Source organism: Streptomyces sp. R41 (assembly GCF_041053055.1).
In the GTDB taxonomy this organism is placed as follows: Bacteria; Actinomycetota; Actinomycetes; order Streptomycetales; family Streptomycetaceae; genus Streptomyces.
Map to the genome: position 1 here is coordinate 3517805 of NZ_CP163443.1, position 230686 is coordinate 3748490.

General features: G+C 70.3%; 186 protein-coding genes, 5 tRNA genes and 4 pseudogenes (2 of these 195 cut by a window edge). 77 read left to right on the plus strand and 118 right to left on the minus strand.

Annotation, left to right across the window (positions count from 1 at the left end; translation table 11 throughout):
- The 5 genes from AB5J53_RS16390 to AB5J53_RS16410 all read right to left on the minus strand — a co-directional run.
- Positions 1-360: the beginning of an NAD(P)/FAD-dependent oxidoreductase gene (locus AB5J53_RS16390; RefSeq protein WP_369246393.1), read on the minus strand. 1074 nt of this gene lie to the left of the window's left edge; only the first 360 of its 1434 coding nucleotides appear in the window; the start codon lies at positions 358-360; its stop codon lies off the left edge, out of view.
- Entirely contained in the window at positions 357-1574 is a 1218-nt protein-coding gene (locus AB5J53_RS16395) for an MAB_1171c family putative transporter (RefSeq protein ID WP_369246394.1), read from the minus strand. The genes AB5J53_RS16390 and AB5J53_RS16395 overlap by 4 nt, the downstream gene beginning before the upstream one ends.
- A 6-nt stretch (positions 1575-1580) precedes the next feature.
- The gene (locus tag AB5J53_RS16400; protein WP_369246395.1) at positions 1581-2183 is read right to left on the minus strand and encodes a toxin-antitoxin system, toxin component family protein; all 603 of its coding nucleotides are present in this window, start codon (positions 2181-2183) and stop codon (positions 1581-1583) included.
- Entirely contained in the window at positions 2180-2788 is a 609-nt protein-coding gene (locus tag AB5J53_RS16405; RefSeq protein ID WP_369246396.1) for a helix-turn-helix domain-containing protein, read from the minus strand. Before AB5J53_RS16405 ends, AB5J53_RS16400 begins: the two co-directional genes overlap by 4 nt.
- Positions 2789-2969: 181 nt before the next feature.
- Complete coding sequence (locus AB5J53_RS16410) at positions 2970-3497, minus strand: GNAT family N-acetyltransferase (protein ID WP_369246397.1); 528 nt, start codon at positions 3495-3497, stop codon at positions 2970-2972.
- A gap of 501 nt (positions 3498-3998) precedes the next feature.
- Here AB5J53_RS16410 and AB5J53_RS16415 point away from each other — a divergent pair.
- Genes AB5J53_RS16415 through AB5J53_RS16425 form a run of 3 tightly spaced genes read left to right on the plus strand, consistent with a single transcriptional unit; the run spans position 3999 to position 7620 of the window.
- Positions 3999-4748 carry a metallophosphoesterase gene (locus AB5J53_RS16415; protein ID WP_369246398.1) on the plus strand — a complete coding sequence of 250 codons (750 nt, stop codon included), beginning with the start codon at positions 3999-4001 and terminating at the stop codon, positions 4746-4748.
- 57 nt (positions 4749-4805) lie between these two features.
- On the plus strand, positions 4806-6287 hold the full coding sequence (locus AB5J53_RS16420; RefSeq protein WP_369246399.1) for an acyl-CoA synthetase: 1482 nt from the start codon (positions 4806-4808) through the stop codon (positions 6285-6287).
- Entirely contained in the window at positions 6280-7620 is a 1341-nt protein-coding gene (locus AB5J53_RS16425; RefSeq protein ID WP_369246400.1) for a carboxyl transferase domain-containing protein, read from the plus strand. The genes AB5J53_RS16420 and AB5J53_RS16425 overlap by 8 nt, the downstream gene beginning before the upstream one ends.
- Before the next feature lie 66 nt (positions 7621-7686).
- Here AB5J53_RS16425 and AB5J53_RS16430 read toward each other — a convergent pair whose 3' ends face one another.
- Positions 7687-11313 carry a S8 family serine peptidase gene (locus AB5J53_RS16430; protein WP_369246401.1) on the minus strand — a complete coding sequence of 1209 codons (3627 nt, stop codon included), beginning with the start codon at positions 11311-11313 and terminating at the stop codon, positions 7687-7689.
- A 288-nt stretch (positions 11314-11601) separates the two neighbouring features.
- Between AB5J53_RS16430 and AB5J53_RS16435 the strand changes: the two genes are divergently transcribed.
- The 8 genes from AB5J53_RS16435 to fxsT all read left to right on the plus strand — a co-directional run bounded on the left by AB5J53_RS16435 (position 11602) and on the right by fxsT (position 23841).
- Positions 11602-11973 carry a hypothetical protein gene (locus tag AB5J53_RS16435; protein ID WP_369246402.1) on the plus strand — a complete coding sequence of 124 codons (372 nt, stop codon included), beginning with the start codon at positions 11602-11604 and terminating at the stop codon, positions 11971-11973.
- Positions 11946-12257 (plus strand): hypothetical protein, encoded by a 312-nt coding sequence (locus tag AB5J53_RS16440; protein WP_369246403.1) that lies wholly within the window; start codon positions 11946-11948, stop codon positions 12255-12257. Before AB5J53_RS16435 ends, AB5J53_RS16440 begins: the two co-directional genes overlap by 28 nt.
- A 138-nt stretch (positions 12258-12395) precedes the next feature.
- Positions 12396-13433, plus strand: coding sequence for a rod shape-determining protein (locus AB5J53_RS16445; protein ID WP_369246404.1), 1038 nt, complete (start codon positions 12396-12398; stop codon positions 13431-13433).
- A 25-nt stretch (positions 13434-13458) separates the two neighbouring features.
- Positions 13459-14940 carry a GAF domain-containing protein gene (locus AB5J53_RS16450; protein WP_369246405.1) on the plus strand — a complete coding sequence of 494 codons (1482 nt, stop codon included), beginning with the start codon at positions 13459-13461 and terminating at the stop codon, positions 14938-14940.
- 619 nt (positions 14941-15559) lie between these two features.
- Positions 15560-17719: a radical SAM/SPASM protein FxsB, inactivated metallohydrolase extension form gene (fxsB, locus tag AB5J53_RS16455; RefSeq protein ID WP_369246406.1), complete on the plus strand. Its 2160-nt coding sequence runs from the start codon at positions 15560-15562 to the stop codon at positions 17717-17719.
- Between the two features lie 58 nt (positions 17720-17777).
- The gene (locus tag AB5J53_RS16460) at positions 17778-18485 is read left to right on the plus strand and encodes an AAC(3) family N-acetyltransferase (protein WP_369252267.1); all 708 of its coding nucleotides are present in this window, start codon (positions 17778-17780) and stop codon (positions 18483-18485) included.
- A gap of 98 nt (positions 18486-18583) precedes the next feature.
- Positions 18584-19909: a TIR-like protein FxsC gene (locus AB5J53_RS16465; RefSeq protein ID WP_369246407.1), complete on the plus strand. Its 1326-nt coding sequence runs from the start codon at positions 18584-18586 to the stop codon at positions 19907-19909.
- Complete coding sequence (gene fxsT, locus AB5J53_RS16470) at positions 19906-23841, plus strand: FxSxx-COOH system tetratricopeptide repeat protein (protein WP_369246408.1); 3936 nt, start codon at positions 19906-19908, stop codon at positions 23839-23841. The genes AB5J53_RS16465 and fxsT overlap by 4 nt, the downstream gene beginning before the upstream one ends.
- 72 nt (positions 23842-23913) lie before the next feature.
- Here fxsT and AB5J53_RS16475 read toward each other — a convergent pair whose 3' ends face one another.
- Entirely contained in the window at positions 23914-24885 is a 972-nt protein-coding gene (locus AB5J53_RS16475; protein ID WP_369246409.1) for an alpha/beta fold hydrolase, read from the minus strand.
- Positions 24886-25094: 209 nt separating this feature from the next.
- Here AB5J53_RS16475 and AB5J53_RS16480 point away from each other — a divergent pair, with 209 nt between their 5' ends.
- The 3 genes from AB5J53_RS16480 to AB5J53_RS16490 all read left to right on the plus strand — a co-directional run bounded on the left by AB5J53_RS16480 (position 25095) and on the right by AB5J53_RS16490 (position 27974).
- Positions 25095-25853, plus strand: coding sequence for an SDR family NAD(P)-dependent oxidoreductase (locus AB5J53_RS16480; protein WP_369246410.1), 759 nt, complete (start codon positions 25095-25097; stop codon positions 25851-25853).
- 231 nt (positions 25854-26084) lie between these two features.
- Complete coding sequence (locus tag AB5J53_RS16485) at positions 26085-26984, plus strand: LysR substrate-binding domain-containing protein (RefSeq protein ID WP_369246411.1); 900 nt, start codon at positions 26085-26087, stop codon at positions 26982-26984.
- 216 nt (positions 26985-27200) lie between these two features.
- A complete protein-coding gene (locus tag AB5J53_RS16490; RefSeq protein WP_369246412.1) occupies positions 27201-27974 on the plus strand; it encodes an SDR family NAD(P)-dependent oxidoreductase in 774 nt (257 codons plus the stop codon).
- Between the two features lie 12 nt (positions 27975-27986).
- Here the strand turns inward: AB5J53_RS16490 and AB5J53_RS16495 are convergent, their stop codons facing one another.
- The 4 genes from AB5J53_RS16495 to AB5J53_RS16510 form a co-directional block, all read right to left on the minus strand.
- Positions 27987-28895 (minus strand): alpha/beta-hydrolase family protein, encoded by a 909-nt coding sequence (locus AB5J53_RS16495; RefSeq protein ID WP_369246413.1) that lies wholly within the window; start codon positions 28893-28895, stop codon positions 27987-27989.
- A 101-nt stretch (positions 28896-28996) separates the two neighbouring features.
- Positions 28997-29070 (minus strand) — tRNA-Ile (locus tag AB5J53_RS16500).
- A gap of 165 nt (positions 29071-29235) precedes the next feature.
- Positions 29236-29308: transfer RNA gene (locus AB5J53_RS16505), tRNA-Asn, on the minus strand.
- 5 nt (positions 29309-29313) lie between these two features.
- Positions 29314-29386: transfer RNA gene (locus AB5J53_RS16510), tRNA-Asn, on the minus strand.
- Positions 29387-29531: 145 nt separating this feature from the next.
- Here AB5J53_RS16510 and AB5J53_RS16515 point away from each other — a divergent pair.
- The 4 genes from AB5J53_RS16515 (at position 29532) to AB5J53_RS16530 (ending at position 35237) form a co-directional block, all read left to right on the plus strand.
- The gene (locus AB5J53_RS16515; RefSeq protein ID WP_369246414.1) at positions 29532-29837 is read left to right on the plus strand and encodes a YtxH domain-containing protein; all 306 of its coding nucleotides are present in this window, start codon (positions 29532-29534) and stop codon (positions 29835-29837) included.
- 95 nt (positions 29838-29932) lie between these two features.
- Positions 29933-31387, plus strand: coding sequence for an FGGY family carbohydrate kinase (locus tag AB5J53_RS16520; RefSeq protein WP_369246415.1), 1455 nt, complete (start codon positions 29933-29935; stop codon positions 31385-31387).
- A gap of 188 nt (positions 31388-31575) precedes the next feature.
- Positions 31576-33309, plus strand: a complete 1734-nt coding sequence (locus tag AB5J53_RS16525) for an ABC transporter ATP-binding protein (protein ID WP_369246416.1) — start codon at positions 31576-31578, stop codon at positions 33307-33309.
- On the plus strand, positions 33309-35237 hold the full coding sequence (locus AB5J53_RS16530) for an ABC transporter ATP-binding protein (RefSeq protein ID WP_369246417.1): 1929 nt from the start codon (positions 33309-33311) through the stop codon (positions 35235-35237). Before AB5J53_RS16525 ends, AB5J53_RS16530 begins: the two co-directional genes overlap by 1 nt.
- Before the next feature lie 133 nt (positions 35238-35370).
- On the opposite strand, the gene AB5J53_RS16535 is transcribed toward AB5J53_RS16530, so the two are convergent.
- The 5 genes from AB5J53_RS16535 to AB5J53_RS16555 form a co-directional block, all read right to left on the minus strand.
- Positions 35371-36675: an RNA polymerase sigma factor gene (locus AB5J53_RS16535; RefSeq protein WP_369246418.1), complete on the minus strand. Its 1305-nt coding sequence runs from the start codon at positions 36673-36675 to the stop codon at positions 35371-35373.
- A 188-nt stretch (positions 36676-36863) separates the two neighbouring features.
- Positions 36864-38765: a DNA primase gene (gene dnaG / locus AB5J53_RS16540; RefSeq protein WP_369246419.1), complete on the minus strand. Its 1902-nt coding sequence runs from the start codon at positions 38763-38765 to the stop codon at positions 36864-36866.
- 46 nt (positions 38766-38811) lie between these two features.
- Positions 38812-40077 (minus strand): NAD(P)/FAD-dependent oxidoreductase, encoded by a 1266-nt coding sequence (locus AB5J53_RS16545; protein ID WP_369246420.1) that lies wholly within the window; start codon positions 40075-40077, stop codon positions 38812-38814.
- Between the two features lie 93 nt (positions 40078-40170).
- Complete coding sequence (locus AB5J53_RS16550) at positions 40171-41547, minus strand: deoxyguanosinetriphosphate triphosphohydrolase (RefSeq protein ID WP_369246421.1); 1377 nt, start codon at positions 41545-41547, stop codon at positions 40171-40173.
- A gap of 74 nt (positions 41548-41621) precedes the next feature.
- On the minus strand, positions 41622-42437 hold the full coding sequence (locus AB5J53_RS16555) for a sirohydrochlorin chelatase (protein WP_369246422.1): 816 nt from the start codon (positions 42435-42437) through the stop codon (positions 41622-41624).
- Positions 42438-42755: 318 nt separating this feature from the next.
- On the opposite strand from AB5J53_RS16555, the gene AB5J53_RS16560 reads away from it, so the two are divergent.
- From AB5J53_RS16560 to AB5J53_RS16570, 3 genes are all read left to right on the plus strand, one after another.
- Positions 42756-43469 carry a vancomycin high temperature exclusion protein gene (locus tag AB5J53_RS16560; protein ID WP_369246423.1) on the plus strand — a complete coding sequence of 238 codons (714 nt, stop codon included), beginning with the start codon at positions 42756-42758 and terminating at the stop codon, positions 43467-43469.
- Positions 43470-43687: 218 nt separating this feature from the next.
- Positions 43688-45883, plus strand: a complete 2196-nt coding sequence (locus AB5J53_RS16565; RefSeq protein WP_369246424.1) for a molybdopterin oxidoreductase family protein — start codon at positions 43688-43690, stop codon at positions 45881-45883.
- A 76-nt stretch (positions 45884-45959) separates the two neighbouring features.
- Positions 45960-48044 carry a glycoside hydrolase family 36 protein gene (locus AB5J53_RS16570; RefSeq protein ID WP_369246425.1) on the plus strand — a complete coding sequence of 695 codons (2085 nt, stop codon included), beginning with the start codon at positions 45960-45962 and terminating at the stop codon, positions 48042-48044.
- 167 nt (positions 48045-48211) lie between these two features.
- Here the strand turns inward: AB5J53_RS16570 and AB5J53_RS16575 are convergent, their stop codons facing one another.
- Positions 48212-48622, minus strand: coding sequence for a gamma-glutamylcyclotransferase family protein (locus tag AB5J53_RS16575; RefSeq protein ID WP_369252268.1), 411 nt, complete (start codon positions 48620-48622; stop codon positions 48212-48214).
- 5 nt (positions 48623-48627) lie between these two features.
- Positions 48628-48954 (minus strand): divalent-cation tolerance protein CutA, encoded by a 327-nt coding sequence (cutA, locus tag AB5J53_RS16580; RefSeq protein ID WP_369246426.1) that lies wholly within the window; start codon positions 48952-48954, stop codon positions 48628-48630.
- A 203-nt stretch (positions 48955-49157) separates the two neighbouring features.
- Here cutA and AB5J53_RS16585 point away from each other — a divergent pair, with 203 nt between their 5' ends.
- Both AB5J53_RS16585 and AB5J53_RS16590 read left to right on the plus strand, forming a co-directional pair.
- Positions 49158-50801: a M4 family metallopeptidase gene (locus tag AB5J53_RS16585; protein ID WP_369246427.1), complete on the plus strand. Its 1644-nt coding sequence runs from the start codon at positions 49158-49160 to the stop codon at positions 50799-50801.
- A gap of 113 nt (positions 50802-50914) precedes the next feature.
- Positions 50915-51595, plus strand: a complete 681-nt coding sequence (locus AB5J53_RS16590; protein WP_369252270.1) for a formylglycine-generating enzyme family protein — start codon at positions 50915-50917, stop codon at positions 51593-51595.
- A gap of 118 nt (positions 51596-51713) precedes the next feature.
- Here the strand turns inward: AB5J53_RS16590 and AB5J53_RS16595 are convergent, their stop codons facing one another.
- Positions 51714-52337 carry an NADPH-dependent FMN reductase gene (locus AB5J53_RS16595; RefSeq protein ID WP_369246428.1) on the minus strand — a complete coding sequence of 208 codons (624 nt, stop codon included), beginning with the start codon at positions 52335-52337 and terminating at the stop codon, positions 51714-51716.
- A gap of 513 nt (positions 52338-52850) precedes the next feature.
- Between AB5J53_RS16595 and AB5J53_RS16600 the strand changes: the two genes are divergently transcribed.
- The 3 genes from AB5J53_RS16600 to AB5J53_RS16610 all read left to right on the plus strand — a co-directional run bounded on the left by AB5J53_RS16600 (position 52851) and on the right by AB5J53_RS16610 (position 55418).
- The gene (locus tag AB5J53_RS16600) at positions 52851-53363 is read left to right on the plus strand and encodes a hypothetical protein (protein WP_369246429.1); all 513 of its coding nucleotides are present in this window, start codon (positions 52851-52853) and stop codon (positions 53361-53363) included.
- A 210-nt stretch (positions 53364-53573) separates the two neighbouring features.
- Entirely contained in the window at positions 53574-54218 is a 645-nt protein-coding gene (locus AB5J53_RS16605; RefSeq protein WP_369252272.1) for a class F sortase, read from the plus strand.
- A gap of 126 nt (positions 54219-54344) precedes the next feature.
- Positions 54345-55418, plus strand: a complete 1074-nt coding sequence (locus AB5J53_RS16610) for a S1C family serine protease (RefSeq protein WP_369246430.1) — start codon at positions 54345-54347, stop codon at positions 55416-55418.
- Between the two features lie 18 nt (positions 55419-55436).
- Here AB5J53_RS16610 and AB5J53_RS16615 read toward each other — a convergent pair whose 3' ends face one another.
- The 4 genes from AB5J53_RS16615 to AB5J53_RS16630 all read right to left on the minus strand — a co-directional run bounded on the left by AB5J53_RS16615 (position 55437) and on the right by AB5J53_RS16630 (position 58818).
- Positions 55437-56219 (minus strand): sulfite exporter TauE/SafE family protein, encoded by a 783-nt coding sequence (locus tag AB5J53_RS16615; protein ID WP_369246431.1) that lies wholly within the window; start codon positions 56217-56219, stop codon positions 55437-55439.
- Between the two features lie 96 nt (positions 56220-56315).
- Positions 56316-56963 (minus strand): response regulator transcription factor, encoded by a 648-nt coding sequence (locus AB5J53_RS16620; RefSeq protein WP_369246432.1) that lies wholly within the window; start codon positions 56961-56963, stop codon positions 56316-56318.
- Between the two features lie 22 nt (positions 56964-56985).
- Positions 56986-58263: a sensor domain-containing protein gene (locus tag AB5J53_RS16625; protein ID WP_369246433.1), complete on the minus strand. Its 1278-nt coding sequence runs from the start codon at positions 58261-58263 to the stop codon at positions 56986-56988.
- A gap of 9 nt (positions 58264-58272) precedes the next feature.
- The gene (locus AB5J53_RS16630; RefSeq protein ID WP_369246434.1) at positions 58273-58818 is read right to left on the minus strand and encodes a hypothetical protein; all 546 of its coding nucleotides are present in this window, start codon (positions 58816-58818) and stop codon (positions 58273-58275) included.
- 237 nt (positions 58819-59055) lie between these two features.
- Here AB5J53_RS16630 and AB5J53_RS16635 point away from each other — a divergent pair, with 237 nt between their 5' ends.
- The 5 genes from AB5J53_RS16635 to AB5J53_RS16655 all read left to right on the plus strand — a co-directional run bounded on the left by AB5J53_RS16635 (position 59056) and on the right by AB5J53_RS16655 (position 64832).
- Entirely contained in the window at positions 59056-60306 is a 1251-nt protein-coding gene (locus AB5J53_RS16635) for an NAD(P)/FAD-dependent oxidoreductase (protein ID WP_369246435.1), read from the plus strand.
- A complete protein-coding gene (nirB, locus tag AB5J53_RS16640; protein WP_369246436.1) occupies positions 60307-62925 on the plus strand; it encodes a nitrite reductase large subunit NirB in 2619 nt (872 codons plus the stop codon). It begins immediately after the preceding gene.
- The gene (gene nirD, locus AB5J53_RS16645) at positions 62922-63272 is read left to right on the plus strand and encodes a nitrite reductase small subunit NirD (RefSeq protein WP_369246437.1); all 351 of its coding nucleotides are present in this window, start codon (positions 62922-62924) and stop codon (positions 63270-63272) included. The genes nirB and nirD overlap by 4 nt, the downstream gene beginning before the upstream one ends.
- A gap of 110 nt (positions 63273-63382) precedes the next feature.
- The gene (locus tag AB5J53_RS16650; protein WP_369246438.1) at positions 63383-63967 is read left to right on the plus strand and encodes a TetR/AcrR family transcriptional regulator; all 585 of its coding nucleotides are present in this window, start codon (positions 63383-63385) and stop codon (positions 63965-63967) included.
- Between the two features lie 100 nt (positions 63968-64067).
- Positions 64068-64832 (plus strand): SDR family NAD(P)-dependent oxidoreductase, encoded by a 765-nt coding sequence (locus AB5J53_RS16655; protein WP_369246439.1) that lies wholly within the window; start codon positions 64068-64070, stop codon positions 64830-64832.
- Positions 64833-64866: 34 nt separating this feature from the next.
- Here the strand turns inward: AB5J53_RS16655 and AB5J53_RS16660 are convergent, their stop codons facing one another.
- The 3 genes from AB5J53_RS16660 to AB5J53_RS16670 form a co-directional block, all read right to left on the minus strand.
- The gene (locus tag AB5J53_RS16660; protein WP_369246440.1) at positions 64867-65796 is read right to left on the minus strand and encodes an oxidoreductase; all 930 of its coding nucleotides are present in this window, start codon (positions 65794-65796) and stop codon (positions 64867-64869) included.
- Positions 65797-66072: 276 nt separating this feature from the next.
- Positions 66073-68814 (minus strand): pyruvate, phosphate dikinase, encoded by a 2742-nt coding sequence (gene ppdK / locus AB5J53_RS16665; RefSeq protein ID WP_369246441.1) that lies wholly within the window; start codon positions 68812-68814, stop codon positions 66073-66075.
- Between the two features lie 425 nt (positions 68815-69239).
- Positions 69240-70463: an ROK family protein gene (locus AB5J53_RS16670; RefSeq protein WP_369246442.1), complete on the minus strand. Its 1224-nt coding sequence runs from the start codon at positions 70461-70463 to the stop codon at positions 69240-69242.
- Positions 70464-70582: 119 nt separating this feature from the next.
- Here AB5J53_RS16670 and AB5J53_RS16675 point away from each other — a divergent pair, with 119 nt between their 5' ends.
- Both AB5J53_RS16675 and AB5J53_RS16680 read left to right on the plus strand, forming a co-directional pair.
- Positions 70583-72340: a hypothetical protein gene (locus AB5J53_RS16675; RefSeq protein ID WP_369246443.1), complete on the plus strand. Its 1758-nt coding sequence runs from the start codon at positions 70583-70585 to the stop codon at positions 72338-72340.
- A complete protein-coding gene (locus AB5J53_RS16680) occupies positions 72337-74274 on the plus strand; it encodes a glycogen debranching N-terminal domain-containing protein (RefSeq protein ID WP_369246444.1) in 1938 nt (645 codons plus the stop codon). Before AB5J53_RS16675 ends, AB5J53_RS16680 begins: the two co-directional genes overlap by 4 nt.
- Positions 74275-74351: 77 nt before the next feature.
- Here AB5J53_RS16680 and dusB read toward each other — a convergent pair whose 3' ends face one another.
- Positions 74352-75506, minus strand: a complete 1155-nt coding sequence (gene dusB, locus AB5J53_RS16685) for a tRNA dihydrouridine synthase DusB (RefSeq protein WP_369246445.1) — start codon at positions 75504-75506, stop codon at positions 74352-74354.
- 200 nt (positions 75507-75706) lie between these two features.
- On the opposite strand from dusB, the gene AB5J53_RS16690 reads away from it, so the two are divergent.
- Positions 75707-77170, plus strand: coding sequence for an MFS transporter (locus AB5J53_RS16690; protein ID WP_369246446.1), 1464 nt, complete (start codon positions 75707-75709; stop codon positions 77168-77170).
- A 59-nt stretch (positions 77171-77229) separates the two neighbouring features.
- Here AB5J53_RS16690 and AB5J53_RS16695 read toward each other — a convergent pair whose 3' ends face one another.
- Positions 77230-78198 carry a helix-turn-helix transcriptional regulator gene (locus AB5J53_RS16695; RefSeq protein ID WP_369246447.1) on the minus strand — a complete coding sequence of 323 codons (969 nt, stop codon included), beginning with the start codon at positions 78196-78198 and terminating at the stop codon, positions 77230-77232.
- Between the two features lie 101 nt (positions 78199-78299).
- Here AB5J53_RS16695 and AB5J53_RS16700 point away from each other — a divergent pair, with 101 nt between their 5' ends.
- Complete coding sequence (locus tag AB5J53_RS16700; RefSeq protein ID WP_369246448.1) at positions 78300-79730, plus strand: MFS transporter; 1431 nt, start codon at positions 78300-78302, stop codon at positions 79728-79730.
- Between the two features lie 62 nt (positions 79731-79792).
- On the opposite strand, the gene AB5J53_RS16705 is transcribed toward AB5J53_RS16700, so the two are convergent.
- Positions 79793-80521: a transporter substrate-binding domain-containing protein gene (locus tag AB5J53_RS16705; protein ID WP_369246449.1), complete on the minus strand. Its 729-nt coding sequence runs from the start codon at positions 80519-80521 to the stop codon at positions 79793-79795.
- Between the two features lie 178 nt (positions 80522-80699).
- Between AB5J53_RS16705 and AB5J53_RS16710 the strand changes: the two genes are divergently transcribed.
- Positions 80700-80906: a hypothetical protein gene (locus tag AB5J53_RS16710; protein ID WP_369246450.1), complete on the plus strand. Its 207-nt coding sequence runs from the start codon at positions 80700-80702 to the stop codon at positions 80904-80906.
- Between the two features lie 30 nt (positions 80907-80936).
- Here AB5J53_RS16710 and AB5J53_RS16715 read toward each other — a convergent pair whose 3' ends face one another.
- A complete protein-coding gene (locus tag AB5J53_RS16715) occupies positions 80937-81533 on the minus strand; it encodes a TetR family transcriptional regulator (RefSeq protein WP_369246451.1) in 597 nt (198 codons plus the stop codon).
- Positions 81534-81559: 26 nt separating this feature from the next.
- Positions 81560-82595: pseudogene (locus tag AB5J53_RS16720) on the minus strand (aldo/keto reductase).
- A 323-nt stretch (positions 82596-82918) separates the two neighbouring features.
- Here AB5J53_RS16720 and AB5J53_RS16725 point away from each other — a divergent pair.
- Positions 82919-83971, plus strand: coding sequence for a chitinase (locus tag AB5J53_RS16725; protein WP_369246452.1), 1053 nt, complete (start codon positions 82919-82921; stop codon positions 83969-83971).
- 221 nt (positions 83972-84192) lie between these two features.
- On the plus strand, positions 84193-85542 hold the full coding sequence (locus AB5J53_RS16730; RefSeq protein ID WP_369252274.1) for an MFS transporter: 1350 nt from the start codon (positions 84193-84195) through the stop codon (positions 85540-85542).
- A gap of 151 nt (positions 85543-85693) precedes the next feature.
- Here the strand turns inward: AB5J53_RS16730 and AB5J53_RS16735 are convergent, their stop codons facing one another.
- Positions 85694-87076 (minus strand): glycine--tRNA ligase, encoded by a 1383-nt coding sequence (locus AB5J53_RS16735; protein ID WP_369246453.1) that lies wholly within the window; start codon positions 87074-87076, stop codon positions 85694-85696.
- Positions 87077-87253: 177 nt separating this feature from the next.
- Here AB5J53_RS16735 and AB5J53_RS16740 point away from each other — a divergent pair, with 177 nt between their 5' ends.
- Genes AB5J53_RS16740 through AB5J53_RS16755 form a run of 4 tightly spaced genes read left to right on the plus strand, consistent with a single transcriptional unit; the run spans position 87254 to position 90378 of the window.
- Complete coding sequence (locus tag AB5J53_RS16740; protein WP_369246454.1) at positions 87254-88216, plus strand: metal ABC transporter solute-binding protein, Zn/Mn family; 963 nt, start codon at positions 87254-87256, stop codon at positions 88214-88216.
- Positions 88217-88221: 5 nt separating this feature from the next.
- Positions 88222-89001, plus strand: coding sequence for a metal ABC transporter ATP-binding protein (locus AB5J53_RS16745; protein ID WP_369246455.1), 780 nt, complete (start codon positions 88222-88224; stop codon positions 88999-89001).
- The gene (locus AB5J53_RS16750) at positions 89001-89903 is read left to right on the plus strand and encodes a metal ABC transporter permease (protein ID WP_369246456.1); all 903 of its coding nucleotides are present in this window, start codon (positions 89001-89003) and stop codon (positions 89901-89903) included. Before AB5J53_RS16745 ends, AB5J53_RS16750 begins: the two co-directional genes overlap by 1 nt.
- 58 nt (positions 89904-89961) lie before the next feature.
- Complete coding sequence (locus AB5J53_RS16755; protein WP_369246457.1) at positions 89962-90378, plus strand: Fur family transcriptional regulator; 417 nt, start codon at positions 89962-89964, stop codon at positions 90376-90378.
- Positions 90379-90815: 437 nt separating this feature from the next.
- Here AB5J53_RS16755 and AB5J53_RS16760 read toward each other — a convergent pair whose 3' ends face one another.
- The 6 genes from AB5J53_RS16760 to AB5J53_RS16785 form a co-directional block, all read right to left on the minus strand.
- A complete protein-coding gene (locus AB5J53_RS16760; RefSeq protein ID WP_369246458.1) occupies positions 90816-91667 on the minus strand; it encodes an isoprenyl transferase in 852 nt (283 codons plus the stop codon).
- 38 nt (positions 91668-91705) lie between these two features.
- A complete protein-coding gene (gene recO / locus AB5J53_RS16765) occupies positions 91706-92458 on the minus strand; it encodes a DNA repair protein RecO (RefSeq protein WP_369246459.1) in 753 nt (250 codons plus the stop codon).
- Positions 92455-92610, minus strand: a complete 156-nt coding sequence (locus tag AB5J53_RS16770; RefSeq protein WP_369246460.1) for a hypothetical protein — start codon at positions 92608-92610, stop codon at positions 92455-92457. The genes recO and AB5J53_RS16770 overlap by 4 nt, the downstream gene beginning before the upstream one ends.
- A gap of 22 nt (positions 92611-92632) precedes the next feature.
- Entirely contained in the window at positions 92633-93247 is a 615-nt protein-coding gene (locus AB5J53_RS16775) for a DUF1266 domain-containing protein (RefSeq protein WP_369246461.1), read from the minus strand.
- Positions 93248-93321: 74 nt separating this feature from the next.
- Positions 93322-93540 carry a hypothetical protein gene (locus AB5J53_RS16780; RefSeq protein WP_369246462.1) on the minus strand — a complete coding sequence of 73 codons (219 nt, stop codon included), beginning with the start codon at positions 93538-93540 and terminating at the stop codon, positions 93322-93324.
- Positions 93537-93764 (minus strand): hypothetical protein, encoded by a 228-nt coding sequence (locus AB5J53_RS16785; RefSeq protein WP_369246463.1) that lies wholly within the window; start codon positions 93762-93764, stop codon positions 93537-93539. Before AB5J53_RS16785 ends, AB5J53_RS16780 begins: the two co-directional genes overlap by 4 nt.
- A 116-nt stretch (positions 93765-93880) precedes the next feature.
- Here AB5J53_RS16785 and AB5J53_RS16790 point away from each other — a divergent pair, with 116 nt between their 5' ends.
- Positions 93881-94714 carry a helix-turn-helix domain-containing protein gene (locus AB5J53_RS16790; protein WP_369246464.1) on the plus strand — a complete coding sequence of 278 codons (834 nt, stop codon included), beginning with the start codon at positions 93881-93883 and terminating at the stop codon, positions 94712-94714.
- Positions 94696-94968, plus strand: coding sequence for a DUF397 domain-containing protein (locus AB5J53_RS16795; protein WP_369246465.1), 273 nt, complete (start codon positions 94696-94698; stop codon positions 94966-94968). The genes AB5J53_RS16790 and AB5J53_RS16795 overlap by 19 nt, the downstream gene beginning before the upstream one ends.
- A gap of 62 nt (positions 94969-95030) precedes the next feature.
- Here AB5J53_RS16795 and AB5J53_RS16800 read toward each other — a convergent pair whose 3' ends face one another.
- Positions 95031-95693 carry a response regulator gene (locus AB5J53_RS16800; RefSeq protein ID WP_369246466.1) on the minus strand — a complete coding sequence of 221 codons (663 nt, stop codon included), beginning with the start codon at positions 95691-95693 and terminating at the stop codon, positions 95031-95033.
- Positions 95690-96901, minus strand: a complete 1212-nt coding sequence (locus AB5J53_RS16805; protein WP_369246467.1) for a sensor histidine kinase — start codon at positions 96899-96901, stop codon at positions 95690-95692. Before AB5J53_RS16805 ends, AB5J53_RS16800 begins: the two co-directional genes overlap by 4 nt.
- Positions 96902-97034: 133 nt before the next feature.
- Here AB5J53_RS16805 and AB5J53_RS16810 point away from each other — a divergent pair, with 133 nt between their 5' ends.
- Both AB5J53_RS16810 and AB5J53_RS16815 read left to right on the plus strand, forming a co-directional pair.
- Positions 97035-97949 carry an ABC transporter ATP-binding protein gene (locus AB5J53_RS16810; protein WP_369246468.1) on the plus strand — a complete coding sequence of 305 codons (915 nt, stop codon included), beginning with the start codon at positions 97035-97037 and terminating at the stop codon, positions 97947-97949.
- Positions 97946-98794 (plus strand): ABC transporter permease, encoded by an 849-nt coding sequence (locus AB5J53_RS16815; RefSeq protein WP_369246469.1) that lies wholly within the window; start codon positions 97946-97948, stop codon positions 98792-98794. Before AB5J53_RS16810 ends, AB5J53_RS16815 begins: the two co-directional genes overlap by 4 nt.
- Before the next feature lie 123 nt (positions 98795-98917).
- Here AB5J53_RS16815 and AB5J53_RS16820 read toward each other — a convergent pair whose 3' ends face one another.
- Both AB5J53_RS16820 and AB5J53_RS16825 read right to left on the minus strand, forming a co-directional pair.
- Positions 98918-99358 (minus strand): protein phosphatase, encoded by a 441-nt coding sequence (locus AB5J53_RS16820; RefSeq protein ID WP_369246470.1) that lies wholly within the window; start codon positions 99356-99358, stop codon positions 98918-98920.
- Between the two features lie 107 nt (positions 99359-99465).
- Positions 99466-100206, minus strand: coding sequence for a FadR/GntR family transcriptional regulator (locus AB5J53_RS16825; protein WP_369252276.1), 741 nt, complete (start codon positions 100204-100206; stop codon positions 99466-99468).
- Between the two features lie 235 nt (positions 100207-100441).
- On the opposite strand from AB5J53_RS16825, the gene AB5J53_RS16830 reads away from it, so the two are divergent.
- The 5 genes from AB5J53_RS16830 to AB5J53_RS16850 all read left to right on the plus strand — a co-directional run bounded on the left by AB5J53_RS16830 (position 100442) and on the right by AB5J53_RS16850 (position 107331).
- The gene (locus AB5J53_RS16830; protein ID WP_369246471.1) at positions 100442-102070 is read left to right on the plus strand and encodes an ABC transporter substrate-binding protein; all 1629 of its coding nucleotides are present in this window, start codon (positions 100442-100444) and stop codon (positions 102068-102070) included.
- 19 nt (positions 102071-102089) lie between these two features.
- Positions 102090-103049, plus strand: coding sequence for an ABC transporter permease (locus AB5J53_RS16835; RefSeq protein WP_369246472.1), 960 nt, complete (start codon positions 102090-102092; stop codon positions 103047-103049).
- A gap of 51 nt (positions 103050-103100) precedes the next feature.
- Entirely contained in the window at positions 103101-105122 is a 2022-nt protein-coding gene (locus tag AB5J53_RS16840; RefSeq protein WP_369246473.1) for a dipeptide/oligopeptide/nickel ABC transporter permease/ATP-binding protein, read from the plus strand.
- A gap of 209 nt (positions 105123-105331) precedes the next feature.
- A complete protein-coding gene (locus AB5J53_RS16845) occupies positions 105332-106399 on the plus strand; it encodes an oligopeptide/dipeptide ABC transporter ATP-binding protein (RefSeq protein ID WP_369246474.1) in 1068 nt (355 codons plus the stop codon).
- Positions 106396-107331, plus strand: coding sequence for a dihydrodipicolinate synthase family protein (locus tag AB5J53_RS16850; RefSeq protein ID WP_369246475.1), 936 nt, complete (start codon positions 106396-106398; stop codon positions 107329-107331). Before AB5J53_RS16845 ends, AB5J53_RS16850 begins: the two co-directional genes overlap by 4 nt.
- Positions 107332-107478: 147 nt before the next feature.
- Here the strand turns inward: AB5J53_RS16850 and AB5J53_RS16855 are convergent, their stop codons facing one another.
- The 6 genes and pseudogenes from AB5J53_RS16855 to leuA all read right to left on the minus strand — a co-directional run bounded on the left by AB5J53_RS16855 (position 107479) and on the right by leuA (position 115952).
- Complete coding sequence (locus AB5J53_RS16855) at positions 107479-108687, minus strand: exo-alpha-sialidase (RefSeq protein ID WP_369246476.1); 1209 nt, start codon at positions 108685-108687, stop codon at positions 107479-107481.
- Positions 108688-108835: 148 nt separating this feature from the next.
- Complete coding sequence (locus AB5J53_RS16860) at positions 108836-109504, minus strand: response regulator (protein WP_369246477.1); 669 nt, start codon at positions 109502-109504, stop codon at positions 108836-108838.
- A 362-nt stretch (positions 109505-109866) separates the two neighbouring features.
- Positions 109867-111036: pseudogene (locus tag AB5J53_RS16865) on the minus strand (sensor histidine kinase); the annotation flags it as partial.
- A 72-nt stretch (positions 111037-111108) separates the two neighbouring features.
- Complete coding sequence (locus tag AB5J53_RS16870; protein WP_369246478.1) at positions 111109-113199, minus strand: MMPL family transporter; 2091 nt, start codon at positions 113197-113199, stop codon at positions 111109-111111.
- Positions 113200-113339: 140 nt separating this feature from the next.
- A complete protein-coding gene (locus AB5J53_RS16875) occupies positions 113340-114035 on the minus strand; it encodes a TerB family tellurite resistance protein (protein ID WP_369246479.1) in 696 nt (231 codons plus the stop codon).
- Between the two features lie 186 nt (positions 114036-114221).
- A complete protein-coding gene (gene leuA, locus AB5J53_RS16880) occupies positions 114222-115952 on the minus strand; it encodes a 2-isopropylmalate synthase (protein WP_369246480.1) in 1731 nt (576 codons plus the stop codon).
- A gap of 330 nt (positions 115953-116282) precedes the next feature.
- Here leuA and AB5J53_RS16885 point away from each other — a divergent pair, with 330 nt between their 5' ends.
- The 4 genes from AB5J53_RS16885 (at position 116283) to AB5J53_RS16900 (ending at position 120412) form a co-directional block, all read left to right on the plus strand.
- Positions 116283-117353 (plus strand): M4 family metallopeptidase, encoded by a 1071-nt coding sequence (locus AB5J53_RS16885; RefSeq protein WP_369246481.1) that lies wholly within the window; start codon positions 116283-116285, stop codon positions 117351-117353.
- Positions 117354-117385: 32 nt separating this feature from the next.
- Positions 117386-117652: a protealysin inhibitor emfourin gene (locus AB5J53_RS16890; RefSeq protein ID WP_369246482.1), complete on the plus strand. Its 267-nt coding sequence runs from the start codon at positions 117386-117388 to the stop codon at positions 117650-117652.
- Positions 117653-117839: 187 nt separating this feature from the next.
- The gene (locus AB5J53_RS16895) at positions 117840-119156 is read left to right on the plus strand and encodes a GH1 family beta-glucosidase (protein WP_369246483.1); all 1317 of its coding nucleotides are present in this window, start codon (positions 117840-117842) and stop codon (positions 119154-119156) included.
- Entirely contained in the window at positions 119153-120412 is a 1260-nt protein-coding gene (locus tag AB5J53_RS16900) for an MFS transporter (RefSeq protein ID WP_369252278.1), read from the plus strand. The genes AB5J53_RS16895 and AB5J53_RS16900 overlap by 4 nt, the downstream gene beginning before the upstream one ends.
- A 50-nt stretch (positions 120413-120462) precedes the next feature.
- Here AB5J53_RS16900 and AB5J53_RS16905 read toward each other — a convergent pair whose 3' ends face one another.
- Positions 120463-121320, minus strand: a complete 858-nt coding sequence (locus AB5J53_RS16905) for an NAD-dependent epimerase/dehydratase family protein (RefSeq protein WP_369246484.1) — start codon at positions 121318-121320, stop codon at positions 120463-120465.
- 119 nt (positions 121321-121439) lie between these two features.
- On the opposite strand from AB5J53_RS16905, the gene AB5J53_RS16910 reads away from it, so the two are divergent.
- On the plus strand, positions 121440-122282 hold the full coding sequence (locus tag AB5J53_RS16910) for a helix-turn-helix transcriptional regulator (RefSeq protein WP_369246485.1): 843 nt from the start codon (positions 121440-121442) through the stop codon (positions 122280-122282).
- Positions 122283-122712: 430 nt separating this feature from the next.
- Positions 122713-123189: a hypothetical protein gene (locus tag AB5J53_RS16915; protein ID WP_369246486.1), complete on the plus strand. Its 477-nt coding sequence runs from the start codon at positions 122713-122715 to the stop codon at positions 123187-123189.
- A gap of 414 nt (positions 123190-123603) precedes the next feature.
- On the opposite strand, the gene AB5J53_RS16920 is transcribed toward AB5J53_RS16915, so the two are convergent.
- A complete protein-coding gene (locus AB5J53_RS16920) occupies positions 123604-123942 on the minus strand; it encodes a P-II family nitrogen regulator (RefSeq protein ID WP_369246487.1) in 339 nt (112 codons plus the stop codon).
- Positions 123939-125246, minus strand: coding sequence for an ammonium transporter (locus AB5J53_RS16925; RefSeq protein ID WP_369246488.1), 1308 nt, complete (start codon positions 125244-125246; stop codon positions 123939-123941). The genes AB5J53_RS16920 and AB5J53_RS16925 overlap by 4 nt, the downstream gene beginning before the upstream one ends.
- A gap of 179 nt (positions 125247-125425) precedes the next feature.
- On the opposite strand from AB5J53_RS16925, the gene era reads away from it, so the two are divergent.
- Positions 125426-126385: a GTPase Era gene (gene era / locus AB5J53_RS16930; protein WP_369246489.1), complete on the plus strand. Its 960-nt coding sequence runs from the start codon at positions 125426-125428 to the stop codon at positions 126383-126385.
- Between the two features lie 63 nt (positions 126386-126448).
- Positions 126449-126997: a DinB family protein gene (locus AB5J53_RS16935; protein ID WP_369246490.1), complete on the plus strand. Its 549-nt coding sequence runs from the start codon at positions 126449-126451 to the stop codon at positions 126995-126997.
- Positions 126998-127106: 109 nt separating this feature from the next.
- On the opposite strand, the gene AB5J53_RS16940 is transcribed toward AB5J53_RS16935, so the two are convergent.
- Positions 127107-127460 carry a cytidine deaminase gene (locus tag AB5J53_RS16940; protein ID WP_369246491.1) on the minus strand — a complete coding sequence of 118 codons (354 nt, stop codon included), beginning with the start codon at positions 127458-127460 and terminating at the stop codon, positions 127107-127109.
- A gap of 60 nt (positions 127461-127520) precedes the next feature.
- Positions 127521-128396: a helix-turn-helix transcriptional regulator gene (locus AB5J53_RS16945; RefSeq protein ID WP_369246492.1), complete on the minus strand. Its 876-nt coding sequence runs from the start codon at positions 128394-128396 to the stop codon at positions 127521-127523.
- Positions 128397-128487: 91 nt separating this feature from the next.
- On the opposite strand from AB5J53_RS16945, the gene AB5J53_RS16950 reads away from it, so the two are divergent.
- Positions 128488-129969, plus strand: coding sequence for an MFS transporter (locus tag AB5J53_RS16950; RefSeq protein WP_369246493.1), 1482 nt, complete (start codon positions 128488-128490; stop codon positions 129967-129969).
- Here AB5J53_RS16950 and AB5J53_RS16955 read toward each other — a convergent pair.
- The 6 genes from AB5J53_RS16955 to AB5J53_RS16980 all read right to left on the minus strand — a co-directional run bounded on the left by AB5J53_RS16955 (position 129931) and on the right by AB5J53_RS16980 (position 135977).
- A complete protein-coding gene (locus tag AB5J53_RS16955) occupies positions 129931-130290 on the minus strand; it encodes an MmcQ/YjbR family DNA-binding protein (RefSeq protein WP_369246494.1) in 360 nt (119 codons plus the stop codon). The genes AB5J53_RS16950 and AB5J53_RS16955 overlap by 39 nt on opposite strands.
- Positions 130287-131591: a hemolysin family protein gene (locus AB5J53_RS16960; RefSeq protein WP_369246495.1), complete on the minus strand. Its 1305-nt coding sequence runs from the start codon at positions 131589-131591 to the stop codon at positions 130287-130289. Before AB5J53_RS16960 ends, AB5J53_RS16955 begins: the two co-directional genes overlap by 4 nt.
- Positions 131588-132085, minus strand: coding sequence for an rRNA maturation RNase YbeY (gene ybeY / locus AB5J53_RS16965; RefSeq protein WP_189185145.1), 498 nt, complete (start codon positions 132083-132085; stop codon positions 131588-131590). The genes AB5J53_RS16960 and ybeY overlap by 4 nt, the downstream gene beginning before the upstream one ends.
- 12 nt (positions 132086-132097) lie before the next feature.
- Complete coding sequence (locus AB5J53_RS16970) at positions 132098-133165, minus strand: PhoH family protein (protein WP_369246496.1); 1068 nt, start codon at positions 133163-133165, stop codon at positions 132098-132100.
- A 184-nt stretch (positions 133166-133349) separates the two neighbouring features.
- Positions 133350-134459 carry a carbohydrate kinase family protein gene (locus AB5J53_RS16975; protein ID WP_369246497.1) on the minus strand — a complete coding sequence of 370 codons (1110 nt, stop codon included), beginning with the start codon at positions 134457-134459 and terminating at the stop codon, positions 133350-133352.
- A 222-nt stretch (positions 134460-134681) separates the two neighbouring features.
- A complete protein-coding gene (locus AB5J53_RS16980) occupies positions 134682-135977 on the minus strand; it encodes a glucarate dehydratase family protein (protein WP_369246498.1) in 1296 nt (431 codons plus the stop codon).
- A gap of 310 nt (positions 135978-136287) precedes the next feature.
- On the opposite strand from AB5J53_RS16980, the gene AB5J53_RS16985 reads away from it, so the two are divergent.
- The gene (locus AB5J53_RS16985) at positions 136288-137532 is read left to right on the plus strand and encodes an MFS transporter (protein ID WP_369246499.1); all 1245 of its coding nucleotides are present in this window, start codon (positions 136288-136290) and stop codon (positions 137530-137532) included.
- A 37-nt stretch (positions 137533-137569) separates the two neighbouring features.
- Here AB5J53_RS16985 and AB5J53_RS16990 read toward each other — a convergent pair whose 3' ends face one another.
- The 10 genes from AB5J53_RS16990 to hrcA all read right to left on the minus strand — a co-directional run bounded on the left by AB5J53_RS16990 (position 137570) and on the right by hrcA (position 148869).
- On the minus strand, positions 137570-138562 hold the full coding sequence (locus AB5J53_RS16990; RefSeq protein WP_369246500.1) for an adenosine deaminase: 993 nt from the start codon (positions 138560-138562) through the stop codon (positions 137570-137572).
- Between the two features lie 125 nt (positions 138563-138687).
- The gene (locus AB5J53_RS16995; protein ID WP_369246501.1) at positions 138688-139593 is read right to left on the minus strand and encodes a ribonuclease Z; all 906 of its coding nucleotides are present in this window, start codon (positions 139591-139593) and stop codon (positions 138688-138690) included.
- A gap of 6 nt (positions 139594-139599) precedes the next feature.
- Complete coding sequence (locus AB5J53_RS17000; RefSeq protein ID WP_369246502.1) at positions 139600-139953, minus strand: histidine triad nucleotide-binding protein; 354 nt, start codon at positions 139951-139953, stop codon at positions 139600-139602.
- Positions 139954-140159: 206 nt separating this feature from the next.
- The gene (locus AB5J53_RS17005; RefSeq protein WP_369246503.1) at positions 140160-143378 is read right to left on the minus strand and encodes a S41 family peptidase; all 3219 of its coding nucleotides are present in this window, start codon (positions 143376-143378) and stop codon (positions 140160-140162) included.
- A gap of 84 nt (positions 143379-143462) precedes the next feature.
- Positions 143463-143981, minus strand: a complete 519-nt coding sequence (locus tag AB5J53_RS17010; protein ID WP_369252280.1) for a hypothetical protein — start codon at positions 143979-143981, stop codon at positions 143463-143465.
- Positions 143982-144242: 261 nt separating this feature from the next.
- Positions 144243-144635, minus strand: a complete 393-nt coding sequence (locus AB5J53_RS17015; RefSeq protein WP_369246504.1) for a VOC family protein — start codon at positions 144633-144635, stop codon at positions 144243-144245.
- A gap of 18 nt (positions 144636-144653) precedes the next feature.
- A complete protein-coding gene (locus tag AB5J53_RS17020; protein ID WP_369246505.1) occupies positions 144654-145403 on the minus strand; it encodes a 16S rRNA (uracil(1498)-N(3))-methyltransferase in 750 nt (249 codons plus the stop codon).
- A complete protein-coding gene (locus AB5J53_RS17025) occupies positions 145400-146491 on the minus strand; it encodes a nitronate monooxygenase (RefSeq protein WP_369246506.1) in 1092 nt (363 codons plus the stop codon). Before AB5J53_RS17025 ends, AB5J53_RS17020 begins: the two co-directional genes overlap by 4 nt.
- Positions 146492-146715: 224 nt before the next feature.
- On the minus strand, positions 146716-147852 hold the full coding sequence (gene dnaJ / locus AB5J53_RS17030) for a molecular chaperone DnaJ (RefSeq protein ID WP_369246507.1): 1137 nt from the start codon (positions 147850-147852) through the stop codon (positions 146716-146718).
- Complete coding sequence (hrcA, locus tag AB5J53_RS17035) at positions 147853-148869, minus strand: heat-inducible transcriptional repressor HrcA (protein ID WP_369246508.1); 1017 nt, start codon at positions 148867-148869, stop codon at positions 147853-147855. It abuts the gene before it with no gap.
- Between the two features lie 170 nt (positions 148870-149039).
- Between hrcA and AB5J53_RS17040 the strand changes: the two genes are divergently transcribed.
- Both AB5J53_RS17040 and AB5J53_RS17045 read left to right on the plus strand, forming a co-directional pair.
- Positions 149040-149780: an MBL fold metallo-hydrolase gene (locus tag AB5J53_RS17040; RefSeq protein WP_369246509.1), complete on the plus strand. Its 741-nt coding sequence runs from the start codon at positions 149040-149042 to the stop codon at positions 149778-149780.
- Between the two features lie 31 nt (positions 149781-149811).
- Positions 149812-150615 carry a DUF3097 domain-containing protein gene (locus tag AB5J53_RS17045; RefSeq protein WP_369246510.1) on the plus strand — a complete coding sequence of 268 codons (804 nt, stop codon included), beginning with the start codon at positions 149812-149814 and terminating at the stop codon, positions 150613-150615.
- 182 nt (positions 150616-150797) lie between these two features.
- Here AB5J53_RS17045 and hemW read toward each other — a convergent pair whose 3' ends face one another.
- Both hemW and AB5J53_RS17055 read right to left on the minus strand, forming a co-directional pair.
- Positions 150798-152030 carry a radical SAM family heme chaperone HemW gene (hemW, locus tag AB5J53_RS17050; protein ID WP_369246511.1) on the minus strand — a complete coding sequence of 411 codons (1233 nt, stop codon included), beginning with the start codon at positions 152028-152030 and terminating at the stop codon, positions 150798-150800.
- A 175-nt stretch (positions 152031-152205) separates the two neighbouring features.
- Entirely contained in the window at positions 152206-154515 is a 2310-nt protein-coding gene (locus AB5J53_RS17055; protein ID WP_369246512.1) for a SpoIIE family protein phosphatase, read from the minus strand.
- Positions 154516-154618: 103 nt separating this feature from the next.
- Here AB5J53_RS17055 and AB5J53_RS17060 point away from each other — a divergent pair, with 103 nt between their 5' ends.
- Complete coding sequence (locus AB5J53_RS17060) at positions 154619-158770, plus strand: HAMP domain-containing protein (protein ID WP_369246513.1); 4152 nt, start codon at positions 154619-154621, stop codon at positions 158768-158770.
- Between the two features lie 12 nt (positions 158771-158782).
- A complete protein-coding gene (locus AB5J53_RS17065; protein WP_369246514.1) occupies positions 158783-159367 on the plus strand; it encodes a response regulator in 585 nt (194 codons plus the stop codon).
- 25 nt (positions 159368-159392) lie between these two features.
- Here AB5J53_RS17065 and AB5J53_RS17070 read toward each other — a convergent pair whose 3' ends face one another.
- Positions 159393-161267: a long-chain fatty acid--CoA ligase gene (locus tag AB5J53_RS17070; protein WP_369246515.1), complete on the minus strand. Its 1875-nt coding sequence runs from the start codon at positions 161265-161267 to the stop codon at positions 159393-159395.
- 314 nt (positions 161268-161581) lie between these two features.
- Positions 161582-163450 carry a translation elongation factor 4 gene (lepA, locus tag AB5J53_RS17075; RefSeq protein ID WP_369246516.1) on the minus strand — a complete coding sequence of 623 codons (1869 nt, stop codon included), beginning with the start codon at positions 163448-163450 and terminating at the stop codon, positions 161582-161584.
- Positions 163451-163730: 280 nt separating this feature from the next.
- Here lepA and rpsT point away from each other — a divergent pair, with 280 nt between their 5' ends.
- Positions 163731-163997 (plus strand): 30S ribosomal protein S20, encoded by a 267-nt coding sequence (gene rpsT / locus AB5J53_RS17080; RefSeq protein ID WP_369246517.1) that lies wholly within the window; start codon positions 163731-163733, stop codon positions 163995-163997.
- Positions 163998-164350: 353 nt separating this feature from the next.
- On the opposite strand, the gene holA is transcribed toward rpsT, so the two are convergent.
- The 8 genes from holA to leuS form a co-directional block, all read right to left on the minus strand.
- Positions 164351-165337 carry a DNA polymerase III subunit delta gene (gene holA / locus AB5J53_RS17085; RefSeq protein ID WP_369246518.1) on the minus strand — a complete coding sequence of 329 codons (987 nt, stop codon included), beginning with the start codon at positions 165335-165337 and terminating at the stop codon, positions 164351-164353.
- A 377-nt stretch (positions 165338-165714) separates the two neighbouring features.
- On the minus strand, positions 165715-165960 hold the full coding sequence (locus tag AB5J53_RS17090) for a hypothetical protein (protein ID WP_369246519.1): 246 nt from the start codon (positions 165958-165960) through the stop codon (positions 165715-165717).
- A gap of 170 nt (positions 165961-166130) precedes the next feature.
- Positions 166131-166964, minus strand: coding sequence for an arylamine N-acetyltransferase (locus tag AB5J53_RS17095; RefSeq protein ID WP_369246520.1), 834 nt, complete (start codon positions 166962-166964; stop codon positions 166131-166133).
- Between the two features lie 4 nt (positions 166965-166968).
- A complete protein-coding gene (locus tag AB5J53_RS17100) occupies positions 166969-169503 on the minus strand; it encodes a ComEC/Rec2 family competence protein (RefSeq protein WP_369246521.1) in 2535 nt (844 codons plus the stop codon).
- Positions 169504-169661: 158 nt separating this feature from the next.
- Positions 169662-170522, minus strand: coding sequence for a helix-hairpin-helix domain-containing protein (locus AB5J53_RS17105; RefSeq protein ID WP_369246522.1), 861 nt, complete (start codon positions 170520-170522; stop codon positions 169662-169664).
- 648 nt (positions 170523-171170) lie between these two features.
- Complete coding sequence (locus AB5J53_RS17110; protein ID WP_369246523.1) at positions 171171-172016, minus strand: DegV family protein; 846 nt, start codon at positions 172014-172016, stop codon at positions 171171-171173.
- Between the two features lie 72 nt (positions 172017-172088).
- Complete coding sequence (locus AB5J53_RS17115) at positions 172089-172820, minus strand: hypothetical protein (protein ID WP_369246524.1); 732 nt, start codon at positions 172818-172820, stop codon at positions 172089-172091.
- Positions 172821-173006: 186 nt separating this feature from the next.
- The gene (leuS, locus tag AB5J53_RS17120) at positions 173007-175895 is read right to left on the minus strand and encodes a leucine--tRNA ligase (protein WP_369246525.1); all 2889 of its coding nucleotides are present in this window, start codon (positions 175893-175895) and stop codon (positions 173007-173009) included.
- Positions 175896-176338: 443 nt separating this feature from the next.
- Here leuS and AB5J53_RS17125 point away from each other — a divergent pair, with 443 nt between their 5' ends.
- Entirely contained in the window at positions 176339-177649 is a 1311-nt protein-coding gene (locus tag AB5J53_RS17125) for a cytochrome b/b6 domain-containing protein (protein WP_369246526.1), read from the plus strand.
- Complete coding sequence (locus tag AB5J53_RS17130; RefSeq protein WP_369246527.1) at positions 177650-179269, plus strand: NADH-ubiquinone oxidoreductase-F iron-sulfur binding region domain-containing protein; 1620 nt, start codon at positions 177650-177652, stop codon at positions 179267-179269.
- A 49-nt stretch (positions 179270-179318) separates the two neighbouring features.
- Here the strand turns inward: AB5J53_RS17130 and AB5J53_RS17135 are convergent.
- Positions 179319-179391, minus strand: a tRNA-Ala gene (locus tag AB5J53_RS17135).
- Positions 179392-179539: 148 nt separating this feature from the next.
- Between AB5J53_RS17135 and AB5J53_RS17140 the strand changes: the two genes are divergently transcribed.
- Complete coding sequence (locus tag AB5J53_RS17140) at positions 179540-180724, plus strand: glycosyltransferase 87 family protein (RefSeq protein WP_369246528.1); 1185 nt, start codon at positions 179540-179542, stop codon at positions 180722-180724.
- On the opposite strand, the gene AB5J53_RS17145 is transcribed toward AB5J53_RS17140, so the two are convergent.
- From AB5J53_RS17145 to AB5J53_RS17155, 3 genes are all read right to left on the minus strand, one after another.
- Positions 180693-180926 (minus strand): hypothetical protein, encoded by a 234-nt coding sequence (locus AB5J53_RS17145; protein WP_010986886.1) that lies wholly within the window; start codon positions 180924-180926, stop codon positions 180693-180695. The two genes, AB5J53_RS17140 and AB5J53_RS17145, sit on opposite strands and share 32 nt — an antisense overlap.
- A 3-nt stretch (positions 180927-180929) precedes the next feature.
- The gene (locus tag AB5J53_RS17150) at positions 180930-181103 is read right to left on the minus strand and encodes a hypothetical protein (protein WP_369246529.1); all 174 of its coding nucleotides are present in this window, start codon (positions 181101-181103) and stop codon (positions 180930-180932) included.
- A 69-nt stretch (positions 181104-181172) separates the two neighbouring features.
- Positions 181173-182537 carry an MFS transporter gene (locus AB5J53_RS17155; RefSeq protein ID WP_369252282.1) on the minus strand — a complete coding sequence of 455 codons (1365 nt, stop codon included), beginning with the start codon at positions 182535-182537 and terminating at the stop codon, positions 181173-181175.
- Positions 182538-182761: 224 nt separating this feature from the next.
- On the opposite strand from AB5J53_RS17155, the gene AB5J53_RS17160 reads away from it, so the two are divergent.
- Positions 182762-183652, plus strand: a complete 891-nt coding sequence (locus tag AB5J53_RS17160; RefSeq protein ID WP_369246530.1) for a helix-turn-helix transcriptional regulator — start codon at positions 182762-182764, stop codon at positions 183650-183652.
- Positions 183653-183723: 71 nt separating this feature from the next.
- Here the strand turns inward: AB5J53_RS17160 and AB5J53_RS17165 are convergent.
- The 7 genes from AB5J53_RS17165 to AB5J53_RS17195 all read right to left on the minus strand — a co-directional run bounded on the left by AB5J53_RS17165 (position 183724) and on the right by AB5J53_RS17195 (position 188189).
- A tRNA-Ala gene (locus tag AB5J53_RS17165) sits at positions 183724-183796 on the minus strand.
- Between the two features lie 107 nt (positions 183797-183903).
- Positions 183904-184566, minus strand: coding sequence for a histidine phosphatase family protein (locus AB5J53_RS17170; RefSeq protein WP_369246531.1), 663 nt, complete (start codon positions 184564-184566; stop codon positions 183904-183906).
- A complete protein-coding gene (rsfS, locus tag AB5J53_RS17175) occupies positions 184563-185006 on the minus strand; it encodes a ribosome silencing factor (RefSeq protein ID WP_369246532.1) in 444 nt (147 codons plus the stop codon). The genes AB5J53_RS17170 and rsfS overlap by 4 nt, the downstream gene beginning before the upstream one ends.
- A 112-nt stretch (positions 185007-185118) precedes the next feature.
- Complete coding sequence (locus AB5J53_RS17180; RefSeq protein ID WP_369246533.1) at positions 185119-186897, minus strand: LytR C-terminal domain-containing protein; 1779 nt, start codon at positions 186895-186897, stop codon at positions 185119-185121.
- Positions 186898-186913: 16 nt separating this feature from the next.
- Positions 186914-187645: a nicotinate-nucleotide adenylyltransferase gene (gene nadD, locus AB5J53_RS17185; protein ID WP_369246534.1), complete on the minus strand. Its 732-nt coding sequence runs from the start codon at positions 187643-187645 to the stop codon at positions 186914-186916.
- A 69-nt stretch (positions 187646-187714) separates the two neighbouring features.
- Positions 187715-187876: a hypothetical protein gene (locus AB5J53_RS17190; protein ID WP_327428662.1), complete on the minus strand. Its 162-nt coding sequence runs from the start codon at positions 187874-187876 to the stop codon at positions 187715-187717.
- A 154-nt stretch (positions 187877-188030) separates the two neighbouring features.
- Positions 188031-188189: a hypothetical protein gene (locus tag AB5J53_RS17195; protein WP_369246535.1), complete on the minus strand. Its 159-nt coding sequence runs from the start codon at positions 188187-188189 to the stop codon at positions 188031-188033.
- A gap of 103 nt (positions 188190-188292) precedes the next feature.
- Here AB5J53_RS17195 and AB5J53_RS17200 point away from each other — a divergent pair, with 103 nt between their 5' ends.
- Positions 188293-189432 (plus strand): M48 family metallopeptidase, encoded by a 1140-nt coding sequence (locus tag AB5J53_RS17200; protein ID WP_369246536.1) that lies wholly within the window; start codon positions 188293-188295, stop codon positions 189430-189432.
- A gap of 41 nt (positions 189433-189473) precedes the next feature.
- Here AB5J53_RS17200 and AB5J53_RS17205 read toward each other — a convergent pair whose 3' ends face one another.
- The 18 genes from AB5J53_RS17205 to AB5J53_RS17290 form a co-directional block, all read right to left on the minus strand.
- Positions 189474-190541 carry a hypothetical protein gene (locus AB5J53_RS17205; protein ID WP_369246537.1) on the minus strand — a complete coding sequence of 356 codons (1068 nt, stop codon included), beginning with the start codon at positions 190539-190541 and terminating at the stop codon, positions 189474-189476.
- Positions 190542-190654: 113 nt separating this feature from the next.
- On the minus strand, positions 190655-191299 hold the full coding sequence (locus tag AB5J53_RS17210; RefSeq protein WP_369246538.1) for a hypothetical protein: 645 nt from the start codon (positions 191297-191299) through the stop codon (positions 190655-190657).
- Between the two features lie 150 nt (positions 191300-191449).
- On the minus strand, positions 191450-192736 hold the full coding sequence (locus AB5J53_RS17215; protein ID WP_369246539.1) for a glutamate-5-semialdehyde dehydrogenase: 1287 nt from the start codon (positions 192734-192736) through the stop codon (positions 191450-191452).
- Positions 192737-192902: 166 nt separating this feature from the next.
- Positions 192903-193433 (minus strand): hypothetical protein, encoded by a 531-nt coding sequence (locus AB5J53_RS17220; protein ID WP_369246540.1) that lies wholly within the window; start codon positions 193431-193433, stop codon positions 192903-192905.
- A gap of 209 nt (positions 193434-193642) precedes the next feature.
- A complete protein-coding gene (gene proB / locus AB5J53_RS17225; RefSeq protein ID WP_369252284.1) occupies positions 193643-194749 on the minus strand; it encodes a glutamate 5-kinase in 1107 nt (368 codons plus the stop codon).
- Positions 194750-195008: 259 nt separating this feature from the next.
- Complete coding sequence (locus AB5J53_RS17230; RefSeq protein ID WP_369252286.1) at positions 195009-196151, minus strand: glycosyltransferase family 2 protein; 1143 nt, start codon at positions 196149-196151, stop codon at positions 195009-195011.
- Between the two features lie 301 nt (positions 196152-196452).
- A complete protein-coding gene (locus tag AB5J53_RS17235; RefSeq protein WP_369246541.1) occupies positions 196453-198573 on the minus strand; it encodes a hypothetical protein in 2121 nt (706 codons plus the stop codon).
- Positions 198574-198721: 148 nt separating this feature from the next.
- A complete protein-coding gene (locus AB5J53_RS17240) occupies positions 198722-200221 on the minus strand; it encodes a D-ribitol-5-phosphate cytidylyltransferase (protein WP_369246542.1) in 1500 nt (499 codons plus the stop codon).
- Positions 200222-200418: 197 nt separating this feature from the next.
- Positions 200419-201603, minus strand: coding sequence for a hypothetical protein (locus AB5J53_RS17245; protein ID WP_369246543.1), 1185 nt, complete (start codon positions 201601-201603; stop codon positions 200419-200421).
- A 204-nt stretch (positions 201604-201807) separates the two neighbouring features.
- Positions 201808-203358: an alkaline phosphatase gene (locus AB5J53_RS17250; RefSeq protein ID WP_369246544.1), complete on the minus strand. Its 1551-nt coding sequence runs from the start codon at positions 203356-203358 to the stop codon at positions 201808-201810.
- Between the two features lie 199 nt (positions 203359-203557).
- On the minus strand, positions 203558-203902 hold the full coding sequence (locus AB5J53_RS17255; RefSeq protein WP_369246545.1) for an FG-GAP repeat protein: 345 nt from the start codon (positions 203900-203902) through the stop codon (positions 203558-203560).
- A 331-nt stretch (positions 203903-204233) separates the two neighbouring features.
- Positions 204234-205670, minus strand: a complete 1437-nt coding sequence (obgE, locus tag AB5J53_RS17260) for a GTPase ObgE (protein WP_369246546.1) — start codon at positions 205668-205670, stop codon at positions 204234-204236.
- A 235-nt stretch (positions 205671-205905) separates the two neighbouring features.
- Positions 205906-206160, minus strand: a complete 255-nt coding sequence (gene rpmA / locus AB5J53_RS17265; RefSeq protein ID WP_028802588.1) for a 50S ribosomal protein L27 — start codon at positions 206158-206160, stop codon at positions 205906-205908.
- A gap of 14 nt (positions 206161-206174) precedes the next feature.
- Positions 206175-206495: a 50S ribosomal protein L21 gene (gene rplU / locus AB5J53_RS17270; protein ID WP_028802589.1), complete on the minus strand. Its 321-nt coding sequence runs from the start codon at positions 206493-206495 to the stop codon at positions 206175-206177.
- A 291-nt stretch (positions 206496-206786) separates the two neighbouring features.
- The gene (locus AB5J53_RS17275) at positions 206787-210803 is read right to left on the minus strand and encodes an Rne/Rng family ribonuclease (RefSeq protein ID WP_369246547.1); all 4017 of its coding nucleotides are present in this window, start codon (positions 210801-210803) and stop codon (positions 206787-206789) included.
- Between the two features lie 261 nt (positions 210804-211064).
- On the minus strand, positions 211065-211856 hold the full coding sequence (locus AB5J53_RS17280) for a TIGR03936 family radical SAM-associated protein (RefSeq protein ID WP_369246548.1): 792 nt from the start codon (positions 211854-211856) through the stop codon (positions 211065-211067).
- A 48-nt stretch (positions 211857-211904) separates the two neighbouring features.
- On the minus strand, positions 211905-213215 hold the full coding sequence (locus AB5J53_RS17285) for a hypothetical protein (RefSeq protein ID WP_369246549.1): 1311 nt from the start codon (positions 213213-213215) through the stop codon (positions 211905-211907).
- A 15-nt stretch (positions 213216-213230) separates the two neighbouring features.
- Complete coding sequence (locus AB5J53_RS17290) at positions 213231-213779, minus strand: GNAT family N-acetyltransferase (protein ID WP_369246550.1); 549 nt, start codon at positions 213777-213779, stop codon at positions 213231-213233.
- A gap of 293 nt (positions 213780-214072) precedes the next feature.
- On the opposite strand from AB5J53_RS17290, the gene AB5J53_RS17295 reads away from it, so the two are divergent.
- Positions 214073-214894: a hypothetical protein gene (locus AB5J53_RS17295; protein WP_369246551.1), complete on the plus strand. Its 822-nt coding sequence runs from the start codon at positions 214073-214075 to the stop codon at positions 214892-214894.
- Between the two features lie 572 nt (positions 214895-215466).
- On the opposite strand, the gene AB5J53_RS17300 is transcribed toward AB5J53_RS17295, so the two are convergent.
- Positions 215467-216963, minus strand: coding sequence for a glycosyltransferase family 39 protein (locus tag AB5J53_RS17300; protein ID WP_369246552.1), 1497 nt, complete (start codon positions 216961-216963; stop codon positions 215467-215469).
- A 205-nt stretch (positions 216964-217168) separates the two neighbouring features.
- Here AB5J53_RS17300 and AB5J53_RS17305 point away from each other — a divergent pair, with 205 nt between their 5' ends.
- Positions 217169-218275, plus strand: coding sequence for a glycosyltransferase (locus tag AB5J53_RS17305; RefSeq protein ID WP_369246553.1), 1107 nt, complete (start codon positions 217169-217171; stop codon positions 218273-218275).
- Between the two features lie 104 nt (positions 218276-218379).
- Positions 218380-218549 (plus strand): annotated as a pseudogene (locus AB5J53_RS17310) (arsenite S-adenosylmethyltransferase); the annotation flags it as partial.
- 45 nt (positions 218550-218594) lie between these two features.
- Here AB5J53_RS17310 and AB5J53_RS17315 read toward each other — a convergent pair.
- Together AB5J53_RS17315 and AB5J53_RS17320 are read right to left on the minus strand one after the other, a co-directional pair.
- Positions 218595-218806: pseudogene (locus AB5J53_RS17315) on the minus strand (transposase); the annotation flags it as partial.
- A gap of 177 nt (positions 218807-218983) precedes the next feature.
- The gene (locus AB5J53_RS17320; protein ID WP_369246554.1) at positions 218984-219799 is read right to left on the minus strand and encodes a DUF899 domain-containing protein; all 816 of its coding nucleotides are present in this window, start codon (positions 219797-219799) and stop codon (positions 218984-218986) included.
- Positions 219800-220092: 293 nt separating this feature from the next.
- Between AB5J53_RS17320 and AB5J53_RS17325 the strand changes: the two genes are divergently transcribed.
- A complete protein-coding gene (locus AB5J53_RS17325; RefSeq protein ID WP_369246555.1) occupies positions 220093-220764 on the plus strand; it encodes a hypothetical protein in 672 nt (223 codons plus the stop codon).
- Positions 220765-220779: 15 nt separating this feature from the next.
- Here the strand turns inward: AB5J53_RS17325 and AB5J53_RS17330 are convergent, their stop codons facing one another.
- Both AB5J53_RS17330 and AB5J53_RS17335 read right to left on the minus strand, forming a co-directional pair.
- Positions 220780-221037: a hypothetical protein gene (locus tag AB5J53_RS17330; RefSeq protein WP_369246556.1), complete on the minus strand. Its 258-nt coding sequence runs from the start codon at positions 221035-221037 to the stop codon at positions 220780-220782.
- Between the two features lie 106 nt (positions 221038-221143).
- A complete protein-coding gene (locus AB5J53_RS17335; RefSeq protein ID WP_369252288.1) occupies positions 221144-223687 on the minus strand; it encodes an amino acid permease in 2544 nt (847 codons plus the stop codon).
- Between the two features lie 402 nt (positions 223688-224089).
- On the opposite strand from AB5J53_RS17335, the gene AB5J53_RS17340 reads away from it, so the two are divergent.
- Complete coding sequence (locus AB5J53_RS17340; RefSeq protein WP_369246557.1) at positions 224090-224800, plus strand: DUF899 domain-containing protein; 711 nt, start codon at positions 224090-224092, stop codon at positions 224798-224800.
- Between the two features lie 242 nt (positions 224801-225042).
- Entirely contained in the window at positions 225043-226662 is a 1620-nt protein-coding gene (locus AB5J53_RS17345; RefSeq protein ID WP_369246558.1) for a recombinase family protein, read from the plus strand.
- Positions 226663-226995: 333 nt separating this feature from the next.
- Here AB5J53_RS17345 and AB5J53_RS17350 read toward each other — a convergent pair whose 3' ends face one another.
- From AB5J53_RS17350 to AB5J53_RS17360, 3 genes are all read right to left on the minus strand, one after another.
- The gene (locus tag AB5J53_RS17350) at positions 226996-228858 is read right to left on the minus strand and encodes a caspase family protein (protein ID WP_369246559.1); all 1863 of its coding nucleotides are present in this window, start codon (positions 228856-228858) and stop codon (positions 226996-226998) included.
- The gene (locus AB5J53_RS17355; RefSeq protein ID WP_369246560.1) at positions 228845-229240 is read right to left on the minus strand and encodes a hypothetical protein; all 396 of its coding nucleotides are present in this window, start codon (positions 229238-229240) and stop codon (positions 228845-228847) included. Before AB5J53_RS17355 ends, AB5J53_RS17350 begins: the two co-directional genes overlap by 14 nt.
- Before the next feature lie 499 nt (positions 229241-229739).
- A protein-coding gene (locus AB5J53_RS17360; protein WP_369246561.1) for an IS256 family transposase crosses the window boundary here: on the minus strand, positions 229740-230686 show its 3' portion. The gene runs 355 nt beyond the window's last position; only the last 947 of its 1302 coding nucleotides appear in the window; the start codon falls outside the window, past its right edge; its stop codon occupies positions 229740-229742.

Consider the following 230686-nt stretch of genomic DNA (forward strand, 5'->3'; position numbering starts at 1 on the left):
CATGTGGTGGGACTCGTTCCAGCGGCGGAACCAGCCCTGGGGCGACAGCGCGACCATGTCCCTCGGGAGCGGCAGCCGGTGCGCCCCGGCGTCCGCCAGCAGCCCGGTGACACCCGGGACGAGTTCCTCCATCGCGTGGGCACCGCCGGACCACAACAGATGGACGTGCTGGGCCTGCGGGAGGTTCTTGCGGCGCTCGGGCCCGTCGGGCAGGACGTCGCGCTCGACGACCGTGACGACGTCCGCGAACTCGACCAGGGCGCGTGCCGCGAGCAGTCCGGCGAGGCTGCCGCCGAGGACGACGGCGGATCTCAGGGGGCGATCGCTCAGGAGACGATCGCTCGTGGGGCTGGCACTCATGGGGCGGGCACGCTCTCTGCTGCGGCGGCCGCGCGCTCGCGGACCGCCCTGATGTCGTCGGTGTGGCGGAGGGCCCGGGACACGGCCTCGATCCCCTCCAGCAGGTCTTCGATGTCCGGGCTGCCCAGAGGGGCGTCGGCGTCGTCCTCCCGGGAACGTCGTTTGGTCTGGATGGCGTCCTGGATCGCCACGACATGGGCGAGCGGCCTCGCCCGCCCGGCCTCGCGCCCCAGGCCGACCGCGGCGTCGTACGCCCGTCGGTCCAGGTCCTCGTCGATGTACCGGGCGAGGTGGAGCAGCGCGTCCCGGATGAACGTCTCGCGGCGTGTCAGGCGCAGTTCGGGGGTGGCCCGCAGCTTGAAGGGGACCCGGCCGCCCGTGACGGTGCGCGTCAGCAGGTACAGGGGCCGCAGGCGCCAGTGGCTGAGCCGGGTGCGCGCGCGGCGGTGCAGGTACTGGCCTGCGTGCGGAAGGATGAAACCCACCGCGATCAGGATGGCGGAGAGACAGGCGACGGGCGGCGACAGGGCCGTGCTCAGCCAGTCCAGGTCGTGGCCGGTCCAGCGGGCGACGACCGCCGCGATCTTCGAGGTGTCGTAGATCAGGTTCATCGCGTAGCCGACGCCGAGGAACTTCAGGCCGCTACGAAGCCATATGTCGAGGCCGTCGGTGCGGATCCAGTTCCGGATCAGCCGGTAGGTGATGAGGCAGGCCACGGTGTGCGCGAGCAGGTAGAGCACGATCTCTTCGCGCATGAAGGCGGTGGTGGCGTAGTACGTGTCGAGGTCCCGCACCCGCTCGACGGGGGTATCGGCGAGCGCGAACAGCACCCACAGCGCGACGATCACGCCCGAGTAGACGCTCACCACCCATCGCGTGGCGCGGCGGGTCGTCTCCGAGCGGTCGGAGATGCCGTTGCGCCAGGCGGTGATCAGCAGCAGACAGGATCCGCAGAACGCGGTGATGAGGCTGTAGACCAGGGGCGCCGAGATGTTCGGTACGCCGGTGACGCGGTTGGTCCAGGCGATGGTGGGCGGCGCCGCGAAGACGAAGACGCCGCAGGCGAGGAGGAGCAGGCCGCCGACGGCTCTGAGCAGGGGGTCCTTCCAGAGCTTGATGATGCTGGGCAGTTTGATCGCCAGGGCGGCGGTCAGGACCGCCGCCGGTATCCAGAAGGAGATGTACAGGCCGTCGAAGAAGCGGGAAGGATTCATCGCCGGTCAGTCCTGGGGTCCGCGATAGCCCAGGGACGCCTGGATGGCCCGGCCCACCGGGTCGACGGGTCCTCGGGTACGGGAGCCGGTCACCCAGGAGCGGAAGACGCTGGCGAGGTGCAGGCCGAAGTCCTCGGCCTCGGCTTCGTCCGCTTCGTGGGATCCGTTGCGGGCGGCGACGGTGAGGGCGATCTCCTGCCAGTCGGGGCTCTCGGAGAGGGCACGTGCGGCGGCGGCCGCGCCGTCGACGTGATGGTCGCGGTGCCCTTCCTTCATGTGCCACAACTCATGGCCCAGGATGACGAGTTGCTGCACGGTCTCGGCGCGCTCCTCGATGATGACGAGGTCGAAGTCGTGGAACTCCATCCACAGGCCGGTGACCTCGATCTCGTCGGGAAAGCGCTCGAAGCGCAGCTGGACGGGACGGCCGTCACGCCGCCTGCTCATCTCCTCGCACAGGGCGTCCGCCAACTCCCGTACGTCGACCGGGGTGTCGATCCTCTTCCGCAGTACGCGGCTGAGCTCCACCGCGAGGGCGCGCATCTCGGAGTCGGCCCGGGGCGAACGCAGCGCCGCCGCGAGCCCGCGAATCCTGCGGACCAGCTTCATCGTTCCGCCTCCTCGCCGCCCAGCAGGCCTTCGAGCATCAGCACGAGCGCCTCCTGCTTGCGGGGCGTGAGCCGCTTGCCCCGCAGCGCGAGCGTCACGACTCCGTGCTTGATCGTGAACTTGAGCAGGGGGCCCTCCTCCGTGCCGCCTTCGAGTTCCTGAAGGGTGCGCTGAAGAGCTGCGTTCAGGGCGACGGCGGCCGGGTCGGTGAAGAACTTGGTGCCCTGGTCGATGTGGAAGAACTCCGCGAGCCGGGTGAGGTCCGGCACGTTCGGCATCTTGTCGCCGTTGAGGAGGGAGCGTGCCCATTTCTCGCTGATCCCGAGCCGGGCGGCGACCTCCCGGCACACATCGGCGGGCCTCCTCCCGCTCTCGGCGAGATACGCCTCGTACAGCGCGCGCACCCGCCCCCGGATCCGGTCGTCCACCTTGTCCTCGGGCGGCGCCTCGCCGTCGAGCAGGGCCCGGATCTCCCCCTCGGGGAGGGCGGTCCGCCCCGACAGGGCACGCGTGTCGAGGACTTCGCCTCGGTCCAGACGCTTCTCGGCGATCCGCGCGTCGAGGCGTGCGAGTGTCTCGGGGAGAGGCGGCGGGGACTCACTCACCAAGGGGCTCCCGGCAGTTGATTCATAAAGTTGTCGCGTTGGCCGAGACTACGTGGCCGGGTCGGCCCGCGCCATGGTTTCCGAACGATCGTTCCCGCTTCAAGAACGATCGTTGCCGGCGGATATGCGCCCGCGTCCGGAGGCAGCAGGCGGGGAGGGCTCAGCCGGCGGTGCCGTGGAGTCAGGGCTTCAGGAGTCCGCCCACCCACCAGTCGTGCGGTTGACCGTTGACCATGCTGCGATTGCGGAGGGTTCCCTCCAGCGTGAAGCCGAGCTTCTCGGCGAGTGCGCGGGAGGCCACGTTGCCGACCATCGCCCACCACTCGATTCGATGCGCATGGAGCGCGGTGAAGCCCCAGTCGCACAGCGTCCGCGCGGCCTCGGCGGAGTACCCGTGGCCACGCTGCTCTTTGGCCGCCCAGTAACCGAGTTCGTAGACACCCCGGTCACGTTTGGTCAGACAGAAGGAGCCAACCAGAGCGCCGTTGTCCGTGCGGAAGGCGCCGAGGATGTAATCGCCGTCCGTGGCCCAGCCCTTGGGAGCAGTCTCTTCGACGTATCTCTCGGCGTCCTCACGCCGGAACGGTGTGGGCGCCGGCGTGTAGTACTGGATGTCCACATCCTGGCAGGCCGCGTACACCGCGTCCGCGTCGTCGGGAGTGAAGGGCCGTAACAGCAGGCGGGCGGTCGCGAAAGTCACCGGATCCATGACGGCAGTATCGCCAGGGCCTCTATGGGCGGCCAACAGTTTTCTTCACCGGCCAGCGAGGGTGCGCAACCCGGCGCATACGTGGTGCCGCTCTCTTCGGGACGGGTGCCGCCTCCAGTAACACGCATGGACGACCCCCGACCCGCAGCCACCCACACGCGATAGGAGCCACGCACGGACGACTCCCGATATCCGCAGCCACCCACACGCGATAGGAGCCACGCACGGACGACTCCCGATATCCGCAGCCACCCACCCACAGAAGGAGCCGCCCGTCGACGACCACCGACCCGCAGCCACCCACCCACAGAAGGGGCCGTGCCGGTACATCGAATGCCCGCATCCGGACGGATCCAAAAAAGACAGCACCCTTCCACCCCACAACCGATCCGTTCGGATGCGGGCGGATGTACCGGCGCGGCCCCGACCCACCTCCGTACCGTGGACGAACCGGCGCCCGCACCCGGGCACGGACTCACGGAGCCCCGAAAGGACCCCACCGTGATCGTGATCGCCCACGTCAGCGACCTCCACATCGACAGCGACCGCCGCAGCGTCGAGCGCGCCGAGGCTGTCATGGCGTACCTCGAAGACCTCCCCCACGACCTGGACGCCGTCCTCGTCACGGGAGACATCGCGGACCACGGCCTGCCGTCCGAGTACGAGGAGGTCCGTCGGCTCCTCACTTCCCGGCACCCGGTCCTGGTCTGCCCCGGCAACCACGACGAACGCGCCGCGTTCCGCGAGCACTTGCTCGGCCGCCCCGCCGCGCCGGGCCCGGTCAACCAGGTCCACCACGCGCCGGGCTTCACCCTGGCCCTGTGCGACTCCTCGGTACCGGGCAAGGACCACGGCCACCTGGAAGACGAGACCCTGACCTGGCTGGACGACGTCCTCACACAGGCCACGACCCCCGTCCTGGTCGCGTTCCACCACCCACCGACCACCCTCAACATGCCGTACGTCGACGGCATCCGCCTCCTGGACGAGCGGCCCCTCGCCGACCTGACCGCCCGCCACCCCCATCTCACCGCCTTCCTCACCGGCCACGCCCACACCCCGGCGGCCACCACCTTCGCGGGCCTCCCCCTCCTGGTGGCACCCGGCGTCGTCTCGACCAGCCGCCTCCCGTGGGAACACCGCGCCCACCCGGACGACCACGTCCACCTGGACCTGCCGCCCGCGCTGGCGTTCCACGTCCTGGACGCGGACGGGCGACTCACCACCCACTACAGGAGCGTCATCGTGTAGGAACGGGAACGGTTGTGACAGTGCCCGCAGAGAGTCCCCTACTGGCAAGGAGTACGTGTGTCCTCCCTCTTCCCGGCCCTGGCGGGCGGTTCGGTCGCGGAGCGGTCCGCGCTGCGTTTCGGTGATCGGTCCCTGACGTACGCGGAGCTCGCCGCATCGGCGGGTGAACTGGCCGGGCGGCTCGGCGGTGCCGGGAGGGTCGCCGTATGGGCGACACCGACCCTGGAGACAGCCGTCGGTGTCGTGGCCGCCCTCCTCGCCGGGGTGCCGGCGGTACCGCTCAACCCGAAGTCGGGCGAGGGCGAGCTCGGGCACATTCTCGGCGACAGTGCGCCGTCGATGGTGCTCGCCGGTTCGGGCGACGAACTGCCGGAGGCCGTACGGGCGTTGCAGCGGATCGACATCCAGACGCACATCCCTGGAACGGCCGTACCGCCCGCCGAGGCGGACCCCGCCGCCCCCGCCCTCATCATCTACACCTCCGGCACCACCGGCCCGCCCAAGGGCGCCGTCCTCCCGCGTCGCTCCATCGCCTCGACCCTGGACGCGCTGGCCGACGCCTGGCAGTGGACGGGCGACGACGTGCTCGTGCACGGACTGCCGCTGTTCCATGTGCACGGGCTGATCCTCGGCATTCTGGGGCCGCTGCGGCGCGGCGGGTCAGTACGGCATCTGGGGCGGTTCAGCGCGGAGGGCGTCGCGCGGGAGCTGAACGACGGCGCGACGATGCTGTTCGGGGTGCCGACGATGTACCACCGGCTCGCCGAGGCGCTCGCCGAGGACGTGGAGCTGGCCAAGGCGCTCGGCCGGGCGCGGCTCCTCGTGTCGGGTTCCGCCGCGCTGCCCGTGCACGACCACGAGCGGATCACGGCCGCGACCGGGAGCCGGGTCGTCGAGCGGTACGGCATGACCGAGACTCTGATGATCACGAGCGTCCGGGTGGACGGTGCGGCGCGCCCCGGCACCGTCGGGATGCCGCTGTCCGGCGTCGACCTGCGGCTCGTCGAGGAGGACGGATCGACGATCGCCGGGTACGACACCGATGGCACCCCCACGGGCGCGTACGACGGCGAGAGCGTCGGCGAGATCCAGGTCCGCGGGCCGAACCTCTTCACCGAGTATCTGAACCGGCCCGACGCCACCGCCGCCGCGTTCACCGAGGACGGCTGGTTCCGCACCGGCGACATGGCGGTCCTCGACCCCGACGGCTCGGTACGCATCGTCGGCCGCAAGGCCACCGACCTGATCAAGAGCGGCGGCTACAAGATCGGCGCCGGGGAGATCGAGAACGCGCTGCTCGAGCATCCGGCGGTACGCGAGGCCGCCGTCACCGGTGAGCCCGACGACGATCTGGGCGAGCGGATCGTGGCCTGGATCGTCCCCGCGGACCCCCAATCACCGCCACCAGAAGCGGAGTTGGCCGACCACGTGGCCCGCCGCCTCGCCCCGCACAAGCGGCCACGCACCGTGCGCTTCCTCGAGTCCCTGCCCCGCAACGACATGGGCAAGATCCTGAAGCGGGCGCTGCCGCGTGACTGAGCGGTTCTCGGCGCGCGAGACCATCGCCCTGGTCGCCGACACCTTCACAGAACTCCCGTCCCCCATAAGGAAGTTCCAGCCCAATGGCCCACTCTCCTGGCAGGGGTACGACGACTCGCGCGCCCGCGCCGCCGCCCGTACCGGCGAGGAGGAGTCCGTCGTCTGCGGCACCGCGGCCATCGGCGACACCCCCGCCGTGCTGATCGCCTTCGAGTTCGGCTTCCTCGGCGGCTCGCTCGGCGAGCGCACCGGCGACCGCCTCCAGGCGGCGTACACCCACGCTCGCGAGCACCGTCTCCCCGTCGTCTCGTTCGTCGCCACGGGCGGCAGCCGGATGCAGGAGGGCATGCTCGCGCTCAGCCAACTCCAGCGCGTGGCCCATCAGTCGGCTCTCAACCGCGAGGCCGGGCTCGCCCAGATCGCCGTGCTGCGGGACCCGACGACGGGCGGCGGCTGGGCCACGCTGGGCGCGGGCGCCGATGTGACCCTGGCGCTGCCCGGCGTCCAGGTGGGCTTCGCGGGCTCCCGGGTCCGCCCGCCCGACGCGGACCCGGCGGCGTACACGGCTCAGGCCCAGCTGGCGGCGGGGGCGGTGGACGCCGTCGTACGACCGGAGGAGCTGCGGGGCACGCTCACGCTGTGGCTGGGCCTGCTCACCAGGCCGTCGGCCGAGGCCGCGCCCGCCCCGCCCGCCCTGGGCGCACTCGACCTCCCCGCCAGCGGCTGGGACGCCGTCCGGCGCGCCCGCTCCCCCGAACGCCCTCGCGCCGAGGCCTACTTGGACGCGTACTTCACACGCCGGGCAGCCATCAGCGGAGACCGCTGCGGCGGCACGGACGACGGCATGCTGTGCGGCTTCGGTCTCGCGCGGGACGGGCGGCCCCTCGCCTACGCCGCCCAGTGCGGGACCGCGACCCGGCCCGCCGGCTACCGCACCGCCGCCCGGCTGATCCGGCTCGCGGGCCGACTCGGCATCCCCGTACTGACGTTGGTGGACACGCCGGGAGCCGCCAACGACGCCGACGCGGAGCGGCAGGGCGCCGGCGCGGCGATCGCGGACCTGTTCGCCGCGGTGGCCACCGCCCGTACGCCCGTCACCACGCTGGTGATCGGCGAGGGCGGCTCGGGCGGCGCGCTCGCGCTGGCCGCTCTGGGCAACACCTGGGCCACGCCCGACAGTTATTTCTCGGTCATCGCCCCGGAGCTCGCGGCCGCGATCCTGAAGCGGTCCCCTGAAGAGGTCGAAGCGACGGCCGACCAACTCCGCATCCGTCCCCAGGACTTGCTGGACCTGGGGGTGATCCGGGGCATCACGGAGAACACCGGGAAGTGAACGGATCGGCGGCGCCGGCTCCCCCCTCCCAAGGGAAGCCGGCGCCGCCCGCACGCAGGGGGCCGGTTACCGCACTCCCACCGCCCGGATGATCTCCTGCCGGACGGATCCGCCCTGGTCGTCACGCGCCGAGGCCCGCAGGGAGATGAACTCGGCGTCGCGCGGCACGCTCAGAGTCCCCTTCCAGGACGCCTTGCCGCCGGAGAGCGGAACCGACGGCACCTCCTTCCACGTATTCCCGTCGTCGTACGACACTTCGAGCTTCCCGCCCTCGATGGTCCCCGTGTCCGGCGCACCCTTCACATACTCGGCGTAGATCCCCACCGGCACCCGGCTGCCGCCGCGCACATCGCCCGCGAGGTCGGTGTCGATGTCGTAGCCGAGGTTGAGGAGCGGCAGGAAGGTGAAGTGGTCCTCGGGGGTGGCCGCCGATCGGACGGTCCACTCGGAGTGGCCCTTCGTGGACAGCTTCCAGCGGTCAGCGTCCAGGGTCGTGTCCGTGACGACCTTGTACGTGTGCTCGTCGGCGGGCGCGTCCCAGACGTACGCGCCGGAGCTCATCCGCCGGTCGACCAGCGAACCGTCCTGGTACACCTCCGTGAACTGGGTCATCCCGGTGTCGTCGCTCCACACGTCGCCGAAGCCCGTGTGGTCGGGCCCGGAGTCGCCCCAGCCAGGCGTGTTGAACTGGATCTGGTTGCCCGCGCGCTGCTGGCCCCAGCCGAGTCCGGTGCCGAGCCAGGGGTGCCAGACGGGCTTGAACCAGTCGAGGGTCGAGTGCGTGCCGCCCCGGTAGGTGATCAGTCCGCTGCGTTCCTCCAGTGTGCCCGGCCCGACGGCGACGGACTCGTGCCACAACTGCCCGGCACCTGTGGAGACATAGTCGGTCCGCTCGGCCGGGTAGTCGATCCGCTCCTGGAAGCCGATGCCGATGGGGAAGGCGTCGGTGATCGAGTAGCGGAACTCGCCGCCCGACACGGGCCGCGCCGCGTGGAACCTGGCGTCCAGCACGGCGAGTTCGCCCTTGCCGGGCTCGTACGTGAGGTCACCGCGCGGAATGGCTCCCGCGTGGCCCTCGGAAAGGTCGTACACGTACGGGGTGTTGCGCGTCCCGGTCATGTCGGCGCTTCTGGCCGCCCGCAGCCGTGCCGCGTCCGCCGCGCTCACCGTGGCGATCTGCAGCGGCCGGTCCGCGTTGTCGTCCGTGCCGAACCAGGCGTTGAGCCGCCCGGCCGTGTCGTCGGTGACGAACAGGGCCTTGGCGCCCGCGTCCTGAGCGGCCTGGGCGAGAGCGGCGGGTTCGACACCGTCGGCGAGCCGGGCGAGCACGGCCTTGCCGCGCACGTCCTTGCCGGTGAAGACTCCGTCCCCGACATCGACCAGCGGCAGCCTGCTCCGCCCCTCGATCAGCGTGCCGCCCGGCTGGACGACCGCCTCACCGATGCCGTCGACCTCCAGCAGCGGCTTGCCGAGCCGCCACACCGTCCGGTACTCGAAGCCGCCTTTGGTCACCTTCGCGGTCGGCGCGGCGAAGACGCTGTCGTACTTCACCGGCACCTGCACGGCGCCGAACAGGTCGGAGCCGCCCGCGTTCCGGTCGTACTCCATCAGCAGCTGCCTGGTCTCGGTCCGCCGGTCGACCTTCGCCTTCAGTTCTCTCAACTGCCGCCCATCCAGAGTGACTTCGCGGTCCTGGTCGAGCGTGATCTCGGGCGCCGCGAGGAAACCGAGCCCGAGCGAGTCCCGGCCGTGGCTGCCGTGCACGTCGAGGAAGGACGTGAGGCTGTACGTCCCCGGCTTCAGGCGGAGCTTCAGGGTGCCGGAGTCACCGACCGGCGCGGGGTAGGCGTCGACGCCCTCGGCGAGCTGCTGGACGACGAGGTCGGCGGCGGTGGCGGCGCCCTCCCGGTCCTTGACGTGCACGGTGAGCGTGTACCGCTCCTCTTCCTTGACCAGCCCGAACGTGGTGTGCGCGACGGGGGTGCCGGCGACGGACGCGACGATCTGCCCGGAGGTGTTGCCGACGGGCGCCTTGGAGCCGTCACCCGTCACCGTCGTGGAGGCGGTGCCGTGCGCGGGCACGGTGAGCGTGGAATCGGCGAGGGTCGCGACACCCTCGGCGGCGCCCTGCACGGCCAGGCGCAACTCGACCGCGGCGTCGGATGAATTGCTGTACGTCACCGTCCTCGTGACAGGCTTGTTCGTGTCGTACGGCCAGCTGTAGAAGCCGAGGTCGGCACTGCCCGTGGCGGTCACGGCAGCGTCGACGGCATCGGGCACGCTCAACCGTCCCGAGCCCAACACATAGGCGGACGCGTCGAGTTGCTTCGACGTCGACATCAGCGCGTCCTTCAGCTGGGCGCCGGTCCAGTCGGGGTGCTTCTCGGCGAGCAGCGCGGCCACGCCCGCGACGTGCGGCGTCGCCATCGACGTACCGCTCATGGAGGTGTAGTAGCCGCTGCCGTCCACGAGTTGGGAACGGGCGGCGAGGATGTCGACGCCGGGTGCGGAGAGGTCGGGCTTGAGCGCGTTGTCGCCGTAGCGCGGTCCGGCGCTGGTGAAGTAGGCGGCCTGGTCCTGCGAGTCCACCGCGCCGATGGTCAGTGCGGAGTCGGCGGCGCCGGGCGAGCCGATGGAGGAGGGGGCGCCGGTGTTGCCGGCGGCTATGACGAAGAGGGCGCCGGTCTCCTCGGACAGGGTGTCGACCGCCTCGGCCATGGGATCGGTGCCGTCACTGGCCTCGGTGGAACCAAGGCTCATGGAGATCACCTTGGCGTGCACATCGCGGGCGGCCCACTCCATACCGGCGATGATCTGCGACTCGCTGCCCGAACCCTGGTCGCTGAGCACCTTGCCGACGGCGAGCGTGGCACCGGGCGCGACGCCCTTCTCCGTACCGTCGGAGGCGGCACCGCTGCCGCCGACCGTCGATGTGACATGGGTGCCGTGCCCGTTGCGGTCGGCGACCTCCTGTCCGTCGATGAAACTCTTGGTCTGCGAGACCCTGTCCGCCAGGTCGGGGTGGCTGGTGTCGACACCGGTGTCGAGGACGGCGACCGTGACCCCCTTCCCGGTGAGCCCGGCCTCCCAGGCCTTCGGTGTGCCGATCTGCGCGTTGGACTCGGCCATGTCGGCCTTGACGCGCCCGTCGAGCCAGACCTTGCCTATCCCCTCCTGGCGGGTCATCGCCCGCCAGAACGTCCGCCCCTTGTCCGCCTCGACGGCGGCACCGCGGATGCTCGGCAGCGCGCGCGTCTTCTCCGCCCCACGCGGAGTGGCCGTGCTGCTCTTCTTCTCGTACGTCACGATCAGCGGCAGCTCGTCCGTCTTCCGGTCGGTGAGCCCCTGACGTATCAGCTCGCTCACGTCGAACAGCCGCCGGTCCAGGGTGCCCGCCCGCAGATACGGCAGCGCCTCGTCCGGTACGACGGAGACGGCGCCGTTCGCCACCTGGGTGCGCACGGCTCCGGTGGCCCCCTTGGGGCGCTCGACGGTGACCGTCTTCTTGCCGCCGGCGAGGTCGGTGACCGTCACCTTGTCGCCGGTGACGAGGGTGACGGTGCGGGCGGCGGAGGCGGCCCGGGTCGGCGAAGAGCCGGCTTCTTGCGCGCCCGCCTGCCCCATCGGCAGCAGGGCGAGCACGAGCCCGGCCGACATCAGTCCGGCCCCGCGTCTCGCTGGTCCTTTGGTCATGTGTGCCCTCTCTTCGTCGACGCCCGGGCTGCTGTGTCGCTGCGCTGCGAAGAGTGTCGGGGGGCTTGTGTTGCGGGGGAGTCGACGGGAGCTGGCGGGAAGGCGCCCTGGCGGCTTCCCGCCAGGACAGGCGGGTACGAGCCACAGAAACCGGGACAGCCCACGCCGCCGCAGCCCCCGCCGCCCGACCCGGCGAGGAACCGCCGGAAGCGCAGGGCGGAGGCGAAACAGCGGTCCCTGACCGCCGTCCTGCAGGGCGCCGAGTGCGTACTCCTGGGCTTCGACGGCGTGCTGACGCCGCTGTGGGACGGAGTGGGGCCCGACAGGGCCGCTCACGAGCTCGCCGCCCTCCTCGTGGAACTGCGGAATCCCGAGGAGGCCCTGAGCGGCGAGCCCCTGCTGACGGACTGCGCGTCCTCGGAGCTCGTGGAGGGATACACCAACCCTCTCGACCTGCTGCGCGCGTTCTCGCACCACCGGCTGGGCGACCCTCTGCGCCGGGAACTCCACCGGATCGAGGCAAGGGCCGTCCCTTCGGCAGGGCCCATCACTTGCGCGGACACCCTCGTCCGCACCCTCGCCGCCACCGGCCGGGCCCCGCCGTCGTCGCCGACACCTCACCCCGCGCTGTCATGTCCTATCTGCAGTCCCGGGGACTGACCAACGCCGTGACCGGCGGAATCCACGCGCGTTGCGACGACCTCACCCTGCTCATGCCGAACCCCGGCTGCCTCCACCGCGCCCTGAACGAGCTGGGCGTGGCCGCCTCGGAAGCCGTACTCATCGGATCCACCGTCGCCGAACTGAGCGCCGCGCAGGCCATCCAACTCCCCTTCGTCGGCTACGCCCGCAACGAAACGATCGAGCGGCGTCTGATCCGCGCGGGCTGCGAACAGACCGTCACTACCCTGGAGCCGGTGCTCACAGCCTTCCGTACCGACTGAGTCCGCCGGAGACCACCCATCCAGCGGCACCCCACCCGGCCCCTCAGGAAAGGCGCCCCCTCCCCGGTGACCGCACGATGCGAGAGAGGACCGCCGCCCGGCGAAGTCCCACGGTCCGCGCTCTCGGGAGGAACTGCCATGACCGTCAGTCTGGAGCAGCTGCGCCGCTGTCACTTCGCCGTCGACCTGGGCGCGGCACGGACCCGTGTGTACGTGAAGGGCGCGGGTCTGGTCGTCGACCAGCCGAGCGTCGCCGCGATCAACACGAAGACCGGCGCGCTGATCGCGGTCGGCGAGTTCGCCGAGAAGATGACGGGCCGTACGCCCGACTACATCCGTGTCGTCCGGCCGGTGACCGGCGGCACCGTCGTCGACATCGAGATGGCCCAGCGCATGCTGCGCCATCTGCTCGGCGACAAGGTGCGCCGCACGCTGCGCCGCAAGCCGCGGCTGCGGGCCGCTGCCTGCACCCCGCACGACGCCGACCCGCTGGCGCAGCGCGCCGCGATCGAGACGCTGGTGGGGCTGGGGGCGCGGCGGGTCGAGCTGGTCGACACGCTGATCGCCGCCGCGGTCGGGTGCGGTCTGCCCGTGGAGCGGCCCGAAGCCACCATGGTCATGGTGTGCGGGGCCGCCGCGACCCAACTCGCCGTGCTGTCGCTGGGCTCGATCGTCACCGCCGAGCGCATCCCGGTGGGCGGCGAGGCCGTCGACCACGCGATCGTGCAGCACCTGCGGCATCAGCACGAGCTGATGCTGCCCAGTCAGGCCGTACGGCCCCTGCAGCTTGCCCTCTCCGGGAACGGGCTCACTCCGCACGGTCCCGCGTCGACGGAGATCCACGGGCGGGATGTGGCGACCGGCCTGGCCCGTTCCGTGCAGGTCGACACCGCCGCCGTACGCGATGCCATCCAGACCCCGCTCACCGCGGTGCTCGACGGGATCGGGAAGGTGCTGCGCTCGTGCCCGCCGGACCTGGTGGCCGACCTCGCGGACCGCGGGATCATGATGGTCGGCGGCAGCGCGCTGCTGCCGGGTCTCGACCAGATGCTGCGGCACGCGACAGGCATGCCGGTACACATCGCCGAGCGGCCCGACGTGTGTGCCGTGCAGGGGCTCGGCTACATGCTGGAGGGCAAGATCGAGCCGCTGGTTCTCGACCCGCTGGTGAGCTGACGGCCCGGCGTCCCAGGGGCCTCGCGTGACCGACCCCGTCCCCCGCCTCCCGGCCCTCCTGGAAGCCGTCCTCAGCGTCGGTACCGACCTCGAACTGCGGGCCACGCTCCAGCGCATCGTGGACGGCGCCGCCGAGCTGACGGGGGCCCGGTACGCGGCGCTGGGCGTGGTCGACCCGGGGCACGACGGGCTGATGGAGATCGGTACGGCGGAGCTGCCCGAGTCCGGCCGAAGGAGCTTCATCGGGCGGACGGACGACTCTCTGGGCGTACCCATCCGTGTCCACGACGAGGTGTTCGGGAACCTGTGTCTCGCCGAGAAGTCCGGCGGCCCGTTCACCGACCAGGACGAGCAGTTGCTGCGCGTCCTCGCCGCCCAGGCGGGCATCGCGATCGCCAACGCCCGGCTGTACGAGACGGCCAGGCAGCGCGAGCGGTGGATCCAGGGCGCGGCGGCCGTCACCACCGCGCTGCTCACCGGTGAGGACGCCGCCGACGCGCTGACGACCGTGGCCGACCGGGCCCGGGTCCTCGCCGACGCCGCGGCGGGCGTCATCCTCCAGCCGACGGCGGAGGGCGGCATGGAGATCGTGACCGCGTCCACGCTTGACGACCCCGGCGACATCGTGGGCACCACGATCGCGCCCGGCAGCCCGGTCCTTGAACAACTCCTCGGCGGCGAGCCGGTGTTCATCGAGGACTCGGCGACCGACCCCCGGATGACGACTCACGTACGGACGCGCTTCGGGCCCAGCATGATGCTCCCCCTCCAGGCGGGCGGCCGCCTCATCGGCACGCTCGCGCTCCCCCGCCGGCGCGGCGACCGGCCGTACACCTCCGTGGAACGGCTGCTGGCCACGCAGTTCGCCTCGCAGGCCGCGCTGGCCCTGGTCCTCGCCGACGCCCAGCACAGCCGTGAGCGCCTCGCGGTCTACGAGGACCGTGACCGCATCGCCCGCGATCTGCACGATCTGGTCGTCCAGCGCCTGTTCGCGACCGGCATGATGCTCGAATCCACGCAGCGAAGGAGCGCGGGCGCCGGCGGCGACATGGAATCCGGCGGCTCGGGCGAGGACGTGCACGCCACGCTCGGCCGGGCGGTCGACGAGCTGCAGTCCACCATCCAGGAGGTCCGCACGGCCATCTTCGCGCTGCAGCAGCCGCCGGCGGACGCCCCCACCACGTTCCGCGGCAAGGTGCTGCGCGAGACGGCCGGGGCGGCGGCGGTGCTCGGCTTCCAGCCGTCCACACGGTTCACCGGCGCCGTGGAGAACCGTATCCCGGAGTCCGTGGCCGGTCATCTGCTCGCGAGCCTGCGCCGCGCGCTGGCCGCCGCGTCCCGCCGCGCCGGAGTGTCCCGCATCGACGTCACGGTCGACGCGACGGCGACCCTGCCCGACGGCCGCGCCGGCGTCCGACTGACCGTCCACGACGACGGCACCACGGAGGACGGCGGAGCGGGCACCACGGTCACCTGGCAGTCACCGCTGCGAGCACCACCGAGGTGAGCCGTCACCGCTGTGAGCACCACCGAGGTGAGCCGTCACCGCTGTGAGCACCAGCGATGTGAGCCGTCACCGCTCCTCGCAACCGACACCCGCCGAACTGACGTCTCCCCGGCCGAGCCTTCGCGTCGCCGGGAAATCGGATTCACACTGTCGGCCCCGCTCCGATTGCGTAAACCCGGACTCGGCGCTAAGCATGAAATCTAGGAAGAATCAACCCCGCACCAGAGATCCAACTGATAGCCTCCGCCTCGACAGTCACTCAACCCAACGAAAGTCCCAAAAAATGAACCTTTCGGTGACGCCGGCGACGCACCACTCCGCCGCCCCCAGGCCCGTGCGCCGACCGCACACGCCCCTGTCGGCCATCGACCCGCTCGGGGCTGCCGCCGTGAGGTCCGCCGGTCGAGTGACGGACATCCCCGGACGACGTCCGGTCAAGCCGATCACTTTTGACTCGGCGCTGTAGGCGCCGTAGATCACGCAGACTTCGGCACGGGCGCATCCGGCGGTACGACGACCGCCCGGTGCGCCCGCGCGCGTGCGCCGGAGCCCTCAACCGCCTTGACCGATCAAGGGGTTGGCGGTACAAGCAACCCTCCGTCGGCACTATTCTCACCCCGTGAAGCTGCAGCAGTTCGTCCTCAAGATCCACAGTCGATGCGACCTCGCCTGTGATCACTGTTATGTGTACGAGCATGCCGATCAGAGCTGGAAAGGCCGCCCGACCTTCATTTCCGAAGAAACGCTCGGAAAAGTGGCCCGGCGATTCGCGGACTATGCGGAAGAACAAAAACTACCCTCCGTTTCCGTGATCCTTCACGGTGGCGAACCTCTTCTCGTGGGTCCCGTCCGTATGAGAAACATCTGTGCGGAACTCACTCGAACCATCGCCCCGGTGACCGCTCTCGATCTCCGTATTCACACCAATGGCGTGCAGCTCAACACGCGCCATCTCGATGTGTTCAAGGAATTCGGCGTCAAGGTCAGCATCTCGCTCGACGGCGACCGTGCAGCCAACGACCGGCACCGACGCGATCGGCGGCGGCGCAGCAGCTACGACCGGGTGCTGCGCGCGATCGAGCTGCTGCGCACACCCGAGTACCGGCATCTCTACAGCGGTCTGCTGTGCACCGTGGACGTGGTCAACGACCCCGTCGCCGTGCACGACGCGCTCGCTGCCCTGCATCCGCCCCGCATCGACTATCTGCTGCCGCACTCCACCTGGGACAGTCCACCGCCCAGGCCGGTCGACTCGCCCACCGCGTACGCCGATTGGCTGCTCAAGATCTTCGACCGGTGGGACCGGCAGGGGCGCACCGTCTCGGTGCGGACCTTCGAGTCGGTCCTCAGCACCCTGCGGGGCGGGCCGAGCCTGACGGAGGCGATGGGGCTCGCGCCGAGCGATCTCGCGGTGGTGGAGACCGACGGCAGTTTCGAGCAGGCGGACTCGCTGAAGACGGCGTACGACGGGGCACCGGCGACCGGTTACGACGTCTTCCAGCATCGCTTCGCGGAGTTCGCGCGGCATCCCGGCGTCCGCGCCCGCCAGCTGGGCCTCGCCGGTGTCAGCGCGACCTGCCGCCGCTGCCCGGTGATCGAATCGTGCGGCGGAGGCCTCTACGCCCACCGGTACAGCAGCGGCCGCGGCTTCGACAATCCGTCCGTTTTCTGTTCCGACCTGCGCGCTTTCGTCGACGGCGTGGCCGAGCGCATCACCGACCACACCCTCAGCCCGGCCGTCCGCGACCGGGACGAACTCCGTTTTGCTCAGGGTGAGTTGAATCGGCACTCGCTCTCCCACGCGGTGGCCCGGCACTCCGGAGAGCCGGACTGGGACGAAATGTGGCGGGCCTTCCTGTACTTGGACGGCACGCCGGACGCGACGCCCGAGGTCGACGAGATCCTCGCCCACCCCTATCTGCACACCGCGCTGAAGCACTGTCTGCACGACCGGGTCACCACCCCGGCGCCGCTCGCCTCAGCGATCGTCGCGGTCGCCGTCCGCGCACGGGCCGACCTCAAGCTCACCTGGGACCAGACCGCCCCCGAGCTGCACCTCCCCACCCTGGGGACCCTCGCGCTCCCGGAAGGGGGCCGCCTCGAAGTCACCGTGACCGCCGGCCGGCTCCGGGTGCGTACCACCACGGGCGAGGAGTGCGGCCCCGAGGACACCCCCGCTCCATGGCGCCCCCTGCACCCCATGACCCTCACGGACGGCACCCCGCTGCTCCTCGACGACGCCGACCCCCTGCGCGACTGCTACCCCGCCCGCGTCACCCCGCCCCTCGACCCCGACGAGCTCGCCAGGTTCACCGAACGGCTGTGCACGGCCTACGAGTTGATGGAGGAGCGCGAGCCCGGCTGGCGTGACGACGTCAACGCGCTGCTCGCCACCACGGTCACCCCGCTCGTGGCGGGCGCCGGAGTGCGGCTCGGCGCGCACGGGCTCGGCGCGGTGGGCGTGGCCGTCGACTTCGAGCCGGAGGAGTTCGTGCGTGAACTGCCGCGCACCGGACGTCTGGCGCGGCTCGCGGCGCTGCGGGAGACGGCGGATCTGAACGTGCCGGGCAGCAGGGCCGGACGGCTGCTCGACGAGGCGAGCCGGGAGCTCGGCAACGCCGCCTTCTGGAAGGGCGACGACGACGCGCGCGCCGCCGCGCTGGAGCGGACGGGCCGCGCCCTGGAGCAGCTGGCCACCCGATCTCAGGGCGAACTCACCGAGACGGGCGCGGTGTTGGCCGAGGAACTGCGGGCCGAGTGGGCGGGCCACCGTGACTGATCGCACCCAACTGGCTCATTTATTCGCCGAGTTGGGGGTGCGCCCCGGCGGCATCCTCATGGTCCACGCCTCCCTCGGCGGTGCGGGGCTGCGCGACACCCACGTACGGGACGCGCTGCTCGACGCGCTCGGCCCCGACGGCACGCTCGTCGTGCCCGCCTTCTCGCCGGAGAACTCCTTCACCTCCCGGGCGTACAAGGCGCTCACCGACGGCATGTCCGAGGACGAGGAGGCGGTGTTCCGGGCGTCGGCGCCCCCGTTCGATCCCGATACGACGCCCTGCCCGACGATGGGCGTGCTCGCCGAGTGCGTACGGACCACCCCGGGCGCCGTGCGCAGCGGGCATCCGCACACCTCGCTGGCCGGGCTCGGCCCCCGGGCCGGGGAGCTGCTGGGCCAGCACGATCCGCACTGCCATCTCGGTGAGCGCTCCCCGCTGGCGCGGCTGTACGCCGCCGACGCCCAAGTCCTGCTGTTCCGCGTGGGGTTCGAGGTGTGCAGCGCGTTCCATCTCGCCGAGTACCGGATGCGGCCCGCGCCCGCGCGACGGGCGTACCACTGTGTGACGGTCGAGAAGGGCCACTGGACCGCGTACGAGGACATCGTGCTGTACGACGGGGACTTCGGGGCGATCGGGGCGCGGCTGCCGCGTGATCTCGTGACGGAACGGGAAATGGCGGGGAAAGCGGTACTGCTCCTCGGGATGCGGGAAGCGGTCGACCAGGCCGGTGTCCAGATGTCTGAATATCGCCATGGATTGACGTGAAAGAGGCGACCCGTGCGGGCGCTCGGTCGGGAAGATTGTGGGTTCCGGCCAGGTGAACCGAACATCCCGTAGGGGCTCATCCACAGGCAGGGGGGCGCGTGGACATACCTGAACGGGCTTCGGACAACCGGCCATATTTCTTCCTGAGTTACGCCCACACGCCGGCCTGGGGGCCCGGCGGCGGCGATCCGGATCACTGGGTGCACGTCCTCTTCACGGACCTGTGCGACCACATCATGGCGCTCACGGATCTTCCGGCGGGCGCGCCCGCCGGATTCATGGACCGGGAGATGCGCTCGGGGGACGGATGGCCGGAAAAGCTCAGTGAGAATCTCGCGACGTGCCGGGTGTTCGTGCCGCTGTTCTCGCCGCGGTACTTCACGAGTGAGAGTTGCGGTCGGGAATGGTTCGCTTTCAATGAACGTATTCTGCGGGCGCGGGCGACCGGTTCCGGTGCCGTGCCGGCCATCGTCCCCGCACTGTGGACGCATATCGATTACGCCCAACTCCCCGACTCCGTACGGCATATACACGTGGATCACGGGGCTTTCGGCGACCGGTACGCGGCCAACGGGATCTACGGTCTGATCAAGCTCAACCGGCTGCACGACGAGTACGAGGAGACCGTCCTCGGGCTCGCCCAGCGGATCGTGCGGGTCGCCCACGAGTCGCCGCTGCCGTCCAGCAGGCCCCGCCCGTACGAGAGCACGCCGAGCGCGTTCAAGCCGCGCGGCGAGGGCCCCCGGAGCATCCATCTGACGGTGGCGGCGCCCACCCGGCACAGCATCCCCGAGCACCGCGACGCCCGCCCGTACGGCGAGGACGCGCAGGACTGGAATCCGTACCACTCGGAGTCGACCCGCCCGCTGCCCTCGCTCGCCGAGGAGCTGATCCGTTCCCTCGACTACCGGATCACGGTGTCGTCCTTCGACGACGAGGACACCGGCGAGAGCCTGGTGACGGACGACTCCGACAAGGCGGCGCCGAGCCACCCCGGCATCCTGCTCATCGACCGGTGGGCGCTGACCGACGAGGAACGCACGCGCAGACTCAAGGCCTTCGACGCGAACGCCCGCCCCTGGGTCAGCGCGATCGTCCCCTGGAACCGGGCCGACATCCAGTGCCACGGCGAGGAGGGCCGCAAGCTCGCGGCGGACCTGGAGCGGACGCTGCCGCTGATCCTGGACCGGGGGCGGCGCACCGACTGCCGGGTCGCCGTCAACGGCGTACCCACTCTGAAGGCCTTCACCGACGTCCTGCCGGCCGTCGTCGCGCACGCGACCCGGCAGTACCTCAAGCACGCCGAGGCGCATCCGCCCCCGGGCCCGCCGATCCGCAGGCCCCGTCTGATGGGCCCCACCACGGGCCCCACCCACCCGCCGCTGCCCGAAGGCGGATCCGACCACGGAGGAGAAGAAGCATGACGGCCGCGCAGGACGGACGCATCATCACCTTCTACTCGTACAAAGGGGGCACCGGCCGGACGATGGCCCTGGCCAACACCGCGTGGATCCTCGCCGCCAACGGCAAACGCGTCCTGGCCGTCGACTGGGACCTGGAGGCTCCGGGTCTGCACCGCTTCTTCCACCCCTTCCTCGACCCCAACGCGCTCGCGGCCACCACCGGTGTCATCGACATCATCAACGAGTACGCCTGGGCCGCGACCACCGGAACCCAGCGCTCCGGCGCCTGGCACCTGGACTACGCGCGGGTGGAGCAGCACGCCATCTCACTGACCCCCGAGCGGCTCGGGCTGCGCTTCGTGGACGGCGGTTCGCTCGACTTCCTCTCCGCCGGGCGCCAGGACCGCTCGTACTCCGCGACCGTGTCCTCCTTCGAGTGGGACAACTTCTACGAGCGGCTGGGCGGCGGGCTGTTCCTCGACGCGCTGCGCGACGACATGAAGGCCTCGTACGACTACGTCCTGATCGACAGCCGGACCGGGCTCTCGGACAACGCCGACATCTGCACCATGCAGATGCCCGACGTACTCGTGGACTGCTTCACGCTCAGCGACCAGTCCCTCGACGGCGCGGCGGCCGTCGCCCGCAGCGTCGAGGACGGCTACCGCAAGCGCAAGATCCGCGTGCTGCCGGTGCCGATGCGGATCGACGAGGGCGAGAAGGAGAAGGTCGACGCGGGACGGGCGCTGGCCCGGCTGAAGTTCGACGGGCTGCCCAAGGGGCTCGGGGGCGAGGAGCTCGGCGGCGAGGAGCTGACCGCGTACTGGGGTGCCGTCGAGATCCCGTACCGCCCGTACTACGCCTACGAGGAGACGCTCGCCACCGTCGGCGACGAGAGCGGCATCGCCAACTCGCTGCTGTCCGCCTTCGAACGGCTCACCGCGGTCATCTCGGACGGCGAGGTCACCACGCTGCCCCCGGTGCCGGAGCCGGTGCGGCTGCGCTGCCGCGACGCGTTCCTGCGGCGGCGGCCGATGACCACCGCGGCGGACGTCGTCATCACGTACGCGGCCGAGAACCGCATGTGGGCCGACTGGACCGAGGGCCTCCTCAAGCGCGCCGGCTGCAATGTCATCCCGCACGACATCGCCACCGGACCCGTCGAGCACCAGGACCCGGCCACGCACAACCTCGTCCTGCTGTCGAACGCCTTCCGCAAGTCCCGCTACGCCGACGCCGTGTGGCGCGCCCTCATCGAGTCCGGCACGGACGCCCCGGGTGCCGCGCTGATCCCGCTGCGGGTCGACGAGGTCCGGCTGCCGGAGTCGTATCTCGACCACAACCCGGTCGATCTGCACCGGCTCGACGAGTCCCAGTGCGTCACCGCGCTGCTCGGCGTCCTCGAGCTGCCGGGCCGGCCCCTCGACGGCGGGCCCTCGGGTCCCCGCTTCCCCGGCAGCACCCCGGCGATCTGGAACGCGCCCCAGCGCAACAACACCTTCACCGGCCGCAACGTCATCCTGGACCGGGTCCGCGACCAGCTCGGCGGCGGCATCTCCGTCGTCCTGCCGCAGCCGCAGGCGCTGTTCGGACTCGGCGGCGTCGGCAAGACGCAGGTGGCGCTGGAGTACGTGCACCGGTTCATGGCGGACTACGACCTCGTGTGGTGGATCTCCGCCGAGGACCCCGGAAACGTCGTCTCCTCACTCGCCGAGCTCGCCGCCCGCATCGGGGCGCCCGGCGGCGAGGACATCAACCTGGCCAGCCAGGAAGCCGTGCAGATGCTGGGGCGCGGCGCGCCGACCAAACGCTGGATCCTGGTCTTCGACAACGCCGACGACCCCGCACGGCTCACCCGTTACTTCCCGACCGGAGGCGGCGGGCACATCCTCGTCACCTCCCGCAACCAGGCCTGGGCGCAGCAGGGCGCCTCCCTGCCCATCGACGTGTTCCTGCGCGAGGAGAGCGTGGAACACCTCACCCGGCGCGCCTCGGGGCTCACCGCCGAGGAGGCCGACCAGGTGGCGATCGCGGTGGGCGACCTGCCGCTGGCCGTGGAACAGGCGGCGGCCTGGCTCGCCGAGACGGCCACCCCGATCGAGGAGTACCTGCGGCAGCTGGCCGAGCAGACGACGGAGGTGCTGGACCTCAACCAGCCCGCCGACTACCCCAAGACGGTGGCGGCGACCTGGAACATCTCCATAGCGAGGCTCCGGGAACGCTCCCCGGCCTCCGTACGACTGCTGCAGCTCTGCGCGTTCCTGGCCGCCGAACCGATCTCCTCGCACCTGCTCTACAGCAAGGAGATGATCGACGCCCTCAAGCCGTACGACCCCGCCCTCCAGGAGAGTCTGCTGCTCGGCCGGGTGATCCGGGAGATCGGCCGGTTCGCGCTCGCCAAGGTCGACCAGGTCAGCAACAGCATCCAGGTGCACCGGCTGGTCCAGGCGGTGATCCGCTCGCAGCTGACCGAGGAGGAGCAGCGGCACGCCCGGCATGTCGTGCACACGGTGCTCGCGGGCTGCCGGCCCGACGGCGACGAGCCGATCGACGACCCCGAGACCTGGCCGCGGTTCGCGGTCATCTGGCCGCACCTGAGCGCCTCCGACGCCCGCAACTGCACCGAGGCGGAGACCCGGAGGCTGCTCATCGACCGCGTCCGCTATCTGTGGAAGCGCGGTGAGTTCCCCGGCGCCCAGGCACTCGCCGAGGAGCTCCTCGACCACTGGAAGCCGATACTCGGCGAGGACGACGTGCAGTACCTGTATCTGCGCTGCCAGCTGGGCAACGTGCTGCGCTCGCAGGGCCGTTACGTGGAGGCCCGGGAGATCAACACCGAACTCCTCGAACGCCAGAAGCGGGTACTCGGCCCCTCGCACCCGCACACCTACGTGACCATGTCCGGCCTCGCCAGTGACCTCGCGGCGCTCGGTGTGTACGGGTCTGCGGTGGAGTTCGCGCGCGAGGCGCACGAAGGCTTCAGCCAGATCTTCCACGAGTCGCACCGCCGCACCCTCAGCGCCGCCAACAATCTCGCGCTCGCGCTGCGCATGGTCGGCCGCTACGGCGAGGCCCGCGTCCTCGACCAGGACACCTACGACCGCCGCATCGAGGTGCTGGGCCCCGACCACCCGTACACGCTGGCGTCGGCCGCGCGCCTGGGCCGCGACCTACGGGAGGTCGGCCGCTACACGGAATCGGTCTCCCTCCTCTCCCGCGCCTACGACGCGCACAAGCGCATCCTCGGCAAGGAGTTCCCCGGCACGCTGAGCTGCGCCAAGTCACTGGCCGTGTCGCTGCGCAGGGCGGGACAGTTCGAGGACGCGCGCCGGCTGACGACGGCGACGCGCGCGCAGTACCGGGCGCAGTACCCGACGTCGACCCCCGACTCGCTCGCCTGCGATCTGAACATGGCGGCCGATCTGTTCGCCGCGGATGAGCGGGAGGCCGCGCGCGAGGTCGCCCGGGAGGCGCTGGCCGAGTACATGAAGGTCCCGGGTGAGGCCCACCCCTACACCCAGGCCGCGCTGAACAACCTCGGCATCTTCCACTGGGGCTGCGGCGACACCGAGGAAGCGGAAACCGTCTTCCGCCAAGTCCTGCGCCGCATGGGCGAGGTACTCGGCGAACAGCACCCGCACACCCTCTTCACCGGCATCAATTACGCCAACGTCCTCGCCGACCAGGGCCGCCTCGCCGAGGCCCGCAAGCTGGAGGAGAACGCGGTCGTCAAACTCCGTGCGGTCCTCGGAGCCCACCACCCGGAAACCCTCGCCATCGTCACCAACTCCGCGCTCACGCTCGCCGCGCTGGGCCACAAGGACGAGGCCCGCCGCCTCCGTGACGAAGCCCTCGGCGAACTGCGCACGCTGCTGGGCGACGACAACGGGATGACCCGGGTGGCGGCGGACGAGCGCCGCATTTACCGGGACTTGGAGCCGCTGGCGGTGTGAGGGGCTGGGGGTCGGGTTTTTCGCGCAGTTCCCCGCGCCCCTGAAAAGGGGCGCGGGGAACTGCGCAATCTTTTAAGCGGGGGTCTGGGGGCGGCAGCCCCCAGGTACGATGGGGGTCCCCCCGCTCGAGCGAAGCCGAGAGTGGGGGAGGGCAGGGGCGGAGGGGGCGAGAACCCGAGTGTCCGCCAGCAGCCACGTCAGTACCTTCGGCAGGGCCCGCAACGCCGCGAAGTGCGCCGCGGTCGGTTCGAGGACGGCCGTGGCCCGCGGAATCCGGGCGGCGAGCCAGGACGAGTGCGACGCCGGCGAGAAGACATCCTTCACGCCGTGCCACAACAGCACCGGCACCTGGATCTGCGCCGGATCGAACCCCCAGTGCCCGGTCAGCGCCAGCGCGTCGTCGATCCACCCGTACGGCGAAGTCCGCAACGCCTCACGGTAGTTGCGGAGCAGCATCGACCGAATGGTGTTGTCCGAGACGATCTGCCGGTCGTCGTCGGTGAGTTCGTGCCGCAGCTCCTGCAGGAGCCGCACCGGGTCGCGCCGAATCGCGGCCGACCGCGGAATCAGCCGCGCGACGAACCGCTCGGGATCGTTGAACGCGGTCCGGAACTCGTTGACGTTCGACGGCGCCATCCCCGCGAACCAGTCGAGCCCCTCCGCGTTCCGCGGCGCCAGCCCGACCAGCGCGGCGGCCCGCGTCACCCGCTCCGGCATCAGCGCGGCACACGCCAGCGCGTGCGGCGCGCCTCCGGACCGCCCGGCCACCGCGAACCGCTCCACCCCCAGGGCGTCGGCGACCTCCGCCACGTCCCGCACCACGTCGACGACACGGCGGCCCGGCATACGGTCGGAACCCCCGTACCCCGGGCGGTCGTAGCTGATGAGCCGCGTGCCGCGCTGGTACAGGAACATGGATCGCGGCCGGGGTCCCACCCGGCTGCCGGGCATCCCGTGCAGCAGGAACACCGGGCGACCACGCGGATCCCCCGAGACCTCGACGCGCAGCACCCGCCCGTCCGCCGTCCGTACATGGTCACGCACAGCGCTCCCCCTCCCCCGGTCTCCCCCGGCCCGGTGGACCGGGACAAACGCTGCACGATCCTTGCCCACCCGCCTGCGCGACGAAACGAATCCGCAGGTCAACCACGCTTCATATCAAGCCACTTGACGCCACCCGGCGGCCTCCGTAGCGTCGCACCCCGTACGCACATGTGACCAGCATTCACACTCAAGGACGAGGGCGGAGCGGCATGACCCAGCGAGCGCGACGACGTGTGGTGGTGTCCGGCGGCGGAACCGGAATCGGCCTGGCGACGGCGGAGGCGTTCGCCGCGGACGGAGACCGGGTGGTGCTCCTGGGCCGCCGTGAAGACGTCCTGCGCAAGGCTGCCGACGGACTGGACGAGCGGTACGGGGGCGGGACCGCGTCCTGGTACGCGGCGGACCTGGCCGACCCCGAACAGGTCGGCGCGGCACGGGAGTTCATCACCGCGGACGACACCCCCATCGACGTGCTGGTCGCCAACGCGGGTGGAAACGTGGCCCCTTCGCACGACGGCTCGCTCGCGTCCGTCGCCGACAGCTACCGCCGCAACTTCGACGCCAACGTCCTGACCGCGGTCCTGCTCACCGAGGCCCTGCTCCCGCACGTACGGCGCCCCGGCGGCCGTATCGTGCAGCTCTCCTCGATCGCCTCGCTGCGCGGCCCAGGCTCCTACGGCGGCTCCAAGGGCTGGATCAACACCTACACGTACGACCTCGCCCAGCGCGTCGGTTCCGAAGGCATCACCGTGAACGCGGTCGCCCCCGGCTTCGTCGGCGACACGGAGTTCTTCGGCGACCGCGCGACTGCGGAGTTCGTCGCGTCCCGGGTGGCCCAGTCCCTCACGGGCCGGCCGGGCCACCCGTCGGAGATCGCGGCGGCCATCCGGTATGTGGCCTCTCCCGAGGCGGCGTACATGACGGGCCAGCTCCTCCACATCAACGGCGGTGCGGCGCTGGGGCGTTAGGACCTGGCAACCCCGGCCGGCCGGCCGGTGCCGCGGCGGCGCAGCACCGTGCTCGAAGGGCGGCCCCTCGGCGCAGGACTTCCTCGACCAGGTCCGCGATGGCGTGGGTGCCGGGGCTCGCCTCCTGCGCCGCGTCGACCGGCTTGGCCCGAAGGGCCGACTCACGGCGGCGAGCGCCCTCGACCAGGTCCTCCATGGCGCAGCCCGCCGCGCCCGTGATGCGATGAGCCCATGGAGCTGCGGGAAATGCGCGCGTTCGTCGCGGTCGTCGAGGAGGGCGGCCTGTCCGCGGCGGCACGCAGGCTGCACATCAGCCAGCCGGCCCTGTCCCAGACAGTGGTCGGGCTGGAGCGCCAATTCGGTGTGCGGTTGCTGGTGCGCAGCAGTACCGGAGTCCGGCCCACCGACGCCGGGCTCATCCTGCTCGCCGAGGCGCGCGCGGTGCTGGCCCGCCACGACCAGGCACTGGCCGCCATGGCCGCCCACACCGCGTCCGGCGGCACCGTCCTGCGCATCGGCATCCCGCTGGAACTGCCCACCGATCTGCTCTCCCGTGCCCTCGCCGAGCTCGCCGACGCCCATCCCGCCACCCGGGTCCAGGCCCGCCATCTGTCGACAGCCGAACAGCTCACCGCCCTGCGCGCCGGCGAACTCGACCTCGGCCTGCTGCGCGAACGCCCCACGGGGCAGGACCTCGACGCCATTCTGGTCGTGGAGGAGCGCCTCGGGGTGCTGCTGGCCACGGAGCTCGCCGAGCAGCTCGCCGGCCCCGACGGGATCCGCCTGGACGCCCTGGCCGGACTGGACTGGATCGGCTTCCCCCGCTCGGGCAGCCCCGCCTGGTACGACGCCCTCACCGCGATCCTGCGCAGTCACGGCATCGACCTCGGCCCCGAACCCCCCGCGGGCCAGGCGCTGATCGCCGAGGTCAAACTCGCCTCCGTCGCGGCCGGCGGCGCCTTCACCCTCGCGCCCCCCGACTGGTCCCAGCCGCTGCCGGAGTCCGTCACCTGGTCCCCGCTCGTCGGCCACCCCCTCGTGCGCCGCACCTGGGCGGTCTGGCCCGCGAGCTCCCACCGCCGCGACCTCGGCCACCTGGTCGCCGCCCTGGACCAGCCGCCGTCGGCCTGAGCCGAAGGACTGGGCGAAACACCAGGTCAGAGGCCTCTAGGGGCCACTTATAGGGGCCATCGGCCCCGCGTATGACCTCCCGGGAAGTGTGCGGAACGTCCGCTGCTTACACCACGTGCATCGAGTCGCCGAAGACCCGGCGACTGGATCACCAGGCCCCTTCGGGGAGCACACACATCCGAGAGCGAGCAGTGAGCACCCATGTCGGAAGCATCCATGTCTGAAGCATCCGCGTCCGCCGCGGCCACGTCCGAACTGTCCGGGACTTCGGTACTGGTGACAGGCGGGACCAGCGGAATCGGCCGGGCGACCGCCCTCGCGCTGGCCGGACTCGGCGCGCGGGTCGTGCTGTCGGGCCGTGACGCCGAGCGCGGCAAGAAGGTCGTACGGGAGATCGAGGCGGCCGGCGGCGAGGGCCACTTCGTGGCGGCCGATCTGCGGGACGAGGCCTCGGCACGGGCGCTGGCCAGGCAGGCCGGAGCGCTCGCCGGCGGGATCGACGTGCTGGTCAACAACGCGGGCGTCTTCCCCTTCGGCCCGACCGGGGAGACCACGGAGGCCGACTTCGACTCGGTCTACGGGCTGAATGTGAAGGCGCCGTACTTCCTGGTCGCCGAGCTCGCCCCCGCCATGGCCGAGCGCGGTCGCGGCGCGATCGTCAACGTCACGACGATGGTCGCGGAGTACGGCGTGGACGGTATGAGCCTGTACGGGTCGAGCAAGGCCGCCCTGGTCCTGCTGACGAAGGCGTGGGCGGCGGAGTTCGGGCCGCGCGGCGTGCGCGTGAACGCGGTCAGCCCCGGCCCGACGCTCACCGAGGGAACCTCGGGAATGACCGAGGCGCTCGACGTGCTGGCCTCCCAGGCACCGGCCGGGCGACCGGGAACCGCCCAGGAGGTGGCCGACGCCATCGCCTACCTGGTCACCGACCGGTCCAGCTTCGTCCACGGCGCCGTACTGCCGGTGGACGGCGGCCGTATCGCCGTCTGACGCACCGTCGCCTCAGGATCCTCGGTAACGGCGACTGCCGCCCCTCGGCGTGGCGGCGCAGGCGCTTGGTGTCCGCCTCCGTCCAGCCCCCGGGCGGGACGGTCGCGGCCCAGCCGTCCACGGGATCGGCCCGTACCGGTGTCCGTGCGGGGCCGCCACACCGTACGAGACCGTCATGTCGGCCGCGGTCTGCCAGAAGGGGACTAGCGGGAACCAGCGGATGGCCGAGGTGATGTCCTGGCCCAGTGGCTTGTCGACCCGCTGCGGCTTGTGCAGCAGCGGGTCGGACGACCACCACACGACCGCGTCGGAGCCGTTCTGCAGGAAGACGACCAGGCAGGCACCTCGGCGCGCATGATCTGTACGCCAGCCATCCGTACGCCAACCGCCCCCTGACTCCGTCCGTACGCCAACCGCCCCCCTGACTCCGTCCGTGCGCTCACACGTCGCACGACGGAGTGACCGTCCGGGGCCAGGTGGCCGCGTTTGGGTGGGCCACCGCACGAGGGGATCACCACACAGTCGGCCGCGCCCCCTGCCGGAGGGCTCATCCCCTTGTCCCACGCCCCGCTCCCGCGCGTTCGACGCTTCTCCCCGCGGCGGTCCGTCACAACGGCGAAGGCCCTCGTCACCACCGTCGTGGTGCTGGTGTTCACCCGTCCTGGGTGTGGTCCTGGTCGACGCCGGAGCCGTGCCGTTCACGGCCGCGGCGGGCTGCCTGTTCTGCGAACCGCGGCGCCGCGGCGGCAGCCTGCTCGCCCCCATGGGGCTGCACTGGGCCACCAACCGCCCTCGGCTACCTCTTCGCCTTCCCCCTGCGCCGACGGGGACCGCCCGCACCGGGGGAACCGACGACCCGCACGCCCGTCCCGGGGGCCCGTCGGGCGGCTTCGGCGTGTCGGGTTCCCTCCGGCGCCACATCTCGCGTACACAGGCCCGAACAGCACTCCGCCCCGACGGGTGATTCTCCGTCAGGGCGGTGACCACGCAGGTCAGATCGTTTCTTCACGCGTAGCGCGGAGTGGGGCGGGTGGGACTCGAACCCACGGCCGACGGATTATGAGTCCGCTGCTCTAACCGGCTGAGCTACCGCCCCATACGGCGTGTCGCGCACATTTGTGCGCGCCGTCTGCCGCAGCATAGCCGCTCATACGATCTCCTGCTTCGGATGGTCGGCATCGCACGACCATGAGGACTTCGGCGCGGCCTGCGCGGTTCCCGCGGACATGAAAAAGGACCCCAGAGGGGTCCTCTTCCGCTGCTCTCCCGACTGGACTCGAACCAGTAACCTGCCGGTTAACAGCCGGCTGCTCTGCCAATTGAGCTACAGGAGATCGAGCTCCCCCGACTGGACTCGAACCAGTAACCTGCCGGTTAACAGCCGGCTGCTCTGCCAATTGAGCTACGGAGGATTGCCTCGTTGCATCGAACGTACCTACCTGGGTATTCGCCAGGGGGCGTGCGCTCGCTGCGACACATACATTAGCGCAAGCAGGGGGGTGCTCCGCCAATCGGTTCCCTCCGCACCGATGCCGACGCAAGGGAAGGGTGGCCGTCATGCGCTACCGGCTCACATTCGTCGCCGGACTGGTCCTGGGTTACGTGCTCGGCACGCGCGCCGGGCGCGAGCGCTACGAGCAGCTGAAGAAGTCCGCGCGCCAGGTCGCGGAGAACCCCGCGGTGCGCAACACCGCGGAGACCGCCGCCCAGCAGGGCCGCGAGTTCGCGGGCAAGGCGTACCACGCGGTGAGCGAGAAGGTGGGCGACCACGTCCCCGACTCGGTGACCGCGCGCGTCCGCTCCCTGCGCGAGCGCAACACCAACGGCACCCGCGAGGACGACTGGGGCACCAGCAACACCTAGGGCACTGCCTTTCGGACCATGCCTGGGCCGCGCGCTCTGACCCCACGGCGCCCGCGCGGCGCGGTCATGCCCCTGCGTACGGCAGAATTTCCGCCATGGGGATAGTCGCCGGGTTGGACAGTTCGCCCGATTTCACTCGTATCGTCGTCTGCGACACGGACACGGGTGCCGTGCTCAGGCAGGGGTATGCGCCGCATCCGGTGGAAGCCACCGAGGGCGGCGGGCGTCCTTCCGACGTCGATCCGCAGGCCTGGCTGCTGTCCCTGGGCGAGGCCGCGGGCGGCGGGCTGCTCGAGGGCGTGCAGGCCATCGGGGTCTCCGCGCAGCAGAACGCCCTGGTCCCGCTGGATGTGCAGGGCAATACGGTGCGTCCGGCGCTGGTGGGCGGTGACAAGCGGGCGCAGGTCGCCGCCGCCGATCTCATCGACGCGCTCGGCGGGCGCGAGGCGTGGGCGCAGGCCGTGGGCTGCGTACCGCAGGCCGCGCAGCCGGTGACCAAGCTGCGCTGGCTGAACAAGACCGAGCCGGAGGCCGCGCTGCGGACCACCGTGCTCATGCAGGCGCACGACTGGCTGGTCTGGCAGCTGCTGGGGCGGCCGGTGCGCAGGACCACCGACCGGGGCGGGGCCTCCGGTACCGGGTACTGGTCGGCGGCGACCGGCGCGTACCGGCCGGATCTCGTCGAGCTGGCACTCGGGCACCAGGCCTCGCTGCCGGAGGTGCTCGGCCCGTCCGACGCGGCCGGTACGACGCCGGAGGGGCTGCTGATCTCCGCCGGGACCGGCGAGACGATGGCGGCGGCGTTCGGACTCGGCATCGGGCTCGGGGACGCGGTGGTGTCCCTGGGCGCCTCCGGGTCCGTGATGGCCGTACACCCCGAGGCACTGGTGGACGCCACCGGCATGATCACCTCCCTCGCGGACGCGACCGGCATGCATCTGCCCGTCGTCACCACGCTCAATGCCGTACGGGCGCTGCGCGGCGCCGTCGAACTCCTCGGCGTGCCCGACCTGGAGGGCCTGTCCGACCTGGCGATGAAGTCGACGCCCGGCGCCCACGGACTCGTACTGCTGCCCTATCTGGAGGGCGAGCGGACGCCGAATCTGCCGCACACCGCGGGGACGCTGTCCGGGTTGCGGCGTGAGTCGATGCGGCCCGAGCATCTGGCGCGGGCCGCCTTCGAGGGGATGCTGTGCGGGCTCGCGGACGCGCTGGACGTGCTGCGCGGGCGCGGTGTCGACGTACGGCGGATCTTCCTCCTCGGACCGGCCGCCGAGCTGCCCGCCGTGCAGGCCGTGGCGCCCGCGCTGTTCGGCGCGCAGGTCGTCGTACCGCAGCCCGCGGACTACGCGGCGCTCGGCGCGGCCCGGCAGGCGGCCTGGGCTCTCGGGGTCTCGCAGGGCACGCTCGACCCGCGACTGCCTCCCGTCTGGCAGGGTGCGGTCGCCCAAGTGCTGGAGCCCGGTGAGGAACTCGCCGTGGGGCAGGCCGTACGACAGCAGTACGTCTCCGTACGCGAACAGACGCATCCGGGGGCGTTCCGGGCGTAACGCGCCCCCACGGGCGTACGTCCGAGGTCGGAGGTCTTGTCCTTCCTTGGCCCGCAGTTGGGTTAATCGGTTGAGGTAACACGGGTGGAGTGTTCGACGATAGGGGGTGGTGCACCACCGATCGCCCACCGATCGACCACTGATCGTCCATCGATCGCCCTGCCGTCGTCGACTCCGAGAGACCCCGCGTGCTCATACGACTCCTTCGGACCTACCTCAGTCCGTACAAGAAGCCCATCTCCCTGCTGGTGCTGCTGCAGTTCCTGCAGACCTGCGCCACTCTCTACTTGCCCACTCTGAACGCGCACATCATTGACAACGGTGTCGTGAAGGGGGACACGGGCTACATCCTGTCCTTCGGCGCCGTGATGATCGGAATTTCGCTGGCGCAGGTGGTCTGCAACACCGGGGCCGTCTACTACGGCGCCCGTACGGCGTCCGCGGTCGGCCGGGACATCCGGGCCGCCGTCTTCGACCGCGTCCAGTCCTTCTCGGCGCGTGAGGTCGGCCACTTCGGGGCGCCCTCGCTGATCACCCGCACCACCAATGACGTCCAGCAGGTGCAGATGCTCGCCCTGATGACGTTCACCCTGCTGGTGTCGGCGCCGATCATGTGCGTGGGCGGCATCATCCTGGCCCTCGGCCTGGACGTGCCGCTGTCCGGGGTGCTCGTCGCCGTGGTGCCGGTCCTCGGCATCTCCGTGACCCTCATCGTGCGCAGGCTGCGCCCGCTGTTCCGCACCATGCAGGTCCGCCTGGACACCGTGAACCGGGTGCTGCGCGAGCAGATCACCGGCAACCGCGTGATCCGTGCCTTCGTGCGCGACGACTACGAGAAGGACCGCTTCCGGGGCGCGAACACCGAGCTGACCGAGGTGTCCCTCGGTACCGGGCGGATGCTGGCGCTGATGTTCCCGATCGTCATGACCGTGGTGAACCTGTCGTCCATCGCGGTGGTCTGGTTCGGCGCCCACCGCATCGACAGCGGCGGCATGCAGATCGGCGATCTGACCGCGTTCCTCGCCTACCTCATGCAGATCGTGATGTCCGTGATGATGGCCACCTTCATGTTCATGATGGTGCCGCGCGCCGAGGTCTGCGCCGAGCGCATCCAGGAGGTCCTGGCCACGGACAGCAGCGTGGTGCCTCCCACCGCGCCCGTCCTGGAGCTGCGGCGCCACGGCCACCTGGAGATCCGCGGGGGCGGGTTCCGCTACCCGGGTGCCGAGGAGCCGGTGCTCAAGGCCATCGACCTGGTGGCGCGGCCCGGCGAGGTGACCGCCGTGATCGGGTCCACCGGCAGCGGCAAGTCGACGCTGCTCGGGCTGGTCCCCCGGCTGTTCGACGCCACCGACGGCGAGGTGCTCGTCGACGGCGTGGACGTCGCGACCATCGAGCCCAAGCTGCTGGCCAGGACGGTCGGCCTCGTCCCGCAGAAGCCCTACCTCTTCGCGGGCACGGTGGCCACGAACCTGCGGTACGGCAACCCGGACGCGACCGACGAGGAGCTGTGGCACGCGCTGGAGGTGGCGCAGGCCAAGGGCTTCGTGAAGGCTCTCGAAAACGGCCTGGACTCGCCGATCTCCCAGGGCGGTACGAATGTGTCGGGCGGTCAGCGCCAGCGCCTGGCCATCGCCCGCACCCTCGTACAGCGCCCGGAGATCTACCTCTTCGACGACTCCTTCTCCGCGCTCGACTACGCGACCGACGCGGCACTGCGGGCGGCGCTCGCCGAGGAGACCGCCGAGGCGACCGTGGTGATCGTCGCCCAGCGGGTGTCGACCATCCGGGACGCCGACCGGATCGTGGTCCTCGACGAGGGCCGGGTCGTCGGCACCGGGCGCCACCACGAGCTGATGGCGGACAACGAGACCTATCGGGAGATCGTGCTCTCCCAGCTGACGGAAGCGGAGGCTGCCTGATGGCGGGGCCGATGGGGCGGATGATGGCCGGGGGCGGTCCCGATCAGCGCTCGATGGATTTCAAGGGGTCCGGCAAACGGCTCCTCGCACAGTTCAAGCCTGAGCGCGCCACGATGTACGTGATGCTGCTCGCCGTCGTGCTGAGCGTGGGGCTCTCGGTGGTCGGACCGAAGATCCTCGGCAAGGCCACCGACCTGGTCTTCGCGGGCATCATCGGGCGGCAGATGCCGTCCGGCGCCACCAAGGCCGAAGTGCTCGAGTCCATGCGGGAGCGTGGCGAGGGCGGCATGGCCGACATGCTCTCGGGGACGGACTTCACACCGGGCAAGGGCATCGACTTCAACGCGGTCGGCGAGGTGCTCGGGCTCGCGGTCGTGGTCTTCGTGCTGGCCGGACTGCTGATGGCGGTGGCGACCCGGCTGGTGAACCGGGCGGTCAACAAGACCGTGTACCGGCTGCGCGAGGACATCCAGGCGAAGCTGTCGCGGCTTCCGCTGTCGTACTTCGACAAGCGGCAGCGCGGTGAGGTGCTCAGCCGGGCGACGAACGACATCGACAACATCGGGCAGACGCTCCAGCAGTCGATGGGCCAGCTCATCAACTCCCTGCTGACCATCGTGGGCGTGCTCGCGATGATGTTCTGGGTCTCCCCGCTGCTCGCGCTCGTGGCGCTGGTGACGGTCCCGCTCTCCTTCTACGTCGCCACGCGCGTCGGCAAGCGGTCGCAGCCGCACTTCGTGCAGCAGTGGCGCACCACCGGCAAGCTCAACGCGCACATCGAGGAGATGTACACCGGGCACACCCTGGTGAAGGTCTTCGGGCGGCAGGAGGAGTCGGCGGCGCAGTTCGCCGAGCAGAACGAGAAGTTGTACGAGGCCGGGTTCAAGGCGCAGTTCAACAGCGGGGTCATGCAGCCGCTGATGATGTTCGTGTCGAACCTCAACTATGTGCTGGTTGCGGTGGTCGGCGGACTGCGCGTCGCGTCCGGCTCGCTGTCGATCGGTGACGTCCAGGCCTTCATCCAGTACTCCCGCCAGTTCTCGATGCCGCTGACGCAGGTCGCGTCGATGGCGAACCTGGTGCAGTCGGGCGTCGCCTCGGCCGAGCGCATCTTCGAACTCCTCGACGCGGACGAGCAGGAGGCCGACCCGCTGCCGAGCGCCCGTCCCGACGAAATGCGCGGGCGGGTGGCGCTGGAGAACGTGTCCTTCCGGTACGACCCCGAGAAGCCGCTGATCGAGGATCTGTCGCTGAAGGTGGAGCCCGGGCACACCGTGGCGATCGTCGGCCCCACGGGCGCCGGCAAGACGACACTGGTGAACCTCCTGATGCGGTTCTACGAGGTCACCGGCGGGCGCATCGCACTCGACGGGGTCGACATCGCGACCATGTCCCGGGACGAGCTCCGGGCCGGGATCGGGATGGTGCTCCAGGACACCTGGCTGTTCGGTGGCACGATCGCCGAGAACATCGCGTACGGGGCCTCGCGGGACGTCACGCGCGGGGAGGTCGAGGAGGCGGCGCGGGCCGCTCACGCGGACCGGTTCATCCGCACGCTTCCCGACGGGTACGACACCGTGATCGACGACGAGGGGACCGGGGTCAGCGCGGGTGAGAAGCAGCTGATCACGATCGCTCGGGCGTTCCTGTCCGATCCGGTGATCCTCGTTCTCGACGAGGCGACGAGTTCGGTGGACACGCGTACGGAGGTGCTGATCCAGAAGGCGATGGCGAAGCTCGCGCATGGGCGGACGTCGTTCGTCATCGCGCACCGTCTGTCGACGATTCGCGACGCCGACACCATCCTCGTGATGGAGAACGGTTCGATCGTGGAGCAGGGCGCACACACCGACCTGCTCGCGGCGAACGGAGCCTACGCCCGCCTGTACCAGGCCCAGTTCGCCCAGGCGGTCGCCGAGGTGGACTGAGGTTTCTCGCCTCCTCCGCCCCAGACCCCGTTCGCGCAGTTCCCCGCGCCCCTGAAAAGGGGCGCGGGGAAGTCTGGGGGCGCAGCCCCCAGAGACGGGACGGGCAGGGGCGGAGGGGGCGAAAAAGCCCGCCTCAGTCCAAGTAGCCCCGCAGCTGGTCCGCGAAGGCGTGGTCCCTGAGCTTGTTCAGGGTCTTGGACTCGATCTGGCGGATGCGTTCGCGGGTGACGCCGAAGATGCGGCCGATCTCCTCCAGGGTGCGCGGGCGGCCGTCCGCGAGGCCGTACCGGAGTTGGACGACCTTGCGTTCACGCTCGCCGAGCGTGGAGAGGACCGCCTCCAGGTGCTCCCGCAGCAGCAGGAAGGCCGCGGACTCGACCGGGCTCGTCGCGTCACCGTCCTCGATCAGGTCACCGAGGGCAACGTCGTCCTCCTCCCCCACGGGCGCGTGGAGCGACACCGGCTCCTGGGCCAGCCGCAGGACTTCGCTGACACGCTCGCTGGGAAGGTCGAGGTGCGCGGCGACCTCCTCGGGAGTCGGCTCGTACCCGCGCTCCTGCAGCATGCGCCGCTGAACGCGCACGACCCGGTTGATCAGCTCGACCACGTGCACCGGGACGCGAATCGTCCGGGCCTGGTCGGCGAGCGCACGCGACATGGCCTGCCGGATCCACCAGGTCGCGTACGTGGAGAACTTGTACCCACGGGCGTAGTCGAACTTCTCGACCGCCCTGATGAGCCCGAGGTTCCCCTCCTGGACCAGGTCGAGCATGGTCAGCCCCCGCCCCACGTACCGCTTGGCGACGGAGACGACGAGCCGCAGGTTCGCCTCGATGAGCCGGCGCTTGGCCATGCGGCCCATGACGACCAGCTTGTCCAGGTCGAGGGCGAGCTGACTGTCCAGGTCGGGGGTGAGGCGGAGCTTCTCCTCGGCGAAGAGTCCGGCCTCGACACGGCGGGCGAGCTCGACCTCCTCGGCCGCGGTGAGCAGCGGAATGCGGCCGATCTCCCGCAGGTACTGGCGGAACAGGTCGGACGAGGGACCACCGGTGTCGGCCGTACGGCCGCGGGGCAGTTCGACGGGCTCGGGGGCCTCGGCCTCGACCTCGGGGGCCTCGACGGCGCCGACGGGCGGCTCGTCCGGCCCGGGCGGGCCCTCCGGCTCCGTCTCGGGGTGGTGCGCGGCACGGCTCTGCGGGGGTACCGCCGTGACGACGTCGGTATCCGCGTCCGTGTCCGTGGTGTTGTCGGTCTGGGTCAGGGTCTGGGTCTGCACGGGGGCGACCTCCAGGAATGTCGCTGCTGAGGCGTGCGGCAGCGGTACGTCGGGGATGGGGTCGACGGCCTCGCCGCTGTCCATCCCGTAGTCGTTTAGCGGAACCGCGGGGATCGGGGACCCGTCGCGTACGGGTCGGCCGCGCTCCGAGGACTCAGGCACCGGAACCCAGTGTGGAGTACGACACATCGCCGCCACGAGGGGCGTGCGGTGACTTTTTGCGTCCGGTCCGTGACCGCGCGGTTACCGTGTCGTACGAGTGCGCAGCTCACCGGGCGCGAAACAGATTGAAGGGCGTACTGGATTTGGCATGTGCGTCCTGCGACGTGCAGCGGGGCTGCCCCACGGCCTCAGAGCGCCTCCGCGCCCCGCTCGCGCAACGCCTGCCCGTACTGCTGCAGCACCCACAGCTCGTTCTGCACGGCGGCCAGCTGTGCCGGGTCGCCGTGGGCGCTCTGCCGGGCCAGGGAGCCCTGGACGTCCCGGATACGGCGGTCGACGGCGCGGCGGCGGACCATGACGAGCTGGTCGCCCGCGTAGCCCTCGTCGACGGTCTTGCGCATGATCGCCTCGACGGCCAGCTCCGTGACCATCGCGCGCACCACGTCGTCCGGGGCGGTCTCGCGGATCCGGACCAGATACTCCTGAGGGTCCTGGACGCCGTACTCGGCGCCGCCCGCCTCCATGATCGCCTGGCGCACGGCCGCGTACGGCGGGGCGGTGAACTCGTCGATCCCGTACGCGTCGAACGCCGGAGAGACCAATTCGGGCCGCTGGAGGGCGAGTTTGAGCAGCTCGCGCTCGGTGGCGAAGACGGGGTTGCGGAGGTTGAGCGCCGGGCCGCCGCTGGGTGCCCGCACGGCGGCGTACGTCTGCTGGGGGCGCTGCCCGGCCGGCGCCGGGCCCTTGCCGCCGCGGTCGCGGGCCCAACGGGCCAGCTGGGCCACCCGCTTGACCACGAACTGGGTGTCGAGGATGCCGAGCATGCCGGCGAGCTGGACGGCCACCTCGTGCTGTGCGCCGCTGTTCTTGATGCGGGCGACGATGGGTGCCGCCTCGTCGAGGGCGGCTGCGCGCCCCGCCGGCGTCTCCAGGTCGTAGCGCAGGACGATCTGGCGCAGCGCGAACTCGAAGAGCGGCGTGCGGGGTTCGACCAGGTCGGCGACCGCCTCGTCGCCCTTGGCGAGGCGCAGCTCGCAGGGGTCCATGCCGTCCGGGGCGATGGCGATGTACGTCTCCGCGGCGAACTTCTGGTCGTCCTCGAAGGCGCGCAGGGCCGCCTTCTGGCCGGCCGCGTCGCCGTCGAAGGTGAAGATCACGCGCGCCGAGCCGTTGTCCATCAGCAGCCGGCGGAGGATCTTGATGTGGTCGCCGCCGAACGCCGTACCGCAGGTCGCGATGGCGGTGGTGATCCCGGCCAGATGGCAGGCCATCACGTCCGTGTAGCCCTCGACCACGACCGCCCGGCTGCTCTTGGCGATCTCCTTCTTGGCGAGGTCGATGCCGTACAGGACCTGGGACTTTCTGTAGATCGCCGTGTCGGGCGTGTTCAGGTACTTCGGCCCGTTGTCCGAGTCGTACAGCTTCCTCGCTCCGAAGCCGACGACCTCGCCGCCGATGTCGCGGATCGGCCACATCAGACGGCCGCGGAAGCGGTCGATGGGGCCGCGGCGGCCCTCCTGGGAGAGGCCGGAGAGGAGCAGCTCCTTGTCGGTGAAGCCCTTGCCGCGGAGATAGCGGGTGAGGTGGTCCCAGCCCTGGGGGCTGTAGCCGACGCCGAAGTGGGCGGCCGCCGCCTGGTCGAAGCCGCGCTCGGCGAGGAATTTGCGGCCCGCGTCGGCCTCGGCGCTGGTGTCGAGCTGCTCGATGTAGAACTGCGCGGCCGCCTTGTGCGCCTCGACCAGGCGGATGCGCTCGCCGCGCTGGTGGGAGGGGTTGTACCCGCCCTCCTCGTACCGCAGCGTGATGCCCGCCTGGCCTGCGAGGCGCTCGACGGCCTCCGAGAAGGAGAGGTGGTCGACCTTCATCACGAACGTGATGGTGTCGCCGCCCTCCTGGCAGCCGAAGCAGTGGAAGAGTCCCTTGCTCGGGCTGACCTGGAAGGACGGTGACTTCTCGTCGTGGAACGGGCACAGGCCCTTGAGGTTGCCGCCGCCCGCGTTGCGAAGCTGGAGGTACTCGGACACCACGGCGTCGATCGGGACCGCGTCCCGAACAGCCTTCACGTCCTCGTCGTTGATCCTTCCAGCCACGCGTGAATTCTACGGTGAGGGTGTGACAGTCGAGCGCCGCCGTCGGTCACGGGGCCAGGCTGTCCAGCGGAACGTGCGGGTCGGCCAGTGCCTCGGTGTCCACCTGGGCCCGGGATCGGATCAGCTGCTGGATCGGCTCCGTGACGTCCCACACATTCACGTTCATCCCGGCCAGCACGCGCCCTTCCTTCACCCAGAAGGCGATGAACTGCCGCTTGCCCGCGTCTCCCCGGATCACCACCTGGTCGTACGACCCCGGGGGCGCCCACCCCGAATACTCCATCCCCACGTCGTACTGGTCGGAGAAGAAGTACGGCACCCGGTCGTAGGTCACCTCGCGCCCCAGCATCGAGCGCGCCGCCGCCGGTCCGCCGTTCAGGGCGTTGGCCCAGTGCTCGACGCGCAGCCGGGTGCCGAAGAGGGTGTGGTGGAAGGCGGCTACGTCCCCGGCCGCGTAGATGTCGGGGTCGGAGGTGCGCAGCCGCTCGTCGACCGCGACGCCGCCGCCGTGCGCGCGGTCGGCGAGGGTGAGGCCCGCGGCCTCGGCGAGGGCGGTGCGCGGGGCGGCACCGATCGCGGCGAGCACGTCGTGGGCGGGGTGCTCCTCGCCGTCGTCCGTACGCGCGGCGAGCACCATGCCGTCCTGGCCGACGATCTCGGTGAGCCGGCGGCCGAAGTGGAATCGGACGCCGTGCTCGCGGTGCAGTTCGGCGAAGACCTGGCCGAGCTCGGGGCCGAGGACCGCGTGCAGCGGGGTCGGCTCGGGCTCGACGACGGTGACCTCGGCGCCGTACTCCCGGGCGGCCGCCGCGACCTCCAGGCCGATCCAGCCGGCGCCCGCGATCACGATGTGCCCGTTGTCACGGCCGAGGGCGGCGAGGACGCCCTTCAGCCGCTCCGCGTGGGCGAGGCGGCGCAGGTGGTGGACGCCCGCGAGGTCGGTGCCCGGGATGTCGAGTCGGCGCGGCTCCGCGCCCGTCGCCAGGAGCAGCTTGTCGTAGTGGACGAGGGTGCCGTCGTCGCCGAAGCGGACGGTCTTCGCGATGCGGTCGATGGCGTCGACGGTCTGGCCGAGGTGCAGCTCGATGTCGTTCTGCGCGTACCAGGCGGGTTCGTGCACGAAAACGCTGTCGCGCTCCTCCTTGCCGAGGAGATAGCCCTTGGACAGCGGCGGGCGTTCGTACGGGTGGTCGCGTTCGTCGCAGATCAGTATCACGCGGCCGGTGAAGCCCTCCGCTCGGAGCGTCTCGGCCGCCTTCGCGCCGGCGAGACCTCCCCCGACGATGACGAATGTCTGATCCGCGTCGACCACTTGATGCCTCCTCGTAAGGATGTCGCCACATGCGAGCGTCCCGCACGGAGCGTGATGCGGGAAGAGGGAGTGCCCCGATCAGGCCACGCAGGGTCACACTCCTCCGCTCCCATAGGAACGCGTGGTGAGCCCGAGGTGCAGGGAACGCGCCGAGGCGTCGGTGAGAGAAGCGATCTGGTCGACGATCACGCGCTTGCGGGCGCGGTCGTCGATCGCGTTGTCGAACAGCGCCCGGAACTGCGGATCCAGGCCGTCGGGCGCGCGGGCCGTGAGCGCCTTGGCCAGTTCGGCGACGACGATCCGCTGGTCGGCGCGGAGCCGCTCCTGCTCGGCGCGCTGCATGACGTACCGGTCGGCGACGGCTTTGAGAACGGCGCACTCGTGCCGGGCACCTCGAGGGACGACCAGCTCTGCCGCGTACCGCGTGAGCCGTCCGCTGCCGTACGTCGCGCGCGTGGCGCCCTCCGCCGCCAGGCAGAAACGGCCGATGAGCTGGCTGGTGGCGTCCTTCAACCGGGCCTGCGCGACGGCCGATCCGTCGTACCCGTGCGGCCACCACTCCTGGTCCAGGAGTCGGTCGAGGGCCTCGGACAGCTCGGCGGGATCCGTGTCCGCGGGCACGTACCGCCCGATGGCCACCGCGAAGATCTCCTGCCGTTCGGGCTCCGCGTGCAGGCAGTTGGGGTCGATGTGGCCCGCGTGCAGACCGTCCTCGACGTCGTGCACCGAATACGCCACGTCGTCCGACCAGTCCATGACCTGGGCCTCGAAGCACGTACGGGTGCCCGGGGCGTCCTTGCGGACCCAGTCGAAGACCGGCCGGTCGTCTTCGTAGACCCCGAACTTGGGCGACTTGTGGTCGGTGGGGTGGGCGCCGCGCGGCCAGGGGTACTTGGTGGCGGCGTCGAGGGCGGCGCGGGTGAGATTGAGCCCGACGCTGACGAGGTCGTCCCCGGCCGCGCCGGCGGCTGATGTCAAAGCCTCCGAGTGGACGAAGCGCTTGGGTTCGATACGGGTGAGCAGCCGCAGCGACTGCGCGTTGCCCTCGAAGCCTCCGCAGTCCTCCGCGAACTCGTTCAGCGCTTGTTCGCCGTTGTGCCCGAAGGGCGGGTGACCCAGGTCGTGCGAGAGGCAGGCCGCCTCGACCAGGTCGGGGTCGCAGCCGAGGGCGGCGCCGAGCTCGCGGCCGACCTGGGCGCACTCCAGGGAGTGGGTCAGCCGCGTACGGGGGCTGGCGTCCCAGACCTGGCTCCGGGTGCCCGGGGTCACGACCTGGGTCTTGCCCGCGAGGCGTCGCAGGGCGGAGGAGTGCAGGACGCGCGCACGGTCGCGCTGGAAGGCGGTGCGACCGGGGCGTTTGTCGGGCTCGACGGCGAAGCGCTCGACGGCGGACTCGTCGTACGCCTGCCGTCCGTCGTGCGCCGTGTGGTTCTCGTATGCCTTGGGTGCCTTCGGTGCGATGCCTTCCATGCCACCGACAGTAAACGCAGGCAGTGACAATCGGGACGTAATCGGCGGCGACGAACGGGGTGGAGCCGTCCGGTTCAGGCCGAGGCCAGTGCGCGCTCCGGGGCGGGCTCGGGGGTCGCGACGGCCTGGTCGTAGCGGTGCAGGACGAGGCGGGCCATCGCCGGGTGGTCGCCCAGCGGATCGGCGGCGATCCAGGGGGCGGCCTCGGCGCACTGGGTGGCGAAGCGCCCGGGGGCGGTGAAGTACGAGGCGACGGCGACCCGGTGGCGGCCGCGGGCGGCGAGGGCGCGCAGGGCCGCGGGGACGGTGGGCGCGGCGGCGGACGCGTACGCCGGGACGACGGGAACACCGAGGCGTTCGGCGAGCAGCTGGGCGGTGCGGCGGGTGTCGACCGCCGCGTCGGGGTCTCGGGAACCGGCGGCGGCGAGCACGACTCCGCTCGCGCGGCGGGCGCTGTCGCTCATTCTGGTGCGCCATCCGGCCTCGACGAGCCGCGCGTACAGCGTCTCCACGAGCAGCGGGTGCGGGCCGAGCGGGGCGGTGACACGGGTGCGTACGTCGGGCGCGGCGGCCGCGGCCTCGGGGATGTCGTGCTTGACGTGGTAGCCGCGGCTGAGCAGCAGCGGCACGAGGACGGCGTCCTCCTTGCCGCCGAGGGAGGCGAGCGTGTCGGTCAGCAGCGGCTCGTTCAGCTCGATGTGGCCCAGGTGCACGGACAGGTGCGGGCGCAGCTCGCGGATCCGCTCGATCAGGGTGCGTATCGTGCTCAGCGCACGCGGATCGCGGCTGCCGTGCCCCACGAGGACGAGCGCGGGCGGCGCCGGACGGCGCGTGCCGTTGAGCGCGACGAGGCTGAGCTGACTGCCGAGCTGGCTGGTGATCCGGTTCATGAGTTGCGCCGTACTGTCGAGGTGACTGTCTGGGTGGGCACCACGCGGCGGCCGGCCGCCGGGGCGGTACAGGGACTCGTCGCGAGGAGGGTTCGACGCCGTCATGGAGCGATCCTGGCGGCAGGAGGTTGCCGGGCCGTTGCGCGGGCATGACGGGTGTTTTCCGGGGGTTCACCATGGGATGCACGGGGTGTGTGAGCCTTCGTGACCTGCGGGGATACTTCCGCGAGTGAATCTGGTCACTCTGCTGGCCGCGAACCGGAGCACCGCGCGCCGCGTCCTCCATGGGCGAGGCCACCTGGGGAGGGGACCGTACCGATGCGCCGTCCGAAGCTGCGTACGTTGCTGAAACCGCGCAGGCCACGCATGCCACGGCTGCCGCGCACCCGTACCGGACAGCGGCGGGCCGTGCAGGGGATCATGCTGCTGTGCGTCCTGGCACTGCTGCCCTCGACCTGGATGTACGTGGTGACGGGCGACCGGCTGCGCACGACGGCGGACGCGCCGCGCACCGAGGTCGCGGTGGTCTTCGGCGCCGGACTGTGGGACGGCGAGCCGTCGCCGTACCTCGCCCACCGCCTCGACGCGGCGGCGAAGCTGTACCGGGCAGGCCGCATCGAGGTCGTCCTCGTCACCGGCGACAACAGCCGGGAGGACTACGACGAGCCGGACGCGATGCGGGCGTATCTGACGAAGCGGGGTGTTCCGGACGGGCGGATCGTCAGCGACTACGCCGGTTTCGACACGTGGGACTCGTGCGTCCGCGCGAAGAAGATCTTCGGCGTCGACCGGGCCGTGCTGATCAGCCAGGGCTTCCACATCCGCCGCGCCGTCGCGTTGTGCCAGGCGGCGGGTGTCTCGTCGTACGGCATCGGTGTCGACGCGAAGCATGACGTCACCTGGTATTACGGGGGTGCTCGGGAGGTGTTCGCGGCCGGGAAGGCCGCGCTGGACGCGGTGTTCAAACCGGATCCGCGGTTCCTGGGGCCCAAGGAGTCGGGGGTTGCTCGGGCGTTGAGTGCGGGGCGGTAGGGGGGTGCTGGGGATGGTTTTTCGCCCCCTCCGCCCCTACCCGTCCCGTACCTGGGGGCTCCGCCCCCAGACCCCCGTATCGCGCTTCGCGCTCGTCCTCAAACGCCGGACGGGCTGAAAGCCCTCACCGCGGGCCATGCCCGGCCGGGAGGTCACCGTCCCGGGCGTGTAACGCTCGCCTCCCCGGCGCGTAACACGGCCGACGCACGCTGAGCGGTATGAACACCACCGCGACGCCCACCCACTGCCCGTACTGCGCCCTGCAGTGCGGGATGAATCTGACGCCCGCGCCCGGCGGGGGCGTCGAGGTGAGCGAGCGCGCGGACTTTCCGGTGAACCGGGGAGCGCTGTGCGGCAAGGGCCGTACGGCGCCCGAGCTGCTCTCGTCCCGGGTGCGGCTGACCTCCCCACTGGTCCGCAACGCGGGCGTTCTGGAGCCCGCGACCTGGGACGAGGCGCTCGACCGGATCGCCGAGGGGCTGTCCCGCACGCGTACGGAGCATGGCCCGGACGCGTGCGGGGTGTTCGGCGGGGGCGGACTGACGAACGAGAAGGCGTACGCGCTCGGGAAGTTCGCCCGCGTCGTCCTCGGCACCTCGCAGATCGACTACAACGGCCGCTTCTGCATGTCGTCCGCGGCGGCGGCCGGCATCAGGGCCTTCGGTCTCGACCGGGGGCTGCCCTTCCCGCTTGAGGACATCCCGAGGACCGGCTGTGTGATCCTCGTCGGCTCCAACCTCGCCGAGACGATGCCGCCCGCACTGCGCTATCTCACCGAGCTGAAGGAGAACGGCGGCACGCTGATCGTCATCGACCCACGCCGCACCCGTACGGCCGAGCAGGCGGACCTGCATCTGGCGCCGCGCCCGGGCACGGACCTGGCGCTCGCGCTGGGGCTGCTCCATCTGATCGTCGCCGAGGGGCGTACGGACGAGGAGTACATCCGGGCCCGTACGAGCGGCTGGGAGGAGGCGCGGGCGGCCGCCATGGCGCACTGGCCCGAGTACGTGGAGCGGATCACGGGGGTATCCGTTCCTCAACTGCGGGAAGCCGTACGGCTGTTCTGCGAGCCGGAGGCCGCCATGGTGCTCACCGCGCGCGGGCCCGAGCAGCAGTCGAAGGGCACGGACACGGTGGGCGCGTGGATCAACCTCTGCCTGGCGACGGGCCGTGCGGGGCGTCCGCTGTCCGGGTACGGCTGCCTCACCGGGCAGGGCAATGGACAGGGCGGACGCGAACACGGCCAGAAGGCCGACCAGTTGCCCGGCTACCGCAAGCTGACGGACCCGGCGGCGCGCCGCCATGTGGCCGAGGTGTGGGGAGTCGACCCGGACTCGCTGCCGGGGCCCGGGCGGAGCGCGTACGAGCTCCTCGACGCGATGGGGACGGACATCCGTTCGTTGCTGTTGATGGGATCGAACCCGGTGGTGTCCGCACCGCGCGCCGCGCACATCGAGGAGCGCCTGAAGTCCCTGGACTTCCTGGCGGTCGCGGACGTCGTCCTCTCCGAGACGGCCGCCCTCGCGGACGTCGTCCTGCCGGTGACGCAATGGGCCGAGGAGACGGGCACGACGACGAACCTGGAGGGGCGGGTGCTGTTGCGCCGCCAGGCGATCACCCCGCCGGAAGGGATACGCAGCGACCTGTACGTCCTGCACGAAATCGCCGCCCGGCTGGGCGTGGAGAAGGGCTTCCCGACGGATCCGGAGGAGGTCTTCGAGGAGCTGCGCAGGGCGAGCGCGGGCGGGGCGGCGGACTACTCGGGGATCACCTACCGGCGGCTCGTGGAGGAGAGCGGGGTGTTCTGGCCGTGCCCGGCGCCGGCCGGCGCGGAGGGCCCCGGCGACTGCGAGGACGCCTCGCTGGACGTGCTCCCGGACGACCCGGCCGAGGACGTCTCGTCGGCCGTGCTCCCGGACGACCCGGCCGAGGATGACATCCCGGGCGGCGTCCACCCGGGCACCCCCCGCCTCTTCCTCGATCGTTTCGCCACCGAGGACGGCCGGGCGTGCTTCGTCCCGGTGTCCCATCGGGCGGCGGCCGAGGAGCCGGACGACGAGTACCCGGTCCTGCTGACCACCGGCCGTGTGGTCGCGCAGTACCAGTCGGGGGCGCAGACGCGGCGGGTCGACGAGCTGAACGCCGCGGCGCCCGGGCCGTTCGTGGAGATGCATCCGCGGCTGGCCGAGCGGCTCGGGGCGGCGGACGGGGACTCCGTAGCCGTCGTGTCACGGCGCGGGCGGGCCGTCGCACCGGCCCGCATCACGACCACCATCCGCCCCGACACCGTGTTCATGCCCTTCCACTGGCCGGGCGAGGGCCGGGCCAACACCCTGACCAACCCGGCCCTCGACCCGATCTCGCGGATGCCGGAGTTCAAGACGTGCGCGGTGCGGGTGGAGTCGGTGAAGTAGGGGTATCGGTCGGGGTGTCGGCATCCCGGGCACGCGGCGCCGCCGTGGGGCGGGAGGCGCGGGCCGGGGGGATCGCATGGCTCAGGAGTCCGGCTACCGCTGGGGGCATTCGGGGCTCACCGCCGACTTCGACCTCGACGGTGACACGCCCCGGCTGGTCCGGCTGGCACGCCCCGGTGACGGTGACGTCAAGGACGCCGCCGAGGCCGCGTTGCCGCTCGTCGACGTGACACTGTTCGGCGTCGGCACCGGCTGGTCCGGGCCGCGCTTCACGGGTACGGCGCTGGGGCCGCGCCTGAGGCACCGCGCCCACTACGCCACATACGGCGACTCCTGGCACCACCTGACGGTCGAGCTCCTCGATCCCGCGAGCCGGTTGGCGGTGTTCGTCGAGTACTCCTCGCCGGACGGTGTGCCGGTGCTGCGCTCCCGCGTCCGGCTGCGCAACGACTCGGACGTGCCGGTCACCGTGCGCTCGGTGAGCAGCCTGCTGCTGGGCGCGCTGCCCTCACCGGACGTGCTCGACGTGCACCGGGCGCGCAACGACTGGCTCGCCGAATGCCGTTGGTACGGGGAGGAGTTGCGGGAGTCCGTGCCCGACGTCGGGCGGGAGTTCCACGGGCACGACGGGCGGGCCGGGATACGGCTCGCCGGGCGTGGCAGCTGGCCGACCGACGGTCATCTTCCGATGGGCGCGTTCACCGACCGTACGGACGGGCGCTGTCTGCTGTGGCAGGTCGAGTCCGCCGCGAGCTGGCTGTGGGAGACGGGCGAGGCGGACCACCACACGTATCTCTCCCTGAGCGGCCCGACGGCGGACGACCACCAGTGGCGCCAAGTCCTGGGTCCTGGTGAGGAGTTCGCGTCGGAGTACGCGGCCCTCGCCCTCGGTGACGGCTTCGACGGAGCGCTGGCCGCGCTGACCTCGTACCGCCGTCTCCTGCGCCGCCCGCACCCGGACCACGAGCGCCTCCCCGTCGTCTTCAACGACTACATGAACACGCTGATGGGCGACCCGACGACGGAGAAACTTCTGCCGCTGATCGACGCGGCGGCCGAGGCGGGTGCGGAGTACTTCTGCGTCGACGCGGGATGGTACGACGACGAGGCCGGTGCCGGGAGCGGGACCGCGGCCGGGGGCTGGTGGGACGGCGTCGGCGCCTGGCTGCCGTCGGCCCGGCGCTTTCCCGGTGGCTTCGGGGCCGTGCTCGACCGGATCCGGGAGCGCGGGATGGTGCCGGGGCTGTGGCTGGAGCCGGAGGTGGTCGGGGTGCGCAGTCCGATCGCGCGCGAACTGCCCGACGAGGCGTTCCTTCGGCACGAGGGCGGGGTGCGGGTCACCGAACAGGGCCGCCACCAGCTGGACTTGACCCATCCCGCGGCCCGCGCCCACCTCGACGGGACGGTCGACCGGCTCGTCGGCGAGCTGGGCGTGGGCTACCTCAAGCTCGACTACAACATCACCACGTCGGCACCCGGACACCTCGCCCACTCCCGCGCCTGGCTCGGCTGGCTCTCGTCCGTCCTGGACCGCCACCCCGGTCTGGTCCTGGAGAACTGCGCCTCGGGCGGCCTGCGCATGGACGGCGCGTCCCTCGCCGTCACCCAGCTCCAGTCCACCTCGGACCAGCAGGACCCTCTGCGCTACCCGCCGATCGCCGCCGCCGCGCCCACGGCGGTGCCGCCGGAGCAGGGCGCCGTGTGGGCGTACCCGCAACCGGACTGCACCGACGCCGAGATCGCCTTCACCCTCGGCTCCGCCCTGCTCGGCCGCGTCCACCTCTCCGGCCACCTCGACCGCATGACGTCCGGTCAGCTCGCCCTGGTACGGGAGGCGATGACCACGTACAAGTCGATACGGGCCGATCTGCGCACCGCGCTGCCCTTCTGGCCACTGGGCCTGCCGGGCTGGACGGACGACTGGGTCGCGCTGGGGTTGCGGACGCCGGTCGCGGGGCCGACGTATGTGTTGGTGTGGCGGAGGGGCGGGGACACCGCCGACCGGCTCCTGCCCGTAGCCCACTTGACGGGCCTGGACGAGGTACGCGTCGAGGTGCTGCACCCTTCGACGCCCAGGGGTTCGGCGGAGTGGGACGGGGCGGGGGTGCGGGTGCGGTTGGGCGAGGTTCCGGCGGTGATGCTGATACGGGTGACGTCGTAGCCGCCGTAGCCGTCTCAGCTGGCTTAGCTGGCTTAGCTGGCTTAGCCGTGGGCAATCGTGCCGCCAGGCGCGGCGCCCGTCCCAAAGAGAGCGGCACCCCGTACAGCGCCGGGCCGCGCGACCCACCCCCGACGGCGACCCAGACCCCCGCTGCCCACACCCCCGCCTCAGCCCCCCGAGCGCCACTCCCCACCCTCAATGAGCTTGCCCCGCCTCCGCAACCGCGCGGCGACGCCAGGCGCGGCCACGTACACCCAGGCCCGCACGACCGACCCGTCCGCGCGGGTCACATCCCGCACCACGCGCTCGTACAGGTTCCGCGGGTCACCCACCACGTACTCCTCCAACCGATCGAGCGCGGCGAGCAACTCCCCGTACGCCTCGGGCAACGCGGTGACCACCTCCCCGCACACGACACCCCCGGGCTCCTCCACGGCGTACGGATACCCGGGCCCGTCGTACAGCACGGCCCCCCGCATGCGTCCCGGTTCCTCGGACTCCGTACGCCCGCGCAGAAACAGGTCGTGGTTGTGCTCGCCGGGACGCAGGGTGCCGTAGACGAAGAAGGGCAGTTCCACCTCGTTCAAGAAGCGGTCTCCTCCTCCAGCCAGCGCAGATAGTCCGCGCTCCCCCGGACGACCGGCGTCGCGACGATCTCAGGGGTGTCGTAGTCGTGCGCCTCGCGCAGATACGCCTCCAGCGCGTCGTACCGGGCGCCCGTCGTCTTGAACAGCACCTGCCACTCGGCTGCGGTCTCGACGGCCCCCTTCCAGCGGTAGACCGACGTCACCGGCCCGGAGATCTGCGCACAGGCCGCGACCCGCGCCTCCACTGCGCCGCGGGCGAGGGTCTCCGCCTTCGCGACGGCGTCGGTCGTGGTCAGGACGGTGAGCCAGTTCGCCGTGGCCATGATCGCCTCCCTTTCGGTCCGTTCCGGAGGCCTCCGGCACAGGCCTTTGCAGAAACGATTCTCACCCCTCACACACCCACACACATCCGCCAGTAGACGCTATGGACATGCCATGTCATGGACCTTTAAATCTGAGTCAACTTCAGCGCCGCCCCCACGCGCGCCCCCCCCACGCGCCCCGAGGCGCCTTCCCTAGGAGACCGATGAGTCGGATACGACACATCCGAGGTTCCCGTTTCGCCACCGCCGGCATAGCCGCGACCACCGCCACGCTGATGGCCGCCGCCCTCGCCCCCACCGCGAACGCGGACGCCAGGCCGAGCCGGACCACCGCGCTCAGCAACGCCGCGTCGGTGCTGACCGCCCAGGCCGCGCGCCTGGGCCTCACCTCGGCCCAGGGCACCAGCGTCCGCGACGTGGTCGTCGACGCGGACGGCAGCCAGCATGTGCGCTACGACCGGACGTACCATCAACTCCCCGTCCTGGGCGGCGACTTCGTTCTCCATCTGGCGCCGAACGGCTCGTACCGCAGCGCGAACCGGGCCACGAAGCGCGACATCTCCGTACCGACGATCACCCCTGCCGTGCGGGCCCCGCAGGCCGCCGACCTGGCCACGAGCGCGCTGCGCGCGGTGAACGCCGGCGAGCTGCTCCGCCAGGTGACGGCCAAGCCCCAGCTCGTCGTCGACGCCCTGCACGGCGCGCCCAAGCTGGCCTGGCGCACCGACGTGGCGGGACAGGACTCGCTGGGCAACCCGGTCGCCCGCACGGTGTTGACCGACGCCCGCACCGGCCGCCAGATCGACGCGTGGGACAGCATCGAGACCGCGAGCGGCGACGGAAAGTCGCTGTACAGCGGAACGGTCCCGCTGGAGACGACGCTCTCCGGGTCGACGTACCAGCTCAAGGACCCGACGCGCGGGAACACGTACACGGGCGACGCCGCGAACAAGACGGACCTCTGCGTCCTGGGGATCTGCGTCAGCCGCGCCCCCGCGACCGTCTTCACCGACGCGGACAACCACTGGGGCACCGGCGCGACGGCCGACCGTTCCTCGGCCGCCGTCGACGCGCAGTACGGCACCAACGAGACCTGGGACTACTACAAGAACGTCCACGGCCGCAACGGCATCGCGGGCGACGGCAAGGGCTCGTACAACCGCGTGCACTACGGCACCAACTACAACAACGCCTTCTGGGACGACAATTGCTTCTGCATGACGTACGGGGACGGTGACGGGACGACGCTCGGCCCGCTCGTCGCGCTGGACGTGGCGGGGCACGAGATGTCGCACGGCGTCACGTCGAAGACGGCGGCGCTGACGTACTCGGGCGAGTCCGGCGGCCTCAACGAGGCGACCTCGGACATCTTCGGCACGATGGTGGAGTGGTACGCGAACAACTCCTCCGACCTCGGTGACTACCTCATCGGCGAGAAGATCGTCCGCTCGGGCTTCGGCAAGACGGCCCTGCGCTACATGGACAAGCCGTCCAAGGACGGCAACTCGGCGGACTGCTGGAGCAGTTCGGTGGGGAACCTGGACGTGCACTACTCGTCTGGCGTGGCCAACCACTTCGCGTACCTGCTGTCGGAAGGCAGCGGCGCGAAGACCATCAACGGCGTCAGCTACAACTCCCCCACGTGCAACGGCTCGACGGTGACGGGCATCGGCCGGGACAAGGTCGGCAAGATCTGGTATCGCGCGCTGACGGTCTACATGACGTCCTCGACGAACTACGCGGGCGCCCGAACGGCCACCCTGAACGCGGCGAAGGACCTGTACGGGGCGGGCAGTACGGAGTACAACGCCGTGGCTGCGGCCTGGTCGGCGGTGGCGGTGAGCTGATCCGCCCGCCCGGCGGTGGGCGGTCACCCATGGGCAGGCGCCGATAGGATCGCCTGCCCATGGGGGCCAACACAGGAAACGAACCGACAGCCATCCCGCCGGGGCGGGTGACGATGATCGCCGTCCCGCCGGGCCGGGTGACGCTGTCCGACCGGCGGACGCGGCGGAGTTGGCCGGTCGAGGTCGCGCCCTACGAGCTGGCGGCGTACGCGGTCACGCAGGAGCTGTACGCGGAGATCACGGGTCTGTGGCCGAGTGCCGCCCGTGGGGACCGGCTGCCCGTCGAGAGCGTGTCCTGGTGGGACGCGGTCCGGTTCTGCAACGCGCTGTCCGAGCGCGACGGGCTCGCGCCCGCCTACCACGTCCACGGTGATGGCGAGCGCGTCGAGTGGACGGCGTCTGCCGACGGGTACCGGCTGCCGACCGAGGCCGAGTGGGAACACGCCTGCCGTGCCGGCACCACCGGACCGCGGTACGGGCCGCTCGACGAGATCGCCTGGTACCGCGGCAACTCGCACGAGCGGATCCACGACGTGGGCACCAAGCGGCCCAATCCGTGGGGCCTCCACGACATGATCGGCAGCGTCTGGGACTGGTGCTGGGACCTCTACGACCCCGAGGTCTACGGCAGCTACCGCGTGCTGCGCGGCGGCGGATGGTTCGACGAACACTGGAGCTGCCGCGCCTCGGCACGCCGCCGCAGCCACCCGACCTTCCGGGTCGACGACGTGGGATTCCGGGTGGCGCGCACCACGTTCCGTGGCCCCGGCGACACTCAGGCGCCTGGCGCATGACATGGGTGCGGGGCCGCCCCCTCCGGGACGGCCCCGCACCCGACGGGTCAGTCGATCGCGATCAGATCCCCCCACTGGTACGGGACGGGTAGGGGCGGAGGGAGCGAAAAAACCACCCCTAACCCCCGTACGGCCTCCTCCTCTTCGCCTCGCTCAACGCCCGTGCCCACCACCCCAGCTGATCCAGCATCACCTTCGCGGCAGCCGCCGGAGCCGCGGGATCGCGCGGCTGTCCCTCCGCGTCGAACGCGGCACCCGCGCCATGGAAGGACACCGTGTCCCGCACGGTCACGGCGTGAAGTTCCGCGAAGACCTGGCGAAGGTGTTCGACGGCGCGGAGGCCTCCGGAGAGGCCGCCGTACGAGACGAGGGCGACGGGCTTGGCGCGCCACTCGGCGTAGTGCCAGTCGATGAGGTTCTTCAGGCCGGCGGGGAAGGAGTGGTTGTACTCGGGGGTGAGGACGACGAAGGCGTCGGCGGCGGCGAGAGCGGGCGTGACCTTCGCGAGCTCGGCGGCCACCGAGGGGGACGGGGAGTGCGAGAGGGCCGTCGGGAGCTGGACGGAGGCGACGTCGACGACCTCGGGGGCGAAGTCGTCGCGTTCGCGGATCCGGGCCAGCAGCCAGTCGGCGACGACGGGCCCGAAGCGGCCGTCCCGGTTGCTGCCGATGACTACGGCGACCCGCACGGGGGTCTCCGACGTCTGGACGGGGACGGTGGAATCAGCTGTGGCTGTCTTCATGAGCACAGCCTCATACCTCAAGTTTCGTTGAGGTCAAGCCGCGCGGGAGCACACGGGCTTCAAGCCGTACGAACTTCGAGCCGTACGAACTTCGAGCCGCACAGGCATCCACTCGGCATCCACCCCGACACCCGACATCCACTCGACATCCCCCAGCACCTGGCACAGACCCGGCATCGACTCCGGCACCCGGCGTCGACTCGGGCACCCGGCGTCGACTCGGCAGCATCCCCCGACGCCCCCCGACACCCGCCCCAGTCACCCGTTCACACCCCCACCCCCCACCCTTCGGTTCTCTTCCTCCACGCACCCTCCACACGTCGGCGACCTGCTGAAATGCCACCGCGCCTGCCCCCTCCGACCTCCCGCCTGACACCCATTCACATCAATTCTGACGCCCCCTCAGGAAGCGCACGCGGCCATGTGCCACTTACCTCGGTAGGGCAGGGGCACGACCGACGCAGCGGCACTTGGGGGTGTCGCGGGCCGCGCCCCCTCGGAGGAGCAAGCACGATGCGACGTACCGCCCGTCTGCTGACCGGTACCGCACTCGCCGTCGCCGCCGCGGGCCTCGCCACCGCGCCCGCGTACGGCGGGGACGCGGGCCGCCTGGAGGTGTTCCCCTCCACCGTCATCCCGGGCTCGGCAGTCACCGTCAACACGGCGGCGTGCGGCGCGGACACGGCGACGGGCGACGCCAGCGCGGTGGGCGCGGGCGTCTTCGCCCTCGCCCCGAGCTCGCACGAGCACGACGTGATCGGGCAGTTCCGGGTGCCGCCGAGCGCGCAGCCGGGGACGTACGAGATCGTCGCGACGTGCGGCGGCCGGAAGGTGACGGGGGACCTGATGGTGACCCTGACGTCCACGCGCGAACAGATCCAACCGCGTGGACATGTGAATACGGGGGTCGGCGGCGCACTGGGCCCCGATCCCGTGCAGACCGCGGCGGGAGTGGCGGCCTTGGCCGTCGCCGCCGCGGGCGGTACCTGGCTCCTGCATCGCCGGGCGAGAGGCGACGGGATCTGACGGACACCCTCCGCTGTCCGTCCACCGGTACCGCCGTCCCCTCCCCCTCCGTGGCCCGACGCCCCTCGCGGCCCGGAGGGGGAACGGGGCTGAGAGAGGAGTAGCAGAGAGGAGGCTCACGTGCGGCGTTTCGGCAAGCCCGGCAAGATCTGCGAGATCGGCAGGATCCGCAAGGTTCGCAGGATTCGCAGGGTCCGCAAGATCGGCGGGATCCGGAAGACCGGTCAGGCCGGCAACATCGCCATAGCATCCGTCACCGCGGTCGCACTCTGCTCCGGCGCCTGGCTGCTGCGCAGTGGCGCCGAGACCCACGCGCCGCCCCAGCCGTCCGCCGCGCAGGCCGCGTCGCCCGACACCCATGGCCGGCCGTCCGCGGCGCCCGCGCTGCCGCACTCCCCGCCCGAACGCATCCGCATCCCCTCGATCCGGGTGGATGCCCCATTGATGGGCCTCGGCCTCACCCCGCAGGGCAGTCTGGACGTCCCGCCCCCCGAGAAGAAGAACCTGGCCGGCTGGTACGAGGCCGGCACCTCCCCCGGCGAGCGGGGCACCGCCATCGTCGCCGGACACGTCGACAACGCCGAGGGCCCCGCCGTCTTCTACGACCTCGGCGCCGTCAAGAAGGGCAGCGTCATCGAGGTGGCGCGGCGCGACGGCGGCACGGCCGTCTTCACCGTCGACGCCGTCGAGGTGTACGAGGCCCGCGACTTCCCCGACGACAAGGTGTACGGCGCCGCCCCGCGCCCCGAACTCCGCGTCATCACCTGCGGCGGCGGCTACTCGAAGACGACGGGATACCAGGGCAACGTCGTCGTCTTCGCCCATCTGACGGGGAGCCGCCCCGGAGCCGCCTGATGGGCCGGATGACCAGCGGTGATCCCTCACCGCGACAGGAGTTTTCCAGGGCATTAGTCTGAAAAGGGCAGTTCTTCTCCCCGGCTTGAGTGTTGGGGCCTCCGGCCGGGAGCTGGGAGGGCCCATATGCGGCCGATAGCGAGAATGGTCGTCACCGCCGTGTCCGCCATGGCATTGAGCGGCGGTCTCACCGCGACCGAGGCGCGAGCGGACGACTTGTCACCGAAAGAGATCTTCGAAAAGGTGGCGCCCGCGACCGTGCAGGTACTGGCCGACAATCAGGCCGACGGTACGGGAATCATCTACGACGCCGAACAAGGTCTCATCCTGACCAACGACCATGTGGTGGCCGGTCAGACCTCCCTCCAGGTCCGTATCAAGGACGGCACGCCCGTGCCGGTCCGGGTGATGGCCAGCGACCCCTGCGAGGACCTGGCGGTCATCAAACTCGCCACGCCCCAGGACGACCTCAAGCAGGTGGAGTTCGGCGACAGCGGCGATCTCCAGCAGGGGGACGAAGTGACCGCGATCGGCTACCCGATCGCGGCCGGCGACATCAGCCATGAAAAGCCCGTACTGACCAGCGGCGTGGTCCAGTCGCCCGACGTCGCTCTGACGGACCAGGTCAGTTCGCCCAACCTGCCGTCCGCCGTGCAGCATTCGGCAACGCTCAACCAGGGCAATTCCGGAGGCCCACTGCTCAACAGCGATGCGAAGCTTGTCGGAATCAACACCTACAGCCTCTCGGGCACCGAGGGTCAGTACTACTCCATCAGCAGCGATCACGCCGAGCCCCTTCTCAAAGGGCTGGCCGACGGAAAGAGCAAGAACAATCCCGGGTGGCAGGGACTGGTCGCGCTCAACGACCCGGATTTCGCCGCCAACTTCACCGCTGAGGACCAGGCCGCGGCACAGGCGCTCCAGAAGCGGCTCGCCGCCAAGAACATCGACGGTCTTTACGTGTCGACCGTGGACAGCAACTCCCCGGCCGCCGAGGCCGGCATTTACGACGGTGTCGTCATCACCCACCTCAAGAACACGCCGGTCACTACGGTCCCGCAGATGTGCGACATCCTTCGGTCGTCCACACCGGGTGAGAAGCTCAGCGTCGACGGAGCGTTCACGGACAGCGGGAAGTACGACGACGGGACGTCCTACTCGTTCGGCGACGCCTGGAACGCTAACGTCAAGCTGGAGTAGTGACGCCCCGCCACCGCACTACGCGACCCACTGCTGATACGCCAGATTCGCCACCAGCGCGAACACCACCGTCAGCAGCACCACCCGTACGAACCCGCTGCCCTTCTTGAGCGCGGTGCGTGCCCCCACCGTACCGCCCACCAGATTGAAGACGGCCATCAGGGCGGCCAACTGCCAGTGCACCGTGCCCTTCCAGGCGAAGGTCGCGAGGGCGCCGGCGTTGGTGCAGCAGTTGACGATCTTGGCGGTGGCGGAGGCGGTCACCAGGTCGAGGTGGAGGAGCGCGGTGAGGGCGAGCACGAGGAACGTACCCGTGCCGGGGCCGATCAGCCCGTCGTAGAAGCCGATGCCGAGGCCCGCGAGCCCGATCGCGGCGAGGACGCGGCGCGGGGAGACCGGGGTGGTCGAGGGCGCCGTACCGAAGGCGGGCTTGAGGATAACAAAGGTGCCGACGCCGACGAGGACCACCATGACGACCGGCTTCAGGACGTCGGTGCTCAGCCCGGCCGCGACGAACGCTCCCGCCGTCGAACCGGCGAGCGCCGCGAGCCCGATCCGTACGGCGAGACGCACATCGACGGGCGCCTTGCGCGCGTACGTCACCGCCGCACCGGTCGTGCCGACGATCGCCACCGCCTTGTTGGTGCCGAGCGCGTACGCCGCCGGGGTGCCGCCGGGCAGGCCGAGCAGCAGCACTGGGAGCAGAAGCAGCCCGCCGCCGCCCACGACCGCGTCGATCCAGCCCGCCGCCAGGGAGGCGAGGCACAGGACGGCGACCATGGTCAGCGATATGTCGGGCATGATCGCGACCCTATGGACGGGGTAGATGTGCCGTCCATGAATCTTGATGAAGCTTGAGGGTCTTCTGAGGTTGAGCCCCGTTTCGCCTGTGCGCTCTCAGTTCACCGTGTCCAGGTAGCGCAGGACCGCCAGCACCCGACGGTGCCCGGTGTCGGACGGGGGCAGGTCGAGCTTGGCGAAGATGTTGGCGATGTGCTTCTCGACGGCCCGTTCGGAGACGGTGAAGGCGGCCGCGATCGCGTGGTTCGTGCGGCCCTCCGCCATCAGGGCGAGGACCTCGCGCTCACGGGGCGTGAGCGTGTCGAGGGCGGTGGCGCGACGGCTCGCCCCGAAGAGCTGGGCGACGACCTCGGGGTCGAGGGCCGTGCCGCCGCCGGCGACCCGTTCCATGGCATCCACGAACTCGCCGATGTCGACGACGCGTTCCTTGAGGAGGTAACCGAACCCGGCCGGGTCACCGAGGAGTTGGGTCGCGTACTTCGTCTCCACGTACTGCGAGAAGATCAGCACGCCGGTGCCGGAGTGGTCCTTGCGCAGTCGTACGGCCGCCCGGATCCCCTCGTCGGTCTGGGTCGGCGGCAGCCGGATGTCGACGACCGCGACGTCCGGACGGTGCTCGGCCACGGCGGCCAGCAGAGCGTCGGCGTCCCCCACGGCCGCCACGACCTCCACGCCCCGCAACTGGAGGAGCTGCACCAGCCCGTCCCGCAGCAGGGCGGAGTCCTCGGCGATGACGACGCGCATGCGACCCATGTGACCCTCGTGATCAGTACGGCAGCTCGACCGTGACCACCGTAGGCCCTCCCGGCGGGCTGTCGCAGGTGAGCGTGCCGTCGACGGTCCGGGCCCGGGTGAGCAGCCCGGTCAGGCCCGAGCCCGCGCCGATCACCGCTCCCCCGCGTCCGTCGTCGCGCACGCCCAGCCGCAGCAGCCCGTCCCGCGCGGTCACCGTCACGGTGGCTCCGCTCGCCCCGCTGTGCTTGGTCGCGTTCGCGAGGAGTTCGGCGGCGCAGAAATACGCGATCGACTCGACCGCCGGGCTCGGGCGGGCCGCGATGTCGGTGCGGACGTCGACGGGCAGGGCGCTGTCGGCGGCGAGCGTGGCCAGGGCGGTGTCCAGGCCCTGGTCCAGTACGGGCGGGTGGATGCCCTTGACGAGATTACGCAGATCGGCGATGGCCTGCGTGGCGTTGCCCCGCGCGGTGTCGACGACGGCGAGCAGCTGGTCCGGGGAAGCGCCCGCGCCGATCAGCTCGCGGATCATCGTGAGGTGCATCGCGAGGCCGACGAGCCGGGCCTGTGTGCCGTCGTGCAGGTCGCGTTCGATACGCCGCAGGGTCGCCGCCGCGTCGTCCACGGCCTGGGCACGGGTCTCCTCCAGGGCGCGGATGCGGCGCTCGGCGGCATCGGGACCGAGCAGCACCGTGAGCAGCGCGCGGTGCGGGCCGAGTCCGTACCGCAGCAGCCAGGTGGCGGTGGCGAGGAGCAGCAGTCCGAGCGCCACGGGGATCAACCACCGCGGCCAGGAGTCGACTTGGAACCCGAAGAACTCCAGCGACACACGGTGCTCCGTGCCGTCGCTCGCCCGCTCGGTGTTGTAGTTCCACTGCTTGAGAAGGGGGTGGAGGGTGAGCAGGACGCCGTACACGTAGCCGATGACGATGGCGGCGTACGCGAAGACGGCGGTGAAGGGCGTCGCCAGCGCGCAGCCGACGGCGCGCCATCCGCTCCGGTCGCCAAGCAGCGCCCGCCGCCAGCCCAGGATCCCGGCGCCCTCGCGGCGCGCGGAGTCCTCGATCTCCAGCCCCAGCAGACGCCGGGCCAGCGCGCGCTGGAGCCTGCCCAGGGCGAGCGCTCCCCGTACGGTGACGGCGATCAGCCACAGTCCCAGCGTGGTCACGGACAACACGCCGCCGACCAGCAGCCCCACGAGGGTGAGGACGAACCCGACCAGGGCGAGCGGGAAGGCGATCAGCCCGTAGAGGAGGGCCGCGAGGGCCTGCCGCCCGAAGGGGAAGCTCAGCGTGGCGCGGAGGCGGTTCATGGGATCAACCTAGGAGAGGAGCGCCGCCGCGAGGCGGAGCTGTACGGATGCCATGACCCGGCCGAGGCACGGCATGAGGAGCAGGAAGCCGACCCCGCCGACGATCGCGTGGAAGGTCCAGGCGCCGGCGAAGGTGGGCCCGCCCCAGGCGTCCGCGTAGTCGGATCCGGCGGCGCGCAGGGGCCAGCCCAGGTTCATCGGCACCAGGGACCAGCCGTAGCCCGTGACCGCCAGGACCACGAGGTTGAGGGGCGTCGCGAGGACCGCGTGGGCCAGAGCGCGCGAGGACCCGGGCGGCTCCCTGCCCGGGACGCCCAGGCCGCCCGGGCCGCCCGGGACGTCCAGGAAACGGCGTACGAGCGCTCGCTGCCAGCGCCCCGTCGGAGCACCGAGCAGCGTCAGTGGGATGCAGATCACCCCCACCGGGAAGGCCAGCAGCGCGTAGGCGACCCGGCGCCAGGTGTCCGCCGTGAACGGTTCCCGGACGAGCCGCCAGACGCGTACGGCGGAGTCGTCGCGGACGGGCGGCGGCTGGAGTTTCCGGGCGATGGCCATGATGTGTCCCCCTGGGTGTGAGCTGGTGGAACCCGACACCCCAAGGCTTCCGCGCCGGGCCGCCGTGATCGATCGTGCCTGCACGGAAACCGCAGGTTCGGTTAACCCCACCTCACACCGTGCCCGGGCGGGTGCGCCGAACCCTCACATCCGGACCCCGCCCCCGCTGAGGGCAGCGTTCCTCCCGGGAAACAGCCGTGATGCGGCCGGGTAACACCGGCACCGCACGGTGTGGTCATGACCTCGAATACGCGTGTGGTGGTGATCGGCGCCGGGCTCGCGGGCGCCCGGCTCGCCCGACGGCTCGGTGAGCTCGGCGCGTCCGGCGGCACGGCGGGCGCCCCCGCCCTGTCCGTCGAGCTCGTCGGCGAGGAGGAGCACCGCCCGTACAACCGCGTCCTGCTCGCCGAGGTCCTGGCCGGCCGGTACGCCCCCGAGGTGATCGCCCTCCCGGTGCCGGGCCGGCTGACCCGCGCCCGGGTCACCGGCATCGACCGGGCCGCGCGCACACTGCGCTGCGCGGACGGCTCGGTGATCGCATACGACACGCTGGTCCTCGCGACCGGCTCGAACCCCGTACTCCCGCCGCTGCGCGGCCTGTTCGGCCACGGCGGGCACGAACTCCCCGAAGGCGTCCACGCGTTCCGCACGATGGACGACTGCCTGGGTCTGTCGAAGGCCGTGCGGCCCGGCGCCCGCGCCGTGGTGATCGGCGGCGGCCTCCTCGGCGTCTCCGCCGCCCGCGCGCTCGCCGTGCGCGGCGCCCAGGTGGTGCTGGCCCAGCAGGCCGAACGGCTCATGGAGCGCCAGCTCGACCCGTCCGCGTCCCGGCTGGTCCACCGGCACCTGACGGAACTGGGCGTCGAGGTGCACACCGAGTGCCGGGTGCGCGACGTGCGCTGTGTCGGCGGCGCGGTCCGCTCGGTGGAGATGGCCGACGGGTACGCCCTCGACGCCGACCTCGTCGTCCTGGCCTGCGGTGTCCACCCGCGTGTGGGCCTCGCCCAGGACGCGGGACTCGCCGTCCACAAGGGCATCCTCGTCGACGACGAACTGCGTACGTCCGACCCGCACATCCGGGCGATCGGCGACTGCGCCCAGCACGAGGGCACTCTCTACGGCTTGGCCACACCGGCGCTCGAACAGGCCGACATCCTCGCCGAGTTGATCGCGGGAGACACGACTTCCCGTTACACCGGCACCCGTTCCCTGACCCGTCTCACTCTCACCGGCGGCGACACCCCCTTCGACCTCGCCGCGTTCGGCGAGCCCGAACCCCGCCCCGGCGACGACGTCATCCAGCTCGCCGACGCCACCCGCGGCACCTACCGCAAGGTCGTCGTCCGCGACGACCGCGTGGTCGGCGGCGTACTCGTCGGCGAACTCGGCACCGTCGGCGCGCTCGCCCGCGCCTGGGAGGGAGCAGAGCCGCTCCCCTCGGACGGCGCACCACTGCTCCACCTGCTCACCAACGATGGAGGCTCCTGAATGTCCACGGACGCGACGAAGGCGGCGAACGCCACCGACGGGACCGCGCACACGATCGTGCTCGTCGGACACGGCATGGTCGGCCAGCGCTTCCTCGAAGCGCTCGCCGAGCGCGGCCTGACCGCCACGCACCGCGTGGTCGTGCTGTGCGAGGAGCCCCGCCCGGCGTACGACCGGGTCCAGCTCACCTCGTACTTCTCGGGCCGCACCCCGGACGAACTCTCGCTCACCGACGAGGAGTTCATCAAGGAGCACGGCATCGAGCTGCACCTGGGCGACCCGGCCGAGTCGATCGACCGCGAGGGGCGGACCGTGACGGCCCGCTCCGGCCTGGTGATCTCGTACGACACCCTCGTCCTCGCCACCGGCTCGTACCCCTTCGTCCCGCCGGTCCCCGGCAAGGACGCCGAGGGCTGCTTCGTCTACCGCACGATCGAGGACCTCCTCGCGATCGAGGAGTACGCGAAGGCACGGGCGACGACCGGTGCGGTGGTCGGCGGCGGACTGCTCGGACTCGAAGCGGCGGGCGCGCTCAAGGGGCTCGGACTGACCACGCACATCGTGGAGTTCGCGCCGCGTCTGATGCCGGTGCAGGTGGACGACGGCGGTGGCGCCGCCCTTCTGCGCACCATCGAGGACATGGGCCTGACGGTCCACACCGGCACGGGCACACAGGAGATCGTCACCGGCGACGACGACGCCGTGACCGGCATGAAGCTTTCCGACGGCTCCGAACTCCCCACGGATCTGGTGGTGTTCTCGGCGGGTGTACGCCCCCGGGACCAGCTCGCCCGCGACACCGGGCTCGATGTCGGCGAGCGCGGCGGCATCACGGTCGACGAGCAGTGCCGCACCTCGGACCCGCACGTGTTCGCGATCGGCGAGTGCGCACTGGCGTCCGACGGCCGCGTATACGGTCTGGTCGCGCCGGGTTACGAGATGGCCGAGACCGCCGCCGCCACGATCGCGGCCGACGAGGCGAGCTTCACCGGCGCCGACCTCTCCACCAAGCTCAAGCTCCTCGGCGTCGACGTCGCGTCCTTCGGCGACGCGCACGGCGCCACCGCGGACTGCCTCGACGTCGTCTACGCCGACTCCCGCTCGGGCACGTACAAGAAGCTGGTCATAGGCCGCGACGGCGAACTGCTCGGCGGCATCCTGGTCGGCGACGCGGATGCGTACGGCACCCTGCGCGCCCTGACGGGCTCCGTGCCGCCGATCGCCCCCGAGCAGCTGGTCCTGCCGGCGGGCGCGGGTGCCCCGGTGGCCCTCGGCCCTTCCGCGCTCCCGGACTCCGCCGTCATCTGCTCCTGCCACAACGTCACCAAGGGCACGATCCGCGGCGCGGTCACCGAGCACTCCTGCACGACGGTCCCGGAAGTCAAGAAGTGCACCAAGGCCGGTACGGGCTGCGGCAGTTGCGTCAAGGTCCTCGGCCAGCTGGTCACCGCCGAGCTGGAGGCGAGCGGCGTCGAGGTCGACAAGGGCCTGTGCGGCTGCTTCTCGCAGACGCGCGAGGAGCTGTACGAGATCGTCCTGGCCCTGCGTATCACCTCGTACCAGCAACTCCTCGACCGCTACGGCCGTGAGGGCGCCCGGGGCGGCGACGGCTGCGAGACCTGCAAGCCCGCCGTCGCCTCGATCATCGCCTCGCTCGCCCCGACGGTCGGCGCGGACGGCTATGTCCTGGGCGGCGAACAGGCCGCGCTCCAGGACACCAACGACCACTTCCTCGCCAACCTCCAGAAGAACGGCTCGTACTCCATCGTGCCGCGCATCCCCGGCGGCGAGATCACCCCCGAGAAACTCATCGTGATCGGCGAGGTGGCCAGGGACTTCGGCCTCTACACGAAGATCACGGGCGGCCAGCGCATCGACATGTTCGGGGCGCGGGTGGAGCAACTCCCGCTGATCTGGGCGAGGTTGGTGGACGCCGGCTTCGAGTCGGGTCACGCGTACGGGAAGGCGCTGCGCACGGTCAAGTCGTGCGTGGGCCAGACCTGGTGCCGCTACGGCGTCCAGGACTCGGTCCGCATGGCCATCGACCTGGAGCTGCGCTACCGGGGGCTCAGGTCCCCGCACAAACTGAAGTCGGCGGTCTCCGGGTGCGCCCGCGAGTGCGCCGAGGCCCAGTCCAAGGACTTCGGCGTGATCGCCACCGCGAGCGGCTGGAACCTGTACGTCGGCGGCAACGGCGGCGCGACTCCGCGCCACGCGGACCTGCTGGCCCAGGACCTGTCCGACGCCGAACTGGTCCGCCTCATCGACCGGTTCCTGATGTTCTACATCCGTACGGCCGACCGCCTGGAACGCACATCGACCTGGCTGGAGCGGATCGAGGGCGGCCTGGACCACGTACGCGATGTGGTGGTCCACGACTCGCTGGGCATCTGCGAGGAGCTCGAGTCGCTGATGTCGGCGCACGTGGCGAACTACCGCGACGAGTGGGCCGAGACCATCAACGACCCCGAGAAACTGGCCCGGTTCGTGTCCTTCGTGAACGCCCCGGACACCCCCGACCCGGTCGTCGGCTTCGTCCCCGAGCGCGACCAGATCAAGCCCGACCTGCCGCTGCTGACCATCGGCACGCGCCCCCTGGAAGGAAGCGCCCAGCGATGACCCTGGCACCCGAGACGACCGGCCTGAAGATCCAACTGCGGCTGGAGGACAGCTGGCTGACGGTCTGTGAACTGGCCCAGCTGGTCCCCGGCCGCGGAGTCGCCGCACTCCTCCCCGACGGCCGCCAGGTCGCGGTGTTCCTGGACCGCGCGGGCCGGACGTACGCCATCGACAACCGCGACCCGTTCAGCGGAGCGGCGGTGCTCTCCCGCGGCCTGACGGGCACCCACCAGGGCCGCCCGTTCGTCGCCTCCCCTCTCCTCAAGCAGCGCTTCGACCTGGAGTCGGGGCAGTGCCTGGACGACGAGACGATGCGGGTGGCGACGTACGAGGTGCGGAGCGCCTGAGAGGCGAGAGCGACGGCGCCGGCTCCTGACCGATCGCGCTCCTGACCGATCGCGCTCCTGACTGATCACGCTCTTGACTGATCGTTCCAGAAAAACCTAGGCTACTTCACGTGGCCAGGACCAAGGAGTTCGATCCCGACGCCGCGCTGCAGGCAGCCCTGGAGCTGTTCTGGCAGCGCGGCTACGAGGCGACGTCGATGTCCGATCTCGTCGAGCGTCTCGGTGTCGGGCGGGCCAGCATCTACGCGACCTTCGGCAACAAGCACGAGCTGTACCTGAAGGCGCTGGACCGCTATCAGCAGGCGCGCGACCCGCGGCTGCTGCGCGAACTGTCCCAGCCGGGCCCCGCGCTGCCCGCCGTGCGCACGGTGGTGCGCCGCTTCGCGACCGAGGCGGCGACCGAAGGCAAGCGCCTGAGCGGCTGTTTCGTCACCAACACGGCCGCCGAGCTCGCCGCGCACGACGCGACCGCGGCCCGCCGGGTCGAGCACAGCTGGGACCACATCGAGACCGTGCTGCACTCGGCGCTCGTCCGCGCGCAGGCACAGGGAGAGCTGCCCGAGGACCGCGACCCGCGGGCGCTGGCCCGCATGCTCCTCGTCCTGATGCAGGGCCTGCGCGTGGTGGGCAAGGCCTCCACGGACCCGGCCCGCGTCCAGGACGCGGCGGAACAGGCCCTGGTACTGCTCGACTGAACCGCCCTCGCCTCGGGGGCGCTTTCGCATGCCTCCGTCCTTCACATGCCTCCATAATGAACCGATCGGTCAAGAAAAGCCGGTCGAGAAAAGAGACCTCATGTCTACGCGTTTCCTTGGCCGGACGGCCCTCGTCACCGGCGCCGGCTCCGGCATAGGCCGCGCCACCGCCCTCGCGCTCGCCACGGAAGGCGCGCAGGTCGTCGTCGCCGGGCGCACCGCGACCCCGCTCGACGAAACCGTCGCGCTGATCGAGGAGCGGGGTGGCAAGGCCCTTGCGGTGACCGCCGACGTGTCGCGCGCCGCCGACTGGCAGACCCTCGTCGCGGCGACCGTGGACCGCTTCGGCTCCCTCGACGTGGCAGTGAACAACGCGGGCGTCTTCCGCGGCGGCCAACCGCTCGCCGACCTCCCCGAGACGGACTGGCACGCACAGCTCGACACCAACGTCACCGGCGTATTCCTCGCCCTGCGGGCGGAGATCGCCCACATGCGCACGCAGCCCACCGGCGGCGCGATCGTGAACATCGCCTCCACCATCGGCCGACACACCCGCCGCCCGGGCGTCGCCGCCTACGCCGCCTCCAAGGCCGCCGTCACCGCGCTGACCCGCGCCGCCGCCCTCGACCACATCGCCGACGGCGTCCGTATCAACGCCGTCAGCCCCGGCGCCTCCGCCACCACCATGTCACTGCGCCCCGGCGAGACGGAGTCCGAGCGCGTGGAGCGCGTACGCCACGAACTGCCGCTCGGCCGCGTGTCGGCGACCGAGGAGGTGGCCGCGGCCGTCCTCTACCTGGCCTCCGACGACGCGGCGTCGGTCGTCGGCACGGACCTGGTGGTCGACAGTGGAGGTTCCCTCTGAGAGGCGAGAGCGACGAAGCGCGCTCCTCCCGGCGTCACACCGTGAGCGCGTCGTACGTCACTCCGGTCAGCCGCTCCGATGCGGCCCAAAGCCGTTCCGCCGCCGTGTCGTTCAGCGTCCATCCGGTACGCCAGGACTTTCCGGGCGAGCCGCGCCACATCGCGAACGACGGTCCGATGAACGCGTCGGGCCGCACGTCGGGGGCGGTGGCCGCGTACAGCGAGGGCAGCGCCCCGGCCTCGGCGCTCTGGGCGAAGACCCGGTTGCCGATCTCCATGAACCGCTCGGCGCCCCTGCGTCCCTCCAGCTTCGGCCCGGCGGTCTGCAGGTTGGTGGAGGCGTACCCGGGGTGCGCGGCGGCCGCGACGACATCGGAACCGCCGGCGGCGAGCCGCCGCGCCAGCTCATGGGTGAACAGGAGATTGGCGGTCTTGGACCGCGCGTAAGCGATCCACTTCCTGTACGGCCCGCGCTCGCTGTTGAGGTCGTCGATGTCGATGTTGGCCAGCGCGTGCACCATGCTGGAGACGGTCACGACCCGGGCGCCCGGGGTCCCGAGCAGCGCGGGCAGCAACAGCCCGGTGAGCGCGAAGTGCCCGAGGTGGTTGACCCCGAACTGGGTCTCGAACCCGTCGGCGGTGCGGCCGAGGGGCAGGGCCATGACGCCCGCGTTGTTGACGAGGAGATCGAGGCGGTCGTACGGGTAGGCATCCGCGAACTCCCGCACGGAGTTCAGGTCCCCGAGATCGAGCCGTACGAACTCCACGTCCGCGCCCGGCGCCTCGGCCACGAGCCGATCCCCCGCCGCATGCCCACGCGCCTCACCCCGACAGGCGAGCACGACCCGAGCGCCCTTCCGCGCCAGCTCCCGCGCCGTGACGTATCCGAGGCCGCTGTTGGCCCCGGTGACGACCGCGGTACGCCCGCTCTGATCGGGGATGTCGCTCACGTTCCAGCCTGCCATGACGGATTCCCTTTCCGGCGGTGTCCGGCACCCACGGTACGCCGCACCCGCCTCTCTCCCCCCGTCGGTCCCGCCGGATCAATTCGGGTTCGATCCGCCGCCCGACCAGCGGCAACGCTGCCCGGTTCCCCGGTCGCCGGGGCCGCGACGGTAAGCCGGAAGCCCCAAGAGGGCGGCACCCCCCGCACAGGGGTGCCGCCCTCTCTCGGTGCGCCGGGACCGCTGTCTGTCGGTGAGGGTCAGGTGACCGACGGCAGTCCCGGGGGTCTCAGGGGATCAGCGGTGGTCGCTGCCCTTCGCCGTCGACGCCGCGCGCCCCGCCTCCAGGCGGGCCACCGGGATCCGGAACGGCGAGCAGGAGACGTAGTCGAGTCCGACCTCGTGGAAGAAGTGGACCGACTCCGGGTCACCGCCGTGCTCGCCGCAGACGCCCAGCTTCAGGTCGGGGCGCGTCTCGCGGCCGGCCTTCGCCGCGGACTTCACCAGCGAACCGACGCCGTCCTTGTCGATCGTCTCGAAGGGGGAGACACCGAAGATGCCCTTCTCCAGGTATGCCGTGAAGAAGGAGGCCTCCACGTCGTCCCGGGAGAAGCCCCACACCGTCTGGGTGAGGTCGTTCGTGCCGAAGCTGAAGAACTCCGCCGCCTCCGCGATCTGACCTGCCGTCAGGGCGGCCCGCGGCAGCTCGATCATCGTGCCGATCGCCAGCTTCAGCTCCGTACCCGTCGCCGCCTGCACCTCCGCGATGACCTGGTCGGCCTCGTCGCGGACGATCTCCAGCTCCTGGACGGTTCCGACGAGCGGGATCATGATCTCCGCGCGCGGGTCGCCCTTCGCGTTCTTGCGCTCGGCGGCCGCCTCCGCGATCGCACGGACCTGCATCGTGAAGAGGCCCGGGATCACCAGGCCGAGGCGCACGCCGCGCAGGCCCAGCATCGGGTTCTGCTCGTGCAGACGGTGCACCGCCTGGAGCAGACGCAGGTCGTTCTCGTTGGAGTCCTTGCGGGACTCCGCGAGGGCCACACGGACCGACAGCTCCGTGATGTCCGGCAGGAACTCGTGCAGCGGCGGGTCCAGGAGACGGACCGTGACCGGGAGGCCGTCCATCGCCTCGAAGAGTTCGACGAAGTCCTGCTTCTGGAGCGGGAGCAGCTCCTTCAGCGAGTCCTCGCGCTCGGTGTCCGTGTCCGCCAGGATCAGGCGCTCGACCAGTTCGCGGCGGTCACCGAGGAACATGTGCTCCGTGCGGCACAGGCCGATGCCCTGGGCGCCGAAGCGACGGGCCCGCAGGGCGTCTTCCGCGTTGTCGGCGTTGGCGCGGACACGGAGGCGGCGCACCCGGTCCGCGTACGCCATGATCCGGTGCACCGCGGCGACCAGCTCATCCGCGTCGTCGGCACCGGCGTGCATCCGGCCCTCGAAGTACTCGACGACCGGCGACGGGACGACCGGGACCTCGCCCAGGTACACCTTGCCGGTGGAGCCGTCGATGGAGATGAGGTCGCCCTCCTCCACGACGTGCCCGCCGGGCACCGTCATCCGGCGCCGCTTGGTGTCGACCTCCAGCTCCTCGGCGCCGCAGACACAGGTCTTGCCCATGCCGCGCGCCACGACGGCCGCGTGGGAGGTCTTGCCGCCGCGGGAGGTCAGGATGCCCTCCGCCGCGATCATGCCGTCGAGGTCGTCCGGGTTGGTCTCACGGCGGACGAGGATGACCTTCTCGCCGGAGCGCGACCACTTCACCGCGGTGTACGAGTCGAAGACCGCCTTGCCGACCGCCGCGCCCGGCGAGGCAGCGATGCCGCGGCCGACCTGCTCGACCTTGGCCTCGTCGTCGAAGCGCGGGAACATCAGCTGGGCGAGCTGCGCGCCCGTCACCCGCTGGAGCGCCTCCGCCTCGTCGATCAGGCCCTGGTCCACCAGCTGCGTGGCGATACGGAACGCCGCACCCGCCGTGCGCTTGCCGACGCGGGTCTGGAGCATCCACAGCTGGCCGCGCTCGATGGTGAACTCGATGTCGCAGAGATCCTTGTAGTGGTTCTCCAGGGTCTCCATGATCTGCATGAGCTGGTCGTACGACTTCTTGTCGATCTGCTCCAGCTCCGCGAGCGGAACCGTGTTGCGGATGCCCGCCACCACGTCCTCGCCCTGCGCGTTCTGCAGGTAGTCGCCGTACACGCCCTGGTGGCCGGAGGCCGGGTCGCGGGTGAAGGCGACGCCCGTGCCCGAGTCGGGGCCCAGGTTGCCGAAGACCATCGAGCAGATGTTGACCGCCGTACCGAGGTCGTGCGGGATGCGCTCCTGGCGGCGGTACAGCTTCGCGCGGTCGCCGTTCCACGAGTCGAAGACCGCCTTGATGGCGAGGTCCATCTGCTCGCGCGGGTCCTGCGGGAAGTCGCGACCGGCCTCGGTCTTGACGATCTTCTTGAACTTGGTGACGAGCTTCTTCAGGTCGCCCGCTTCGAGGTCCGTGTCGACCGTGACCTTCTTGGCGTCCTTGGCCGCCTCCAGGGCGTCCTCGAAGAGCTCCCCGTCCACGCCGAGGACCGTCTTGCCGAACATCTGGATGAGGCGGCGGTACGAGTCCCACGCGAAGCGCTCGTCGCCGGCCTGCTTGGCCAGGCCCTGGACCGACTTGTCGGAGAGGCCGATGTTCAGGACCGTGTCCATCATGCCCGGCATGGAGAATTTCGCCCCGGAACGGACGGATACGAGCAGAGGGTTGTCGGCCTGGCCGAGCTTCTTGCCCATCTTCGTTTCGAGAGCTTCGAGGTGCGCACTCACCTCGTCACGCAGTGCCGCCGGCTCCTCGCCACTGTCGAGGTACGTCTTGCACGCCTCGGTGGTGATGGTGAAGCCGGGAGGGACGGGAAGGCCCAGGTTGGTCATCTCGGCAAGGTTCGCACCCTTGCCGCCAAGGAGGTCCTTGAGGTCCTTGTTGCCCTCGGTGAAGTCATAAACGAACTTCACGCCCTCGACGCCGCTCTCAGCTACGTGGGGATCTTTGTTTTCCGACACGAGTCTCGACTCCTCGACGTCGCGGTGGCTGCCCTGACGACGGGGAACATACCCAGATCGAAGGCGCCTGGGTACGTCCACTTGCGCGTCATGCGCCTGTAACCACTCGTCCGCCAGCAGATCGAAAGTCAAAGCTTGGCAAGCGCTGACGAACAGATGTTTTCACTTCTTGAACGCATCAACACCCGTAGACCCGGATTTTCGCTCAGATGAGCAGCTGTCGGCACGTCTGATTTCGATCGATGAACGATCAAGGGGTGGCACTGAGTGCCACCCCTTGGAGAAGTGCAGTCGCTCATGATCCGCTCATCTGAGCGTACCCCTTATCAAGGGTGGCGAGAATCACGCTGCCACAGGCGCCCAGATTTCACCATGCGGACGGGTATCCGGACGGAAACACAGCTGTCACAGAGACCTTCGGAGGCTCATACGCCGAGCGCCCGCAACCGCTCCTCGGCCCGCTCCGGCGCGTACAGGTACTCCACGACCAGTGCCCCGGCCCCGACCAGGCCGGCCCGCTCGCCCAGCCGCGAGGTCACTACGTCCAGATGAGCGGTGGAGCGGGGCAGCGCCCGCTGGTACAGCAGCTCGCGCACCCCGGTGAGGAAGGGGGTTCCGGCCAAATCCCCGGCGATCATCAGCACGCCGGGGTTGAGCAGCGTGACCACGGTGGCCAGTACGTCACCGACCTGCCGCCCCGCCTCCCGGGCGAGTGCCATCGCCTCCGGGTGCCCGGCCGTCAGCAGGTCGCGCACATCTGAGCCGGAGGCGGCCGGAACCCCGGACTCGGCGAGCCGTCGCGCCACCGCGCCACCGCTGGCTACTGCGGCCAGGCAGCCGTGCGAGCCGCACCGGCACAGCGCGTCGGCACCCACCCGGATGTGCCCGATGTCCCCGGCGCCTCCGTCGATGCCCCGGTAGATGGCACCGCCCACGACCATGCCCGCGCCGATACCGGTGGAGACCTTGACCAGGGCGAACGCCGAACAGTCCGGGTATCCGGTGCGCTGTTCGCCGTACGCCATGAGGTTGGCGTCGTTGTCGACGAGTACCGGGATGTCCGCCCTGGCGCCCGAGCGCTCGGCGAAGGCGCGGCCCAGGCGTCCCCTTATGTCGTAGCCGTCCCAGCCCGGCATGATCGGCGGCTGTACGACGCGGCCGGTGTCGCTGTCGACGGGGCCCGGCACCGCGAGGCCGATGCCGCACACCGCGTCCGCCGGGTGCCCGGCCTTCTCCAGCAGTTCGGCGAACCAGCGCCCGAGTTCGCCGAGGACCGCCTCCGGGCCCTCGTCGATCACGAGGACGCCGGAGTGCTCGGCCAGGATCTCGCCGGTCAGGGTGAGGACGGCCGCCCGGCCGTGCCGAGTGTCCAGGTCGGCGGCGAGGACGACGGCGTGGGCGTCGTCGAACTCAAGGGTGATGGAGGGGCGGCCGCCCAGCGGCGAATCCACCGGACCCCCCGCGCCCTCGCGCAGCCAGCCCGCGCGGAAGAGCCGGTCGAGCCGCTGGCCGACCGTGGCCCGCGACAGGCCGGTGGCCTGTTGCAGCGCGCCGCGCGTCGTGGCGCGGCCACTGCGCACCAGTTCGAGCAGATCTCCGGCGCTTGCCTGATTCCCGGCCTTCACGGTTCTCCCTGCCCTTCCTGTCATGCGCACCCCCTTGCGTTCCTCAACTCTGCATTACATATTGAGTTTTGCGTGTTAAATAGACGTAACCCTACGGTAGCTACTGCCGAACTGGTCGGCCGGACGTCTTCGGGGAGACCTGAGTGGACAGCACAACCCAGCTCACCGCCCTGCGCATGGGCATCACCACCCCCGTGCGCACCTCCGGCACTCCCGTGCACACCTCCGGCCCGCCCTCTTCGCCCGGTCCGGGCGAGATCAGCCATTCCGGATCGCTTGTATACGATCCCGCCGACCCGACGGGTTCCCTGCACCTCAGGGCCGCCCGGGTCCTGAACGGCAACTGGACGGGAACGTCCACGGTGCCCTCGCGCGGTCTGTATCCGCACCAGTGGTCGTGGGACTCCGCGTTCATCGCGATCGGACTACGCCATCTGTCGCCGCTGCGGGCACAGACGGAGCTGGAGACCCTGCTCGGCGCGCAGTGGGCCGACGGGCGGATCCCGCACATCGTGTTCAACCCCTCCGTGCCGCTGGACGCGTACTTCCCGAGCCCCGACTTCTGGCGCTCCTCGACCGCGGGGCGCGCTGCGGGCGCCCCGCGCACCGTACAGACGTCGGGCATCGTGCAGCCACCGGTGCACGCGCTCGCCGTGTGGCTGGTGCACCGGGCCGACCCGGGGCTGTCCCGGGCCCGCTCCTTCCTCCACCGGATGTATCCCCGCCTGGCGGCCTGGCACCGCTATCTCCTGCACCGCCGGGACCTGGGCGGCGGGGGTCTCGCCTCCGTGGTCCACCCCTGGGAACAGGGCATGGACAACAGCCCGTGCTGGGACGCCCCGCTGAGCCGGATCACGCCGGCCCCGGCCCGCTCCTTCCGCCGTGCCGACCTCGACCACGGGGCCCCCGAGGACCGTCCGACCGACCTCGACTACGGGCGGTACGTGCGCCTCGCCGCCGACTACCGCGACCGCGGGTACGCCGATGGCGGCGGCGACTTCGCGGTCGAGGACCCGGCGTTCAACGCCCTGCTGATCGCGTCGGAGCACGCGCTGGCGCGCATCGCGCAGGAGCTGGGCGCGGCGGGGACGGCCCGGCACGCGCGGGCCGAACGCCTGACGGCGGCGCTGGTGGATCGGCTGTGGGATCCGGCGGAGGGGATGTTCTTCTGCCGGGATGTGTATGGCGGGGGCAGGGGCGAGAGCGGTGCTCTCGAATCGGAGCAGGGGTCACAGAGCGGTGCTCGCATTCCGGAGCGGCGCTCGCAGAGCGGTGCTCTCGGTTTGGAGCGGCGCTCGCAGAGCGGTGCTCACGCCGTGGAGCAGCGCTTCCAGAGCAGTGCTCACGCTTCGGAGCGGCGCTCTCCCAGTGGTGCCCTGATCCCCGAGCGCAGTGTCGCCGGGCTGCTCCCGCTCATCCTCCCCGCACTGCCCCGCGACATCGCCGCCACCCTCGTACGCACCGCGAGCGGCCGACACTTCGGGCTCGGCGGAGCGACACGGCTCGTGCCGAGTTACGACCTGACCGGGCACGCGTTCGATCCGCACCGGTACTGGCGGGGGCCGGCCTGGTTCAACACCAACTGGCTGCTGGAGCGGGGGCTGCGGCTGCACGGGGAGCACGCGCGGGCGGACGGACTGCGGGCCGCGCTGCTCGACACGGCCGGGGAGTCCGGGTTCGCGGAGTATGTGGACCCGTACACCGGCGAGGCCTGCGGAGCGCTCGGCTTCAGCTGGACGGCCGCGCTGACGCTGGACCTGCTGCACGAGCCCTCGGGGGCGGACCAGGTCGTGTCCCACCCGGGGCACGACGCGTTCGACAAGACACACGGCTCCACGGGGCACAGCACAACACGACACAGCGCATTCGAGACGGGCGCCAAGGGAGGGGACCGGGGATGACGGACCGGCATCATCTGCTCGTGCACGGTGGGACGTTCGCCGCCGTGGGCGACGGCGGGGACATCAGCGGCGTGCGGGGCGGCAGCTCCCCGGACGGGTTATTCGTACGGGACGCCCGGCACCTCAGCCGCTGGCAGCTCACCGTCGACGGCGCGGTGCCCGAGGCGCTCACACCGGTCGCGGACGGCGACACGGCACGCTGCGTGCTGGTGCCGCGCGGCGGCCGCACCGAGCCGCCCGCGTACACGCTCTTCCGTGAACAGGCCGTCGCCGACAGCGCGTTCGTGGAGGCGTTGCGCGTCACCAGCAATCGTCCGACGCCCACGACGGTCCGTATCGCGGTCACCGCGGACGCGGACTTCACGGACCAGTTCGAGCTGCGCTCCGACTACCGTACGTACGCCAAGACGGGCGTGGTCCGCCAGCGCCAAGTCCTCGACGACGGGGTGGAGTTCAGCTACCGGCGCGGTGAGTGGCGGTCCTGTACGACGGTCACCGCCGAGCCCGCCCCTGACGGCGTCGAGGAGACGGGCACGGGCGCGCGTCGGCTCGTATGGACCCTGGATCTCGAACCGCACGGTTCGGCGGAGCTGTCGCTGCGGGTCGCGGCGCGTCCGCACGGTGCCGCGCACGATCCGCGGGTACCACTCTCCCCCGCTGCCGCCAACGAGCAACTCCTCGCTCTGGAGGGCGAGTTCGCGGAGGGCGTGCCGTTCCCGACCGGCTGGCCGGAGCTGGCCGCGGCCTGCGCGCGGGGCCTGTCCGACCTGGCGGTGCTGCAGGTCCCGGCGACGGGCCCGGACGGTGAGGAGCTGCGCGTCCCGGCGGCCGGAGTGCCGTGGTTCCTCACCCTGTTGGGCCGCGACGCCCTCCTGACCTCCCTCTTCGCGCTCCCCTACCGCCCCCAGCTCGCCGCCGCCACCCTGCCCGCGCTGGCCGCGACCCAGGCGACGGAGACGGGAGCCGAGGCGGTGGCCCAGCCCGGCAAGATCGTGCACGAGGTGCGGCACGGTGAGCTGGCGCACTTCGGGCAGGTGCCGTACGGGCGTTATTACGGTTCGGTCGACGCGACGCCGCTGTTCCTGGTGCTGCTCGGCGCGTACACCGAGCAGACCGGTGATGTCACCCTGGCCCGGCGCCTGGAGGCCAACGCCCGCGCAGCGATCGGCTGGATGCTGGACCACGGCGGGCTGACCTCGCGCGGCTATCTCGTCTACCGCGCGGACGGCGGCGGCCTCGCCAACCAGAACTGGAAGGACTCCCCGGGCGCCATCTGCTCGGCCGACGGCAGCCGCCCCACCGGCCCGGTGATGGCGGCGGGCGCGCAGGGATACGCGTACGACGCCCTGCGCCGCACCGCGCACCTGGCCCGCACGGTCTGGGACGACGAGGTCTACGCGGCCCTGCTCGAACAGGCCGCCGGTGACCTGCGCGACCGCTTCCAGCGGGACTTCTGGATGGCCGAACACACCTTCCCGGCACTGGCGTTGGACGGCGACGGCCACCACGTCGACGCGCTCGCCTCCGACGCGGGCCACCTCCTGTGGTCCGGGCTCCTGGACAAGGAGTACGGCGAACTGGTCGGCCGCCGTCTGCTGGAGCCGGATTTCTTCTCCGGCTGGGGCGTGCGCACGCTGGCCGCCGATCAGCCGGCGTACCACCCGCTCTCGTACCACCGCGGCTCGGTCTGGCCGCACGACAACGCGCTGATCACGCTGGGGTTGGCGCGGTACGGACTGCACGACGAGGCCCGTACGGTCGCCCATGCCCTCGTCGACGCCGCGACCGCCGCAGGACACCGCCTTCCCGAGGTCCTCGCGGGCTACGGCCGCGACACCCACGGCGAGCCGGTGCCCTACCCGCACGCGTGCGTACGGGAGTCGAGGTCGGCGGCGGCACCACTGGCGCTGCTCACGGCGGTGGGAGGCGCTTGATTCCCTCAGTTTTCCTTGCCCATTGAGCGATGAGGAGTTGATCTTTCCGGGGAGCGCGGGCCCCGTGTGGACCGGCATCAGCCCCCGGAGGTGTCCAGCTCCGCATCCTCGCTGATCCCCGCGCAGTCGTACGGGTCCTTCAGCCAACCGTCCGGCAGGACGACCCTGTTGTTGCCGGAGGTACGGCCGCGGGGTCCGTCCGCGCCGAGGGGCCAGGGCTGGTCGAGGTCCAACTCGGCCAGGCCCTCGGAGAGTTCGGCGAGCGACGAGGTGATCGCGAGGCGCTTGCGCATTTCGGAGCCGACCGCGAAGCCCTTCAGGTACCAGGCGACGTGCTTGCGGAAGTCGATGACACCGCGCGCCTCGTCGCCGATCCACTCACCGAGCAGGGTGGCGTGGCGGACCATGACGGCCGCGACCTCGCGGAGCGTCGGGCGGGCGTAGCCGTCCGTACGGCCTTCGAAGGCGGCCACCAGGTCGCCGAACAGCCACGGCCGGCCCAGGCAGCCGCGCCCGACCACGACACCGTCGCACCCGGTCTCCCGCACCATCCGTACCGCGTCCTCCGCGGACCAGATGTCGCCGTTGCCGAGCACCGGGATCTCCGGCACGTGCTCCTTGAGGCGCGCGATGGCGTCCCAGTCCGCCGTGCCGCCGTAGTGCTGCGCGGCGGTGCGTCCGTGCAGCGCGATCGCGGTCACGCCCTCTTCTACCGCGATCCGGCCGGCGTCGAGGAACGTGATGTGGTCGTCGTCGATGCCCTTGCGCATCTTCATCGTGACGGGCAGGTCTCCGGCGCCGCTGACGGCCTCGCGCAGGATCGCCCGCAGCAGGTTCCGCTTGTACGGGAGGGCCGAGCCGCCGCCCTTGCGGGTCACCTTCGGGACCGGGCAGCCGAAGTTCAGGTCGATGTGGTCGGCAAGACCCTCCTCCGCGATCATGCGGACGGCCTTGCCGACGGTCGCCGGGTCCACGCCGTACAGCTGGATCGAGCGCGGCTTCTCGCTCGCGTCGAAGTGGATCAGCTGCATGGTCTTCTCGTTGCGCTCGACGAGCGCCCGCGTAGTGATCATCTCGCTCACGAACAGGCCCTTGCCGCCGCTGAACTCGCGGCACAGCGTGCGGAACGGCGCGTTCGTGATCCCCGCCATGGGCGCGAGGACGACGGGCGGCTGCACCGTGTGGGGGCCGATCGACAACGGGGTCGCGGGAGCGAGGGTCGGCGTGGACATTCCCCCATTGTCGCGTACGGCGACGTGTGCTCGTACGGCCCTATGTCACGTACCACGACGCGTGCCCGTACGGCCCTATGTCGCGCGCTGCGACGCGTGCTCGTACGGCCCTGGGGCGGGTGCCTGCCGAGATGCGAGACAGAAGATCATGTAGCGGTCATTAGTTAGACGCACTATTGAAAACGGCGTACCCTGGTGGAATGCCCGAGCTCAGCCCTCGTCACCGGATGCTGGTGCTCGCGATCTGCTGTATGAGCCTGCTGATCGTGAGCCTCGACAACACGGTTCTGAACGTCGCCCTGCCCTCGATGCAGAAGGAACTGCACGCGAGCGTGGCGGGCCTGCAGTGGACGATCGACGCGTACACCCTGGTGCTGGCCTCGCTGTTGATGCTCGCGGGCTCGACCGCGGACCGCATCGGGCGGCGCAAGGTCTTCATGGCGGGCCTGATCATCTTCACGATCGGCTCGGTGCTCTGCTCCCTCGCCCCGAACCTCGACTCCCTCATCGCCTTCCGCATGGTGCAGGCGGTCGGCGGTTCGATGCTGAACCCGGTGGCGATGTCGATCATCACCAACACCTTCACGGACCCGCGCGAGCGCGCCCGCGCGATCGGTGTGTGGGGCGGCGTGGTCGGCATCTCGATGGCTGCCGGGCCGCTGGTCGGCGGCCTGCTCGTGGACTCGGTCGGCTGGCGGTCGATCTTCTGGATCAACCTCCCGGTGGGCCTGGCCGCGCTCCTGCTCACCCTGCGCTACGTCCCCGAGTCCCGCGCGCCCAAGGCCCGCCGCCCCGACCCGGTCGGCCAGTTCCTCGTCATCGCCCTGCTCGGCTCGCTGACGTACGCGATCATCGAGGCGCCCAGCTCCGGCGCCCTGAAGACCCTCGCCTTCGGCGTGATCGCCGTCGCCGCGCTGCTCGGCCTGCTGCGTTACGAGCCCCGGCGCGCCGAACCCCTCATCGACCTGCGCTTCTTCCGCTCGGCGCCGTTCAGCGGGGCCACGGTCATCGCCATCAGCGCGTTCGCGGCGCTCAGCGGCTTCCTGTTCCTGTCGACGCTCTATCTGCAGAACGTCCGCGGCCTGGACGCGCTGCACGCGGGCCTGTGGATGCTGCCGATGGCGGCCATGTGCTTCGTGTGCGCGCCCGTGTCGGGCCGGCTGGTCGGCAGCCGCGGCCCGCGCTTCTCGCTCCTGGTCGCCGGGGTCGCGATGACCGCGAGCGGCATCCTCTTCGCCGCCTTCGAGGCCGAGACCTCGAACGCCACACTGGTCCTCGGTTACGTCCTCTTCGGCCTGGGCTTCGGCTTCGTGAACGCCCCCATCACCAACACCGCCGTCTCCGGCATGCCCCGCAGCCAGGCGGGCGTCGCCGCCGCCGTCGCCTCGACCAGCCGCCAGATCGGCGGCACCCTCGGCGTCGCCGTGGTCGGCGCCGTGCTGGCCTCCGGAGTGGGGGCGTCGGCATACAAGGACACGTTCGTGTCGGCCGCCCGCCCCGGCTGGTGGATCATCGCCGGGTGCGGTCTGGCGGTCCTGGTCCTGGGCGCGCTGACCAGCGGACGCTGGGCACGCGGGACGGCCGTGCGGACGGCGCAACAGCTGGAGTCCCCGGAGGTACGGGACCCGGTGGGCGTACGGGCCCAGGACGCACCCGCCGCCTAGGCGATCACCACCGGCTCGACGGTCGCCGCCGGCTCGACGATCTGCGTCGGCTCGATGGTCTAGGCAGCCTCGGCCTCCGCCGTCAGCGCGCTCTCGTACAGCTGCTCCAAGCGCTCGCGGCTCTCCTCGTCCGTGGGGGCGTACGTCACCATCCGGGCGCCCATGTCGGGGGCCAGCCACAGGTCGGTGTGGTCGAGGGTGAGCAGCCCGACGTACGGGTTGAGGAACTGCTTGGTCTTGCTGCGGGCGCCGCCGACCACCTCGTACCGCTCCCAGATCTCCCGGAATTCCGCCGACTCCGTCTTCAGCCGCTTGACCAGCATCTTCCAGGCAGGTTCACCGAGGTGTCCGGCCATCGAGGCGCGCAGCTTGGCGGCCATCATGCGCATGGTCTCGTCGAGGAGCACGATCGATTTGCGCCACTCCTCGTTCGTGTAGACGAGGATCATGCAGTTGCGGTCCTCGGGCGGTATGGCGTCGAGGTCGCTCATCATCAGGCGGGCGTACGTGCGGTTGTACGCGAGGATGTCGTACCGGCTGTTCTGGATGCAGGCCGGGACCGGCTCCAGCTGGGTCAGCATCAGGCGCAGGGCCGGAGTGATGGTCGGGCACTGCGCGGCGGGCGAGGGGTCGATGGCGCCGGCCAGCTGGAAGAGGTGGGCGCGCTCGCTGGAGTCGAGGAGCAGGGTGCGGGCCAGGGCGTCGAGGACCTGCTCGGAGACCTGGATGTCACGGGCCTGTTCGAGCCAGGTGTACCAGGTGACGCCGACGGCGGAGAGCTGCGCCACCTCCTCGCGGCGCAGGCCCGGGGTGCGTCGGCGGCGGCCACGGGGCAGTCCGACCTGCTCGGGCGTGATGCGTTCGCGGCGGTTGCGCAGGAAGGCGGCGAGCTCGTGCCGCCGGATCTCGCTGCCGCGGGGGGCAGCGGTGCCGTGCGGCTGCGGGGGCTCGGGGGTGCCCACCGGCGCCGACGTCGTGCCCGTCGGGGCAGGGCCGCTGGTCGTCGTCTCCTGCGCCATGGTCGTCATGCCTCCAGCCTGCCGCTCACCGGAACCTGTTTCCAGGTACTGCTTCTACCAGGATAAGAAGACTCTGGTACCAGCCTGAGGCCGGGAGAAGGCTGGAGCACGTGACCGAAACCGGAACTATCACGACCCCAGTCCGTTCCCCTGTCGCACCACCCGTGCTCGGCGGCCTCGGACTCTTCACCGTGCTGCTCGGTGCGGCACTGCCGCTCATCGACTTCTTCATCGTCAACGTAGCCCTGCCGACCATCGGCCGTGACCTGAACGCGAGCGAGGCCGTCCTCGAACTCGTCGTCGCCGGCTACGGAGTCGCGTACGCCGTCCTGCTCGTCCTGGGCGGACGCCTCGGCGACCTCTTCGGGCGGCGTCAGTTCTTCCTCGGCGGCATGGCGGCCTTCGGCCTGACCTCGCTGGCGTGCGGGCTCGCGCCCACCGCCTGGACGCTGGTGGCGGCGCGTGTCGCGCAGGGCGCGGCATCCGCGGCGATGCTGCCGCAGGTGCTCGCCACCATCCAGTCGGCGACCGCGGGCCCGCGCCGTGCGAAGGCCATGGGTCTGTACGGGGCCACGGCCGGCCTGTCCATGGTGACCGGGCAGATCCTCGGCGGCGTCCTGGTCGCGGCGGACATCGCCGGTACCGGCTGGCGCGCGGTCTTCCTCGTCAACGTGCCCGTCGTGATCCTCGGCCTGATCCTGGCCGCGCGTGCCGTGCCCGAGACGCGCTCGCAGCGCCCGGAGCCGATCGACGCGCCGGGCACGGTACTGCTCGCGATCTCCCTGGTGACGCTCCTCGCCCCGCTGACGGAGGGCAGGGCGGCGGGCTGGCCCCTGTGGACGTGGGTATCACTCGCTCTGTTCCCCGTCGCGGCGGCGGCGTTCTACTTCGTCGAACGCCGGGAGGACCGCAGCGGCCGCACACCCCTGGTCCCGCCGAGCCTCTTCTCCCTGCTCTCCCTGCGCCGCGGCCTGGTGATGATCGTTCCGTTCTCGATCGGCTTCAGCGGGTTCATGTTCGTGATCGCGGTGGCGTTGCAGCGGGGTGCGGGCCTCGGTCCGGTGCCCGCGGGCCTGGCTCTCGCGCCCATGGCGGTCGTCTTCTTCGTCGTCTCCCTGTGCGGCCCCCGGCTGGTCGCCCGGTACGGCACCCGGATCGTCACCGTAGGCGGGCTGATCCAGGCGGTGGGCGTGGCCCTTCTGGTGGTGACCGCGTGGCGGTCCTGGCCGAACCTCGGAGTATGGGAGCTGGCGCCGGGCGCGGCGGTCGCGGGCGCGGGCCAGGCCCTCCAACTCCCCGTCATCTTCCGCATCATCCTCTCCGAGGTCCCGCCCGCCCGCGCCGGCGTCGGCAGCGGCGTCATGATCACCACCCAGCAGTCGGCCCTCGCCCTCGGCGTCGCCACCCTGGGCACCCTTTTCCTCTCCTTGGTACCGGGTCACGGCATGCAGGACGCCCTCGTGACAACCCTCCTGGTCCAGCTGGCGGGCGTGGCCCTGACGACGGCCTTGAGCCTGCGCCTGCCGCGCACGATCAGCTGAGCGCGCGGGCCGATCCCGGGCCGGGCGCAGGACGACCTCCCCGAGCGCGCCCCTCCCGCCGCCTACGCGGGTGGAGCGACCAGCGTCTGCGACTGGTGCGCGCGGCGAAGGGCGTCCGTGACGAAGCCGTTCGTCTTCAGTTCCTCGACGAGGTCGCGGAGGAAGCGGACGGTCTCGGGGCGACGGGTCGTGGTCGTGCCGACCGCCTGGCGGATCTGCGTGAATCGGTCCTCGATCAGGCGGAGTTCGGGGTGCCGTGTGACGAACTCGGTCATCGGCTGCCTGATGCCGGCGGCGACCTCCAGGCCCTCGGTGCGGAACACCTCGACTCCTTCCTCCCCGCGCACCACGCTCGCGTGCCGGAGGGTGCGGGAGAGGAAGAGGTCGTAGGCGGAACCGCGCTTCACACCGATCCGTACGCCGGGACGGTCCACGTCCGCGACGGTGGTGAGGTCCGAGTCACGGGGCACGGCGTACACGCCCTCGATCACGACGTACGGCGCCGTGAAGGCGACCTCGGCCTCGCGTGCGGGCTCGACGGCCAGGAAGCAGATGTCGGCGCGGCCTTCCGCCATCGCCTCGTACGACTTGCGCGCGGCGTCGAAGCAGAGGAGTTCGACGGGCAGTTTCAGCCGGGCGCCGATCTCGCGCGCGAGGTCGACGGTGATGCCGGCCGGAGCCGCCGGGGTGCCCTGGGCGAGTACCGGATTGCCCAGGTTGATCGAGGCCCGCAGGGTGCCGTTCGGGGCGAGGTCCTTGGCGATGGCGGCAGTTCCGGTCCCGGTCGTCATGGAGCGGAGTGTAGGTTCAACGTACCCACCGCCGCCGTAGAGACCGCCGAGGGACACCTGACCCCTTCATGAACGCGACCGACCCCACACGGAACTCGCCACCGAAGAACCCCCGTTGATCTTCGCCATGCTGCACACTCCTTGCTGCGCAAGCGAAGCGGTAACACCTGGAGGTGTCATGCTGCAGATCAACACGAGCAAGGTAAGCCGCTGGGACCAGCACGGCCGCGAGCACGTCGTACGCGTCCAACGAGCGGGCGTACAACGCACGATCAGATGCGACACCTGCGGGTGGCGCAAGGCCGCGCAGTTCCTGCCGTGGCTGAAGGCGGAGGAACACCTGGCGGAGGCGCATCAGGCGACGGTGGATCCGACGGAGGCGTAGGCCCGGCGGGCAGCCCCCGCCGGGCGCCGGTCAGCGGCGCAGTCCGCGCAGGACCAGGTCGACGACCGCCGTGAACTCGGCTTCGATGCCCGGCTGTTCCCACTCGTGGGCGTAACACGGATCGTGGAAGCGGTTCGTGGCGTCGAAGATCGCGCGGGCCGTCGCGGCGGAGTCGCCTTCCACGGCCGTGAAATCGCCCTCCTGCACGCCGCGGAACACGATCTGCGTCAGCTGCTCGACGAGGTCGGTGATGTGTTCCTGGACCACGGCACTGGCCTCGCCGAGCAGCACCGAGTACGTGGCGAACAGCTCGGGATCGTCGCCCGCCTTGTGCCGCTTGGCCGTGAACAGCGCGCCCAACCAGTGCCGCAGGGCCACGGGAGGCGTCTGGGTCGGAATGTTGACGATCTCCTCCAGCATCTGCGACGTACGGTCCAGCCAGCGCTTCGTGACCGCCTCCCGCAGCGCCGCCTTCGTACGGAAGTGTCGGTAGACGCTGCCGTGGCTGACGCCGAGCGCGCGGGCCACGTCCACCACGGTGGCCTTGGCCGGGCCGTGGCGGCGCAGCACCTCCTCGGTCGCTTCGAGGATGCGCTCGGCGGTCAGTGCTTCGGTGGTCGGTGCCATGACGAAGACCGTACCTGCCGGTACCGTCAGCGCTCCGTGCCGAGGTGCGACATCTGCGCCTGCGGGTAGCGGTCACCGGCCGCGGCGCCCTCGGGTACGGCCTGCTCGATCGCGGTGAGGTCGCCCGCCTCGAGCGTGACGTCCAGCGCGCCCAGCGCCTCCGCCAGACGCTCCCGGGTCCGCGAGCCGACCAGCGGCACGATGTCCTCGCCCCGAGACAGCACCCAGGCGATCGCGATCTGCGCCACCGAGACGCCCTTCTGCTCGGCGACCTTCCGCAGCGCCTCGACGAGGCCGAGGTTGTGCCGGAGGTTGTCGCCCTGGAAGCGGGGGCTCATGGAACGGAAGTCGGTCGGGGCCAGCTGCCGGTCCGGCGTGAAGTGCCCGGAGATCAGACCGCGCGACAGCACTCCGTACGCCGTGATGCCGATGCCCAGCTCACGCGTGGTCGGCAGGACCTCGTCCTCGATGCCGCGCGAGATGAGCGAGTACTCGATCTGCAGGTCCGAGATGGGCGCGGTGGCGGCGGCCCGGCGGATGGTGTCCGCGCCGACCTCGCTCAGGCCGATGTGCCGTACGTGCCCGGCCTCCACCAGCTCCGCGATCGCGCCGACCGTCTCCTCGATCGGCACGTTGGGGTCGGCCCGCGCGATCCGGTACACGTCGATGTGGTCCACGCCGAGACGCTGCAGCGAGTACGCGGCGAAGTTCTTCACGGCGGCCGGGCGACCGTCGTATCCCGACCAGCCGCCGTCCGGGTCGCGCAGCGCGCCGAACTTCACGCTGGTCAGCGCCTGCTCACGCCGCGCCGCGGGGGCCGCGCGCAGCGCCTCGCCGATCAGCATCTCGTTGTGACCCATGGCGTAGAAGTCACCGGTGTCGAGCAGGGTCACGCCGGCCTCCAGGGCGGCGTGGATCGTCGCAATGGACTCGGTCCGGTCGGCCTCGCCGTACAGCGCGGACATGCCCATGCAGCCGAGGCCGAGGGCGGAGACCTGGGGGCCGGTGGTTCCGAGGGGGCGGGTTTGCATGAGGACTCCTTGGGTGTCCGTGGTGGGTGATGCGTCCACCATGGCATGACAGATGACAGATTTCAATATCTGTCAGCTGTTATCTGTCATCTGATATCTGTCATCCGTCAGCTGTTATCCGTTACCTGTCATCCGTCAGCTGTCAGCTGTCATCCGTTATCTGCCAGCCGTCAGCCGTCACCCGTCAGCTGTCATTCGTCAGCCGTGCCGCCCCCTCCGGCCCGACCGACCCCACAGACCCAGCCCTCATCTGGTCCAGACCTATTGACGACAGGTCTGGACCGCGCGACTGTCATGCCTACGACACATACGGCACCTACGACACCTCGCCGCACCCCCACCGGGAGGCCTCGCATGATCCGTCGCAAGCTGCGCCTGCTCGCCGTCGCGCTGACGGCAACCGTCCTCGTCCCACTGTCGATCGCCACCGCCCCCACCGCATCCGCGGCGGACACCTGCGCCGTGAAGTCCCGCCCGGCCGGCAAGGTCCTCCAGGGCTACTGGGAGAACTGGGACGGCTCGTCCAACGGTGTGCACCCGCCCTTCGGGTGGACGCCGATCACCGACTCCCGTATCGCCGCGCACGGCTACAACGTGATCAACGCGGCGTTCCCGGTCATCCGCTCCGACGGCACCGCGCTGTGGGAGGACGGGATGGACACGGGCGTGAAGGTGGCGACACCGGCCGAGATGTGCGCGGCCAAGGCGTCCGGCCGGACGATCCTGCTGTCCATCGGCGGGGCGGCGGCCGGGATCGACCTCAGTTCGTCCACGGTGGCCGACCGGTTCGTCGCGACGATCGTGCCCATCCTGAAGAAGTACAACTTCGACGGGATCGACATCGACATCGAGACGGGTCTCGTCGGCAGTGGCACCATCGGCCAACTCTCCACCTCGCAGGCCAACTTGATCCGCATCATCGACGGGGTGCTGTCCCAGATGCCGTCCAACTTCGGGCTGACCATGGCGCCCGAGACCGCGTACGTCACGGGCGGCAGCATCACGTACGGCTCGATATGGGGCGCGTATCTGCCGATCGTCAAGAAGTACGCGGACAACGGGCGCCTGTGGTGGCTGAACATGCAGTACTACAACGGCAGCATGTACGGCTGCTCCGGCGACTCGTACTCCGCGGGCACCGTCCAGGGTTTCACCGCCCAGACCGACTGCCTGAACAGGGGCCTTGTCGTCCAGGGCACCACCATCAAGGTGCCCTACGACAAGCAGGTGCCCGGACTCCCCGCGCAGTCGGGCGCCGGCGGCGGCTACATGTCACCGAGCCTCGTCTCCCAGGCCTGGAAGCACTACGGCACCAGCCTCAAGGGTCTGATGACCTGGTCGATCAACTGGGACGGCTCGAAGAACTGGACGTTCGGCGACAACGTGAAGACCCTGCAGGGCCGTTGACGCTCCAGTGCCGTACTTGGCGAGTCCGGCCAAGTACGGCACTCAGTCGTCGGCATCCCGAATCGCACCGTTGACGACGCGGTTGAGCATGAGAGCTCGGCACGCCGCTGGACTGCTCAAGCCACGGGAGGCGCTCGGCCCGGGAATACCGTGTCGCCATGGTGCGCGCCGGTGGCTCCCAGGCCGATCGAACGGACAGGCCTGCGGCTTCGGGCCGGCCCCTGGCCCCGCTTCTCGCGGTCTGCGCGGGCTACTTCATGGTCATCCTGGATGTGACCGTCATCAACGTCGCCGTTCCGGTGGTGGGACGGGAACTGTCGGCCTCGCTCACGGGGATCCAGTGGATCACGGACGGCTACACCCTGGTCTTCGCCGGTCTGCTGCTCACCGGCGGCGCGCTGGGCGACCGGCTGGGCAACCGCCGGATCTTCTGCACCGGGGTGGTGGTGTTCACCGTCGCCTCGGCCGGCTGCGGACTGGCCCGGAGTACAGGCACCCTGGTCGCCGCGCGGCTGTTGGAAGGACTCGGCGCGGCACTGATCGTGCCCGGCTCCCTGGCCCTCCTGCAACAGGCCTATCCCTCAGCCTCCGAGCGCTCTCGGGCCTTCGGCCTGTGGGGCTCCATGGCGGGCATCGCCGCCTCCGCCGGCCCTCTGCTGGGCGGCCTCCTGGTCACCACCGTGGGCTGGCGCTGGGTGTTCTTCATCAACCTGCCCGTCGGATGCGCGTGCCTGTGGCTGACGCTGCGCCATGTGCCCGCTTCGGCCCGGCGCAGGGACCGCCCGGTGGACTGGCCGGCCCAGTGCGCGCTCATCGCGATGGTGGCCCTGCTGACGGCCGTCCTCAACGAGGCCGGACGACGTGGCTGGACGGACCCGCTGATCCTCATGGGGGCCGGTTTGTGCCTGCTGGCGGCCGCCGCGTTCGTCCTGCGCGAGCATCTGGCCCGCGCCCCTGTGCTGCCCCTGCGACTGCTGCGCTCCCGCCCGATGAGCGGGGGAGCGGCCATCGGCCTGCTGTTCAACTTCGCCTTCTACGGCATGATCTTCACCGCCAGCGTGTACTTCCAGCATCATCGCGGCCTGACCGCGCTGCGCACCGGGATCGCCCTCTTCCCGGCGGTGGCCATGACCATGTTCGCCTCCATCCTGTCCGGGCGGCTGGCACGCCGCACCGGACACCGCCCGCTTGTGGTCACGGGCATGCTCCTGGGAGCGGCAGGTCTGGCGGGCTGGGCCGCCGCCGGCCCGAACCCGGACTACGTCCTGCTCGTGGCGCCGATGATGGCGGCGGGCTTCGGCACGTCCTTCGCCCTCACCGGATCAACCGCCACCGTGATGGCGGCCGCCCCGGACAAGTACTCCGGTACCGCCTCCGCCCTGTTCAACACCACCCGTCAGATCGGCAGCGCCACAGGCGTCGCGCTGGGAGGCTCACTGCTGGCGGGCGCCGCCGGCTTCACCACCGGGCTGCGGACCAGCATGGCCATCGGCGCGGCCGCGTACCTGACGGCCGCCGCCCTCGCGCTCTTCTGCGTCCCGCAGAAGGCACCTCGCACGGTCACCGACTGAACAGCGGCGGGGCCAGGGCAGGTACGCCGAAGAACGGGACATTCACGGCGTCGAGGCAGCACGAAGCCCCCGGTTCCCGCGAAGGGATCCGGGGGCTTGCGCGTGCAGAGCCGTACGAAATTCCGGGTCAGCAGCCGATCGGAATTCCGGGTCAGCAGCCGATCAGACGCGAGGCCAGGTAGCCCTCGATCTGGTCCAGCGACACGCGCTCCTGCTTCATCGAGTCGCGCTCGCGCACCGTCACCGCGTTGTCGTCGAGCGTGTCGAAGTCGACCGTGACGCAGAACGGCGTACCGATCTCGTCCTGGCGGCGGTAGCGGCGGCCGATGGCGCCGGCGTCGTCGAACTCGATGTTCCAGTGCTGGCGCAGGGCGGTGGCCAGACCCTTGGCCTTCGGGGAGAGCTCGGGGTTGCGCGACAGCGGGAGGACGGCGACCTTGACCGGCGCGAGGCGCGGGTCGAGGCGCAGCACCGTGCGCTTCTCCATCTTGCCCTTGGCGTTGGGGGCCTCGTCCTCGACGTAGGCGTCGAGGAGGAAGGCCAGCATCGCGCGGCCGACACCGGCGGCGGGCTCGATGACGTACGGAGTCCAGCGCTCGCCGGCCTCCTGGTCGAAGTAGGAGAGGTCCTGGCCGGAGGCTTTGGAGTGTGCGCTCAGGTCGTAGTCCGTGCGGTTGGCGACGCCCTCCAGCTCACCCCACTCGTTGCCGCCGAACTGGAAGCGGTACTCGATGTCGGCGGTGCGCTTGGAGTAGTGCGAGAGCTTCTCGGCCGGGTGGTCGTACCAGCGCATGTTCTCTTCGCGCAGACCGAGGCCGGTGTACCAGTTCCAGCGCTCCTGCATCCAGTACTCCTGCCACTTCTCGTCCTCGCCCGGCTTGACGAAGAACTCCATCTCCATCTGCTCGAACTCGCGGGTGCGGAAGATGAAGTTGCCGGGCGTGATCTCGTTGCGGAAGGACTTGCCCATCTGGGCGATGCCGAACGGCGGCTTGCGGCGCGAGGTGGTCTGCACCTGGGAGAAGTTGGTGAAGATGCCCTGCGCGGTCTCGGGGCGCAGGTAGGCGATGGAGCCGCTGTCCTGCGTGGGGCCGAGGTGGGTGGAGAGCAGGCCGGAGAACTGCTTGGGCTCGGTGAACTGGCCCTTGTTGCCGCAGTTGGGGCAGTTGATGTCCGCGAGGCCGTTCTCGGGCTGGCGGTGGTGCTTCGCCTCGTACGCCTCCTCCAGATGGTCGGCGCGGAAGCGCTTGTGGCAGGAGGTGCACTCGGTGAGCGGGTCGGTGAAGGTGGCGACGTGACCCGACGCGACCCAGACCTCGGTGGCAAGGATCACCGACGAGTCGATACCGACGACGTCCTCACGGGAGGTGACCATGTAGCGCCACCACTGGCGCTTGATGTTCTCCTTGAGCTCGACGCCGAGCGGGCCGTAGTCCCAGGCGGCGCGCTGTCCGCCGTAGATCTCACTACAGGGGAAAACGAAGCCACGGCGCTTGCTCAGGCTGACGATGGTGTCGATCTTGTCGGCGGCCACGGTGCTCTCTTCATTACGAACGGACGGCAGCGAATGCTTCAGGTTACCGGCGGGGCCCACCCCCGTATCAAATCGGTTGGGCACTGTGCCCGGAGTGCGGGCTTACCGACTGCTTACTCAAGGCCTTGACGAAGGGCTTGTTGACAATCGTTTCCAGATTTGTTGAAAATGACTGTCATGAACGTACGACGACGCCTCATATCCGGGTCCGCGGTCGCGGCGGCCACCGCCCTCGGCCTGGGCACCCTTTCCGCCTGCTCGGACTCGTCCGCGGCCGACAGCAGGAGCGGCGGGAAGCTCGACGTGGTGGCGTCGTTCTACCCCCTGCAGTACCTCGCCGAACAGATCGGCGGGACGCATGTGAAGGTCACGAACCTGACGCAGCCCGGTCAGGAGCCGCACGACCTGGAGATCAGCGCCAAGCAGACCGCGCAGCTCCAGGAGGCGGACGCCGTCCTCTACCTCAAGAACCTGCAGCCGGCCGTCGACGACGCCGTGGCGCAGTCCGAGGTCAAGACCAAGATCGACGCCGCGTCGCTGACCACGCTGGAGAAGCACGGCAACGAGGTCGGCGGGCACGCGGCCGCCCACGACGACACCAAGGGCGAGGAGACCGGCGGCACTGACCCGCACGTCTGGCTCGACCCGGTGAGGTACGCCGAGGTCGCCCAGGGTGTCGGCAAGGCCCTGGAGAAGGAAGACCCGGACCACGCGGCGGACTACAAGAAGAACACCGAAGCGCTGGTCAAGAAGCTGGACGGCCTCAACACCCAGTACAAGGACGGGCTGGCGAACACCAGGACCAAGGTCTTCATCACCACGCACGCCGCCTTCGGTTACCTCGCCGAGCGCTATGGCCTCACCGAGGAGGCCATCAACGGCCTGGACCCGGAGTCGGAGCCCAGCGCGAACCGTGTGAAGGACCTTGAGAAGATGGCGAAGGCCGACGGCGTCTCGACGGTCTTCTACGAGACGCTCGTCAGCGACAAGACCGCCAGGACCATCGCCGGCGACGCGGGCCTCAAGACGGACGTCCTCGACCCGATCGAGGGCATCACCGACAAGTCCAAGGGCAGCGACTACCTGCAGGTCATGGAGTCGAACCTGAAGGCGCTGCAGACGGCTCTCGGCGCCAAGTGATCACCATGGAGGACCCCGTGAGCGAGCCCGTCATATCCCTGCGCGGCGTGACCGCCGAGCTGGGCTCGCGCCCGGTCCTGCGTGGCATCGACCTCAGCGTGCACCGCGGTGAGGTCGTCGCGCTGCTCGGCGCCAACGGCTCCGGGAAGTCGACCGCCGTACGCAGTGTCATCGGCCAAGTCGCCATCAGCGGCGGGGAGATCGAGATCTTCGGCACCCCGCGCCGCCGCTTCCGGGACTGGCACCGCGTGGGGTACGTCCCGCAGCGCACGACCGCCGCCGGTGGCGTGCCCGCGACGGTCACCGAGATCGTCTCCTCCGGGCGACTGTCCCGTGCCCGCTTCGGCATGCTGCGCAAGGCCGACCACGAGGCCGTACGACGGGCCCTGGAGCTCGTCGGGATGGCGGACCGCGCCAAGGACTCGGTGAACGCGCTGTCGGGCGGCCAGCACCAGCGTGTGCTGATCGCCCGCGCGCTCGCCTCCGAACCCGAGCTGCTGATCATGGACGAGCCGATGGCGGGCGTCGACCTGGCCAGCCAGGAGGTGCTGGCGGCGACCCTGCGCGAGCAGGTCGCCCAGGGCACCTCCGTCCTGCTCGTCCTGCACGAGCTGGGCCCCCTGGAGCCGCTGATCGACCGCGCGGTCGTGCTGCGCGACGGCTGCGTCCTGCACGACGGCCCGCCCCCGCAGGCGGTCGGCCAGCACGCGCTGCCCGGCCACGACCACGTACACCCGCACGCGGCTCACGATGCCGAACCGATCCGGACGGGACTGCTGAGCTGATGGACATCCTCGAATACGCCTTCATGCAGCGGGCCCTGCTCGCCGCCGTCCTCGTGGGCATCACCGCGCCCGCCGTCGGCATCTACCTCGTGCAGCGCCGCCAGGCCCTCATGGGTGACGGAATCGGCCACGTCGCGATGACGGGAGTCGGGCTCGGCTTCCTGCTGTCCACCAACCCCGTGTGGATGGCGACGGCCGTCTCGGTCCTCGGCGCCGTCCTCATGGAGCTGATCCGCTGGTACGGCAAGACGCGCGGCGACATCGCCCTCGCCATGCTCTTCTACGGCGGTATGGCGGGCGGCGTGATGTTCATCAACCTCGCGCCGACCGGCTCGAACGCCAACCTGACCTCGTACCTCTTCGGCTCGCTGTCCACCGTCTCCGAGTCCGACGTGACGGCGATCTGCGTGCTGGCCGCCTTCGTCGTCCTCGTCACCCTGGGCCTGCGCCGCCAGCTGTTCGCGGTCAGCCAGGACGAGGAGTTCGCGCGGGTGACGGGGCTGCCGGTGCGCGCCCTGAACCTGCTCACGGCGATCACGGCGGCGGTGACGGTCACGGTCGCGATGCGGGTCGTGGGCCTGCTCCTGGTGTCCGCCCTGATGGTGGTCCCGGTGGCCGCGGCCCAGCAGCTCAGCCGCAGCTTCGCCGCCACCTTCGCGATTGCGGTGGCCATCGGCGTGAGCGTGACCATCGGCGGCACCGTGACCTCGTACTACCAGGACGTGCCGCCGGGCGCGACGATCGTGCTGCTGACGATTGGCGCGTTCATTGCGCTGACGGCGCTGGCGACTCCGCTGGCCCGGCGCCGGGCCCGGGCACTCGCCGCCGCGCAGGCCGCCGGGGACCCGGCAGAATGCGCGATTCCGGCCACGCGCGGCCAGGAGACGAAGGTCGGCGTCTGACTACGCACAGTCCGGACTGGCACAATGGCCGGGCAAGGGCAGACGCGAGGAGGCAACGGTGACAACCGCTGGATCGCCCGTACGGGGCCGTTCCACCCGGCAGCGTGCCGCCGTGGCGGCGGCGCTCGACGAGGTGGACGAGTTCCGCAGTGCGCAGGAGCTCCACGACATGCTCAAGCACAAGGGCGACTCCGTCGGGCTCACCACCGTGTACCGCACGCTGCAGTCCCTCGCCGACGCGGGCGAGGTGGACGTCCTGCGCACCTCCGACGGCGAGTCCGTCTACCGCCGCTGCTCCACCGGCGAGCACCACCACCACCTCGTCTGCCGCGTCTGCGGCAAGGCCGTCGAGGTCGAGGGCCCGGCCGTCGAGAAGTGGGCGGAGGCCATCGCGTCGGAACACGGGTACGTGAACGTGGCGCACACGGTGGAGATCTTCGGCACCTGCGCGGAGTGCGCCGCCGCGAAGGGCTGACGCGACCGCCGCAGCCGTGCGCGTCCCCGCCCCCACCTTCTCAACCGTCATAGCTGCGGGCATGCGCGCCGCTGGGGGCGGCGCCCTGGACGCCGGGTGCCGTCGCAGCCGTCATAGCTGTGGGCATGCGTGCCGCTAAGGGCGGCACCCACACGCAGCTCCCGTAGATGTGTGCACGCGCGCCGCCCCCCGCCTTCGTAGCTGTGGGCATGCGTGCCGCTAGGGGCGGCACGGGTGGGCACAGCGGCACCCCGTAACCGCCGGGCCGCGTGACCCACCCTCGACCTCAGCCCCGGTGCCGGGAACCCTTGTCACAACGGCACCCGGTGCTGGTGGCTGTGCCCACCCGTCCCGCCCAGCGGGACGATTGCCCACAGCGGTACCAGCAGGACGGCCGCCCACAGCGGAAGCGGTACCGGTGGCGGTTGCAGGCGGCGTCAGTTGCCTTCGGGGCGGCCCTTCATGGCCTCCTCCATCGCGAGCAGCTGCTCGTTCGGGACGGCGCCGCCGAAGCGGCGGTCGCGGGAGGCGTACTCGACGCAGGCGCGCCACAGGTCACGGCGGTCGAAGTCCGGCCACAGCACGTTCTGGAAGACCATCTCGGCGTAGGCGCTCTGCCAGAGCAGGTAGTTCGAGGTGCGCTGCTCGCCGCTGGGCCGCAGGAACAGGTCCACGTCCGGCATGTCCGGGTAGTAGAGGTACTTCGCGAAGGTCTTCTCGGTGACCTTGGACGGATCGAGCCGCCCCGCCTTCACGTCCTCCGCCAAGGCCAGCGCGGCATCGGCGATCTCGGCACGACCGCCGTAGTTCATGCAGAAGTACAGCGTCAGCCGGTCGTTGCCCTTGGTCTGCTCCTGGGCGACCTGAAGCTCCTTGGCCACCGACTTCCACAGCTTGGGCATCCGGCCCACCCAGCGGACCCGGATGCCGAGTTCGTCGAGCTGGTCACGGGTCTTGCGGATGAAGTCGCGGTTGAAGTTCATCAGGAAGCGCACCTCGTCGGGCGAGCGCTTCCAGTTCTCGGTGGAGAAGGCGTACAGCGAGATCGCGCCGACGCCCATCTCGATCGCGCCCTGCAACACGTCGAGGACGCGCTCGGCACCGACCTTGTGCCCCTCGGTACGCGGCAGCCCACGGTCCTTGGCCCAGCGTCCGTTCCCGTCCATGACGATCGCCACATGGTTCGGCACCAGCTCACCGGGGAGCTTCGGCGCGCGGGCACCGGACGGGTGCGGTTCCGGCGTCCTGTACTCGCGGCGCTGGCGTCCCAGGATCCCGCGTACGACCATGTGCTTCTCGTCTCCTCGGTTCTCTTACGTCGGTTCTCTTAAGGCTGTTTCTCTACGTAACGCAGGGAGCGCAGTCCGCGCTCCAGATGCCAGTGCAGATAGGCCGACACCAGCCCGCTGCCCTCCCTGACATGTCGCGGCTCGCACGCGTCCGCGGTCTCCCAGTCTCCCGTCAGCAGCGCGCCGAGCAGTTCCAGGGCCTGCGCCGAGGGTACGACGCTGCCGGGCACCCGGCAGTCGACGCAGACGGAACCTCCCGCCGCGACCGAGAAGAACCGATTCGGTCCCGGCATCCCGCACTTCGCGCAGGCGCTGAAGCTGGGCGCGTAGCCGTTCACGGCGAGGGAGCGCAGCAGGAAGGCGTCGAGGACGAGGTGCGGTTCGTGCTCGCCGCGGGCGAGGGTGCGGAGCGCGCCGACCAGCAGCAGATACTGCTGCACGGCGGGCTCCCCTTCATGGTCGGTGAACCGCTCGGCGGTCTCCAGCATGGCCGTCCCGGCGGTGTACCGCGCGTAGTCGGTGACGATCCCGCCACCGTAGGGAGCGATCGTCTCGCTCTGCGTGCACAGCGGCAGCCCACGCCCGACCAGCTCGCTCCCCCGCGCGAAGAACTGCACGTCCACGTGCGAGAAGGGCTCGAGCCGCGCCCCGAACTTCGACTTGGTGCGCCGCACGCCACGGGCGACGGCGCGTACGCGACCGTGACCACGGGTGAGCAAGGTGATGATCCGGTCCGCCTCACCCAGCTTCTGCGTCCGCAGGACAACGCCGTCGTCCCGAAAAAGACTCATCGCGCACTCCCGCGGGATTTCGGCTGGAGGTACGGCCCGCGGCGCAGCCGCAATCGGATGCAGTGTCCCCCGGGAGACTGCATCATGATCCGGTCCGCCTCACCCAGCTTCTGGGTGCGCAGCACGATGCCGTCGTCGCGGAACAGACTCATGGGGCCATTCTCGCGTACGGAGTCAGCGTGCGTGGTCGGGGTGGCTGATCGCTTCCCAGGGAGCCAAGTTCCAGGGGCTGGCCTTGTTCGCCGGGTCCAGGAGGGACTTCAGGTGCGCGTCGGAGGCGGCCTGCGGGGCGGGGAAGTTCGCGTCCGGCGTGCCCTGCAGGTTGTCCCGCCAGACCATCCGGCCCAGCAGATAGTGCTCGGCGTACTCGTTCCAGGAGGCGTACGACCGCACCACCGCCGGCACGATGTTCTTGAGCGCGGTCCACGCCTCGGCCTCGCTCAGCATCCCGCAGGCGAAGCCCCGGCGGGAGATGTCCACATACAGCCCGGCGTCCCACGCCAGTGGTTCGAAGCCGAGCCGCAGCCGCGCCCGGGTGCGGTATCCGGTCCGCGAGAGGTCGTCGAGCCGGCCGACCAGAGCGTCACGCGAGGTGATCTCCCACTGGTCGGCCAGCCACCGCCGGGCCTTCTCGTCGTCGATGCGGGTGAACGGGTACAGGGTCGTCCGCGACGCGTCCCGGTCCCGGCTCACCGGCGCACTGAGCGACACCATCCACAGCTGGTGCGTGGTGAGGGGAACGGGGTACTTGCTCGCAGCCTTCGGCTTGCGACGGTTCCATATCGCCATGGCGCCGCACCCTATGTCACGCCGTGGCTCACAGGGAGCAGGGCACTTCCCCCTTCAAGCCCCTCCAAGCCCCTTCAAGGGACCTCCCCCCGACTGCGTGCGTTCGCGTACGCCGTCGCCGCGCTGAGCCGTTCCGCCGCGGTGGCTCGCCGTACGGCGTCCGGTTCACAGTCCCACTCCTTGCCACCGCCGAGCGGTCTCAGCTGTACGTACGGCCCCTCGTACCCCATGACCATTCCCACCTTCCCTGTACGCGTGTCCACGGCGTAGGAGCCGATCGGTGGCGGCTTCACCGCAGGGCCGCCGCGAGCCGGGCGGCGACCTCGACGGAACAGCCGCCCAATTCGACCAGCGGACAAGGTGCCTCGCGCGCCAAAGTCGCCGGGTCGATCCGCAGTGACGGCAACGAAATTCCGGCGTCGGCGAGCGCCGCCCGCAATTCCTTCACTGTTTCCTCCGCCTCTTCGACGCACTGCGCCGAGTGTCGTCCCCCGAGTAGTACGTGTCGTTCCTTCACCGTGCTCCCCTGTCCCTTTGAGTTTCACTCTTCGCATCTCCAGGGTGACGCTCTGCATCTACACTCGGCAGGAGTCTGTCCTCTACAAGTGCGGCGCAGCGTAAGGGGGTTGGCCTGTGGCCAACGGTTCGCGGCAGGCGGCCTGGGACTTCTTCGGGGCGGAGCTGAAGCGACGCCGCGAGGAAGCCGGTTTCACTCAGGTGGAGTTGGGCGCCCGGGTTTTCGTATCCGGGGGTTACATCGGTCAGTTCGAACAGGCTATTCGGAAACCCCAGTTGGATGTGGCGCAGAGGATCGACGAGATCCTGCAAACCGACGGTTTTTTCGAGCGCACGTGGCGAAAGCTGATCGATGACAAGCGGTACGCGGATTATTTCGCGGAGGTTGTGGAGCTGGAGCGGACGGCGACGAAGATTGCCGAGTTCGCCCCGACGCTCGTGCCGGGCTTGTTGCAGACGGCCGCATACGCACATGCGGTCACGCTCGCGGCCAACCCGTTCGTCACGGACGAGTACGTCGAGGAGAAGGTGACCGCACGACTGGAGCGGGCTCGTATCCTCGGCGACGCTACAAGGCCCGAGTATTGGGTGGTGCTGCACGAGAACGCGCTGCGTATCCCGGTGGGCGGGGCGGCGGCGATGGCCGGGCAGCTCGACCGCATCGCGGGGATGGTGCGGGAGCACAAAGTGGTGGTGCAGGTACTGCCGTATGCGGCTGGAGCGCACGCTTCTATGACCGGGGACCTGCGGCTCATGGAGTTCGAGGATGCGCCGCCAACTGCCTATACAGAGACCTCGTTTTCAGGAACGCTGATGGACGACCCAGCAGTGGTGAAGCGCACACAGCGGGCATACGATCTGCTCAGGGCCGTCGCACTGTCGCCGGAGACGTCCCTCGCCCTGATCGAATCGGCGGCGGAGGACTTCAGACGATGCGCGAGTACGACCTGAGCAACGCCCGCTGGCGCAAGAGCAGTTACAGCAACGGCGAGGGCGGAAACTGCATCGAGGTCGCGTACGACTTCATCGGCGCCGCCGAGTGGCGTAAGAGCACGTACAGCAACGGCGAAGGCGGCGAGTGCGTCGAAGTAGCCGACGGAGTCCCCGGCGTCGTACCCGTCCGTGACAGCAAGGTCCCGGACGGCCCCGTCCTGCTGGTCAGTGCCCTCGCCTGGACGGAGTTCGTCGGCGCCGTCACGAGGTGACCGTGCCGCCGGTTCTCACGTGGCTGTGGGACCGCCCCCACAGCCACGCCACCGACCGGACCTCACCGGTTCGCGGAAACCAACCCCGCCTCATAAGCGATGATCACCAGCTGCACCCGGTCCCTCGCGTCCAGCTTCGACAGCAGGCGGGTGAGGTACGTCTTCGCCGTGGCCACGCTGATGAAGAGCTGTTCGGCTATCTCGGTGTTGGACAGGCCCGTGCCGACCAGGGTCAGGACCTCGCGCTCCCGCTCCGTGATGCCCTTCAACTCCCGGCGCCTGCCGGTCTGTTCGGGGCGTGAGGCCGTGAGGTCCTGGATCAGGCGGCGCGTGACGCTGGGGGCGATGAGCGCGTCGCCGGCGGCCACGACTCGTACCGCCCCGATGATGTCGTCCAGCGCCATGTCCTTGACGAGGAAGCCGGACGCGCCCGCGCGGAGCGCCCCGTACACGTAATCGTCGTCGTCGAAGGTGGTGAGGACGACGATCCGCGCGTCGCCGGAACCGTCCGCCGTGATCAGGCGGGTCGCCTCGATGCCGTCCATGCCCGGCATGCGGATGTCCATGACGACGACGTCCGGGGCGAGCTGCCCGGCCAGCGCCACCGCCTCTTCGCCGTCGGCGGCCTCCCCCACCACCTCCAGGTCCTCGATGTCGGCGATGACCATCCGCAGGGCCGTACGGATGAGTTGCTGGTCGTCGGCCAGTACGACCCGGATCGTCATCGCGCTCCCACCTGGACCGGGACCGGGAGACGGGCCGTCACCCGGAAGCCGCCCTCGGGGCGCGGTCCGGCCGTGAACTCGCCGTGCAACAGGGACACTCGCTCGCGCATGCCGACGATTCCGAAGCCCGTGTCGGTGATGCTGCCCCGGCCCCGGCCGTGGTCAGTGACGTCGATGGCGACTTCCTCGTCCCGGTAGTCGACGGTCACCCGGCAGGCGGTCGTGCCCGCGTGGCGTACGACGTTGGTGATGGACTCCTGGATTATCCGGAACGCCGACAGGTCTATGCCCGAGGGGAGTTGGCGCCGCTCGCCCCGCAGGCTGACCTGCACGCGGACGCCCGCAGCCGTCGTCGCGGCGGCCAGCCGGTCGAGGTCGGCGAGCCCCTCGGCGGGGCGCAATTGCAGGGGGTCGGGGGCCCGGCCCTGGTCCGCCTGCCGCAGCGCCACCAGCATGCGCCGCAGCCCGGCGAGGGTCTCCCGTCCCGCCGTCTCGACCGCCGTCATCGCCTCGCGCGCGGCGTCCGGCTGGGTGTGCACGACGCGGGCCGCCGCTCCCGCCTGGAGGGCGATGATGCCGATGCTGTGGGCGACCATGTCGTGCATCTCGCGGGCGATGCGCAGGCGTTCGTCGGTGACGGCCTGGGTGGCGGACTGGAGGCGCAGCTTCTCGGCGTACGCGCGGGTGCGGTGGGAGGCGTCGCCGAGCAGCCAGGCCACGACGGCCGTCAGCGCGACGGCGATTTCCTCCGACACGCCGATGCCCCAGCCGGACAGCAGCCGTACGGTGAGCCAGGCCACCAGCAGGCCGAGCGCCATGGAAACCGCGGAGACCCCCGTACGCCGGGGGCGGGCGGCCGCGATGAAGTAGAGGGCGACGTCGACCGCGAGGAACTGGGTCAGCTGGATCGCCCCCACGCCCAGGTTCATGGTCGCGAAGCCGGCAGCCGCGAGCAGCATCGCGAGAGCCCCCAACGGCCGTCGCGACAGCAGCCGGCCGCCCGCCAGTGCCAGCGCGGTGGCGAGCGCGAGGATCACCAGTCCGTCCCACCGGTAGAACTGAGCCGCGGCCAGCTCGTCCGGTGTCACCTCGCCGGGGAGCCTGATGCGCGCGAGAAACGTGAACACGGCGCTCGCGCACCAGGTCAGGGCCACCCAGGCACCCGGCGGCACGCGCTTGAGCAGGGGAAGCGGCGGCGTGACATGCATGCGCCGATCGTAGGGTCGCGCCACCGGCACGGCATCGGCCCGCGGACGTACAACCCGGGTCGACATCCGCCCGTGGCGAGTGTCCGCGCCGGGCCGATGTCCCGGGCCCGTCCCCGGCGAGACGGTGTTCCGCGTGATCGAAGTCAACGAACTGACCAAACGCTACGGCGACACCACAGCCGTACGACAACTGACGTTCCAGGTGCGCCCGGGGCACGTCACCGGGTTCCTCGGCCCGAACGGCGCGGGCAAGACGACGACCCTGCGCATGCTCCTCGGCCTGATCGCCCCGACCGGCGGAACGGCCACCGTCGACGGACGCCCCTTCCGGGACCATCCGCGCGGGCTGCGCCACGTCGGCGCGCTGCTCGACGCGGGTGATGTGCACGGCGGACGCAGCGCGCGGGCCCATCTGTCGGCCCTGGCGCGCAGCAACCGGATCCCGTACAGCCGGGTGGACGAGGTGCTGGCTGAGGTGGGGCTGTCGGGCGCGGCGGCCCGGCGCCGCGTCGACGGGTTCTCGCTCGGCATGAGACAACGCCTCGGCATCGCCACGGCGTTGCTCGGCGATCCCCCGGTGCTGATGTTCGACGAACCACTCAACGGGCTCGATCCTGAAGGTGTGTTGTGGGTACGCGGGCTGTTCCGGCGACTCGCCGCCGAGGGCCGCACCGTCTTCGTGTCCAGTCACCTGATGTCCGAAATGGAGAACACCGCCGACCAGTTGATCGTCATCGGGCGCGGTGAGCTGATCGCCGCGGAGAGCGTGACGGACTTCGCGGCGCGCGGCACGCAGCTCACCGTTACGGTCCGTACGCCGGACACCGACCGGCTGACGGCCGTGCTGTCGGCCGAGGGCGCGGCGGTTGCGCCGTACGACGACCGGACCCTCAAGGTGACGGCCCTGAGCGCGGCGCGCATCGGCGCACTCGCCTTCGATCACCGGATCCTGCTCGAAGAGCTGACCCCGCAGGCCGCCTCTTTGGAGGCGGCCTTCATGGAACTGACCGCCTACAGTGCCGAATTCCTCGCCGGAGACTCCCGATGACGCCGACCACGCCCACGGTTGCCCTCGCCCCGCCCGCCGCCCGGTTCGTGGACCTCCTCGCCGCCGAGTGGATCAAACTCCGGTCCCTGCGCTCGACGTACTGGGCGCTCGGCACCGGCGCCCTGGCGGTCATCGCCTTCAACGCGAACGCGGCACGGGTGGACGCGAGCGACTTCCCCAGGTTCGACCCGCAGATGCGGGCCAACATGCAGTGGCTGGCCCTCCGTGACGCCTTCACCAACGGCTCCGCCATGATCCTGATCCTCGCGGTGGCGAGCATCGGCGCGATCACGGTCGTGGGCGAGTACTCGACGGGCCTGGTCCGTACGACGTTCGCGGTGGTTCCGGACCGCCGTGCCCTGATGGCGGCGAAGGTGACCCTGGTGACCGCCGTCATGACGGTCTACGGCGCGCTCGTCGCGGGCGCCTCCTTCGCCTCGACGCAGGCCATCCTCGACACCCGTGACCGGGGTCTTCCGCTCTCCCACCCCGGCGCCCTGCGTGTCGTCGTGGCCTCCGCGCTCCTCGCCCCGGTCTGCGCCCTGGCGGGCATGGCCCTGGGCGCCCTGATCCGGCACAGCGCGACCACGATGGTCGCCACCACCGCCGTACTCCTGCTGATCCCCACCTTCATCACCGACCGCTATCAGTGGACGGCCGCCGTGAAGCACGCCCAGCCCGTCAACGCCTGGACCCGCCTGACCGACATCGCCTTCGGCCACGACCCCTTCACCCTGGTCCCCCGCTACCCCGCGACGGTCACGGGCGCCTGGATCACGTTCGCGGCGTGGGCGGCGGTGTCGGCGGTGGTCGCGGTCGTGACGGTGGACCGCCGGGACGTGTGACGCTCAGTGGCCTCAACGGCTACTGGTCGCCGGCGAACGCGTCCATGAGGGCGTCGATGCGGATGCGCAGGTCGGCGGAGGTGGCGCCGGACTTTCCGTCGGCGGCCTCTGGTTCCGCGCCGCTCATCCCCCGGCCGTGAAGCGGCGTACGTACCTTCGCTGCCAGGGCGTCTCCACCGCGTGGCGGTCGTAGTGGCGGCGGACGAAGGTCACCGCCTCCTGAGGCGGTACTCCGTCGAGGACGGCCAGGCAGGCCAGGGCTGTGCCGGTGCGGCCGCGGCCGCCGCCGCAGGCGATCTCGACGCGGTCGGCCGGGGCCCGCTGCCAGGCCTCGGCGAGTACCGTACGGGCCTCGCCCCGGTCGGCGGGCAGACGGAAGTCCGGCCAGCGCAACCAGCGGGTCTCCCATGGGACTTCGGGGGGCTGCCTGCCGAGCAGGTACACGGCGTACGTCGGTGCCGGGCCGTCTTCCGGGAGCGGCCCGCGCAGGGCGCGGCCGCGCACCAGCCGACCGGAGGGCAGGCGCAGCACTCCGGCGCCGTGCGGGTCCCAGCTCTCGGTCATGGGTTTCGCCCCCTCCGCCCCTGCCCGTCCCGTACCTGGGGCTCCGCCCAGGTTTGGGTGAGGGCTTGTCGCGCAGTTCCCCGTGCCCCTTCAGCCAGCCCCCCGGTTCAACTCACCCCGCGTGACTCCTGTGCCGCCCGCGCCTCGATTCCCCGGAAATGGTCCGCCATCGCCCGCTGCGCGCCCTCGACGTCGCGGGCGCGCAGCGCGGTGACGATGTCGCGGTGCCGGCGGACGGTCACCTCGGGTGCCGGGTCGTCGGTCCAGCCGCGTGCGCCGGCGACGCGGCGGAACACCGTCCAGAAGGCGCTGAGGAGCTGCGGTACGAAGGTGTTGCCGAGGGACGCGTACAGCAGCTCGTGGAATTCGCGGTCGAGTTCGGGGAAGGGACGGCCCGCGCGGCCCGCCTCCTCCATCTGGGACACCACGGATTCGAGGTGGTCGAGCTCCGCCTCGGAGAGCGTCGCCGCGACCCGGCGGATCAGCCCCTCCTCCAGGACCTCGCGGACCTGGAGTATCTCCGTCAACGCACCCGTCTCGTCGTCCGGCTGGGCGAGCGTACGGAAGGTGAGGCCGTCGACGAGCGGGGTCAGGGAGGCATGGCCGACGTAGGTGCCATAACCGTGTCTGATCTCGACTATGTCCAGCGCCTGCAGGGCCTTGAGGGCCTCGCGGACGGAGTTCCGGCTCACGCCGAGGTCGGTCATCAGCTCGGTCTCGGTGGGCAGCGGCGCACCGGCCTGGAGCTTGCGGTCGAGGATCAGCTGCATGACCTCGCGCTGGATCTGGCTGCTCACCCGGCGCTCGGTCCGGCGCCGGTTCCCGGTCTCCTCAGACATGCGCCGCATCGTACGCTCGCTGGACATCGGACGTCCCACCTCCGGGCTGATTAAACGCCAACTGCCGCCAACTACCCTGTTTCACACCGCCATTGGTCGCACCTCTGGAAGATACGCCATTCGTGTGCGATCCCTTGACCCCCTCCACGCCCCCTCTTATGGTCACGCTGCTCCCTATGACGTAGGACGTCGTATCTCCTACTCACTGGATCACTTCACTGGACCACTCCTTGCTGGAGGAACCGTGCGCGACGTGACCCACACTCCGGCGCTGCACCGCCGGTCGTTCCTGAAGTACACCGGCACCCTCGGCGCGGCCGCCGCCCTCTCCTCGTCGCTGGCGGCCTGCTCGTCCGGGCCGGAGTCCACGAACGACACCGGAGGCGGAGGCGGCGGCAAGAACGCCACGCTGACGGCTGTCATCGGCTACGGGAACGACGGCAGCTGGGATCCGACACAGACCGCGTCCGCCTTCTGCATGGCCGCCAACAACCACATCTACGAGGGCCTGCTCGACACGGACCCGATCTCCCGCGAGCCGTACGCCGCGCTCGCCACCGAGGTGCCGTCCGATCTGAGTGGCACGTCCTGGAAGTTCACGCTGCGGGCGGGCGCCAAGTTCCACGACGGGAAGCCGGTCACCGCCGACGACGTGGTGTTCGTCTTCGACCGGATACTCGATCCGAAGACGCCGACCCTCGCCAAGGGCTTCTTCGCCAGCTGGCTGAAGGAAGTCAAGAAGATCGACGCGCAGAACGTCGAGCTGGTCCTCAAGTTCCCCTTCCCCGAGGGGATTTCACGGCTCACCCTCGCGAAGATCATGCCGAAGCACATCTTCTCCCAGCCGGGCGCCTGGGACGACGCGATCAAGGGCAAGGCGGTCGGCTCGGGGCCGTACCGGCAGACCGCGCACCACCCGAAGTCGAACACCACCTTCGAGGCGTTCGCCGACTACAACGGGCCGCGCAAGCCCGCGTTCAAGAAGATGAACTGGCTGACCATAGTGGATGCCGCGCCCCGCGTCGCGAAGATCTCGGGTGCCAGCGCCGGCGCGCAGATCGCCGACAACATCCCGTACGCCAACATCGAACAGCTCAAGAAGGGCGGCATGACCGTCCAGGGCGGCGCGGGCATGAACAACCTCTTCCTCATGTTCAACACCAAGCACAAGCCCTTCGACGACGTACGCGTCCGGCAGGCGCTGCACTACGCGATCGACACCGGCAAGATGGTCGAGGTCGCCCTCAAGGGGCACGGAAAGCCGTCGAGTTCCTTCCTCAACGAAGGCAACCCGAGCTACCGGCCCGCCAAGACCGTCTACTCGTACGACCCCGAGAAGGCGAAGAAGCTCCTGAAGGAGGCCGGGGTCAAGGGGCTGAAGATCGAGATCCTGTCGGTGAACGTCAGTTGGATCGTCGACTGCCTGCCGACCATCAAGGCGTCCTGGGACGCGATCGGTGTGGAGACCACCCTGTCCCCGCAGGAGACGACCGCCGTCTTCACCAAGATGGACCAGAAGCAGGACTACCAGGTCGTCGCGGCCGCCTCGAATCCGAATCAGTTCGGGCTGGATGCCGACCTGATCATGCACTACAACTACGGGCCCGAGAACCTGTGGATGGGCTACGCCCGCTGGGCCGACAACTCCGTGGCGAAGAAGCTCTTCAAGGACATGGACCAGGCGACGCAGGAGCCGGACGCCGACAAGAAGAAGGCGATGATCCAGGACTACATCGACATCGTCGCCGAAGAGGCCGTGCTCTACCCGGTCGTGCACAACGAGCTGATGACGGCATGGGACCCGAAGAAGCTCACGGGGATAAGGGCCCAGCCGTACCCGGGTATCAACCTGCTGCAAGCCAAGTGGGTCTAGGCGACGAAGGAGTTCGTACGTGGTCGCCATCGCCAGGATCCTGCTGCGCCGCGTCGCGCTGCTCGTGCCGCTGATGCTCGGGATCGTCCTGTTCGTGTTCCTCGTGATGCGGTTCTCCGACGTCGATCCGGCGTCGGCGTTCTTCCAGGGCGCCAATCCGACCCCGCAGCAGCTGCACGACTTCCGCGAGCAGAACGGGCTCCTCGACCCGCTGCCGGTCCGCTACTTCCATTTCGTCGGGGACCTGCTCCACGGCGACATGGGCACCAGCGCGCTGACCCGGGGGTCGGTCCTCGACCAGGTCACCACCGCGCTGCCGCTCACGCTCCAGCTCACCTTCCTGGGGCTCGGCATCGCGGTGGTGCTCGCGCTGCTCGGCGGGGTCATCGCCGCGATCTACCGCGACCGGCTGCCCGACCAGATCATCCGGGTCGTCTCGCTCACGGGGGTCGCGGCGCCGGGTTTCTGGCTGGCGCTGCTGATGATCCAGTATCTGGCCGTCGACCAGGGCTGGTTCCCGACCGGCGGCTACATCAACCCGGCCGACTCGCTGAGCGGCTGGCTGAAGACCATGGCCCTGCCCGCGCTCGCGCTCTCCCTCCCGGTCGCCGCGCAGCTCACCCGGATCGTGCGGACCTCCGTGGTCGAGGAGCTGGACAAGGACTACGTACGGACGGCGATCGGGAGCGGTCTGCCGCCGCGGGTGGTGGTCGGGCGGAACGTGCTGCGCAACGCCCTGATCAACCCGCTCACCGTGCTGGGCCTGCGCGTGGGCTATCTGCTCGGCGGCGCGGTCGTCATCGAGACGATCTTCTCGCTGCCGGGCATGGGCAAGCTGATGATCGACGCGGTGAAGAACGGCGACCCGGCGGTCGTGCAGGGCGTCGTGCTGACCACGGCCACCGGCTTCGTGGTCGTGAACCTCGTCATCGACATCCTGTATCTGCTGGTCAACCCGCGGCTGAGGGATGCCACCTGATGTCGCTGCCTGGGGGTGCGACCTGATGTCACTACTGAGGGATGCGACCTGATGTTCACGCGCAAGAGCCTCACCGAGGCCCTCTCCCGGCCCGGCGTCCGGCTGCGCGGCTGGCGCCGGCTGCCGCTGCTGTCGAAGGTCGCGGTCTGCTTCCTGGCCGTGGTCGTACTGGTGGCGCTCTTCGCCCCGCTGCTGGCCCCGCACGACCCGCTCGATCAGCAGGCGCCGGTGGACGGCACCGGACACCCGTCCGCCGACCACTGGATGGGTCAGGACAGCCTCGGCCGGGACATCCTCAGCCGGCTGATGTACGGCGCCCGCTGGTCCCTCGCGATCGGCCTGGGCGCCACCGCGCTCGCCCTGGTCGTGGGAGCGCTCCTCGGCGCGGTCGCGGCGACCTCCCGCAAGGCGGTCGACGAGACGCTGATGCGCTGCCTGGACGTGGTGATGGCGTTTCCCGGCATCGCGCTCGCCGCCGTCCTGGTGGCCGTCTTCGGCGGCGGCATCACGGTGCTGATCTGCGCGATCGCCTTCCTGTTCACCCCGCCGGTCGCCAGGGTCGTACGGGCGAACGTCCTGGCACAGTACGGCGAGGACTATGTGACCGCCGAGCACGTGATCGGCGCCCGCACCCCGCACATCGTCCTCAAGCACGTGGCCATCAACTGCGCCGCGCCCGTACTGGTGTTCTGCACCGTGCAGGTCGCGGAGGCCATCGTCTTCGAGGCGTCGCTGTCCTTCATCGGCGCGGGCGTACGGCCCCCGGACCCGTCCTGGGGCAGCGTCATCGCGGATGGCAAGAACATGGTGCTGACGGGCGGCTGGTGGGCCACGGTCTTCCCCGGCCTGCTGATGCTGATCACCGTACTGTCGCTGAACATCCTGTCCGAGGGCGTCTCGGACGCGTGGGCGGCCCCGGCGGCAAGGGACGTGTCCGCGCCCGCGGCGGAGGACCGGCTGGAGGCCCCCGAGCCGGGCAGCGGCAAGGTCCTGGAACTGCCGGGCCTCGCGGAGGCGGCAGCGCGCCTGCGCGCACGGGCCCGGCCACTGCCCTCCGGCCGGCAGCCCGTCCTCGCCGTCGAGAACCTGGCCATCGGCTTCGACGCCCGCCACGGGGGCGTGGACATCGTCGACGGCATCAGCTTCGAGGTACAGCCGGGTGAAGTCCTCGGTCTGGTCGGCGAGTCCGGCTGCGGCAAGTCGCTGACGGCGCTCACGGTGATGGGCCTGGAGCCCAAGGGGGCCCGGGTCCGTGGCCATGTCCGGTTCAACCAGCGGCAGTTGATCGGTGAGCCCATGCGCGTACGGCGCCGGCTGCTGGGCCACGAGATGGCGATGATCTACCAGGACGCGCTGTCGTCCCTGAACCCGGCGATGACGATCCGGGCACAGCTGAAGCAGGTCGTACGCAGGGGCGGGAAGCGTTCCCCGGCCCAGCTGCTGGAACTGGTCGGCCTCGACCCCGACCGCACCCTGCGCAGCTACCCCCACGAGCTCTCGGGCGGCCAGCGCCAGCGCGTCCTGATCGCGATGGCCCTGTCCCGCAGCCCCAAGCTGATCGTCGCCGACGAACCGACCACGGCCCTCGACGTGACGGTGCAGGCGCAGGTCATAGAGCTGCTGCTGCGGCTGCGCGCGGAGCTGGACTTCGCGCTGATCCTCGTCTCTCACGACCTGGCGCTGGTCTCGGCGGTCACCGACCGGGTGGTCGTCATGTACGGCGGACAGATCGTCGAGACCGGGGTGACCGCCGACCTGGTGGAGGTCCCGGCCCACCACTACACGCGCGGGCTGCTCGGCAGCGTGCTCTCGCTGGAGTCGGCGGCCGAGCGCATGACCCAGATCAAGGGGGTCGTGCCCTCCCCGGCCGACTTCCCGGCCGGCTGCCGCTTCGCCGACCGCTGCCCGATGGCGAGCGAGGTGTGCCGTACGACGGTGCCTGACCTGGTGGGGACACGGACGCACACGGCGGCCTGTCACCACCCGGCCGCCGACCTCGGGACCATGGAGAGGGACAGCGGGGGCGCCGTCGCGCTGGCCGATCCCAACGGAAGCGAGGGGGCCGTCACGTGACCCGCGCGGACTGGGAAAGGCCGAAGCCGACAAGTGACCCGCGCGGACCGGGAAAGCCGAGGCCGATACGTGACCAGCGCCGACCGGGAAGGTCGGGGCCGACAAGTGGCGGGCCGACCGGAAGGGCCGAGGCCTGCAAGTGACCGCGCTGACGGGGAAAGCCGAGGCCGACAAGTGACCGCGCCGACCGGGAAAGCCGAGGCCCTCAAGTGACCGCACTGGTAGCGCTGTCCGACACCCACGTCGTCCACAAGGCCCGCACCGGTGGGCTGTTCGCCCGCGACCGGGTGTACGCCCTCACCGGCGCCGACCTCGCCATCGCGCCCGGCGAGACGGTCGGCGTCGTCGGCGAGTCCGGCTGCGGCAAGTCGACGCTCGCGAAGGTGCTGGTCGGGGTGCAGCGGCCGACGGCCGGGACGGTGACCTTCCGCGGCCAGGACGTCTGGTCCATGAAGCCCGCGGAACGGCGCACGGCCATCGGCAGCAGCACCGGCATGATCTTCCAGGACCCGTCGACGGCGCTGAACCGACGGCTGACGATCCACCAGATCCTGCGGGACCCGCTGGACGTCCACCGGCGCGGCACGACCGCCGAACGCGCGGATCGTGTACGGGAGTTGATGTCGCTGGTCGGCCTCCCCCGCGCCCTCGCGGACGCCCTGCCCGGCCAGCTCTCCGGCGGCCAGCGCCAACGCGTGGCGATCGCCCGGGCCCTGGCGCTGGACCCGGACCTGGTGGTGGCCGACGAGCCGACGAGCGCGCTGGACGTGTCGGTCCGCGCCCAGATCCTGAACCTCCTCCTGGACCTGAAGGAGCGGCTCGGGCTGGCCCTGGTGTTCGTCTCGCACGACATCCAGACCGTACGGCGGATGAGCGACCGGGTGATCACGATGTACCTCGGCCGGATCGTCGAGGAGTCACCGGCCGACGAGGTCACCGACCGCTCCCGCCACCCGTACACGCGTGCCCTCTTCTCGGCGACCCCGGGCCTCCTCGACCCCATCGACCCGATCCCCCTGGCGGGCCCGGTCCCGTCGGCGACCCGCCCGCCGAGCGGCTGCCCGTTCCGCACGCGTTGCTGGAAGGCTGATGAGGAGTGTGCCGCCTCGATGCCGGACTTCACGGCCGCGTCGACCCCCGATCACCGCTACCGGTGCCACCATCCTGTGGAGGAGGGCCAGACCACGCGCGCGCTGGTCGCGCAGGCCGAGTCCGCCGCCCCGGCCACCGCCATGGCCGACGTTCCGTTCCAGCAGCACATCAGGGAGCCTTCATGACCATTCCCACCCCGTTGACCGGTGTCGTACCGCCCGTCTGCACTCCCCTGACACCGGAACGCGAGGTGGATGTCCCCTCGCTCATCAGGCTCGTGGACCATCTGGTGGACGGCGGGGTGGACGGTCTGTTCGTGCTCGGCTCGACGTCGGAGGCGGCGTACCTGACGGATGCGCAGCGCAGGCTGGTCGTGGAGACCGTGGCCGGCCATGTCGCCGGCCGGCTCCCCGTCCTCGCGGGCGCGATCGACATGACGACGCCGCGCGTCCTGGACCACGTCCGGGACGTGACGGCGGCGGGCGCGGATGCCGTGGTCGTCACCGCCCCCTTCTACACCCGCACCCACCCGGCGGAGATCGCCCGCCACTACCGCGTGATCGCCACGCGCTCGCCCGTGCCGGTCTTCGCCTACGACCTCCCCGTCTCCGTCCACACCAAGCTGAGCGCGGACCTGGTCCTGGAGCTGGCCGCGGACGGTGTCCTCGCCGGCCTCAAGGACTCCAGCGGCGACCTCGGCACCTTCCGCACCGTCGTCACCGGCGCCCGGTCCCACCCCGACATCAGCGGTTTCACCCTCCTCACCGGTTCCGAGGTCGTCGTCGACTCCGCGCTCGCCCTCGGGGCGGACGGGGCGGTGCCCGGGCTCGGGAACGTCGATCCCGTCGGATACGTGCGCCTGTTCCGGCTCTGCCGCGAGGGTGACTGGGAGCGGGCTCGGGCCGAACAGGAACGGCTGTGCGCGCTGTTCCGGATGGTGGGCGTGGGGGACCCCGCCCGGATGGGCGGTAGCTCGTCGGCCCTCGGTGCGTTCAAGGCTGCGCTGTATCTGCGGGGGGTCATCGACTGTCCGGCTACGGCGGAGCCGCAGGTTCCGTTGTCGGAGGGGGAGGTCGAGCGGGTGGGGAAGTATCTGGCGGGGGCGGGGCTGCTGTAAGGGGTGGTTTTCGCCCCCTCCGCCCCTACCCGACCCGACCTGGGGCTCCGCCCCTGAAGGGGCGCGGGGAACTGCGCGACAAGCCCCCACCCACCCGCAGCCGACAGGCTGGTCGGGACGGGCAGGGGCGGAGGGGGCGAAAAAACCTCACCCCAGCAAGTCGCCCACCGGCACCCGTCGGAACTCGATCGTGTCGTACGTCCCCGTCGCGCCGGTCTCGTAGAGAAGACCGACCCGGCTCGCGCCGAGCTGCACGAGGTCGGAGTACGCGGCCCGCTGCGAGGAGAGGGTCATCGCCTTGGTGAAGGACGCGCCGGCGTCCGTGCTGCGCCAGATGGCCATGGACTGACGGGCGGTCGGGACGGAGGGACCGGAGAAGAGGAGGGGGGCGGAAGGACCCGTCAGTTGGAGGACGCTCGCCTGGACGACGGGGACGTCGTCCAGGGTGGGCTGGATGGTGTAGGGGCGGGACAGGGTCTCCCCACCGTCGCCGGAGTAGGCGTCGAGACGGTTCCCGGCACTCGTGCCGTTCTGGTCGCGGGACGTGAAGTACAGCCGCCCGTCGGGGAGTTCCGCGACACCGCTCTCGTTCGCGTTGTCGACCCCGTCGTAGGAGTCGTCCACGAAGCCCAGCCGCCAGGTGACCCCGCCGTCGTCGCTGTAGATGGCGTGCCCGCCGTAGTACTTGGGCTCCTGCCCGGTATCGGCGGAGCCCACCGGCGGGGCCGCGGAGTGGTTGGCGGCGACGACCAGGCGCCCGGCGTGCGGGCCGTGGCGGAGAGCGATCGCGTGGCCGGGGCCGGTGGCGTACCACCGCCAGCCCGGCAGCTTCACCTCCGCCGTGATGTCGCGCGGAGCGGAGAAGTGCCGGCCGTCGTCGCGGCTCGTCTGGACGAAGACGCGACGGCTCTGTTCCGGAGTGACCTCGCCCCGCATGATCTGCGCCTCGGTCACGGCACCGCTGTTGTAGGACGTGACCAACACGATCCGGCCGGTCTTCGGATCCACCACCGGCGCCGGGTTGCCCCGGGTGTCGCCGTCACCGGACGCGACGACCCGCAGCGGGCCCCACGTGCAGCCGCCGTCGAAGGATCGTCTGAGGACGACGTCGATGTTGCCGGTGTCGCCCGCGCCGTTGTGTCTCCCCTCGGCGAAGGCGAGCAGCGTGCCCACGCGCGTGGTGACCGTCGCCGGGATGCGATACGTGTCGTAGCCGTCCTGGCCCGCCGTGTACGGCACGGAGGAGGTACAGCCCCGGGTGGCGAGCGGCGCGCCCGACGCGGTGCCGGTGACGGCGAGCGCGGTGAGGAGTCCGATGGCTGCCGCCAGCGCGACCCTGCGGCTCGTGATGCTCATGGCGCTCCCTGGCTCCGGTGGACATAGGACGTGGGATGTCCAGGAGAACCTAGTGCGCCCAGGGAGACGTATCAATATCCGTGCGGCTACGGCGTGTTGATGAGGCGTCAGCTCAGCAGGCGGTGCCGGGGTGACGAGTCCCGACTCGTCAGGCGGCGCCGGGAGTGACGAGTCCCGACTCGTACGCCACGATCACCAGCTGGGCCCGGTCGCGGGCGCCCAGCTTGCCCATGATGCGGCTCACGTGGGTCTTCGCGGTGAGCGGGCTCAGTCCCAGCGCCCCGGCTATCTCGGTGTTGTTGAGGCCGCGCGCGACCAGCGTCAGCACCTCGCGCTCCCGCTCGGAGAGGCCGCCGGGACCACCCGCCGCGGGCGCGGGAGCCGACGGGCTGCGCAGGAAACGGGCGATCAGCCGGGCGGTCGGGCCCGGCGAGAGCAGGGCCTCGCCGCCGGCCACCGTACGGATGGCGTCGAGGAGCTCGGCGGGCCTCGTGTCCTTCACCAGGAAGCCGGAGGCACCCGCGCGCAGCGCCTCCGCGATGTATTCGTCCGTGTCGTACGTGGTGAGGACCAGGACCCTGACCCCGGCCAGGTTCTCGTCGGCCGCGATGAGCCGGGTCGCCTCGATGCCGTCCAGGTCGGGCATCCGGATGTCCATGACGACCAGATCGGCCCGCGCGCTGCGCGCCAGCTCCACCGCCTCCCGCCCGGTGGCCGCCTGCCCGACGACCTCCATGTCCCGCGCCGACTCGACCAGCATGGCGAACGCGGCCCGCACCAGCGTCTGATCGTCGGCGAGGAGTACTCGGATGGTCATCGGGAATCGCCTCGTTCGAGTTCGGCGGCACGCACCGGATCGGATGCACCTACGGGATCGGACGCACGTACGGGACCGGGCTCACGTACGGGATCGGACGCACGTACGGGACCGGGCTCACGTACGGGATCGGACGCACGTACGGGACCGGGTTCACGTACGGGACCGGGCTCACGTACGGCTTCGAAAACACCTGCGGCTTGAGGATCAGGTACGGCTTCGCGATCACGTACGGCTTGAGGATCACGTACGGCTTCCACATCACGCGCGGCTTGAGGATCGCTTACGGCCTCGAGATCACGTACAGCCCCAGAAGCACGTACGCCGTCCCGCCCGGACGTCTGCGCCGGCACCCCGGCCCCCAGTGGCAGCACCGCCCACACCCCGAACCCACCCCCCTCCCGCACCCCGGCCTCCAACGTCCCGCCCACACTACGAGCCCGCTCCCGCATTCCCACGAGGCCGAACCCGGGTGTGCCGCCCGCGTCGCCGACGCCGTCGTCCGTGACCGTGACGTGCAGCGCCCAGCCCTCCGCCCGCAGGCCCACGCGTACCGTCACGTCGGGACCCGCGTGCCGGACCGCGTTGGTGAGCGCCTCCTGGACGATCCGGTAGGCGGCGGCGCCGACGGCGGACGGTACGTCACCCGCTTCCACCGCGACCGCGGTCTCCACCGTTGCGCCCGCGGTCCGTGCCGCCGTCACCAGGTCCGGCACCCCGTCGAGCCCGGGCAGCGGCCCGCGCCCGTCTCCGCCGAACTCGGAGGCGCGCAGTACCTCCAGCGTGGTGCGCAGTTCGCCGCGTGCGGTGCGGCAGGTCTCTGAGATGTCCTCGAGGGCCCGGGCGACCGCCGTACGGTCGAGGCGGTCGGGGTCGGCGGCCAGCACGTGCGCGGCGACGGACGTCTGGACGCCGATGAGGGTGATGCTGTGGGCGAGCAGATCGTGCAGGTCGCGGGCGATGCGCAGGCGTTCCTCGGCGACCCGGCGGCGGGCCTCCTCCTCGCGGGTCCGCTCGGCGCGTTCGGCGCGTTCGACGACCGAGGTGACGTACTGGCGGTGCACGCGCGCGTACACGCCGAGGACGAGGAGCGCGACGATCCAGCCGGTGACGCGCAGCGCCTGGGCGCCCTCGGTGGTGCCCTGCGAGAACTTGACGGAGAGCATGATGCCGATGACGCCGCCGCCGACCAGGGCGGAGCGCAGCGGGCGCCCCGTCACGGCGACGGTGAACAGGCCAAGCATCGAGACGGGCAGCGGCGCCGTGTGGTCGAAGTCGAGCGCGTGGTACGGGCCGATGCAGGCGACGAGCGCGAGGAACGAGACGAGCGGGGCGCGGCGCCGCCACACCATCGGGACGTGCCCGGCGATCAGGAGGGTCCAGCCGAGCCCGTCCGGCCGTCGGCCGTCGGTGTCGAGCACGAGCGCCACGGACACGTCGACGACCAGCAGCGCGGCGGCCAGCAGCGCGTCCTGGCGCAGGACCCGGGCGGGGCTGACGCTCCCCGGGTGGGCGAAGCCCGTGAGCAGTATGCGTTTGGCGTCCACCGGTTCATCCTCCGTGAGGAGGCGCCCCTGCGGGAGACAGGGGCGCCCACATGCCGCTCAGGCGACGACGACGGGTTCCTTCTGCCGCGGCTCGGGTGGCTCCGACGGCTCCCGTGACAGCTGCCCCGGCCACCACACCCTCCTCCGCAGCGCCACACTGGCGCTGGTCACCAGGTAGGTGCGGACGAGGAAGGTGTCGAGCAGCACCCCGACCGCGATCACGAACCCGAGCTCGACGAGCTGCAGCAGCCCCATGTTCGTCAGCACCGCGAAGGTCGCCGCCAGGACCAGTCCGGCCGAGGCGATCACGCCTCCCGTCGTGCGCAGCGCGGTCAGCGCGGCGGTGGCGGGCTCGGCGCCCGCGAGGGACTCCTCGCGCATCCGGTGCATGAGGAAGATCCCGTAGTCGACGCCGAGCGCGACGAGGAAGACGAAGGACAGCAGCCCGAGCCCCGGGTCGGTCCCCTCGAACCCGAACAGCGGCCCGAAGACCAGCCCGCCGATGCCGAGCGCCGCGCCCCACACCGCGATCACGGCGGCGACCAGCAGCAGCGGAGCGACCAGGCTGCGCAGCAGCGCGATCAGGATCAGCAGCACGGAGGCGAGCACGATCGGTACGACGACGAGCCGGTCGCGGGCGTTGGTGTCCTGCAGGTCGATCTGCTGGGCGCTCGGGCCACCGACGTAAGAGCCCGATCCATCGAGATCTCCCCGCAGGGACTTGATCGTGGCGGTCTCGGCCGCCGACTGGGGCGCGCCCTTCGCCGTCACGGAGATCTCCGTCCAGCCGCCGCCGCTGCGCCCCCGTGCGGCGGTCGCGACGCCCTGGTGGTCCCGCACCGCGGCCAGCGTGGCGTCCGCCCGTCCGGTGGGGGTGATCACGGTGATCGGCTGGGTGCCCTGCCCCGGGTAGGCCTTTGCGAGTGTCTCGATCGCGACGACCGAGTCGGGCTTGTGGACGAAGGAGTCCTGCTGCTTGAGCGCGCCGGGCAGGTTCAGCGCGCCGAGGGCGAGCGCCCCGAGCAGTACGGCGCCGCCCGCGAGGACGGCGTACGGCCGGCGCCCGGCGGAGGACCCCATCGCGGAGAACAGGCTCCGCCGCTGCTTGGGCTCGCTGCCGTAGGCGGGCACGAGCGGCCAGAACACCCGGCGCCCGAGCAGGACGAGTACGGCGGGCAGCAGGGTCAGCATGGCGACGAGCGCGCACAGCACGCCGACCGTGCCCATCGGGCCCATGCCCCGGCTGCTGTTGAGGTCGGCGGCGAGCAGGCAGAGCAGTCCGGCGGCGACGGTGCCGGAGGAGGCGAGCACGGCGGGCCCGCAGCCGCGCAGTGCCTGCCGCATGGCGTCGTACGGCCGCTCCACGCGCCGCAGCTCCTCGCGGTAGCGGGAGATGAGCAGCAGCGCGTAGTCGGTTCCGGCGCCGAAGACGAGGATCGTCATCACGCCCGAGCTCTGGCCGGAGATGGTGGTCCCGAAGGCCTGGTGGAGGCCGTAGGCCACGCCCATCGACAGATAGTCGGCGACGCCCGCGACGGCGAGCGGCACGAGCCACAGCAGGGGGCTGCGGTAGATGAGGATCAGCAGGACGGCGACGACGGCGACGGTGGTGTAGAGCAGCGGGCCGCCGAGGGAGTTGTAGACCTCGGCGGCGTCGGTGGCGAGCGCGCCGGGGCCGCCCACGTCGACGGTCATGCCGTTCTCGGTGCGGGCGACATCGCGAACGTCGTTCACGAACGCGTCCCGCTTCTTCTCGTCGGTCCCTGGCGCGGAGCTGGCGACCGGGTACATCAGCGTGGTGCCGTCCCGCGACGGCACGCCCTTCGGGGGTGCGGTGAGCGGGTTCTCCTTGGTGATCTCGGTGACCTGGCGCGCGGCCGTCGCGCGGTCCGCGGCGCTCAGCCCGCCGTCGCGGTGATAGACGAGCACCAGCTCGGTGGTCTCACCGCCGGGCAACCGGTCCTCGATCTTGGCCACTTGGGTCGAGTCCGCGCTCGCCGGCAGGTAGTCGACGGCTCGGTCGTGCTGCACGTCCGCGAGCTTCGACGCGAACGGCCCGACGACGGCCAGCACGGCCACCCAGAGCCCGAGCAGCGCCCAGGGCACGGCCCTGCGCCGCCTGTGCGTGGTTGTCTTTCCGGGCCCCATGACGGGGTCCTCCCCTCCTGGCCGGGTGTCTGGACAAGCACCAGACTCCCGGCACGCGGGAGCGGAATCGTCGCGCGGGAGGGCGAGTTCGGGGCTACTCCGAGGGGTGTCGGGACGGGGGGATTACTCCCTGGGGAGTACTACGACGGCGTACGCGCCGCCACCAGCAGCCGCGTCACATCGTCCGAGCAGATCGTCAGCGCCGCGCCCACGGTGGCCAGCACGTCCCGCTCGGCGGGCGTGTAGGGGCCGTCCGCCAGCGCGATGCGGGCGCCCTGGAGAAGGATCGCCTCCCGGCCGGTCGGCGCGAGGTGCGGTGCCAGCGGGTCCAGGGCCTCGTGGAGCTCTATTGCCAGACTCGCCCCGCACGGCTCCCCGAAGACCCGGCCGGTGTCCGCGGCGAGCGCCTCGACGAGCGCGGCGAGCTGGTCCTCCGTGCAGTCGTCGAAGCCGGCCGAGCGCACCGCGCCCGCGGCGGTCTCCAGCGACGTACGGGCGCAGGTGCCGCCCGCGGCGAGCACGGCGAGGGCGACGGTGTGGACGGCGTCGCGCAGCATCGCCGAGAAGCGGGTGGTGGTGGGGTGGTCGAGGACGTCGGCGCCGTAGTGGTGGCCGCAGGCGGCGCATTCGACGACGGGTCCGGTCTCGCCGCGCGGCAGGACGGGAACGCCGAGGAGGGTGAAGCGGCGACGGCCGGTGAGGCGCTGGTAGTTGCGGTCGCCTCCGCAGCCGGGGCAGAAGAACTCGCCGTCGCCGACGGTGGTCCACGCGGTACGGGTGCCCAGGACGCGGGAAACCTGAACTGCACGACCGTTTCGTCCCCATTCCGGCAGCACCGTCGCACACCTCCGTAACGCCGCGGCAACATCGCCGCGCTGGCGTGATGTTAGCCACATTGTTGATGCGGAGTCAGTACCCCGGACGAGACCTGCTCGTGACCTCCACGCGGATTGGCCGGTAAACGACGCGGCTCCGCCCGCCTCGAAGGGCGGACGGAGCCGGAAAGAACCAGGTGAACGAGGTCAGCGGGCCGCGCGGTTGACCGCGGAGACGACCGCCTTCAGCGAAGCACGTGTCGTATTCGCGTCGATGCCGATTCCCCACAGAACCTTGTCGTCGATCGCGCATTCGATGTACGAGGCGGCCTGCGCGGAGGCGCCCTCGCTCATCGTGTGCTCCTGGTAGTCCAGCAGGCGTACGTCGATGCCGATGGACTGCAGTGCGTCGAAGAACGCCGAGATCGGACCGTTGCCGGAGCCGGTCAGGACGGTGTCCTGGCCGTCGACCGTGGCCTCGACCTTCAGCGTGTCCACGCCGTCGGTGTCGGTCGTCGACTGGCCGTTCTTGACCTGGATACGGCCCCACGCGTTCTCGGGGTTGGGCAGGTACTCGTCCTGGAAGGTCGCCCAGATGTCCTTCGGCGTGACCTCGCCGCCCTCGGCGTCCGTCTTCGCCTGGATGATCTTCGAGAACTCGATCTGCATCCGGCGCGGCAGGTCCAGCTTGTGGTCGTTCTTCAGGACGTACGCGATACCGCCCTTGCCGGACTGCGAGTTGACGCGGATGACGGCCTCGTACGAGCGGCCGACGTCCTTCGGGTCGATCGGCAGGTACGGGACGGCCCACTCGATGTCGTCGACCGTGACGCCCTTGGCGGCCGCGTCGGCCTCCATCGCGTCGAAGCCCTTCTTGATGGCGTCCTGGTGGGAGCCGGAGAAGGAGGTGTAGACGAGGTCGCCGACGTACGGGTGGCGTGCGTGGACCTCCATCTGGTTGCAGTACTCCCACGTACGACGGATCTCGTCGATGTCGGAGAAGTCGATCTGCGGGTCGACGCCCTGCGAGAACAGGTTCATGCCCAGGGTGACCAGGTCGACGTTGCCGGTGCGCTCGCCCTGACCGAACAGACAGCCCTCGACGCGGTCGGCGCCGGCCATCAGCGCCAGCTCGGCGGCGGCGACGGCCGTACCGCGGTCGTTGTGCGGGTGGATGGACAGGCAGACGTGCTCGCGGCGGGACAGGTTGCGGCCCATCCACTCGAAGCGGTCCGCGTGCGTCGACGGGGTCGAACGCTCAACGGTGGCGGGCAGGTTGAGGATGATCTCGCGGCCCGGGCCGGGCTGCCAGACGTCCATGACCGCCTCGCAGACCTCCAGGGCGAAGTCCAGCTCGGTGTCGGTGAAGATCTCGGGGCTGTACTGATAGCCGAATTCCGTCTCCGGGCCCAGCAGCTTCTCCGCGTACTCCATGACCAGGCGTGTGCCGTCGACGGCGATCTGCTTGATGTCGTCCTTGGAGCCGCGGAAGACGACCCGGCGGAAGACCGGCGCGGTCGCGTTGTACAGGTGCACGGTGGCGCGCTTGGCGCCCTTCAGCGACTCCACGGTCCGCTCGATCAGGTCCTCACGGGCCTGGGTCAGCACGGAGATCGTCACGTCGTCCGGGATCGCGCTCTCGTCCTCGATGATCGACCGTACGAAGTCGAAGTCCGTCTGCCCCGACGCGGGGAAGCCGACCTCGATCTCCTTGTAGCCCATCTTCACCAGCAGGTCGAACATCGCGCGCTTGCGCGCGGGCGACATGGGGTCGATCAGGGCTTGGTTGCCGTCGCGCAGATCCGTGGAGAGCCAGCGGGGGGCGACGGTGATCCGGTTCTCCGGCCAGGTGCGGTCCGGGATGTCCACCTGGTCGTACCGACCGTACTTGTGGATCGGCATGGACGTGGGCTGCTGGCGGTTCTGGCTGTTCGCCATGGTGCGTGGGCTCCTCGTGGTGTCCGGAAAGGACGGCCGACGGCGCAACGCCAGACTCCGCGGGGAGGGGGTCGGCCTCGACTACAGGCCCTCGCCGCGGCAGCTAAGGAGAAGCAGCCCGAAACGCATGATGCTCCGCAGCCTAGCCGAGCCGTGCTCCGTGCGGGGGGCTGTATCAGTATGCGGGATCGCGGCCACGAAGGGAACGAAAGGTGCAAAAAGGTGCGCCATACCACTCCCGGCCGGACTCCGAGGCTCCTTATTGCCCCATTTCACCAATCATGGTTGCAGGTAGTGACAGAGGCATAACTCAGTGCAAGGGTGCCGGGCATGACGACCAACGGGGGCTTCGAGCCCGTCTTCTGCACCATCGTGCCGCCCCATGTCCTCGACAAGCTCGCCCAGCACGAGGACCCCGCGCTCGCCGGTCCCGCGCGCCAGACCCTGGAGCGCGACGCCTACGAGCGCACCCACCGCCGGCTGACCACGGTCATCGGCGCCCCGACCGTCGCCCCACCCAAGGAAGCGGCCGAGCAGAAGCCGCACCGCACGATCTACGACGCCCGCCACCACCAGGACCTGCCCGGCAAGAAGGTCCGCGGCGAGGGCGACAAGCCGGGCAAGGACGCCACGGTCAACCGCGCGTACGCCGGTCTGGGCGCGACCTTCGAGCTCTACCTCAACGCGTACCAGCGCAACTCCATCAATGGCGAGGGCCTGCCCCTCGACGCCACCGTGCACTTCGACCAGAACTACAACAACGCCTTCTGGAACGGCGAGCAGATGGTGTTCGGCGACGGTGACGGCGAGATCTTCCTCGACTTCACCATCCCGGTCGACGTCATCGGCCACGAGCTGACCCACGGCGTCACCCAGTACACCGCGAACCTCACCTACTTCGGCCAGCCCGGCGCCCTGAACGAGTCCATGTCGGACGTCTTCGGCTCGCTGATCAAGCAGTACACGCTCGGCCAGACCGCCGCCGAGGCCGACTGGCTGATCGGCGCGAGCCTGCTCGCCCCGCGCGTCACCGGCACGGCCCTGCGCTCCATGAAGGAGCCGGGCAGCGCGTACGACGACGACGTGCTCGGCAAGGACCCGCAGCCCGCGACGATGGACCACTACGTCCGCACCGGCCGCGACAACGGCGGGGTCCACATCAACTCCGGCATCCCCAACCACGCCTTCTATCTCGTCGCCGAGGCGCTCGGTGGCCACGCGTGGGAGCGGGCCGGGCAGATCTGGTACGACGTGCTGACCGGCGGGGAGCTTCCCTCACAGGCGCTGTTCTCGGACTTCGCACGACTCACGCTCGCCGCGGCCCGCTCCCGGTACAACGAGGGGGAGGAACTGCAGGCCGTGGAGAAGGCCTGGGAGCAGGTCGGAGTGCCGACCACGTAGCCCCGGCCCCCGACTCGTACTAGACAGGACCCATGCGTATTCAGGTGAGGCGCACGGGCGGATTCGCGGGCATCGAGCGGCATGCCGAGGTGAACACCTCGGGACGGCCCGACGCCCAGGAGTGGCACGCCCTGGCCGAGCAGGCGATCGCCGCCAGCCGGGGCGCGCCGCCCATCGGCGTCCCGGACGGCTTCAGCTACGAGATCACGGTGGACGGGAAGACGGTGTACGCGGCCGATCCACGCCTGACGGAGGACCAGCGGAAGCTGATTTCGAGGGTGCTGAAGGAGGGTGCGTAAGAACCGAGCGTGCGGGGGAGCGCCCTCAAGGGGCGCGGGCTGTGACATTTGCGGCTCCGCCGTGTGGGCGCGACCAGCCACAGACGGTCGGCGGTCGCGCGATCACAGCACCACCCCACCGCTCGGGCGCCCATGAAGTAACTGCCAGTTCACACCGCACCGTTGACTTCCGTTACCGCCGGTACGGATGATCGCGCGCATGGCGACGAACCCCCTACCGCAGTTCCCGCCCGGCTTCCTCTGGGGCGTGTCCACCTCGGCCCACCAGATCGAGGGGGCCGCGGCCGAGCGCGCCCCCTCGGTATGGGACGCCTTCACGGCCGAGCCGGGCCGGATCAAGGACGGCTCCACCGCGACGGTGGCCTGCGACCACTACCACCGCTACCGCGAGGACGTGGCACTCCTCGCCGGCCTCGGAGTGGACGCATACCGCTTCTCCGTCTCCTGGCCCCGCGTGAACTCCCCCGGCGGTCTCGACTTCTACGACCGCCTGGTCGACGAGCTGTGCACCGCGGGCGTACGCCCCGTGCCGACCCTCTTCCACTGGGACCTGCCGCTGGAGCTGGACTGGCTGAACCGGGACACGGCGGAGCGCTTCGCCGAGTACGCCGGTGTCGTCGCCGCACGCCTCGGCGACCGCGTGAAGAAGTGGATCACTCTCAACGAGCCCGCCGAGCACACCCTGCTCGGCCACGCGCTCGGCGCGCACGCCCCCGGCAAGCAGCTCCTGTTCGACGCCCTGCCGGTGGCCCACCACCAGCTCCTCGCCCACGGCCTCGGCGTACGGGCCCTGCGCGCGGCAGGAGCCACGGACATCGGGATCGCCAACTCCCACGGGCCCACCTGGGCGGCATCGCGCCGGACCGAGGACGTGGAAGCCGCCGACTTCTACGACATCCTCCTCAACCGCCTGTTCGCGGACCCGCTGCTGCTCGGCCAATATCCCGAGGGCATCGGGGAGTTGATGCCGGGAGACGTCGAGTCGGACCTGAAGATCATCGCGGAGCCGCTGGACTGGTACGGGATCAACTACTACCAGCCGACCAAGGTGGGCGCGCCCGAGGGCGAGGAGATCGAGTTCAGCGGACTGACACTGCCCGCCGAACTTCCCTTCTCCGTACGCGAACTGGAGGGTTACCCGGTCACCGACTTCGGCTGGCCGGTCGTACCGGAGGCGCTGACCGAGCTGCTCGTCGGCTTCCACGAGCGCTACGGGGACCGGCTCCCGCCCGTGGTCATCACCGAGAACGGCTGCTCGTACGAAGGCATCGACGACCAGGAACGGATCACCTTCCTGGACGGTCATGTCCGGGCGCTGCACCGGGCGTTGGAGCAGGGCGTGGACGTACGCGGCTACTTCGTCTGGTCGCTGATGGACAACTTCGAGTGGGCGGAGGGGTACGCGCGCCGCTTCGGTCTCGTCCACGTCGACTACGACACGCTGGAGCGGACTCCCAAGGCGTCGTACGCGTGGCTGCGGGACGCCCTGCGGGCGCGGAGATGACCACCGAGGACCCCGTACGGGTGGCTGCTCTCACCGAGCCCGTCGAGCGGGTCGGCCGGGGCTGGACCTCCGCGCTCTCGCTCGCCAACGGGGCGATCTGGGTGGGCTGGTACGGCCCCCTGCAGATCCTCCTCGCCTCCCAGGCCGAGGACTTCGCGCCCGGTACCGGCATGTCGAAGGAGACGATGCTGGCGTGGGTCACGGGCGCGGGCGCGGTCGTCTCGCTGGTCGCCAACCCGCTCTTCGGCGCGCTGTCCGACCGCACGACCGCGCGCTGGGGCCGCCGTACACCGTGGATCGTGGCGGGAGCGGCCGGGGGCGCGCTGTCCCTGCTGCTCCTGGCGGGCGCGGGCGGCGTGTGGACGATGGCGGCCGGCTGGTGTCTGGTCCAGCTGACGCTGAACGCCGCCTTCGCGGCGGTCACGGCGGCCGTGCCCGACCGGGTGCCGCGGCTCCAGCGGGGTTCCGTGGGCGGCTGGCTGGGCGCGGCGCAGATCCTGGGCGTGGTCGGCGGGACGGGCCTGGCGACGGTGGCGGGGGGTGTGGGCGGCGGATACGCGGCCTGCGCGGTGTTCACGCTCGTGGGCGTCCTGCCGTACGTACTGCGCCACCAGGACCTGCGCCTGCCCGCCTCGGCCCGCCCCGCCTGGTCCTGGCGCTCCTTCCTGGCCTCCTTCTGGCTTAGCCCGCGCCGCTACCCGGACCTCGCCTGGGCCTGGCTGACCCGCTTCCTGATCAACCTGAGCAACGCCCTCGTACTCCTCTACCTGCTCTATTACCTGAGGGACCGGCTGCACTACGACGACCCCGAGAACGGCGTGCTGATCCTGACCGCGGTGAACGGTGTCACGCTGCTCGCCACGGTCGTGGTGGGCGGGGTGTGGTCGGACCGGTTGGGCCGCCGCAAGCCGTTCGTGATCTGGTCGGGCATCCTGATGGCGGTGGCCACGGCGGCCCTCTCCGGCTGGCAGACCTGGCCGGGCGCGATCGTCGCGGCGGCCGTCCTGGGCATCGGCTTCGGCGTCTTCACCTCGGTCGACTTCGCCCTGATGACGGACGTCCTGCCCAAGGCTCTGGACCGCGGCAAGGACCTCGGCGTCATCAACATCGCCAACGCCCTGCCCCAGGTCGCCGCACCCGCGCTGGCCGCGCCGATCGTGACGTATCTGGGCGGCTATCGAGTGCTGTACCTGGTGGCGGCGGTGATCGGGCTGGCGGGTGCGGTGCTGGTGGGGCGGATCAAGGGCGTGGACTGAGCGGCTACCTGCCGGCTGAGCGGGCGACTGCCGGCTGAGCAGCTACCTGCTTACAGCGCGCCCGCGTCCTGGGCTGTCCAGACCGACGGGTACAGCGGGCGGTAGCCCAATTCCCGGCGGATTCGGGCCGTGGACACGATCCCGAACCAGGGATCGGGGTCCGTGCGCTCGTACAGCGCCGACGGGATGTCGACACCGTTGAGCTGGTGCAGGTCGACGGTGGTGACGGGGGCGTCGTCCGCGATGTTGTAGATGGCGCCCGCCGCGCCCGGGGCGTACAGCAGGCGGCACAAGCCCTGCGCGACATCCGCGTGGTGGACCAGCTGGAGGCGCTGGGTGGCGGCCCAGTGCGCGGCCCAGCGCATCGACGCGGCGAGATGCGGGTCGCCTTCGCCGTAGACGAAGGCGAGACGCCCGATCCGTACATCCATGCCTCCCTCCAGGGTGAGAAGGCCCCGCTCCGCCTCCCCCTTCGACTCCGGGTACGCGCCCCACATCTCGCCGCCGGGTACGGTCGGGTCCTCCTCGGTGAGGGGGCGGCCGCGGCCCGTTCCGTAGACGAGGTTCGTGCTGACCTGCACGAAGCGGCGTACGCCGGAGGTCACGGCCGCGCGGCCCAGCTCCAGCGCGGCGTCGCGGTTGACCGCCCAGGCCTCCTCGTCGGGTACGCCGCGGAAGGCGGCCGCGATGTTCACCACCGCGTCGGCGCCCGCGAGGGCCTTGCCGAGCGCCTCCGCGTCCCGCAGATCACCGACCGCGACCTGGGCGCCGAGGTCGGCGAGGGCGGCCGCCTTCGCCTCGTCGCGGACCAGGACCCGTACCTGGTCACCCCGGGGCGTCTGCTGCAGCAGCCGCGGTACGAAGCGGCGGCCGACCTCACCGGTGGTTCCTGTCACCAACGTCAACATGATGGGTTCCTCTCGTCGGCCTTCAGCGTCTCCCCGCGCCCACGGCAGCGGGAGAGACCCGCTGATCCGGGGACTGGCAGTGCCTGGATAAGACGGGCGGGTTCGGTCAGGCTGGAGAGGTGAACCGAGCCGAACTCGCCGACTTCCTGCGCCGCAGCCGCGCCCGGCTGGAGCCTTCCGACGTGGGCCTCACGGCCGGGGCCCGACGCCGTACGCCGGGCCTGCGCCGCGAGGAGGTGGCGGCGCTGGCGGGCATGTCCGTGGACTACTACACCCGGCTCGAACAGTCGCGGGGGCCACGCCCGTCCCGTCAGATGCTGGGCGCGCTGGCGCGGGCGCTGCGCCTCACCGGCGACGAACGGGACCACCTCTTCCACCTGGTGGGCGAGGAACCGCCGCGCGCCGAGAGCGCCTCGGCGCATGTCCGCCCCGGTCTGCTGCTGATCCTCGACCGGCTGCACGACGCGCCCGCGCAGGTGATGACCGACTACGGTGATGTGCTCGCGCAGAATGCGATGGCGGCGGCGCTGGTGGGCGAGGCGGATGCCGACCGCAATGTCGTACGGCGCTTCTTCACCGAGCCGCGGGCCCGTGCCCTCTTCCCGCCCGAGGACCGCGCCGAGCACGCGCGCTCTCATGTCGCGAACCTGCGCGCGGTCACGGCGGCCCGCCCGGATGACCCGGCCCCGGCCCGTCTGGTGGCCGAACTCCGCTCCGTGAGCGAGGAGTTCGCAGGGCTCTGGGAGTCGCACGAGGTGGCCGTGCGGCGCGCCTCGACCAAGAGGTTTCTGCACCCCACCGTCGGGCTCCTCGACCTGGACTGCGAAATCCTTCTCAGCTCCGGCGACAACCAACTCCTGATCGTCCACACGGCCCGCCCCGGCACCGAGTCCCACGAACGCCTCCAACTGCTCCGCGTGGTGGGCCTCCAGGACATGTCACCGACAGCGGGCCGCTCCTGAAGGCTTCCCTCCGCCCCCAGGAGCGCCCCGTCAGGGGCGCGGGGAACTGCGCGACAAGCCCCCACCCACCCGCAGAAGAAAGACAACCCAGGGGGTCTGGGGGCGGAGCCCCCAGGTACGGGACGGGTAGGGGCGGAGGGGGCGAACAACCCAACCCGACACCCAACTTCGGCCACTTTTGATGACCGTTGAAGGAAAGCCCGGTCACCCCTTGCAATCGTGAGCCACCCGCGCATCAATGGAACCGCAAGTTCCGACGGACCGTCAGATACGCCGCCGCAAGGCGTCCCGCACCCCACTCGCGGACGGTCCGCGCACACATCTCCCCGCACACTCACCGGCACAGAGGTGAGAAGCCCGTGTGCCCGGACAGGGCGGCCCCGTCCCACCATCCCCACATGGCAATTCCCGTACAAGGGAAGGGAATCCGATGAGAGGCAAGCAACTCGGAATCGCCGCGGCGTTAGCCGCCGGCACCCTCGCCGCGACCGGCCTGGCCTTCGCGCCCGCCGCCGCGGCCGTCACCCCACAGACGGCCACCATCAACGCGACCTGCAGCATCGGCGGCAGCGGCGCGGCCACCCTCACCGCCACCCAGGACGGCACGGCCGCGACCATCACCCTCAGCTCCACCGAGATCACGGCCCCGATCGACGTGGCCCAGGACTCGGTCGCCTCCACCCTGACCATGGTGAAGGCGAGCGGCGGCACCACCGTCTTCTCCGGCACGAAGAACCCCGCCATCCCCGCGGGCGGCGGCGTCTCCGTGGGCCCGCTCGACGGCACGGTCGCCTCCGGCGACAGCCTGGAGGCATACGGCGGCTCCCTGCAGATGGTGGTCTTCGGCATCACCATCACCTGCACGGCGGACGCACCGCAGTCCCCGGGCCCGTTCGTGTTCGACTGAGCCCGCATACGTGAAGACCGGTGCCGCCCGCGCGCAGCGGCACCGGTTCATGCACCGCCGAGTCGTCGTAGCTGTGGGCATGCGTGCCGCCAGGGGCGGCACCCGTCCCAAAGAGAGCGGCACCCCGTAAGCGCCGGGCCACGCGACCCACCCCCGACCTCAGCCCCGGTGCCGGGAGCCTTGATTGCGACGGCACCCGGCGCTGGTGGCTGTGCCCACCCGTCCCCACTCTCGGCTTCGCTCGAGCGGGGGGACCCCCATCGCCCAGCGGGACGATTGCCCACAGCAGTAGCGGCAGGTGTGCAACCTGCCAGGCGAACCCACAGCGGTAGCGGCAGCGGCGGCCCCACGGACTCCGACGTCAGCGGCAGCGGCAGCGGCAGCGGCACGATTTGCCCGCTGCCAGGCGGAGGGTCAGAGCGCGTCGGGCCCCCGCTCCCCCGTCCGTACCCGCACCACCGTCTCCACCGGCACCGCCCACACCTTCCCGTCCCCGATCTTCCCGGTCTTCGCGGCCTTCACCACCGCGTCGATGACCGCGTCGGCGTCCGCGTCCTCGACGACGACCTCGATCCGGACCTTGGGGACGAGGTCGACCTGGTACTCGGCGCCGCGGTACACCTCGGTGTGGCCGCGCTGGCGTCCGTAGCCGCTGGCCTCCGTGACGGTCAGCCCGTGCACACCGATTTCCTGCAGAGCGGTCTTGACCTCGTCGAGGCGGTACGGCTTGACGATCGCGGTGATGAGCTTCATGCCTGGGTCTTGACCTTCTGAGCGGTGGGGAGGGATGAGGAGACCGGGGCGCCGTGGCCCAGGACCCCGTGATCGTAGGCGCTCTCGGCGTGCACCGTAAGGTCCAGGCCGGTCTGCTCCTGCTCCTCGTCCGCCCGGAAGCCCATAAGCCGGTCGATCAGCTTCCCGATGCCGTACGTGACGGCGAAGGCGTACGCCCCGACGGCCACCACGGCGACCAGCTGCTTGCCGAGCTGGCCGAGCCCGCCGCCGTACAGGAGCCCCTCGACCCCGCCCGTCATCTCCTTGGCCGCGAAGACCCCGATGAGCAGCGTGCCGATGATCCCGCCGACCAGGTGCACGCCGACGACGTCCAGCGAGTCGTCGTAGTTCAGCTTGAACTTCCAGCTCACGGCGTACGAGCAGACGACACCGGCGGCGAGACCGACGACCAGCGCGCCCAGCAGCGACACGGACCCGCAGGACGGGGTGATGGCCACCAGACCCGCGACCGCGCCGGACGCCGCGCCCAGTGTGGTCGGGTGCCCGTCACGCTTCTGCTCGACGAAGAGCCAGCCGAGCAGGCCGGTGCACCCGGCGGCGAGGGTGTTGAGAAACGCGGCGGCGGCCAGGCCGTTGGCGCCGAGGGCCGAGCCCGCGTTGAAGCCGAACCAGCCGAACCACAGCAGTCCGGCGCCCAGCATCACCATCGGCAGGTTGTGCGGCCGCATGGCGTCCTTCTTGAAGCCGAGGCGCGGGCCGAGGACCAGGCAGAGCGCGAGCCCGGAGGCGCCCGAGGTGATCTCGACCGGCAGACCGCCCGCGAAGTCCAGCGCGCCCAGCCTGTCCAGGATCCAGCCGCCGGGACCCCACACCCAGTGGGCCACGGGAACGTATACGAGCAGTGCCCAGACCGGCACGAGGACCAGCCAGGCCCCGAACTTCGCGCGGTCCGCGATCGCGCCGCTGATCAGCGCGGCGGTGATGATCGCGAAGGTGAGCTGGAAGGTGGCGAAGAGAAGGGTGGGAACCGTGCCCTGGACGCTGTCCGGGCCGAGGCCCGCCATGCCCGCGTGCTTCAGCCCTCCGATGAGTCCGCCGAAGGCGTCGTCCCCGAACGCGAGCGAGTAGCCGGCGGCCAGCCACACCACCGTGACCAGGGCGATCGACACGAAGCTCATCATCAGCATGTTGAGGACGCTCTTCGTGCGAACCATGCCGCCGTAGAACAGGGCGAGGCCCGGGGTCATCAGCAGCACGAGCGCGGTGGCGGCGAGCAGCCAGGCCGTGTCACCGGTGTCGATGTGCGGGGCAGCCAGGGTCACGGTCTCTCCAGCGGTCCGGGGGCGTCGTCAGAGCGTCACGGGCGCGCGTTTCCGGTTGTGCACACACGCGTTTCCGGCGTGTTTCGTGTTGCGTGGGGGTTTCCGGAACCTCACGGCGCACGGCCGGGGCGCACGGCCGGGGCGCACGGCGTGCGGCGGGGGCTTGTGGATCAGGGACAATGGGCGCCATGAGCGTTCGTACCCCGTCATCCAAGCCGTCCGAGGCCCCCCACCGCGCCGGCTTCGCCTGCTTCGTGGGCCGCCCCAACGCGGGCAAGTCCACCCTTACGAATGCTCTGGTCGGCCAGAAGGTGGCGATCACCGCGAACCAGCCGCAGACGACGCGGCACACGGTACGGGGCATCGTGCACCGGCCCGACGCCCAGCTGATCCTGGTGGACACCCCGGGGCTGCACAAGCCGCGCACGCTCCTCGGCGAGCGGCTCAACGACATCGTGCGGACCACCTGGGCCGAGGTCGACGTCATCGGCTTCTGTCTGCCGGCCAATGAGAAGCTCGGCCCCGGCGACCGTTTCATCGCGAAGGAACTGGCGTCCATCAAGAAGACGCCGAAGATCGCGATCGTCACGAAGACCGACCTCGTGGACAGCAAGACGCTCGCCGAGCAGCTCATCGCCATCGACCAGCTCGGCAAGGAGCTCGGCTTCGAGTGGGCGGAGATCGTGCCGGTGTCGGCGGTCGGCGACAAGCAGGTGGGCCTGCTGGCCGACCTGATCGTGCCGCTGCTGCCGGAGGGCCCGGCCCTCTACCCCGAGGGTGATCTCACCGACGAGCCCGAGCAGGTCATGATCGCCGAGCTGATCCGCGAAGCCGCCCTTGAGGGCGTGCGCGACGAGCTGCCGCACTCCATCGCCGTGGTCGTCGAGGAGATGCTGCCGCGCGAGGACCGGCCCGCCGACAAGCCCCTCCTCGACATCCACGCCTTCGTCTACATCGAGCGGCCCAGTCAGAAGGGCATCATCATCGGCCCCAAGGGCAAGCGCCTGAAGGAGGTCGGCATCAAGTCCCGCAAGCAGATCGAGGCGTTGCTGGGTACGCCGGTCTTCCTGGACCTGCATGTGAAGGTCGCCAAGGACTGGCAGCGGGATCCTCGGCAGTTGCGGAAGCTGGGGTTCTGATCCCTGGGGGCTCCGCACCCGGACCCGGACCTCTGTCAGTGGGCCTCCCTACACTTCCCGCCCATGACCTACGCGGAAGAGCACGTACACCCGGAACCCCCCGTCGCCGGCGACGAGACCGCCACTCTGCTCGGCTCGCTGGAGCGGCAGCGCGCGACCCTGGCCTGGAAGTGCGGGGGACTGGACACGGCCGGCCTGACGGCGACGGTCGGAGCTTCGTCGATCACCCTGGGCGGGCTGCTCAAGCATCTGGCCCATGTCGAGGACGACTACTTCGCCGGGCGGCTGTTCGATCGGCAGCCCAGTCCCCCGTTCGACACGGCGGACTGGGACAACGACCCCGAGTGGGACTGGCACTCGGCCGCCGACGACACCCCCGACCAGCTCTACGCCCTGTGGCGGGACGCCGTGGCCCGTTCCCGCACCCTGGTCGCGCAGGCACTGACCGAGGGCGGCCTGGACCGCCTCGCCGACCGCCGCTGGCCCGACGGCCGCGCCCCCAGCCTGCGCCGCATCCTCATCGACATGATCGAGGAGTACGCACGCCACACCGGCCACGCCGACCTGATCAGGGAATCGGTGGACGGCTTGGTGGGCGAGGACCCCGTTTAGCCCGTCCGGCGTTCGAGGACGAGCGCGTCAGCGCGACACGGGGGGACTGGGGGGCGAAGCCCCCCAGGTACGGGACGGGTAGGCGCGGAAGGGGCGAAAAACCCGTGGCTCAGCCCGCGCTGACCACGGCGCGCACCGCCCCGTCGGGCCCCGCGAGGAGCACCGACGTATCGGCCCCGCCGAGGTCCCGCACCGCGGCCCGATCCTCCGCGGACACGGCCTCCGTCTCGGACACCACAGCCGCCGCTTCCAAAGACTTCGCCCCCGAAGCGACCGCCATGGCCACGGCGGTCTGGAGGGCACTCAGCCGCAGGGAGGGCAGAGCCACCGTCCCGGCGACATACGTACGGCCCGTCTCGTCCCGTACGGCCGCCCCCTCGGGCACACCATTGCGGGCCCGCGCGGAACGGGCCAGGGTCACGATCTTGCGGTCCTCGGGGTCGAGCGCGCTGCTGTCGGTCATGCCCTGAGCATACGAAGGTCCGGTACGCCGCTACGCGACTACCCCGCCACCAGTACGCGGCTACCCCGCCACCGGATACATCGACCCCCGCCGCCCCTCCGGCGAGGCGAGCCACTCCAGCTTCGTCGCCGTATTCGCCTCCGGCAACGGCGTGTGCAGCACGATCGTGAGATCGGGCCGCGCCGGCACCTTCATGGCGGTGGACTCGACGGCGAGCAGTCCGACCAGCGGATGGTCGAGCTCCTTGCGGATCTGCCCGGCGTCCTCGATGTCCCGCCGCTCCCACAGCTCGGTGAACTCGTCGCTTTCCTCCCGGAGTTGGGCCAGCAGCTCCTGGAAGCCCTCGTCGTCGGGCGCGGCGGCGCACGACGCGCGGAACTGGGCGACGACCGTGCGCGCGTTCACCTCCCACGTCCGGGACCGGCCCCGGTAGAGGGGATCGGTGAAGAAGTCGACGATGCAGTTCTGCGTGTTCTCGGGGCGCATGCCGAGGACCATCCCGGCGGCGTCGTTGTACATCACGCAGTTGTAGTACCGGTCCATGATGTGCGCCGGATACGGCATCCAGGTGTCGATCAGCCGCCGCAGCCCGTCGCACATGTCCCGGTCCTCGGGCGCGACCTCGGCAGCGGGCGGATTCAGACCGGCGAGTACGTACAGATGGCGCCGCTCGGCGTTGCTGAGCCGCAGCACGCGGGCGACCGCGTCGAGGACCTGCGGGGAGACGGAGATGTCCCGCCCCTGCTCCAGCCACTGGTACCAGGAGGCGCCCACGCCGGCGAGCACGGCGACCTCCTCGCGGCGCAGCCCGGGAGTGCGGCGGCGCGCCCCGCCGTCCGGCAGGCCGGCCTCCGCCGGGGTCACGCGCGCCCGGCGGCTCATCAGGAAGTCCCGCAGTTCCCGCCGTCGGTGGGTCCTGAGCGCGTCCTCCGTCACGTTCGAATCCCCCTCTTGGTGACTGGTGGTGCGACCACCAGCATAAGTTCCCGCTCCCCACGGTTATTCCGGCCGCAGCAAGCTCTTGCCCATGGCGATCGACACCACCGAAACCACCTCCGCTCCCGTCCTCACACCTCCCGCGGACGTCCTCCAACCCCCGCCCGGCACCCGGCTGTCGACCCGCGACAAGCTCGTCCTGTTCGTGCTGTGCGCGGCGCAGTTCATGGTCGCGCTCGACTTCTCCGTACTGAACGTGGCACTGCCCGTGCTCGGCAGGGACCTGGGCATGAGCCAGTCCGCGCTGCAATGGGCGGTCACCGCCTTCGCGTTGCCGTCCGGCGGTTTCCTGCTCCTGTTCGGCCGCATCGGCGACCTGTACGGCCGGCGCAGGCTGTTCCTGACGGGCCTCGCCCTCTTCGGCGCGGCCTCGCTGCTCGCGACCTTCGCCTGGGACCCGGCGTCGTTCCTGGCCGGGCGGGCGTTGCAGGGGCTGGGCGCGGCGGCGATCGTGCCGACGGGCATGTCGCTGCTGACGACGACCTTCCCCGAGGGGCCGGCCCGTGACCGTGCCCTGGGCATCTCCGGCACGCTGCTGTCTCTCGGCTTCACGGTCGGCATGGTGGCGGGCGGCGTCCTGACCGACGCGCTGAGCTGGCGCTCGACGATGGGCCTGCTGTCGGTCTTCGCGCTGATCGTGCTGCCGCTGGCACCGGGTCTGCTGCCCGAGTCCCGCACCCCGGACCGGCCACGCCTGGACATCCCCGGCGCGGTCACCGTCACCGGCGGTCTGCTGGCCCTGATCTACTCCCTGTCGACGGCGGCCGAGCGCGGCTTCGGCGGCGCGGACGTCATCGCGACCCTCGTCGCGGGTGTGTTCCTGCTGGCCGCGTTCGTGTTCGTCGAGTCCCGCGCCCACGCCCCGCTCGTCTCCCTGCCCATGCTGCGCCGTCGCACGGTGGCGTGGGGCAACCTGGGCGGTCTGATCACCTTCTCCATGATGTCGACGGTGGTCTTCGTCCTGACCCTGTACTTGCAGGAGACGCTCGACCTGTCCGCCTTCGAGACCGGTCTGGTCTTCGGCGTCCAGGGCCTGCTGTCGGCCGTCGCCGGGGTGTACGCCCCGAAGGTCATCGGCCGCTTCGGCGCCCGCCGTACGCTGGTCGGCTCGCTGGCAGGGCAGGGCCTGTTCGTGGCGGCGCTGGTGGGGCTGAACGCGCACACCTGGTCCGTCTGGCTCGCCACCGCCGCTGTCTCACTGGCCAGCATGTGCCACCTGGGCGCGATCATCTCGTACGGCCTGACCGTCACCTCGGGCGTCCCCGACGAGGAACAGGGCCTGGCCACGGGTCTGGTGACCTCCACTCAGCAGGTCGGCCTCACCATCGGCATCCCGCTGCTCGGCGTCCTGGCGACGACGTCGGACGACCTGCTCAGCGGCGTCCACACGGTCCTCGCCCTGGACGCGGCGATCGTCCTGGCGGCGGCGGTCCTGGTCGCGGTGGGACTCGGCCGGCGAGGCCCGAAGGCGGGCTCAGGATCGGTCGAGGCGGAGGCGCTCGGCCTTCGGTAGACCGGCGACGACGAGATCGTAGGAATCCTCGATGAGCTCCCGGACCAGCCGGTCCGGGAGCTCGCCGTCGACCGTCACCGTGTTCCAGTGCCGCTTGTTCATGTGATACCCGGGGATGATCAGCCCCGGGTACTCGCCGCGCAGCCGGACCGCGTCGTCCGGGTCGCACTTCAGGTTGACCGTGAGCGGGCGCGCGTCCAGGTGCGTCAGCGCGAAGAGCTTGCCCAGCACCTTGAAGACCGAGACCTCCGGGGCGAAGGGGAAGTCCTCGACGGTCGCGTTGAAGGACAGGCAGAACGCGCGCAGCTGCTGCGGGGTCACTCCGGCTTCTCCTCCTCGGGGGGGTCGACCGGGCCGACCGGCTCGACGAGCACGGTGACGATCTTGTTCCGGCGCCCGGCCGCGGCCTCCGCGGTCAGCCGCAGTTCGCGCCCGTCGGGCAGCTCGACCACCGACGAGGCCGCGGCGATCGGGACCCGCCCGAGCGCCTTGGCGAGCAGTCCGCCGACGGTCTCCACGTCCTCGTCGTCGTACGCCTCGAAGCCGTACAGCTCGCCGAGGTCGCCGATGTCAAGGCGGGCGGTGACGCGGTAGCGGTCGTCGCCGAGCTCCTGGACGGGCGGCAGTTCGCGGTCGTACTCGTCGGTGATCTCGCCGACGATCTCCTCGAGGATGTCCTCGATGGTGACGATGCCGGCCGTGCCGCCGTACTCGTCGATGACGACGGCGACGTGGTTGCGCTCCTGCTGCATCTCGCGCAGCAGATCGCCCGCGTTCTTGGTGTCGGGCACGAAGGCGGCGGGCCGCATGGCCGTCGACACCAGCTCGGACTCGGCCTCCCGGCTGATGTGCGTCTTGCGGGCCAGGTCCTTCAGATACACGATCCCCACGACGTCGTCCTCGCTCTCCCCGGTGACGGGGATGCGCGAGAAGCCCGAGCGCAGCGCGAGGGTCAGCGCCTGACGGATGGTCTTGTAGCGCTCGATGACGACGAGGTCGGTCCTCGGGACCATGACCTCGCGTACGAGGGTGTCGCCCAACTCGAAGACGGAGTGCACCATACGGCGCTCCTCGTCCTCGATGAGGGACTCCTTCTCGGCGAGGTCGACCAGCGCGCGCAGCTCGGCCTCGGAGGCGAACGGGCCGCGTCTGAAGCCCTTGCCGGGCGTCAGCGCGTTGCCGATGAGGATGAGCAGGGGCGGGATCGGGCCCATGACCCGGGCCAGCGGTAGCAGTACGTACGCCGCCGCGGTCGCCGTGTTCAGCGGGTGCTGGCGGCCGATGGTGCGCGGGGAGACGCCGACCGCGACGTACGAGACGAGGACCATGACGCCGATGGCGACGGTCAGTGCCTGCCAGGTCCTGTCGAACTCCTTCAGGCAGGCGTACGTGACGAGCGTGGCGGCCGCCATTTCGCAGGCGACGCGCACGAGCAGCGCCACGTTCAGGTAGCGGGTCGGGTCGGCGGCGACCTGCGCGAGCTTGGCACTGCCGCGCCGGCCGCTGCGTACGGCCTCCTCGGCGCGGAAGCTGGAGACGCGCGCGAGGCCCGCCTCCGCGCAGGCGGCGAGCCAGGCGACGACGACCAGCAGGACGGCGCCGAGGACGAGTTGGGGACTCATGACACGGTCGGCGCCGGCGAGGGGCCCGTCATGCCCTTCTCCGCGCGCCAGCCGTCCACGATGGCGGCCTGGAGGCCGAACATCTCGGCCTTCTCGTCCGCCTCCTCGTGGTCGTAGCCGAGCAGGTGCAGCACTCCATGGACGGTGAGGAGCTGGAGCTCCTCGTCCATGGAGTGCTGCGTCGCGGCTTCCTTGCCCTGCCGCTCGGCGACCTCCGGGCAGAGCACGATGTCGCCGAGCAGGCCCTGCGGCGGCTCGTCGTCGTCCTTCGACGGCGGCCGCAGCTCATCCATGGGAAAGGACATGACATCCGTCGGGCCCGGCAGGTCCATCCACTGGATGTGCAGCTGCTCCATGGCGTCGGCGTCCACGACGATCACCGAGAGCTCGGAGAGCGGGTGGATGCGCATCCGTGCGAGCGCGTAGCGGGCGATGTCGAGGATCGCCTGCTCGTCGACCTCGGTTCCGGACTCGTTGTTGACGTCGATCGACATGGTCGTGCTGGTCTACTTCCCCTTGTGGCCGGCTTTGCCGCGGCCCTTGTGGGAGCCGTTCTCGGTGCCGTTCTCGTTGTCGTACTTCTCGTACGCGTCGACGATACGGCCGACCAGCTTGTGCCGTACGACATCGTGGGACGTGAGCCGCGAGAAGTGGACGTCGTCGAGGCCCTCCAGGATGTCCTGGACCTGGCGCAGACCCGACTTCGTCCCGTTCGGAAGGTCGACCTGCGTCACGTCACCCGTGACCACGATCTTCGAGTCGAAGCCGAGGCGGGTGAGGAACATCTTCATCTGCTCGGCGCTCGTGTTCTGGGCCTCGTCGAGAATGATGAAGGCGTCGTTGAGGGTGCGACCGCGCATGTACGCCAGGGGCGCCACCTCGATCGTCCCGGCCGCCATGAGGCGCGGGATGGAGTCGGGGTCGAGCATGTCGTGCAGCGCGTCGTAGAGCGGGCGCAGGTAGGGGTCGATCTTCTCGTAGAGCGTGCCCGGGAGGAATCCCAGGCGCTCCCCCGCCTCGACCGCCGGGCGGGTCAGGATGATCCGGTTGACCTGCTTGGACTGCAGCGCCTGGACGGCCTTCGCCATGGCGAGGTACGTCTTGCCGGTACCGGCGGGGCCGATGCCGAAGACGATGGTGTGCTTGTCGATGGCGTCGACGTACCGCTTCTGGTTGAGCGTCTTGGGGCGGATGGTGCGGCCTCGCGAGGACAGGATGTTCTGCGTGAGCACCTCGGCCGGAGTCTCCTGGCCGTCGCCCTCCCCGTTCTCGCTCGCCCTGAGCATGGCGATCGAGCGTTCCACTGCGTCCTCCGTCATCGGCTGCCCCGTACGGAGCACGAGCATCATCTCGTCGAACAGGCGCTGGACGAGGGCGACTTCACCGGCGTCGCCGACCGCACTGATCTCGTTTCCCCGGACGTGGATGTCGGCCGCCGGGAAGGCCTTCTCGATCACACGCAGGAGGGAGTCGCCGGAGCCCAGCACGGTCACCATGGGGTGCGCGGCCGGAACGGTGAACTGCGCTCTCGCTTGTCCCTGCGCGGGGGTGTGAGCTGTGGGTGTCTGAGTCATGGGCCGGCTCTGTAGGCCTGCTTTTCCTCCTTGATCGGCACGCTTGCCACGGGGGCAGCCTTGCGGTTCCAAGCGTACGTCGCCGCACTGACAGAGCCGTAGGGCTTTTCCTCACCTCACGCGGAGCGCCTCCTCACGTGACACCGAGCGCCTCCTCACGTCACGCGGAGCGCCACACGGAGCCTCACGCGGAGCGTCCGAACCCGATCGTCGGCACCGCACGGCGCAGCGGCCACGGCCGCGTCACCTCGGGCAGCAGCCCCTCCAGAAACGCATAGCGTCTCAGGGCCGTCGGATCCTGATCGTCGACGGACTGGACACGACGCCACCAGGCGGCGATCTCGGACCAGCCGGGCGCCGACAGCGACCCCCCGAACTCCTGGACGGAGAGGGCGGCGGTCAGCCCGGCGAAGGCGAGGCGGTCGGCGAGGGGCCAGTCGGCCAGGGTGCCCATGACGAAGCCCGCGACGAAGACGTCACCGGCGCCGGTGGGGTCCATGGCCTCGACGGCGATCGCCGGGACCTCGGCGGTCTCACCGGTACGGCCGTCCACGGCGTACGCGCCCTCCGAGCCGAGGGTGACGACCGCCAGCGGTACGTGCTCGGTCAGCGCGTGCGCCGCCGCGCGCGGGCAGTCGGCGCCGGTGTACCGCATGGCCTCCTCCGCGTTCGGCAGAAACGCCTCGCAGTGCTCCAGATCGGCGAGGCCCGCCAGGTCCCAGCGGCCGGTGTCGTCCCAGCCGACGTCCGCGAAGATCCGGGTGCCCTTGCTCGCGGCCTGCCCGATCCATGGCGCGCGCGTGCCCGGCGTCAGCGCGGCTACGGCGGCACGCGCGCGTGGCGGGCAGTCCGGCGCGGGTTCCTCGGGTGGCGGCTCGTGCCCGTGGCTGACCATCGTGCGCTCGCCCTCGTACGCCATCGACACGGTGACCGGGGAGTGCCAGCCGGGTACGGTGCGCGACGGGGCGAGGTCGATGCCCTCGCCCTGCTCCAGGGCGTCCCAGCAGTACTCCCCGTAGTGGTCGTCGCCGAAGGCCGCCGCCAGGGAGGTTTTCAGCCCCAGCCGTGCGAGGGCGGTCGCCATGTTGGCGACTCCGCCCGGGCTTGAACCCATCCCCCGCGCCCAGGACTCCGTCCCCCGCACGGGGGCGGAGTCGAGCCCGGTGAAGATGATGTCCAGGAAGACCGTGCCCGTGAGATAGACGTCCCAGGGCGGGTCCTGGGGGGTGCGCAGGCCGGCGAGCGGGTCGACGTGGGCCTGGCAGTACGGTCGCTCTCCGTTGGACGCGATCACGGTGCGCTCCCTGACGTGGTGCGGATCTGGCCAGTGTGCACCACCCCACCCACCGGACACCCGCCCGGTCAGGGCCGTTTTCACCCCCTCCGCCCCGTCAGGGGCGAGGGGAACTGCGCGACAAGCCCCCACCGACCCGTAGCCAAAAGACAGTCCGAGGGGGGCCTGGGGGGCGAAGCCTCCCAGGTACGGGAATGGGTAGGGGGGAGGGGGGCGAAAAAGTCACCACCGCGGCATGGACGGCGCAACCCACCCCGGCTCAGCCACCCGCATGGCCCCCGCGTCATCACGCTCCCGCAGCGAACCGTCGTCATCGAGCCACCGCCGGTGGAGCACCCCCAAAGCCCCCCGGTCGAGCTCGACCCCGAGCCCAGGCGCGTCGGAGACCTTCACACACCCGCCCTCGAAAGCGAGCCGCTCGGTCAGCACATCCTCGGACTGCCACGGATAGTGGGAGTCGCAGGCATGGTGAAGACCAGGAATCGTCGACGCGACCTGCGTCATCGCGGCGAGCGAGATCCCCAGATGGGTGTTGGAGTGCATGGACACCCCGACGCCGAACGTCCGGCAGATGGCAGCCAGTTCCCGGGTGTTCCGCAGCCCACCCCAGTAGTGGTGATCGGACAGCACGACCCGCACGGCCCCCGCCATGAAGGCCTCCGGGATCTCCGCGAACGTCGTCACGCACATGTTGGTGGCCAGCGGCACGGACGTCCCCGCCGCGACCTCGGCCATCGCGGCCGTCCCGAGCGTCGGATCCTCCAGGTACTCGAGTACGTCCGCCAACGCCTCCGCGACCTTCAGCGAGGTCGTAACGGACCAGGCCCCGTTGGGGTCGAGCCGCAGCGGATGCCCGGGGAAGGCCTCCGCGAGCGCCCGCACGGCGGCGATCTCCTGCTCGGGAGGAAAGACCCCGCCCTTGAGCTTGAACGAAGTGAACCCGTACCGCTCGGTGAACGTCCGCGCCTGCGCGACGACTCCGGCCGGGTCGAGCGCGGCTCCCCAGTCGTCCTTCTCTCCGGCGACCCCTTCGGGATGGCCGGCCCACTTGTAGAAGAGGTACGCGCTGTACTCCACCGCATCCCGCACCTTGCCGCCGAGCAGCGCGTGCACAGGCAGTCCCAGCGCCTTGCCGAGCGCGTCCAGACAGGCCACCTCGAAGCCGGAGACAACCGACAGCCGCAGCTTGTCCGCGGTCTGCACCCCGCGCAGGCCGCCGACGTCGACCTGGCCCTCCACCCGCGCCCGTTCGACGGCAACCTCGTTCACCACCGTGAACAGTCCGTTCAGATCGGAGACCTGCCGCCCCACCAGCTTCCGCGCGAACGGCTGGGCGAGCTCCAGATACGTGCCGTCGCCGTACGTCTCGCCGACGCCCGTCACCCCGTCCGCCGTGACGACCTCCACGATCAGCCGGGGGGTGTACGGCTGGTGCACGCCCTGCGTGTTCAGCAGGGGCGGGTCGGCGACGAGGATCGGGGTCAGCCGGACCTCGGTGATGGTCAGATCGCGAGTCACGGGACGACTCCTACGGTGGGCGACACCAGCTGCGTACACCATCTATGTATGAAGATGAAGATTAGGTAGGCGAACAACTGGCCGTCAATGGACCCGCCATGGGTGTCGCCAACCACCCGGCACGGCGGCAGGCGAAAGCAACCTGTCTACCCCAGCACACCCACCCCAAACAGAACGTGCCCCACATCACACCGCCCCGCCTTCTTCGCAGCCCCACCCCCTTGATACAAATTGCCCGCGCGTTCCTGTCCGTCGACAGCCGCCCAACCCCCTTCTTGAGCCGCTTCTTTCGCATGCCCTGGGAACGCCCGTGTCCGCCCGCACCACCACACCCTGGCCCCTCGTCGCCCTTTTCACGGCCGGGTACCTCGCCGCGTATCTGCTGCCGACCACCGTCGGCAGACTCGACGCCGGCCTCCCGCTCTCGGCCACGCAGGCCGGCGCCATCGGCAGCGCGCTGCTGCTGAGTTCGGCGGCGGCGGGGTTCCTGCTCGCCGCCCGGGTCGACCGCTTCGGCCCGCGCAGGCTCGCCCGCACGGGCCTGCTCCTCGCGGCCGTCGGCTACGGCACCGCCGCCCTCAGCTCGACCGTCCCGCTGGTCATCGCCGGCGCGATCGTCGGCGGCTTCGGCTCCGGTACGGCCACCACGGTCGCCGCGACCGGCATCGCCGCCCAGCGCGACCCCCACCGCACCACCACCCTGGGCCTGCTCGGCGTCTCCGCCCTCGCGGGCGCGCTGTATCTGACGATCCCCCACCTCGGCCCGGCCCACGGCCTCCCCCTCGCCGCGATCGCCTGCACGGCGCTGCTCGTGCTGCCCCTGGCCGGACGCCTCCCGGCCCGCACCCCCGCGACCCGGACGCTCCGCGCCACGACCCCGCTCCCGCACCCCCGCTCCGGCCTGGTCCTCGCCGCCGCCATGCTCTTCTGGTCCCTCGCCCAGAACTCCCTCTGGGGCGTCAGCGGCCGCATCGGACTGACGCAGGCGGGGCTCACCGAAGTCACGGTCGGAGTGGTCTTCGCGGTGGCGCTCGGCGCCGGGCTGCTGGGTGTGATCGGCGCGGGCGCGCTGGGCCCGCGGCTCGGTCTGGCGCTGCCGATCGGCGCGGGTACGGCGCTGATCGCCGGCTGCATCGCGCTCAGCGCGGCGGCGAGCGACCTGTCCTCGTTCGCGACGGGCGAGATCGCCTGGAACACGCTCTACCCGGTCGTGCTCTCGTACGTGATCGGCCTCGCCGCTTCCCTGGACCCGCGCGGACGGTGGGCTGTCCTCGTCGGCTCGGCCTCCTCACTGGGCACGGCGTGCGGCCCGCTCGCCGGCAGTCTGCTCTCCGCGCGGGCGGGTTTCCCGGCGATGGGCGTGCTCCTGGCGCTCGGACTGCTCCTGGTCACCGTCCCGATGACGGCCGTGGCGCTGCGCCCCAGGCGCGGCACCCCGCAGGAACACCCGGTCGTCGAGATCCCGCTGGAGGCCGTGCCCGCCCAGCGGACGGCGTACGACATGGCGGGACCCCGGCAGGCGGCAGCGGCCACACCGGGGTCCGGAACCGCCTGACGGCTACGCGAACTCGAGCTGCTCGATCGAACGCGAGCTACCCGAACTCGTACGCCTCGACCTCGGCGAAGTAGCGGGCCCGCCGCTCCTCGTCGTGCTCCAGGAAGGACGCCTCGAACGAATTGCGCGCCAGCTCCCGCATCCGTTCCCGATCCAGCCCCAGCGCGTCGTGCACGGCGTGGAAGGTGTCGCCGATATAGCCCCCGAAGTACGCGGGGTCGTCGGAGTTGACGGTGCACAGCAGCCCGGCGTCCATCATGGCGGGCAGCGGGTGGTCCTCCAGGACGTCCACGGCGCGCAGCCGTACGTTCGACAGCGGGCACAGCGTCAGCGGCACCCGGTCCCGTACCAGCCGCTCGACGAGCTCGGGGTCCTCCATGCAGCGCAGCCCGTGGTCGATGCGCTCGACGCCGAGCACGTCCAGCGCCTCGGTGATGTAGGCGGGCGGGCCCTCCTCGCCGGCGTGCGCGACGCGCCGCAGACCGAGCGCGGCGGCGGCCTCGTACACCTCGCGGAACTTGACCGGCGGGTGTCCCACCTCTGCGGAGTCGAGGCCGATGCCGACGATCCGGTCGAGGTACGGCTTCGCGGCCTCCAGAGTCTCCATCGCCGACTCGGCGGACTCGTCCCGCAGGAAGCACATGATCAGCTGCGTGGAGATGCCGTGCGTCTCCTCGCTGCGGGCCAGCGCCCGGGACAATCCCTCGACGACCGTGCCCATCCCCACCCCACGGGCGATGTGGGCCTGCGGATCGAAGAAGATCTCCGCGTGCCGCACGCCCTGCGCGGCGGCCCGCGCCAGGTAGGCGTCGGCCAGGTCGGCGAAGTCCTGTTCCGTCCGCAGTACGGCCATGAGCTCGTAGTACAGGTTCAGGAACGACTGCAGATCGTCGAAGAGATACGCCTTGCGCAGCTCTTCGGTGTCCGCGTACGGCAGCGTCACGCCGTTGCGCGCGGCGAGCGCGAAGGCCAGCTCGGGTTCGAGGGTGCCTTCGATGTGGAGGTGCAGTTCTGCTTTGGGGAGGGGCATCAAAGCATCGTACGGTCGTTTCCCGGGCACTCCGGGATCGGCACCCGGAGCACTGTCACCTGCGCTTCGCGACCCGCACCCCGCGCACCCTCACCGGCGCTTCGCGACCCGCAGCCGGAGCACCCTCACCGGCGCTTCGGAACCGGCACCCGCACCAGATCGTGCGCCACGGTCAGCTCCCCCTCGAACCCCGCGGCCCGAGCCTGCCGCTCGAACTCGTCGGGCTCGGAGTAGCGCTGGCTGAAGTGGGTGAGCACGAGATGCCGTACGCCGGCCTCCACGGCCACGCGTCCCGCCTGACCTGCCGTCAAGTGCCCGTGATCGACGGCGAGTTGCTCGTCCTCGTCGAGGAACGTCGACTCGATGACCAGCAGGTCGCACCCTTCGGCGAGCGCGTACACTCCCTCGCACATCCGGGTGTCCATGACGAACGCGAACCGCTGCCCGCGCCGCACCTCGCTGACGTCGTCGAGGGACACCCCGTGGAGCGAGCCCTCCCGCTGCAGACGCCCGACGTCGGGCCCCCTGATACCGCGCTCGGCGAGCCGCTCGGGAAGTATCCGCCGCCCGTCCGGCTCGACCAGCCGGTACCCGAACGACTCCACGGGGTGGGAGAGCCTGCGGGCCTCCAAGGTGTACGAGGGCGTGGTCGCGAGCACACCGTCGACCTCGATCGGCGCTTCCGTCAGCGCGACGGTCTCGCGGTAGGCGGTCGCATACCGCAGCCGGTCGAAGAACCGCTGCCCGGAGCGCGGATAGTGGGCGGTCACCTCGTGCGGCACGCGGTCGAGGTTGATGCGCTGGATCACGCCGGCGAGCCCGAGTGAATGGTCCCCGTGGAAGTGGGTGACACAGATCCGGTGCAGGTCGTGCGCGGCGACTCCGGCACGCAGCATCTGGCGCTGCGTGCCCTCGCCGGGGTCGAAGAGCAGTCCCTCGCCGTCCCACCGCAGCAGATAGCCGTTGTGGTTGCGATGCCGGGTCGGGACCTGGCTGGCGGTGCCGAGGACCACCAATTCACGTACGGACAAGGTCGGTTACCCCGGGGGCCACTGCATACCGCGGCCGCCCAGCACGTGGGCGTGCGCGTGGAAGACGGTCTGGCCCGCGCCGCTGCCGGTGTTGAACACGACCCGGTAGCTCTCCAGTTTGTCCTCGGCCGCCACCTCGGCGGACTCGCGCAGCAGGTCCGCGGCGATGCCGGGTTCGGCGTCCGCCAGCGCAGCCGCGTTCGGGTAGTGCACCTTGGGGATGACCAGGACGTGGCTGGGCGCCTGAGGGTTTATGTCACGGAAGGCGACGGTCGTCTCCGTCTCCCGGACCACGGTCGCCGGAATGTGCCCCGCGACGATCTTGCAGAACAAGCAGTCGTCCTGCGGCTCTCCCGCCATGCGTGTGCCTCCTCACGCCAGCCGATCATTACGTCCGCATGCTATCGGCCCGACAGAGCGGGCGGCTTACGGCTCTGCCGCCGCGCGGGGCTGTGCCGGACGCCCGGGACTCCGCCGGCGTCCGGACCCCGCGCCCGCCCGAAAGGGCGGGCGGGGAACATCCGCCGCGCAGCGGTGGATCACCCCCGCCACCGTGGCGGCACAGGTCACAGCGGTGGCAGAGCGGGCGCAGCCTTCGCCGGGTTCTCCGTGAGGGCCGCCAGGGCGATCCGGATCGCCTCGTCGAGCTGGGTGTCGCGTCCGGCGGCGTAGTCCTGTGGAGCCTGGACGACCTCGACGTCGGGGTCGACACCGTGGTTCTCGACGCCCCACTCGTAACCCTCCAGCCAGAAGGCGTACTTGGGCTGGGTGACGAGCGTGCCGTCGACGAGCCGGTAGCGGCTGTCGATGCCGATCACACCGCCCCAGGTGCGCGTGCCGACCACGGGCCCGATCCCGAGCGCCTTGATCGCCGCGTTGACGATGTCGCCGTCCGAACCGGAGAACTCGTTGGCGACGGCGACGACCGGGCCACGCGGCGCGTCCTCCGGGTAGCTGTACGGGCGCAGGCCGCGCGGCAGGTCCCAGCCGACGATCCGCCGCGCCAGCTTCTCGACGACGAGCTGGGAGGTGTGCCCGCCGCGGTTCTCGCGGACGTCCACGACCAGCCCCTCCCGGGCCACCTCGATGCGCAGATCGCGGTGGAGCTGGGCCCACCCGGAGCCGACCATGTCCGGCACGTGCAGATACCCGAGGCGGCCCCCGGACTGCTCGTGGACGTAGGCCCGCCGGTCCGCCACCCACGCGTGGTACCGCAGCGGCTCCTCGTCCGCGAGCGGGACGACGACCGCATGACGTGGATCGCCGCCTCCCGAGGGCGAGATGGTCAGCTCCACCGGCTTGCCCGCCGTGCCGACGAGCAGCGGCCCGGGCCCGGCCACCGGGTCCACCGGCTGCCCGGCGACCGCGACGATCGCGTCCCCGGCGCGCACCGCGACCCCGGGCGCGGCGAGCGGCGCCCGCGCGTCCGGGTCGGAGGTCTCGGACGGGAGGATCCGGTCGATGCGCCAACTGCCGTCCCCATGACGGGAGATGTCCGCGCCGAGCAGCCCCTGCGCCCGGTCGCCGCCGCCCCCTCCGCCGCGCGGCATGACGTACGCGTGCGAGGTGCCGAGCTCGCCGTGCACCTCCCAGAGCAGGTCGACGAGGTCGTCGTGCGTGGCGACCCGTTCGAGAACCGGCCGATAGCGGTCGAGTACGGCGTCCCAGTCGACCCCGCCCAGGTCGGGCCGCCAGAAGTTGTCCCGCATGAGGCGGCCCGTCTCGTCGTACATCTGCCGCCACTCGGCGACCGGGTCGACGGTCTGCCGGACCCGCGACAGATCGACGGTGATGTTCGTGTCGCTCTCGTCGTCGTTCGAGGCGCGCCGGTCGCTGGGTACGACCTTGAGCTTGCCGTCGGTCCACAGCAGGACCCGCTTGCCGTCGCCGCTGACGGCGAAGTGGTCGGCGTCGGCGGCGAGATGCTCGATGCGCTGCTGGACGAGGTCGTACCGCTCCAGCTCGGTCTGCGGGTCCGGGTCGTCGGGGGTGGCGCGGGAGGCGCCGAGCACACCGCGGACGGGGTGCCGCAGCCACAGCAGCCCGTCCTTGGCGGCGCGCAGCGTCGAGTAGCGGGCCGCCTCGACGGGGAACGGCACGATCCGGTCGGCGAGCCCGTCGAGGTCGATGCGGGTCGTGGGGGTGCCCTCGCTGTCAGGCGTCTCGTCCTTGTCCGGCGCCTCGAAGGGGCGGCCGTGCCGCTGCGGCCCGAAGGGGGACGGCGTGGTCGCGGCCAGGGTGATCAGGTAGGGCCGCGAGCCGCCCACGAACGCCAGGTCGAAGACGTGCTCGTCGTAGACGGGGTCGAACGCGCGCGCCGAGAGGAAGGCGAGGTGCTTGCCGTCGAGCGTGAACGCGGGCTCGTAGTCCCGGAACCGGAGCGGGGTCGCCTCGGTCACCGACAGGTCGGCGGTGTTGGCCAGCTTGAGCTGGCGCAGCGGGCGCGGCCCGGGGTGCGACCAGGCGAGCCAGGCCGAGTCGGGCGAGAAGACAAGCCCGCTGACCTCACCGTCCTCGCTGCGGTCGACCTCGCGCACCTCGCCGCTCTCCCGCTCGACGAGCAGCACGCGTCCGTCGTGCGAGGCGACGGCGGCGCGGCTCCCGTCGGGCGCCATCGCGAGCCCGAGGACGCGCCCGAGCTGCCCGGCGGCGAGTCGGCGCGGGGTGGCCCCCGGCGCGACTCCCGTCGCCGGGGCGAACTCCAGGGCATCATCGCCCTCCGCGTCCGTCACCCACACCACGTGCTCCTCGCCCTCCGCCCGGAAGGTTCGGGGCAGCCGGGAGCGCACGCCCTGCTCGGCGGCGAGGGCGCGGGCCGGGCCCGAGCGGTGGGTGACCCAGTGGACGGCGCCGCGCACGGAGACCGCGCTGCCGCGTCCGGTGTGGTCGGGCGCGGCGGCGGAGAACCAGCGCGACGCGCTCACGGGGCGCGGCTGCTGGTCGACGCGCTGGCCGCCGAGCCGGAAGTCCAGCCGGCGCGGCTCGGCGCCCTCCAGGTCGTCGAGGAGCCACAGCTCACCGGCGCAGGCGTACACGACCCGCGTGCCGTCGGTGGCCGCGTGGCGGGCGTAGAACCGGTCGATCGGCGTGTGCCGCCGCAGGTCGGACCCGTCGGCGAGGGAGGAGTAGAGCGCCCCGACACCTTCGTGGTCGGACAGGAAGGCGATCCGCTCCCCCGCCCACATGGGGTACTCGATGTTCCCGTCGAGCGACTCATGCAGCCGTACGAATGCGGAGTCCCCGTCGCCCTCCCGGTCGATCCACAGCTTGCCCGCCGTACCGCCGCGATACCGCTTCCACCAGGCGGCCTCGCGCCCCATGGGCGCGGACAGCAGCACGACACCCGGACCGCCGTGGGCGACGTCGCCGACAGGCCCGTACGGAAGGGTCGTCGCGGGGCCGCCGTCGAGCGGGACGGCCCGGGCCCAGCTGCGCCGCAGGCTCGCCTGCCCCTGGGTGCTGAGCGCGAGCACCTGACCGTCCGGGGTCCAGCCGCGCACCTGGGTCTTCGAACTCCCCCAGTACGTCAGCCGTTTGGACGGTCCGCCCGCCAGGGCGGCGGCGTGCACCTCCGGCGCCCCGTCACGCGTGGACGTCCAGGCGACGGTCGCGCCGTCCGGGGAGATGCGCGGATGGTTCACCGGGACGTTGTCGGCGCTGACCCGCCAGGCCCTGCCTTCGCCGTCGAGCGGGGCGGCCCAGACGTCGTCCTCGGCCGTGAAGACGACCAACTCGCCGTGCAGATGCGGAAACCGGAGATACGCGGAGGCTGCGGACTCTGTCACCCGATCACCCTATGCAGCGACCGCAACCCTTGAAAGGGGTTTCGATCACTTGATCCGCGTGTGCCGGGCAGGTCACCGGGCAGGTCACTTGCCCTGGGAGGGCCAGCAGGTCGGGTCGCCCTTGCACCACATGGTCTTCGTCACGGTGACGGTGACGGTGGGGTTGGGCTGTCCGTTCGTGGGGTGGTACGAGATGGGCGGGTTGGGGGCGTTCGTGGCGTTGCAGTTCCCCAGACCGTTCACGTGGAACCACTCCTTGCCGCCGACCGTGGCGCGCAGGTCCCCGCGTACGCACGCGCCGTCGACGGCCCGGGTGACCTTGCCCTTGACGACGATCTCCCGTCCGTCGTCCGTCTGCCCCTGGCAGTCGACGGAGGCGACGGTGCTCACGGTCGGCGCGGGCGTCTTGCCGGGCGTGTAGGCCTTGTTGGCCCCGCCGTACGACGCCGTGCAGCTGAGCCAGCGCACGTTCACATGCTGTCGTTCGAGTTCCTTGGTCGCGGTCTGGTCGGTCGTGTACGCCACCGTGGCCGAACTCAGCCCGCCCGTCGGCTCGCACGCGGCCACCCCGAACACTCCGGCCGCTCCGAGCCCCACCGCCACCAGCACCTGCCGGCGCCCTGTCCGACGCCTTATCCGCCTCAAAACCCCCATAGACGGCAGCCTGCCACTGTCCCGCGACCGACGGTAGACCGCATGCGGCCACGATCCCCACGACCACCCGAAGGAGGGTTTTTTCGCCCGTATGTGAGGACGGCGCCCCGCCAGGGGCGCGGGGAACTGCGCGACAAGCCCCCACCGGTCCGTAGCCGAAAGGCCGGCACGGGACGGGCAGGGGCGGAGGGGGCGAAGAAAGCCTGGACCTCAGGTGCGCAGCAGCAGCCACTCCTGAAGCTCCACCAGGTTGCCCTCCGGGTCCTTGAGGTGGGCGACGCGCATGCGGTCGGTCATGGGGGCAGGCCCGTGCAGGATCGTCGCGCCACGCGAGGCGATCTGCTCGCAGTACGCGTCCAGGTCGTCCACCCGAAGCACCACCAACGACCGATGCCCACTCGCCAAGTCACCCAGCTCACCAAGGACTTCGGCCATCACGGAGCGGTCCTGTATGGCGATCCCCGCCGACCCGGTGGCGGGGCTGAACTTCTCGTACGGCCCCTCCGTCGCACCCGACTGGGGCTTGAGCCCCAGCACCTCGGCGTAGAAGCGGTAACACACGGCGAAGTCCGAGACGAGCAGCCGTACCTGGGCGAGTTCCAAGGCGATCCCCCGTGGGTGTCAGGACCAGCGACCGGTACGGGCCAGCAGCAGCGCCGCCGCCACGGTCCCGGCGGTCGATGTACGCAGCACGGTACGCCCCAGGTGGAACGTCCTCGCACCCGCCTCGACGAACAGAGCGACCTCCTCGGGAGAAATCCCGCCCTCGGGGCCGACCACCAGCACGATCTCCCCGGAGGAGGGGAGCTCGGCCGTGGCGAACGGCTCGGTCCCGAGCTCAGTGTCCTCGTGCAGCACCGCCGCCAGATCCGCTGTGGCCAGAAGTGCGGCAACCTGCTTGGTCGACATCGCGTCCGCGACCTCGGGGAAGCGGACGCGCCGGGACTGCTTGCCGGCTTCCCGGGCCGTGGCCCGCCACTTGGCGAGCGCCTTCAGACCCCGGTCGCCCTTCCACTGCGTGATGCAGCGGGATGCCGCCCAGGGGACGATCGCGTCCACGCCGGTCTCGGTCATCGTCTCGACGGCCAGCTCGCCCCGGTCACCCTTTGGCAGGGCCTGGACGACGGTGATGCGCGGCTCCTCCGCCGGCTCCTCGGCCACCGAGCCCATCCGGACGATCAGCCGGTCCTTGCCCTCGGTCTCCAGCACCACGCAGTCCGCCCAGCGCCCGGCCCCGTCGGTGAGGACGACGTCCTCACCGGGCCGCAGCCGCTTCACGGAGACGGCGTGCCGTCCCTCGGGCCCGTCGAGGACGTAGCGTCCACCGCCGCCCGCGTCGAAGTGATCGACCACGAACACCGGGGCGGTCATCGGCCCGCACCCCCGTTCCCTTCCGGGAGCGCCGACAACGCTGTCTTCGCGGCGGCGAGTTCGGCGCTCAGCACCTCCACCAGCTGCCCAGCGGGCAGTTCACGGGCCATGCGGTGGCCCTGCCCGGCCCACAGCGCCATGCCCTGCGCGTCGCCCGCCGCGGCGGCCGCCTTGCGCAGCGGGGAGGTGAGGTGGTGGATCTCGGGATACGCGGCGGGCGCGTACGGGCCGTGCTCGCGCATGAAGCGGTTGACCAGTCCGCGCGCCGGGCGGCCGGAGAACGCGCGCGTCAACTCCGTCCGTACGAACAGGGGGTTGGTCAGCGCCTGCTTGTGCACGACGTTCGCGCCGGACTCGGGGGTGGCGAGGAACGCGGTGCCGAGCTGGGCCGCGCTCGCGCCCGCCGCGAGCACCGCCGCGATCTGGCTGCCGCGCATGATGCCGCCGGCCGCGACGATCGGGATCTGCACGGTCTCGCGGACCTGCGCGATCAGCGAGAGCAGTCCGATGCCGGTGCCGTCCGTCTCCGGATTGTCGCGATGGGTGCCCTGGTGACCGCCGGCCTCGACACCCTGCGCGATCACCGCGGCGGCGCCCGCCCGCTGCACGGCCAGCGCCTCCTCGGCGGTGGTCGCGGTGACCATCGTCAGCGTGCCGGCGCGGGCCAGGGAGTCCAGGACGTCGCGGGTGGGGATGCCGAAGTGGAAGGAGACCACCGGCACCGGGTTGTCGAGGAGGACGGCGAGCTTGGCGTCGTAGCCGTCGTCGCGCCCGCTGTCGGGGTCGCCGAGCTCGGTCTCGTACCAGGCGGCCTCACCCGCGAGCTGGTTGGCGTACACCTCGACGGCGGCCGAGTCCGCATACTCGGGCTGCGGCATGAAGAGGTTCACGCCGAAGGGGCGGCCCGTGAGTCCGCGCAGCTGCTTGATCTCCTGGTACATGCCGTCGGCGGTCTTGTACCCGGCGGCGAGGAACCCGAGCCCACCGGCCTCGGACACGGCGGCCGCGAGATGCGGGACGGAGACGCCGCCCGCCATGGGGGCCTGCACGATCGGGTGAGGGAAGAGATCGGTCAGTGCGGAGGACATGACGGCATGTTGTCACGTCCTCCGTACAAGTCCGAATCCGGCCTTCCGCCTGGCATAGGCCACCGGGATGGGCGGTCGCGAGGCGGATTTTCCGCGCCCCGCAAGGGGCGCGGGGAACTGCGCGACCAGCCCCCACCCACCCGCGGTGAAAGAAACACCCGGGGGTCTGGGGCGGAGCCCCAGTTACGGGATGGGTAGGGGCGGAGGGGGCGAGAAACCCCACCTCAGCGACCGTTGAACGCGTCCTTCAGCCGCGAGAACAGCCCCTGCTGCCCGGGCTGGAACTGCCCGGTCGGCCGCTCCTCACCCCGCAGCTTGGCAAGCTCCCGCAGCAACCGCTCCTGCTCGGGATCGAGCTTCGTAGGCGTCATCACCTCGACGTGGACGATCAGATCCCCACGTCCGCCGCCCCGCAGATGCGTGACGCCCCGCCCGTGCAGCGGAATCGACTGCCCGGACTGCGTACCCGGACGGATGTCGACCTCTTCCAGCCCGTCGAGGGTCTCCAGCGGCACCTTCGTACCGAGGCACGCCGCGGTCATCGGGATGGTGACCGTGCAGTGCAGATCGTCACCGCGCCGCTGGAACACGGCGTGCGGCAGCTCGTGGATCTCGACGTAGAGGTCACCGGCGGGGCCTCCGCCGGGGCCGACCTCGCCCTCGCCCGCGAGCTGGATCCGCGTGCCGTTGTCGACACCGGCCGGGATCTTCACGGTCAGCGTCCGACGGGAGCGCACCCGCCCGTCACCCGCGCACTCGGGGCACGGAGTGGGGACGACAGTCCCGAAGCCCTGGCACTGCGGACACGGCCGCGAGGTCATGACCTGGCCCAGGAAGGACCGCGTCACCTGCGACACCTCACCGCGACCGCGGCACATGTCACACGTCTGCGCCGAAGTGCCCGGCGCCGCGCCTTCCCCATTACAGGTGGCGCAGACGACGGCCGTGTCGACCTGGATGTCCTTCGTCGTGCCGAAGGCGGCCTCGTCCAGCTCGATCTCGAGCCGGATCATGGCGTCCTGGCCACGGCGCGTACGCGACCGGGGGCCGCGCTGCGACGCCGTACCGAAGAAGGCGTCCATGATGTCCGAGAAGTTCCCGAAGCCGCCCGCGCCGAAGCCGCCCGCGCCCGCGCCGCCCGCCTGGGACAGCGGGTCACCGCCGAGGTCGTAGACCTGCTTCTTCTGTGGGTCCGACAACACCTCGTACGCGGCGTTGATCTCCTTGAACCGCTCCTGCGTCTTCGGATCGGGATTGACGTCCGGGTGCAGCTCGCGCGCGAGCCTCCGGAACGCCTTCTTGATCTCGTCCTGGGACGCGTCGCGGCGCACGCCGAGTACGGCGTAGTAGTCCGTGGCCACTTACGACTCCGCCAGGATCTGTCCGACGTACCGTGCCACCGCTCGTACCGCTCCCATCGTTCCCGGGTAATCCATGCGGGTCGGGCCGACCACGCCGAGTTTGGCTACTGCCTCGCCGCCCGAACCGTAGCCGACCGAGACCACGGACGTGGAGTTGAGTCCCTCATACGCGTTCTCGTGACCGATTCGCACGGTCATGCTCGAATCCCCGGCCTCACCAAGCAACTTGAGAAGCACGACCTGCTCCTCCAGCGCTTCGAGCACCGGCCGGATGGTGAGAGGGAAGTCATGTCCGAAACGGGTGAGATTGGCGGTGCCGCCGATCATCAGCCGCTCCTCGGTCTCCTCGACGAGTGTCTCCAGGAGGGTGGAGAGCACCGTCGCGACCGTACCGCGGTCCTCCGCCTCGAAGGCCTCCGGCAGGTCCTGCACGAGCTGCGGGACGTCCGCGAAGCGGCGGCCCGCGATCCGGCTGTTGAGCCGGGCCCGCAGATCCGCGAGCGACGTCTCGCCGAACGGCGCCGGGCAGTCGATCATGCGCTGCTCGACCCGGCCGGTGTCCGTGATCAGCACGAGCATCACGCGGGCGGGGGCGAGGGACAGCAGCTCCACGTGCCGCACGGTCGAGCGCGTCAGCGAGGGGTACTGCACCACGGCGACCTGCCGCGTGAGCTGCGCGAGCAGCCGTACGGTCCGGCCGACGACGTCGTCGAGGTCGACGGCGCCGTCGAGGAAGTTCTGGATGGCGCGCCGCTCGGGCGCGGTCATCGGCTTGACGCCCGCGAGCTTGTCGACGAAGAGCCGGTAGCCCTTGTCCGTGGGGATGCGCCCGGCGCTGGTGTGCGGCTGGGCGATGTAGCCCTCGTCCTCCAGCGCGGCCATGTCGTTGCGCACGGTCGCCGGCGAGACACCGAGGCGGTGCCGCTCCGTCAGCGCCTTGGAACCGACCGGCTCCTCGGTGCCCACGTAGTCCTGGACGATGGCGCGGAGCACCTCGAGCCTGCGTTCACTGAGCATCGCGCACACCTCCAGAAGTCTTCCCCGCGCTGTTCGTGGCCTTCGGCCTGGCACTCAGCGCACAAGAGTGCCAGCGTTCCCCGGCCCAGTGTACGGCGGTGAGGTACGGCCCCGGCAAGGGCGGGCCTGCGATGTCGTGCCTGGCAGGCTCTCACGGCTAGCGTCTCCGTATGAGGCTGACTTGGGAAGAGCTCGGGTGGGAACGGCTGGCGCCCCGGGTCGGGCGGCGGCGGCTTCCGGCCTGGGACTGCACGGCCGGGCTCGTGCTGGGCGAGGGCGCGGCGCTGATGATCGACGCGGGGTCGAACCTGCGGGAGGGCGCGCAGCTGCGGACCGAGGCACGGCGGCTCCTCGGTGACGACCGCAGAGTGACGCACCTCGCACTCACGCATCCCCACTTCGACCATGTCTTCGGGGCGGCGGCGTTCGCCGGGGTGGAGGTGTTCGGGGCGGTCGGCCTGGACACGGTCTTCGCGCACGACCGCGACGAGCTGCGCGCGGACGCTGTGCGCAACGGTCTCGACCCGCGCGAGGCGGAGGAAGCCGCGGACCTCCTGGTCCACCCCCGCCATCTGGTGTCCGGCGAGTGGACCCTCGACCTGGGCGGCGGCACCCAGGTCCTGCTGGCGAACGTCGGCCCGGCTCACACGTGCTACGACCTGGTGGTGCTGGTCCCCGGGTCGCCGTCCTCCCCGGAGATCGTCTTCTGCGGTGACCTGGTGGAGGAGTCGGGCGAGCCCCAGGCGGGTCCGGATGCCGTCCCGTCCCACTGGCCGGCGGCCCTGGACCGGCTGCTCGACCTGGGCGGGGAGGACGCGGTGTACGTGCCAGGACACGGCGCGGCGGTGAATGCGGCGTTTGTCCGTGCGCAGCGGGACGCGTTGGCCAGACGTTTCGGCGTGTCTTCGTAGCGGGCCGGGAGCTTCTCCTATCGTCATCCGAATGCGCCAGTACTCTCCGGACCTGACCCCGCCGTGGAAGAAGCCCAAGGCCGTGCCCGAGGTCCCCGCGGACCCAGGCCTGGTGGTCGAGGATCCCGGCACCGGCTTCTGCGGCGCGGTGATCCGCTGCGAGGCGGGCACGGTGACCCTGGAGGACCGCTTCGGCAAGCACCGCGTGTTCCCGCTGGAGCCGCGCGGCTTCCTCCTGGAGGGCAAGGCGGTGACGCTGGTCCGCCCCGCCGCCGGTCCAGTACGTCCCACTCGCACGGCCTCCGGTTCGGTCGCCGTCCCCGGGGCGCGGGCCCGGGTCGCGCGAGCCGGCCGCATCTACGTGGAGGGCCGCCACGACGCCGAACTGGTCGAGCGCGTCTGGGGCGACGACCTCCGCATCGAGGGCGTCGTCGTCGAGTACCTGGAGGGCATCGACGACCTCCCGTCGATCGTCGCGGACTTCGCGCCGGGACCGGACGCCCGCCTGGGCGTCCTCGTCGACCACCTCGTCCCCGGCACGAAGGAGTCCCGCATCGCGGAGTCGGTCACGAGCGAGCACGCCCTGGTGCTGGGCCACCCGTACATCGACATCTGGGAGGCGGTGAAGCCGTCCTCCGTGGGCATCCGGGCCTGGCCCCGGATCCCGCACGGCCAGGACTGGAAGACGGGCGTCTGCCGCGCCCTGGACTGGCCGGAGAACACCGGCGCGGCCTGGCAGCACATCCTGTCCCGGGTGCGCTCCTACAAGGACCTGGAGCCGGAACTCCTGGGCCGAGTGGAGGAGTTGATCGACTTCGTGACCGCACCGGCGTAGCTGTGGGCGGTCGTACGCAGCCGTGGCAGCCATACGCACCTGTGGGCGGTCGTACGCAGCTGTGGCAGCCGTACGCAGCCGTGGGCGGTCGTGCCGCTGGGGCGGCGCCCGTCGCGCAAACAGCGGCACCCTGCGCCTGCGAGTGCCGGTAAGCGCACCGCCCCCGGCCCCAGCCGGGCGCCTCAGTCCACCAGGTCCCGCACCACCGCGTCGGCCAGCAGCCGCCCCCGCAGGGTGAGAACGGCGCGACCGGCGTCGTACGGGCCGGGTTCGAGGAGTCCGTCGGACAGTGCGCGGCGGGAGGCGGCCAGCCCGTCGGGCCTGAGCAGGGACAGCGGGCAGCCCTCGCGCAGCCGCAGTTCGAGCAGGATGCGCTCGACGCGGCGGTCCTCCTCGGAGAGGAGTTCGCGGCCCGCGCCCGGGGAGCGGCCGGAGGCCAGGGCGGCGGCGTACGCCCCCGGATGCTTCACGTTCCACCAGCGCACGCCGCCGACGTGGCTGTGGGCGCCGGGACCCGCGCCCCACCAGTCGGCGCCGCGCCAGTACAGCTCGTTGTGCAGGCAGCGAGCGGCGTCGGAGGTGGCCCAGTTCGACACCTCGTACCAGTCGAAGCCTGCCGACGACATCACCTCGTCGGCGATGAGGTAGCGGTCCGCGTGGACGTCGTCGTCCGTCATCGGAACCTCGCCACGGCGGATGCGGCGGGCGAGCTGGGTGCCCTCCTCGACGATCAGGGCGTACGCGGAAATGTGGTCGGGACCGGCGCCGAGGGCCGCGTCGAGCGATGCGCGCCAGTCGTCGTCGGACTCGCCGGGCGTGCCGTAGATCAGGTCGAGGTTCACATGCTCGAAGCCCGCCGCGCGGGCCTCGGCGACACAGGCCTCGGGGCGGCCGGGGGTGTGCGTGCGGTCGAGCACCTTCAGTACGTGCTGCCGGGCGCTCTGCATGCCGAAGGAGATCCGGTTGAAGCCCCCCGCGCGCAGGGTCGCGAGGTACGCCGGGTCCACCGACTCCGGGTTCGCCTCGGTCGTGATCTCCGCATCGTCCGCGAGCCCGAACTCGTCGCGGATCGCCCCCAGCATCCGTACGAGATCGTCGGCGGCCAGCAGGGTCGGCGTACCGCCGCCGACGAAGACCGTGCGGACGGAGCGCGGGTCGTCGCCGAGGACCTTGCGGGCGAGGCGGACCTCGTCGATCAACGTGTCCGCGTAGTTGTCGCGGGAGGCGAGCACGCCTCCGGTGCCCCGCAGCTCGGTCGCCGTGTAGGTGTTGAAGTCGCAGTAGCCGCAGCGGGTCGCGCAGTACGGCACGTGGAGGTAGAACCCGAGGGGCCGCTCGGCCGCCCCGGCCAGGGCGTGCGCGGGCAACGCCCCGTCGTCGGGGACGGGCTCACCATCGGGGAGTGCGGAAGGCATGTCTTCCATTGTCCAGCACGGACAGCCATGCCCAGGTGTGCCCCGTCAGGGGCGCGGGGAACTGCGCGACCCGCCCCCACCGGCCCTCGCCGAGAAGACAACCCAGGGGGTCTGGGGGCAGAGCCCCCAGGTACGGGACGGGCAGGGGCGGAGGGGGCGAAAAACCGCCGTGCCCCTACTCGGCCTGCAGCACCAGCAACGCCATGTCGTCCTCCGGCGGCCGCGCCCCGAACTCATGCACCAGCCGGCGGATCCGTTCCGCGATCAGCTCGGCACTCAGCCCCGCACAGCCCTCCAGAGCCTTCGCGAGCCCGTCCTCGTCGTCGAACTGCCGGGCCCCACTGCGCCGCTCCGTCACACCGTCCGTGACACACAGCAAGGTGTCACCGGCATGCAGCTCGAAGGTCTCCGAGGTGTAGCCGGCGTCCTCGAAGACGCCGAGAAGGGTCTGCGGCCCCGCCACTTCCCGTACATCACCGTCGGGCCCGAGGAGCAGGGGCAGCGGATGCCCGGCGGAGGCCAGAGTGCAGCGCACACCACCGTCGAACGGGACGAGCTCGCCGTACAGCATCGAAAGGAACCGCGTCTGCGGCCCGAGGTCCGCACCGAGCCCGGGCCCACCCGCCGCCACGAGCGCACGCGCCGCCGCGTCGGCGGCCTCCGTCGCATCGTCGAGCAGGAGCTGGTTGAGGCGGTCGAGGACGTCCGCGACCTGGTAGCCCTCGCGGGCCAGCAGCCGCAGCCAGGGCCGGGCCAGGCCGATCACGACGGCGGCCTCGGGCCCCTTGCCCTGGACGTCGCCCACCGCGAAGCACCAGCGCCCGTCGCCCGCGGGGAACAGGTCGTAGAAGTCACCGCTGGGCCCGCCCTTGTCGAGCGGCTCGTACACGAGGGCACTGCGCACGCCCGGGATCTCGGCGACCGCGCCGGGCAGCAGGCCGCGCTGGAGGACCCGGCTGATGGTGGCCTGGCGCGCGTACTGGCGGGCCGCGCCGATGGAGAGAGCGATACGGCGGCTGAGGTCCTCGACCAGCCCGGTGATCTCGTCGGGGAAGACGGCCGGCCCGGCCCGCCCGATGACGAGCGTGCCCAGCGGCCGCCCGCCCGCGATCAGCCGGTACGCGAGCGCCGCCCCGCTCGCCCCGCGCCCGCCGAGTGCCTCGCCGGGCCAGGGCACGGGGACGGCCCGGGAACGCACCGCGTCGGGCAGCAGCGGCGGGTCCTTCTCCAGGGCACGGCGCAGTTCCTCGATGCGGTTCTCGCTGCCGTGCCAGACGCGCGCGAGCCGGGGTCCCAGCGCGAGGCCGAGACCGCCCGCCCGGTCGGTGGCCTCGTCCTCCAGCCACACGGCGCACCAGTCGGCGAGGCGCGGCACGAGCAGCTGTCCGGCGAGCGCGGCCACCAGGTCCTCGTCGAGCTGCCCGGCGAGCAGATCGGAAGCCTCGGCGAGGAAGGAGAGGGCCCCGCGGTTGAGCCAGTCCTGGTCCTGCTGGGCGTTCCGCCGCGGCTCGGGCGGGAGTATCTCGGGGGCGAGTATCTCGCCGACCCGCATCCCGCGCTCAAGCGCCTGTTCACCGGCGTACGCCGCTATCTTCTCCGCGACTCCGGACATCCTGTCGGTTCCCGAAATCCTGCCGGCTCCCGAGATCCTTCCCGCATCCGAGATCCGCCTCGAATCGGAGCCCCTTCCAGCGTCCGGGCCCCTTCCCGAACCCGAACCCCTTCTCGCGTCCGAGATCGGCCCCGAATCCGAGGTCCCTCCCGAGTCCGAGATCTTTCCCGTATCCGAGATCCTTCCCGCATCCGAGATCCTTCCCGCATCCGAGATCCTTCCGGATTCGGAATTCCTGTCGGCTCCCGAAATCATTTCGGCGCCCGGGACGCCTTCCGCGCACGGGACACCTTCCGCACCCGAGGGACTTTCCACACCCCCGACGCTTTCCGCACCCGAAACACCCCCCACCTCCATGACCGCGCTCCCGTCGACAGGCAGCCGCGCCCACACGGTCTTGACCCCGGTGCGATACGTGATCCCCCAGGCGTCGGAGAGCGCGGACACGAGCCGTAACCCGCGCCCGTACTCCGGTGTGCCGTACGGCCGTTCGACGCTGTCGTCCCGTACCGCGCGCGAGGGGTGGTGGTCGGAGACCTCGACGACCAGCGGGCCCGGCGCCCCGTCGCCCGCGGTCTCGAGGCGGCACAGCAGTTCGACGTCGGTGCCCGCGTGCACGACGGCGTTGGTGACGAGTTCGCTGGTCACGAGGACGGCGTCGTCGGTGAGGCGGTCGTCGATGATCTCGGCGCCGGGCAGGGCGAGTTCGGTCCAGTCGGCGAGCGCGCCGCGCACGAACCGACGGGCGGCTCCGGGGGCGAGCGGAGTACCCGGCAGCACGGTGCGGGCCACGACTTCCTGGCCGGCGCGGTTGTGCGCAGACGCATCAGGGGCACGCGCCATGGACTCGCGTTGCGTCGGAATGGCCCCCACTGTGCAGCTCCCTGAGCAGTTCGGACGAATACGCCTCAGACGATGCGGACAGAGTGACAGACTGGCCATGCCCATAAGCGCCGAGTTACCGAAGTGGGCCGCCATGAGTGAGAACAGTGGTATGCGTGTGCTCGAAGACGGACAGATTCGAGCATCGGATCTGCGTCCGCTGCTCGCCGCGATGACCGCCGCACGGGACGGCGACTTCAGCAAGGTGCCGGAAACGGGGCACGGTCCGGTGGCCGACCTCAGCACCATGTTCAACCAGATCATGGACCGCAGCGCCCACTTCAACTCCGAGGTGCAGCGCGTCCGCCGGGAGTTGGTACGGCACGGGCGGCTCGACGAGCGCCTTTCGGCCAGCCCTGGCCAGGGCAGCTGGACGACCCGGGTCAACGACGTGAACCAGCTGCTCGACGCCCTGGTGGCCCCCGCGGCGAACGCGACCCGCGTCCTCGACGCGGTGGCCGGCGGCGATCTCACCCAGCGGGTCGACCTGCACGACGGCAACCGCCAACTCCGCGGCGACTTACGCCGACTGGGCCGTGCCGTCAACAAGATGGTCGATCAGCTCTCCCTCTTCACCGGCGAGGTCACCCGCGTCGCCCGCGAGGTCGGCACGGAGGGGCGGCTCGGTGGCCGCGCCAAGGTGACGGGTCTGTCGGGGAGTTGGCGTGATGTGACCGAGGCGGTCAACACGATGGCGTCCCGTCTGACGGCCCAGGTGCGGGACATCGCCCTGGTGACCACGGCGGTGGCGCGCGGCGACCTGACCCGTACGGTGACCGTCGAGGCGACCGGCGAGCTCCTCGAACTGAAGCTCACCGTGAACACGATGGTCGACCAGCTCTCCGCCTTCGCCGACGAGGTGACGCGCGTCGCCCGCGAGGTCGGCACCGAGGGCCAGTTGGGCGGTCGCGCACAGGTGCGGGGCGTGAGCGGGGTCTGGAAGGACCTCACCGACAACGTCAACTTCATGGCCTCGAACCTGACGTCACAGGTACGGAACATCGCCCAGGTCACGACGGCCGTCGCGAACGGCGACCTCAGTCAGAAGATCACCGTCGACGCGCAGGGCGAGATCCTCGAACTCAAGTCGACGATCAACACGATGGTCGACCAGCTCTCCGCCTTCGCCGACGAGGTCACCCGCGTCGCCCGCGAGGTCGGCACCGAAGGAAACCTCGGCGGCCGGGCGCAAGTACGCGGAGTGAGTGGCGTCTGGAAGGACCTCACGGACAACGTCAACTTCATGGCGGACAACCTGACGTCACAGGTCCGCAATATCGCCCTCGTCTCCACGGCCGTGGCGCAGGGCGACCTCGGCAAGAAGATCACCGTCGAGGCGAAGGGCGAGATCCTCGAACTCAAGTCGACGATCAACACGATGGTCGATCAGCTCTCCGCCTTCGCCGACGAGGTCACCCGCGTCGCCCGCGAGGTCGGCACGGAAGGAAACCTCGGCGGCCAGGCGCAGGTGAGAGGCGTCTCCGGGGTCTGGAAGGACCTCACCGACAACGTCAACTTCATGGCTCTGAACCTGACGTCACAGGTACGGAACATCGCCCAGGTGACGACGGCGGTCGCGAACGGCGACCTGTCGAAGAAGATCACCGTCGACGCCCGCGGCGAGATCCTGGAGCTGAAGGACACCGTCAACACGATGGTGGAGCAGCTGCGTGCCTTCGCCGACGAGGTGACCCGCGTGGCCCGCGAGGTCGGCACCGACGGCCGCCTCGGCGGCCGCGCCCAGGTGCTCGGCGTGTCCGGCGTCTGGCGCGATCTGACCGACAACGTCAACTACATGGCCGACAACCTGACGTCACAGGTACGGAACATCGCGCAGGTCGCCACGGCCGTGGCCCAGGGAGACCTGTCGAAGAAGATCGACGTGGATGCCCGCGGCGAGATCCTCGAACTGAAGACGACCATCAACACGATGGTCGACACCCTCTCCTCCTTCTCCTCCGAGGTCACCCGCGTGGCCCGCGAGGTGGGCTCCGAGGGTCAACTCGGCGGCCAGGCCAGGGTCGAGGGCGTGTACGGCACCTGGAAGCGCCTGACGACGAACGTGAACGAGCTCGCCTCCAACCTCACCACCCAGGTCCGCGCGATCGCCGAAGTGGCGTCCGCCGTGGCCCAGGGCGACATGTCCCGCTCCATCACCGTGGAGACCCAGGGAGAGGTCGCCGAGCTGAAGGACAACATCAACCTGATGGTGGCCAACCTTCGCGAGACCACGCGCGCGAAGGACTGGCTGGAGTCGAACCTCGCCCGCCTCGCCGCGCTGATGCAGGGCCACCGCGACCTGATGGAGGTCGCCGACCTGATCCTGCGCGAGCTGACCCCGCTGGTGAACGCGCAGTACGGCGCCTTCTTCCTGGCCGACCCGGAGGAGGACGGGACGTCCCTGCGAACGGCGGTGCCCACCAAGGGACTTGCCTTCATCGCCGGGTACGGATCGGCGCAGGGCGCCACCGTCGACACGGGCGGTATGCCGGTGCACGGGCTGGTCCGGCAGGCGGCCCGCGAGAAGAAGCGGATCCTCGTCGAAGAGGCGCCGCCGGACTACATCAAAATCAACAGTGGCCTCGGCGAGGCGGCCCCGGCGAGCGTCGTGATCATCCCGATCCTCTTCGAGGACAAACTGCTCGGCGTCATCGAACTCGCCTCCTTCTCCCGCTTCTCGGACGTCCACCTGGCCTTCTTCGACCAGTTCGTGAACACCATCGGCGTCGCCATCAACACCATCATCGCCAACTCCCGTACGGAATCCCTGCTCGGCGAGTCCCAGCGCCTGGCCATCCAGCTCCAGGACCGCTCGGACGAACTCCAGTCGCAACAGGCCGAGCTGCAGCGCTCGAACGCCGAACTCGAAGAGAAGGCCGCCCTGCTGGCGACCAGCTCGCAGTACAAGTCCGAGTTCCTGGCGAACATGTCGCACGAACTGCGCACACCGCTCAACTCGCTGCTGATCCTCGCCCGGCTGCTCTCCGACAACCCGGACGGCCATCTCTCCGACCAGGAGGTGCAGTTCGCGACCACGATCCACCGCTCGGGCTCCGACCTCCTCCAGCTGATCAACGACATCCTGGACCTGTCGAAGATCGAGGCCGGCCGGATGGACGTACGCCCCAAGAAGCTTCCCCTGATCAAGCTGCTCGACTACGTCCACGCGACCTTCCGCCCGCTCACCCTGGACCGGGGGCTCGCCTTCGAGGTGACGGTCGGCGAGGACGTACCGCGGGAGATGTACTCGGACGAGCAGCGGCTTCAGCAGATCCTGCGCAACCTGCTCTCCAATGCGATCAAGTTCACCGCGACCGGCCGGGTCGAGTTGCGCGTCAACCGCCTCAAGGACCCGGAACACAACTTCACCCGCGAGAACAGCGACGACGTGATCGCCTTCGCGGTCTCCGACACCGGCATCGGCATCGCCGCGGAGAAACTCCCGGTGATCTTCGAGGCGTTCCAGCAGGCCGACGGCACCACCAACCGCAAGTACGGCGGCACGGGCCTCGGCCTGTCCATCAGCCGGGAGATCGCCGGGCTGCTCGGCGGTCGGATCATCGCGGAGAGCAAGCCCGGCAAGGGCTCCACCTTCACGCTGTACGTCCCTGTCGTGAGCCCCGGGCACACGGCGACCGGACCCACCCCCGAGGACCGCCAGGCGCCCGTGCCCGAGCAGCTGTCCAGCGAGCCGTACACCGCGCACGACACCGACGACACCTGGCCGACACCCACCAAGCTGGAGGCCTGGAAGTCCGGCCGAGCAGGCCAAGTCCTGCCGGGGCGCCGGGTGTTGATCGTGGACGACGACATCCGCAACGTCTTCGCGCTCACCCATGTCCTGGGCCGCGTCGGCATGCCCGTCCTGTACGCGGAGAACGGCCGCGAGGGCATCGAGACGCTCGAGCGCAATCCCGACGTCGAACTCGTCCTGATGGACATCATGATGCCGGAGATGGACGGCTACGAGACGATCTCCGCCATCCGCCGCACCCCGCGCTGGACCGGCCTGCCCATCGTCGCGCTGACCGCGAAGGCGATGCCCGGCGACCGCGAGAAGTCCATCGCACGGGGTGCCAACGACTACGTACCGAAGCCCGTGGACGTCGACCAGCTCCTCACCGTCGTCTGCGCCCTTCTCGACCCGGAGAGCATGGACGAGCCGGAGCAGGACGCCGCGGGCGGTGCGGTTGTACCGGGACCGAGCACATCAGGGGAGCCCGCGGTTCCGCCGACGACTGAGTGAGGCACAGTCACCATGAGCGCTGAGGAAACGACCGACGAGCGCGCCAGCATCCTTCTTGTCGACGACATGGAGGACAACCTGATCGCACTGGAGGCCGTCCTGGGGTCCCTCAACGAACCGCTGGTGCGCGCGCGTTCCGGCGAGGAGGCGATGAAGGCCCTGCTGCGGCAGCGGTTCGCCGTCGTCCTGCTCGACATCCGGATGCCGGGCATGGACGGTTTCGAGACCGCCGCGAACATCAAGCGGCTCGACCAGACGAAGGACGTCCCCATCATCTTCCTGACGGGCACGGACGCCGACGCGGGCTACGCCTTCCGCGGGTACGCGACCGGCGCCGCCGACTATCTGACGAAACCCTTCGACCCCTGGGTCCTGCGTGCCAAGGTCACCGTCTTCCTCGACCTGCACCGCAAGAACCAGCAGCTGGAGCGGATGCTCGCACGCGAGCAGGAACAGTTCGACGAGCTCGCCAACCGCCTGAAGAAGATCGAGACGCACATGGCGGCCAGCAGCCTCCAGGACGTCTTCGAACTGCGCCATCAGGTACGGCAGATGGAGGAGCTGTTGAGAGAGATGCGGAGGGGGCGGGGCCTGTAGCCCCCGCCCCGGGTGCCGCTCGAGATCAGGCCTCGCGCGTCCCCGCGTACATCTCGTCGATCAGGTGCTTGTACTCCCGCTCGACGACCGGGCGCTTCAGCTTCAGGCTCGGCGTGATCTCGCCGTGTTCGACGTCGAGGTCACGCGGGAGGAGGCGGAACTTCTTGATGGTCTGCCAGCGCTGGAGGCCCTCGTTGAGTTCCTTCACATAGCCCTCGACGAGGGCGACCGTGGCGGGCGCGGCGACGACATCGGCGTACGACTTGCCCTCCAGGCCGTTCTCCTTCGCCCAGTCCAGGATGGACGGCTCGTCGAGGGCGATGAGCGCGGTGCAGAAGTTCCGGTCGGCGCCGTGCACGAGGATGTTGGAGACGTACGGGCAGACGGCCTTGAACTGGCCCTCGACCTCGGCGGGCGCGATGTACTTGCCGCCGGACGTCTTGATCAGGTCCTTCTTGCGGTCGGTGATGCGGAGGTAGCCGTCGGGGGACAGCTCGCCGATGTCGCCCGTGTGGAACCAGCCGTCCGACTCCAGGACCTCGGCGGTCTTCTCGGGCAGCCCGTGGTAGCCCTCCATGATGCCGGGGCCGCGCAGCAGGATCTCGCCGTCGTCCGCGATGCGCACCTCGGTGCCGGGCAGCGGCTTGCCGACGGTGCCGGTGCGGTACGCCTCGCCGGGGTTCACGAAGGAGGCCGCGGAGGACTCCGTGAGGCCGTACCCCTCCAGGATGTGGATGCCGGCGCCCGCGAAGAAGTAGCCGATCTCGGGCGCGAGCGCGGCGGAGCCGGAGACGCAGGCGCGCAGGTTGCCGCCGAAGGCCTCGCGGATCTTGGCGAAGACGAGCGCGTCGGCGACCTTGTGCTTGGCGCCGAGCGAGAAGGGGACGGAGGCGGTGCCGGTGCGGCGGAAGTTGTCCTGGCTGGCCTTCGCGTACTCGCGGGAGACCTCGGCGGCCCACTGGAAGATCTTGTACTTGGCGCCGCCGCCGGCCCGTGCCTTGGCCGCGACCCCGTTGTAGACCTTCTCGAAGATGCGCGGCACGGCCGCCATGTACGTCGGCTGCACGACCGGCAGATTCTCGATGATCTTGTCCACGCGGCCGTCGACGGCGGTGACGTGCCCGACCTCGATCTGGCCGGAGGTGAGCACCTTGCCGAAGACGTGCGCGAGCGGCAGCCAGAGGTACTGCACGTCCTCGCCACTGATCAGACCGGTCGCGGCGATGGCCTTGGCCATGTACGCCCAGTTGTCGTGCGGGAGGCGGACGCCCTTGGGGCGGCCCGTGGTGCCGGAGGTGTAGATGAGGGTGGCGAGCTGATCGGCGGTGATCGCGCCGACCTTCTCCTTGATCAGGTCGGGGTTCTTCTCCAGGTAGGCGGCGCCGCGCGTCTCCAGCTCGGCGAGCGTGAGGACCCAGTCACCGGTCTCGACGCCGGCCGGGTCGATGACGACCACGTGGGTCAGCTCGGGCAACTCGGCGCGCTTCTCCTGGGCCTTGGCGAGCTGGGCCGCGTCCTCCGCGATGAGCACCTTGCTCTCGGAGTCGGAGAGGATGAACGCCGACTCCTCGGCGTTGGTCTGCGGGTACACGGTCGTCGTGGCCGCGCCCGCGCACAGGATGCCGAGGTCGGCCAGTATCCACTCGACCCGGGTGGAGGAGGCGAGCGCGACGCGCTGCTCCGGCTGCACACCCAGTTCGATCAGACCGGCCGCGATGGCGAAGACCCGCTCAGCGGCCTGCCCCCAGCTCAGCGACTTCCATTCGTCCGGGCCCTCACCCGAGGCCGGTGGCACCGGGTAGCGGTAGGCCTCGGCGTCCGGTGTGGCCGCCACGCGCTCCAGGAAGAGGGCCGCCACGGACGGCGGACGGTTCTCGATCAGGGTCTGTGTGTCGCTCACGACATCCTCCGGGGCCCGCGACAGTGCGTGCGTCTGGCTCGACCGACTGTTGGCTGCTGCCAACTGCTGTCTCTTGGCTGCCGACTACTGCTGTGCGGCTGGCTGGTTTCGGCTGTTGTTTAACTCGCGAGTAACCATCGAGCAGAGATCAGAGTAAAGCGCGTCCGCCCGGTGCGTAAGAGGCGGCGGCCTGTCACTTCCTACAGAGAGCAACCCTACGCACGCGTACGGGCTCGCCGCACCGAAGCGCGACGAGCCCGCATTGTGCCCGAGTTTCCGGGGGTAACAGACGACTGTTCCCGAGGAACGGACGCCTACTTCTTGCCCTTGGCCGAGCCACCGCTGTCGTCGCTGGACAGCACGGCGATGAAGGCCTCTTGCGGAACCTCCACAGAGCCCACCATCTTCATCCGCTTCTTGCCTTCCTTCTGCTTCTCCAGCAGCTTCCGCTTACGGGAGATGTCACCGCCGTAGCATTTGGCGAGGACGTCCTTGCGGATGGCGCGGATGGTCTCGCGGGCGATGACCCGGGAGCCGATGGCCGCCTGGATGGGCACCTCGAAGGCCTGCCGAGGGATGAGCTCCCGCAGCTTGGCGACGAGCCGCACACCGTACGCGTACGCCTGGTCCTTGTGCGTGATCGCCGAGAAGGCGTCCACCTTGTCGCCGTGCAGCAGGATGTCGACCTTGACCAGGCTGGAGGTCTGCTCGCCGGTGGGCTCGTAGTCGAGCGAGGCATAGCCACGGGTCTTGGACTTCAACTGGTCGAAGAAGTCGAAGACGATCTCGGCGAGCGGCAGCGTGTAGCGGATCTCGACCCGGTCCTCGGACAGATAGTCCATGCCGAGCAGGGTGCCGCGTCGGGTCTGGCACAGCTCCATGATCGAGCCGATGAACTCGGAGGGCGCGAGGATCGTGGCGCGTACGACGGGTTCGTACACCTCACTGATCTTCCCCTCCGGGAACTCGCTGGGGTTGGTGACCGTGTGCTCGGTCCCGTCCTCCATGACCACGCGGTACACCACGTTCGGCGCGGTGGCGATGAGATCGAGTCCGAACTCACGCTCAAGCCGCTCACGGATCACATCAAGGTGCAGCAGCCCCAGGAAGCCGACACGGAATCCGAAGCCGAGGGCGGCGGACGTCTCGGGCTCATAGACGAGCGCGGCATCGTTGAGCTGCAGCTTGTCGAGGGCGTCGCGCAACTCGGGGTAGTCGGACCCGTCGAGCGGATACAGCCCGGAGAAGACCATGGGCTTGGGGTCCTTGTACCCGCCGAGCGCCTCGGTCGCGCCCTTGTGCAGGGTGGTGATGGTGTCACCGACCTTGGACTGGCGAACGTCCTTCACACCGGTGATGAGGTAACCGACCTCACCGACCCCGAGCCCGTCGGCCGGAAGCATCTCCGGCGAGTTGGTCCCGATCTCCAGGAGCTCATGCGTGGCCCCCGTGGACATCATCCGGATCCGCTCACGCTTGGTGAGCTGCCCGTCGATGACTCGTACGTAGGTGACGACACCCCGGTAGGAGTCGTACACGGAGTCGAAGATCATCGCGCGGGCGGGCGCATCGGCGACACCGACGGGGGCCGGGATCTCCGCAACGACCTTGTCCAGCAGCGCCTCGACACCGAGCCCGGTCTTGGCGGAGACACGCAGCACGTCATCAGGCTCGCAGCCGACAAGATTCGCGAGCTCTTCAGCGAACTTCTCGGGCTGAGCGGCCGGCAGATCGATCTTGTTGAGTACGGGGATGATCGTGAGGTCGTTCTCCATCGCCAGGTAGAGATTGGCGAGGGTCTGGGCCTCGATTCCCTGGGCTGCGTCGACGAGCAGGACCGTGCCCTCGCAGGCCGCCAGGGACCGCGACACCTCGTACGTGAAGTCGACGTGCCCGGGGGTGTCGATCATGTTGAGGATGTGGGTTTTGCCCTTGTCCTCGGTCGGCGCCCAGGGCAGACGGACCGCCTGGGACTTGATCGTGATGCCACGCTCGCGCTCGATGTCCATGCGGTCGAGGTACTGGGCACGCATCTGCCGCTGCTCGACCACCCCGGTCAGCTGGAGCATGCGGTCGGCGAGCGTGGACTTGCCGTGGTCGATGTGCGCGATGATGCAGAAATTGCGGATCAGAGCCGGGGCGGTACGGCTCGGCTCGGGCACATTGTTAGGGGTCGCGGGCACGCAGGGTCCTGTCTCTTGAGGCGCCTGTCGCCTCGGGTCGGATCGATACGTAGGCTCCATGGTCCCACGGGTGAGGAGCTGCGACCGGTTTGGGCCGCGTGAGCTGGCGGCTTCGGGCCGTGGGAGCGGCCGGCCGACGACCGGTTTGGGCTGGTCGTACGACGGCTGGTAGCCTGGGTGGCTGTGTCTCGTGCCCTCTCTGCAGGAGGCACACCCCAAGGAAATCAAACGGCGAGTGAGACGTGCTGTCTCGCGCGCCTGAACCTGTAAAGGCTCATTCGTGGCGAACATCAAGTCCCAGATCAAGCGGATCAAGACCAACGAGAAGGCCCGGCTGCGCAACAAGGCCGTCAAGTCTTCCCTGAAGACCGCGATCCGCAAGGCCCGCGAGGCCGCTGCCGCGGGTGACGTCGAGAAGGCCACCGAGTACACGCGCGCCGCGTCGCGCGCCCTCGACAAGGCCGTCTCGAAGGGCGTCATCCACAAGAACCAGGCCGCCAACAAGAAGTCGGCGCTTGCTTCGAAGGTCGCTTCCCTCAACGGCTGAGTCGGCTGAGCCCTGCTGGGCTCAACCCCTGACTTGACCGCCGGAAAGGACCAAGCGGGCCCTCTCTTCCGCTCCTGACCGGCACCCCCGGACCCGTGCGCGGCCTGCGTTCGCCACGCGGGCACGGATCCATCAGCTTGAACCGAAGGCCTCGTGTCCTCTCCTTCCCCAGGAGAGGGGCGGGGCCTTCGGGACTTTTTGCCGACCAGCGGTAGTGGTTCTCAGCCCGTCCGGCGTTTGAGGGCGAGGCCGTTCAGGCCGATACGAAGGTCTGGGAGCGGAGCCCCCAGGCACGGAACGGGCAGGGGCGGAGGAGGCGCAAAACGCCCTGGGTGGCACCGGCGCGGGGAAACCTAACCCCGTCGGGACCGAGCCGCCCGAGCAATGGCAACGACCGCTTTCTCCAGGGCGTACTCAGGATCATCCCCGCCCCCCTTGACGCCGGCATCGGCCTCGGCGACGGCCCGCAGGGCAACGGCAACCCCATCCGGAGTCCACCCCCGCATCTGCTGCCGAACCCGATCAATCTTCCACGGCGGCATCCCGAGCTCACGGGCAAGGTCGGTCGGCCGCCCGCCCCGCGCGGAGGACAGCTTCCCAATGGCCCGCACCCCCTGCGCCAGCGCACTGGTGATCAGCACAGGCGCGACCCCGGTCGACAGCGACCAGCGCAACGCCTCCAACGCCTCCGCGGCCCGCCCCTCCACGGCCCGATCGGCCACCGTGAAACTCGACGCCTCGGCGCGCCCGGTGTAGTACCGCCCGACGACAGCCTCGTCGATCGTCCCCTCGACGTCCGCCGTCAACTGAGACACCGCGGAAGCGAGCTCCCGCAGATCACTCCCGATGGAGTCGACAAGCGCCTGACAGGCCTCAGGCGTGGCAGACCTCCCGAGCGCCCGAAACTCCCCCCTCACAAACGCCAGCCGATCCGCCGGCTTCGTCATCTTGGGGCACGCCACCTCCCGCGCCCCCAGCTTGCGCGCGGCGTCGAGCAGTCCCTTGCCCTTGGCCCCACCGGCGTGCAGCAGCACGAGGGTGATCTCCTCGGCCGGTGCCTCCAGGTACGCCTTCACGTCCTTGATGGTGTCGGCCGACAGATCCTGCGCGTTGCGTACGACCACGACCTTGCGCTCGGAGAAGAGCGACGGACTCGTCAGCTCGGCAAGCGTGCCGGGCTGCAACTGGTCCGGAGTGAGGTCCCGTACATCCGTGTCGGCGTCGGCGGCCTTTGCGGCGACCACCACCTCCCGCACGGCACGGTCGAGCAGGAGATCCTCCTGGCCCACGGCAAGCGTGACGGGGGCGAGAGGGTCGTCATGAGCGGTCTTCTTGGCCATCACCGAAAGCATCCCATGCGCCACTGACAACGCGGACCGGTCGCGGCGCTCGCCAGGGGGCGGACCCGGGGGAAGGGGGCGCCCCCTGGCGGGCGGCCCTTGGCGACAGCAGTTCCTCTACCGCGCCCCGACGTCGGCGCGCGATACAGCCGTTCCTCTACCGCGCCCCGACGGCGACGCGCGGAACCGCACGACCAGCCACGCGCGCCCCCAGCCGACGAACCGCCCGCGGTTTGCCGCTCCTCAGTCAGAACACTCCGGCTTCCCACACGGAACGCTCCACCCACGGTTTGCCCCTCCTCAGTCAGAACACTCCGGCTTCCCACACGGAACGCCACAGCTCCCCCAGCAGAGAGCCACACCCCCCGGGCGGAGCGCTACGGCTCCTCGCGCCAGCCGTCCCACTCCCCCGCGAACTCGTCCAGCTCCTTCGGGTCGAGCCGCTCCCCGGGATCCGCCAGAACCACCAGCCACTGCGCGTCCTCGGCATCGTCCTCACCGGCCAGCGCGTCCCGTACGAGCTGCGGCTCCTCGTCGAGCCCGAACCGGTCACCGAGCGCCTCCGCCGCCTCTTCCGCGGCATCGCGGTCGGGCAGTACCAGCACATGTCTCACATCACTCACGTGGACATTTTCCGATATGCCCGCCAGCACCGACGACGGGGTCTGCCCTCGCACCAGCCATGCCCGAACGCCAGGTCGGCCCAGGTCTCCCCCACCCGCCGCACTTCCCGCAGCCGATGCCCTCCCGACGTCGACGCGCCTCCCGCGCCCCTGTCACCCCCGCCCCCATCTCACTCCCGCGCCTTCCTCACCTCCGGCACCTCGTCCAACTCGATCCCGAAGCGCTCCCGATACGTGGCCAGCACCTCCTCGTCCGTGGCCAGTTCCGACACATCCTTCGTCCCGTCGGCCGTCGTCACCGTGAAGTTCCGCCCGCTGAGCGTGATCCTTCCTCCGTCCTTCGTGACCCGCGAACAGACCAGCGACCGCCCGAAATGCGACACCGGCGAGGTGCTGTGCCACCAGGCCCCGGCGACGAAGTCCCCGAGCACCCGCGGCCGCACCTCCAAGCGGTACTGCGCCTTGCCGTTCCGGACGACGTCGAGATCCTCGCCCTCACGCGAACCGCCGACCCCGCGAACCCCCGCAGCATCCGGCCCCGACTCGACGACCCGGAACATGCCGCCCGGATCCTCCTGTTCCCCTCTCTCCCCGAAGGCCAGCGGGTAGTGACTGTGCGCCCCGAACCCGACGTCGGCCAGCCAGTCGCCCCCGTCCGCCGTCCGCACCCGCAGCGCGAGATGGTCGTACGGAATCCCGAGCCGCCCCTCCTCGCCGTACACCCGCGCCGCGAGCAGCGTCACGTCGAAGCCCAGCGCCCCCAGCAACGCCCCGAACGCGCCGTTCAGTTCGTAACAGAACCCACCCCTGCGAGCGCCCACCAGCTTCTCCAGCAGGCTCTCCTCTTCCAGCACGATCTCCTCACCGAGATGGATCGACAGGTTCTCGAACGGCACCGTCTCCAGATGGCGCAGCTGTAGTTCCCGGAGCACATCGGAGGTGGGCCACGCGGGGTGCTGGGCCCCGATCCGGCGGAGGTAGGCGTCGGCCTGTGCGGAATTCATGAGTTCAGTCTCTCGCCACACTCAACCCCCCGCCCGCACCGACGACAGCCAGCGCCCCGTCCTCGTCCGTACGCAGCACCACCGCACCTCCGGCCCGCAGCGCCGCGACGGTGCTCGGCGCGGGATGCCCGTACGGGTTGTCCTTGCCGCAAGAGATCAGCGCGAGCCGCGGGGCCACCCTGCGTATGAGGTCCGGGTCCTGGTAGGCCGAACCGTGATGGGCGACCTTGAGAACATCCACGGCTCCCAGCTCCTCGGCCGCCGGCGATCTCAACAGGGCCCGCTGAGCCGGAGGTTCCAGGTCACCGAGCAACAGCAGCCGCAGTCCCGCCGACCTTACGATCAGGGCGACACTGGCGTCGTTCGGGCCGTCCGGCGTAGGGGCTGGGCTCGGGGGCGGCCACAACACCCGCCAGTCGAGGCTTCCCGTGCGCCGCCGCTCCCCCGCCACCGCCCGCGTCACGGGGATGTGACGTGCGGCCGCCTCCCTTCGTACGAACTCGGCCTGGTCCGATGGCTCTTCGAAGTCGGTCGTCTCGATCGCGCCCACCGAACGCCCACGCAGCACGCCCGGCAGTCCCGCGACATGATCGGCGTGGAAGTGCGTCAGTACGAAGAGCGGAATCCTGGTGATGCCGAGCGCGCTCAGGCAGCGGTCGACCAACACCGGATCGGGCCCGGCGTCCACCACCACCGCGGCGCCGTCGCCCGCCGAGAGCACCGTCGCGTCCCCCTGCCCCACATCGCACATCGCGAACCGCCAGCCGGGCGGAGGCCACCCCGTGATCACCCTGGCGAGAGGCGGCGGCTGCACCACGACCAGCAGGAACAGCAGCACGCAGGCGCCGCTCAGCCACGGGTGCCTCAGCAACCGTCGCCCCACGAGCACGACCACCGCCGTGACGAGAGCCAGCAGCAGCGCCCCCGTCCAGCTGCCCGGCCAGTTCACTCCCCCACCGGGCAGAGCCGCCCCGGTACGCGCGATGTCCGCGATCCATCGAGCGGGCCAACTCGCGCACCACGCCAGGACCTTGGCGACGGGCATCGCCACTGAGCCCGTCGCCAGTGTCGCGAAACCCAGCACTGTGGCCGGCGCGACGGCGAACTCCGCCAGCAGGTTGCACGGCACCGCCACCAGGCTCACCCGAGCCGACAGGACGGCGACAACCGGCGCGCACAGGGCCTGCGCCGCGGCGGCCGCCGCGAGCGCCTCGGCCAGACGCGGCGGTACACGTCGCCTCTGGAGCGCCGCGCTCCATCGCGGGGCGAGGGTGAGCAGGGCGCCGGTCGCCAGGACGGAGAGCAGGAAGCCGTAACTACGAGCCAGCCACGGGTCGTACAGCACCAGCAGAAGGACGGCCGTGGCCAGCGCGGGGATCAGCGATCTGCGGCGCCCGGTCGCGATGGCGAGCAGCGCGATCGATCCGCAGGCCGCGGCCCGCAGCACACTCGGGTCCGGTCGGCAGACGATCACGAAGGCGAGCGTGAGCGCTCCGCCGAGCAGTGCGGTCGCCCGGAGCGGAACGCCGAGCCGCGGTGCGAGACCCCGCCGCTCGGCACGCTGGGCCAGGCCCGGCGGTCCGATGAACAGGGCGAGGAGGATCGTGAAATTTCCGCCGCTGACAGCCAGGAGGTGCGTGAGATCGGTCGCCTTGAACGCGTCGTCCAACTCCGGTGTGACGCGTGAGGTGTCCCCCACGACCAGCCCGGGCAGCAGCGCCCGCGCGTCCGTCTCCAGCCCGTCGGTGGCCTCCCGCAGGCCTTCACGCAGCCGTCCGGCGAACCGCTGCGGCGTGGACGGTTTGCCCACCACGTCGGGCGGCGCGCTGCCCCGCACTCGCAGAACGGCCGCGATGTCATCGCCGCCCGACAGGGCGGGCACCAGCCGCGCCGCGACCCGCAACCGCGTGGACGGCAGCAGCGACAGCCAGGGCGAACCCTCAGTGCCGTCAGCACCCTCAGAACCTTCGCCGGAGGGCCGAGGCGAACCCCTTGGCGAGCGCGCGTCGACGATCATCAGCACCGGCGCACGAGTCGCCACGACCGTCCTGTCCGCGCGCGTCACCCGCCTGACCTCCGCGTTCAGCAGCACGGCCGTCGGAGCCATGTGATCCCCCTTGATCCGGGGCCGGGTGAGCCGTGGATCGGAGGTGATCTCCACCTCGGCGGTCACGTCGGCGAACTGCCGCGCCAGGGAAGGAACGGGCCCGCGTCGCAGATCCGCCCCGTGCAACCCTGCCGATGCCGCGGCCGCGGCGACACAGAGCAGCGCTGCGGCAACGGAGACCCGCCGCCACGAGCCCAGCCCCGCTCCCCCGTGTCCCTTCGCGCCGCGCGTCCCTCTCCGCCCCGCCACCAAAAGTGCGCCGGCCACGACCAGCGAGAGCACGACCACACCCGTGACCCAGGCAGGCGAGGCACCCACCGTCACAGCGGCCGTCACCCAGGCCGCCAGAGCGGGCGGCACGAGCCGGAGATCCGTCGGTCCTTCCTCCCGGGGATACGAGGCCCCCAGCCGCTTGCCCGAGGCGGCATGCACGGCGCGTCGACTCGCGGCGCCGGGGACGCTGGGGCGGTTCGGCGCGGCATGCCCCGGCACGTTGGGCCCGGGCCTCTCTGCCCCTCTTGCCGCCTTCGCTGCCTCCGAGGCCTTCGTCCTCTCTGGCGCCTTCGTCTCCTGGGGCGCCTCCGGCCCGGTCATGGCCGCACCAGATTCCGGAGATCGGAGAACCGGCGATCCCCGATTCCGTTCACCTCGCGGAGCTCGTCGACCGAGCGGAAGCCGCCGTGCTGGGTGCGGTAGTCGATGATGTGCTGGGCCAGGACGGGGCCGACGCCGGGGAGACCGTCGAGTTGGTCCACGGTGGCCGTGTTGAGCGCGACCGGAGCGGAGGGTGCCGCGCCGGCGGCGGATCCACCTGTGCCAACTGGGCCCGTACCGCCCATGCCTGGTCCCGCGACCGACGCGGGAGCACCGACCACGATCTGTTCGCCGTCCACGAGGAGGCGTGCGCGGTTGAGACCGTCGGTGTTCGTACCGGGGCGTACCCCGCCCGCCGCGCGCAGCGCGTCCGCGACGCGGGATCCGGACGGCAACCGTTGGAGCCCAGGGCTGCGCACTTTGCCGCCGACGTCCACGACGATCGCGGTCCCGGCCGCGCCGACGGGGCTCGCCGCCCCGGTCGAGGCATCCGGTCCCGCGTCCGACTGCTCCCCCTGTCCGGCCCTTCCGCCGTAGGGAGCCGCCGCCCGCACCACCTCCGGGGCGCGGACCGACTGAGTCCTGCCCACCCAGAAGTGCTGCACGGCGAAGACCGCGGCGACGACCAGCAACACGGTGAGTGCCGTCACGCTCTTGCGCTCAAGACCGCACCTCGACTGCAGCCACAACGGCATCCGCTCCCGCACGGCAGGCCCTACCCGGTCCCGCCAGGCCGCCCTTGACTCCGCCGTATTCGACACCACGCCGGCGCGCGCGTCCGTGCACTCGTCCTTGTCCGTATCCGTGTCCGCGGCGGGAGCCGCATCCGTGCCCGGTGCGTCCCGGTCCCCAGCCACGGCCCCGCCGACCCGGGATCCGCCAGAGCCCAGCAACCCGCGGGCCCAGGCCCCTTCAGAACTCAGCGACCCAAGCGCCCGGGACCCTTCAGGGTTCATCACCCCACGTGCGCGGGCGCGAGCAGGCGTCAGCGTCCCGCGTACCAGGGCCCCACCAGGCCTCGACGTCCCGCGTACCCCGGCGCCGTCAGGATGCAGGGTTCCACCCGCCCATGACCCGCCACGCCCCAAGGATCCGCCGACCCGGTTCTCCAGTCCCCATACTTCGGCAACGCCCAACCCCAGCGCAGTACTCGCCCGCGGCCCGGTCCCCACATCCCGGTCCGCCCCCGGCGGCCCGTTCCCCAACTCGCGCCGCTCTCCGGCCCTTTCGGCGAAGAGTGCCTCCGCGCGCAGCCGGAGGGCCTCCACCGATGCCTCGTGGCGTCGGGCCCGGCTGCGCGGGTGGTGGCGGCGATTGCGGCTGCGGCCGTCGGAGACGGGGCCACGACCCGGGCCGCTGGTGGGTGTGGCTGTGCGTGAGCGTGATCGAAGTGCCATGCGACGAGGATCGGGCACCTCGGCACTCTCGCGATGATCTTGCTCAATTCCGGTGGACTACCGCCCAGTTGTGGATAACTCTGCCACCCACACGAGTGGTGCGCGCGCTCACCGAGGCGAGACGACCGCCCCCAGCAGCCCGGGCCCCGTATGGGCCCCAATCACCGCACCGACCTCGCTGACGTGCAGATCGGCCAGGCCAGGAACGCGCTCCCGAAGCCGATCCGCGAGAGCCGAGGCACGCTCCGGGGCGGCCAAGTGGTGGACGGCGATGTCGACCTGGGCGCTGCCGGCGCGCTCGGCCACGATCTCCTCCAGCCGGGCGATCGCCTTGGACGCGGTGCGTACCTTCTCCAGGAGTTCGATGCGACCGTCGTCCAGCTGCAGCAGCGGCTTCACCGCGAGCGCGGAGCCCAGCAGCGCCTGTGCGGCCCCGATCCGGCCCCCACGGCGCAGATAGTCGAGAGTGTCGACGTAGAAGTACGCGGAGGTGCCCGCGGCCCGTTTCTCGGCCGCCGTGACCGCTTCGTCGATCGTGCCGCCCGACTCCGCGGACTCGGCCGCGGCCAGGGCGCAGAACCCCAGGGCCATCGCGACCATCCCGGTGTCCACCACCCGCACGGGCACCGGAGCCTCACGTGCCGCGAGTACCGCGGCGTCGTACGTGCCCGAGAACTCGGACGACAGATGCAGGGAGACAATGCCGGTGGCGCCGGACTCGGCGACCCTGCGGTAGGTCGCGGCGAAGAGCTCGGGGCTGGGCCGGGACGTGGTGACGGGGCGCCGCTTCTGCAGCGCCTGGGCCAGGGAGCGGGCCGAGATCTCGGTGCCCTCTTCGAGTGCCTGGTCACCGAGGACCACGGTCAGGGGCACCGCTGTGATGCCGTGGCGCTCCATCGTCCGCGGCGGCAGGTAGGCCGTTGAATCGGTGACGATCGCGACATGGCGGGACATGAGCTGGAGGTTACCTGTCGAGGCGGGCGGGCGGCAGCCCGGCCCCTCCCACCTGCGGCTGGAGCGGCCGGATCAAGTCGTGCTTTCGGGACGGGGCTTCTTCTGCCAGGGGTAGGCGGGGCGTCGGCCCGGCGGGGTGATGGCGGCGCGCGTCGGCTCCTCGGCCGTCCGGGACTCCGGGCTGTCCGGCCAGGTCTGCCCGCCGGAAGTGGCCGCGTCCGGCGCCGGTGCCTCGGGCCAGGAAGCCGCGGGCTTCGGCTCGGTCGTCCAGTGCCGCAGTGCGCCGGCCTCCACGTCTATTTGGGCGCTCAGCGAGTCCAGGTCGTCGTCCGCGAAGCGGCGTGCCCGGTCACGCGCGGCCCAGCGCAGCGAGTCCGCCGACTGTGTGATCCGCTCGGTGCGCTCGCGCAGTCCGGGCAGCCGCGAGGCGAGGGCGCCCCGGTCGGGCTCGGTCTCCAGGCGCTTGAGCTCGTCGTCCAGTTCGTGCCCGTGCACGCTGAGCCGCTCGAAGAGGCCCAGCGACTCCTTCAGCGACTCGTCCTCCGCCACGCCCGCGTGCAGCGCGTCCTGCGTGGCCCGCATCGAGGTGCGCAGCTTCAGGCGGAGCTGGGCCAGCTCGCCCAGCGGGCCCGGCTGGGCAAGGGTCTTGGCACGCAGTGTGGTGTCCTCGACCGTGCGGCGTGCCTGCGAGATCGTGCGGTCGACACCGCGCTTGGCGGCACCGACCACCTTCACCGTGGCGTACGCGCCCAGCACCACGAACAGCAGGAAGAGCAGGGCGATAACTGTGATCACGGCTTCCACCACGCTCCTCCTCCGACCGGTCGCGACAGCTGCCGCCGCGCTCTTCAACGGTAAACGCTACGGGCAGGTTCGGAGTTCCAGAAGAACCCCGAACCTGCCCGTAGGGGACTACCCCGAGTCGGCCACGCCCGGACAGACGCGGCGGCCGAGCCGAAGCCCGCCCGCCGCGCTCACCAGCCGGAACGGCTACGCCGTAACGATGTTCACCAGCTTCGGCGCCCGCACGATCACCTTGCGGATCCCCGCTCCGCCGAGCGCCGCGACGACCTTCTCGTCGGCCAGCGCGACCTTCTCCAGTTCCGCGTCGGAGATCGACGGGGAGACCTCCAGGCGCGCCTTGACCTTGCCCTTGATCTGCACGACGCAGGTGACAGCCTCGTCCACGACGTACGCCGGATCGGCGACCGGGAAGTCCTGGTGGACGACCGAGTCGGTGTGGCCCAGCTTGCGCCACAGCTCCTCGGCGATGTGCGGGGCCAGCGGCGCGATCAGCAGCACCAGGGCCTGGGCGACCGTCCGCGACACCGGACCGCCCGCCTTGGTCAGGTGGTTGTTCAGCTCGGTGACCTTGGCGATGGCGGTGTTGAACCGCATGCCCTCCAGGTCCTGGCGTACGCCGTCGATGGCCTTGTGCAGGGCACGCAGCGTCTCCTCGTCCGGCTCGGCGTCGACGACCGTGACCTCACCGGTCGCCTCGTCGACGACGTTGCGCCACAGCCGCTGCAGCAGCCGGAACTGGCCCACCACCGCGCGCGTGTCCCACGGCCGGGACACGTCCAGAGGACCCATCGCCATCTCGTACAGGCGCAGCGTGTCCGCGCCGTACTCGGCGCAGATCTCGTCCGGAGTGACCGCGTTCTTCAGGGACTTGCCCATCTTGCCCAGCAGCCGGGAGACCTTCTCGTCCTGGTAGTAGTACGCGCCGTCGCGCTCCTCCACCTCGACGGCGGGCACCGCGATGCCACGGCTGTCGCGGTACACGTAGGCCTGGATCATGCCCTGGTTGAACAGCTTGTGGAACGGCTCGGCCGAGGAGACGTGCCCCAGGTCGAACAGGACCTTCGACCAGAAGCGCGCGTACAGCAGGTGCAGCACGGCGTGCTCGGCGCCGCCGACGTACAGGTCGACTCCACCGTGCGGCTGCCCCTCGCGCGGGCCCATCCAGTACTGCTCGATGGCCGGGTCGACCAGCTTCTGGTCGTTGTGCGGGTCCAGATAGCGCAGCTCGTACCAGCAGGAACCGGCCCAGTTGGGCATGGTGTTGGTCTCGCGGCGGTACTTCTGCGGACCACGGCCGTCGCCCAGGTCCAGGGTGACGTTGACCCAGTCCTCGTTGCGGGACAGCGGCGTCTCCGGAGACGTGTTCGCGTCGTCCGGGTCGAAGGTGCGCGGCGAGTAGTCCTCGACCTCGGGCAGTTCCAGGGGCAGCATCGACTCGGGCAGCGCGTGCGCGACGCCGTCCTCGTCGTAGACGATCGGGAAGGGCTCGCCCCAGTAGCGCTGACGGCTGAACAGCCAGTCGCGCAGCCGGAAGTTGACCGTGCCCTCGCCGATACCCTTGCGCTCCAGCCACTCCGTGATGCGTGCCTTGGCGTCGACGACGCCCAGGCCGTCCAGGGAGACCTCGTCGCTGGAGGAGTTGACGATCTTCGCGTCGTACGAGGCGAAGGCGTCGTCCCAGGTCGACGCGTCCGTGCCGCGGTCGTCGGAGGGCTCCACGACGCACCGCATGGGCAGCTCGAAGGCGCGCGCGAACGCGAAGTCGCGGGTGTCGTGCGCCGGGACGGCCATGATCGCGCCGGTGCCGTAGCCCATCAGGACGTAGTCGGCGATGAAGACGGGGATCTGCTCGCCGTTGACCGGGTTGGTCGCGAACGCACCGGTGAAGACACCGGTCTTGTCCTTGGCCTCGGCCTGGCGCTCGACGTCGGACTTCGAGGCGGCCTGCGCGCGGTAGGCGGCGACGGCCTGAGCCGGGGTGGCGTGCCCGCCCGTCCAGACCTCGTGGGCGTTCTCGGGCCAGGCGGCCGGGGTGAACTTCTCGACCAGCGGGTGCTCGGGCGCCAGCACCATGTAGGTCGCCCCGAACAGGGTGTCCTGGCGTGTCGTGAAGACCGTGATCGCTTCGCCGTCGATCGGGAAGTCGACGCGGGCGCCCTCGGAGCGGCCGATCCAGTTGCGCTGCTGCAGCTTGATGGCCTCAGGCCAGTCCAGCGCGTCCAGGTCGTCCAGCAGCCGGTCGGCGTACGCCGTGATCCTCATGTTCCACTGGCGCAGCTTGGCCTTGAAGACGGGGAAGTTGCCGCGCTCGGAGCGGCCGTCGGCGGTGACCTCCTCGTTGGCCAGTACGGTGCCCAGTCCGGGACACCAGTTGACGGGCGCGTCGGAGGCGTACGCCAGGCGGTACCCGCTCAGGACGTCGGCGCGCTCGGCGGTGCTCAGCTCGTTCCACGCGCGCGTAGTGCCGTCGATGGCCGGTACGGCACGCTCACCGCTCTCGAACCGCGCGACCAGCTCGGAGATCGGGCGGGCCTTCTTGGCCTCGTCGTCGTACCAGGAGTTGAAGATCTGCAGGAAGATCCACTGGGTCCACTTGTAGTACTCCGGGTCGATCGTGGCGAACGACCGGCGCTTGTCGTGGCCCAGGCCCAGTGCGCGCAGCTGGGACTTCATGTTGTTGATGGCAGCCTCGGTGGTGATCCGAGGGTGCTGGCCCGTCGCCACGGCGTGCTGTTCGGCGGGCAGGCCGAAAGCGTCGAAGCCCAGGGTGTGCAGGACGTTGTGACCCGTCATGCGCTGATACCGGGCGGATACATCGGTGGCGATGTAGCCCAGGGGATGACCGACGTGCAGGCCCGCACCGGAGGGGTACGGGAACATGTCCATGATGAACTTCTTGGGCTTGGCGACCAGTTCGGGGTCCCCCGCCAGGTCGCCGCTCGGGTTCGGTGCCTCGTACGTGCCCTCGGCGTCCCAGAAGTCCTGCCAGCGTGCTTCGATCTCAGCGGCCAGGGCGGCCGTGTAGCGGTGCGGCGCTGCCACCTCGGTGGCGGCAGCGGTATTCGTCTCGCTCATGATCCTCAAAGCTCCATCGATCGTCTCTGCCAGCGGCTGCGACATTCAAGAAACGAAAAATCCCCTCGCACAGGAGGGGACGCCGCGCCGATTCCGACCAAGATTTCAGTGGTCGGGACTGATCAGCGCGGCTCGCTAAGCAGAAGGCGTACGGCACGCATGGCGTCAGGGTACCGCAGCCCCCGTGGGCGCCGCGACGAGCTTCCAGGGACCGTTCGACACTCCGTGCCACCCTTACGGCCGCCGCACGATCACGGCGCGATCACCGAAAAAGCTGAACAATGTTCAAATATTACTTCGCGTAACGGACGCTAAGGGACAACACAAAGACCTCGTTGCCCTTTGATAACAACGCAATAACTCAAACCTCGTACCCATCGGTATGGCTCGACTTAGAGTGCGGCTTCGGGACCGCTTCCCCGAACCGTTGGGAGTAACCCCCCATGAACCCTCGTCGCAACAACAGCTCGCTACCCCGACCGGGCCGCTCGGCCTACGGGGCGCTGACGGCTGCCGCTCTGTTGCTCATACCCATGGTCGTGCTGGTCGGAGGCGACGGCCTGCGCGACTTCCTCAACTTCGGCGCCGGCGTGCTGTCACTGGTCGCCCTCACCTGCTCCGTCGTGTGGGGCCTCGTCGCCACCGACCGGCTGTTCCTCAACACACGTCAGCGGCTGGTCGCCCAGGCCGTGCACAGGACCACCGCGGTCTCCTCGGTCGCCTTCCTCCTTCTGCACATCACGGTCAAGCTGGCCCTCGACCACACCACACTGGTCGCCGCGCTGATCCCCTTCGGGCTCGGCATCACGGGCACCAACGGCCTCATCGGCTTCGGCTCCCTGGCCGGCCTGCTCATGATCTTCACGGCCATCACCGGCGCGCTGCGCAGCGCCTTCGCGTCCCCCGCGCCGGTCGCGGCACGCTGGCGGGCCGTGCACATGCTGGCGTATCCGGCCTGGTGCTCGGCCCTGGTGCACGGCCTGTACGCGGGGCGCCCCGCCAAGACGTACGTCACGGTGCTCTACAGCCTCTGCCTGGTCGCCGTGATGGGCGCCCTGTGGCTGCGCTCGGCCTCCGGCCCCGTCAAGCGCAAGGTCGCCGACCGGATCCTGGCGATCATCGGGGAGAACAACAGCCCCGGCGCCCGAGCCCGCGAGGATCTGGAGGCATCCCGTGCCGCCGCCGCGGACTCCGCGCTGCCGGGCTTTGCCGCACGCTCCGCCCAGGCTCAGGCCGTGGGGGACTCGTTCGTCCCCCCGCAGCGCACCCAGTCCCCTTCGCCGCTGTACGAGGCCGCACCCGACCCCGCCAGCACGGGCAGCGTGCCCGGCTTCGCGGCCGCCTACCGGGCGGTGTCCGGCGGGGGGTCCGGCGGAGAGAGCTTCGGTCCCACCCCGACCGAGCGCTTCCAGGTGCCCATGGACATGCAGCCCACCGAGTCGTTCCCGCGCGCCGACGGCAGCAGCACGTCGGGCAGCTGGCCCATCCCCTCCCCGCCCCCCGTCGGCGAGGCGCCCCAATCGGCGTACGACCCCCTCAACGACACGGGATACAACATCCCGGTCTATGACAATTCGGCCGCCAACGCCTACGGCACGAGTGACGTGTACGACACCGGTGAGACGAACCCCGCCTACGGCACGTACAACACCAACGACACGTACGACAGCGGTCCCACGACTGAAGTACTGCCGGGCGCCTTCGACGCTCCTGGCTCCGGTGAATCATGGAACGCCCCTTCCGGAGGCTTTTAAGTGAACGAGGCCCTGCCCGACGTCCCGGAGGTCCGCGTCGTCGGGCTTCCGCAGCTCACGTCGGGCTTCGACCTGGTTGAACGACTGGATCTACCCATGCACCTCAAGGTGCACGGGCCGCTCGAACCCATGGGCGGTGAGCAGCTCGCGGGCCTCGCCGAGGCGATCTCCCTGAAGGGTCGCGGCGGAGCGGGCTTCCCCTTCGCCAAGAAGCTGCGCTCGGTCGCCGAGTCGGCCATCAAGAAGGGCATCCGCCCCGTGGTGGTCGTCAACGGAAGTGAGGACGAACCCGCCTGCCGCAAGGACACGGTGCTCATCAACCGTGCCCCGCACCTCATCCTGGACGGCGCGCTGCTGGCCGCGGAGGCCATGGGCGCCCGCACTCTGGTCATCGGAGTGACACGTGCGTCCACGCAGGCCTCGATGGAAGCCGCGCTGGCCGAGCGCGGGCTGAGCAACCGGCGCGGGTCGCCCCTTCGCGCGCGCGTGCAGCGCAATCCGGTGCGCATGGTGACCGGAGCGGCCGCCTCGCTGATCCGGTCCATCGACGGCGGCCCGGCGATCCCGCCCGGCCGCAAGATCAGCGCCTCACAGAGCGGCGTCGGCGGCGCGCCCACGCTGCTGTCCAACGCCGAGACGTTCGCCCAGCTGGCCATCGCCGCGCGCATAGGCCCCGACCGCTACCGCAACACCGGCCTGTACGACGAGCCCGGCACCGTCATGCTCACCGTCTCCGGCGCGGTCGCCCGCCCCATGGTGATCGAGGTCCCGACGGGTGTGCCGCTGCGCTACGTGCTCCAGCTGGCCGGCGCCCCGCCCATGCCGCAGGGCGTGCTGACCGGCGGCTACCACGGCAAGTGGCTGGACGCGGCGACGGTCAACGAGGCGATCGTCTCGCGCAACTCCCTGGACGCGGTGGGCGGTGCGCTCGGCGCCGGCGCGATCCTCCCGATCAGCCAGCAGACGTGCCCGCTCGGCGAGTCACTGCGGGTGGCGCAGTGGCTGGCCGAGGAGAGCGCGGGGCAGTGCGGTCCCTGCTACCTGGGTCTGCCCGCCGCGGCGCGCGGCCTGGAGGACATCCTCAACGGCGGCGGCCCGGCAGCCCTGGAGGCCGTGAAGCAGGTCGCCAAGGCCGTGAAGCGGCGCGGCGCCTGCTCGCACCCGGACGGTTCGGCGATGTTCATCGAGTCGACCATCAAGGCGTTCACGGACGACCTGGCCGCGCACGTCCTCGGCAATGGCTGCGGAAGGCCCGTGGAGGGCGTTCTGCCGCTCTTCGAGGGCGGCCAGGCTCCTACGGGCATCCCGGGCGGCCAGGGGCAGCAGGAGGCCGGTCCAAGCCGTCAGAAGATCTACGTCGACTGGACGCTGTGCCGGGGGCACGGGCTGTGCGCGGACATCCTTCCGGAGGTCTTCGAGCTGGGCGCCGACGGCTTCCCGACCGTCGCGCAGGCGCAGGTGCCCCGGTACGCGGAGGCGAAGGCCCTACGCGCCGTACGACGCTGCCCGGCGCTCGCACTGCGCATCGAGGAGGACACCCGGCCCTCCGCCCCGGCGCGCAACAACCTGCCGGTCCTCTCCCAGGGGCGCGGCCGCCGGGCGCTCGGCAGCGGACGCTGAACACGAAGAAGCGGGCCACCCTGATCGGGTGGCCCGCCTTCAACGTCTGTGGAGCTAAGGAGAATTGAACTCCTGACCTCCTGCATGCCATGCAGGCGCTCTACCAACTGAGCTATAGCCCCTTGCGGCCACGCGGCGGAGCCGCATGTTGACCGTGCCGCCCGGTTTTCCCCGGCGGCGACGCCAACATTACACGGTCCTCCGGGTGCACCACCAAATCGTTTCCGTCGCGCCCAGACAATACGGACATGCGGGATAGTGTCGGCCTTCGTGACCGTGATCGCGCTCCCCCGTGTCCGCCGCCGTGCGCCCGTCGCCCTGGGGGTGTGCCTGTTGTCGTTCGCCGCCTTCTGGTGCGCACAGCGGGCCGCGCATGTGTCGATGATCGACCTGATGGTGTACCGCGCGGAGGGCGAGACGGTCCGCGCCGGCGGCGACCTCTACGCGCTGCGCACGACCGAGGCCCATCTGCCCACCACCTACCCGCCGTTCGCGGCGCTGCTGTTCACACCGCTGACGCTGCTGGGCACGGCGGCCATGCGCACCCTGGCGACGGCCGGAAACCTGGCTCTTCTTGTGGTGTTCGTGGCCCTCTCGCTGCGAGTCATCGGCCACGCGCGCGTGGAGTGCGTCTGGTGGGTCGCCGCGGCCGCCGTGTGGTGCGAGCCGGTGTGGACGACGCTGCGGTACGGCCAGATCAATCTGCTGCTCGCCGTGCTGGTGCTGTGGGACCTGTCACGGCGGCCCGGGCACCGCTGTGCCGGGGTGGGCATCGGGATCGCGGCGGCGATCAAGCTGACGCCCGCGCTTTTCGCGGTGTTCCTGCTGGTCACCGGCATCGTTGGGCACACAAGGCGGGGTTCCGGAGGGCCGTGGCTGCGGCACGCGCGCGGGGCCGCCGCCGCGTTCGCCGGTGCGACGCTGCTGGCGGCGGCCGTCCTGCCGTACGACTCCTGGCGCTTTTGGACCCGCATGGTCTTCGCGGCGGGCCGGGTCGGGCTCGTCGAGGACACCGCGAACCAGTCGCTGCGCGGCGTCCTGGCCCGGCTGCTGCACACCACGGAGCCCGGCGTCTGGTGGGGCGCGACGGCGGCCCTGGCGGGCGTCGGGGGCCTCGCGATCGCCGTGGCCGCCGAGCTGCGTGGGCGGCGCGCCTGGGCGACGACCTCCTGCGCGGTGACGGCGCTGCTGGTGAGTCCGGTGTCGTGGTCGCACCACTGGGTGTGGTGCGTACCGATGGTGCTGGTCCTCGCGGCGACGAGCCGGACGGCCGCCGTCTGCATGGCCCTGGCCTTCTGCACGTACGCGCTGTGGTGGGTGCCGCACGGGCCGGGCAGGCTCGAACTGCACCAGGATGGCGCCGAGTTGACCCTGTCGGCCCTCTACGTAGGAATCGGTTTCGCTTTCCTGGCCCTCATCGGGGTCAGGCTGTGGCGAACGAGTAGAACCGTTTGAGCGTGCAGTGCTCGTCGAGGAGCCGACCGTAGATCGGCTCGCCCTCAAGCTCTCGGTACGTCTCGATGGGGTCGCCTTTTATGATCAGCGCCCGCGCGCACTCCTCGCACCAGTACTGGTAGTCGTGGTTGACCGGTTCCATGTCGCGGACGATCGGCGTACCACTGCCGCACCAATCGCACTTCCGCCTGTGTGCACCCATCGATCAGCTCCAGCTGTGGCCGCAGGCCGTGCACACGTAGGAGATCCCGCCGTTGTCACCGAGGACCTGGGCGACGAGGACCGATCCGCAGGAAGGGCAGTTGAGAAGAGTGGCTTTTTTCCGCGTCAGTGCCACTTCGAGGAGAATGTCGACCTCCTCGAGGATGCTCGCAGGCATCGCTTCTCCCTCCCGTCGGGCCGCGCCCCCTTCCGGCCGTTTGATTCTGCCACGGCCGGAGCAATACGGTCAGCGACGCCTTCGTACCAGTCCGGACACGGCGCCCAGCGTGGCCGTCGCGGCCAGCGCATACGTGCACGCGAGGAGCGCGTCCGCAGAGGTATACGCCCCGGGGGCCCCGAGTGACTCAAGCCGGTTCAAGAAGAGTGTGCCGAAGGCCGCGACACCGATCAGCTGACCGAGCTGGGTGACCGTCGCGAGCAGTCCGCTCGCGTCCGCCGCGTCTTCGGGCCGCACCGTGGCAAGGGCCCTGGTGAGCGTAGGGCTGAAGCCGAGCGCGAGCCCGGCGCCCACGCCCGCGAACGCCACGTACAGCCACAGGCCGCCGTCGCCCCCGTCCTTCAGTACGCCTCCGACCCCGGCCACGGAGACGGCGGCGAGCGCGAACCCGATCGGTATCAGGCCGCGTTGCCAGAAGGCGGGCCAGTTGCGCCAGGTCAGACCGACCAGCCCGAAGACCGCCGCGGTGGGTGCGAAGGTGAGTCCCGCGCGCAGGGCGCTGTAGCCGAGGCCGCCCTGGATGTGGAGGGTGAGTGCGAACAGAAAGCCCGCGTTGACCGCCATCACGGCCAGGAGCCGGAAGACCGCGAGGCCGATGCCGGGGTGGCGCAGCACCCTCGGCGCGATCAGCGGCACCCCGCCGCGCGGGGCCAGCCGGGATTCGTAAAGGCAGAACAGGGCGAAGAACACCGCGGCCGCTCCCAGCGACAGCCAGGACCACAGTGGCCAGTCCTCCTCCTGTCCGAGCACGAGCGGCACGGTGAAGAGGGAGACGGCGGCGGCGAGCAGCACGAGCCCCGGCAGGTCGAGGCGGCGCGAGCGCTCAAGGGCCGATACGTCGTCCCGCGGCAGTACGCGGCTGCCGACGGCCAGGAGTACGACGCCCACGGGCACGTTGACCAGGAACACCGGCCGCCAGCCGGTGCCGAACAGGTCGGCGCTGACCAGCACGCCGCCCAGCACCTGCCCGGCCGCGGCGCCGGTGGCGAGAACGGCCGCGTAGGCGCCGAGGGCGCGAGCCCGGGCCTCGCCGATGAAGTTGCGCTGGACCAGGCTGAGCACCTGCGGGATCATCACGGCCGATCCGGCGCCCTGGACCAGACGGAAAGCGATCAACTCCCCTGTTCTCTGGGCGAGTCCGCAGGCCAGCGAGGCACCGGTGAACAGCGCGAGCCCGGCCAGATGAACCCGGCGGTGCCCGAGCCGGTCGCCCAGCCGTGCTCCGGTGATCAGCAGCACGGCGTACGAGATGGAGTATCCGGCGACCACCAACTGCAGTCCGGCGCCGGACGCGTGGAGTTCGGAACCGATCGTGGGCACCGCGACGTTCACGATGAAGACATCGAGCAATGCCATGAACTGGGCCGCGAGCACGACCGCGAGCAGCCGTCCGGGCCGATTGTCAGTGCCGGGGTCTTTACTGGTCTCAGGACTTGGACCGCGTGCGGGACCTGTTCCCGCGGGGGTTGTCGTCGTCATGCCGTCGAGCGTGACGGCGGCCGGATACGGGTAACGAGAGCCCGCCGATGCTGGTACTGACAGCACCTGGCAGCGGACGGGTTCGGCACGCACGATGAGTGACGGGGGATGTGAAGCCGATGAACACGACACAGCGCCGCAGGCCCGAGCTGGCCGCTTTTCTGCGCAGCAGGCGGGCGCGGGTGACACCGTCCGACGTGGGGATGCCGCCCGGCTTACGGCGCCGTACGCCGGGATTGCGCCGCGAGGAGGTCGCACAGCTCTCCGGCGTCGGCGTCACCTGGTACACGTGGCTCGAGCAGGGGCGCCCGATCAACGCGTCCGCGCAGGTCCTGGACGCGGTGGCGCGCACGCTGCGCCTCGACCAGCCCGAGCGCGAGCATCTCTACCACCTGGCCGAGGTGCCCTACGAACCCGAACGTGAGGGCCCCGCGCAGCCCGTGAGCGAGGAGATCCAGGGCATCATCGACGCCCTCGACCCACGTCCGGCGGCGGTCTACAACTCGCGGTACGACATCCTTGCCACCAACCCCCCTTACCGCGACCTGTTCTTCGTACCGCAGACGCTCCACATCGGCGTTCCCAACGCGCTGTGGACGCTGTTCACCGTGCCCGAGCCGAACTGCCCCGTCGTGTTCCGGGACAGCGAGCTGCCGTTGATGGTGGCGACCATGCGGTCGTCGTACGGCAGACATGTCGGCGAGCCGGCCTGGGAGGACTTCATACGCAGGTTGTCGGGCGCCAGTGCCTATTTCGCGGAGCTGTGGGCGGGCGGCGACGTCGTGCCGCCGGGACCGCGCGTGAAGACCTTCCGGCACGAGGCGGCGGGCGAACTGCACATGACCTCGGTGTCGCTGTCGATCAACGGCATGCCGGAGTGCCGGATCGTGGCGTACACACCGGAAGACGAGGAGGCGAGGAGAGGGCTGGCCGTCTTGCGGGATCGGCGGGAGAAGTTGTGGCCGCCGTCACACTCTCTGAATGCCGAGGCGATAGGGGCGGGGACATGAAAAATCCCGCCCCCTGATGGGAACGGGATCTTTACCACTGATCTTTGACAACTCAAAAGAGAGTCAATCTGTGGAGCTAAGGAGAATTGAACTCCTGACCTCCTGCATGCCATGCAGGCGCTCTACCAACTGAGCTATAGCCCCTTGCGTTCTTCCCGCCCGGCGGGGCGAACAAGAAGAACTTTAGCCTGCGACCAGGCCGAAAGTGAAATCCGGTCCCGACGGGCCCGCGGGACCGGACAGGGGGCCGCTCAGTCGTCGTCGCCGAGCACCGGCTCCGGCAGCGTGCCGGCGTTGTGCTCCAGGAGGCGCCAGCCACGGGCGCCCTCACCGAGGACGGACCAGCAGCAGTTGGAGAGGCCGCCGAGACTCTCCCAGTGCTGGGACTCCAGGCCGAGAAGCCGGCCGATGGTGGTGCGGATCGTGCCGCCATGACTGACCACCACGAGGGTGCCGTCCTGGGGGAGCTTGTCGGCGTGCCGCAGCACCACGGGGGCGGCGCGGTCGGCGACCTCGGTCTCCAGTTCACCACCGCCGCGGCGCACCGGCTCGCCGCGCTTCCAGGCGGAGTACTGGTCGCCGTACCGGGCGATGATCTCCTCGTGCGTCAGCCCCTGCCAGACGCCCGCGTAGGTCTCCCGCAGGCCCTCGTCGTGGGTGACGTCAAGGCCGGTGAGGGCGGACAGCTCTGCGGCCGTGTTCGCGGCGCGCCGGAGGTCCGAGGCGACGATCGCGTCGGGCTTCAGCGAGGCGAGCAGCCGGGCGGCGCGGCGGGCCTGGCCCTTGCCGGTCTCGGTGAGCTCGACGTCCGTGCTGCCCTGGAAGCGGCGCTCCACATTCCAGGCGGTCTGGCCGTGCCGCCAGAGGATGACACGGCGGCCCCGGCCCGGCTTCTTCCCGACCTCGGCGCTCACCGCAGCTCCCCCAGTTCGGCGGAGTCCTCCTCGGCCTGGAGCTTGGCGTGCTCGGCTGCCTTGCCGCGGGTGGCCTTGGCGTCGGCGGGCAGGTCCAGCTCCGGGCAGTCCTTCCACAGCCGCTCGAGGGCGTAGAAGACACGCTCCTCGCTGTGCTGCACGTGCACCACGATGTCTACGTAGTCGAGCAGGACCCAGCGGGCCTCGCGGTCGCCCTCTCGGCGTACCGGCTTGGCGCCGAGCTCCTTGCTCAGCCGCTCCTCGACCTCGTCGACGATCGACTTGACCTGGCGGTCGTTGGGCGCGGACGCCAGCAGGAAGGCGTCGGTGATGGAGAGCACGTCGCTGACGTCGTAGGCGATGATGTCGTGCGCGAGCTTGTCTGCGGCCGCCTGTGCGGCGGTGTTGATGAGCTCGATGGAGCGGTCCGTGGCGGTCACTACGCGGCTTTCCGTCGGCGGTCAGTAATGACTCAAGGGTCTCACGGACCGCCGACGACACCCCACGCGTTTCTCCGGCCCCGCCCCGGGCGCCCCCGGGACGTGGCGTCGGTCACCCCGTCGAGCCGCTGCTCGCCTTGTAGTCCTGACCCAGGACCACGGACACGTCCGCGTTGGACGTGGCCTTGCCCTTCTTCACGCTGCTGGTGGGCAGGCCCAGCGTCTTGGCGACCTCGACGGCGTCGTTCTTCTTGGCGGCGTCCGCGTATGTGATCTGGGACACACTCTGGGCGGCGGTGGCGGTGCCGGAGTCGAGGAAGGTGTAACCGCCGTTGACCAGGACGACGCGGGCCTGCCCGGTGGCAGCCTTGTTGCCGGTGGCGTTCTTGATGCCGACGCGGACGGCGGCGCCGGCGTCGGGGCTCTTCGCGGTACCGCCGAGCACGTCCTTGACCACGCTGTCGGAGGCACTCGCGCTCAGGGTGCCGTCCTGCTGCACGGGCAGCAGCGCGGTCTTGTAGTCGCCGCCCTTGGCGAGGTCGGCGAGCTTGGCGAGGAAGGCGCCCAGGTCCTGGTCGGTCAGAGAGGGGTCGAGGATCTGCGCCAGGGTCTGCACGGTGGTGGTCGCGGCCTGCTTGTCGGAGGACAGCTTGCGCAGCACGCCCTGCATGACCTGTCCGAACCGCTCCAACTGCGCGTTCTGGGACTCGCCGGAGGCCCGGTAGGTGGCGTAGGCGACGGCCATCTTGCCGCTGAGGCTCTGGTCCTCGCCCTTCTTCACGAGGGGCGACTCGCCCTTCTTCTTCGCATCGGGATCCGGCACATTGGCGTTGGTGGTGATGTCGATGTTGCCGACGAGCTCGACGAGGTTGTTGAGATAGGGAGTGTCGAGGCGCCAGGTGCCCTGGATGTTGGTCCCGAGCACCGTGTCGATCGCGTCCTGGGTCCCGGAGGAGCCGTCGCCGTCGACGGACTTGGCGAGCGTGGTCGTCGTGCCGTCGTCGTCCGTCAGGGCAAGGGAGTTGGGCAGCAGAACGGTGGTGCCCTGCTTGGTGGTGGTGTTGTCGACGAGCAGCGCCGTGGAGGTGCCGCCACCGTTGGTGTTGTGCAGGTGGACGACGATCACGTCGCGGTTCTGGGCGCCCACGGCGGCCGTCGTACCGGACTTGCCCTTCGAGGCCGTGCCGGGCAGCTTGCCCGCGTACCAGAGGTAGCCGACGCCACCGACCGCGACCAGCGCGAGCACCACGACCAGGGCGACGACCCTGCTGCGGGCCCTGCGCCGGGCCTCCTCGCGGCGTTCGGTGCGGTTCTCGGTGAACTTCAGCCAGTCGATGACGTCTTCGGAGTCGTCCTCCTGCTCCTCGACGAAGGCGAACTGCTCGGTGCGGTAGTCCCGGTCGGCCCGACCGGGACGGGGTTCGCCGTCCTTGGCGGGTCCGGCCTGCTGCGGGATGTAGGCGGTCTGCTCGGCAACTCGGGGCTGCTGACCGGTACTCGCGGCGCCGGCCGTGCCCGCGGCCTGCCCGTAGCGGTCGTACGCGGGCGAGGTGGTCCCGGCGGCGCCGGGCGCGCCGGTGCCGTAAGGGTCGTAGGAGTCGTACGAGGGGACGGGCGGCTGCTGACCGGTGGCATAGGGCGACACGGTGGGCTGCTGACCGGTGTCATACGGCGACACAGGCGGCTGCTGGCCCGTGTCGTAGCCCTGGACGGGCTGCTGCTGACCGGTCGCGTACGGGTCGTAGCCGTAGCCCTGCGGCTGGGCGCCGTAGGAGTCGTACCCCTGGGGAGGCTGCTGCGGCACCTGTCCGTACACAGGCTGCCCGAACTCGTCGTAGCCGACGAGCTCGTACTGGTCGCCGCCCGCGTATCCGTCGTATCGGTCGTTCACCGGTGCCCCTCTCGGCTCACTCGCCGCGGTACAGCTCGCGCTTGTCGATGTAGCGCACCACACCGTCCGGCACCAGATACCAGACGGGATCGCCCTTGGCGACCCTCGCACGGCAATCTGTGGACGAGATGGCGAGCGCGGGAACCTCGACGAGCGAGACACCGCCCTCGGGAAGCCCCGGATCGGTCAGCGTGTGGCCGGGCCGGGTGACTCCGATGAAGTGCGCGAGGGAAAACAGTTCTTCCGTGTACCGCCAGGTGAGGATCTGGCCGAGGGCGTCGGCGCCCGTGATGAAGAAGAGGTCGGTGTCGGGGTTGAGCGCCTTCAGGTCGCGCAGGGTGTCCGTGGTGTAGGTCGGGCCGCCGCGGTCGATGTCGATGCGGCTCACCGAGAACTGGGGATTCTCGGCGGTCGCGATGACCGTCATCAGATAGCGGTCCTCGGCCGGGCTGACCTTTCGGTCGGTCTTCTGCCACGGCTGCCCGGTCGGTACGAACACCACCTCGTCGAGGTGGAACTGCGCGGCGACCTCGCTGGCCGCCACGAGGTGCCCGTGGTGGATCGGGTCGAAGGTTCCGCCCATCACGCCGAGGCGGCGCTTGCCCGGATTCGAGGGGCCGTTTCCGGGGCCGGTCGTCAGATGCTTCGCCGCGCCGTCGGCCACGCCGCTCGCGCCACCCGTGGCGGCGCCGGCGGCGCCGCTCTCCGTGTCACTCGCCGGACCGGTAGGCATGTCCTGCTCTCCCATGCGTGCAGACCCTACCGGCCCGACCTACGGGCTCCGGCCGACAGGGGCCCGGAGCGGGCCCGGTAGGGCTCAGCGGTCCCGGTTGAAGCGCGTGGTGATCCACAGCAGCAGAAGCAGGATGAAGAGGGCCCCGCCGCCGGTCAGGAAGGGGCTGAGGCTCTCGTGGTTGCCGCCATTCTCGCCCTCGGCGGCGACGGTGACCAACTGTGCAGCGGTGCTGTGGAAGCTCATCTCGGCAGGACCTATCCGGTGTGGGCGGGATAAAGACGTCGGCCCATCGTATGCGGGTGCCTTCGCCACGATCACGCCGACTCCGCCGTTGGGGACGCCGGTTGCCGCGCACACCCCTGTGCCGGTTGCCGCGGCCTCCCTCCATGGCGCGGGCTCAGTCGTCCCGCTTGTACCCCCGCAGCAGGAACCAGGCGGTCAGAGCCACTCCGACGACCATCACGATCAGCACGACACGGAGCAGATTGCCCGGGCCCTGCTTGTCTGCCGCGTTCGCGGCCTCGGTGAGCCAAGCGGCTGCGGAGATGTGCTCCATGGCGTACGACTCCTTCTCTGTACTGCCCGTCCACGGTATCTCCGCCTAGGCTGGGCCCTGCCTTGGGGGCACACAGGGCACTCAGACGCACATGGGGGAACACATGTCCGACGACGGCCACGAGCAGAACGGGCACGAGAACGTGCCGAGCAGGCAGCGCAGGCGCTTCGAGGGGATCTCCTCCCGGGCGTACGAACACCCGGCGGACCGCTCGGCCCTGGTGGCCCTGCGCAAGCTCAGCGGCTTCGACACCGTCTTCAAGGCGCTCAGCGGTCTGCTGCCCGAACGCAGCCTGCGGCTGCTGTTCCTGTCCGATTCGGTGCGCGTCTCGGAAGCCCAGTTCGCGCACCTCAACGACATGCTGCGGGACGCCTGTTACATCCTGGACCTGGAGAAGGTCCCGCCGATGTACGTCGCCCAGGACCCGCAGCCGAACGCGATGTGCATCGGCCTGGACGAGCCGATCATCGTCGTGACGACGGGGCTCGTCGAGCTGCTGGACGAGGAGGAGATGCGGGCGGTCGTCGGCCATGAGGTCGGCCACGCGCTCTCCGGCCACGCGGTCTACCGCACGATATTGCTCTTCCTCACCAACCTCGCGCTCCGGGTCGCCTGGATCCCGCTCGGGAACCTCGCGATCATGGCGATCGTCACCGCGCTGCGCGAGTGGTTCCGCAAGTCGGAGCTGTCCGCGGACCGCGCCGGGCTCCTGGTCGGCCAGGACCTGCGGGCCTCGATGCGCGGCCTGATGAAGCTCGCGGGAGGCAATCATCTGCACGAGATGAACGTGGACGCGTTCCTCGCGCAGGCCGATGAGTACGAGGCCGGGGGCGACCTGCGCGACTCCGTGCTCAAGATCCTCAATACGCTCCCCCGCACGCACCCCTTCACCACCGTGCGCGCCGCCGAGCTGAAGAAGTGGGCCGAGTCCCGCGACTACCAGCGGATCATGGACGGTCACTACCCGCGGCGCAGCGAGGACAAGGACACCTCGGTCTCGGACTCCTTCCGGCAGTCGGCGGCCAACTACGCCAGCGACGTGAAGAACTCCAAGGACCCGCTGATGAAGCTGGTCAGCGACATCGCGGGCGGTGCCGGAGACCTCGGGGGCCGGGTGCGACGCGGCTTCGGCGGCTTCGCGAGCGGTGGTTCGCCCAAGGACACGTCCGGTTCACCCAAGGACGCGCCGCCGCGGGACACCGACACGCACCCGGACGACGAGAGCCCCAACGGCAACGGCTGACCGGAAACCGGCCCAGCGACCGCAGACGCCGCCGGCAACAGCTACAGCCTCGGCTGCGCGCTCGTCGCCAGCGACCCGCACAACGCCGTCGCGCTGCCGGTGGCGTAGGGGTCGGTGCCGGCCGGGCCGCCCGCCTTCGCCGTCTGTCCCGCCAGCAGCGGGTGCAGCTGGTTGACCGAGTCCTCGGAGCAGGCGAGCGGCCCGGCCTGGACGTAGGAGACGACCAGCTCGGCCTGGTGCATGCGCAGGTCGTCGCGGTCGAAGCGGAAGTGCAGCTCGCGCCGGACGGTGAACAGCGAGGCCTTCGCGTGCGCGTCCAAGCCCGTCGGCTTCAGCGCGTACACGAAGGTGTGGTCGGCGATGACCTCAAGGGTGTTCGAGTCGAACTCGGCGGCCTGGAGGGTGCCCTGCACACGGATCTTCTTGTCGGCGAGCTGGGCCTGGGCCGCGTCGAAGCGGACCAGCCAGCCGGTGGGCGCGTGCCGGCCGTCCGCGGTCGGCCGGTCGAGGCTCTGGTCGAACTGGTCGAGCTGCTGCGGGTCGAGCAGTATCCGTACCGGCCGGGTGGCGCCGCCGGTGAGGACGTCCGGGTCGAGGGAGGACTCGACGAGGTAGTCCTTGGCGGTGGTCAGGGCGGTGACGACCTGGCTGTCGGAGAAGTGCGCGGTGCGCCGGGAGGCGGGCAGTGTGATGCCCTCGGCGCCGATGCGGAACTGGGCGGCCGGGCTGTGCGCGTACAGCTCCTCGGCGTTCGTGGAGCCGGGCACGGCGGTCTGCGGGGCCAGGGGTATGACCGTCATCCGCAGCGGCTCGGGGGGCTGGGCGGTGGGGGTCTGATACGGGTGGCGTACGCCCATGTAGATCGCGGTGCCGAAGGCTATGGCGATCAGCAGGACGAGGATCAGCGCCTGCCGGGACAGCCCGCGCTGGAGGGCCGGGCGGCGACGTACGGCCGGGGCGTGGTCGGCCATGCGCTCCTGGGCGGAGAATTCCTGGAGGCGGGCAGCACGAACGAACGACTCGTCGAAGACGACGGATCGGTACTCGTCCTCTCCACCAGCGGGAGCACCCTCGGGTGTCCCCTCAGGTGGGTCTCCAGGCCCGCCCATACATTCAGAGTAGGTCTCCCGGAGCTCAGGTAAACGCCCTGCTACACGACAAGTTCTGACAGGTTCTCACCAGGATCGTCACGGTGTTCGAAGGGTCGTCGGCAGCGCTGGTGTCAGGGTGTCCGGGGGACCGCCGACACCGCTGGCTGGGAGTAGTCGGCCGAAGCGGAGGGTCCGGTGCCGGTGACTTTGTCCCGGCCCTGTTCCAGGCCCGTCGAGGCGGGCGGCGGCGGGACCTGTTCCTGGCGGCCCGAAGACGCGCCCCGGTAGACCGCCGTGAAGGCAAGGGCGACCATGCCGACGCCCATCACGAGGGCGAGGATCCAGGCGACGGGGCGGTGCCAGCGGGTCTGTTTTCCATAGACCCTGCCGTACGTCCCCGGTGCGCCGTAGCGGCCTTCCAGGACCTCGGTGTCGTCCAGATCGTCCAAGTCGGGATCGTGGCCGAAATCGCCACGGCCGTCGGGCCCGAAGGATTCGTCGTAGCGCTCGTCGTCGCCGCGTGCGCCCCGGGCGTGCGCCCGGCGCCCCTCGGCCTCGGAGGCCTCCGCGCGGGCCTGAGCGGCTGCCAGGAGTCTCTCCACTGCGGTCGGCTCGTGGATCACCGCCGCCCGTACGAAGTCCTCGTCGAAGACCACGGAGGCGAACTCTTCGTCCGCACCCCCGCGGTCGCGGTCGTCGTCGGGCTCCCAGCCGTCAGGGAACGGCGTGCCCCCCACGTCCTCCGGCACGGATCCAGAGTAGACCTGGGGGGTCATTTTGGGCAGACGGTATGGAAATTCATCCACCTGACGAGATGCGCCTCGCGCGGACCGCGGGCCGCGAAACACGCGCCGCGCGCCCCCGGCGGCGCTCCGGAGCCGGCGCCGATGTCAGTGGCGACGCCGGACGCTCTTGCCCCGGGAGCCTCAGCGCCGAATGTGCCCATCCCCTGTGACGATGTACTTCGTGCTCGTGAGCTCCGGCAGCCCCATCGGCCCCCGCGCGTGCAGCTTCTGCGTGGAGATGCCGATCTCCGCGCCGAAGCCGAACTGGCCGCCGTCGGTGAAGCGGGTCGACGCGTTCACGGCGACCGTCGTGGAATCGACCAGCTGGGTGAAGCGGCGAGCGGCCTGCTGCGAGGTGGTGACGATGGCCTCGGTGTGGCCCGAGGTCCACAGCCGGATGTGCTCCACCGCTCTGTCGAGCGAGTCGACGACGGCGGCGGCGATGTCGTACGAGAGGTACTCCGCCTCCCAGTCCTCGGGGGTCGCCTCGACGACGGTGGCCTTGGAGTCCTTGGCGTAGGCGAGGACGCGCTCGTCGGCGTGCACGGTGACCCCGGCGTCCGCGAGGGCGTCCAGGGCGCGCGGCAGGAACTCGGGGGCGATGTCCTGGTGGACCAGGAGCGTCTCGGCGGCGTTGCAGACACTGGGCCGCTGGGCCTTGGAGTTGATCAGGATGTCGATCGCCATGTCGAGGTCGGCGTTCGCGTCGACGTAGACGTGGCAGTTGCCGGTGCCGGTCTCGATGACCGGGACAGTGGACTCCTGGACGACCGTGCGGATCAGCGAGGCGCCGCCGCGCGGGATGAGGACGTCGACAAGGCCGCGGGCGCGCATCAGCTCGCGTACGGACTCGCGGCCCTCGCCGGGCACGAGCTGGACGGCGTCGGCGGGCAGCCCGGCGCCGCCCACGGCGTCGCGCAGGACCCGTACGAGCGCCGTGTTCGACTCGTACGCGGACGACGAGCCGCGCAGCAGCACCGCGTTCCCGGACTTCAGGCAGAGCGCGGCGGCGTCGACCGTCACGTTCGGGCGGGCCTCGTAGATGATGCCGACGACGCCGAGCGGCACACGGACCTGGCGCAGGTCGATGCCGTTCGGGAGGGTCGAGCCGCGGACGATCTCGCCGACCGGGTCGGGCAGCGCCACCACGTCGCGGACGTCGGAGGCGATCGCGCGCACGCGCTCGGGCGTGAGCGTGAGGCGGTCGATGACGGTCTCGCTGGTCCCGGCCTCGCGGGCGCGCGCGATGTCCTTGGCGTTGGCGGCGACGATCTCGCTGGTACGGACCTCCAGCGCGTCCGCGATCGCGAGCAGCGCGTCGTCCTTCTCGGCCCGCGGCAGGGGCGCCAGGTCGGCGGCGGCGGCCTTCGCGCGGTAGGCGGCCTGGGTGACCGGGGACATCGAGTCGTACGGCGAGAGCGTGGTCATGAGGGAAGGGTAGTGCGCCGCGCGAGCCGGTCCACCGGCTATCCCACACCGCGAGACGGGCTCAAAAGGGGCGAACTCCGACGGGGGCTCAAGAGGGGCGAACTCCGGCGTGGGCCCGGACGCGGACTCAAAAGGGGCGAACTCCGGCGTGGGCCCCGACGCGGACTCAAAAGGGGTGCACTCCGACGGGCGTCGCCGGCAGCGGTCCGTAGCCCTCCGCGATCCGCTGGTGGTACGTCTCGCGGTCGATGACCTCCAGGCCGACGATCTCCCAGGGCGGGAGCTTGGCGGTCTGGCGGTGCTCGCCCCACAGGCGCAGTGCGACCGCCGCCGCGTCGTGCAGGTCGCGGGCCTCTTCCCAGTAGCGGATCTCCGCGTGGTCGTTGGCGTACCGGCTGGTCAGCAGAAAGGGGTGGTCGTGGGCGAGCTGTTCGAGACCGCGCCTGACCTCCTTCAGCGGGGCCTCGTCGCCCGAGACGCTGAGCGTGACGTGCCACAGCCGGGGCTGGTCCGCCGGCTCCTCGCCCTCGTACGTGTCGCCGGCCGCGACGCTCGTCAGGGCCCGCTCCTCGCCCGCCACGCGGGAGGCGGCCCCACCCGCACGGGAAGCGGCCCCTCCCGCACGGGAGGCGGCCCCACCCGCACGGGAGGCGGCACCACCGCGGGACGCCGCCGCCCCAGGGCGCACTCGTCTCACGACGGCCTCCTTTACGCAATGGTCGTACCGAATACCGGGGTCTCCCTGCCACAAAGTTGAGCAGGTGGGGAGCCGTCGCGTGGCGGTTTTACGGAACGTCCCCCACTGGAGGCGGGGGAATCGGCCGTTTACGGGTGTAGTGGACAGCTGTTTTGCGGGTCCGCGGAACGTCTGTCGTACGCATTCACGGGCGCGACAGAACGGCTGTCTTACGGATTCAGCAGTACGAGGTCGTCCCTGTGTACGACCTCACGCTCGTACGCGGGGCCCAGCTCGCGCGCCAGTTCCCTGGTCGAACGGCCGATGAGCTGTGGAATCTCCTTGGCGTCGAAGTTCACCAGGCCTCGCGCGACCGCCCGGCCCGTGCTGTCGCGCAGCTCGACCGGATCGCCCGCGGTGAACTCGCCCTCGACGGACGCGATGCCCGCCGGCAGCAGCGACTTGCGCCGTTCGACGACCGCGCGCACGGCCCCGTCGTCCAGGGTGAGCGCACCCTGCGGGGTGGAGGCGTGCTGAAGCCACAGCAGCCGGTCGGCGGACCGCTTGCCGGTGGGGTGGAAGTAGGTGCCGGTGTCCCGGCCCGCGAGGGCGTCGGCGGCGTGGATGGCGCTGGTCAGCACCACCGGGATACCCGCCGCGGCGGCGATCCGGGCCGCCTCGACCTTGGTGACCATGCCGCCGGTGCCGACGCCCGCCTTGCCCGCGCTGCCGACGTCGATGCCGTCGAGATCGGACGGCCCGCGTACTTCCGCTATCCGCGAGGTACCGGGCTTGCTGGGGTCGCCGTCGTACACGCCGTCCACGTCGGAGAGCAGCACGAGCAGATCGGCCCGTACGAGATGGGCGACGAGCGCGGCGAGCCGGTCGTTGTCGCCGAAGCGGATCTCGTCCGTGGCGACGGTGTCGTTCTCGTTGACGACCGGCAGCGCGCCCATCGCGAGGAGCTTGTCGAGGGTGCGGGAGGCGTTGCGGTGGTGGGCGCGGCGGCTGGTGTCGTCGGAGGTGAGGAGCACCTGTCCGACGCGGATGCCGTAGCGGGCGCAGGAGGCGGTGTAGCGGGCGACCAGGAGGCCCTGGCCGACGCTGGCGGCGGCCTGCTGCCGGGCGAGGTCCTTGGGGCGGCGGCGCAGCCCCAGCGGCGCGAGCCCCGCGGCGATGGCGCCGGACGAGACGAGGACGATCTCCCTCTCGCCGCCGCTGCGGGCCTTGGCGAGGACGTCGACCAGGGCGTCGACCCGGTCGGCGTCGAGGCCGCCGGACGCGGTGGTCAGCGACGAGGAACCCACCTTGACGACGATCCGGTGAGCCTGCGCCACGGCATCTCTGTGGGCCTGCGTCGCGGCATGGGTCCGGGCCTGCGCCACGGCATCGGCGTCGGCCTGTGTCACGGTCTGCCTTGCCCCTGCCACCTGCTGTGTGTCCCCTCGCGTCGATCCGGGTGCCCCGCCTGGCAATCTACGCGAAGAGGGCGTGCCGACGCCCGCCGGTCCAGTCCCCGGACGCGACCGCCGAACGCCGACGGACGACTGGCGACTGGCGACCACAGCCGTACGACCACTGCGGTGGGCCTACGGCTCACGCCGCGCGCCGCGCCCCCAACACCCGCCGGGCCACCCGCCGCAGCCGCGGGAAGTGCGTGGTGCGCGGCTTGAAGCCCTCGATGGTGACCGTCTCGCGGGTCGTGGGGACGTAGCAGCTGTCCGGGACGCCGGCGGCCGGGTCGCGGAAGTGCGGGTAGGCGAGGAAGGCCTTGCGGCCGCGGGACTCCAGCAGGACCTCGGGGGCCTTCTTCGCCTTGATGAACTCCAGTACGTCGACGAGGAGATCGCCCCGGCCCTGGGCCACGAGGTGGAGGCGCAACCGCTCGTGGACCTTGAGGCGCGAGGCGACGCCCTCGTGCCAGTAGGCGTCCAACAAGGGCTTGGCCAGCTCGAGTTTGTGACGCCGGATCTTCTCGCTCTGCTTGAGGAATCCGGGGCCGAACTGCGGGAGCAGGGTGATGAGTAACGGGCGGATCATCAGCGTGTCGCGGCGCCGACCGGCGGGTACGTGCTCGGCAATCAGGCCCATCAGGGCGCGGGCGGAGTCGAAGCGCAGGGTGTAACTGCCGCTCTTGGTCGCATGCTTGCCGTCGTCGCGGCCCACCAGGTAGTAGCACTCGTAGTCGGCGACCACGGAGACGCCGTCGGCGCGGAGGTAGGCCTCCATCGTGAACAGGGCGTCCTCGCCGGTCTTCAGCGACTCGTCGAAGTGCATGCCGTGCCGCGTGAGCAGCTCGCGGCGGAAGAGCTTCTGCGCGCTGAGGGTGAATTTGACGTTCGACGAGAAGACGTCGGTACGGGGCTGGTTCTTGCCCCACATCGACTTCGGGGCGTTCCTGTTGACCCCGACGACTTTCCCGAGCACCACGTCCGTGCCCTGCTCGTCGGCCATCGCGACCATGCGCTCCAGGGCCTCGGGGCCGAAGTAGTCGTCGGCGTCGAGGAAGAAGACGTAGCGTCCGCGCGCCTTGCCGAGGCCGACGTTGCGCGGGCCGCTGGGGCCGCCCGAGTTGGGCTGGCTGATGACCGTGACGGACATGGCCGCCCGCTCGGCGAACTTCTCCAGATACTCCCCCGTGCCGTCCGTCGACCCGTCGTCGACCGCGATCACCTCGATCCGTGCCGCGTCGAGCGTCTGGTTCTCCACGGATTCCAGGCACTTGACCAGGTACGGCATCGCTTCGTACGCCCCGATGATGACGGTCACATCAGGCTGCGTCACGTTTCCCCCTTGTTACGGGAAGTGTCACTAGAACATTTCCCCCTTATCACCTCAATCGCTACCTAGAAGACGACTGAAAGTACGTACGGGTTGCCCGCAGCCGCTCAATTCGTGACCCAGCTCACAGGAGACGATGGGTAGCTTCACGGTGAAGGCTGGCAGAAGGACGTAAGAGAAACCGTAAGAAGCGTAAGAAATGGGCATGGCCCCGAGGAGTGCTCCTCGGGGCCATGCCCATGCGTGCATGCGGACTCGGTCAGCCCGTGACCGCCGCACCGTCCGTGTCGCCGGTCACCCGCTGGACGGGCACCGCGCCCGCCAGGTCCACGGCGACGGCCGAAGTACCGGACTCCTGGCCGAGGTTGCGCCGCTCGGCCTTCTGCGCCAGCTGCGCCACCGCCGAGTTGAACTGGTCGATCGACGCCGGCTCGTCCGGGCCGAGCAGATAACGCTTCAGCTCCTGACGGTCGGCAGCCTGCGCGTCGGCGGTCGGGTCGGTCACCGCGGCCAGCAACTCGCCCAGTTCGGCGGCCGAGTTGGACAGGATCACGGCGGCGCGCACCGCGGTGTTCTGCCGCTTGAACTCCTCGACGCCCAGCTCCGCGGAGTCGGTGACCGCGTACGGCTTGCCGCTCGCGATGAAGTCGGAGACCACGCTGGAGATGTCCGAGACCATCGCGTCGGAGACGTTGAAGCAGTCGTACAGACGCGGCTCGGCGCCCGTGATGACGCGGTGCTCCCCGGCGCCGAAGGAGCGCCAGTACGCGTCGTTCCACTCGGCGCGCAGCCGGGCGACCTCGGCGTGCTTGGCCGTGTCCACCATGCCGTCGCGGGTGGCCTCGGCCTCGTCGCCCTTCTCGGCGGCACCGGTCAGCTCGGCGATGCGGGCCTCGATGCGGGCCAGCTCGGCCTTGGCCGCGCTCTGCACAGCGGCGTCGGCGGCGAAGCGCGGGTCGGCGGCGCGCTCGGCGGCCGCCTTCTCCACCAGCGCGGTGATCCGCTCGTGCGCGGCCTTGGCCTGCGCGCTGCGGGTGCCGGTGAAGGGGTGCGGCTTGTAGAGGACGCGAACCGGCTGGTCGGCGTCGAGGAGCCGCTTCACGATGTTCTCGCCCGCGAGCAGGATCGAGGTGTTGCCGGGGTTGTCGTCCCAGCCCTCCCACGTGGGGGCGTACAGGATGGTGGGGCAGCGTCCATCAGCGGCTCCGCCGCGGGGGCCCTCGGGCACGCCCTGCCAGGACCGGATCGGGGCGAGCTGCGGGCGGCCCACCTCCACGATGTCGTCGTCACGGACGCCCACGTCGGCGATGGCGTAGCGGTCGCGGCCCGCGCGGCCCGCGGTCCACACCTCGTCGTACACCTTGCTGAACGGGTTGACGCTGGCGAGCTTGTCACTGTCGCCGTGGCCGATGAAGACGTGCTTGATGGTCGGCACGCGCAGCATGTGGATGTTCTTGCCGACGTTCGCCGCGTACAGCGCGACCCGCACCGTGGACAGGTCCATGTTCATCAGGTGCACCCCTCCGGGCACGCAGATGACCGGCACGGTGGTGGGCGCCATGCGCTCCAGGATGGCGCGCTCGCGGAGGATGATCAGCGGCTTGGTGTCCAGCTGCTCCATCGTCTCCAGCCACATGTTGACCTGGTACGCCGAGTCCTTGGAGCCCGAGAAGTAGAGCACCGTCTCCGGGCGGTACTCGCGCAGCCAGTCGTCGACCGCCGCCAGGACCTTCTCCGCGTTCGGCGGGACCTTCTTCCCGCGTACGAACGGGACGAGCGCGGCGACATAGCCGAACGCCAGCAGCAGCGTGACCGCGACGCCCACGAATCCGAAGAGGTCGTCGTCGGTCGCCGCGGTGACGAGCACACCGGCGACCGCGACGAGGTCGAGGTGGAGCATCTTCTCCGCGGACCGGTGCAGCAGACGGCGCGGGGGCGCGTCCGGGATGCGGATGCGCGAGCTCAGGTCGACGTTGCGGGTGGCGACGGGCATCTTGCGGCGCAGCCGGATGAGCGTGATCAGCGCGCCGTGCGGGGCCTGGAAGCCGTAGAAGGCCAGGAAGCACGCGATGGCCGCGTAGAAGACCATGGTGTCGGACAGGTCCAGCCGCGCCAGGAGCAGCACGAGGAGCAGCTGCCGGATGAGGAACCTGATGGACAGACCGGCCCGCACCTTGCTGAGGCGGTTGATCAGATAGCTGCCACGCCGGTGCAGATAGTGGTCCGCCAGGTACGTCACGGCGGCCGCGGCCGCGAAGGCAGCGACGCTCGGCAGGAGCGCGGCCAGCATCAGGCAGGGGAAGCCCAGCATCATGAGGGCCGCCGCGGCCAGCTCGGCCGCGCTGCCCACCCGGGCAACGCGAATAGCGGTGGAAATCACGGAGAAACCTGCTCTTGAGGGGTTAGTGCCGGTTTGATACGAAATGTGAATCAAAAGTGAAAAAGCGAACCTTACGGATTCAGGCCTCTGCGAATGCGCGGCAAATGCGCAGCCACAGAGGCCTGAATTCCAAAAGGCTATTAGTTGATTATGCCACGCCGTCCTGGCGGTCCAGGACGCTTGCCAGGGCCGCCTCGAATCCGGAAGCCCGGCCCGCGCCCGCCGTCGGGTCCTGCTGGCGGACGTCGATGACGTGACCGGTGAGCTCGGAGAGCAGGACGTCGAGCGAGGTGTGCGCGACGGCCTCGGAGGACAGCAGCGAGCCCGCGGGCTCCTGGCCGAACGCCTTGGTGCGCATCGGGGTCGCGGTGCGCTCGGGGTTGATGCAGTTGACGCGGATGCCGTCGCCGGCCCACTCGTCGGACAGCGCCTGGGTGAGATTCACCATGGCGGCCTTGGTGGAGGAGTAGAGGCTGTACTCGGCGCGGCCGCGGGTGTAGCTGCTGGAGGTGTAGAGCAGCAGTTGACCCTTGGTCTCGGCCAGGTACTTGTACGAGGAGCGGGCGATCTGCACCGGGGCCAGGTAGTTGACCTTCAGCGCTTCCTCGATGGTCGCGTTGTCCGTCTCGGCGAGCTTGCCGATCCGCAGCACGCCCGCGGTGTTGATGACGTAGTCGATGCGCCCGGTCTCGGCGTACGCCGTGGACAGCGCGTCGTCGACCTCCTCCGGGTTCTCGACGTGCGTGCCGGTGGTCGAGCGGCCCAGCGCGTACGTCTTCGCGCCGTAGCCCTCGGCGAGTTCGGCGATGTCCTTGCCGATGCCGTACGAACCGCCGAAGACCACCACGGTCTTGCCGGTGAGCAGCTCGCGGTAGGCGGCCTCGTCGGCCTGCTCGGGCGCGGCGGTGGAGGCGAGCTGGAAGAGCTTGTCGGCGATGAAGACGTCGACGGGCTGAGTGACCTTCATGTTGTACTCGTCGCCCGCGACGACGTGGATCGGCACGTCCGGCAGGTACTTGAGCACGACGGAACAGTCGTCCGTGGCCTGGAAGTTGGGGTCGCCCGCAGCGACCTCGTAGGCACGGCGGATGGTGGACAGCTTGAACGCCTGGGGCGTCTGGCCACGGCGCAGCCGGGAGCGGTCCGGGATCTCGGTGATGAACTCGCCGTCCTCGCCGTGCGTGCGGGTCACGATGATCGTGTCCGCGGACGGGATGGCGACGTCGACGGCCTGGTAGCGCTCAAGGGCCGTGACGCAGTCGTCTATGACACGCTCGGACAGCAGCGGGCGCACGGCGTCGTGGAACAGGACGTTGGCGTCCTCGCCCTCGGCCAGGCCCTCGCCGAGTGCGGCGATGGCTCGCTCGGTGGTCTCGTTCCGCGTCGAGCCGCCCTCGATCACCTTGGTGACCTTCTTCAGCCCCGCCTTCGCGACGATCTTCTCGACGTCCGGCACATAGCCAGGGGCCATCAGCACGATGATGTCGTCGATCGAGTCGGCCTGTTCGAAGGTGGTCAGCGTGTGCTCGATGACCGCCTTGCCGGCGATCTTCAGCAGCTGCTTCGGAATCGACAGACCCACGCGCTGACCGGTGCCGCCGGCCAGGATCACTGCGGTCGTACGGGGCTTGGCAAAGTGCTCAGACACAGATGACCTACCTTGGGGCGACAGGGAACTTGGGAATGGTCCCACTTACGGTTACTGCCATGCAAGGTGAGCGCCGTCTGCTGCATATGTGCGCGCAACCGGTTATTCACCTTGCACGCAGGCGACTTCCGGGAACCCGGACCGGATTGTCCGGATTTGCTGTGAGTAACTGCACACGTTTCTCGTACGTGTTCTCCTCAGGTTCGTTTGAGGCGCTTGAGCACACGGTGACCCAGGACTCGGACGAGTTCCCGGGACGGCGTCTGGTGAACCGTGCGGGCGGCGGGGCGTGCGGGGGCCTCGGCCGCCACGGCGAGCGCCCCGTACAACGCGTGGGCCGCCACCTCCGGATCGATGCGCGCAGGCTCCGGCTCCGTGCTCGCCGATGGGGGTACGGCGGACAGCAGCGCCGGATCGCCGAGGATCCGTACGCCCATGGCGGCAATCCGCCCGGCCATCTCCCCGCCGATGCCGGCCGCCGCCTCCAGGGCCCAGGTCGGGGTGATGATCCGCGCGTCGTCCGGCGCGGGGCGGCAGGTGTTCTTCATATGCATCACCGCGCCGTTGCGCACCAGCTTGGAATACAGCTCGTCGGGCAGGCCATTGCCGCGGAATTCCATATTGAGTTTCCGGAGCATTTCGGTTTCGGCGAGCGTGAGGGAACGATTCGCCGTGTCCGGCACCTCCACCAGGAGACCGTCGGGCAGACCGAGGAGGGATTCGAAGGTGCGCATCAGACCACCGCGTTCCCGGTCGTCGACCACGACGACGGTGACGTTCTCGGCACCGACGACCCGCGTCCAGCGCTCCACGAGCCGGTCGTGGCGGTGCCGGCGCCAGAAGCTCGGGTTCGGCTTCTCGTACGGGGCCTTGCGCAGCATGTGGTCGAGCCAGTCCTCGTACCCCATGCGCAGACCGTTCTGCACGTACTGCTGCCACTGCGAGGGCATGATCTTCGCCAGCGGCCGCAGTGTGACCAGCACGTGCACCCGGTCCCGGCCCAGGTCGTCGACGATCCGCGCGATGGTCTCGTCGTCGGGCGCGTCCGCGAAGAACTCGCTGCTGATCACCGAGGTGTGCTTCCTGGTGGCGCGCACCGCGTCCAGGAGCCGCTGCCAGTGGCCCTCGGTGGGCGGGGTGTCGCCCATCATGCCGGGCCGGGCGCACACCGCGAGGGCGGCTTCCATGGGGTGCCTGCTGTGCGCGGGGAAGGCGACACCGTGCCCGGCCATCGCGTCCTTCGCGGCGAACAACGCGCCCTGGATCGACGTGGTCCCGGTCTTGTGCGGGCCTATGTGCAGCAGCCGGGTGCCGGAGGGCAACGGCGCGGGGGCAGCCGTCTCAGCGGCTGTCGTGGGGCGTATCGAACAGTCGGTCTCCATGGTAAGAGGACGTTAAGGAGCATTCCTGAGCGCAGACTGAGAAAGCCCTGGGACTCCTGTGAGTCCCAGGGCGTCACTCATGGTTCGGCGTCGGTTCACACGAGCCGTATCGGTGTCGGTTCGCACGAGCCGTATCGGCGTCGGGTTCGCACGAGTCGTATCAGCGTCGGTTCATACGAGCCGTACGCCCGGCTCGGGTGACCGTCACACGAGGCGTACGCCGGGCTTCCCCGCCTCGACGCGCAGCCGGGCCAGCGTGCTGGAGGCGGCGTCCGGCTGCAGAACCGTCTCCGGGACGCGCACCTGGGCGTCGATGCCGTCGCGGCGGATGTCGAAGAGGTGGTAGCCGCGGTGGGCGTCGATGAACTTCCAGTGCGGGTTGTCCGCCATCCGCGGGTCCCACTCCTTGTGGAAGGCCGCCTGATCCTGGTCGCCGCCGCTGGAGATGGAGGTCCCGACGAACTCGGCGCCGACGACGTCGGAGTCCGGGTCGGCGAAGTCCTCCTTGAGATCACTGATCATCGTGAGGTGCCGGTCGCCGGTCATCACGACCGGGTTGCGGAAGCCCGCGAACTCCTCCATGAGGGCGTTGCGTTCGGCCTGGTAACCGTCCCAGGCGTCGTAGTACCAGAGCTTGCCCTCGCCGACCTGGAGGTCGGTCTCGGCCATCATGATCTGAGAGGCGATCAGGTTCCAGCGGGTCGGCGACTTGTGCAGGCCGTCCAGCAGCCAGTCCTTCTGCTCGGCGCCGAGCATGGTGAGCGAGGGGTCCTCGGCGCCCGCCTGGCTGGTCGCCTGGTTGCTGCGGAACTGCCGGGTGTCCAGGACGTTGAGGCGGGCGAGGCGTCCGAAGTCGAGCCGGCGGTACATCTGGATGTGCGGCCCGTTCGGGATCGCGCCGGCGCGGACCGGCATGTGCTCGTAGTACGCCTGGTAGGCGGCGGTCAGCCGGGCGACGAAGGCGTCGTGCGTCTGCTTGTCGGGGTCCTGCGGGATCTCGCCGGCGAAGTCGTTGTCGACCTCGTGGTCGTCGAAGGTGACCACCCAGGGGGCATTGGCGTGCATCGCCGCGAGGTGCGGATCGGTGCGGTACTGCGCGTAGCGGTTGCGGTACTGGACGAGGGTGTACGGCTCGTCGCTGCCCTCGTGCTTGCGTACGGCGGTGGCCGACGGCTTGGACTCGTAGATGTAGTCCCCGACGAAGAGCACGAAGTCCGGATCCTGGTCGAGCATGTCGGCGTACGGCGTGAAGTAGCCGTTCTGCCAGTTCTGGCAGGAGGCGAGAGCGACCCGCAGAGAGCCGCCCGAGCTGTACGGGGGCGGTGCGGTACGGGTGCGGCCGGTCGGCGAGAGCTGTCCCTCGGCGCGGAAGCGGTACCAGTACCGGCGGTCGGGGCGCAGCCCGCGGACGTCGACGTGCACGCTGTGCCCGTACTCGGACCGCGCCTGGGCGGTGCCGCGGCGCACAGGCTTCCGGAAGCGGCTGTCCTCGGAGATCTCCCAGTCGACCGACACCGTGCGGTCGGGCATGCCGCCGCCGTTCAGGGGATCGGGCGCGAGTCGGGTCCACAGCACGATGCCGTCGGGCAGCGGGTCACCGGAGGCGACACCGAGCGTGAACACGCCGTCGGGCAGCGGTGTTTCGGCAGCGCGCGCGGCACTGGGCAGCCAGAGCTGGGCGGAGGCGGCCGCGCCGAGCACGGCGGCCCCGGCGGTGAGAAAGCGGCGTCGATCGCGTGAGACTGCTCCGGACATCGGCGAACTCCCTTGCCTCGGTGGCCCCTTGGACACCGGGAAGCTCACACGGCGCAGCAGCCCGCTCGTTGAACAGAACGCATCGTAGGCATGACAAATGCACGAGCAACGAACGACCCGCCGCGACAGGGAGATTTTGGCGAAACTCCAGTCATTCTTTGGCGAAACTCCCCCGCGTCGCAGCGGGCTTGATGGCACGTCAGTAGGCGAAGCCCTGACCCGGCCGGGCGCCCGCCGCCACCGTGCCCAGCGTGCCCGCACCGAAGGTGTACGAGCCGGTCGGGATGACGCCGGACGCAGTGGATTTGAACGCCCACACCGAACCGGCGTTCGTGTTCTCACCGGGGGCACCGACGGCGAGTTCGGCACGTCCGTCGCGGTTGGCGTCGATCAGCCGGGTGGCCGAGCCGAAGACGTCCTGGTTCTCGGCGGTGCCGGGCACCCCGGCGCTGTTCGCGATCGGGACGGCGGTGGCGGTCGTGGCGAACAGGGTGATCGCTACGACGGTCGCGCGCCGGGTTCTCGGCAGGGCAGGCTCGGACACGTCGACTTCGGGCGTCTGGAAGCAAGTCGGGCGCGAAGAGGAAGATCCTCATCCGCGCCCACTACGGCTTGCGGCCCGCCTGGTCGGTTGCCCTGCCCATGCCGTGGATTGCCCTGGCGTTCACTTGGGGCGGCGGCTGAGTGGGGGCTGGGGGTGGGTTTTTCGCCCCCTCCGCCCCTGCCCGTCCCGTACCTGGGGGCTGCGCCCCCAGACCCCCTAAAAGACTGCGCAGTTCCCCGCGCCCCCAAGTGGGGCGCGGGGAACTGCGCGACAAGCCCTCACGGGTAGGGGCCAGGGCGAAAAACCGCCCCCCAGCCCCACCGACCCGCCCCTAGAACGGCTCGAAGTCGTCGTACTCCTTCTCCGCCTCGTCCCGCTCCGCCTGCTTGTCCCGGCGACGCTGGGCGGCGGGCCGCGGCGCGTCGAACCGGTGGTCCTCACCACGGCGACCGAGCATCTCCGCACCGGCCATGACCGTCGGCTCCCAGTCGAAGACGACCGCGTTCTCCTCGGGGCCGATGGCGACGCCGTCACCCGTGCGGGCGCCCGCCTTCATCAGCTCTTCCTCGACGCCGAGGCGGTTGAGGCGGTCGGCGAGGTAGCCGACGGCCTCGTCGTTGTTGAAGTCGGTCTGACGGACCCAGCGTTCGGGCTTCTCACCGCGCACGCGGAAGAGGCCGTCCTCCTCCTGGACCACGGTGAAGCCGGCGTCGTCGACCGCCTTCGGGCGGATGACGATCCGGGTCGCCTCCTCCTTGGGCTTGGCGGCCCGCGCCTGCCCGACCAGCTCGGCGAGCGCGAAGGACAGCTCCTTGAGGCCCGTGTGCGCGACCGCGGACACCGCGAAGACGCGGTAACCGCGCGCCTCCAGGTCCGGACGGACCATCTCGGCCAGGTCCTTGCCGTCCGGCACGTCGATCTTGTTGAGGACGACGACGCGCGGCCGGTTGTCGAGACCGCCGTACTGCTTCAGCTCCTCCTCGATGATGTCGAGGTCGGAGACGGGGTCGCGGTCGGACTCCAGAGTCGCGGTGTCCAGGACGTGGACCAGGACGCTGCAGCGCTCGACGTGGCGGAGGAACTCCAGGCCGAGGCCCTTGCCCTGGCTCGCGCCGGGAATGAGTCCGGGCACGTCGGCGATCGTGTAGACGGTCTCGCCGGCGGTCACGACACCCAGGTTGGGGACGAGAGTCGTGAACGGGTAGTCCGCGATCTTCGGCTTGGCGGCCGACAGGACCGAGATGAGCGACGACTTGCCGGCGCTCGGGTAGCCGACCAGGGCCACGTCCGCGACCGTCTTCAGCTCAAGGACGATGTCCTGCAGGTCCCCGGGCACGCCGAGCAGCGCGAAGCCGGGCGCCTTGCGACGGGCCGAGGCCAGCGCCGCGTTGCCGAGGCCCCCACGGCCGCCCTGCGCGGCGACGTACGACGTGCCGTGGCCGACGAGGTCCGCGAGCACGTTGCCCGCCCCGTCGAGCACGACCGTGCCGTCCGGCACCGGCAGGATCAGGTCCTGGCCGTCCTTGCCGGAACGGTTGCCGCCCTCGCCGGGCTTGCCGTTGGTGGCGCTGCGGTGCGGTTTGTGGTGGTAGTCGAGCAGCGTGGTGACGGACTGGTCGACGACCAGCATCACGTCACCGCCACGGCCGCCGTTGCCGCCATCGGGGCCGCCCAGCGGCTTGAACTTCTCCCGGTGTACGGAGGCACAGCCGTGGCCTCCGCTACCCGCGGCGACATGCAGCTCGACGCGGTCCACGAAGGTGGTCATGGGGGGTGCCTCCAGCACTTCGGTTACTTCGGTCCCGTACGGAAAGGTCTCGCGTACGGATGCGTACGCAATGTCTCGTGTACGGATGCGTACGGAATGTCTTGCGTACGGAATGTCTCTTGCGTACTGCGTCTACTAACAACACGCGAAAGGCGGACCCGCCTTCCCGATCGGGAAGTGAGGTCCGCCTCGCGAAGAACTCTGTTCTACGGAGCCTGTGTCCTGAGGGGACTGATCAGGCGACCGGAACGATGTTCACGACCTTGCGGCCACGGTGGGTACCGAACTCCACCGCACCGGCGTCAAGGGCGAACAGCGTGTCGTCCTTGCCACGGCCGACGCCGTTGCCCGGGTGGAAGTGGGTACCGCGCTGGCGGACCAGGATCTCACCGGCGTTGACGACCTGACCGCCGAAGCGCTTCACGCCGAGCCGCTGAGCATTGGAGTCGCGACCGTTCCGAGTGGACGATGCGCCCTTCTTGTGTGCCATCTCTCCTCAGTCCCTTACTTCGCAGCCGCGGGGATCTCAGTGACCTTGATCGCCGTGTACTGCTGGCGGTGGCCCTGACGACGGCGGTAGCCGGTCTTGTTCTTGTAGCGAAGGATGTCGATCTTCGCGCCCTTGTGGTGGTCCACGACCTCGGCCTGGACCTTGATACCGGCCAGCACCCACGGGTCGCTGGTCACGGCGTCGCCGTCGACAACGAGCAGGGTCGAGAGCTCGACCGTGTCGCCAACCTTGGCAGTGGAAATCTTGTCAACCTCAACGATGTCGCCGACAGCAACCTTGTGCTGGCGACCACCGCTGCGCACGATGGCGTACACGCGGATCTCTCTCTCGCTCGGAACGGAATCCCCGCAGTCCAGCCGCGCGCTTGCGCGAACGGCCTCTCCCGAAGCGCCGAGCGCCGGGAGGAAGAGGTTTACGGGAATGCGGCGCGTCTATGGACACGCCGACGGTCAAGGTTACGGGGCCACGACCGAAAGGGTCAAACCAGGCCGGGCCCCACAGGTGTGCCACCGGTCACGCCGACACCCCCGGCCCTGCGAATCCGCAGGACAGGGGGCGTCGGTCGAGCCGGATTCCGGAGCGCTCGCGCGCCCGGAGACGGTGGCTCAGCCCTCGTCGGTCGAAGCCGAGACGGAGGACAGGGTCTGCTCCGCCGCCGCGGTCTTCTTCGCCGTCGCCTTGGTGGCCGCGGCCTTCTTCGCGGTCACCTTCTTGGCCGTGGCCTTCTTGGCGGCCGTCTTCTTGGCAGCGGTCTTCTTGGTGGCGGCCTTCTTCGCCGTCACCTTCTTGGCCGTCTTACGGGCGGCCGCCTTCTTGGCGGCGGCCGGAGCCTCGGACTCGGCCGCGTCGGCCGTCTCGACGACCTCCGCCGGCTCGACGACCTCGGCCGTCTCCACGGACGCCGTCGCCGACGGGACGACCACGACGGCCGCCTCCTCGGACGCGGTGGGCGCGGTGGCCTTGCGGACGGCTCGGCGGCGCGGACGGGCCGGGGCGGCGCTCTCGGCGGGCGCCTCGGCGGCAGGCTCGACCACGGGCTCGGGCTTCGGCTCGACGACCTCCGAGGCGACCTCGGGGGCGGCTTCCGGCACGGAAACCGGCTCCGTGACCGTCACCACGGCCTCTTCCGCCACCTTCGGCGAACCGGCCGGGGCCGACACCTTGCGGGTCGCACGGCGGCGCGTACGGCCCTTGGGAGCGGCCTCCTCCTGTACGGGGGCCTCCGCGACCGCGGGTGCCTCGGGCGCCTCGACGACCGGGTCCTCGACCGCGACAGGCTCGGACTCGGCGGCCTCCCGCGACTTGAGGGCCCGCTCGGCGCGCTCCTCACGCTTCGTCGGAGGACGCCCCTCAGCCTTCGGCGCACCGGCCGGAGCCGACGCGCGCCGGGTCGCCCGGCGCCGCGAACGGCCACGGGTGGCCGCGGCCTCCGCCTCGGCGGCGCTGCCGTACAGCTCCTCGTCCGGCTCGAACTCGGGCGCGGGCAGCGCGGTGGGCTCGGCGGCCTCGGCAGCCACCTCGGCCTCGGTCTCCACCTCGATGACCTCGGCGGCTTCGGCAGCCTCGGTCGTCTCCGACGCCACGGCCTCGTGCTCGTGCTCGAGCGGCTGCTCAGCGCCGCCACGGCCGCGCTTCTTGCGCTTGCCGCCGCCTCCGACGGAGGTCGGCTGCTCCATGTGCACGATGACGCCGCGGCCGTTGCAGTGGACGCAGGTCTCGGAGAAGGACTCCAGCAGGCCCTGCCCGACGCGCTTGCGCGTCATCTGCACCAGACCCAGCGACGTCACTTCCGCCACCTGGTGCTTCGTACGGTCGCGTCCCAGGCATTCCAGGAGGCGCCGCAGCACCAGGTCCCGGTTGGACTCCAGGACCATGTCGATGAAGTCGATGACGACGATGCCGCCCAGGTCGCGCAGCCGCAGCTGGCGCACGATCTCCTCGGCCGCTTCCAAGTTGTTCCTGGTCACGGTCTCTTCGAGGTTGCCGCCCTGACCGGTGAACTTGCCGGTGTTGACGTCGATCACGACCATGGCTTCGGTCTTGTCGATCACCAGCGAACCGCCGCTCGGCAGCCAGACCTTGCGGTCCAGCGCCTTCATCAGCTGCTCGTCGATCCGGTACGTCGCGAAGACGTCGACCTCGGAGGTCCACCTCGACAGCCGGTCGGCCAGGTCGGGCGCGACATGCGCGACGTACCCGTGGATGGTCTCCCACGCCTCGTCGCCGCTCACGATGACCTTGGAGAAGTCCTCGTTGAAGATGTCGCGGACGACTCGGACGGTCATGTCCGGCTCGCCGTACAGCAGCGTCGGAGCGTTGCCGTTCTTCGCCTTCTTCTGGATGTCCTCCCACTGCGCCTGCAGTCGCTCGACATCGCGGCGCAGCTCGTCCTCGCTCGCGCCCTCGGCGGCGGTGCGCACGATGACGCCCGCGTCCTCGGGGACGATCTTCTTGAGGATGGTCTTCAGACGCGCGCGCTCGGTGTCGGGCAGCTTGCGGCTGATGCCGGTCATCGAGCCCTCGGGCACGTAGACCAGGTAGCGGCCGGGGAGGGAGACCTGGCTGGTGAGGCGGGCGCCCTTGTGACCGATCGGGTCCTTGGTGACCTGCACGAGGACCGACTGGCCGGACTTCAGCGCGGACTCGATGCGGCGCGGCCCGTTGGCCATGCCCAGCGCCTCGAAGTTGACCTCACCTGCGTAGAGCACCGCGTTGCGGCCCTTGCCGATGTCGATGAAGGCGGCCTCCATCGACGGCAGCACGTTCTGGACCTTGCCCAGGTAGACGTTGCCGACGTACGAGGTCGACTGCTCCTTGTTGACGTAGTGCTCGACGAGCACGTTGTCTTCCAGGACGCCGATCTGGGTGCGCTCGCCGCTCTGGCGGACGACCATCACACGCTCGACGGCCTCGCGGCGGGCCAGGAACTCGGCCTCGGTGATGATCGGGACGCGGCGACGGCCCTGCTCGCGCCCTTCACGACGACGCTGCTTCTTCGCTTCGAGGCGGGTCGAGCCCTTGATGGACTGCACCTCGTCCGTGCCGTCGCCGGGCCGCTCGTCCTTCTTGCCGCGCGGCTCGCGGACCTTGACGACGGTGCGCTCGGGGTCGTTCTCGCCGGGCTCGACGTCGGTGCCGGAGTCACCGGCGCGACGACGGCGACGACGACGGCGACGGCTGCTGCTGGAGCCGGAACCGCCCGACTCCTCGCGCTCCTCGGCCTCCTCGGCGTCTTCCTCGGCCTGCTCGGCGGTGTCCTCGGCGTCCTGCGCGGCCTGCTCGGCGGCGTACTCGTCCTCGCCCGCCTCGCCGTCCGTCTCTGCGGACTCGCCACGGCGACGGCGACGGCCGCCACGACGGCGACGGCGACGGGAGCCCGCGGACTCCTCCTCGCCCTCGTCACCCTCGACGGCGTCCTCGGCGGACTCGGCGTCCTCGGCCTCTTCGGCGGCCTCCGCGGTCACGGCCGCGGGCTCCTCCTCGACGGCCCGGCGACGCCGGCGACGGCGCGGCCCGGTCTCCTCCTGGACGACCTCGGCGGCCTCTGCGGCCTCGGGGGCCACAGCGGCCGCAGCGGGCTCGGTGACCTCCGCGACCTCCTCAGCCGCCTCGGCGGCAGCCGCTGCGGCGGCGCGCTCGGGAGTCTGGAACATCGGCTCGGTGAACACGGGCGCCTGGAACACGGCGACGGCGGGACGCTTGGGCCGCTGCGCGGACTCGGCTTCCTTCGGCGCGGGCGCGGAGAAACCGACGGCGGCCTTGCGGGTGGCACGGCGGCGCGTACGACGCGGGGCGCCGTCCTCGGCGGCCTCGGTATCGGCGCTCTCGGTGCTCTCGGTGGGCTTGTTCTCGCTGGTCACGGGCGCCTCCACACGCTCGTCGGCGGCGTCGCCCTCGGGCGCACCGGCGGGCGCGGAGACGCGCCGGGTGGCACGACGACGGGTGGTGCGGCGGGGTGCGGCTTCCTCGACGGCGGCGGGGGCCTCGGCGGACACGTCGGCGCTCACAGGCTCCTCGACCGCCTCAGCCGTCGCCACGGCCTCACCGGCCTCGACGATCTCGGCCGCCTTGGGTGCCCCGGTCGGCGCCGAGGCGCGACGGGTCGCACGACGACGCGTACGACCGGCGGGCGCGGTCTCCTCCACGGCGGCGGGGGCGGGGGTCTCAGCGGGGGTCTCTTCGACCTCGGTCGCGACCTCGGCCTCGGCCGGAACCGCGGGCACCACGGTCTCAGCGGCCTCGGCCGTCTCGGGCGCACCGGTGGGTGCGGAGACGCGGCGGGTGGCACGACGACGCGTACGACGCGGGGCGGCTTCCTCGGTCTCGGCCACGGGCGCCGGGGTCTCGACGACCGCGGCGGTCTCTTCAGCCTCAGCCGCCGCTACGGCCTCAGCGGCCTCTTCCGTCTCGACGACCTCGGCGTGCACGGAGGTCTCGTCCTGCGCGAGGGGGGACGCCACGGCCGGTATGGCCGGCGCGGTGGTCTCGGCCGCGGCCTCGGAGGCGGCGGCCGGCGGACCTGCGGGGCGCGACGCCGCACGGCGGCGGCGCCGCGGCGGCAGGGTGTCGCTCGGGGTGTTGTTGTTTTCGGAACCCTCAGTGGGTTCGGTCGGCTCGAGCATGCGGGTGGATCTCCCGTCAGGCTCCCGGGCGCCGCGCCTGGTCCGGCAGTGCCGGTGACGTCCGCGGCTCGCGCGATGCGCGGTGCCGCCGTCCGGGGCGCGGGCGCCGCACGGGAGCTCTCTGTGTCCTGTCTCACCGGTTCCGTACGCCATGTGTGCGTACGGCCTGGCGAAAGTCTTCTGGTCGGTGCGCTGCCCGACCCAGGTGGCTCCCGGATACGAGGGCGGCGCTACGACATCTGTCCTTACGCGGGACCTTCCTTACGCCGGCGCCTTCGCGGTGGCAGATGCGGCGACCGCCTCTTCGTGAGAGGGCGGGACGGCCGTGACTGCCTCGCGGTCGGGCGCGAGCGGGTCGGTCACCGTGCCGGTCTCTTCATCGAACAGCCCCTGCGCCAGCCTGGTCACCGCTGCGGCGACCGGCGGCGCCAGGTCGGCCACGGCGCGAAGACCGGACAGGACGTCGTCGGGTCGAACGGCAGGCGTCACGTGCCGAACAACCAGCCGCAGTATCGCACAGGGCTGGTCGGTCGGCCTATCAGCCTGTGGACTCTGCGTCTCGCTGTGCGTCTCAAGGCTTGCTACGGCGCTGCGGGCGTCGAACGTCCGCATGCCGTTCTTCGTCCTGCGCTGGACCTCGACGACATCGGCCGCCTTGAAGGCCTCGACCGCGCGCTCCGCGTCTGCCGGGTCCACGCCGTCCAGGCGCAGCTCCCACACGGAAGCGGTGAGCCGGTCGGCGAGACCCGAGGTACGGGCCTCGACCGCGTCGATGATGTCGAGCCCTGCGGGCAACGACTCGTCGAGGAGCTCGCGCAGCTTGTCCGGGTCACGCGTCTCGGTGAGCGCGATCTCCAGATACTCCGCCTCACTGCCCGTGCCGGTGGGTGCGGCATTGGCGTACGACACCTTCGGATGCGGCGTGAACCCCGCCGAGTACGCCATGGGCACCTCGGCACGGCGCAACGCACGCTCGAAGGCGCGCTGGAAGTCACGGTGGCTGGTGAACCGGAGGCGGCCGCGCTTGGTGTAGCGCAGTCGGATGCGCTGCACCGCGGGTGCGGGCGGCGGGCCTTCGGGCTGTCGCTTGCCCAGTGTCGTTCAGTCCTTCGTGAGAGCGGTCGTACTGCTACCTAGAGTACGTGTCTCGCCGGGCTGTGGTTCCCGGCGGGGCTTCGCCAAAGGCACCCGCTCCGGCTCGCGCGGGGCGCCGAAGAGCATCCGCCGGAAGTCGGCGCGGGCCTGCCGTGCGGACTCGCGGGCGGCGGCCAGGGCCTGCCGTGTCGCCCGTCCCACGCTGCGCGCGGCCTCGGCGGCGGGCCGCAGGACCGTGTCACGAATGACGTGCCCGACGGGCGTCAGCACGGCCTGGTACGCCCAGCGCACCGGCTCCACGAAGATCCACCGGAAGAGTCGCCCGAGGAACCGCCCGACGGCGAGCGAGATGTGTCCTGCTATGCGCCAGGCATGCCCCAGGGCCGCGCCGATCTCCCTGCCGATGACGGCGAGCACGCGTCCGACCGGCACGAGCACCCAGCGCCATATCGCGAGCGCGGGCAGCACCAGCAGGATGCGCAGCGTCCAGTAGATCGCGGCGCCGATCCCGGTGAAGATCATCCGTACGAGCCACACGAGACCGCGCGCCAGCCAGGCGATCCCCCTGCCGACGGGCGCGAGAACCCACTCGTACAGCCACCGGGCCGGCAGGACGAGGAGGTACCGCGCCAGCCAGGCAACGGCGGTGTACACCCCGATCCCGACGGCCGTGAGCACCAGCCCCAATCCCTTGAACAACCACACGATCGCGTGCCCGACAGGCGTGAGAACCCACTCGTACAGCCACCGGGCCGGTACGACGAGGAGGTACCGCGCCAGCCAGGCAACGGCGGTGTACACCCCGATCCCGACGGCCGTGAGCACCAGCCCCAATCCCTTGAACAACCAGACGATCGCGTGTCCGACAGGCGTGAGTACCCGCGTGTACAGCCACGCGAGTCCGAGCGCGATGCCCCCGAACACCCGGGCGATCCCGGCCCCGATCCCCCGCGCCGCCCACGCGATCGCGTGTCCGATGGGCGTCAGCACCGTGCGGTACAGCCACACCGCGGGTACGACGATCAGCACATGGCCGAGCCAGGCCAGCACCCTGCCGACCGGCACGACCACGTAACGCCACAAGGTCACCCACGGCCAGACGAACACCGCCCACGCCACCCAGGCCAGCACCCGCCCGACCGGCCGCAGCACGGTGTCCCGCAGGAACCTTCCGCCCACGACCAGCGCGTCCCACACCATCCGCACCGGCAAGACCAGGACGAGCACCACGATCCGTACGGGAATGCGGATCGCGACGGCGAGGCACCCCTCGGCCTGCGCCACGGGCCGCTCAGCAGGCGCCTTTTCCAGATCCATACCTGCGTAGACGCGTCAGACGCCGTCATGGATGCGGTCGGTGGGCACCCAGTACCGGAGCTTCCCGTCCCGCTCGTCCTCGAACTCCCCGCCGGCCGCCTCGATCACCTTGCGGGAGCCGATGTTCGTGATGTCGCAGGTGACCAGCACTCGGTCGAGCCCAAGGCCATGGGCGTACGGCAGCACATCCCGGAGCATCGCCGTGGCGTACCCCTTGCGGCGGGCGCTCGGACGTACGCCGTACCCGATGTGCCCGCCGAGTTCGAGCAGCGAGGGCGTGAGCCGGTGCCGTATCTGGATGCGCCCGAGGTAGGAGTCCCCGTCGACGTACCAGTACCAGGTGGCGGGCACGAACCCCTCCGGGCGGCGCCCCTCCTCCAGCTCCTCCTCACGGATCGCGGCGACGTACCGCGCGAAGCCGTGCGACTCGTGCCAGGTGTCCCCGTACAAGTCCAGCTCTCTATTGAGGGTGTCGCCGAAGAACTCACCCTCGGCGACGTTCTCCCGCACGGCCCCCAGGAAGGAGGCCCGGTAACGGACATGAGGCGTCGTCAGCTGTGGCATGGAGGCAGTGTGCAGGGGCGACCGCCTTGCGCGCAGGCCCTGGCACGTACCGGAACCGCGGCCGCTCATCCACGCGGGAGTGAGCCGCAACAGCGCCCGATCGGCCTCATGTGAGCCCGATAGGGCATCAATGTGCAAAAAATGACCCATCAGCACGTATGAATTAGTCCGATACGTGGACAACTGTGCGCGTTTCTGACCGAATACGCCTCTCAACCCACCGGACTCAGGTCAAGCTCTCACCCGGCTTCGGGGAATCCCCCCGGGACAGGTTGAATGCAAGGAGCACGTAGATGAGTCCTGAGTACAGGACGCGTTCGCTACTCGGGCCGCTGGCGCGAGACAGGTTCAAGAAGGCCGGAATGGTGGCCTCGCTCGCGCTGGTCGTGGCAACCGGCGTTGTCAGCCCGAGCGTCGCAGCGGCCCAGGGCGTGACCGGTCACGCGACCGCGACGAACCGCTACGGCGGGGACGAGTGCAAGCACGACTCGAAGAAGCACATGTCGATGGCCTTCGGGGCCCCGCACGGCGGCGACAAGGACAAGTGCAAGGGCGCGACCGGCGCGACCGGTCCGAAGGGCGCCACGGGCGCCACGGGAGCCACCGGCCCGAAGGGCAACACGGGAGCCACGGGTGCCACGGGTGCCACCGGTGCCACCGGCACCGGCGCGACCGGTGCCACGGGTGGAACGGGTGCCACGGGTGGAACGGGTGCCACCGGAGCCACCGGACCGTGCGCCGACATCGACGCCAGCCAGGACAGCAACAACTTCGAGGTGCGGTCCGTGCTGACCCCCGGCACTCCAGCACGGACGTACGCGGGCATTCGTGACCTCACGGGCGCGACACCCGGGCCCTTCCTGTGGACCGACCTCACCAGCCACCCCGACTACCCGCAGAACGCCTGTGGAGTTTCCGTCGCCCAGCACAGCCTGGGCGGCCAGGCGGAAGGGGACTTGAGGGTCGACGTCGTGACCACCGCGGGAACGGTCTGGGAGACCAACTGCCAGATCGTCACCAGCAACCGAACTCTGAACTGTGACAACAACGCCTGGGTCCTCGTGAACAGGCAGCCGGCCGCCGGGGCCGTCAACGGCGGGACCATCGTCCCGTAAGTCCAACCGTCCGGCACACCGCATAAGGGGCGTCCGATGGACCGTAACGGACCGTCGGACGCCCCTTGCGGCGCCCGGAGCCTCTGCCCACAAATCTGCACAACAAGAAGACGAAGTGGTCGTCGCCGAGGACCCGGTCGCCGTGGCAGACCAGTGCGCACACGTCCAACTCGGGGGGCCGTCGCCCCTCCTACCAGTCGGCCACCCCGCTGTCTTGCGCGGTCCATGGAGATCGCCCACCGTCATTCGAGCGCCGGGCCTCACGGCTTGCCCTCATCGCCCGGGACCAGCAGCATGCACTGCGCCAGAACCACCCGGTATGGCGGGCACCTCGGACCGTTGCGCCTCGACCCGCTGTTCGTACTCCACCTGCTACGCCGCCAGTTGCCGCTGCCGTTGTGCCTCGGCGTCCTGCGCGGCCTGCCAGTCCCGTACGAAACGAGCCCGCGCCTCGGCCTGCACCCGCACACACCGCCCAGACACCGGCCAACCCGGCAGAGCGACTACCCATCCGTGCAGGCCCGCCCCCGGGATGCCGGTTCCCGGGGCGGCGCGTCAGCCCGCCAGGGCGGCTAGCTCTTCTCCTTGCGTACGAGCAGGCTCACGGTCATCCCCGTCACCGATTCACTCGCGGACAGCTTGTACTGGCTCTGCAGGGCGTTCGCCTGCATCGGGTTGATGGCGGTGAAAGGGAAGTCGGCGCCCTGGGTCAGCAGCCAGATACGTTGCTCGCCCTTGAGGCAATGGACCGGGGCGGAGCACTCGACCGGGTAAAGGTCGTTGATCGCGGTGGGGGTCCTGGACAGGAAGACGTCGCGCATCTTCAGGTCGCGGGGCAGGTAGTACTGGACTCCGCTGTCGAGCTTCCAGGTGTTCGCGCGGTCGTAGACGACGGCGTCCCCGGGCTGGTGGCGCTGCTTGATCACGTCGGCCGCCGCCGCGTAGTCGAGGGGCACGGGGGCGTCGTGCTCGAACGGCTGTCGCATCTGTTTCTGATCGGACAGGGTGAGGACGGCCAGCGCCGCGACGAGGGCCGCGGTGGCTTTCCGGGAGCGGGGGACCGTGGAGAGGCCGGCGCCGGCGAGGAGTGCCCAGGCCGGGAGGGTGAAGAGGACGTAGACGTGGCGGAAGTAGGAGACCTCGCCGTGCGAGGCGAGCCAGACGAGGACGGGGGGCACAAGGGCCCAGGTGCCGCACAGGAGCAGGGGGGCCTTGCGCGGCGAACGGGCCAGAAGGGCAAGGGCGATCAGGGCGCCGGCGCACAGCGCGGAGGCGAAGACGTCACGCATCATCGACAGGAATGCCCAGGAGTCGGGCTCCGGGACCCAGTACAGCTGGCGTTGCGCCTGGGAGCGGCCGAGCAGGGCGACCGGGGCGACGCAGCCGGCGGTGGCCAGAAGAGCTAGGCCGGACTTCCACCACAGGGAGCGGTCCTGTCGCGCATGGGCCGCGAGCACGCAGGCGTGGGCGAGTACGACGGACAGCGCGATCAGGTGGAGAAGTCCGACGACGGCCAGGGTGAGTGAGTAGGCAGCCCATCGCCAGGGACTGCGAGGGTTGTCCAGCGCCCGGAGCAGCAGGAGCGTCGCCAGGGAGACGGCGAAAATCACCAGCGCGTAGCTGCGGGCTTCCTGGCCATAGCGGCTCACCGCCGGCACGATCGCGAAGAGAATTCCGGCGAGAATCCCGGCACGGTGTCCGAAGAGCCGGTCTCCGATGAGACTCACTACGGACGCGGTTCCGGCCACTGCCAACGCGGTGGGAATCCGCAGGGAAATGACGGAATCGCCGAAGAGCCCCACCCACAGGTGCATCAGCAGGTAATACGTGCCGTGCACGGCGTCGACGTTCTGGAGAGTGGCGAGGATCTGGCCGGTGCTGCGGTTCACCATGTCCCAGGTGACCAATTCGTCGCGGCCCAGCTGAGAGTCGGCCAGTCCGTAGTCGGTCAGGCCGAAAGTGAGGACGAACGGCCACAGCCACAGGCCGGTCCGGCTACCTCCGGGCTCGGGGGCCTCGGCGCTCCGGAATTCATCGCGTGAAGCGGGAATCGGCGCGGTGATTACCATAAAAATCTCCCATGCCCGGCAGCAGGAACTGCTCACTTATACACAGGCGCGGGCAGCCGGAACGACAGGCAGGTCGAGCCACCACCTATATGGGCGTCAAGTCTCCGGCGACGGTGCTTGCTTGGGGTTTCGCGACTCACTAAAGTCACCGCTCGATCCTTTTCATCACAGAAAAGAAGAAGACATGAAAACGGTCTGCCTCAATATGATCGTCAAGAATGAGGCACACGTGATCCGACGCTGCCTCGAATCCGTGCGCCCCCTTGTCGACACATGGGTCATCCTTGACACAGGCTCGGCCGACGGCACCCAGGACGTCATCCGCGAAACTCTCGCCGACCTGCCCGGGGCGCTGTACGAGAGCCCTTGGAAGGGCTTCGACCTGAGCCGCACCGAGGCGATCGATCTGGCACGGGACCGCGCGGACTACCTTCTGTTCATCGACGCCGACGACGTGATGGAGACCGGTCCGGGCTTCACGATGCCGGAACTGACCTATGACTGCTACGACTTCGAGGTGCGCCACGGTCCCATCGTCCACTGGCGCCCGACGATGGTGTCGACGCGCCTCCCCTGGCGGTACGTCGGTGTGCTGCACGAGTACCTGGAGTGCGACACGCCTTTCAGCCGGGCGACCTTCGAAGGCGCGCGCATGGTCATCATGGGCGGCGGCGGACGTCTCCAGGGAAGCCAGCGGAAGAAGTATCTCCGCGATGCCGCGATCCTCAAGGAGGGACTCACCAAGGAGCCGGACAACGCCCGTTACGCCTTCTATCTTGCCCAGAGCTGGCGCGACGCAGGTGAACCCGCGAAGGCGCTCGCCGCGTACGACCGGCGCGCGGCCATGGGCGGCTTCGCCGAGGAAGCGTTCTGTGCCCGGCTCTACGCGGCGCGGCTCGCGGTGGATCTCAAGCGCCGGATGCCCGAGGTCATGTCCCGTTTCCTGGAGGCGCACGAGTACCGGCCCACACGGGCCGAACCGCTCGGTGAGCTCGCACACCTGTGCCGTATGAACGGAGAGCGCTGGCCGCTCGCGTACATGTTCGCGCGGCGCGCGGTGGAGATCCCGCAGCCGGAGGACATCCTGTTCGTGGAGCATCCCTGGTACGACTGGCGAGCGCTGGACGAACTGGCCGTGGCGTCGTACTGGGTGGGCGCGTACCGCGAATCCCTGGAGTGCTGCGAGAAGCTACTGGACGGCGGGAAGTTGCCCGACGCCCATCGTGAACGAGTCGTCGCGAACAGGGACTTCGCGCGCGCCAAGCTCCGTCTGGGCTCCGGGGCGGGCGCGAGGACACTCGTCGGCAACTGATCCGGCGGCAGAACGGCCGTCGTTCCGCGCGGAGACCGGACATCGGCAGGGGAAGCGGCCGGCCATACTGCCGCCCCTCCCAGTCTGCCACGAGCGCTGATTTCACCCTCTATGCCGCCGAGGAGCGCGAGGCCGTGCCCGCCGCGGCCGTCGCCGCCTCCCCGGGCTGCGGCAACCCCACCGCGCTGGCAGACCCCCACGAGGGCGAACGCGTCCTGGACCTGGGCTCCGGCGCGGCATCGACGTCCTGCTCTCCGCCCGCGGCGTCGGCCCACATCAGGGTGATCGTGGAGAACGCCTCGCGCAGCGCGGCGGTGGTGCGGAACGCACCGTCGCGGTCCTGCGAGGAGGCGGTCGTGACCACGACGGCCGGCAGCAGCCCGCCGGTGTCGACCGCGACGTGCCGCTTGCGGCCTTGATCTTCTTCCCGCCGTCGTACCCGTTGCCGGCGGTCGGGATGTTGTCGGCGGCGCGGACGGTCTGGGAGTCGATCACGGCCGCGGTCGGCACTGGGCCACGCCCGTCGGCCAGACGCGCACCTTCACACAGCGCTGCGCGAGTGGCAAGCCTGGACAGCCCTCTCCCACCAGGAGTTCTTCACCTGCCGGGCGAACCGCCCATCGATCGAGCGCGCGTGGGCCGTTCGCAGTGGCCGGATGTTCCGCCCGGCACCCAACACCTTTTGCCGACGCCGTCGACGAAGGCGCGTCAGTGGTGGTGGCCTTGCCGGCCGAGGGTCTCCACGGGGGTCGCGCCGGGGCGGGTCCACTGGGGCACGGGCCGGCTGGTCGGACCCCAGGTGGCGTTCCCGTCGGCGTCCGAGCGCCAGTACCAGCAGGCCTGGCGGCCCACAGACGGGTGCCCCTCGCGGACATCGCCGATCACAGGCCGGCCTTCGGGGTTGTCCTCCCACGCCTCGCCGCGGCCGTAAGGCGTCATGTCGAGCAGGCTGAGGGACCCGTTGACCGGCTCGTTGCCACGGCCCGTCGTGGAGTAGGTGAGGAACACACGGTCGCCGTCGCGCAGGAAGCAGGTGATGTAACCCATGCTGCCGCCGACCGGCGCGTCCACGTCGCGCACCGAGTACCAGGGCTGGGTGTAGCCCATGAACTCGACGTAGGAGGCCACCTCGTCCCACGGGCCCGTGGTCAGGATGGCGAACGAGACGCCGCGGGCGTTGAGGTAGACGGCGTCCTTCATGTGCCAGGCCGTGGTGGTGCAGCCCTCGCACTGCCCCTGGTGCGGCGCGCCGTCGTACCACATGTGCTTGTAGACCACGAGCTCGTCGCGGCCCTGGAACAGGTCCAGGAACGGGACCGGCCCGTCGGGTCCGACGACCTCGACCGTCCCGTCGAGCTCCACCATCGGCAGCCGCCGCCGGGCCGCGGCGATCGCGTCGCCCTCATGAGTGTGCGCCTTCTCGCGGACCAGCAGCTCCTCGCGCGCCGCCTGCCAGGTGGCCAGGTCGACGACCGGCGGCTTGCCGGGGAGGTTGCTGCTCGCGTTGCCGGGCGTGGTCGTCATGGTGTCCTCCGTGGTGTCGTGCCGGGCAGCGTCGTACCACGTCCTACGACGCTCACCAGAACAGACTCGCGGCCCGGCCGGAACTCATCGCGGCAGGGGGCGCCCTCGGCCGAGCCTGCACGGACCACGCCGGGCTGACAAGTTCACAGATGCGCTCTTGGGCAGCCTGCATTCGCAGAAAGAACCGGGCACCGGAGCGGCCTGACCAACCAGTTGCGCGAATGCCCTGACAGCCGCCACCCGGACGGGGAAGGCTTCCTCTCGCTCCACGCACGTCACACCCGGGGGGGATCATGGCCGACAGTCCGCAGCGCCCGCCACGGCCCGACGAGGAGGATCTCGTCCGGTTTCACAACGGCGACACCCTCGACAACATCCCGGTCGTCCGACTGCGCGAAGACGCTGCCCGGCGTCATCCGTGGCTCAAGTGGGGCGGGTTGGCGGTCCTTGCCGGCGCGGTGGGAGCGCTCGCCGGCTTCGGGGTGGCTTCGCTCATCGGCGGCACCTCGCCGCAGGGTGCGGACGCTGCGGCGCATGCAGCACCGACGGCGGTGGCCACGAGCACGACCACGGCGTCCCCCGAGACGGATTCAGCCACGCCGTCGGCGTCGATCTGGACAGCTCCCTCACCTTCGACCGAGCCACCCGAGATCACGACGCAAGCCGGCCTCGAACAGGTGCGCGTCATCCAGGCACCCACGACAGGCGGTGATCCGAGCACGTCGTACTGCCTCGTCTACACAGGATCGGACAGCGCAGGCGTGAAGGACGCGATCCTGCTCGCGAACACACCCGCCTACCAGTGCGCCGACCTGCTTCCGTACGACCTGACGCACGGTGCTTTCCTGACGGAGATGCCCGAGTGCGAGCCTCCGTCCCGCGCCGCGGTGCTCTCTTTCGCGGACAGCGCGGGCTGGGGCGAAGCGGTCTATTTCACATGCCTGACCCGGCATCACGGTGCGTAGGACTCGAACCCGGGCCTACAACCGGCGCAGGTTCCGGTCGAGGACGCCCCGCAATCGGTCCACGTCGGCCGGATCCTGGGCTCCGCGCTTGGGCAGTACCAAGAAGATCCTGGTCCGCCGGGTGGTGAGGACGACTCCGGCGACCACTCCGCAGCCGACCACGAGGGCCGTCATCGCGGATGCGAAGCCCCTGAGCTCCGAGAAGAACAGCAACAGCAACAGGATCAAGGCCGGCGGGACGAGCAGGCCCCACCCAGGAGCGGAGGGCGGCACCCCCGGCCTCTCGCTCCTCAGAAGCAGTTCGACCTCGTACTGGATCGTTGACGAGCCTCGATGCGGTGAATGCGGCGTTCTCGGCGCATCCTGACCTCGGGAGGTGCTACTGGCCGTCCGCCGACGGCAGGTCCTGTTCGGTCCAGATCGTCTTGCCGGTGGGGGTGTAGCGCGTGCCCCAGTGGTGGGTCATCTGGGCGATGATGAACAGCCCCCGGCCTCCCTCGTCGTCGCTCGCGGCGTGCCGCAGATTGGGCGTGGTGTGGCCGGTGTCGGAGACTTCGCAGATCAGGGTCCGGTCGCGGATCAGGCGTACCTGGATCGGGCCGCCGACGTAGCGGATGGCGTTGGTGACGAGTTCGCTGACGATGAGCTCGCTGGCGAACGCCAGGTCGTCCAGCCCCCAGTCGCCGAGCTGCTTGCTGACGGCGGCGCGGATGGTGGCCACCGCCGCCGGGTCCGGGGGCAGTTCCCACTGGGTGAACTGCTTCCGGTCGAGCAGGTGCGTACGGGCCACGAGCAGCGTCGCGTCCTCGTCCACCGGCCCGGGCAGCAGGCAGGTCACCGCCCGGTCGCACAGCTCTTCCAGGGACCCTCGGTCGTCGGCGAGGACCTGGGACAGCTGCGCGAGCCCGGCGTCACGGCCGTCGGTCGCCTGGAGGAGACCGCCCGTGAAGAGGGCGATGAGACTGCCCGGCGGGAGCTCCAGTTCCGTGCTCTGGTAGGGCGGGCCACCGAACCCCAGCGGCGGTCCGGGGGGCAGCTCCGGATAGTCGACGACGCCCGTGTGCGGTTCGACGACCGCCAGCACCGACTCCCCTGCCCGCGCCAGGCTGCACTTCCCCGAGCCGGGGTCGTACACCCCGTACAGACACGTCACGCCCAGGGCCTCGTCGACCTGCGGCCTCAGGTGGCCCGGGCCGTGGCCGGCCCCGCCCTCGTGCGCGGTCTGCTCGACCAGGTCGCCCAGGCGGGACAGGAGCTCGTCCGGGCTCAGGTCCAGCCGGGCCAGGACGCGCACACCCGTGCGCAGGCGTCCCATGGTGGCCGCGGCGCGCAGGCCGTGACCGAGTACGTCCCCGACGACCAGGCCGACCCGGGTGCCCGACAGGGGGATGACGTCGTACCAGTCGCCGCCCACCCCGGACCCGCTGTCGGCGGGCAGATAGCGGCTCGCCGAGTCGACGGCGGCGTGCGGCGGCAGACGGCGCGGAAGAAGGCTCCGCTGGAGTTTGAGGGCCACCGCGTGGCCACGGGTGACCACCGGCATCAGCAGGAGACCGAGCAGCAGGGCGCCCAGGCCCAGGACGGTGACCCCGCCGGTCGGTCCGATCAGCGGCAGGTCGACGCTGGTCGCCCCGTACCCGGGGTCCGCGTAGACGAAGGCGGCGTAGAGAAACAGGCAAAGCATGATCAGCCCGCCCAGCCCGGGCAACACGCCCTTGAAGACAAGGTCCCTGGTACTCCGATTGAGGATCTTGCGGTGGTACCAGACGCAGGCGAATCCGGTCAGCCCGTAGTGGAACGCGATCGCGAGGCCCACCGAATCGACCGAGTCGGCCAGCACGTTCCCGCTGAAGGAGGCCAGCAGTACGAGCAAGGCGATCGAGACCGCTCCCATGCCGACGGTCGACCAGGTCGGGGTGAGGAACTTGCGGTGGACCCGGGCGAACCGGGACGGGAGGGCCTTGTGGACCGCCATGGAGAAGACGGTCCGGGCCAGCGGCAGGATGGTGGTCTGGGTGGAGGCGAGCGCCGAGGTCAGCACCATCAGGATCAGCAGTCTCGACAGGAAAAGCCCTGTGTCGCTGCTCCCGAAGACGGCCTCGCCCAGACCGGAGAACACATCGTCCGAGTTGCTGATGTTGCCCAGCCCGACGCCCGAGGAGCCGACTCCGGCGAAGGCCTGCGCCGAGGTGGCCACGAGCGCGTACGTGATCAGGAGCAACACGGTGGACGTGACCGCGGCGCGCCCGGGGATGCGTGTGCTGTCGACGGTTTCCTCGTTGATCGAGACGGCGGTGTCCCAGCCCCAGTAGATGAAGACTCCCGCCAGGAGGCCCGAAGTGAGGCCCTTCACCGAGGACACCTCGAAGGGGTTGAACCAGGAGGCGGAGACATGGATCGCCGTCGGGGGAGCGTCGGTATAGGCCCTGACCATCGCGGCGACGGCGAGAAGGACCAGCATCCCCACTTCCAGGCACAGCAGCCAGCGCTGGACGGCGGCCGAGAACTGGATGCCGACGTAGCAGACCGTGGTCATCACGGCGATCCAGACGACGCCCGCCACGGTGGTCCACAGCCGGTCATCCGCCAGTCCGTTCAGGCCCACCAACCGAAAGGTGTAGGTACCGGCGATCTCGGCGAGGCTCGCCATGACGATGACGTTCGCGACGATGATGCCCCAGCCGCCCATCCAGCCGGTGCGTGGGCCGAAGGCGCGGGTTGCCCAGGTGAAGGTGGTTCCGCAGTCGGCGTTGCTCGCGTTGAGCTCCCGGTAGGCGTACGCGATCAGCAGCATCGGCACGAACGACAGCATGATGATGATCGGGGCCTGCAGGCCGACCGCCGCCACGATGAGGCCCAGCGTTGCGGCGAGGCTGTAGGCCGGGGCGGTGGAGGCCAACCCGATGACCACCGAGGAGAACATGCCCAGGGCGTCGTTCTTGAGCCCTTTCCGGCCGGCCCCCGTCCCGGGAGCGGGGCGGCCGGCGGACACGGCGCCGCGAAAGTGCCTCACACTTGATTCCAACGCCAGGCCGCTCCCCTCCGCAACAGCGCAGGGCAGCAGGAAAGCCGCCGGTCACACAAGCGAGCAGCCCGGGTGACGCCGTACGAAGGCCCGTACCGAGCTCAGACCAACTCAACCACTGAGTGGACGTCCGAGGAGCCTCTGGCCCCCGCCAGTCGCCTTCCTAAGCCTCCTTAACCGCGGCGATGCCCAGTTTTGGGCATCCTGCCGTCTCGTCGGCCGGCGACCGATGAGTTCCCGAGCCCGGTGGGGTCTACCTCTGCACAAGCGAAAGCTGCGCACGAGCTCTGTGAGGGGACCATGACCACCCACGCACTACCCCCCGTCGTCGACGCCGCAACTTGGGAGCGCCAGCTCGAGGCACTGCGTGCCCGGGAGAAGGCCGCGACGCGGGAGCTTGACGCCATCGCCGCCGAGCGTCGTCGCCTGCCGATGGTCGAGATGCCCGACTACACCCTCGAGGGCGAGGACGGCCCCGTTCGGCTGGCGGACATCTTCGAAGGCAAGAGGCAACTGATCGTCTACAACCACATGTGGTTCGCCGGCAAGGAATGGCAGTGCCCGGGCTGCACGGGGTTCACTTCGCAGTACACCCGCCTGGAATTCCTGGACAACTACGATGCGCGATTCGTCATCGTCACCCAGGGCCCGATCAAAGAGGCACTCGCCTACAAGCAGCGGGTCGGCAACCAGATGGCGTGGTACTCGACTGCCGACAGCTCATTCGGGGCCGACGTCGGCGCACCGCCCGACGGAGGATTCGCGGTCAACGTGTTCCTGCGCGACGGCGACACCGTCTATCGCACCTGGCACACCAACGGCCGGGGTACCGAACAGCTCAGTCACACCTTCGCGCTGATCGATCTCCTACCGTACGGACGGCAGGAGGAATGGCAGGACTCGCCCGAGGGCTGGCCTCAGTCGCCCACCTACAGCCGCTGGGCGACGTCCAAGGACATCGCTGCGCTCTATGGCTCGGGCTCCGGCGGCGGCGGCGGCGGCGGCGGCTGACCTGATCACGGACTCCATGCCGGTAGAGCCCCCTCCCAATCGGGAAGGGGGCTCTACCGATCAGACAACCGCCCACAAGACTGGAACGGCGCCTCAGTGCGCGTGACCACTCGAAGCCGGAGCCGGCGCCGCGTTCTTGACCGTCAGCGGCAGCAGCTTCTTGCCGGTCGGGCCGATTTGGATGTGGGTGTCCATCTGGGGCCATATACCAACTTGCCTAAATCCGCGCTACGTTGCCCGACATGGGTAAACGCACCAGGACGCGAGTCGCAGCAGAGCAGAGGCAGTACTCCGTTGAGGCCGAGTGGACAGCTGCGGATCTTGCTCTCTTGAGAGATCTGAAGAAGGCAGAGTCCCTGTTGCCAGACGACGCGCCCCGGGCCTTGTTATCCGTGCGGCTGTCCGTCCTCACCGACGAGACGACATCGCCAGCCCGCCAGGAACTTGATCTACGCATACTCGCCAGGGAGCGCGGCTACCGTGTAGCCGGCGTCGCCAGCGACCTCAACGTGTCGGCGACCAAGGTCCCGCCGTGGAAGCGCAAAGAGCTAGGAGACTGGCTCAACAACCGGGTGCCTGAGTTCGACGTCCTGCTCTTCTGGAAGCTGGACCGCTTCGTACGACGCCTGTCCGACCTCAGCACCATGATCGACTGGTGCCTGAAGTACGGGAAGAACCTGGTCTCAAAGAACGACTCCATCGATCTCACCACCACGGCGGGGAAGATCATGGTCACGATCATCGGTGGCATCGCCGAGATCGAAGCGGCCAACACGAGTACGCGCGTCGCGAGTCTCTGGGACTACACCAAGACACAAGGCGAGTGGCTCGTCGGCAAGCCCGCATACGGCTATGAGACGGCGGACGATGAGGCCGGCAGGGTCGTCCTCGTCATCAACAAGGACGCGAGCCGAGCGCTGCGCTGGTGCCGCGACGCCGCGTTGAGGGAGAAACCCGCTTCCGCCCGCCGCATGGCGAAGGTTCTCGTCCGTGCAGGACTTTGCGGACCAGGACTCACGACGTCAACGATGATCCGTCGGCTCAGGAACCCAGCGCTCATGGGTTACCGCGTAGAAGAGGACAAGAACGGGGGCGTGCGCCGCTCAAAGATCGTGCTGGGCGGCAACGCCAAGCCGATCCGCGTAGCCGATCCGATCTTCAACGAGGACGAGTTCAAGAGCCTTCAGGACGCATTGGACCGACGCGGGAAGAACCAACCCGCCCGCAGTCCGCTGGGAGCGACGAGGTTCCTCGGCGTCCTGATCTGCGACGACTGCGATGCGCACATGACAGTGCAGAGAAACCGAGTCAAGGAACGCGACTACGCATACCTGCGGTGTGGCAAATGCAAGGCCGGAGGCCACGGCGCGCCCAACCCTCATGAGATCTACAGCAAGTTCGTCGAGGACGTCCTGAAGGTTCTGGGGGACGAGCCAGTCATGACACGCGAGTACCGGCAGGGGGCCGAGGCCCGCAAGGATCAGCAGCGCCTCGAACAATCCATCAGCTACTACATGACAGGACTTGAGCCCGGAGGCCGCTTCACGAAGACCCGGTTCACCAAGGACCAGGCCGAGAAGACGCTGGACGACTTGATCAAACAGTTGGAGGCGATGGACCCCGAGTCCACCCAGGACCGATGGGTGGCCGTGCACGACGGCAAGTCGTTCCGCGAGCGCTGGGAGGAAGGCGGCATGGAAGCGATGGCCGACGATCTGCTTCGGGTCGGCGTGAAGTGCAAGATCAAACGGACCAAGGTGAAGGGCGTCCGTGCTCCGCACATCCACATGAAGCTCATGATCCCCAAGGACGTGCGGGACCGGCTGATACTAAAGGAGGACGACTTCGCGGAAGCCTTCTGAGATGGTCCTGCCGACAGGTAGAGCCGCCCCTCTCCCTTGGTGACGGGGACGGAAACGAACTAGAGCTCCTCGCCTGGCTTGATCCCGTGATCATTGGAGTAGGGAAGCCCGGTGAGCGGCATCACCAGGGCATCACACGTAGGAAGTCATGGCGAATCCTCCACAGAGCTCGCCGAAGCTCCAATCACATGCCGTCAATCTCCATCGCCATCCTCACCCTGAAGCGGCAACGCTGAAAAATCTCTTTGCCGCAGACACCCTTGTCCGTCTTTTTCTGGAAGTCGTCCGAAAATGGGCTCGTTTAACATTCGATCAGTTTTCTAATTGCCCACTTCATTGCTTCGAAAGATCCCATAAACGTACGGTCGAATCCTCACAAGCCGTCGCGAGGAGACTCCCGTCTGGGCTGAACGTCACTGCGTTGACGCCCTTTGAGTGGCTGTTGAAAATGCGGACTTGGGTTCCGTCGACCGGGTTCCACAACCGGATCGTGTCGTCGCTACCTGAGCTGGCGAGCAGTTGTCCATCGCGCCTGAAAGCAACGTCGTTAACCCACCATGTATGGCCCACAAGGGTGATCAGCAAGGAACCTGTGTCGGGATCCCGCAGCTGCACTGTCTTGTCACTGCCCGCAGTGGCAAGAAGTTTTCCGTCTGGACTGAATGCCAGTGCACGGATTCCCGCGTGATCGGTCACCGTATGGAGTTGGACGCCTGTCAACGCGTCCCACACTGTCACAGCGCCCCCTCCGGAATGGGCCAGAGTTTTGCCGTCCCAGCTAAAGGTCACCCTGGATCTGCTCGTCATGGTTTCCCAGGCCGCCTTGAACGAACCCACCTTTCGGTCGGTGTGGCCGGCCAGCACCCGCAGTTGGGTTCCAGTGGACGGGTTCCAGAGCCGAACCGTCTTGTCGCCACCCACACTGGCGAGCAACTGCCCGTCCGGGCTGAACGCCACGTCGTAGACGCAGCCACCCATCCCTGCACGTCCCGTGTGCCCGGTCAACACGCGCAGTTGGGCACCGGTGGACGGGTTCCAGAGCCGAACCGTCTTGTCGTCGCCGGCAGTAGCGAGCAGCTTTCCGTCCGGGCTGAACGCCACCCCATTGACCCATCCCGTCACCTTTCCCATCCCTGTATGGCCACTCAGCATACGAAGCGGAATGCAGGCCACTGGATCCCATAGGTACACCGCCTTGTCGTCTCCCGTGCTGGCGAGCATCGTCCCGTCCGCGCTGAACGCCACGCTGATAACCGCTCCCGCGTGGGCGAGCAAGTTGTAGAAGAACGATGCGGCAGCCGTGGTATCCGGCGTGGGGGGTACACCTGCACCAAGCTCCGACGGGGCACGACCAGAAGGCCGTGCCGCGGTGAGCGGCTCCTCTTGTGAAGCCGCCTTGGTCGCCGCCGTGCTGGGTGCCGATCCAGGCTCCGGCATCGCCGCGCGAAAGTTGGCATGCCTGGCGATCATCAGGCTTCCCTCACCGCCGAGCAGCCACCGTTTGGGGGTCTGTCTGGCACCACTCGCCACTATGTGGTCGTTCACATAGAGGTAGAGGTCCTCGACGGACACCCAGCCATCCCGGTCGAGGTCGGCGTCGCCGGTGCGCAGGCCACCCACGATCGCAGACGTGAAAGCGGAGATCTGCTCCTGCCCCGTCTCCGCGAAGTGGTCGCCTTCCCAGGCGTATTGCAGCGCGTTGGTCGCGGTGATGACGGCAGTCCCGGTGCCGGCCAATCGCTCGCGGAGGTTGACCGACAGGTCTCCCTTCGCGCGCGGGTCGAAGGCCCCGCTGTAGCAGCAGTCGAGCAGGACGACGATGTTGCGGGCGACACACCGGTTGAGCTGGCTGCTGAGAAAGGCCGCCGAGACGGCACTCGATTCCAGCACGTCCGGGTCGTGCTCGGTGTCTGTACCAGCGAAGTGCAGTTGGCCGTCATCATCCTTGATGCCGTGGCAGGAGAAGTAGACGAGCAACTGATCGTCCGTCCGGCGGCGAATGAGGAAGTCCTGCACCTTACGGCGGATGATGTGCGCGGGCTGGTCCACGACCGTGCGGACCGCGTAGCCGCCGATATCCGCCACGGACAGGACCTCCGCGAGCAACTGGACGTCCCGTCCGGGCGCGCTGAGCTGGTTAAGCTGGGGATCGGCATATTTTGAAGTGGCGACAAGCAGCGCCTCACGCACCGCCATCAGGCACACCCCCGTCGTCTGCTGCGGCAGCCCTGCGTCGGAAGTCCTCTATCAGTTCCCGCTGTTCGTGTTCGGACAGACCAGACGCAGTCAATGATCGCCCATCTTCGACGATTTCCACGCTCCGGCCGGATGCCCGGGCCGACCACGCCTGGATAGCGGAGACCACCGCCTGTAGCGCGTGCGGTGCCAGTGTCACCAGCATCGCGCCCACCACGATGCCGTCCCCCGCCTTGGCTCCGGCAGGCAGGCTCCCGTCCCGGTGGAGCCGCACCTCCTCCACACCTTGCCGCAGCAGCAGCCTGCGCAGCTGTGCTGCATCCTCAGTCCGCTCCAGATCATCTGATTCGCGACCCGTACGGACAATCACTTCAATATGCATGTATGCCATGGCACCCCCACCGGGATGCTAGCGACGACTGACCGCACCTGGCATGGAGTTCACCGCAATTCTCCGCAGGCAGGCCCGGCGCACGGTTGCCACGATCACGGCTGCGGCGGCCCAGCGGCTCCCTGACTGCCACCACTGTCGAGCAGGCGTCGTCGTGAGTTGGATCCTAACTACCCAGTGGCTACAGGGAATTGTGGTTCTGGCGGGTGAATGGTGCGTCACCTCGTGCACACCATCGCACGGGGTCAAGCGGTTCTTCTTTGCCGTCATCGTCCACGACCACGATCTCGCTTTCGATCAGAGTGGCCCTGCTATCACCCGGCCTAAGCAGCAACGACCACCACGGCGGTTGAGGAGCACGTTCAGGCAGCACAGCTATCAGCCACTCCTCTCTTGCCTTGCCTCCAAGTTGAGCCGCCGAGACTCGGCAAGGTCGTCGGCAACGGGAGTGTCTGGATCTTTGTGTGCGGTCTGGTGTGGATGATTCCTGTCAGTGGTTGGTGACGCGGTCGCCGTAGTAGCTGGCGAGGCTGTTGATGGCCTGCTTCCAGGCGGGTGTCTTGCCGGTGACGTTGGCCCGGTTCTTGATCGGGTTGCGGATGACCAGGTAGAGCACCTTCAATGCCGCGTCGTCGTCGGGGAAGTGGCCGCGTCGCCGCGTTGCTTGCCGGAAGCGGGAGTTGAGGGACTCGATCATGTTGGTGGTGTAGACGACGCGGCGGATCGGGGCCGGGAAGCGCATGAAGACGATCACGTGTTCCCAGTTGCGGCGCCAGGTGTCGATCACCGCCGGGTAGCGCTGGCCCCACTCCTCTTCGAAGCGGACGAAGCGCTGCTCGGCCTCGTCGGCGGTCTTGGCCGTGTAGACCTCGCGAAGCTGGCGGGCGATGGCGGCCCAGTGCTGCTTGGCCGAGTAGCGCAGGCTGGTGCGCACGAGGTGGACCACGCAGAGCTGGACGTCGGTCTGGGGCCACACGTCGTTGATCGACTCCGGCAGCCCCTTGAGGCCGTCGCAGCAGGCGATCAGGACGTCCCCAACGCCGCGGTTGCGTAGTTCGGTCAGCCAGGTCATCCACTGCTTGGCGCCCTCGCCGCCGGTGCCGACCCACATCCCGAGCACGTCGCGGTCCCCATCGAGGTTGATGCCGACCGCGATGTAGACCGGCTTGTTCGCGACCGCGCCGTCGCGGATCTTGATGTAGATGCAGTCGATCAGCAGCACCGCGTAGACGCGGTCCAGCGGCCGTGTGCGCCAGGCGGCCAGGTCCTGGGCGACCTGGGCAGTGGCGCGGGAGACCAGGTCGCGGGAGACCTCCACGTCGTAGACCTCCGCGAGGTGGGCCTGGATCTCCCCGGTAGTCAGGCCCTTCGCGTACAGGGAGACGATGGTCTCGGTGAAGCCCTCGACGCGGCGGGGGTGCTTGGGCACGATCTGTG

What these genes read in the sequence shown, in the direction of transcription:
- AB5J53_RS17300 (WP_369246552.1), bottom strand. Translation starts at nt 216,963, where the DNA reads ATGGTAATCACCGCGCCGATTCCCGCTTCACGCGATGAATTCCGGAGC.
- AB5J53_RS17350 (WP_369246559.1), bottom strand. Translation starts at nt 228,858, where the DNA reads ATGGCGGTGCGTGAGGCGCTGCTTGTCGCCACTTCAAAATATGCCGAT.
- AB5J53_RS16895 (WP_369246483.1), top strand. Translation starts at nt 117,840, where the DNA reads ATGATCGCGCGCATGGCGACGAACCCCCTACCGCAGTTCCCGCCCGGC.
- AB5J53_RS16585 (WP_369246427.1), top strand. Translation starts at nt 49,158, where the DNA reads ATGAGTCGGATACGACACATCCGAGGTTCCCGTTTCGCCACCGCCGGC.
- AB5J53_RS16515 (WP_369246414.1), top strand. Translation starts at nt 29,532, where the DNA reads ATGCGCTACCGGCTCACATTCGTCGCCGGACTGGTCCTGGGTTACGTG.
- AB5J53_RS17295 (WP_369246551.1), top strand. Translation starts at nt 214,073, where the DNA reads ATGAGTCCTGAGTACAGGACGCGTTCGCTACTCGGGCCGCTGGCGCGA.
- AB5J53_RS17230 (WP_369252286.1), bottom strand. Translation starts at nt 196,151, where the DNA reads ATGCCGTACCTGGTCAAGTGCCTGGAATCCGTGGAGAACCAGACGCTC.
- hrcA (WP_369246508.1), bottom strand. Translation starts at nt 148,869, where the DNA reads ATGCTCAGTGAACGCAGGCTCGAGGTGCTCCGCGCCATCGTCCAGGAC.
- dusB (WP_369246445.1), bottom strand. Translation starts at nt 75,506, where the DNA reads ATGTCCACGCCGACCCTCGCTCCCGCGACCCCGTTGTCGATCGGCCCC.
- AB5J53_RS17110 (WP_369246523.1), bottom strand. Translation starts at nt 172,016, where the DNA reads ATGTCCCGCCATGTCGCGATCGTCACCGATTCAACGGCCTACCTGCCG.
- AB5J53_RS17335 (WP_369252288.1), bottom strand. Translation starts at nt 223,687, where the DNA reads ATGTTCTCCTCGGTGGTCATCGGGTTGGCCTCCACCGCCCCGGCCTAC.
- era (WP_369246489.1), top strand. Translation starts at nt 125,426, where the DNA reads ATGGGCGCCATGAGCGTTCGTACCCCGTCATCCAAGCCGTCCGAGGCC.
- AB5J53_RS16565 (WP_369246424.1), top strand. Translation starts at nt 43,688, where the DNA reads ATGAACACCACCGCGACGCCCACCCACTGCCCGTACTGCGCCCTGCAG.
- AB5J53_RS16520 (WP_369246415.1), top strand. Translation starts at nt 29,933, where the DNA reads ATGGGGATAGTCGCCGGGTTGGACAGTTCGCCCGATTTCACTCGTATC.
- AB5J53_RS16855 (WP_369246476.1), bottom strand. Translation starts at nt 108,687, where the DNA reads ATGAGCATCACGAGCCGCAGGGTCGCGCTGGCGGCAGCCATCGGACTC.
- leuA (WP_369246480.1), bottom strand. Translation starts at nt 115,952, where the DNA reads ATGGCGAACAGCCAGAACCGCCAGCAGCCCACGTCCATGCCGATCCAC.
- AB5J53_RS17190 (WP_327428662.1), bottom strand. Translation starts at nt 187,876, where the DNA reads ATGAGCTTCCACAGCACCGCTGCACAGTTGGTCACCGTCGCCGCCGAG.
- nirD (WP_369246437.1), top strand. Translation starts at nt 62,922, where the DNA reads ATGACCCTGGCACCCGAGACGACCGGCCTGAAGATCCAACTGCGGCTG.
- ybeY (WP_189185145.1), bottom strand. Translation starts at nt 132,085, where the DNA reads ATGTCGATCGACGTCAACAACGAGTCCGGAACCGAGGTCGACGAGCAG.
- AB5J53_RS17145 (WP_010986886.1), bottom strand. Translation starts at nt 180,926, where the DNA reads ATGGGTGCACACAGGCGGAAGTGCGATTGGTGCGGCAGTGGTACGCCG.
- AB5J53_RS16915 (WP_369246486.1), top strand. Translation starts at nt 122,713, where the DNA reads ATGAGAGGCAAGCAACTCGGAATCGCCGCGGCGTTAGCCGCCGGCACC.
- AB5J53_RS16560 (WP_369246423.1), top strand. Translation starts at nt 42,756, where the DNA reads ATGCGCCGTCCGAAGCTGCGTACGTTGCTGAAACCGCGCAGGCCACGC.
- AB5J53_RS17355 (WP_369246560.1), bottom strand. Translation starts at nt 229,240, where the DNA reads ATGCATATTGAAGTGATTGTCCGTACGGGTCGCGAATCAGATGATCTG.
- AB5J53_RS16610 (WP_369246430.1), top strand. Translation starts at nt 54,345, where the DNA reads ATGCGGCCGATAGCGAGAATGGTCGTCACCGCCGTGTCCGCCATGGCA.
- AB5J53_RS17205 (WP_369246537.1), bottom strand. Translation starts at nt 190,541, where the DNA reads ATGGGCGGGCCTGGAGACCCACCTGAGGGGACACCCGAGGGTGCTCCC.
- AB5J53_RS16395 (WP_369246394.1), bottom strand. Translation starts at nt 1,574, where the DNA reads ATGAATCCTTCCCGCTTCTTCGACGGCCTGTACATCTCCTTCTGGATA.
- AB5J53_RS16805 (WP_369246467.1), bottom strand. Translation starts at nt 96,901, where the DNA reads ATGCATGTCACGCCGCCGCTTCCCCTGCTCAAGCGCGTGCCGCCGGGT.
- fxsT (WP_369246408.1), top strand. Translation starts at nt 19,906, where the DNA reads ATGACGGCCGCGCAGGACGGACGCATCATCACCTTCTACTCGTACAAA.
- holA (WP_369246518.1), bottom strand. Translation starts at nt 165,337, where the DNA reads ATGGCCAAGAAGACCGCTCATGACGACCCTCTCGCCCCCGTCACGCTT.
- AB5J53_RS17025 (WP_369246506.1), bottom strand. Translation starts at nt 146,491, where the DNA reads ATGTCCTCCGCACTGACCGATCTCTTCCCTCACCCGATCGTGCAGGCC.
- AB5J53_RS17040 (WP_369246509.1), top strand. Translation starts at nt 149,040, where the DNA reads ATGAGGCTGACTTGGGAAGAGCTCGGGTGGGAACGGCTGGCGCCCCGG.
- AB5J53_RS17345 (WP_369246558.1), top strand. Translation starts at nt 225,043, where the DNA reads ATGGGTAAACGCACCAGGACGCGAGTCGCAGCAGAGCAGAGGCAGTAC.
- AB5J53_RS16570 (WP_369246425.1), top strand. Translation starts at nt 45,960, where the DNA reads ATGGCTCAGGAGTCCGGCTACCGCTGGGGGCATTCGGGGCTCACCGCC.
- AB5J53_RS16595 (WP_369246428.1), bottom strand. Translation starts at nt 52,337, where the DNA reads ATGAAGACAGCCACAGCTGATTCCACCGTCCCCGTCCAGACGTCGGAG.
- AB5J53_RS16740 (WP_369246454.1), top strand. Translation starts at nt 87,254, where the DNA reads ATGAACGTACGACGACGCCTCATATCCGGGTCCGCGGTCGCGGCGGCC.
- AB5J53_RS16660 (WP_369246440.1), bottom strand. Translation starts at nt 65,796, where the DNA reads ATGGCAGGCTGGAACGTGAGCGACATCCCCGATCAGAGCGGGCGTACC.
- AB5J53_RS16625 (WP_369246433.1), bottom strand. Translation starts at nt 58,263, where the DNA reads ATGAACCGCCTCCGCGCCACGCTGAGCTTCCCCTTCGGGCGGCAGGCC.
- AB5J53_RS17290 (WP_369246550.1), bottom strand. Translation starts at nt 213,779, where the DNA reads ATGCCACAGCTGACGACGCCTCATGTCCGTTACCGGGCCTCCTTCCTG.
- AB5J53_RS16655 (WP_369246439.1), top strand. Translation starts at nt 64,068, where the DNA reads ATGTCTACGCGTTTCCTTGGCCGGACGGCCCTCGTCACCGGCGCCGGC.
- rpmA (WP_028802588.1), bottom strand. Translation starts at nt 206,160, where the DNA reads ATGGCACACAAGAAGGGCGCATCGTCCACTCGGAACGGTCGCGACTCC.
- AB5J53_RS16870 (WP_369246478.1), bottom strand. Translation starts at nt 113,199, where the DNA reads ATGGGGCCCGGAAAGACAACCACGCACAGGCGGCGCAGGGCCGTGCCC.
- AB5J53_RS16400 (WP_369246395.1), bottom strand. Translation starts at nt 2,183, where the DNA reads ATGAAGCTGGTCCGCAGGATTCGCGGGCTCGCGGCGGCGCTGCGTTCG.
- AB5J53_RS16410 (WP_369246397.1), bottom strand. Translation starts at nt 3,497, where the DNA reads ATGGATCCGGTGACTTTCGCGACCGCCCGCCTGCTGTTACGGCCCTTC.
- AB5J53_RS16695 (WP_369246447.1), bottom strand. Translation starts at nt 78,198, where the DNA reads ATGACGACCATGGCGCAGGAGACGACGACCAGCGGCCCTGCCCCGACG.
- AB5J53_RS17340 (WP_369246557.1), top strand. Translation starts at nt 224,090, where the DNA reads ATGACCACCCACGCACTACCCCCCGTCGTCGACGCCGCAACTTGGGAG.
- AB5J53_RS16900 (WP_369252278.1), top strand. Translation starts at nt 119,153, where the DNA reads ATGACCACCGAGGACCCCGTACGGGTGGCTGCTCTCACCGAGCCCGTC.
- AB5J53_RS16485 (WP_369246411.1), top strand. Translation starts at nt 26,085, where the DNA reads ATGGAGCTGCGGGAAATGCGCGCGTTCGTCGCGGTCGTCGAGGAGGGC.
- AB5J53_RS16590 (WP_369252270.1), top strand. Translation starts at nt 50,915, where the DNA reads ATGATCGCCGTCCCGCCGGGCCGGGTGACGCTGTCCGACCGGCGGACG.
- nadD (WP_369246534.1), bottom strand. Translation starts at nt 187,645, where the DNA reads ATGGGAGAGCAGGACATGCCTACCGGTCCGGCGAGTGACACGGAGAGC.
- AB5J53_RS16710 (WP_369246450.1), top strand. Translation starts at nt 80,700, where the DNA reads ATGCTGCAGATCAACACGAGCAAGGTAAGCCGCTGGGACCAGCACGGC.
- cutA (WP_369246426.1), bottom strand. Translation starts at nt 48,954, where the DNA reads ATGGCCACGGCGAACTGGCTCACCGTCCTGACCACGACCGACGCCGTC.
- AB5J53_RS16750 (WP_369246456.1), top strand. Translation starts at nt 89,001, where the DNA reads ATGGACATCCTCGAATACGCCTTCATGCAGCGGGCCCTGCTCGCCGCC.
- AB5J53_RS16885 (WP_369246481.1), top strand. Translation starts at nt 116,283, where the DNA reads ATGACGACCAACGGGGGCTTCGAGCCCGTCTTCTGCACCATCGTGCCG.
- AB5J53_RS16970 (WP_369246496.1), bottom strand. Translation starts at nt 133,165, where the DNA reads ATGACTCAGACACCCACAGCTCACACCCCCGCGCAGGGACAAGCGAGA.
- AB5J53_RS16890 (WP_369246482.1), top strand. Translation starts at nt 117,386, where the DNA reads ATGCGTATTCAGGTGAGGCGCACGGGCGGATTCGCGGGCATCGAGCGG.
- AB5J53_RS17150 (WP_369246529.1), bottom strand. Translation starts at nt 181,103, where the DNA reads ATGCCTGCGAGCATCCTCGAGGAGGTCGACATTCTCCTCGAAGTGGCA.
- AB5J53_RS16430 (WP_369246401.1), bottom strand. Translation starts at nt 11,313, where the DNA reads ATGACCAAAGGACCAGCGAGACGCGGGGCCGGACTGATGTCGGCCGGG.
- AB5J53_RS16770 (WP_369246460.1), bottom strand. Translation starts at nt 92,610, where the DNA reads ATGAGTCTGTTCCGCGACGACGGCATCGTGCTGCGCACCCAGAAGCTG.
- AB5J53_RS17250 (WP_369246544.1), bottom strand. Translation starts at nt 203,358, where the DNA reads ATGTCCGGAGCAGTCTCACGCGATCGACGCCGCTTTCTCACCGCCGGG.
- AB5J53_RS16775 (WP_369246461.1), bottom strand. Translation starts at nt 93,247, where the DNA reads ATGGCGATATGGAACCGTCGCAAGCCGAAGGCTGCGAGCAAGTACCCC.
- AB5J53_RS16445 (WP_369246404.1), top strand. Translation starts at nt 12,396, where the DNA reads ATGACCGTCAGTCTGGAGCAGCTGCGCCGCTGTCACTTCGCCGTCGAC.
- AB5J53_RS17020 (WP_369246505.1), bottom strand. Translation starts at nt 145,403, where the DNA reads ATGACCGCCCCGGTGTTCGTGGTCGATCACTTCGACGCGGGCGGCGGT.
- AB5J53_RS17045 (WP_369246510.1), top strand. Translation starts at nt 149,812, where the DNA reads ATGCGCCAGTACTCTCCGGACCTGACCCCGCCGTGGAAGAAGCCCAAG.
- obgE (WP_369246546.1), bottom strand. Translation starts at nt 205,670, where the DNA reads ATGACCACCTTCGTGGACCGCGTCGAGCTGCATGTCGCCGCGGGTAGC.
- AB5J53_RS16850 (WP_369246475.1), top strand. Translation starts at nt 106,396, where the DNA reads ATGACCATTCCCACCCCGTTGACCGGTGTCGTACCGCCCGTCTGCACT.
- AB5J53_RS16480 (WP_369246410.1), top strand. Translation starts at nt 25,095, where the DNA reads ATGACCCAGCGAGCGCGACGACGTGTGGTGGTGTCCGGCGGCGGAACC.
- AB5J53_RS17095 (WP_369246520.1), bottom strand. Translation starts at nt 166,964, where the DNA reads ATGAATTCCGCACAGGCCGACGCCTACCTCCGCCGGATCGGGGCCCAG.
- AB5J53_RS16600 (WP_369246429.1), top strand. Translation starts at nt 52,851, where the DNA reads ATGCGACGTACCGCCCGTCTGCTGACCGGTACCGCACTCGCCGTCGCC.
- AB5J53_RS16670 (WP_369246442.1), bottom strand. Translation starts at nt 70,463, where the DNA reads ATGACAGGAAGGGCAGGGAGAACCGTGAAGGCCGGGAATCAGGCAAGC.
- AB5J53_RS17245 (WP_369246543.1), bottom strand. Translation starts at nt 201,603, where the DNA reads ATGGAGACCGACTGTTCGATACGCCCCACGACAGCCGCTGAGACGGCT.
- AB5J53_RS16840 (WP_369246473.1), top strand. Translation starts at nt 103,101, where the DNA reads ATGTTCACGCGCAAGAGCCTCACCGAGGCCCTCTCCCGGCCCGGCGTC.
- nirB (WP_369246436.1), top strand. Translation starts at nt 60,307, where the DNA reads ATGTCCACGGACGCGACGAAGGCGGCGAACGCCACCGACGGGACCGCG.
- hemW (WP_369246511.1), bottom strand. Translation starts at nt 152,030, where the DNA reads ATGCCTTCCGCACTCCCCGATGGTGAGCCCGTCCCCGACGACGGGGCG.
- AB5J53_RS17060 (WP_369246513.1), top strand. Translation starts at nt 154,619, where the DNA reads ATGAGTGAGAACAGTGGTATGCGTGTGCTCGAAGACGGACAGATTCGA.
- AB5J53_RS17275 (WP_369246547.1), bottom strand. Translation starts at nt 210,803, where the DNA reads ATGCTCGAGCCGACCGAACCCACTGAGGGTTCCGAAAACAACAACACC.
- AB5J53_RS16760 (WP_369246458.1), bottom strand. Translation starts at nt 91,667, where the DNA reads ATGGTCGTACGCGGGATCCTGGGACGCCAGCGCCGCGAGTACAGGACG.
- AB5J53_RS16950 (WP_369246493.1), top strand. Translation starts at nt 128,488, where the DNA reads ATGGCGATCGACACCACCGAAACCACCTCCGCTCCCGTCCTCACACCT.
- AB5J53_RS16495 (WP_369246413.1), bottom strand. Translation starts at nt 28,895, where the DNA reads ATGTGGCGCCGGAGGGAACCCGACACGCCGAAGCCGCCCGACGGGCCC.
- AB5J53_RS16490 (WP_369246412.1), top strand. Translation starts at nt 27,201, where the DNA reads ATGTCTGAAGCATCCGCGTCCGCCGCGGCCACGTCCGAACTGTCCGGG.
- AB5J53_RS17285 (WP_369246549.1), bottom strand. Translation starts at nt 213,215, where the DNA reads ATGGATCTGGAAAAGGCGCCTGCTGAGCGGCCCGTGGCGCAGGCCGAG.
- AB5J53_RS16935 (WP_369246490.1), top strand. Translation starts at nt 126,449, where the DNA reads ATGACCTACGCGGAAGAGCACGTACACCCGGAACCCCCCGTCGCCGGC.
- AB5J53_RS16555 (WP_369246422.1), bottom strand. Translation starts at nt 42,437, where the DNA reads ATGAACCGGATCACCAGCCAGCTCGGCAGTCAGCTCAGCCTCGTCGCG.
- AB5J53_RS16725 (WP_369246452.1), top strand. Translation starts at nt 82,919, where the DNA reads ATGATCCGTCGCAAGCTGCGCCTGCTCGCCGTCGCGCTGACGGCAACC.
- AB5J53_RS16630 (WP_369246434.1), bottom strand. Translation starts at nt 58,818, where the DNA reads ATGGCCATCGCCCGGAAACTCCAGCCGCCGCCCGTCCGCGACGACTCC.
- AB5J53_RS17000 (WP_369246502.1), bottom strand. Translation starts at nt 139,953, where the DNA reads ATGGCGGGAGAGCCGCAGGACGACTGCTTGTTCTGCAAGATCGTCGCG.
- AB5J53_RS16745 (WP_369246455.1), top strand. Translation starts at nt 88,222, where the DNA reads ATGGAGGACCCCGTGAGCGAGCCCGTCATATCCCTGCGCGGCGTGACC.
- AB5J53_RS16960 (WP_369246495.1), bottom strand. Translation starts at nt 131,591, where the DNA reads ATGAGTCCCCAACTCGTCCTCGGCGCCGTCCTGCTGGTCGTCGTCGCC.
- AB5J53_RS17210 (WP_369246538.1), bottom strand. Translation starts at nt 191,299, where the DNA reads ATGACCCCCCAGGTCTACTCTGGATCCGTGCCGGAGGACGTGGGGGGC.
- AB5J53_RS16680 (WP_369246444.1), top strand. Translation starts at nt 72,337, where the DNA reads ATGACGGACCGGCATCATCTGCTCGTGCACGGTGGGACGTTCGCCGCC.
- AB5J53_RS17200 (WP_369246536.1), top strand. Translation starts at nt 188,293, where the DNA reads ATGTCCGACGACGGCCACGAGCAGAACGGGCACGAGAACGTGCCGAGC.
- recO (WP_369246459.1), bottom strand. Translation starts at nt 92,458, where the DNA reads ATGAGTCTTTTTCGGGACGACGGCGTTGTCCTGCGGACGCAGAAGCTG.
- AB5J53_RS17320 (WP_369246554.1), bottom strand. Translation starts at nt 219,799, where the DNA reads ATGACGACCACGCCCGGCAACGCGAGCAGCAACCTCCCCGGCAAGCCG.
- AB5J53_RS16860 (WP_369246477.1), bottom strand. Translation starts at nt 109,504, where the DNA reads ATGACCATCCGAGTACTCCTCGCCGACGATCAGACGCTGGTGCGGGCC.
- AB5J53_RS17305 (WP_369246553.1), top strand. Translation starts at nt 217,169, where the DNA reads ATGATCGTCAAGAATGAGGCACACGTGATCCGACGCTGCCTCGAATCC.
- AB5J53_RS17215 (WP_369246539.1), bottom strand. Translation starts at nt 192,736, where the DNA reads ATGACCACGCTCTCGCCGTACGACTCGATGTCCCCGGTCACCCAGGCC.
- AB5J53_RS17065 (WP_369246514.1), top strand. Translation starts at nt 158,783, where the DNA reads ATGAGCGCTGAGGAAACGACCGACGAGCGCGCCAGCATCCTTCTTGTC.
- AB5J53_RS17160 (WP_369246530.1), top strand. Translation starts at nt 182,762, where the DNA reads ATGAACACGACACAGCGCCGCAGGCCCGAGCTGGCCGCTTTTCTGCGC.
- AB5J53_RS16690 (WP_369246446.1), top strand. Translation starts at nt 75,707, where the DNA reads ATGCCCGAGCTCAGCCCTCGTCACCGGATGCTGGTGCTCGCGATCTGC.
- AB5J53_RS16990 (WP_369246500.1), bottom strand. Translation starts at nt 138,562, where the DNA reads ATGCCCCTCCCCAAAGCAGAACTGCACCTCCACATCGAAGGCACCCTC.
- AB5J53_RS16440 (WP_369246403.1), top strand. Translation starts at nt 11,946, where the DNA reads ATGTCCTATCTGCAGTCCCGGGGACTGACCAACGCCGTGACCGGCGGA.
- AB5J53_RS16550 (WP_369246421.1), bottom strand. Translation starts at nt 41,547, where the DNA reads ATGGAAGGCATCGCACCGAAGGCACCCAAGGCATACGAGAACCACACG.
- AB5J53_RS16460 (WP_369252267.1), top strand. Translation starts at nt 17,778, where the DNA reads ATGGTCCACGCCTCCCTCGGCGGTGCGGGGCTGCGCGACACCCACGTA.
- AB5J53_RS16615 (WP_369246431.1), bottom strand. Translation starts at nt 56,219, where the DNA reads ATGCCCGACATATCGCTGACCATGGTCGCCGTCCTGTGCCTCGCCTCC.
- AB5J53_RS17125 (WP_369246526.1), top strand. Translation starts at nt 176,339, where the DNA reads ATGAACCCTCGTCGCAACAACAGCTCGCTACCCCGACCGGGCCGCTCG.
- AB5J53_RS16705 (WP_369246449.1), bottom strand. Translation starts at nt 80,521, where the DNA reads ATGACGACCGGGACCGGAACTGCCGCCATCGCCAAGGACCTCGCCCCG.
- AB5J53_RS16905 (WP_369246484.1), bottom strand. Translation starts at nt 121,320, where the DNA reads ATGTTGACGTTGGTGACAGGAACCACCGGTGAGGTCGGCCGCCGCTTC.
- AB5J53_RS16825 (WP_369252276.1), bottom strand. Translation starts at nt 100,206, where the DNA reads ATGCGGCGCATGTCTGAGGAGACCGGGAACCGGCGCCGGACCGAGCGC.
- AB5J53_RS17325 (WP_369246555.1), top strand. Translation starts at nt 220,093, where the DNA reads ATGGCCGACAGTCCGCAGCGCCCGCCACGGCCCGACGAGGAGGATCTC.
- AB5J53_RS16800 (WP_369246466.1), bottom strand. Translation starts at nt 95,693, where the DNA reads ATGACGATCCGGGTCGTACTGGCCGACGACCAGCAACTCATCCGTACG.
- AB5J53_RS16620 (WP_369246432.1), bottom strand. Translation starts at nt 56,963, where the DNA reads ATGCGCGTCGTCATCGCCGAGGACTCCGCCCTGCTGCGGGACGGGCTG.
- AB5J53_RS16920 (WP_369246487.1), bottom strand. Translation starts at nt 123,942, where the DNA reads ATGAAGCTCATCACCGCGATCGTCAAGCCGTACCGCCTCGACGAGGTC.
- leuS (WP_369246525.1), bottom strand. Translation starts at nt 175,895, where the DNA reads ATGAGCGAGACGAATACCGCTGCCGCCACCGAGGTGGCAGCGCCGCAC.
- AB5J53_RS16530 (WP_369246417.1), top strand. Translation starts at nt 33,309, where the DNA reads ATGGCGGGGCCGATGGGGCGGATGATGGCCGGGGGCGGTCCCGATCAG.
- AB5J53_RS16715 (WP_369246451.1), bottom strand. Translation starts at nt 81,533, where the DNA reads ATGGCACCGACCACCGAAGCACTGACCGCCGAGCGCATCCTCGAAGCG.
- AB5J53_RS16820 (WP_369246470.1), bottom strand. Translation starts at nt 99,358, where the DNA reads ATGACCGAGAGCTGGGACCCGCACGGCGCCGGAGTGCTGCGCCTGCCC.
- AB5J53_RS16635 (WP_369246435.1), top strand. Translation starts at nt 59,056, where the DNA reads ATGACCTCGAATACGCGTGTGGTGGTGATCGGCGCCGGGCTCGCGGGC.
- AB5J53_RS17195 (WP_369246535.1), bottom strand. Translation starts at nt 188,189, where the DNA reads ATGGAGCACATCTCCGCAGCCGCTTGGCTCACCGAGGCCGCGAACGCG.
- AB5J53_RS16815 (WP_369246469.1), top strand. Translation starts at nt 97,946, where the DNA reads ATGACGCCGACCACGCCCACGGTTGCCCTCGCCCCGCCCGCCGCCCGG.
- AB5J53_RS16795 (WP_369246465.1), top strand. Translation starts at nt 94,696, where the DNA reads ATGCGCGAGTACGACCTGAGCAACGCCCGCTGGCGCAAGAGCAGTTAC.
- AB5J53_RS16940 (WP_369246491.1), bottom strand. Translation starts at nt 127,460, where the DNA reads ATGACCGACAGCAGCGCGCTCGACCCCGAGGACCGCAAGATCGTGACC.